The sequence below is a fragment of the Nocardioides dilutus genome, from assembly GCF_054779555.1.
Genome location: NZ_BAAGYA010000001.1, coordinates 1,405,081 through 1,608,437, shown reverse-complemented (window position 1 = coordinate 1,608,437; position 203,357 = coordinate 1,405,081). Strand labels below are relative to the sequence as shown.

General features: G+C 71.5%; 214 protein-coding genes and 1 pseudogene (1 of these 215 running past the window's edge). 73 read left to right on the top strand and 142 right to left on the bottom strand.

What is annotated here, in order from left to right; translation table 11 throughout:
* A partial coding sequence (locus ACYVC6_RS07865) for a fibronectin type III domain-containing protein (RefSeq protein WP_460712663.1) occupies positions 1 to 689 on the top strand: 689 nt, incomplete at its 5' end.
* Between the two features lie 90 nt (positions 690 to 779).
* Here ACYVC6_RS07865 and ACYVC6_RS07860 read toward each other — a convergent pair.
* A complete protein-coding gene (locus tag ACYVC6_RS07860; protein ID WP_460712661.1) occupies positions 780 to 1,526 on the bottom strand; it encodes a hypothetical protein in 747 nt (248 codons plus the stop codon).
* A gap of 239 nt (positions 1,527 to 1,765) precedes the next feature.
* Here ACYVC6_RS07860 and ACYVC6_RS07855 point away from each other — a divergent pair, with 239 nt between their 5' ends.
* Complete coding sequence (locus tag ACYVC6_RS07855; protein WP_460712659.1) at positions 1,766 to 2,932, top strand: AAA family ATPase; 1,167 nt, start codon at positions 1,766 to 1,768, stop codon at positions 2,930 to 2,932.
* Positions 2,933 to 2,986: 54 nt separating this feature from the next.
* Here the strand turns inward: ACYVC6_RS07855 and ACYVC6_RS07850 are convergent, their stop codons facing one another.
* From ACYVC6_RS07850 to ACYVC6_RS07825, 6 genes are all read right to left on the bottom strand, one after another.
* The gene (locus ACYVC6_RS07850; RefSeq protein ID WP_460712657.1) at positions 2,987 to 4,090 is read right to left on the bottom strand and encodes a TIGR03857 family LLM class F420-dependent oxidoreductase; all 1,104 of its coding nucleotides are present in this window, start codon (positions 4,088 to 4,090) and stop codon (positions 2,987 to 2,989) included.
* 49 nt (positions 4,091 to 4,139) lie between these two features.
* Entirely contained in the window at positions 4,140 to 5,597 is a 1,458-nt protein-coding gene (locus ACYVC6_RS07845) for an aldehyde dehydrogenase (protein WP_460712655.1), read from the bottom strand.
* Between the two features lie 133 nt (positions 5,598 to 5,730).
* Complete coding sequence (locus ACYVC6_RS07840) at positions 5,731 to 6,849, bottom strand: hypothetical protein (protein ID WP_460712653.1); 1,119 nt, start codon at positions 6,847 to 6,849, stop codon at positions 5,731 to 5,733.
* Positions 6,849 to 7,997, bottom strand: coding sequence for a phosphotransferase family protein (locus ACYVC6_RS07835; protein WP_460712651.1), 1,149 nt, complete (start codon positions 7,995 to 7,997; stop codon positions 6,849 to 6,851). The genes ACYVC6_RS07840 and ACYVC6_RS07835 overlap by 1 nt, the downstream gene beginning before the upstream one ends.
* Positions 7,998 to 8,077: 80 nt before the next feature.
* Positions 8,078 to 9,016 carry a CE1 family esterase gene (locus tag ACYVC6_RS07830; RefSeq protein WP_460712649.1) on the bottom strand — a complete coding sequence of 313 codons (939 nt, stop codon included), beginning with the start codon at positions 9,014 to 9,016 and terminating at the stop codon, positions 8,078 to 8,080.
* Positions 9,017 to 9,025: 9 nt separating this feature from the next.
* The gene (locus ACYVC6_RS07825) at positions 9,026 to 10,264 is read right to left on the bottom strand and encodes a sulfotransferase family protein (protein WP_460712647.1); all 1,239 of its coding nucleotides are present in this window, start codon (positions 10,262 to 10,264) and stop codon (positions 9,026 to 9,028) included.
* A 44-nt stretch (positions 10,265 to 10,308) separates the two neighbouring features.
* Between ACYVC6_RS07825 and ACYVC6_RS07820 the strand changes: the two genes are divergently transcribed.
* From ACYVC6_RS07820 to ACYVC6_RS07810, 3 genes are all read left to right on the top strand, one after another.
* Positions 10,309 to 10,884 carry a TetR/AcrR family transcriptional regulator gene (locus ACYVC6_RS07820; RefSeq protein ID WP_460712645.1) on the top strand — a complete coding sequence of 192 codons (576 nt, stop codon included), beginning with the start codon at positions 10,309 to 10,311 and terminating at the stop codon, positions 10,882 to 10,884.
* On the top strand, positions 10,881 to 11,996 hold the full coding sequence (locus ACYVC6_RS07815; RefSeq protein ID WP_460712643.1) for a hypothetical protein: 1,116 nt from the start codon (positions 10,881 to 10,883) through the stop codon (positions 11,994 to 11,996). The genes ACYVC6_RS07820 and ACYVC6_RS07815 overlap by 4 nt, the downstream gene beginning before the upstream one ends.
* Positions 11,997 to 12,106: 110 nt before the next feature.
* Positions 12,107 to 12,862, top strand: a complete 756-nt coding sequence (locus ACYVC6_RS07810) for a phosphatase PAP2 family protein (protein WP_460712641.1) — start codon at positions 12,107 to 12,109, stop codon at positions 12,860 to 12,862.
* Here ACYVC6_RS07810 and ACYVC6_RS07805 read toward each other — a convergent pair.
* Positions 12,840 to 14,519 (bottom strand): glycerol-3-phosphate dehydrogenase/oxidase, encoded by a 1,680-nt coding sequence (locus ACYVC6_RS07805; RefSeq protein ID WP_460713328.1) that lies wholly within the window; start codon positions 14,517 to 14,519, stop codon positions 12,840 to 12,842. The genes ACYVC6_RS07810 and ACYVC6_RS07805 overlap by 23 nt on opposite strands.
* 123 nt (positions 14,520 to 14,642) lie before the next feature.
* Here ACYVC6_RS07805 and ACYVC6_RS07800 point away from each other — a divergent pair, with 123 nt between their 5' ends.
* Positions 14,643 to 15,845, top strand: a complete 1,203-nt coding sequence (locus ACYVC6_RS07800) for a CapA family protein (RefSeq protein WP_460712639.1) — start codon at positions 14,643 to 14,645, stop codon at positions 15,843 to 15,845.
* A 93-nt stretch (positions 15,846 to 15,938) separates the two neighbouring features.
* Here the strand turns inward: ACYVC6_RS07800 and ACYVC6_RS07795 are convergent, their stop codons facing one another.
* Positions 15,939 to 16,727 carry a GNAT family N-acetyltransferase gene (locus ACYVC6_RS07795; RefSeq protein ID WP_460712637.1) on the bottom strand — a complete coding sequence of 263 codons (789 nt, stop codon included), beginning with the start codon at positions 16,725 to 16,727 and terminating at the stop codon, positions 15,939 to 15,941.
* A 35-nt stretch (positions 16,728 to 16,762) separates the two neighbouring features.
* Between ACYVC6_RS07795 and ACYVC6_RS07790 the strand changes: the two genes are divergently transcribed.
* Positions 16,763 to 17,167: a pilus assembly protein CpaE gene (locus ACYVC6_RS07790; protein WP_460712635.1), complete on the top strand. Its 405-nt coding sequence runs from the start codon at positions 16,763 to 16,765 to the stop codon at positions 17,165 to 17,167.
* Here the strand turns inward: ACYVC6_RS07790 and ACYVC6_RS07785 are convergent.
* From ACYVC6_RS07785 to ACYVC6_RS07775, 3 genes are read right to left on the bottom strand one after another with little or no spacing between them, the layout of a single operon-like run.
* Positions 17,128 to 18,615, bottom strand: a complete 1,488-nt coding sequence (locus tag ACYVC6_RS07785; protein WP_460712633.1) for an alpha/beta hydrolase domain-containing protein — start codon at positions 18,613 to 18,615, stop codon at positions 17,128 to 17,130. The genes ACYVC6_RS07790 and ACYVC6_RS07785 overlap by 40 nt on opposite strands.
* 47 nt (positions 18,616 to 18,662) lie before the next feature.
* Positions 18,663 to 19,274, bottom strand: coding sequence for a hypothetical protein (locus tag ACYVC6_RS07780; RefSeq protein ID WP_460712631.1), 612 nt, complete (start codon positions 19,272 to 19,274; stop codon positions 18,663 to 18,665).
* Positions 19,275 to 19,295: 21 nt separating this feature from the next.
* Positions 19,296 to 20,405: a GuaB3 family IMP dehydrogenase-related protein gene (locus ACYVC6_RS07775; protein WP_460712629.1), complete on the bottom strand. Its 1,110-nt coding sequence runs from the start codon at positions 20,403 to 20,405 to the stop codon at positions 19,296 to 19,298.
* 111 nt (positions 20,406 to 20,516) lie between these two features.
* Here ACYVC6_RS07775 and ACYVC6_RS07770 point away from each other — a divergent pair, with 111 nt between their 5' ends.
* A complete protein-coding gene (locus tag ACYVC6_RS07770) occupies positions 20,517 to 20,942 on the top strand; it encodes a Uma2 family endonuclease (RefSeq protein WP_460712627.1) in 426 nt (141 codons plus the stop codon).
* Positions 20,939 to 21,061 (top strand): hypothetical protein, encoded by a 123-nt coding sequence (locus ACYVC6_RS07765; protein ID WP_460712626.1) that lies wholly within the window; start codon positions 20,939 to 20,941, stop codon positions 21,059 to 21,061. The genes ACYVC6_RS07770 and ACYVC6_RS07765 overlap by 4 nt, the downstream gene beginning before the upstream one ends.
* Positions 21,062 to 21,074: 13 nt before the next feature.
* Here the strand turns inward: ACYVC6_RS07765 and ACYVC6_RS07760 are convergent, their stop codons facing one another.
* The 4 genes from ACYVC6_RS07760 to ACYVC6_RS07745 all read right to left on the bottom strand — a co-directional run bounded on the left by ACYVC6_RS07760 (position 21,075) and on the right by ACYVC6_RS07745 (position 23,030).
* On the bottom strand, positions 21,075 to 21,374 hold the full coding sequence (locus ACYVC6_RS07760) for a transcriptional regulator (protein WP_460712621.1): 300 nt from the start codon (positions 21,372 to 21,374) through the stop codon (positions 21,075 to 21,077).
* Positions 21,374 to 21,922 carry a hypothetical protein gene (locus ACYVC6_RS07755; protein ID WP_460712618.1) on the bottom strand — a complete coding sequence of 183 codons (549 nt, stop codon included), beginning with the start codon at positions 21,920 to 21,922 and terminating at the stop codon, positions 21,374 to 21,376. Before ACYVC6_RS07755 ends, ACYVC6_RS07760 begins: the two co-directional genes overlap by 1 nt.
* 100 nt (positions 21,923 to 22,022) lie before the next feature.
* Positions 22,023 to 22,628 carry a dihydrofolate reductase family protein gene (locus ACYVC6_RS07750; protein WP_460712616.1) on the bottom strand — a complete coding sequence of 202 codons (606 nt, stop codon included), beginning with the start codon at positions 22,626 to 22,628 and terminating at the stop codon, positions 22,023 to 22,025.
* A 48-nt stretch (positions 22,629 to 22,676) separates the two neighbouring features.
* On the bottom strand, positions 22,677 to 23,030 hold the full coding sequence (locus ACYVC6_RS07745) for an iron chaperone (protein ID WP_460712614.1): 354 nt from the start codon (positions 23,028 to 23,030) through the stop codon (positions 22,677 to 22,679).
* Between the two features lie 73 nt (positions 23,031 to 23,103).
* Here ACYVC6_RS07745 and ACYVC6_RS07740 point away from each other — a divergent pair, with 73 nt between their 5' ends.
* From ACYVC6_RS07740 to ACYVC6_RS07730, 3 genes are read left to right on the top strand one after another with little or no spacing between them, the layout of a single operon-like run.
* Positions 23,104 to 24,048 carry a gluconate 2-dehydrogenase subunit 3 family protein gene (locus ACYVC6_RS07740; RefSeq protein WP_460712613.1) on the top strand — a complete coding sequence of 315 codons (945 nt, stop codon included), beginning with the start codon at positions 23,104 to 23,106 and terminating at the stop codon, positions 24,046 to 24,048.
* Positions 24,045 to 25,769, top strand: a complete 1,725-nt coding sequence (locus tag ACYVC6_RS07735) for an FAD-dependent oxidoreductase (RefSeq protein ID WP_460712611.1) — start codon at positions 24,045 to 24,047, stop codon at positions 25,767 to 25,769. Before ACYVC6_RS07740 ends, ACYVC6_RS07735 begins: the two co-directional genes overlap by 4 nt.
* Before the next feature lie 14 nt (positions 25,770 to 25,783).
* Entirely contained in the window at positions 25,784 to 26,665 is an 882-nt protein-coding gene (locus ACYVC6_RS07730; protein ID WP_460712609.1) for a ThuA domain-containing protein, read from the top strand.
* A gap of 19 nt (positions 26,666 to 26,684) precedes the next feature.
* Here the strand turns inward: ACYVC6_RS07730 and ACYVC6_RS07725 are convergent, their stop codons facing one another.
* The 3 genes from ACYVC6_RS07725 to ACYVC6_RS07715 all read right to left on the bottom strand — a co-directional run bounded on the left by ACYVC6_RS07725 (position 26,685) and on the right by ACYVC6_RS07715 (position 29,553).
* Positions 26,685 to 27,080 carry a hypothetical protein gene (locus ACYVC6_RS07725; RefSeq protein ID WP_460712607.1) on the bottom strand — a complete coding sequence of 132 codons (396 nt, stop codon included), beginning with the start codon at positions 27,078 to 27,080 and terminating at the stop codon, positions 26,685 to 26,687.
* Positions 27,080 to 28,582 carry an IMP dehydrogenase gene (gene guaB / locus ACYVC6_RS07720; protein WP_460712605.1) on the bottom strand — a complete coding sequence of 501 codons (1,503 nt, stop codon included), beginning with the start codon at positions 28,580 to 28,582 and terminating at the stop codon, positions 27,080 to 27,082. The genes ACYVC6_RS07725 and guaB overlap by 1 nt, the downstream gene beginning before the upstream one ends.
* A gap of 77 nt (positions 28,583 to 28,659) precedes the next feature.
* Complete coding sequence (locus tag ACYVC6_RS07715; RefSeq protein WP_460712603.1) at positions 28,660 to 29,553, bottom strand: GNAT family N-acetyltransferase; 894 nt, start codon at positions 29,551 to 29,553, stop codon at positions 28,660 to 28,662.
* A 111-nt stretch (positions 29,554 to 29,664) separates the two neighbouring features.
* On the opposite strand from ACYVC6_RS07715, the gene ACYVC6_RS07710 reads away from it, so the two are divergent.
* Entirely contained in the window at positions 29,665 to 31,191 is a 1,527-nt protein-coding gene (locus ACYVC6_RS07710) for a hypothetical protein (RefSeq protein ID WP_460712601.1), read from the top strand.
* A gap of 9 nt (positions 31,192 to 31,200) precedes the next feature.
* On the opposite strand, the gene ACYVC6_RS07705 is transcribed toward ACYVC6_RS07710, so the two are convergent.
* The 3 genes from ACYVC6_RS07705 to groES all read right to left on the bottom strand — a co-directional run bounded on the left by ACYVC6_RS07705 (position 31,201) and on the right by groES (position 34,812).
* Positions 31,201 to 32,523, bottom strand: a complete 1,323-nt coding sequence (locus tag ACYVC6_RS07705) for an SGNH/GDSL hydrolase family protein (RefSeq protein ID WP_460712600.1) — start codon at positions 32,521 to 32,523, stop codon at positions 31,201 to 31,203.
* Between the two features lie 237 nt (positions 32,524 to 32,760).
* Positions 32,761 to 34,383 carry a chaperonin GroEL gene (gene groL, locus ACYVC6_RS07700; protein WP_460712598.1) on the bottom strand — a complete coding sequence of 541 codons (1,623 nt, stop codon included), beginning with the start codon at positions 34,381 to 34,383 and terminating at the stop codon, positions 32,761 to 32,763.
* Between the two features lie 135 nt (positions 34,384 to 34,518).
* Complete coding sequence (gene groES / locus ACYVC6_RS07695) at positions 34,519 to 34,812, bottom strand: co-chaperone GroES (RefSeq protein ID WP_460713326.1); 294 nt, start codon at positions 34,810 to 34,812, stop codon at positions 34,519 to 34,521.
* Between the two features lie 149 nt (positions 34,813 to 34,961).
* Here groES and ACYVC6_RS07690 point away from each other — a divergent pair, with 149 nt between their 5' ends.
* Together ACYVC6_RS07690 and ACYVC6_RS07685 are read left to right on the top strand one after the other, a co-directional pair.
* Positions 34,962 to 36,140 (top strand): class I SAM-dependent methyltransferase, encoded by a 1,179-nt coding sequence (locus ACYVC6_RS07690; protein ID WP_460712596.1) that lies wholly within the window; start codon positions 34,962 to 34,964, stop codon positions 36,138 to 36,140.
* Positions 36,141 to 36,251: 111 nt separating this feature from the next.
* The gene (locus ACYVC6_RS07685) at positions 36,252 to 37,559 is read left to right on the top strand and encodes an FAD-binding oxidoreductase (RefSeq protein WP_460712594.1); all 1,308 of its coding nucleotides are present in this window, start codon (positions 36,252 to 36,254) and stop codon (positions 37,557 to 37,559) included.
* A gap of 106 nt (positions 37,560 to 37,665) precedes the next feature.
* Here ACYVC6_RS07685 and ACYVC6_RS07680 read toward each other — a convergent pair whose 3' ends face one another.
* On the bottom strand, positions 37,666 to 38,763 hold the full coding sequence (locus tag ACYVC6_RS07680) for an S-(hydroxymethyl)mycothiol dehydrogenase (RefSeq protein ID WP_460713324.1): 1,098 nt from the start codon (positions 38,761 to 38,763) through the stop codon (positions 37,666 to 37,668).
* A gap of 202 nt (positions 38,764 to 38,965) precedes the next feature.
* Between ACYVC6_RS07680 and ACYVC6_RS07675 the strand changes: the two genes are divergently transcribed.
* From ACYVC6_RS07675 to ACYVC6_RS07665, 3 genes are all read left to right on the top strand, one after another.
* Complete coding sequence (locus tag ACYVC6_RS07675) at positions 38,966 to 39,478, top strand: SigE family RNA polymerase sigma factor (RefSeq protein ID WP_460712593.1); 513 nt, start codon at positions 38,966 to 38,968, stop codon at positions 39,476 to 39,478.
* Positions 39,475 to 40,680, top strand: coding sequence for a hypothetical protein (locus tag ACYVC6_RS07670; protein ID WP_460712591.1), 1,206 nt, complete (start codon positions 39,475 to 39,477; stop codon positions 40,678 to 40,680). Before ACYVC6_RS07675 ends, ACYVC6_RS07670 begins: the two co-directional genes overlap by 4 nt.
* 274 nt (positions 40,681 to 40,954) lie before the next feature.
* Entirely contained in the window at positions 40,955 to 41,740 is a 786-nt protein-coding gene (locus ACYVC6_RS07665; protein WP_460712589.1) for a hypothetical protein, read from the top strand.
* Positions 41,741 to 41,751: 11 nt separating this feature from the next.
* Here the strand turns inward: ACYVC6_RS07665 and tsaD are convergent, their stop codons facing one another.
* The 12 genes from tsaD to glmS form a co-directional block, all read right to left on the bottom strand.
* Entirely contained in the window at positions 41,752 to 42,801 is a 1,050-nt protein-coding gene (gene tsaD / locus ACYVC6_RS07660) for a tRNA (adenosine(37)-N6)-threonylcarbamoyltransferase complex transferase subunit TsaD (RefSeq protein ID WP_460712587.1), read from the bottom strand.
* On the bottom strand, positions 42,798 to 43,286 hold the full coding sequence (gene rimI / locus ACYVC6_RS07655) for a ribosomal protein S18-alanine N-acetyltransferase (RefSeq protein WP_460712585.1): 489 nt from the start codon (positions 43,284 to 43,286) through the stop codon (positions 42,798 to 42,800). Before rimI ends, tsaD begins: the two co-directional genes overlap by 4 nt.
* Positions 43,283 to 43,933 (bottom strand): tRNA (adenosine(37)-N6)-threonylcarbamoyltransferase complex dimerization subunit type 1 TsaB, encoded by a 651-nt coding sequence (gene tsaB, locus ACYVC6_RS07650; protein ID WP_460712583.1) that lies wholly within the window; start codon positions 43,931 to 43,933, stop codon positions 43,283 to 43,285. The genes rimI and tsaB overlap by 4 nt, the downstream gene beginning before the upstream one ends.
* A complete protein-coding gene (locus ACYVC6_RS07645) occupies positions 43,933 to 44,679 on the bottom strand; it encodes a metallophosphoesterase (protein WP_460713323.1) in 747 nt (248 codons plus the stop codon). The genes tsaB and ACYVC6_RS07645 overlap by 1 nt, the downstream gene beginning before the upstream one ends.
* A complete protein-coding gene (gene tsaE / locus ACYVC6_RS07640; protein ID WP_460712581.1) occupies positions 44,679 to 45,590 on the bottom strand; it encodes a tRNA (adenosine(37)-N6)-threonylcarbamoyltransferase complex ATPase subunit type 1 TsaE in 912 nt (303 codons plus the stop codon). The genes ACYVC6_RS07645 and tsaE overlap by 1 nt, the downstream gene beginning before the upstream one ends.
* The gene (locus ACYVC6_RS07635) at positions 45,587 to 46,687 is read right to left on the bottom strand and encodes an alpha/beta fold hydrolase (RefSeq protein ID WP_460712579.1); all 1,101 of its coding nucleotides are present in this window, start codon (positions 46,685 to 46,687) and stop codon (positions 45,587 to 45,589) included. Before ACYVC6_RS07635 ends, tsaE begins: the two co-directional genes overlap by 4 nt.
* Positions 46,684 to 47,838 (bottom strand): alanine racemase, encoded by a 1,155-nt coding sequence (gene alr, locus ACYVC6_RS07630; RefSeq protein ID WP_460712577.1) that lies wholly within the window; start codon positions 47,836 to 47,838, stop codon positions 46,684 to 46,686. Before alr ends, ACYVC6_RS07635 begins: the two co-directional genes overlap by 4 nt.
* A gap of 18 nt (positions 47,839 to 47,856) precedes the next feature.
* The gene (locus tag ACYVC6_RS07625) at positions 47,857 to 49,251 is read right to left on the bottom strand and encodes an NAD(P)H-hydrate dehydratase (RefSeq protein ID WP_460712575.1); all 1,395 of its coding nucleotides are present in this window, start codon (positions 49,249 to 49,251) and stop codon (positions 47,857 to 47,859) included.
* A 35-nt stretch (positions 49,252 to 49,286) separates the two neighbouring features.
* The gene (locus tag ACYVC6_RS07620; protein WP_460712573.1) at positions 49,287 to 50,054 is read right to left on the bottom strand and encodes a maleylpyruvate isomerase family mycothiol-dependent enzyme; all 768 of its coding nucleotides are present in this window, start codon (positions 50,052 to 50,054) and stop codon (positions 49,287 to 49,289) included.
* Positions 50,051 to 50,656 (bottom strand): TetR/AcrR family transcriptional regulator, encoded by a 606-nt coding sequence (locus ACYVC6_RS07615; RefSeq protein ID WP_460712571.1) that lies wholly within the window; start codon positions 50,654 to 50,656, stop codon positions 50,051 to 50,053. Before ACYVC6_RS07615 ends, ACYVC6_RS07620 begins: the two co-directional genes overlap by 4 nt.
* A 133-nt stretch (positions 50,657 to 50,789) precedes the next feature.
* Entirely contained in the window at positions 50,790 to 51,140 is a 351-nt protein-coding gene (locus ACYVC6_RS07610) for a holo-ACP synthase (RefSeq protein ID WP_460712569.1), read from the bottom strand.
* Complete coding sequence (gene glmS / locus ACYVC6_RS07605; protein WP_460712568.1) at positions 51,137 to 52,987, bottom strand: glutamine--fructose-6-phosphate transaminase (isomerizing); 1,851 nt, start codon at positions 52,985 to 52,987, stop codon at positions 51,137 to 51,139. The genes ACYVC6_RS07610 and glmS overlap by 4 nt, the downstream gene beginning before the upstream one ends.
* 34 nt (positions 52,988 to 53,021) lie before the next feature.
* Between glmS and coaA the strand changes: the two genes are divergently transcribed.
* The gene (gene coaA, locus ACYVC6_RS07600) at positions 53,022 to 53,990 is read left to right on the top strand and encodes a type I pantothenate kinase (RefSeq protein ID WP_460712566.1); all 969 of its coding nucleotides are present in this window, start codon (positions 53,022 to 53,024) and stop codon (positions 53,988 to 53,990) included.
* 149 nt (positions 53,991 to 54,139) lie between these two features.
* Here the strand turns inward: coaA and ACYVC6_RS07595 are convergent, their stop codons facing one another.
* From ACYVC6_RS07595 to rplM, 6 genes are read right to left on the bottom strand one after another with little or no spacing between them, the layout of a single operon-like run.
* Complete coding sequence (locus ACYVC6_RS07595) at positions 54,140 to 55,138, bottom strand: GNAT family N-acetyltransferase (RefSeq protein ID WP_460712564.1); 999 nt, start codon at positions 55,136 to 55,138, stop codon at positions 54,140 to 54,142.
* 59 nt (positions 55,139 to 55,197) lie between these two features.
* Positions 55,198 to 56,001, bottom strand: a complete 804-nt coding sequence (locus tag ACYVC6_RS07590) for an ABC transporter permease (protein ID WP_460712562.1) — start codon at positions 55,999 to 56,001, stop codon at positions 55,198 to 55,200.
* Positions 55,998 to 56,903, bottom strand: coding sequence for an ABC transporter ATP-binding protein (locus ACYVC6_RS07585; protein ID WP_460712560.1), 906 nt, complete (start codon positions 56,901 to 56,903; stop codon positions 55,998 to 56,000). The genes ACYVC6_RS07590 and ACYVC6_RS07585 overlap by 4 nt, the downstream gene beginning before the upstream one ends.
* A 9-nt stretch (positions 56,904 to 56,912) precedes the next feature.
* Positions 56,913 to 58,259, bottom strand: a complete 1,347-nt coding sequence (gene glmM, locus ACYVC6_RS07580) for a phosphoglucosamine mutase (protein ID WP_460712558.1) — start codon at positions 58,257 to 58,259, stop codon at positions 56,913 to 56,915.
* A gap of 13 nt (positions 58,260 to 58,272) precedes the next feature.
* Positions 58,273 to 58,791 carry a 30S ribosomal protein S9 gene (gene rpsI / locus ACYVC6_RS07575; RefSeq protein WP_460712556.1) on the bottom strand — a complete coding sequence of 173 codons (519 nt, stop codon included), beginning with the start codon at positions 58,789 to 58,791 and terminating at the stop codon, positions 58,273 to 58,275.
* An 11-nt stretch (positions 58,792 to 58,802) separates the two neighbouring features.
* Positions 58,803 to 59,267 (bottom strand): 50S ribosomal protein L13, encoded by a 465-nt coding sequence (gene rplM, locus ACYVC6_RS07570; protein ID WP_460712554.1) that lies wholly within the window; start codon positions 59,265 to 59,267, stop codon positions 58,803 to 58,805.
* Positions 59,268 to 59,519: 252 nt separating this feature from the next.
* Here rplM and ACYVC6_RS07565 point away from each other — a divergent pair, with 252 nt between their 5' ends.
* From ACYVC6_RS07565 to ACYVC6_RS07550, 4 genes are all read left to right on the top strand, one after another.
* Positions 59,520 to 60,809 (top strand): citrate synthase, encoded by a 1,290-nt coding sequence (locus ACYVC6_RS07565; RefSeq protein WP_460712552.1) that lies wholly within the window; start codon positions 59,520 to 59,522, stop codon positions 60,807 to 60,809.
* Positions 60,810 to 60,938: 129 nt separating this feature from the next.
* On the top strand, positions 60,939 to 61,373 hold the full coding sequence (locus ACYVC6_RS07560; RefSeq protein ID WP_460712551.1) for a carboxypeptidase-like regulatory domain-containing protein: 435 nt from the start codon (positions 60,939 to 60,941) through the stop codon (positions 61,371 to 61,373).
* 4 nt (positions 61,374 to 61,377) lie between these two features.
* Positions 61,378 to 62,616, top strand: coding sequence for a low temperature requirement protein A (locus tag ACYVC6_RS07555; protein ID WP_460712549.1), 1,239 nt, complete (start codon positions 61,378 to 61,380; stop codon positions 62,614 to 62,616).
* 3 nt (positions 62,617 to 62,619) lie between these two features.
* Positions 62,620 to 63,459 (top strand): ceramidase domain-containing protein, encoded by an 840-nt coding sequence (locus ACYVC6_RS07550; RefSeq protein ID WP_460712547.1) that lies wholly within the window; start codon positions 62,620 to 62,622, stop codon positions 63,457 to 63,459.
* A gap of 105 nt (positions 63,460 to 63,564) precedes the next feature.
* On the opposite strand, the gene ACYVC6_RS07545 is transcribed toward ACYVC6_RS07550, so the two are convergent.
* Together ACYVC6_RS07545 and ACYVC6_RS07540 are read right to left on the bottom strand one after the other, a co-directional pair.
* On the bottom strand, positions 63,565 to 65,151 hold the full coding sequence (locus ACYVC6_RS07545; RefSeq protein ID WP_460712545.1) for a long-chain-fatty-acid--CoA ligase: 1,587 nt from the start codon (positions 65,149 to 65,151) through the stop codon (positions 63,565 to 63,567).
* A gap of 43 nt (positions 65,152 to 65,194) precedes the next feature.
* The gene (locus ACYVC6_RS07540) at positions 65,195 to 65,338 is read right to left on the bottom strand and encodes a hypothetical protein (protein WP_460712543.1); all 144 of its coding nucleotides are present in this window, start codon (positions 65,336 to 65,338) and stop codon (positions 65,195 to 65,197) included.
* Positions 65,339 to 65,407: 69 nt separating this feature from the next.
* On the opposite strand from ACYVC6_RS07540, the gene ACYVC6_RS07535 reads away from it, so the two are divergent.
* On the top strand, positions 65,408 to 66,625 hold the full coding sequence (locus tag ACYVC6_RS07535; RefSeq protein WP_460712541.1) for a S1C family serine protease: 1,218 nt from the start codon (positions 65,408 to 65,410) through the stop codon (positions 66,623 to 66,625).
* Between the two features lie 94 nt (positions 66,626 to 66,719).
* On the opposite strand, the gene ACYVC6_RS07530 is transcribed toward ACYVC6_RS07535, so the two are convergent.
* From ACYVC6_RS07530 to ACYVC6_RS07510, 5 genes are read right to left on the bottom strand one after another with little or no spacing between them, the layout of a single operon-like run.
* A complete protein-coding gene (locus tag ACYVC6_RS07530; protein ID WP_460712539.1) occupies positions 66,720 to 67,790 on the bottom strand; it encodes a GNAT family N-acetyltransferase in 1,071 nt (356 codons plus the stop codon).
* Positions 67,787 to 69,481 carry an ABC-F family ATP-binding cassette domain-containing protein gene (locus ACYVC6_RS07525; RefSeq protein WP_460712537.1) on the bottom strand — a complete coding sequence of 565 codons (1,695 nt, stop codon included), beginning with the start codon at positions 69,479 to 69,481 and terminating at the stop codon, positions 67,787 to 67,789. The genes ACYVC6_RS07530 and ACYVC6_RS07525 overlap by 4 nt, the downstream gene beginning before the upstream one ends.
* Before the next feature lie 42 nt (positions 69,482 to 69,523).
* On the bottom strand, positions 69,524 to 70,549 hold the full coding sequence (locus ACYVC6_RS07520) for a hypothetical protein (RefSeq protein WP_460712535.1): 1,026 nt from the start codon (positions 70,547 to 70,549) through the stop codon (positions 69,524 to 69,526).
* Positions 70,542 to 71,063 carry a SigE family RNA polymerase sigma factor gene (locus tag ACYVC6_RS07515; protein ID WP_460712533.1) on the bottom strand — a complete coding sequence of 174 codons (522 nt, stop codon included), beginning with the start codon at positions 71,061 to 71,063 and terminating at the stop codon, positions 70,542 to 70,544. Before ACYVC6_RS07515 ends, ACYVC6_RS07520 begins: the two co-directional genes overlap by 8 nt.
* Positions 71,064 to 71,122: 59 nt before the next feature.
* Positions 71,123 to 71,380 carry a DUF167 domain-containing protein gene (locus ACYVC6_RS07510; RefSeq protein ID WP_460712531.1) on the bottom strand — a complete coding sequence of 86 codons (258 nt, stop codon included), beginning with the start codon at positions 71,378 to 71,380 and terminating at the stop codon, positions 71,123 to 71,125.
* Positions 71,381 to 71,482: 102 nt separating this feature from the next.
* Here ACYVC6_RS07510 and ACYVC6_RS07505 point away from each other — a divergent pair, with 102 nt between their 5' ends.
* From ACYVC6_RS07505 to ACYVC6_RS07495, 3 genes are read left to right on the top strand one after another with little or no spacing between them, the layout of a single operon-like run.
* Positions 71,483 to 72,637: an acyl-CoA dehydrogenase family protein gene (locus tag ACYVC6_RS07505; protein ID WP_460712529.1), complete on the top strand. Its 1,155-nt coding sequence runs from the start codon at positions 71,483 to 71,485 to the stop codon at positions 72,635 to 72,637.
* A gap of 28 nt (positions 72,638 to 72,665) precedes the next feature.
* Positions 72,666 to 73,820, top strand: coding sequence for an acyl-CoA dehydrogenase family protein (locus ACYVC6_RS07500; RefSeq protein WP_460712527.1), 1,155 nt, complete (start codon positions 72,666 to 72,668; stop codon positions 73,818 to 73,820).
* A 22-nt stretch (positions 73,821 to 73,842) separates the two neighbouring features.
* Positions 73,843 to 74,859, top strand: coding sequence for a phosphatase PAP2 family protein (locus ACYVC6_RS07495; protein WP_460712525.1), 1,017 nt, complete (start codon positions 73,843 to 73,845; stop codon positions 74,857 to 74,859).
* A gap of 93 nt (positions 74,860 to 74,952) precedes the next feature.
* Here the strand turns inward: ACYVC6_RS07495 and mgrA are convergent, their stop codons facing one another.
* Complete coding sequence (gene mgrA / locus ACYVC6_RS07490) at positions 74,953 to 75,984, bottom strand: L-glyceraldehyde 3-phosphate reductase (protein WP_460712524.1); 1,032 nt, start codon at positions 75,982 to 75,984, stop codon at positions 74,953 to 74,955.
* A gap of 26 nt (positions 75,985 to 76,010) precedes the next feature.
* Here mgrA and ACYVC6_RS07485 point away from each other — a divergent pair, with 26 nt between their 5' ends.
* The 6 genes from ACYVC6_RS07485 to arr are packed head-to-tail and all read left to right on the top strand — an operon-like array spanning position 76,011 to position 81,091.
* Positions 76,011 to 76,835, top strand: coding sequence for an SDR family oxidoreductase (locus ACYVC6_RS07485; protein ID WP_460712522.1), 825 nt, complete (start codon positions 76,011 to 76,013; stop codon positions 76,833 to 76,835).
* On the top strand, positions 76,832 to 77,875 hold the full coding sequence (locus tag ACYVC6_RS07480) for a phosphotransferase family protein (protein WP_460712520.1): 1,044 nt from the start codon (positions 76,832 to 76,834) through the stop codon (positions 77,873 to 77,875). The genes ACYVC6_RS07485 and ACYVC6_RS07480 overlap by 4 nt, the downstream gene beginning before the upstream one ends.
* A 1-nt stretch (position 77,876) precedes the next feature.
* Positions 77,877 to 79,028, top strand: coding sequence for an acyl-CoA dehydrogenase family protein (locus ACYVC6_RS07475; protein WP_460712518.1), 1,152 nt, complete (start codon positions 77,877 to 77,879; stop codon positions 79,026 to 79,028).
* A gap of 27 nt (positions 79,029 to 79,055) precedes the next feature.
* The gene (locus tag ACYVC6_RS07470; protein ID WP_460712516.1) at positions 79,056 to 80,330 is read left to right on the top strand and encodes an MFS transporter; all 1,275 of its coding nucleotides are present in this window, start codon (positions 79,056 to 79,058) and stop codon (positions 80,328 to 80,330) included.
* 28 nt (positions 80,331 to 80,358) lie between these two features.
* Positions 80,359 to 80,631 carry a DUF7218 family protein gene (locus ACYVC6_RS07465; RefSeq protein ID WP_460712514.1) on the top strand — a complete coding sequence of 91 codons (273 nt, stop codon included), beginning with the start codon at positions 80,359 to 80,361 and terminating at the stop codon, positions 80,629 to 80,631.
* A 31-nt stretch (positions 80,632 to 80,662) separates the two neighbouring features.
* Complete coding sequence (gene arr, locus ACYVC6_RS07460; RefSeq protein ID WP_460712512.1) at positions 80,663 to 81,091, top strand: NAD(+)--rifampin ADP-ribosyltransferase; 429 nt, start codon at positions 80,663 to 80,665, stop codon at positions 81,089 to 81,091.
* 9 nt (positions 81,092 to 81,100) lie between these two features.
* On the opposite strand, the gene ACYVC6_RS07455 is transcribed toward arr, so the two are convergent.
* The 3 genes from ACYVC6_RS07455 to ACYVC6_RS07445 are packed head-to-tail and all read right to left on the bottom strand — an operon-like array spanning position 81,101 to position 83,466.
* Positions 81,101 to 81,712 (bottom strand): class I SAM-dependent methyltransferase, encoded by a 612-nt coding sequence (locus ACYVC6_RS07455; RefSeq protein ID WP_460712510.1) that lies wholly within the window; start codon positions 81,710 to 81,712, stop codon positions 81,101 to 81,103.
* On the bottom strand, positions 81,705 to 82,499 hold the full coding sequence (gene truA, locus ACYVC6_RS07450) for a tRNA pseudouridine(38-40) synthase TruA (protein ID WP_460712508.1): 795 nt from the start codon (positions 82,497 to 82,499) through the stop codon (positions 81,705 to 81,707). The genes ACYVC6_RS07455 and truA overlap by 8 nt, the downstream gene beginning before the upstream one ends.
* 46 nt (positions 82,500 to 82,545) lie before the next feature.
* Positions 82,546 to 83,466 (bottom strand): carbohydrate kinase family protein, encoded by a 921-nt coding sequence (locus tag ACYVC6_RS07445; protein WP_460712506.1) that lies wholly within the window; start codon positions 83,464 to 83,466, stop codon positions 82,546 to 82,548.
* A 38-nt stretch (positions 83,467 to 83,504) separates the two neighbouring features.
* Between ACYVC6_RS07445 and ACYVC6_RS07440 the strand changes: the two genes are divergently transcribed.
* Positions 83,505 to 83,741 (top strand): hypothetical protein, encoded by a 237-nt coding sequence (locus ACYVC6_RS07440; RefSeq protein WP_460712504.1) that lies wholly within the window; start codon positions 83,505 to 83,507, stop codon positions 83,739 to 83,741.
* Positions 83,742 to 83,747: 6 nt separating this feature from the next.
* Positions 83,748 to 84,710 (top strand): ketopantoate reductase family protein, encoded by a 963-nt coding sequence (locus tag ACYVC6_RS07435; protein WP_460712502.1) that lies wholly within the window; start codon positions 83,748 to 83,750, stop codon positions 84,708 to 84,710.
* A 64-nt stretch (positions 84,711 to 84,774) separates the two neighbouring features.
* On the opposite strand, the gene rplQ is transcribed toward ACYVC6_RS07435, so the two are convergent.
* From rplQ to rpsJ, 34 genes are all read right to left on the bottom strand, one after another.
* Entirely contained in the window at positions 84,775 to 85,389 is a 615-nt protein-coding gene (gene rplQ / locus ACYVC6_RS07430) for a 50S ribosomal protein L17 (protein ID WP_460712500.1), read from the bottom strand.
* A gap of 68 nt (positions 85,390 to 85,457) precedes the next feature.
* Positions 85,458 to 86,474 carry a DNA-directed RNA polymerase subunit alpha gene (locus ACYVC6_RS07425; protein WP_460712498.1) on the bottom strand — a complete coding sequence of 339 codons (1,017 nt, stop codon included), beginning with the start codon at positions 86,472 to 86,474 and terminating at the stop codon, positions 85,458 to 85,460.
* A 78-nt stretch (positions 86,475 to 86,552) separates the two neighbouring features.
* Positions 86,553 to 87,161 (bottom strand): 30S ribosomal protein S4, encoded by a 609-nt coding sequence (rpsD, locus tag ACYVC6_RS07420; RefSeq protein ID WP_460712496.1) that lies wholly within the window; start codon positions 87,159 to 87,161, stop codon positions 86,553 to 86,555.
* 24 nt (positions 87,162 to 87,185) lie between these two features.
* The gene (gene rpsK / locus ACYVC6_RS07415) at positions 87,186 to 87,587 is read right to left on the bottom strand and encodes a 30S ribosomal protein S11 (RefSeq protein WP_460712494.1); all 402 of its coding nucleotides are present in this window, start codon (positions 87,585 to 87,587) and stop codon (positions 87,186 to 87,188) included.
* Between the two features lie 8 nt (positions 87,588 to 87,595).
* Positions 87,596 to 87,970, bottom strand: a complete 375-nt coding sequence (rpsM, locus tag ACYVC6_RS07410) for a 30S ribosomal protein S13 (RefSeq protein ID WP_460712492.1) — start codon at positions 87,968 to 87,970, stop codon at positions 87,596 to 87,598.
* Positions 87,971 to 88,140: 170 nt separating this feature from the next.
* Positions 88,141 to 88,254, bottom strand: coding sequence for a 50S ribosomal protein L36 (rpmJ, locus tag ACYVC6_RS07405; protein ID WP_004008316.1), 114 nt, complete (start codon positions 88,252 to 88,254; stop codon positions 88,141 to 88,143).
* A gap of 33 nt (positions 88,255 to 88,287) precedes the next feature.
* The gene (gene infA, locus ACYVC6_RS07400) at positions 88,288 to 88,509 is read right to left on the bottom strand and encodes a translation initiation factor IF-1 (RefSeq protein WP_011757309.1); all 222 of its coding nucleotides are present in this window, start codon (positions 88,507 to 88,509) and stop codon (positions 88,288 to 88,290) included.
* Positions 88,510 to 88,761: 252 nt separating this feature from the next.
* Positions 88,762 to 89,805: an LLM class flavin-dependent oxidoreductase gene (locus ACYVC6_RS07395; protein WP_460713321.1), complete on the bottom strand. Its 1,044-nt coding sequence runs from the start codon at positions 89,803 to 89,805 to the stop codon at positions 88,762 to 88,764.
* 66 nt (positions 89,806 to 89,871) lie between these two features.
* Complete coding sequence (locus ACYVC6_RS07390) at positions 89,872 to 91,869, bottom strand: FG-GAP-like repeat-containing protein (RefSeq protein WP_460713319.1); 1,998 nt, start codon at positions 91,867 to 91,869, stop codon at positions 89,872 to 89,874.
* 153 nt (positions 91,870 to 92,022) lie between these two features.
* Complete coding sequence (locus tag ACYVC6_RS07385) at positions 92,023 to 93,021, bottom strand: hypothetical protein (protein ID WP_460712490.1); 999 nt, start codon at positions 93,019 to 93,021, stop codon at positions 92,023 to 92,025.
* A 9-nt stretch (positions 93,022 to 93,030) separates the two neighbouring features.
* On the bottom strand, positions 93,031 to 94,020 hold the full coding sequence (locus ACYVC6_RS07380) for a TerC family protein (RefSeq protein ID WP_460712488.1): 990 nt from the start codon (positions 94,018 to 94,020) through the stop codon (positions 93,031 to 93,033).
* A 173-nt stretch (positions 94,021 to 94,193) separates the two neighbouring features.
* Positions 94,194 to 94,769 carry an adenylate kinase gene (locus ACYVC6_RS07375; RefSeq protein WP_460712486.1) on the bottom strand — a complete coding sequence of 192 codons (576 nt, stop codon included), beginning with the start codon at positions 94,767 to 94,769 and terminating at the stop codon, positions 94,194 to 94,196.
* Positions 94,766 to 96,058 (bottom strand): preprotein translocase subunit SecY, encoded by a 1,293-nt coding sequence (secY, locus tag ACYVC6_RS07370; protein WP_460712484.1) that lies wholly within the window; start codon positions 96,056 to 96,058, stop codon positions 94,766 to 94,768. Before secY ends, ACYVC6_RS07375 begins: the two co-directional genes overlap by 4 nt.
* A gap of 99 nt (positions 96,059 to 96,157) precedes the next feature.
* Positions 96,158 to 96,598 (bottom strand): 50S ribosomal protein L15, encoded by a 441-nt coding sequence (gene rplO / locus ACYVC6_RS07365; protein WP_460712482.1) that lies wholly within the window; start codon positions 96,596 to 96,598, stop codon positions 96,158 to 96,160.
* Between the two features lie 4 nt (positions 96,599 to 96,602).
* Complete coding sequence (gene rpmD, locus ACYVC6_RS07360) at positions 96,603 to 96,785, bottom strand: 50S ribosomal protein L30 (RefSeq protein WP_460712480.1); 183 nt, start codon at positions 96,783 to 96,785, stop codon at positions 96,603 to 96,605.
* A complete protein-coding gene (gene rpsE, locus ACYVC6_RS07355; RefSeq protein ID WP_460712478.1) occupies positions 96,785 to 97,414 on the bottom strand; it encodes a 30S ribosomal protein S5 in 630 nt (209 codons plus the stop codon). Before rpsE ends, rpmD begins: the two co-directional genes overlap by 1 nt.
* A 49-nt stretch (positions 97,415 to 97,463) precedes the next feature.
* Positions 97,464 to 97,847 carry a 50S ribosomal protein L18 gene (gene rplR / locus ACYVC6_RS07350; RefSeq protein ID WP_460712476.1) on the bottom strand — a complete coding sequence of 128 codons (384 nt, stop codon included), beginning with the start codon at positions 97,845 to 97,847 and terminating at the stop codon, positions 97,464 to 97,466.
* Between the two features lies 1 nt (position 97,848).
* On the bottom strand, positions 97,849 to 98,391 hold the full coding sequence (gene rplF / locus ACYVC6_RS07345; protein WP_460712474.1) for a 50S ribosomal protein L6: 543 nt from the start codon (positions 98,389 to 98,391) through the stop codon (positions 97,849 to 97,851).
* A 27-nt stretch (positions 98,392 to 98,418) separates the two neighbouring features.
* The gene (rpsH, locus tag ACYVC6_RS07340) at positions 98,419 to 98,826 is read right to left on the bottom strand and encodes a 30S ribosomal protein S8 (protein WP_460712472.1); all 408 of its coding nucleotides are present in this window, start codon (positions 98,824 to 98,826) and stop codon (positions 98,419 to 98,421) included.
* Positions 98,827 to 98,905: 79 nt separating this feature from the next.
* A complete protein-coding gene (locus ACYVC6_RS07335; protein WP_028636399.1) occupies positions 98,906 to 99,091 on the bottom strand; it encodes a type Z 30S ribosomal protein S14 in 186 nt (61 codons plus the stop codon).
* Between the two features lie 14 nt (positions 99,092 to 99,105).
* Complete coding sequence (gene rplE / locus ACYVC6_RS07330) at positions 99,106 to 99,720, bottom strand: 50S ribosomal protein L5 (protein ID WP_460712470.1); 615 nt, start codon at positions 99,718 to 99,720, stop codon at positions 99,106 to 99,108.
* 8 nt (positions 99,721 to 99,728) lie between these two features.
* Entirely contained in the window at positions 99,729 to 100,115 is a 387-nt protein-coding gene (gene rplX, locus ACYVC6_RS07325; protein WP_460712468.1) for a 50S ribosomal protein L24, read from the bottom strand.
* Positions 100,115 to 100,483: a 50S ribosomal protein L14 gene (gene rplN / locus ACYVC6_RS07320; protein WP_460712466.1), complete on the bottom strand. Its 369-nt coding sequence runs from the start codon at positions 100,481 to 100,483 to the stop codon at positions 100,115 to 100,117. Before rplN ends, rplX begins: the two co-directional genes overlap by 1 nt.
* Positions 100,480 to 100,773 carry a 30S ribosomal protein S17 gene (gene rpsQ, locus ACYVC6_RS07315; RefSeq protein WP_460712464.1) on the bottom strand — a complete coding sequence of 98 codons (294 nt, stop codon included), beginning with the start codon at positions 100,771 to 100,773 and terminating at the stop codon, positions 100,480 to 100,482. Before rpsQ ends, rplN begins: the two co-directional genes overlap by 4 nt.
* Entirely contained in the window at positions 100,770 to 101,021 is a 252-nt protein-coding gene (gene rpmC, locus ACYVC6_RS07310; RefSeq protein WP_460712462.1) for a 50S ribosomal protein L29, read from the bottom strand. The genes rpsQ and rpmC overlap by 4 nt, the downstream gene beginning before the upstream one ends.
* Entirely contained in the window at positions 101,021 to 101,440 is a 420-nt protein-coding gene (rplP, locus tag ACYVC6_RS07305; protein WP_460712460.1) for a 50S ribosomal protein L16, read from the bottom strand. The genes rpmC and rplP overlap by 1 nt, the downstream gene beginning before the upstream one ends.
* A gap of 3 nt (positions 101,441 to 101,443) precedes the next feature.
* On the bottom strand, positions 101,444 to 102,289 hold the full coding sequence (rpsC, locus tag ACYVC6_RS07300; RefSeq protein WP_460712458.1) for a 30S ribosomal protein S3: 846 nt from the start codon (positions 102,287 to 102,289) through the stop codon (positions 101,444 to 101,446).
* Positions 102,290 to 102,292: 3 nt separating this feature from the next.
* Complete coding sequence (gene rplV, locus ACYVC6_RS07295; protein ID WP_460712457.1) at positions 102,293 to 102,736, bottom strand: 50S ribosomal protein L22; 444 nt, start codon at positions 102,734 to 102,736, stop codon at positions 102,293 to 102,295.
* A complete protein-coding gene (gene rpsS, locus ACYVC6_RS07290) occupies positions 102,733 to 103,014 on the bottom strand; it encodes a 30S ribosomal protein S19 (RefSeq protein WP_460712455.1) in 282 nt (93 codons plus the stop codon). The genes rplV and rpsS overlap by 4 nt, the downstream gene beginning before the upstream one ends.
* A 16-nt stretch (positions 103,015 to 103,030) precedes the next feature.
* On the bottom strand, positions 103,031 to 103,867 hold the full coding sequence (gene rplB / locus ACYVC6_RS07285) for a 50S ribosomal protein L2 (RefSeq protein ID WP_460712453.1): 837 nt from the start codon (positions 103,865 to 103,867) through the stop codon (positions 103,031 to 103,033).
* Positions 103,867 to 104,172 (bottom strand): 50S ribosomal protein L23, encoded by a 306-nt coding sequence (rplW, locus tag ACYVC6_RS07280; RefSeq protein ID WP_460712451.1) that lies wholly within the window; start codon positions 104,170 to 104,172, stop codon positions 103,867 to 103,869. Before rplW ends, rplB begins: the two co-directional genes overlap by 1 nt.
* Positions 104,169 to 105,029: a 50S ribosomal protein L4 gene (gene rplD / locus ACYVC6_RS07275; RefSeq protein WP_460712449.1), complete on the bottom strand. Its 861-nt coding sequence runs from the start codon at positions 105,027 to 105,029 to the stop codon at positions 104,169 to 104,171. The genes rplW and rplD overlap by 4 nt, the downstream gene beginning before the upstream one ends.
* Positions 105,030 to 105,031: 2 nt before the next feature.
* The gene (rplC, locus tag ACYVC6_RS07270; RefSeq protein WP_460712448.1) at positions 105,032 to 105,688 is read right to left on the bottom strand and encodes a 50S ribosomal protein L3; all 657 of its coding nucleotides are present in this window, start codon (positions 105,686 to 105,688) and stop codon (positions 105,032 to 105,034) included.
* A 22-nt stretch (positions 105,689 to 105,710) separates the two neighbouring features.
* Positions 105,711 to 106,019: a 30S ribosomal protein S10 gene (gene rpsJ / locus ACYVC6_RS07265; protein WP_008360994.1), complete on the bottom strand. Its 309-nt coding sequence runs from the start codon at positions 106,017 to 106,019 to the stop codon at positions 105,711 to 105,713.
* A 365-nt stretch (positions 106,020 to 106,384) separates the two neighbouring features.
* Here rpsJ and ACYVC6_RS07260 point away from each other — a divergent pair, with 365 nt between their 5' ends.
* The 7 genes from ACYVC6_RS07260 (at position 106,385) to ACYVC6_RS07230 (ending at position 113,307) form a co-directional block, all read left to right on the top strand.
* A complete protein-coding gene (locus ACYVC6_RS07260) occupies positions 106,385 to 107,521 on the top strand; it encodes an NAD(P)H-dependent amine dehydrogenase family protein (protein ID WP_460712446.1) in 1,137 nt (378 codons plus the stop codon).
* The gene (locus ACYVC6_RS07255; protein WP_460712445.1) at positions 107,518 to 108,024 is read left to right on the top strand and encodes a carboxymuconolactone decarboxylase family protein; all 507 of its coding nucleotides are present in this window, start codon (positions 107,518 to 107,520) and stop codon (positions 108,022 to 108,024) included. The genes ACYVC6_RS07260 and ACYVC6_RS07255 overlap by 4 nt, the downstream gene beginning before the upstream one ends.
* 62 nt (positions 108,025 to 108,086) lie before the next feature.
* Entirely contained in the window at positions 108,087 to 109,196 is a 1,110-nt protein-coding gene (locus tag ACYVC6_RS07250) for a hypothetical protein (protein ID WP_460712444.1), read from the top strand.
* Entirely contained in the window at positions 109,193 to 109,828 is a 636-nt protein-coding gene (locus ACYVC6_RS07245) for a DUF4129 domain-containing protein (RefSeq protein ID WP_460712443.1), read from the top strand. The genes ACYVC6_RS07250 and ACYVC6_RS07245 overlap by 4 nt, the downstream gene beginning before the upstream one ends.
* Positions 109,825 to 111,000, top strand: a complete 1,176-nt coding sequence (locus ACYVC6_RS07240) for a DUF4350 domain-containing protein (RefSeq protein WP_460712440.1) — start codon at positions 109,825 to 109,827, stop codon at positions 110,998 to 111,000. Before ACYVC6_RS07245 ends, ACYVC6_RS07240 begins: the two co-directional genes overlap by 4 nt.
* Positions 110,997 to 111,998, top strand: coding sequence for an AAA family ATPase (locus tag ACYVC6_RS07235; protein WP_460712434.1), 1,002 nt, complete (start codon positions 110,997 to 110,999; stop codon positions 111,996 to 111,998). The genes ACYVC6_RS07240 and ACYVC6_RS07235 overlap by 4 nt, the downstream gene beginning before the upstream one ends.
* Positions 111,999 to 112,014: 16 nt before the next feature.
* Positions 112,015 to 113,307, top strand: coding sequence for a DUF58 domain-containing protein (locus ACYVC6_RS07230; RefSeq protein WP_460712432.1), 1,293 nt, complete (start codon positions 112,015 to 112,017; stop codon positions 113,305 to 113,307).
* 10 nt (positions 113,308 to 113,317) lie between these two features.
* Here ACYVC6_RS07230 and ACYVC6_RS07225 read toward each other — a convergent pair whose 3' ends face one another.
* On the bottom strand, positions 113,318 to 113,815 hold the full coding sequence (locus ACYVC6_RS07225; RefSeq protein ID WP_460712430.1) for a MarR family winged helix-turn-helix transcriptional regulator: 498 nt from the start codon (positions 113,813 to 113,815) through the stop codon (positions 113,318 to 113,320).
* Positions 113,816 to 113,854: 39 nt separating this feature from the next.
* Between ACYVC6_RS07225 and ACYVC6_RS07220 the strand changes: the two genes are divergently transcribed.
* Complete coding sequence (locus tag ACYVC6_RS07220) at positions 113,855 to 114,781, top strand: EamA family transporter (protein WP_460712428.1); 927 nt, start codon at positions 113,855 to 113,857, stop codon at positions 114,779 to 114,781.
* Here the strand turns inward: ACYVC6_RS07220 and ACYVC6_RS07215 are convergent, their stop codons facing one another.
* The 3 genes from ACYVC6_RS07215 to ACYVC6_RS07205 all read right to left on the bottom strand — a co-directional run bounded on the left by ACYVC6_RS07215 (position 114,782) and on the right by ACYVC6_RS07205 (position 119,174).
* Positions 114,782 to 117,100 (bottom strand): hypothetical protein, encoded by a 2,319-nt coding sequence (locus ACYVC6_RS07215; RefSeq protein ID WP_460712426.1) that lies wholly within the window; start codon positions 117,098 to 117,100, stop codon positions 114,782 to 114,784.
* 61 nt (positions 117,101 to 117,161) lie between these two features.
* Entirely contained in the window at positions 117,162 to 118,157 is a 996-nt protein-coding gene (locus tag ACYVC6_RS07210; RefSeq protein ID WP_460712424.1) for a stage II sporulation protein M, read from the bottom strand.
* 9 nt (positions 118,158 to 118,166) lie between these two features.
* On the bottom strand, positions 118,167 to 119,174 hold the full coding sequence (locus ACYVC6_RS07205) for an SGNH hydrolase domain-containing protein (RefSeq protein ID WP_460712422.1): 1,008 nt from the start codon (positions 119,172 to 119,174) through the stop codon (positions 118,167 to 118,169).
* A gap of 22 nt (positions 119,175 to 119,196) precedes the next feature.
* Between ACYVC6_RS07205 and ACYVC6_RS07200 the strand changes: the two genes are divergently transcribed.
* The gene (locus tag ACYVC6_RS07200; protein ID WP_460712420.1) at positions 119,197 to 120,018 is read left to right on the top strand and encodes an alpha/beta hydrolase; all 822 of its coding nucleotides are present in this window, start codon (positions 119,197 to 119,199) and stop codon (positions 120,016 to 120,018) included.
* Positions 120,019 to 120,023: 5 nt separating this feature from the next.
* Positions 120,024 to 120,833: an RDD family protein gene (locus ACYVC6_RS07195; protein ID WP_460712418.1), complete on the top strand. Its 810-nt coding sequence runs from the start codon at positions 120,024 to 120,026 to the stop codon at positions 120,831 to 120,833.
* Between the two features lie 66 nt (positions 120,834 to 120,899).
* Here ACYVC6_RS07195 and ACYVC6_RS07190 read toward each other — a convergent pair whose 3' ends face one another.
* Positions 120,900 to 121,451, bottom strand: coding sequence for a hypothetical protein (locus ACYVC6_RS07190; protein WP_460712416.1), 552 nt, complete (start codon positions 121,449 to 121,451; stop codon positions 120,900 to 120,902).
* Positions 121,452 to 121,614: 163 nt separating this feature from the next.
* On the opposite strand from ACYVC6_RS07190, the gene ACYVC6_RS07185 reads away from it, so the two are divergent.
* Entirely contained in the window at positions 121,615 to 122,028 is a 414-nt protein-coding gene (locus tag ACYVC6_RS07185; protein WP_460712414.1) for a hypothetical protein, read from the top strand.
* A gap of 12 nt (positions 122,029 to 122,040) precedes the next feature.
* Here ACYVC6_RS07185 and trmB read toward each other — a convergent pair whose 3' ends face one another.
* A complete protein-coding gene (gene trmB, locus ACYVC6_RS07180; RefSeq protein WP_460712412.1) occupies positions 122,041 to 122,763 on the bottom strand; it encodes a tRNA (guanine(46)-N(7))-methyltransferase TrmB in 723 nt (240 codons plus the stop codon).
* Between the two features lie 2 nt (positions 122,764 to 122,765).
* A complete protein-coding gene (locus ACYVC6_RS07175) occupies positions 122,766 to 123,269 on the bottom strand; it encodes a hypothetical protein (protein ID WP_460712410.1) in 504 nt (167 codons plus the stop codon).
* A gap of 34 nt (positions 123,270 to 123,303) precedes the next feature.
* On the opposite strand from ACYVC6_RS07175, the gene ACYVC6_RS07170 reads away from it, so the two are divergent.
* Positions 123,304 to 124,650, top strand: a complete 1,347-nt coding sequence (locus tag ACYVC6_RS07170; protein WP_460712408.1) for a transaminase — start codon at positions 123,304 to 123,306, stop codon at positions 124,648 to 124,650.
* A gap of 340 nt (positions 124,651 to 124,990) precedes the next feature.
* Here ACYVC6_RS07170 and tuf read toward each other — a convergent pair whose 3' ends face one another.
* The 5 genes from tuf to ACYVC6_RS07145 form a co-directional block, all read right to left on the bottom strand.
* Positions 124,991 to 126,184, bottom strand: a complete 1,194-nt coding sequence (gene tuf, locus ACYVC6_RS07165; protein ID WP_460712406.1) for an elongation factor Tu — start codon at positions 126,182 to 126,184, stop codon at positions 124,991 to 124,993.
* Between the two features lie 69 nt (positions 126,185 to 126,253).
* Positions 126,254 to 128,365 (bottom strand): elongation factor G, encoded by a 2,112-nt coding sequence (fusA, locus tag ACYVC6_RS07160; RefSeq protein ID WP_460712404.1) that lies wholly within the window; start codon positions 128,363 to 128,365, stop codon positions 126,254 to 126,256.
* Between the two features lie 75 nt (positions 128,366 to 128,440).
* Positions 128,441 to 128,911 carry a 30S ribosomal protein S7 gene (gene rpsG / locus ACYVC6_RS07155; protein ID WP_460712402.1) on the bottom strand — a complete coding sequence of 157 codons (471 nt, stop codon included), beginning with the start codon at positions 128,909 to 128,911 and terminating at the stop codon, positions 128,441 to 128,443.
* Complete coding sequence (gene rpsL / locus ACYVC6_RS07150; RefSeq protein ID WP_028636428.1) at positions 128,911 to 129,285, bottom strand: 30S ribosomal protein S12; 375 nt, start codon at positions 129,283 to 129,285, stop codon at positions 128,911 to 128,913. The genes rpsG and rpsL overlap by 1 nt, the downstream gene beginning before the upstream one ends.
* A 236-nt stretch (positions 129,286 to 129,521) precedes the next feature.
* Entirely contained in the window at positions 129,522 to 131,003 is a 1,482-nt protein-coding gene (locus tag ACYVC6_RS07145; protein ID WP_460712400.1) for an NCS2 family permease, read from the bottom strand.
* 61 nt (positions 131,004 to 131,064) lie between these two features.
* Between ACYVC6_RS07145 and ACYVC6_RS07140 the strand changes: the two genes are divergently transcribed.
* Positions 131,065 to 131,373, top strand: coding sequence for a DUF2530 domain-containing protein (locus ACYVC6_RS07140; RefSeq protein WP_460712398.1), 309 nt, complete (start codon positions 131,065 to 131,067; stop codon positions 131,371 to 131,373).
* 122 nt (positions 131,374 to 131,495) lie between these two features.
* On the opposite strand, the gene ACYVC6_RS07135 is transcribed toward ACYVC6_RS07140, so the two are convergent.
* Positions 131,496 to 132,284: a DUF3027 domain-containing protein gene (locus tag ACYVC6_RS07135; RefSeq protein WP_460712396.1), complete on the bottom strand. Its 789-nt coding sequence runs from the start codon at positions 132,282 to 132,284 to the stop codon at positions 131,496 to 131,498.
* Between the two features lie 83 nt (positions 132,285 to 132,367).
* Here ACYVC6_RS07135 and ACYVC6_RS07130 point away from each other — a divergent pair, with 83 nt between their 5' ends.
* Entirely contained in the window at positions 132,368 to 133,855 is a 1,488-nt protein-coding gene (locus ACYVC6_RS07130) for an MFS transporter (protein WP_460712395.1), read from the top strand.
* A gap of 63 nt (positions 133,856 to 133,918) precedes the next feature.
* Positions 133,919 to 134,314, top strand: a complete 396-nt coding sequence (locus ACYVC6_RS07125; RefSeq protein ID WP_460712393.1) for a cold-shock protein — start codon at positions 133,919 to 133,921, stop codon at positions 134,312 to 134,314.
* A 30-nt stretch (positions 134,315 to 134,344) separates the two neighbouring features.
* Here ACYVC6_RS07125 and ACYVC6_RS07120 read toward each other — a convergent pair whose 3' ends face one another.
* From ACYVC6_RS07120 to larE, 3 genes are read right to left on the bottom strand one after another with little or no spacing between them, the layout of a single operon-like run.
* Complete coding sequence (locus ACYVC6_RS07120) at positions 134,345 to 135,046, bottom strand: M50 family metallopeptidase (RefSeq protein ID WP_460712391.1); 702 nt, start codon at positions 135,044 to 135,046, stop codon at positions 134,345 to 134,347.
* Complete coding sequence (locus ACYVC6_RS07115; protein ID WP_460712389.1) at positions 135,046 to 135,831, bottom strand: GNAT family N-acetyltransferase; 786 nt, start codon at positions 135,829 to 135,831, stop codon at positions 135,046 to 135,048. The genes ACYVC6_RS07120 and ACYVC6_RS07115 overlap by 1 nt, the downstream gene beginning before the upstream one ends.
* Positions 135,828 to 137,255 (bottom strand): ATP-dependent sacrificial sulfur transferase LarE, encoded by a 1,428-nt coding sequence (gene larE / locus ACYVC6_RS07110; protein ID WP_460712387.1) that lies wholly within the window; start codon positions 137,253 to 137,255, stop codon positions 135,828 to 135,830. The genes ACYVC6_RS07115 and larE overlap by 4 nt, the downstream gene beginning before the upstream one ends.
* A 97-nt stretch (positions 137,256 to 137,352) precedes the next feature.
* Here larE and lepB point away from each other — a divergent pair, with 97 nt between their 5' ends.
* Complete coding sequence (gene lepB, locus ACYVC6_RS07105) at positions 137,353 to 138,138, top strand: signal peptidase I (RefSeq protein WP_460712385.1); 786 nt, start codon at positions 137,353 to 137,355, stop codon at positions 138,136 to 138,138.
* Here the strand turns inward: lepB and ACYVC6_RS07100 are convergent.
* Positions 138,135 to 139,025 (bottom strand): LysR family transcriptional regulator, encoded by an 891-nt coding sequence (locus ACYVC6_RS07100; protein ID WP_460712383.1) that lies wholly within the window; start codon positions 139,023 to 139,025, stop codon positions 138,135 to 138,137. The genes lepB and ACYVC6_RS07100 overlap by 4 nt on opposite strands.
* 72 nt (positions 139,026 to 139,097) lie before the next feature.
* Between ACYVC6_RS07100 and ACYVC6_RS07095 the strand changes: the two genes are divergently transcribed.
* Positions 139,098 to 139,796 (top strand): aspartate/glutamate racemase family protein, encoded by a 699-nt coding sequence (locus tag ACYVC6_RS07095; protein WP_460712381.1) that lies wholly within the window; start codon positions 139,098 to 139,100, stop codon positions 139,794 to 139,796.
* A gap of 24 nt (positions 139,797 to 139,820) precedes the next feature.
* Here the strand turns inward: ACYVC6_RS07095 and ACYVC6_RS07090 are convergent, their stop codons facing one another.
* Genes ACYVC6_RS07090 through ACYVC6_RS07075 form a run of 4 tightly spaced genes read right to left on the bottom strand, consistent with a single transcriptional unit; the run spans position 139,821 to position 143,240 of the window.
* Positions 139,821 to 140,234 (bottom strand): SRPBCC family protein, encoded by a 414-nt coding sequence (locus ACYVC6_RS07090; protein WP_460712379.1) that lies wholly within the window; start codon positions 140,232 to 140,234, stop codon positions 139,821 to 139,823.
* A 10-nt stretch (positions 140,235 to 140,244) separates the two neighbouring features.
* On the bottom strand, positions 140,245 to 141,327 hold the full coding sequence (locus ACYVC6_RS07085; RefSeq protein WP_460712377.1) for an RDD family protein: 1,083 nt from the start codon (positions 141,325 to 141,327) through the stop codon (positions 140,245 to 140,247).
* A 4-nt stretch (positions 141,328 to 141,331) separates the two neighbouring features.
* Positions 141,332 to 142,504, bottom strand: coding sequence for an FHA domain-containing protein (locus tag ACYVC6_RS07080; RefSeq protein ID WP_460712375.1), 1,173 nt, complete (start codon positions 142,502 to 142,504; stop codon positions 141,332 to 141,334).
* 4 nt (positions 142,505 to 142,508) lie between these two features.
* Positions 142,509 to 143,240, bottom strand: coding sequence for a PP2C family protein-serine/threonine phosphatase (locus ACYVC6_RS07075; protein WP_460712373.1), 732 nt, complete (start codon positions 143,238 to 143,240; stop codon positions 142,509 to 142,511).
* Between the two features lie 27 nt (positions 143,241 to 143,267).
* Here ACYVC6_RS07075 and ACYVC6_RS07070 point away from each other — a divergent pair, with 27 nt between their 5' ends.
* The 6 genes and pseudogenes from ACYVC6_RS07070 to ACYVC6_RS07045 form a co-directional block, all read left to right on the top strand.
* A complete protein-coding gene (locus ACYVC6_RS07070) occupies positions 143,268 to 145,559 on the top strand; it encodes a helicase-associated domain-containing protein (RefSeq protein WP_460712371.1) in 2,292 nt (763 codons plus the stop codon).
* A 90-nt stretch (positions 145,560 to 145,649) separates the two neighbouring features.
* The gene (locus tag ACYVC6_RS07065) at positions 145,650 to 147,287 is read left to right on the top strand and encodes a matrixin family metalloprotease (protein ID WP_460712369.1); all 1,638 of its coding nucleotides are present in this window, start codon (positions 145,650 to 145,652) and stop codon (positions 147,285 to 147,287) included.
* 27 nt (positions 147,288 to 147,314) lie between these two features.
* Entirely contained in the window at positions 147,315 to 147,836 is a 522-nt protein-coding gene (locus ACYVC6_RS07060) for a CGNR zinc finger domain-containing protein (RefSeq protein WP_460712367.1), read from the top strand.
* A 127-nt stretch (positions 147,837 to 147,963) separates the two neighbouring features.
* Positions 147,964 to 149,616, top strand: a complete 1,653-nt coding sequence (locus ACYVC6_RS07055; RefSeq protein WP_460712365.1) for a DNA repair helicase XPB — start codon at positions 147,964 to 147,966, stop codon at positions 149,614 to 149,616.
* A complete protein-coding gene (locus tag ACYVC6_RS07050; protein WP_460712363.1) occupies positions 149,613 to 149,993 on the top strand; it encodes a hypothetical protein in 381 nt (126 codons plus the stop codon). Before ACYVC6_RS07055 ends, ACYVC6_RS07050 begins: the two co-directional genes overlap by 4 nt.
* A 106-nt stretch (positions 149,994 to 150,099) precedes the next feature.
* Positions 150,100 to 150,357, top strand: a pseudogene (locus tag ACYVC6_RS07045) (DNA repair helicase XPB); the annotation flags it as partial.
* A 25-nt stretch (positions 150,358 to 150,382) separates the two neighbouring features.
* Here the strand turns inward: ACYVC6_RS07045 and ACYVC6_RS07040 are convergent.
* From ACYVC6_RS07040 to ACYVC6_RS07025, 4 genes are all read right to left on the bottom strand, one after another.
* Entirely contained in the window at positions 150,383 to 151,057 is a 675-nt protein-coding gene (locus ACYVC6_RS07040) for a hypothetical protein (RefSeq protein ID WP_460712361.1), read from the bottom strand.
* 108 nt (positions 151,058 to 151,165) lie between these two features.
* Positions 151,166 to 152,746: a phytoene desaturase family protein gene (locus ACYVC6_RS07035; protein WP_460712359.1), complete on the bottom strand. Its 1,581-nt coding sequence runs from the start codon at positions 152,744 to 152,746 to the stop codon at positions 151,166 to 151,168.
* Positions 152,747 to 152,756: 10 nt separating this feature from the next.
* Positions 152,757 to 153,968 (bottom strand): aminomethyltransferase family protein, encoded by a 1,212-nt coding sequence (locus ACYVC6_RS07030; RefSeq protein ID WP_460712357.1) that lies wholly within the window; start codon positions 153,966 to 153,968, stop codon positions 152,757 to 152,759.
* A 72-nt stretch (positions 153,969 to 154,040) separates the two neighbouring features.
* Positions 154,041 to 154,646, bottom strand: coding sequence for a TetR/AcrR family transcriptional regulator (locus ACYVC6_RS07025; protein ID WP_460712355.1), 606 nt, complete (start codon positions 154,644 to 154,646; stop codon positions 154,041 to 154,043).
* A gap of 50 nt (positions 154,647 to 154,696) precedes the next feature.
* On the opposite strand from ACYVC6_RS07025, the gene ACYVC6_RS07020 reads away from it, so the two are divergent.
* Positions 154,697 to 155,809, top strand: a complete 1,113-nt coding sequence (locus tag ACYVC6_RS07020; protein ID WP_460712353.1) for an aromatic ring-hydroxylating oxygenase subunit alpha — start codon at positions 154,697 to 154,699, stop codon at positions 155,807 to 155,809.
* Here the strand turns inward: ACYVC6_RS07020 and ACYVC6_RS07015 are convergent.
* A complete protein-coding gene (locus ACYVC6_RS07015) occupies positions 155,806 to 156,135 on the bottom strand; it encodes a YciI family protein (protein WP_460712351.1) in 330 nt (109 codons plus the stop codon). The two genes, ACYVC6_RS07020 and ACYVC6_RS07015, sit on opposite strands and share 4 nt — an antisense overlap.
* A gap of 84 nt (positions 156,136 to 156,219) precedes the next feature.
* Here ACYVC6_RS07015 and ACYVC6_RS07010 point away from each other — a divergent pair, with 84 nt between their 5' ends.
* From ACYVC6_RS07010 to ACYVC6_RS07000, 3 genes are all read left to right on the top strand, one after another.
* On the top strand, positions 156,220 to 156,993 hold the full coding sequence (locus ACYVC6_RS07010) for a metalloregulator ArsR/SmtB family transcription factor (RefSeq protein ID WP_460712349.1): 774 nt from the start codon (positions 156,220 to 156,222) through the stop codon (positions 156,991 to 156,993).
* Between the two features lie 85 nt (positions 156,994 to 157,078).
* Entirely contained in the window at positions 157,079 to 158,278 is a 1,200-nt protein-coding gene (gene serA / locus ACYVC6_RS07005; RefSeq protein WP_460712347.1) for a phosphoglycerate dehydrogenase, read from the top strand.
* Positions 158,279 to 158,288: 10 nt separating this feature from the next.
* Positions 158,289 to 159,143, top strand: coding sequence for an oxygenase MpaB family protein (locus ACYVC6_RS07000; protein ID WP_460712345.1), 855 nt, complete (start codon positions 158,289 to 158,291; stop codon positions 159,141 to 159,143).
* Here ACYVC6_RS07000 and ACYVC6_RS06995 read toward each other — a convergent pair.
* Complete coding sequence (locus ACYVC6_RS06995; protein WP_460712343.1) at positions 159,136 to 159,510, bottom strand: nuclear transport factor 2 family protein; 375 nt, start codon at positions 159,508 to 159,510, stop codon at positions 159,136 to 159,138. The two genes, ACYVC6_RS07000 and ACYVC6_RS06995, sit on opposite strands and share 8 nt — an antisense overlap.
* A 66-nt stretch (positions 159,511 to 159,576) precedes the next feature.
* Here ACYVC6_RS06995 and ACYVC6_RS06990 point away from each other — a divergent pair, with 66 nt between their 5' ends.
* Entirely contained in the window at positions 159,577 to 160,176 is a 600-nt protein-coding gene (locus ACYVC6_RS06990; protein ID WP_460712341.1) for an HD domain-containing protein, read from the top strand.
* Between the two features lie 8 nt (positions 160,177 to 160,184).
* On the opposite strand, the gene ACYVC6_RS06985 is transcribed toward ACYVC6_RS06990, so the two are convergent.
* Positions 160,185 to 160,457, bottom strand: coding sequence for a DUF4031 domain-containing protein (locus ACYVC6_RS06985; protein WP_460712339.1), 273 nt, complete (start codon positions 160,455 to 160,457; stop codon positions 160,185 to 160,187).
* Between the two features lie 19 nt (positions 160,458 to 160,476).
* Positions 160,477 to 161,190, bottom strand: a complete 714-nt coding sequence (locus ACYVC6_RS06980) for a copper homeostasis protein CutC (RefSeq protein ID WP_460712337.1) — start codon at positions 161,188 to 161,190, stop codon at positions 160,477 to 160,479.
* A gap of 23 nt (positions 161,191 to 161,213) precedes the next feature.
* On the opposite strand from ACYVC6_RS06980, the gene ACYVC6_RS06975 reads away from it, so the two are divergent.
* The gene (locus tag ACYVC6_RS06975) at positions 161,214 to 161,552 is read left to right on the top strand and encodes a hypothetical protein (RefSeq protein ID WP_460712335.1); all 339 of its coding nucleotides are present in this window, start codon (positions 161,214 to 161,216) and stop codon (positions 161,550 to 161,552) included.
* Positions 161,553 to 161,561: 9 nt separating this feature from the next.
* Here the strand turns inward: ACYVC6_RS06975 and ACYVC6_RS06970 are convergent, their stop codons facing one another.
* The 3 genes from ACYVC6_RS06970 to ACYVC6_RS06960 all read right to left on the bottom strand — a co-directional run bounded on the left by ACYVC6_RS06970 (position 161,562) and on the right by ACYVC6_RS06960 (position 165,707).
* Positions 161,562 to 162,278 (bottom strand): GntR family transcriptional regulator, encoded by a 717-nt coding sequence (locus ACYVC6_RS06970; protein ID WP_460712333.1) that lies wholly within the window; start codon positions 162,276 to 162,278, stop codon positions 161,562 to 161,564.
* A gap of 121 nt (positions 162,279 to 162,399) precedes the next feature.
* On the bottom strand, positions 162,400 to 164,928 hold the full coding sequence (locus ACYVC6_RS06965) for an ABC transporter permease (protein WP_460712331.1): 2,529 nt from the start codon (positions 164,926 to 164,928) through the stop codon (positions 162,400 to 162,402).
* Positions 164,925 to 165,707 carry an ABC transporter ATP-binding protein gene (locus tag ACYVC6_RS06960; RefSeq protein WP_460712329.1) on the bottom strand — a complete coding sequence of 261 codons (783 nt, stop codon included), beginning with the start codon at positions 165,705 to 165,707 and terminating at the stop codon, positions 164,925 to 164,927. The genes ACYVC6_RS06965 and ACYVC6_RS06960 overlap by 4 nt, the downstream gene beginning before the upstream one ends.
* 99 nt (positions 165,708 to 165,806) lie before the next feature.
* Between ACYVC6_RS06960 and ACYVC6_RS06955 the strand changes: the two genes are divergently transcribed.
* From ACYVC6_RS06955 to ACYVC6_RS06940, 4 genes are all read left to right on the top strand, one after another.
* Positions 165,807 to 166,247, top strand: coding sequence for an SRPBCC family protein (locus ACYVC6_RS06955; protein WP_460712327.1), 441 nt, complete (start codon positions 165,807 to 165,809; stop codon positions 166,245 to 166,247).
* A gap of 100 nt (positions 166,248 to 166,347) precedes the next feature.
* Positions 166,348 to 167,559 carry a hypothetical protein gene (locus ACYVC6_RS06950; protein WP_460712325.1) on the top strand — a complete coding sequence of 404 codons (1,212 nt, stop codon included), beginning with the start codon at positions 166,348 to 166,350 and terminating at the stop codon, positions 167,557 to 167,559.
* Between the two features lie 79 nt (positions 167,560 to 167,638).
* Complete coding sequence (locus tag ACYVC6_RS06945) at positions 167,639 to 168,265, top strand: alpha-ketoglutarate-dependent dioxygenase AlkB (protein ID WP_460712323.1); 627 nt, start codon at positions 167,639 to 167,641, stop codon at positions 168,263 to 168,265.
* Positions 168,266 to 168,344: 79 nt separating this feature from the next.
* A complete protein-coding gene (locus ACYVC6_RS06940) occupies positions 168,345 to 170,096 on the top strand; it encodes an alpha-glucosidase (RefSeq protein ID WP_460712321.1) in 1,752 nt (583 codons plus the stop codon).
* Between the two features lie 84 nt (positions 170,097 to 170,180).
* On the opposite strand, the gene ACYVC6_RS06935 is transcribed toward ACYVC6_RS06940, so the two are convergent.
* A complete protein-coding gene (locus ACYVC6_RS06935; protein ID WP_460712319.1) occupies positions 170,181 to 170,894 on the bottom strand; it encodes a LemA family protein in 714 nt (237 codons plus the stop codon).
* A gap of 58 nt (positions 170,895 to 170,952) precedes the next feature.
* Positions 170,953 to 172,719 carry a DUF2207 domain-containing protein gene (locus ACYVC6_RS06930; RefSeq protein ID WP_460712317.1) on the bottom strand — a complete coding sequence of 589 codons (1,767 nt, stop codon included), beginning with the start codon at positions 172,717 to 172,719 and terminating at the stop codon, positions 170,953 to 170,955.
* Positions 172,720 to 172,939: 220 nt separating this feature from the next.
* Here ACYVC6_RS06930 and ACYVC6_RS06925 point away from each other — a divergent pair, with 220 nt between their 5' ends.
* Positions 172,940 to 174,301 carry an MFS transporter gene (locus ACYVC6_RS06925; RefSeq protein ID WP_460712315.1) on the top strand — a complete coding sequence of 454 codons (1,362 nt, stop codon included), beginning with the start codon at positions 172,940 to 172,942 and terminating at the stop codon, positions 174,299 to 174,301.
* Positions 174,302 to 174,304: 3 nt separating this feature from the next.
* Here the strand turns inward: ACYVC6_RS06925 and ACYVC6_RS06920 are convergent, their stop codons facing one another.
* From ACYVC6_RS06920 to ACYVC6_RS06900, 5 genes are all read right to left on the bottom strand, one after another.
* On the bottom strand, positions 174,305 to 175,015 hold the full coding sequence (locus tag ACYVC6_RS06920; RefSeq protein WP_460712313.1) for an SRPBCC family protein: 711 nt from the start codon (positions 175,013 to 175,015) through the stop codon (positions 174,305 to 174,307).
* Positions 175,015 to 175,872: an FAD binding domain-containing protein gene (locus ACYVC6_RS06915; protein ID WP_460712311.1), complete on the bottom strand. Its 858-nt coding sequence runs from the start codon at positions 175,870 to 175,872 to the stop codon at positions 175,015 to 175,017. The genes ACYVC6_RS06920 and ACYVC6_RS06915 overlap by 1 nt, the downstream gene beginning before the upstream one ends.
* A complete protein-coding gene (locus ACYVC6_RS06910) occupies positions 175,869 to 178,280 on the bottom strand; it encodes a xanthine dehydrogenase family protein molybdopterin-binding subunit (RefSeq protein ID WP_460712309.1) in 2,412 nt (803 codons plus the stop codon). Before ACYVC6_RS06910 ends, ACYVC6_RS06915 begins: the two co-directional genes overlap by 4 nt.
* A complete protein-coding gene (locus ACYVC6_RS06905) occupies positions 178,277 to 178,768 on the bottom strand; it encodes a (2Fe-2S)-binding protein (protein ID WP_460712307.1) in 492 nt (163 codons plus the stop codon). The genes ACYVC6_RS06910 and ACYVC6_RS06905 overlap by 4 nt, the downstream gene beginning before the upstream one ends.
* A gap of 83 nt (positions 178,769 to 178,851) precedes the next feature.
* Positions 178,852 to 180,081: a transcriptional regulator gene (locus ACYVC6_RS06900; RefSeq protein WP_460712305.1), complete on the bottom strand. Its 1,230-nt coding sequence runs from the start codon at positions 180,079 to 180,081 to the stop codon at positions 178,852 to 178,854.
* A 56-nt stretch (positions 180,082 to 180,137) separates the two neighbouring features.
* On the opposite strand from ACYVC6_RS06900, the gene ppk2 reads away from it, so the two are divergent.
* Positions 180,138 to 180,998, top strand: a complete 861-nt coding sequence (gene ppk2, locus ACYVC6_RS06895; RefSeq protein ID WP_460712303.1) for a polyphosphate kinase 2 — start codon at positions 180,138 to 180,140, stop codon at positions 180,996 to 180,998.
* 7 nt (positions 180,999 to 181,005) lie between these two features.
* Here the strand turns inward: ppk2 and ACYVC6_RS06890 are convergent, their stop codons facing one another.
* The 5 genes from ACYVC6_RS06890 to ACYVC6_RS06870 form a co-directional block, all read right to left on the bottom strand.
* Positions 181,006 to 181,674, bottom strand: coding sequence for a hypothetical protein (locus ACYVC6_RS06890; RefSeq protein ID WP_460712301.1), 669 nt, complete (start codon positions 181,672 to 181,674; stop codon positions 181,006 to 181,008).
* Between the two features lie 160 nt (positions 181,675 to 181,834).
* A complete protein-coding gene (locus ACYVC6_RS06885) occupies positions 181,835 to 183,025 on the bottom strand; it encodes an XdhC family protein (protein ID WP_460712299.1) in 1,191 nt (396 codons plus the stop codon).
* Positions 183,018 to 184,133: a vWA domain-containing protein gene (locus ACYVC6_RS06880; RefSeq protein ID WP_460712297.1), complete on the bottom strand. Its 1,116-nt coding sequence runs from the start codon at positions 184,131 to 184,133 to the stop codon at positions 183,018 to 183,020. Before ACYVC6_RS06880 ends, ACYVC6_RS06885 begins: the two co-directional genes overlap by 8 nt.
* Positions 184,130 to 185,005, bottom strand: coding sequence for an AAA family ATPase (locus ACYVC6_RS06875; RefSeq protein WP_460712295.1), 876 nt, complete (start codon positions 185,003 to 185,005; stop codon positions 184,130 to 184,132). The genes ACYVC6_RS06880 and ACYVC6_RS06875 overlap by 4 nt, the downstream gene beginning before the upstream one ends.
* Positions 185,006 to 185,014: 9 nt before the next feature.
* Complete coding sequence (locus tag ACYVC6_RS06870) at positions 185,015 to 186,820, bottom strand: AAA family ATPase (RefSeq protein WP_460712293.1); 1,806 nt, start codon at positions 186,818 to 186,820, stop codon at positions 185,015 to 185,017.
* Positions 186,821 to 186,957: 137 nt separating this feature from the next.
* On the opposite strand from ACYVC6_RS06870, the gene ACYVC6_RS06865 reads away from it, so the two are divergent.
* Together ACYVC6_RS06865 and ACYVC6_RS06860 are read left to right on the top strand one after the other, a co-directional pair.
* A complete protein-coding gene (locus ACYVC6_RS06865) occupies positions 186,958 to 188,589 on the top strand; it encodes a TolB family protein (protein ID WP_460712291.1) in 1,632 nt (543 codons plus the stop codon).
* A complete protein-coding gene (locus ACYVC6_RS06860; RefSeq protein WP_460712289.1) occupies positions 188,586 to 190,514 on the top strand; it encodes a hypothetical protein in 1,929 nt (642 codons plus the stop codon). Before ACYVC6_RS06865 ends, ACYVC6_RS06860 begins: the two co-directional genes overlap by 4 nt.
* Here the strand turns inward: ACYVC6_RS06860 and ACYVC6_RS06855 are convergent.
* The 10 genes from ACYVC6_RS06855 to ACYVC6_RS06810 form a co-directional block, all read right to left on the bottom strand.
* Positions 190,511 to 191,071: a nucleotidyltransferase family protein gene (locus tag ACYVC6_RS06855; protein WP_460712287.1), complete on the bottom strand. Its 561-nt coding sequence runs from the start codon at positions 191,069 to 191,071 to the stop codon at positions 190,511 to 190,513. The genes ACYVC6_RS06860 and ACYVC6_RS06855 overlap by 4 nt on opposite strands.
* 4 nt (positions 191,072 to 191,075) lie before the next feature.
* Positions 191,076 to 191,753, bottom strand: a complete 678-nt coding sequence (locus ACYVC6_RS06850; protein WP_460712285.1) for a hypothetical protein — start codon at positions 191,751 to 191,753, stop codon at positions 191,076 to 191,078.
* A gap of 51 nt (positions 191,754 to 191,804) precedes the next feature.
* On the bottom strand, positions 191,805 to 192,320 hold the full coding sequence (locus ACYVC6_RS06845; RefSeq protein ID WP_460712283.1) for an RNA polymerase sigma factor: 516 nt from the start codon (positions 192,318 to 192,320) through the stop codon (positions 191,805 to 191,807).
* A gap of 29 nt (positions 192,321 to 192,349) precedes the next feature.
* Positions 192,350 to 192,475 carry a hypothetical protein gene (locus ACYVC6_RS06840; protein ID WP_460712281.1) on the bottom strand — a complete coding sequence of 42 codons (126 nt, stop codon included), beginning with the start codon at positions 192,473 to 192,475 and terminating at the stop codon, positions 192,350 to 192,352.
* 93 nt (positions 192,476 to 192,568) lie between these two features.
* On the bottom strand, positions 192,569 to 194,938 hold the full coding sequence (locus ACYVC6_RS06835) for a hypothetical protein (protein ID WP_460712279.1): 2,370 nt from the start codon (positions 194,936 to 194,938) through the stop codon (positions 192,569 to 192,571).
* An 84-nt stretch (positions 194,939 to 195,022) separates the two neighbouring features.
* Positions 195,023 to 196,648, bottom strand: a complete 1,626-nt coding sequence (groL, locus tag ACYVC6_RS06830; protein ID WP_460712277.1) for a chaperonin GroEL — start codon at positions 196,646 to 196,648, stop codon at positions 195,023 to 195,025.
* Between the two features lie 132 nt (positions 196,649 to 196,780).
* A complete protein-coding gene (locus tag ACYVC6_RS06825) occupies positions 196,781 to 197,416 on the bottom strand; it encodes a hypothetical protein (RefSeq protein ID WP_460712275.1) in 636 nt (211 codons plus the stop codon).
* Positions 197,417 to 197,420: 4 nt separating this feature from the next.
* Positions 197,421 to 198,584 (bottom strand): hypothetical protein, encoded by a 1,164-nt coding sequence (locus tag ACYVC6_RS06820; protein ID WP_460712273.1) that lies wholly within the window; start codon positions 198,582 to 198,584, stop codon positions 197,421 to 197,423.
* On the bottom strand, positions 198,581 to 199,093 hold the full coding sequence (locus ACYVC6_RS06815) for a SigE family RNA polymerase sigma factor (protein WP_460712271.1): 513 nt from the start codon (positions 199,091 to 199,093) through the stop codon (positions 198,581 to 198,583). The genes ACYVC6_RS06820 and ACYVC6_RS06815 overlap by 4 nt, the downstream gene beginning before the upstream one ends.
* A gap of 37 nt (positions 199,094 to 199,130) precedes the next feature.
* Positions 199,131 to 199,985: an ATP-grasp domain-containing protein gene (locus tag ACYVC6_RS06810; RefSeq protein WP_460712269.1), complete on the bottom strand. Its 855-nt coding sequence runs from the start codon at positions 199,983 to 199,985 to the stop codon at positions 199,131 to 199,133.
* Between the two features lie 60 nt (positions 199,986 to 200,045).
* Here ACYVC6_RS06810 and ACYVC6_RS06805 point away from each other — a divergent pair, with 60 nt between their 5' ends.
* A complete protein-coding gene (locus ACYVC6_RS06805) occupies positions 200,046 to 200,705 on the top strand; it encodes a 2'-5' RNA ligase family protein (RefSeq protein WP_460712267.1) in 660 nt (219 codons plus the stop codon).
* Between the two features lie 21 nt (positions 200,706 to 200,726).
* Here ACYVC6_RS06805 and ACYVC6_RS06800 read toward each other — a convergent pair whose 3' ends face one another.
* A complete protein-coding gene (locus ACYVC6_RS06800) occupies positions 200,727 to 203,249 on the bottom strand; it encodes a putative bifunctional diguanylate cyclase/phosphodiesterase (RefSeq protein ID WP_460712265.1) in 2,523 nt (840 codons plus the stop codon).
* Between the two features lie 101 nt (positions 203,250 to 203,350).
* On the bottom strand, positions 203,351 to 203,357 hold the final stretch of the coding sequence (locus ACYVC6_RS06795) for a MoaD/ThiS family protein (protein ID WP_460712263.1). Its footprint extends 269 nt past the window's final position; only the last 7 of its 276 coding nucleotides appear in the window; the start codon falls outside the window, past its right edge — the gene reads right to left on this strand; the stop codon is at positions 203,351 to 203,353.

Sequence of the window (203,357 nt, the reverse complement as noted above, 5' to 3'; positions counted from 1 at the left end):
CCGTGAGTCCCGGGGTCACCTCGACCACCCTCACCGGCCTGACCAACGGCACCGCCTACACCTTCACCGTGGTCGCCACCAACGCCATCGGCGACTCTCCGGCCAGCGACCCCTCCAACACGGTCACCCCGGTCGCTCCGGCCACCGTGCCAGGGGCCCCGACTGGGGTGACCGCGACCGCCGGGGACGCCCAGGCGATGGTGTCGTGGACCGCGCCAAGCAGCGATGGGGGCTCGGCCCTGACCGGGTACACCGTGACCAGCTCCCCCGGCGGCCTCACCAAGACCGTGAGTCCCGGGGTCACCTCGACCACCCTCACCGGCCTGACCAACGGCACCGCCTACACCTTCACCGTGGTCGCCACCAACGCCATCGGCGACTCTCCGGCCAGCGACCCCTCCAACACGGTCACACCAGCGGCGCCGGTTGTGACACCACCGCCTGGCCCCACGCCCGCGTGCATGGCCGCCGAAGCGGATCTATCGTCCGCGAAGGACGCTCTACAGCGAGCTCAGGGCAAGCTCGCGGTGGCGAAGAAGAAGCTCAAGGCTGCCAGGTCTGCACCGCTCAGCGTCCGGGCGGAGAAGGTCAAGAAGGCCAAGGCAAAGGTCGCGGCCGCCAAGAAGAAGGTCAGGACTGCCAAGAAGGCTGTCGAGACAGCACAAGCATGGGTCGCCTCGAGTTGCTGAGCGCACCTCGCAAACGTGCGCGTTCAGGTCAGGCGCAAGCAGCCACAGTGAGCTCGGAGCAATTCAGGTGGTGGATCACCGAGCTGTGACCTAGACAATGAGCGACGTCTCCTCGACGTTGATCATCCGTGCGTAGAGCACCTGCTCGTTGACCTCGAGGTTGTTGATCAGGGTCAGCGCGAGCACAATGCCTCGGCCGACCAGCTCGCCGCCGACCTCGCCGTACTGCACCTCGATCAGCACGTTGTCGGCGCGCTCGTCGTTGCTGACGCTGTCCGGGTCCTGCCAGGTGCCGGCGGCGGCGAGCTCGGTCGAGGCGCGCATGAAGTCGAGCGCGCCGGCCTTGAACCGCGGGACGGCGAGGGTCAGCAGTTCCTGTGATCCGCGGTCGAGGTCGCAGCCGAGCGACTCGTCGCCGAACAGCAGGACGAACAGGACGTCCTTGGCCTTGGTCAGCAGCGCGTCGCCGGACTCGGTGCGGTGCGCGCTGGTGATCAGGGCCGTGCCCTTGGCCGGAGCCTCGGGCCGCAGGTGGCCGGCGGCGACCAGCGACTCGCGGGTGGCGCCGGCGTGCTCGGCGAGAAAGGCCTCGAGCGCGCCCAGGCCGAAGCCCATCGCCGCCACCCGGTCGTGGCGCTCCTGCCGGGCCCGGGCCTTGGCCTCGGCGACCTGGCGGCGGTCGGCCTCCTCGAGCGCGTGGGCGTCGAGGGTCAGCCGCACCACCTGGTCGACCAGCCACTCGCGGCTCTGATCGGCGAGGGCTGCGCGCAGCTTCTCCTCGAACGCCGGCACCAGCTCGCGGTTGATGCCCCGGACGATGGTCTCGATGGTCGTCACGACCTCGGAGTCTGGCGCCTGAGCTCGGGTGATTGCCATAGCTGCGGTGGTCTCGACAGGCTCGACCAGCGGGGCTTCAGCGGGTGCCTTCCTTGCGGTGGTCTCGACGACGCTCGCTGGCGCTCGCTGCTCGACCACCTCGAATTGCGTGGCAATCCGTCGGTGCTCGCTGTCACCCTGGTCGCAGGATGAATGTTGAGCCCCGCACCGTCGGAGACACCAAGCAGACTCCGACGAGCGTGCCGGCACGCACCCTCGGGGTCTCCGAGTCGCGCCTGGCCGCGGTGTCCACGCGGCTCAACCGGCCGGCTGTTGCGGCGGTCGGTGCGGCGCTCGCGGCCGTGCTGGGCGAGGACGCCGAGCGCCTGCTGGCGAGCGGTACGGCAAAGGGCGCGCCGGTGTGGGGCATCGCCGAGACGACCGCGGGCGACCGCGCCGTACCCATCTCGGCCATCGTCCTGGTGCCGGCCGGGGTCATCTGCGACCACGAGGTCGTGGCCCGGATCCACCAGGCCGAGTGGGAGGCGGAGCTCGAGGTGTTCACCACCGTCGAGCGGCTGATCGCGCTGCGCTCGGCGTTCCGGGCGTGGGTGGTCGAGACGACCACGACGGCGTCGCCGTTCCGGTTCGGCCAGTTCACCGTCGAGGCGGACAACAAGGGGATCAACCTGACCCGCTGGGACGCGGGCGAGGTGACCCGTGACGACCTGCTGCTCCCGGGGCACGTGTGGGAGACCGTCGACAAGCACGTCCACGGCTCGCTCGCGATGAGCGAGACCCTGGCGGCGGCCGGGCTGGCGTCGTCGGCCGGCGTGCTGTGCGTCGGGCCGCCGGGCACCGGCAAGAGCCAGCTCGCGCGGATCGTGGCGACCGAGGTCAAAGGCCGGGCGACCGTGCTGATGGCGACCTCGTGGGCGGTCCAGCGGTTCCTGACGCCGCTGTTCCGGCTGGCCGGCCAGCTGGCGCCGTCCGTCGTCGTCATCGACGACCTCGACCTGGTGGTCGGGTCGCGTGGGGCGGGCGCCGAGCAGCTGCACGGCTTCCTCGGCTCGATGGACGAGGTGATGGCGTCCCGCGAGGGCGTCGTCGTGCTGGCGTCGACCAACGCGCCGGGCAGCATCGACCCCGCGGCGATCCGGGCGTCGCGGTTCGACGCCGTCATCGAGATGAAGGCGCCGGGCCCGCAGGGCCGCTACCGGATCCTCGAGCGCTACCTGGCGGCGTTCCCCGACCTCGACCTGGGCCGCGTGGTCCGGGCGACCGACGGGGCGACCGGCGCCGACCTGCGCGACCTGGCCCGGCGGGCCTACTTGGGCAGCGAGGGCCGGGTCACCACCGAGGCCGTGCTGCGGGCGGTCGCGGCGGGCCGGTTCTCCGAGGAGCTCACCACCGGCGCCTACCTCTGATGCCTCTGACCCCCCGGCTCGGGACACGGGGGGTCAGAGGGGTCTGGTGGGTGCCTACCTCACGGTGGCGAACAGGCCCGGGTTGGTGGCCACCGGCCGCTTCAGGTCGGGGCGTACGGCGCGGTAGGCCTCCACCATCGGCGCGATCTCGCTCGGCTCGGCGCCGTGCAGGATCACCGAGTGGCAGCCGAGCTCGAGCTCGCGCACGATCGTCCGAGCGGCCTCCTCGGGACGGCCGTGGGCCGAGGCGGCCAGCCACTCGTCGGGGACCATCTCGCCGAGGCGCTGCAGCGTCTCGGTCGAGGCGGTCGCGTCGATCGCACCGCCGGCGTTCGAGGCGTCGACGAAGAGGTCAGAGGTCTTGAGCTTCTCCCAGGCGCCGGGGTCCCAGCCGTTCACCGAGACCAGGGTGTCGCCGTAGGCCTGGAAGTAGGTCACCAGCCGGCCCACACCGCGGCGCACGCGGTCGTCCTCGGACAGGTCGTCGGGTACGGCGGCCAGGCACGACCAGATGCGCACGGCGTCCGGGTCGCGGCCGGCCCGCTCCGCGCCGCGGCGTACGGCCTCGATGGACGAGGTCGTGGCCTGCTCGGAGAAGAACGTGTGCATGACGACGAAGTCGCAGAGCTCGCCGGCGAGCTCCATGGTCCGCGGGCCGACGGCCACGAGGCCGAGCGGCGGGCCGCCGCCCTCGAGGCCGTGCAGGTTGTGCAGCACGGGGAACGTCCCGGCCGGGCCGTCGTGGTCGAGCACGAAGCCGTCGGTCCACAGCTGGCGCAGCATGGTCAGGAAGTCGCGGAGGACCGCCTCGGTGACGACCGGCAGTCCGAGAGTCCTCCAGTGCTGGGAGGAGCCGCGGCCGAAGGACATCGCATAGCGGCCCTCGGTGATCGCCTTGAGCGTCGACCCCATGGCGGCGGTGACGACCGGGTGCCGGGTGTGGTGGTTGATCGCGGCGCTGGCGATGCCCAGGGACGGCGCCCGTCCGGCCACCGCCCCGGCGAGCGCGCCCGCCTCCTTGACGGTGAACCGCTCGCTGATCATGCAGGAGCCGAGACCCAGCCCCTCCGCGTCCGTGGCCTCGGTGAAGACCTTCCGGGCGTCGGCGGGGTGGTGGGTGACGGCGTAGTAGGCGAGCTCGTTGAGCTGGTCGGTCACGTAGGTGCCTTCCCTGCGGAGGTTTCGAGACGGTCGCTGCGCGACCTCCTCAACCAGCGGGAGGCAGTTCGGTGTAGATCGACTTCAGCTCGGTGTACTGCGCCAGGCCCTCGGGCCCGAACTCCCGGCCGAGACCCGAGGCCTTGTAGCCGCCGAACGGCGCCGCGAAGTCCATCGTGTAGGTGTTGACGCCGTAGGTGCCGGTGCGCACCCGGCGGGCCACGTCGAGGCCGGCCTCCTTGTCGGCGGTCCACACCGTGCCGGCCAGGCCGTAGTCGGAGTCGTTGGCGATGGCCACCGCCTCGTCGACCCCGTCGTAGGGGATGACCGAGACGACCGGGCCGAAGATCTCCTCCTGGGCGATCCGCATCCGGTTGTCCACGTCGGCGAAGACGGTGGGGCGGACGTACCAGCCCCGGTCGAGGCCGTCGGGCATGCCGTTGCCGCCGACGACGACGCGGGCGCCCTCCTCCTGGCCGAGCGCGATGTACTTCTCGACGCGCTCCTGCTGCCGCTGGGCGACCATCGGGCCGATCTCGGTCTCGGGGTCCATCGGGTCGCCGACCTTCATCGACCCGATCGTCTCGCCGAACGCCTCGACGAACTCTTCGTACCTGCTGCGCGGGGCGAGGACCCGGGTCTGGGCGACACAGGCCTGGCCGGAGTTCATCACCGACGTGAACTTGAGCCCCTCCAGCGCCTGGGTGAGGTCGGCGTCCTCCAGCACGATCGCGGCCGACTTGCCGCCGAGCTCGAGCGAGACCCTCTTGAGCTGCTCGCCGCACACCGCGGCGATCTTGCGGCCGGCCGCGGTCGACCCAGTGAACGCGACCTTGTCGACGCCGGGGTGGGCGACGAGGTGGGCGCCGGTCTCGCGGCCGCCCTGCACGAAGTTGACCACGCCCTGGGGTACGCCGGCCTCCTGCAGCAGCTCGGCCATCAGGTAGGCGTCGAGCGGCGACTCGGGCGCCGGCTTCACCACGATCGTGCAGCCGGTCAGCAGCGCGGGGACGACCTTGGACATGATCGTGAACTGCGGGACGTTCCACGGCGGGATCGCCGCGACGACGCCGACCGGCTCGCGGCGTACGACGACGGGCGCGCCGAGCGCGCCCGGGCGCTCGGCCTCGAAGTCGAACTCGCGGGCAATCGCCAGGAACGCCTCGATCTGCATCCACGGCGCCGGCGACTGCGCCAGGTTGGAGAACGACGTCGGCGACCCCATCTCGAGGGTGATCAGGTCGGCCATCGCCGTGAGGCTGCCGGCGTAGAGGTTGGAGAACTCCTGGACGACGTCGATCCGCTCCTGCGGCGACATCTGCGGCCAGGGCCCGGAGTCGAACGCCGTACGCGCGGCGCTCACCGCGGCGTCGATGTCGGCCGGCGAGCCGTCGGGGACCCGGGCGGCCACCTCCTCGGTGGCCGGGTTGATCACCTCGATGACGTCGGAGGTGGCCGGGGCGGCCCAGCCGCCGTCGATGAAGAAGGCGTCGCGGTCGTGGGTCATGGGGTGCTCCTGGTCGTGGTGCGGGCGGGCGGGCGCTTGTAACTCAGTGTCCGGGTCACTGCCACGGTGTCCGGCCACCGTGCTAGTGACCCGGACACCGGGTTACAGCGACGGGCGGCCGGCAGGGCTGCGGTCATGGCGCGTGGATGAACCAGTCGGTGAAGCCGGAGGGCTCATGGAGGCCAAGGACGCCGTGCTCGTAGAGGCCCCAGCCCTCCTGCGGGTCCTTGCCCTCCTCGGTCCAGACGGCCCGGCCGACGCTGTCGGTGAGGCCGAACGGCACGCGGCCGACGACGCCCGGGTCGGTCATGTCGTAGGTCAGCCGCTCGGTGAAGCCGGCGCCCTTCCACTGACCGTGGCCCCAGTCCGAGTCGCCTCCATAGCCGCCGCCGACGTGGATCGGGACGGGCAGCAGCGACTCCAGCTCGATCGTGACCGGCGTGCCGTCGGGCAGCGTGCACTCGACGACGCCGCTCTTGGGCGTCCGGGTGCCCGAGACGTACGTCGTGCGGATCCGCGGCCAGCCGAGCTGCTCGATCCGGCCGTCCTTGAAGATCCGGGTGCAGTCGTTGAGGAGCCGGTAGCCGTCGGCCTCCTCCTGGATGATCAGGCAGACCCCGAAGTCGTCGAAGGCGACCGGGACGTAGAGCCACCACATGCCGTTCCACGCCGGCTCGGCAGGGCGGCCGGGCGGCTCGGCCTCGCCGGAGGGGCGGATCCCCCACGACCGGTCGCGGGAGCCGATCCAGCGGTCGGGCGTGACGGCGAGGTCGGCCCCGTCGATCGAGATGACCCCCTCCCACGAGCCGCACTGGGCGAACCGCTGGGCGTCCAGCACCTTCTTCAGGGTGCCGGTGCGCATCACGTGCGGCGCCTCCTGGATGGCGGGGAAGAGGCCGCGCCAGTGGAGGTCCATCGCGATGCCCTCGGTCTCCTCCAGGACGACCCTGACCTCCTCCAGCGGCTTGGGGACCTCGATCCGGAAGTTGCCGATGCGCGGGTTGAGCCGGTCGTGGTCCATCGCGTCGCCGAGGTGGACCGCGGTCTGCTCGTCGCCGCGGCGGATGAGGACGAACGCGTCCTTGGTGCCCAGGTTGGGGTAGTAGCCGGCGCCGAAGATGGCGAAGACGTCACCGGTGCGGTCGTGGGCGTTGAAGTACCAGCGGTCGTAGAAGTTGCGGTCGCTGCTGCCGACGTCGACGACCGGCTGGGGCAGCTGGTGGATCGGGTACTCGTCGAGCCCGGTGATCATCAGGCGCCTGCCTTCGCGAGGAGCCGCTCCATCAGCGGCTTGTGGTGGAAGAGGGACTCGATGTCCTCGGGCCGCTCGACCTCACCGAAGTGGATCGACCGGGCGCCGGTGCGCATGAAGACCACGCACCACTGGACGGCGTTGTAGAGGTGGTACCAGGTGAGGTCGCCCAGCTCCTTGCCGGTCGCGGCGGCGTACGTCGACCTGACGTCCTCCTCGCGCATGAAGTCCGGCATGCCCGGGAACCCGAACACCTCGGTGATCGACTCGAAGACCATGTGGGCGAAGACGATCCACGACAGGTCCATCTCGCGCGGGCCGATCGCGGCCATCTCCCAGTCGAGGACGCCGACCGGCGCGAAGTCCCGGAACATCACGTTGCCGATCCGGGAGTCGCCCCAGCAGAGCACCGTGTCGGTCTCGGACTCCGGCTCGTGGGCGTCGAGCCAGTCCAGCGCCCGCTCGGTGATCGGCGACGGGCCGAGGTCGGGGACCGCCCACTCGTACCAGGCGCGTACCCACGCGAGGTTGCGGCGCAGCGGGGTGTCGCCGGGGTAGGACGACCGGTCGAGGAACGCGAACGTCTCGGCCGCCTCCGGGATCGAGTGCAGCTCGGCGATCGCCTTGATGGTGTTGTCCTGGAGCCGGCGCTGGTCCTCGGGCGAGGCGTCGGAGAGCCAGTTGCCGTCGATGTCGGGCGCGGTGCCCCAGTTGTAGGGCGGTACGTCGGGCGGCACGACCCCGTCGATCCGCTTCATCAGGAAGAACGGCGTGCCGAGGACCTCGCCGGTCGGCTCGAACAGCCCGACCTCCGGCACCGGTACGCCGGTGCGCTCGCCGACGATCCGCATCGCGTCGTACTGGTCCTGGAGGGCGTAGTCCATGAAGACCGGGTATTCGTCAGGGCTCGGCGCGACCCGGGCGACGAACTCGCGCGTCGAGCGCTCGCCGTCCTCGGTCCAGGTGGCGTCGAAGACCAGCGTCTCCGAGCTCATCCCGTTGGCGTCGATGCCGCTGAGGATGGTGACCTCGGGCTCGGCGCCGGCCGGCAGCGCCCCCCTGAGCCAGTCCTCGAGCAGCGGCGGGACGGTCGCCGGATCGCGTGCGGTGCGCTGCAGCTTGAGGTCTGACGTGGGGCCGATGGTCACCGGCAACTCCTGTGACGTGGGTCTCTAGTTGACACGCGTCAGTTTTGTAGAACGTGTTCTAGTTGTCAACGGACCTGGTCTCAACGGACGCGAGGCAGCCGGTACCGCTGGAGGAACGACCACTGCACCGTCGCTGCGTCGACGGGCGCCCCCGCCTCGGTCGTCGGATACTCGTGCGGCCACCTGCTGATGCTGATGAGGCGCACCCTCGCGTGCCGGTCGCAGTGGCCCCACGTCTTGGTGACCACGGGGACCGTCCCGGCGCGACGCGGTCCCGGACGGCAGCCGTTGTGCGCGGCCCAGCGCCGGGCCATCTCGTGGGCCGACGGCAGCTCGACGTCGCCCGGGGGCTGCCCGGGCAGCTGTGGGTGGCCACCGTGGTAGGGGACGACGGTGTCCGCCTTGCCGTGCACCGAGACGACCGGGACCGGCCGGCTCGGCGGCTCGGCGCAGTCCGCGAGCGGAGCACCGGCCACGGGCCCGATCGCCGCCACCAGGTCGGCGCGGTCGCACGCGAAGCGGTAGCTCATGAACGCACCGCTGGAGTTGCCGACGACGTAGACGCGGCGGGGGTCGGTGCCCTGCCGACGGGTGACCCCCTTGATGAGCTTGGCCAGGAACATCACGTCCTGGGCCTCGGTCGGCCGACTGCGCCATCCGGCGGTGTAGGAGTCGGGATAGACCAGCACCGCGCCCTCCTCTACGGCGACGCGGTCCCAGCCGCTGGTCAGCTGGAACCGCTCACCCGAGCCGTACAACCCGTGCAGCGCCACCACCAGAGGCGCACCCCCCGCGCCCGTCGTCGGGACGACCAGCCGATAGGTGCGTCGCTCGCCGGGCATCCGGATCGTGTGTGTCGACGTCGTCGCGCCGGCCGCAACAGCACCACGACCTGCGAGGTTCGACGGCGAGTCTGAAGGTGACGCCACCTGCGCACCCGCGGAGCCGGCCACCATCAGCGTGAGGACACAGGTGGCGACCACGGTCACGGTCCTGGGTCGGCGCATGAGTCGGCGCATGGGGAGAACCTACGACGAGAGGAACCTGTCGACGTACGCCGCGAAGCGGGCCCGCAGCGCCTCGGCGTCCTGCCCGAACATCTCCGGGCTGGTCGCGATCGTGCCGAGCCGGCCCCGCTGGTGCCCGTCGAGGTAGTCCGCCATCGCCTGACGCGCCTCGTCGGTGAGCTCCTCCCCCGCCAGCTCGTAGACCTGGGAGGCGACCGCCAGGTCGTCGGCCATGAAGTCGTCGAACCGCACGTCCAGCGAGCGCTCGCCGGGCACCACGTGCCGGTCGCGCAGCAGCGACTGGAGCATCCGGTCGAGCCGGTCGACCCAGTAGTCACTGATCTCCGCGACGTCGACCGGCGATCGGTGCATGCGCGCGGAGTAGCAGAGCATCGCCAGCATCGAGAGCGTGACCGGGACGGGGTCGCGGTGAGTGATCACGACCGTCAGGCCGGGGAAGACCTTCTCCAGCACCGGCAGCTGCTCGAGGTGCTGCGGCGACTTCAGCAGCCAGCGGCGGCCGCCGCGCAGGAACTGCAGGGCCTGGAGCTGAAGGCGCAGGTGCTCGTAGTGCGGCGTCTGGTCGTGGGCGAGGTAGTGGTCGCGCCAGGACGGCACGTGGCCGAGCGTCTCCATCAGCATCGAGGAGACGTCGTTGAAGAGGAGCTGGATCTCCTCGTGCACGTGCTCGGTCGTCATCTCGTGCATGAGCGGGAACAGCGGCATCGCCTGGTTCATGAAGTCCACGGCCATGTCGGTGCGCGCGAGCCGCGGGTCCGGCTCGACGCCCGCCTCGGCCGGCAGCGGGAACGGCTCGACCGACTCCCAGTAGCGGAGCACCCGGAACGTCGGGCCGGCGGCCAGCAGGTTGTGCAGGTGGGTGGTGCCGGTCCTCGGCAGCCCGGCGATGACGACCGGCGGGACCAGTTCGAGGTCGCGGATCTCCGGGTGGCGCTTGACGAGGTCGGTGAGCAGCAGCCGGTTCTTGAGCACCTGGAGCAGCTGCATGTGGAAGTTGAGGACGCCCGGCCCGTGCAGCCCGTCGATCTCGCGGACGGCGCCGAGGAACACGTCCAGCCGCTCGCGGTAGTCGTCCGGCCCGAAGTCGTCGAGGCCGGTCTCGGCCCGGGCCTTGTCGTGCAGGACACCCGCGTCGAGCGGGCAGTCCGCCGCCATCACGGTCATGAAGTCGCGGATCTCCTCGACCTCCGGGGTGAAGCGCGGGACCTCGAAGTCGTCGATCCGAACGGGTTCAGCCATGACCCTGCCTTTGCGGTCCGTCTTTACGTTACGGTGGTCACGTAATGAAAGCGCAAAGCGGGCGTCCGCGGAACCCCCGGATCGACGAGGCGGTGCTGCGCGCCGCGGCCGAGCTGGTCGTGGAGGTGGGGTACGCCGACCTGACGATCGCCGCGATCGCGCAGCGGGCCGGCACCAGCAAGCCCGCCATCTATCGCCGCTGGCCGAGCAAGGCCCACCTGCTGCACGAGGCGGCGTTCCCCGAGGGCGAGCAGCTGTCGCTGCCCGACACCGGCGTGCTCCGTGACGACCTGGCCGAGATGCTGCGGCGTACGGCGGCGGCGTTCGCGCACCCGGTGGCCCGCGCGCTCACGCCCGGGCTGATGGCCGAGATCGCCGCCGACCCGGCGCTGCACCCGGCGCTGCTGGAGCGGTTCGGCGGCACCTGGAGGGCCTTCCACGACCGGATCGCGACCGCTGTCGATCGCGGCGAGGTGCGCGCCGGAGTCGACACCGACGTCCTCATCGAGACGCTCTCCGGCGCGGCACTGATGAGGCTGATGCTCGCGACCACCGAGGGGCTCGACGAGCACTGGGTCGGCCAGACCACCGACCTGCTGATGAGAGGGATCGCCGCATGACCGACTCCAGCCACGAGTCCACCGCCGCCTGGGGAGAGCTGCTCGACACGCTCCGCGACCTCGACAAGTCGTTCCTCGACGGCGACCGCGCGGTGGCCGACGACCGGCACGTCGCCGACGGCTACCGGGCGCTGGCGACGACCTTGGGGGTCGCCTTCGACACCTACCTGTTCGCCGAGCCGAGCCGGCCGATCTTCATGGAGCTCAACACGCCGTTCCGCCGGGACCGGCGCTGGGGCGGTGACAACACCGACGCGTTCTACCGGTTCGCCATGGTCGACCCGGCTCGTCGCTACCGGATCTCGGGCAACAAGGGGGACGCGATCTACTTCGCGCTGACGGGCTACAACGAGCCGGCGCCCGGCACCTGGTCGGACAAGATCGTGCTGCACCTGAACGACACCGACATGGGGGTCGACGCCAACGGCGACTTCTCCTTCGAGATCGGCCCGGTCCCCGACATCGCGGCGCTCGTCACCCGCGACTACCAGGTCGATCCCCTGACCGGCCGCCCCGTGACCTGGCAGATCGAGGCGCTCGAGCCGCCGGATCCGATCCGGCACGGCGACGCGGAGACCGCGGCGGCGCTGCGCGCGTCGGCCGCGTGGTTGCGCACGATGTTCATGATCATCCCGCTCACGATCGGCGTGCGCAGCGAGGAGCAGTCGACACAGGGGCACGAGGTCGCCAACGCCGCCAACACCATGGGCCCGCCCTACCAGGTGCCGGACGCCAACTTCGGCTGGTCGGCCCGGGACGCGTGCTACTCCTTCGGCAGCTACGACCTGGCCGAGGACGAGGCGCTGGTGATCACCCACCGCCCGCCGGAGGTCCGCTTCTGGAGCTTCTGCGTCTGGAACCAGTTCATGGCCAACCACTCCGCCGGCGACGGCCGTACGTCGGTCAACATCGGCAGCGCGGTGCCCAACGCCGACGGCACCGTCACGATCGTCCTCGCGCACGGCCAGGCCACCCACCCCAACGCGGTCACCACCATGGACTACCCGCGCGGCAACCTCGCGTTCCGCTGGTTCCTGCCCGACGCCGTCCCGGCGCCTCCGGAGGTCAGCCTGGTCAAGCTGGCCGACGCGCCGATGAGCTGCACGACCTAGCCGGGTCAGACCCTCGACGACGCCAGCACCCAGCGAGCTAATGCGGTCGCGGAATGCACGGTCACCGACCGACAGTCGTCATAGCGAGACAGCCGTGAGGGAGGGATGCGATGACACTCGTGGACCCGGGGCGTGCCCCGGCGCCGGTCCGTCGAGCCCTGGTGAGGGCCGGGCCGGCGGTGCGGCGCGGCATCGCCGAGCTGGCGCTAATCGCCGGGTTGTACGGGCTCTACCGACTCGGCCGCGTCCTCGCCCGCGGTCAGGAGGCGGTGGCACACGGCAACGCCGTCGACGTGCACCACCTCGAGCGGGCGCTGCTCCTCCCGTCCGAGGCGTCGGTCCAGGGGCTGGTCCCGTCGGACACGCTGCTGCACCTCGCGAACCTCTACTACGTCTCGGCGCACTTCCCGTCGATCATCGCGTTCCTCGTCTGGGGCTATCTGGTCCGGCCGCGGGCGGAGTACCAGTGGGCCCGCAACCTGCTGATCGGCCTCACCGGCGCTGCGTTGGCGCTCCACGTCGTCTATCCGCTGGCTCCGCCGCGGATGTTTCCGCAGTGGGGCTTCACAGACACGATGGCCGTCCTCGGCCCCAACGCCTACGCCGGCGCGAGCGGCGACCTGGCCAACCAGTTCGCCGCGATGCCCAGCCTCCACGTGGGCTGGGCGGCCGTGATCGCCTACGTGGTGGCCCGCACCGGGCCGCGGTGGCTCGCCTCGCTGGCCGCCGCGCACGTCCTGGTCACGTTCCTCGTCGTGGTGGTCACCGCCAACCACTACTGGCTCGACGGGGCGGTCGCGCTGCTGCTCCTGGGGGTCGCCGCGCTCGTGCTGCCGCCGCCCGCTAAACGATCTCCGGCGCCTTGACCCGGGCCTCGTCGGCCTCCTGGTCGGTCAGCGCGAGCTGCGACTGACGCTCCGCCTCGACCCGGCGCAGGTAGTGGTCGACCTCCTCGGCGACCCGCGCCTGGTCCCAGGCCAGCTCGGCGCCCATCAGCCGGGCCACGGGGGTCGCGGCGGAGACGCCGCGGTCGAAGGTCTCGATCGAGATGCGGGTACGCCGGGTGAGGACGTCGTCGAGGTGACGCGCCCCCTCGTGGGTGACGGCGTAGACGATCTCGGCCGCGAGGTGGTCGTCGGCGCCCTCGAGCGGGGCGGCCAGGTCTTGACGGGCGTCGATGAGCGCGAGCAGGTCGTCGACGCGGGCGCCGTAGCGGCCGAGCAGGTGGTCCACCCGCGCGACGTCGAGTCCGGCCCGTCGGGCCAAGTGGACGCGCTGGTTGGACCTGGCCTCGTAGCCGTCGGCGCCGACGAGCGGGATGCGGTCGGTGATCGAGTCGCGGACCATCACCTCGGCGGTGCGGAGCCAGTCGCCGGCGGCGTCGACGGCGTCCTTGGCCATCACCCGGTAGGTCGTGAGCTTGCCGCCCGCGATCATCACCAGACCGGGCACCGGCGTCACGACGGTGTGCTCGCGGGAGATGCGCGAGGTCGGCTCGGACTCCCCCGACAGCAGCGGCCGCAGGCCGGCGTACACGCCCTCCACGTCCTCGTGGTCGAGCGGCTCGCGGAGGATCGCGTTGACGTGGGTGAGGATGTAGTCGATGTCGGTGCGGCTGGCCGCGGGGTGCGCCTTGTCGAGGTTCCAGGGTGTGTCGGTGGTGCCGATGATCCAGTGCCGCCCCCACGGGATGACGAACAGCACGGACGTCGCGGTGCGCACGATGAACCCAGCCTCCGAGCGGATCCGGTCGCGCGGGACCACGAGGTGGATGCCCTTGCTCGCCTGCACGTGGAGCGAGCCCTTGCCGCCGACCATCTCCTGGATCTCGTCGGTCCAGACGCCGGCGGCGTTGACCACCACCCGGGCGCGGATCTCCAGGTCGGTGCCGGTCTCGAGGTCGCGGGCGCGTACGCCGACGACGCGCTCGCCGTCGCGGAGGAACCCGGTGACCTTGACCCGGGTGGCCACGTGGGCGCCGTGCGCCGCGGCCGTGCGGGCGATGGTCACGACCAGGCGCGCGTCGTCGACCTGGCAGTCGTAGTAGCGGATCGCCCCGGCGATCGACTCCGGCGCGAAGTCCGGCGCGATCCGGGCGACCGTCTTGCGGGTCATGTGGCGGTGGCGCGGCACCCCCATGTCGTACTTCCCGAGCATCGCCATGCCGTCGTAGAGCGCCAGGCCGGCGCCGACGTAGGGCCGCTCCCAGCCGCGGTGGGTCAGCGGGTAGAGGAACGGGACCGGCCGGACCAGGTGGGGCGCCAGCCGGGTGAGCAGCAGCCCGCGCTCCTGCAGCGCCTCCTTGACCAGGGCGAAGTCGAGCATCTCGAGGTAGCGCAGGCCGCCGTGGATGAGCTTGCTGCTGCGGCTGCTGGTGCCGCTGGCCAGGTCGCGCTGCTCGACCAGCCCGGTGCTCAGGCCGCGGGTCACCGCGTCGAGCGCGACGCCGGTGCCGACCACGCCGCCGCCGACGACGAGCACGTCGAGCTCGTGGTCCCCAGGATCGCTCGGACCACTCGCCATGGCCTCGATCGCGCGGATGCGGGAGTCCGGGCTGAGCGCACTAGGGTCGGCCACCTCGCAAGTCTCTCAGCCAGCCCGTGTCACTCTCTCCACCAGTCCGTCAGGCAACCCAGGGATCTCCTCATGCGTCTTCCCAACGTGCGCGCACACGTGGGGATCGCCGCCTGCGCGGCGCTGGCCGCCGCGGTGCTGGGGACGCCGTTCCCGGACTCACCCGAGCCCGCTCAGTCTCGGCTCGGGATCGTGCTCAGCAGGGGCGGCGACCCCGCCCCGTCCACCCCACCGGCTCCCCCGCCGCCTGCTCCGGCGGCTCCGGCGGCTCCGGCGCCCGAGCCGCGCCGGTTCTCGCTCGTGATGGGCGGCGACCTGCTCTGGCACGACACGGTCTGGCAGAGCGCTGCGGCCGACGCCCGCCACGGCGAGCCGTATGACTTCGACCCGATGTTCGCCGACGTCCGGCCGCTGATCGCCGGTGCGGACCTCGCGCTGTGCCACAACGAGGTGCCGTTCGCGGCGCCGGGCGCTCCCCTGCAGAGCTATCCGGTCTTCGCCGCCCCGCCCGAGATCGCACCCTGGATCGCCTCGATGGGCTGGGACGCGTGCACGACCGCCTCCAACCACGCGCTCGACCAGGGCTTCGACGGCCTGGTCCGCACCGCGTCGCTGCTCGAGGCCGCCGGCGTGGCCCACGTGGGCACGTTCCGGACCGCGCGCGAACGCCGGCAGCCGGTCGTGCTGACCACGGCCGACGGCGTCCGGGTGGGGTTGGTCGCCGGCACCTACGGCCTCAACGGCTTCCCGCTGCCCGAGGGCCGCGAGTGGTCGGTGTCGATGCTCGACGTGCCCGACCTCCTCCGCCAGGCCCGCGCCGCGCGCCGATCGGGCGCTGACGTGGTCGTCGTGCATCTGCACGCCGGCTACGAGTACGACGAGCATCCCAGTCCCGAACAGGTCGCGGCCGTCGAGCGGCTGACCCGGTCACCCGACGTCGACCTCGTGCTCGGCGAGCACGCCCACACCGTCCAGCCGATCACCCGGGTCAACGGGAAATGGGTCGTCTACGGGATGGGCAACCTGGTGGCCCAGCAGGAGATCACCCGGCCGGAGACCTACCGCGGGATCCTGGTCCGCTTCGTCTTCGTCGAGCAGCCGGACGGATCGTTCGCCGTCCGCCGCGCGGCGTACGTCCCCGTCGGCTGGAACCACATCGGCTCCGGGCCCATCCGGGTCCGCGCGCTCGACGACCCCGGCGACGAGGCCGCCCGGGCCGCGGTCGTGGCCGCGGTCAACGGGCTGGGTCGGACGCCCGGGCTGAAGGCTGAATAGCCGCGCCCGCCCCGGATAGTCCCAGACGTTCGGCACCGCGAGACGCCGTAGGGCTGTGCCGAACGTCAGGGACTATCCAGAGCCGAGCCGGCCCTACCCCACGATGCAGGCCGTCCCGACCCGGCGGAAGCCGACACCTTCGTAGATCCGGGCGACGTCGTCGCTGCCGGCCGACATGAAGACGGTGCGGACGCCGGACGACGCCGCGTCCGACGCCAGCGCCCAGGTGAGGTGGCCGGCGATGCCGCGGCGACGGTGGGCAGGGAGCACACCGACGCCCACGATCTCGGTGACCTCGCCGCGCGGGTTGTGCGAACCCCCACCGACCGCGCCGGCCTCCGGGTCGAACGCGCCGTAGAGCACCGACCCACCCGACTCGAGCAGCTCGCGCAGAGTGTCGAGGTCACCACCTTCGGCAGCGACCACGGCGTCGCGCTCCGCGACCGACGCCGGGCCGGTGCGCGTGTCGTCCTGGTCGAAGCCGACGTGGACGGCGGCCCGCACGGCGGCGAGGTCCGGGTCGTCGGGTCCCAGGCGGCGTACGAAGGCCGGACTGACCCGCTCGACCGGGTCGCCGTCGAGGACGAGCAGCGGGTAGTCCTCGACCTCGATCCCCGCCGCGACCACGGCGGCCCGCAGCGACGGCGTCGTCTGGTCGACCCACTCGATCGACTGCGGGACGCCGAGCTCCTCGAGGCGGGCCAGCACCGCGGTCACGTCGGCGGCCGCCACCGGCGCGGTGAGACCGAGCCGCGGACGGGCGTAGTAGGGCCAGCCACCGCGGGACACGAAGATCGTGAACGGCCCGTGCTCCTCGGTGTCGGCGTTGGCGCGCGGCGCCTCGTCGTAGTAGCCCTCGAGCCGGGCCAGCAGGTCGCTCATCGGGCCATCGTGGCCCAGCGCGGCAGACTGGTCGCGTGATTTCCGTCGAGCTGGCCCAGGCGCTGCGCGAGGCCGGGGTGGCCTGGCAGCCCCGGCGGGGCGACGCGTTCGTGGTCCCGGACCATGACCTCGACGACCAGGTGTTCGTGCTCAGCGACATGGTGATCGAGCAGCAGGACGTGCCGGGCGGCCCGCCGATCCTCGCGTTCAACGGCACGACCGAGTGGGCCCTCGACAGCCTCGAGGCGCACGACGCCGTGTGGCTGCCCCGCGAGGACCAGCTCCGAGACCTGCTCGGCGACACGTTCGTCTCGCTCGCGCAGGCGGGCGGTCCGGTCGGCGGGTACGTCGTCACGCTGGCCGACGACAGCCGGCACGTCGACGTGGACGCGGCATGTGCCTACGGTCGGGCGTTGCTCGCGAACCTCGGCGGGTCGTAGGTCGCCGCCGTGCAGGTGCCGCGGAGCTCGGCCGGGTAGCGCGGCTGCACCGCGCAGACCCGGCGCATCATGTCCCTGGCGTCCGGCGGGAGCAGCCAGCCGCGGCGTACGGCCCGGTCGGTCGCCCGCCCCATCAGCAGCTGGTAGCGGTCGAAGGTCGGGTAGAGCTCCTGGAGCTGGGCGTCGCTGAACGGCACGGTGATGCCACCGAGGTTGCAGGTCGTGCTCTCGTAGCGCGCGACGGGCACCTCGACCGGTGGCAGCCGGATGCCGCCGAGGGTGTTGCCGTGCTCGTCCTTGGCCAGCTCGGTCCCGTCGAACTGGTAGCGCGGGGTGCGCGCGGGACGCTTGCCGGTGCGGACCCAGCGGTTGAGCTGGTGCAGCGCCGTGCTCGTGGCGTAGTGCATCGGCATGGTGGCGCCGGCCAGCGTGCAAGTGGCGTGCAGGGGGTCGGGCACCTGGCCGTAGTTGCCGGCGTGGTCCATGATCTCGGCGTAGCGCTCCCGGTCGGCCGCCGGCTGGTCGGCCACCCGCGGGCCGTTGCCGTCGACGGACTGGACCCCGATGAAGAAGTCCGAGTGCGCGGTCGCCGCCACCTCCCAGAGGCGGTAGTTGCGGTCCTTGGTGGGCTTCTCGGGCTCCGCCTCGCGGTCGGAGAGCAGGTTGAGCACGGGTACGTCGAGCGGCGCGGGGAACGTCTTCTTGACCGTGCCGTTGCCATGGATCAGGAAGCCGTCGATCACCTCGGCCTGCGCCTGCCACTGGGTGATGTAGTCGTAGAGCTTGTCCGCCGACTGCGACTGCCCGGCCGCGATCACCTGCTTCACGGCCAGGCCCTTCATCGGGTCCAGGCCCCGGTGCGCGCGCATCGCCCGCGCGACCTGGCTGAAGATGTCTGCGGAGTACTGGTCGCCGGGGTGGTTGAGCGAGGCATACCGCACCGGGTCGTAGGCCTGTGGGGTCAGCGGGGAGCAGCACAGCCCCGCCTTCTGGGCGCTGACGTGGACGAAGGTCCAGCCCTCGCGGAGCAGCATCTCCCGTGCCTCGAGGGTGTCCACGGCGTTCTCGAACTGGGCGGTGACGTTGACCCAGTCGAGCATCACCGTGCCGTTGGAGCGGCTCTCCTTGCGCGGCCGGAACACGATGATGCGCGTCGTGTAGGGCGCGGTGCTGCCGTCGAGGGCCCGGGCCGTGCCGGACACGAGGTATTCGCGCTGGCGGTAGCCGAAGCTCCTCAGCTCGTGCCAGGAGTCCCACAGCGGGTGGCCGTGCACGCCGTCCGGAGGCTTGCTCAGCGTCGGGAGCGGTACGCCGGAGGGCGCCGGCGCCGGCGCGACGGCAGGCGCCGGGAGCGAGGAGGCGTCGCCGGGCGGAGCCGTCAGCATGCCGACGGCCAGCGCCAGGCCGAGGCCGGCCCCGAGGAGCCCGAGAGCGCGTGGACTCGTCACGCCGGGAGTAACGGCGGTCACGTGGGCGCGGTTACGGCGCCGGTGGGTCAGCCGTGCGGGACGTCCCACTCCTTGTCGGTGACGAGGCCGTCGGTGAACACGACGAGGCTCCAGCGCCAGAACGCCATCCGGTCGTAGGTGCGTGCCCGGTGGTTGCCCCAGTGGCCGGCACCCTCGCCGCCGTAGCCGACGATCGCCTTGACCTCGCCACGGGTCAGCCCGTCCTCGATCGCCTTGAACTCCGCGCGGGAGATGGTGGTCTCCGGGGTCTTCTGGACGACCTCGAGCTTCTGACGCCGCGTCGCCGTGACGTCGCGGCAGTGGGCCACGGTGTAGGAGATGTAGCGACCGACCGGGACGCGCGGGAGCGCCACGCTGGGGAAGGAGCCGGTCCAGCGGAAGGTCCTCTTCTTCCCCGTCTCCTTGCTGGTCAGGACCCAGCGCACCCGCGGCTCGACCGGCCCCGCAGCAGCGCAGTAGACGAACGGGCTGATGACCCCGCCGCGCTCGTCGGTCGGCGCCCCGAGGGCCGTCGCCGGGCCGATCACCGGCGAGGGCGGCGCTGCCGGCGCCTTCGAGGTTCGGGCGACGCTCGTCGCGCCGGAGCCGGCGACGACGCACGCCGCGACCAGAAGTGCGACTGCTGATTTCCGGATCACGACTGACTCCAATCTGTCGGTCTAGGCCTGGAGCACGATCTCCACCCGCTGGAACTCCTTGAGCTCGGTGTAGCCGGTGGTCGCCATCGAGCGCTTGAGCGCGCCGACCAGGTTCATGGTCCCGTCGGCAACCCGGGAGGGGCCGAACAGGATCTCCTCGAAGGTGCCGACCGTCTCGAACTGGACCCGCTCGCCCCGCGGCAGGTTGGTGTGATGGGCCTCGGCACCCCAGTGGAAGCCGCGGCCGGGAGCATCGCTGGCGCGGGCGAACGGCGACCCGACCATCACCGCGTCGGCGCCGCAGGCGATCGCCTTGGAGATGTCGCCGGACTTGCCGATCGAGCCGTCGGCGATGACGTGGACATAGCGGCCGCCCGACTCGTCGAGGTAGTCGCGGCGGGCGGCGGCGACGTCGGCGACCGCGGAGGCCATCGGCACGGCGACGCCGAGGACGGTGCGGGTCGTGTGCGCCGCGCCCCCGCCGAAGCCGACGAGCACGCCCGCGGCGCCGGTGCGCATCAGGTGCAGCGCCGCCTGGTGGGTGGCGCAGCCGCCGACGATGACCGGGACGTCGAGCTCGTAGATGAACTCCTTGAGGTTGAGCGGCTCGGCCTGTGACGACACGTGCTCCGCCGACACGGTCGTGCCGCGGATGACGAACATGTCCACGCCGGCGTCGACCACGGTCTTGGCGAACTCCCGGGTCCGCTGCGGCGAGAGCGAGCCGGCGACGGTCACGCCGGCCTCGCGCACCTCGCGGAGCCGCTCGGTGATGAGCTCGACCTTGATCGGCTCACTGTAGATCTCCTGCATCCGGGCCGTGGCGTCGGTTCCCTGCAGCCCGCTGACCTCCTCGAGCAGCGGCTCCGGGTCGTCGTAGCGGGTCCAGAGCCCCTCGAGGTTGAGCACGCCCAGCCCGCCGTACCTGCCCAGCGCGATCGCGGTGGCCGGGGACATCACCGAGTCCATCGGCGCGGCGAGGATGGGCAGCTCGAAGCGGTAGGCGTCGATCTGCCAGTCGATGCTGACCTCTTCGGGGTCACGGGTACGCCGGGAGGGCACGATCGCCACGTCGTCAAAGGCGTAGGCGCGGCGTGCCCGCTTGGCCCGCCCGATCTCGATCTCGGTCACGGCCTGAGCCTATGCCGACCGCCTCCTGTGGATGAGCGACGCCATGCAGTGGCCTTCTCGGCGAGGCTCGATGCATGAGGGCGACAGCCAGGAGGAGGCACCATGGAAGCCATGACGGTCCTGCCGTACTCCCGCCCGCTCACCCGCGACGACCTCGACTCGATGCCCGATGACGGGCATCGCTACGAGCTGCTCGACGGGATGCTCATCGTGAGCCCGGCGCCTCGCCATCTGCATCAGCGAGCGGTGGGCCGGGTGTTCCGGCTGGTCGACGACGCCGCACCGGACGGACTCGAGGCGCTGATGGCGCCCTTCGAGGTCGTGCTGGCGATCGACACCGTGTTCCAACCCGACCTCCTCCTCGCCCGCCGGGAGGACTTCACCGACCGTGACCTCCCCGCCGTTCCCGTGCTCGCGGTGGAGGTCTTGTCGCCCAGCAGCCGCCTGTTCGACCTCAACACCAAGAAGGCGCGCTACGAGCAGGCGGTGTGGCGTCCTACTGGGTCGTCGACCCCGATCCGGACACGCCGAGGGTGACGGTCTGGGAGCTGCGTGACGGCGTGTACGTCGGGGCGGGCAGCGCCACGGCAGCCGAGACCCTGATCGTCGAGCAGCCCTTCCCGCTCGGGGTCGTCCCCGCCGACCTGGTGCGTTAGACCAGCCCAGCAGCTACGCGCGCGGTCGCTCCACGGCCTCGATCAGGGCCCGGAGCGCCGCCGTGTGGGCACGGAGCGCCCGGTCACCCGCCTTGGTCAGCGAGACCCAGGTCGTACGCCGGCCGTCGAGGACCCCCTTGCGACTGGCGACGTAGCCGCTGCCCGAGAGGGCCGAGACATGCTTGGACAGCACGGAGTCGCTCACGCCGAGCGCCTCCCTGAGCGTCACGAACTCGACCTCCGACACCGCGGTCAGCATCGTCATCAGCTGGAGCCGGGCGGGCGGGTGGATGAGCGGGTCGATCCCGGCCATCAGCGCGCGAGGACCAGGGCGGCCGCCCCTGCCAGGGCGGCGCACCCGACCAGGGCGAGGGTGGTCCACGACTCGCCCTGGGCCTGCGTCGCGGGGTCGCGGAGGTAGTCCCGCCACCAGAGCCGCGCGCTGACCGCGTACCCGAGGCCACCGGCGGCCGCGGCGACGCCGGCTAACCACCACTGCCCCTCGAAGGCTGCCCACAGCGCGCCGGCGAACCCGGCGCAGTAGGCCAGCGACGAACGCGCGGACGTGCCCATCAGTGCACGGCTGAACAGCCCGTCGACGCGGACTCGGTTGAGCCTGCGGAACCGCAACGCCAGGCACCCCGCGACGGCGAGGAAGAAGAGGACGCCCGCGGCGGCCACCCAGAGGCCCGGTCCTCCGCCCTGAGACAGCCCGACCCCCGCCGTTCCGATCTGGACCGCGACCGCGACCCCGAGGGAGATGTGGAACCAGGTCGGCAGCCGGAGCGACGAGGTCAGCCGACGGCGTGCGGCCTCGGCGGCAGCCAGGTCGCTGGCTGGGTCGGACGGTAGTGCAGACATACTTTCCATATCGGAAAGTATGTCCCGAACTTTCCAAATTGGCAAGTATGGGTCAGCCCGACAGGGAGCGGACCCGGAACGCGAGATCCGGCGGATCAGGTCATGAGTCGAGTCCCGCATGTGCTCCGGGCACGACGAGGTAGCGGAGCCACACCAGCCCGCTGCCGCGGGACTCGTGGTGGGTCAGCTCGAACCCGACCCCACCCACACCGTCGGTCCAGGGCGGCCCCGAACCGAGAGCGGGGTGCACCAGGAGGCTGACCTCGTCGACGAGCCCCTCACCAAGCAGCGCGCCGACCAGCCTGCCGCCACTGTCGACCCGCACCACCCCCGCGCCCTCCTCTGCCAGGGCCTCCAGGGCTGCACGCAGGTCGACGTGCCCGCCGTCGTGCCCGCGCAACGGTCGCACCTCGCGCCAGTAGCCGGCGTCACGGAGGGCTTCCCAGGCGGTCACGCGCTCCCGGGAGTCGACCACCGCGAGCAGTGCGCCGTCCGGGTTCGGCCCTGGGCCGGGCGGGCCGGAGGTCAGGGCGTCCTCCTGCGCGAGGATGGTGTCCGCGCCGGCCAGGGTGACGTCCTCGTGGAAGGTGCCGACGAGCCCGTAGTACTCGCCGATGTCGGCGTCGAACCCACGCACGGTGGCGTCCAGGCCGACGGCCAGGTGGACGACCACGTGGGGACGCCTGCGGGTCGTCACCTCGGTCACACCAGGAGCCTGGCACTGTCCGGGTTCGACGTCGACGGGGTCGACGGGTCAGCCCGACAAGGAGCGCACCCGGAACGCGACGATCCGATGGATGAGGTCCTCGGGCAGGGGCTCGGTCAACGGCAGCTGCACCGAGCCCTTGCCCTGCTTGTAGCGCGACAGCTCCTCGGCGAACTCCTCGTGCCCCTCGGGCGTGGCGTAGAGACCGACGTGCTTGGCGAACCCGCCGGTGTAGATCAACGGCTTCTTGTTCAGCTTCCAGCCGATCAGCCCGTAGGCCAGGCCTTCGACCGCATCCGGCGCCTCCTCGGCGACGATGGCGCGGACCTGCTCGAGGCGGGCGAGCACTTCTCCGTCGAAGCCGTCGAGGTAGGCCTGGACCGCCGGGTCGGTCTCGGTCATGGTCAGGAGCCTAGGCGCCGGGGCGGGCCGCGGCCGCCTCATAACGCGGGTTCGCCCGAATCGTTGGGGCGGCATGACGTCCCCGCCCTCGAGCCCGGTGGACCTGCCGCACCCGAGGTTCCCGTCGCGCCGTTCCGTGGTGGTGGGTGGCGTGGCCGGGGCAGCCGTCGCAGTGCTGGGCGCCCCCGGTGCCCCGGCGGTCGCGCTGCCGGTCGGACCCGACCGCGCCCGCTACCTCAGCCCCGCGCGGCTGGACACGCTGCGTGCGGTCGTCGACCGGATCGTGCCCGCAGACGACGGCACGCCCGGGGCCGTCGCAGCCCGCTGCCACGAGGCCGTCGACGCCCTGCTCGGCGCGTTCCGGACCAAGCCCCCGCGCATCTACGCCGGCGGGCCGTTCTCCGACCGCGGCGGCTCGCCGGTCAACCACTTCGCCGAGTTCCTGCCGCTCGACAAGTACGAACGACGCGCCTGGCGGCTGCGGATCCAGGGGTCCCGGGGCCGCGGCCGGCTCCAGCACCTCGGACCCGTCCTGGGCTATCAGCAGGTCTACGACCGCGGCCTCGACGCGCTGGCCGCCTCCACCCCGGGCTTCGCCTCCCTCCCGGCGCCGGCCCGCGACCTCGCCCTGCGCGCCGCGAGCGACCCGGCGGTCACGGCGATGCTCAGCCTGGCGACCGCCCACACCTTCGAGTCCTGCTTCGGCGCGCCGGAGTACGGCGGCAACCATCAGGGCGTCGGCTGGGAGGTCATCGGCTTCGACGGCGACCGCCAGCCGCGCGGCTACACGCCTGACGAGGTCCGGTCCCCGGAGACCGAACCGCTGCCACTCCTCGAGATCGAGCAGGTGGTGGCGCGGTTCGGGCCGGCGCTGGCGCTCGCCACCTCGGAGGCGATGCTCGGGCCGCTGACCGCGACCACGGCCGGCCACCAGGCCGTGGCCGAACACGTGCGCGGGCTGCTGGCGACCTACGACGACGCGGTGGCCGCGCTGCGCCGGGCGGGTGACGCTCGATGACCGCCGCGGGCAGGGGTGACCGGGAGGCCGTGGTCGTCGGCTCGGGGGCCGCCGGTGCGGCGGTCGCGTGGGAGCTGGCCCGCCAGGGCTGGGACGTCACGGTGCTGGAGCGGGGGCGCAACCTGCGGCCCGGCCTGGGCAAGCGACCCAGCGGCAGGCTGCGGACGACGTACGGCTCCGACGAGGTCAAGGGCCTGCGCAGCTTCGGCTTCCCCGACCCGCTGCTCGAGCCCTACACGACCCGCACCCAGGCCGAGGCCGGCCGCGGCGTCGCCCGCTCGGCCCAGGGCGCGCTGGGCCAGCTCGGTGCCGCGGTCGGCGGCACGACCCTGCACTACAACGCCAAGACTCCGCGGTTCTGGAAGCAGGACTTCCGCCAGCTCTCGGACCTCGGCCCGGTCGACGGGGCACAGGTCGCGGACTGGCCGATCTCGTATGCGGACCTCGAGCCGTTCTACGACCTCGTCGAGCGCCGCCTCGGGGTCCAGGGCGACCGGTCGAGGATGCCCGCCCGGACGCTGCAACAGTCGCCGCGGCGCCATGACTTCGTGATGCCGCCCAACCCGACGGGGTACGCCGCCGCCCGGCTGGCCGAGGGTGCCCGGGCCGTCGGCTGGGACCCCTACCCCTACCCGGCCGCCGTCAACTCCCGCCGCCGCGGCGGGCGGCCGGCGTGCAACTCGTGCGGCCTCTGCTCGGGGCACGGCTGCCCGATCAACGCGCGCGGCGACGCACTGGTCTCGTTCCTCAACCCGGCCATGCTGACCGGGCGGGTGCGGGTCGTCGACCGCGCCTGGGTGCACCGCATCGAGACCACCCGCGACGGCCGCCGGGCCAGGGCCGTGCACTGGCGCGACGTCGACGGGCGCCGGCACCGGCTGGCGGCCTCGACCGTGGTGCTGGCCGGCAGCCCGATCAACACCGCACGGCTGCTCCTGCTCTCGGCCAGCAGCGCCCACCCGCACGGGCTGGGCAACCGGTCCGACCAGGTCGGGCGCAACATGATGTTCCACAACTTCACCCTGGTAGGCGCGGCGTTCGCCGAGAACGTCCACCCCCTGCGCGCGCAGTCCACCACGCTGCAGATCGACGACCTGGTGGGGCCGTTCACCGGTCCGGAGGTCACCGCGCTCGGCGTGCCCTACATCGTCGGGGGGCTGATCCAGCTCGGCTCGGGCGCACCGCCCGTGCAAGGGGCCAGCACGCTGGCGGCGTACGCCGGCTACGGCAGCGGGCTGAAGCAGGCGATGAAGGTCGGGCTGCACGCGGGTATCGCCGGCTCCCAGCTCGTGCACCAGGACCTTCCGCAGGCCGCCAACCGGGTCGACCTCGACCCCGCGGTGCGCGACTTCCACGGCACCCCCGCGGCCCGGATCACCTACTCCCCACACCGGCACGAGCAGGCCGCCGCGACGCTGCTGGGCGCCAGGATGCAGGCCGCGCATCAGGCCGCCCCGGGAGTGGTCGCCACGGTGCCGATCCCGTATCCGCTGCTCAACGAGGGCATCACCTACACCGCACACCTGGCCGGCACCGCCCGGATGGGTCGTGACCCGCAGACGTCGGTGTGCGCACCCTCGGGGCGTCTGCACCAGCTCGACAACGTCTATGTCGCCGATGCCTCCACGTTCCCGACCTTCCCCGGCTTCAACCCGACCCTGACGATCATGGCCAACGCGCTGCGCATCGCGCGCGGGCTGGCCGATCGGACCGCAGACTGAGAACCGGAGACCTGATGACCGATACCTGCTGCGCCGACTCGACTGGTACGACGCTGAACCGGCGCGCCCTCCTCGGCGCGTCCCTGGCCGTGCCTGCCGCCGGACTGCTGGCGGACGGGCCGGCCCTGGCGGGTCCGGCCGCCGGCAAGCGGCGCGCGCACCGCATCCTCGTCTTCAGCCGCACCACCGGGTTCCGGCACGCCTCCATCGAGACCGCAGTCAGCGCGATCAAGGAGCTCGGCGCGACCCGGGAGATCGCGGTCGACGCGACCGAGGACCCAGCCGCGTTCACCCACGACTCGCTGCGCGCCTACACCGCCATCGCCTTCGTCAACACCACCGGCAACGTGCTCGACGAGACGCAACGCGAGGCGCTCCGCCGGTTCGTGAAGCGTGGCGGCGGCTGGGTCGGGGTGCACTCGGCCGCCGACACGGAATACACCTCGCGCTTCTACACCCGCCTGCTCGCAGGCGCGCGGTTCCTCTGCCACCCGCTGCAGCAGCCGGGGACGATCCTGCGCGAGTCCGCGAGACACCGCTCGACCCAGCACCTCCCCGAGCAGTGGCAGGTGCCGTTCGAGGAGTTCTACTCGTTCACCTCGAGCCCGCGCGGGCAGGCCAGCATCCTCCTGAGCATCGACGAGTCGTCGTACGCCCAGGACCCCAACACCAGCAACCTGCCCACCGGCCCCGAGAACCCGTTCCCGAGCCAGGGCGTGTCCGGTGTGATGGGCGACCACCCGATGAGCTGGCAGCACCGGGTCGGCCGCGGCCTGTCCTGGTACACGGCGCTCGGCCACGAGATCGCGATGTACTACGACCCCGCGTTCCGCAACCACCTGCTCGGTGGCCTGGTCACCGCGAGCCGGCACGGCCGGCGGCGCCTGGACCGCTGACGGCGGACCCTTCTGACGGCTAGGGCGGCGTCGTACCCAGGCCGTGCCAGCTGCTGCGGGCGAGCGCGTCGAGATCGGTCCGTCCCGGATCCTGCTCGACCATGCTGATCACGACCCTCGGATCGAGCCCCAGGAGGTACTCCAGGTGCGGGCTGTCGGCCGGGTCGAGCGGCAGCGCCGGATCACCGATGACGACGACCTCGGCGAGCGACTGAGACAGCACCGCGGCGACCTGCCCGCGCAAGCGCAGGGTCCAGGTGGCGCCGCCGACCACGCTCGCCCCGGCCCGCTCGCGCTCGAGCCACGCGACCAGGTCGCGCAGGGTCGCCGGGTCGGGCAGGTCGACGCGCCGCTCGTTGGGCGCCGTCGCGTCGTCGCCGGCCGCGACGCTGTCGCGGGTGAGCGTCAGCAGCATCAGGCCCCGGTGTAGTTGGGCGCCTCGACGGTCATCTGGACGTCGTGCGGGTGGCTCTCCTTGAGCGAGGCCGAGGTGATGCGGATGAACCGGCCCTTGTCCTGCAGCTCGGGGATGGTGCGCGCGCCGACGTAGAACATCGACTGGTTGAGGCCACCGATGAGCTGGTGGGCGACGGCGGCGAGCGGACCGCGGTAGGCGACCTGGCCCTCGATGCCCTCGGGCACGATCTTGTCGTCGCTGGAGACCTCGGCCTGGAAGTAGCGGTCCTTGGAGTAGGACTTCTTGCCGCGGCTCGACATCGCCCCCAGCGAGCCCATGCCGCGGTAGGACTTGAACTGCTTGCCGTTGACGAAGATGAGCTCGCCCGGCGACTCCTCGCAGCCGGCCAGCAGCGACCCGACCATCACGCTGTCGGCGCCGGCCACGATGGCCTTGGCGATGTCTCCGGACTGCTGGAGACCGCCGTCGGCGATGACGGGTACGCCGGCGGGCCGGCAGGCCAGGGCCGCCTCGTAGACCGCGGTGACCTGGGGTACGCCGCACCCGGTGACGACCCGGGTGGTGCAGATCGAGCCGGGCCCGAAGCCGACCTTGACCGCGTCGGCACCCGCGTCGACGAACGCCTGGGCACCCTCGCGGGTCGCGACATTGCCGCCGATGACCTGGACGTGCTGGGTGGCCGGGTCGCCCTTGAGGCGGCGCACCATGTCGAGCAGCAGGGTGACGTGGCCGTGTGCGGTGTCGGCGACGAGCACGTCGACGCCGGCGTCGATGAGGGTGGTGGCGCGCTGCCAGGCGTCGCCGAAGTAGCCGATCGCGGCCCCGACCATCAGCCGGCCGTCGGCGTCCTTGGAGGCGAGCGGGAACTGCTCGGACTTCACGAAGTCCTTGACGGTGATGAGCCCGCCGAGCCGACCCTGCTCGTCGATGAGGGGCAGCCGCTCACGCTTGTGCTTGCGCAGGAGCGCGGTGGCCTCCTCGCGGGAGATGCCGACCGCGCCGGTGACCAGCGGCATCGGCGTCATGACCTCGTCGACCTTGGTGGTCGCCCACTCCGCCACGGGGGTGAAGCGCAGGTCGCGGTTGGTGCAGATGCCGAGCAGTCTCAGGTCGGTGTCGACGACCGGCAGGCCCGACACCCGGTATTCACCGCAGATCCGGTCGAGGTCCTCGAGCGTCGCGTCGGGCCCGATGGTGACGGGGTTGGAGATGATGCCGGTCTGGGTGCGCTTGACCAGGTCGACCTGGTAGGCCTGGTCCTCGATCGAGAGGTTGCGGTGCAGCACGCCGAGGCCACCCTGGCGGGCCATCGCGATGGCCATCCGCGACTCGGTGACGGTGTCCATCGCGGCACTGATGAGCGGCACGCGCAGCGAGAGCCCCCGGGTCAGCCGCGTGGTCGTGTCTATGTCAGCCGGCGCCAGGTCGGAGTGACCCGGCAGCAGCAGCACGTCGTCGTAGGTGAGCCCGAGCGCGGCGAACTTGTCGGGAAGTTCCATTGCCCGATCCTATCGGCGCGGATGGCGTCTGTGGTTTCGAGGCTCGCTGCGCTCGCACCTCAACCACCGATTCGGCGTCAGGTGCGCAGCGCCTTGAGGTCCCGTACGGCGATCCGGACCGTCAGCCGGTCCCCGGCCATCCGGATCCGGCCGCGGAGCCCGGCGGCCAGCACCATCGGCAGCGCCGCCTGGTTGTCCGAGCGGGTGGTCAGCAGGATCTCGTCGGCGCCCTTGGCCAACGCCAGCCGGGCCACCTCCACCAGCAGCCGCGAGCCGATGCCTCGCCGCTGCCAGGCCGGGTCGACCCCGAGCCCGATCGCGAGCACACCGGGCTCGTCGGTCTTCTCCAGGGTGGCGCGGCCGACGACCACGTCGTCGATCCGCGCGGCCACCGAGTCACCCTCGACGGCGTACGCCGGGGGGGCGCCGCTGCCCACGCGCCGGCCGGAGTCGCCGGTGATCCCGGGCGCGGCCGACCGTGCCAGGACGTCGGTGACCAGCGCCGCCATCGCCGCCCCGCGGGCGTGCTCGGTGGCGGTGAAGGCCGTGGACCGGCGCACCTGGACCTCGACGTCGCCGACGGTCATCTCCATGACGTCGTCGTCGGCCGGACTGCCGTCCACCGCCTGCAGCCGGGCGTCGAAGAGCCGGCCCACCACCTCGGGGAACGTCATCGGCCGCTCCAGCACGGCGCGCGCCGCCTGGACGTAGAGCGTGGCCTGGTCGGCCAGGGCGTCCTCGGTGCACGGGATCGCGACGACCTCTCGGCCGCCGGCGGTCTCGACCAGCCGGCCGATCTGGGTGGGCCCCCAGTCGTCGGGCGTCCGGAGCACCAGCTCGTCGGTCACCGCCTCGACGCCCGGGAAGATCTGCAGCCCCAGGATGTTGACGTCCGCCAGCCCGCACTGCTCGGCGAGCAGCGCCAGTGCGCCGGGACGGTCGGGAAGCGTCGTACGGACCCTCCACAGCATGGTTGAAGAGTGAACCGGACAGGTTGCCGGTCGGGGTCCGTTGTGTTTCGGCAGTGCAACGTCGAGGAGGCGGCTCGGTATCCCTGACAGGGCTCTGGGAACCTGACGTGCGTGTGGACCCGCCTGGCGCAGCGCATCGACGGCTTGGTCGACTCGCGCTGGACCATCGCCGTAGCGGCCGCCGCGGCGTTCCTGCTCAGGCTGCCGGGGCTGACCAGGCCGATCCGCGCCGACGAGGCGGGCTACCTCCTCGTCGCCCGCGCCTGGGACCCGGGGCCGGCCAGTGTCTACGGGCCCTACTTCGCCGACCGCCCGCCGCTGATCATCGCGACCTACGGCTGGGCCGACGACGTGGGCGGCCCGCTGTTCATCCGGGTCGTGGGGGCGCTGGCCTGCGCCCTGCTGGTCGTCGCGGCGGCCAACGTGGCGAGGCTGGTCGCGACCGAGACCGCGGCCCGCTGGACGGCGGTCGCGGTCGCCGCGATCACCAGCAACATCGCCATCAACGCGGTCGCGGTGAAGGGCGAGCTGCTGGCGCTGCCGATCCTGATGGGCAGCCTGGGGCTCGCGCTGCTGGCGGTCCGGGACCGGTCGTGGGTGTTCGCCCTGGGCGGAGGTCTGCTCGCGGGCCTGGCGCTGGGCTTCAAGCAGAACCTGGTGGGTGGCCTGGTCTTCACCGCAGTCCTCTACGTCGCCAGCGCGCTCGCCGGCCGGCTGAGCCTCGCCGGGCTCGCCCGCCTCGCGTCGACGGCCGCCGCCGGAGCAGTGATCCCGCTGCTGGGCACCCTCCTCTGGGCCCGCGCGGCCGGGGTGGACCTGGACGCGCTCTGGTATGCCGTCTACGGCTTCCGTTTCGACGCCGCGGCGGTGCTCGCATCCGGGAGCGCCGAGACCGAGACAGTGCGGGCAGCACTGCTGGTGGTCAGCGCGCTCGGTGCCGGGATGCTGCTGGTCATCGGGGGCTTCGTCGTGCACATCCGTGGCGAGTGGGAGGACGACGCCCCGCTGACGGCCGCGGTCGCCGCGATGCTGGTCGTCGACGTCGCCGGGCTGGTGCTCGGCGGCAGCTTCTGGCGCGACTACCTGTTCCCGCTGCTCCCGGCCACGGCGCTGTGCGCCGCCCTCCTGGCCCGACGCCGGAGCAAGCGCGGCATGGCGATGAGGTCGGTCATCGCCGCGGCCGCCGCGTCGACCCTGGTACTGCTGCTGGGGTGGGCTGGCTACCAGGCCCTCGGCTTCCAGGAGTTCGACGAGGTCGACACGGGCGAGGCGCTGCACGACGTCGCCGAGCCGGGCGACACGCTCGTCGTGTTCGGCGGTCGCGCCGACCTCCAGCTCACCAGCGGGCTCTCGTCACCCTACGAGCACCTGTGGTCGCTGCCGATGCGCACCATCGACCCTGAGCTGTCCGACCTCAGGTCGCTGGTCGCCGGCCCGGACGCCCCGACCTGGCTGGTCGAGTGGGTGCCGTTCGACACCTGGGCCGAGGACCCTGGCCGGTCACTCCGGACGCTGGTGGACGAGCGGTACGTCGCCCACGGCACGGGCTGCAGGAACCCCGACAAGCCGCCCCGCATCGTGTGGCTGCTGCGTGGCGTCGACCGCCCCGTCCTCGAGCCCGACTGCCACGGGCGCTGAGGCCTGGGCTCAAGACAGGGACATCACCGGCTCGCCGTTGACCAGACCGTTGCCCGACCGGGTGCAGGTGCCGCCCCGGGGCGCGCCGCCGTTGTAGGCCTGGCGGACACAGCTGCGGAAGGCCAGCTGGGCCCAGTAGTTGGGGTGCAGCCCCTCCTGGATGTAGTAGGGGCTGCCCGAACAGCACGTCGACACCGTGCGGATCTGGTTGACCCACTCGGTCCGGTTGACGGCGGTCGGCTGCGTCCACGAGGTCAGGCCGACCTCCTCGTAGAGGCCCACGGTGTTCTCGCAGAGCCGGCGGCCGTTGAGGGCCGAGGACAGGTTGAGCACCTTGGCGTTGGTGATGCCGGCCTGGGTGATCGCGCCGGTCACGGTGTTGTTGATGGTCGGCAGGGCACTGGAGTTGGCCCAGTTGGCGTCGCTGTTCCAGAAGCCGCAGCCGCCGGTGCTCTGCCGGGTGTAGCCGCTCTCGGAGTAGCGGAAGCCGCTCCCGTTGGGGATGGGCGACGGGTAGGTCTGCACGAGCATGCTCCACGAGCTGTCGCCGTAGCCGGCGTTGCGCATCGCGGTGCGCACGTTCTGCAGTGCCGTGGCGATCCGCGACTTCACCGTCGCGATGTTGGCCGAGGTGAAGTTGGCCGTGACCGACGAGTCGTCCTTGCAGTAGTCCTTCCACCAGGTCGGTGAGGTGAGGAAGTCCTGCACGCACTGCTGGACGATGCTTGCGAAGTTGAAGTCGTTGCCGCCGATCGAGACCACGACCATCTTCACGTTGTGGGTGGCAGCGAAGGTCTGCAGCATCCGGGCCTGCCCCTGCTGGCTGCCGTTGCTGTAGAAGTCCAGGCCGGGCTTGAAGTAGCCGTTGCCGTCGGTGTAGGTCGCCGTCTTCGCGCCCGAGCAGGCCAGGTTGAGGCCGCTCACGCCGCCGCCGAGGTAGATCTCCGCCGACTTGCTGCGGTGACAGCGGTTGATGGTCTCGGCGGTGCCGCCGGCGTTGTCGTAGTAGGCCGTGGAGCCGAGCGCGTCGGCGTAGGACGACGAGCTGTTGGACGACCCGGCCCAACGGCCGGCCTCGCCGGAGATGTAGGAGTCACCGAGGCTGACCACCCACGGCGAGCCCACGCCGGGGCCGTCGGCGTGCGCGGCGGGCGCGGTCACCAGCCCGAGGGTCAGGAACGAGGCGACCAGGGCCAGCACGCCGAGGACGGCGGGGATCCGGGGCTGTGCCGAGCGGTGGGCAGGGCGAGGCGTGAAGGGGTGCACGGTGATGCCTTCCGAGAGTGCGATGTGACGTGGGTCTCCCTCCCCGCCGTGGGAGACCCTAGCCACGCGCGCTACCCGTGGGTAGGCCTAGCGCCGCGCGAGTCGCGCGAAGCGGGACTCGCGAGCGCGGCGCTGGTCGAGGAGGTCGCGCAGCGACCGTCACGAGACCACGCAAGAAGAGGCTGGGACGCAACCCTCGTGGGTTGCGTCCCAGCCTCACGTCACCTGGTCTCGAGACGGGCCTAGCGGCCCTCCTCGACCAGCGCCGGCCTCGCGCGTCTCGCTGCGCTCGCCGCGCGGGGCCTAGTGACCGTGCCCGTGGCCGTGACCGGCCGCAGCCTCGGGCTCGTCGTCCTCGGGCTTCTCCACGACCAGCGTCTCGGTCGTCAGCAGCATGCCGGCGATGGAGCTGGCGTTGATCAGCGCGGAGCGGGTGACCTTGACCGGGTCGAGGACGCCCTGGGCGACCAGGTCGCCGTACTCCTCGGTGGCCGCGTTGTAGCCGTTGCCGACGCCGAGCTCGCGGACCTTGGTGGTGACGACGTAGCCGTTGACGCCGCCGTTCTCGGCGATCCAGCGCAGCGGCTCGTCGAGCGACTTGCGGACCACGCGGACGCCGACCGCCTCGTCGCCGGTGAAGCCGAGGCTGTCCTCGAGCACCGCGGCGGCGTGGATGAGGGCGGAGCCGCCGCCGGCGACGATGCCCTCCTCGATCGCGGCACGGGTCGCCGATACGGCGTCCTCGATGCGGTGCTTCTTCTCCTTGAGCTCCACCTCGGTGACGGCGCCGACCTTGATCACGCAGACACCGCCCGCCAGCTTGGCGAGGCGCTCCTGGAGCTTCTCGCGGTCCCAGTCGGAGTCGGTGTTCTCGATCTCGGCCTTGATCTGGTTGACCCGCCCCTCGACCTCGGCGTGGTCGCCGCCGCCGTCGATGATGGTCGTGTCGTCCTTGGTGACCACGACGCGGCGGGCGGTGCCCAGCACGTCGAGCCCGACCTGGTCGAGCTTGAGGCCGACCTCGGGAGCCACGACCTGACCGCCGGTCAGGGTCGCGATGTCCTGCATCATCGCCTTGCGGCGGTCGCCGAACGCGGGCGACTTGACCGCCACGGCGTTGAACGTGCCGCGGATCTTGTTGACGACCAGGGTCGACAGCGCCTCACCCTCGACGTCCTCGGCCAGGATGAACAGCGGCTTGCCGGCGGCGATGACCTTCTCCAGCAGCGGCAGCAGGTCGGCCACCGCGGAGATCTTCCCCTGGTGGAGGAGGATGTAGGGGTCCTCGAGGACGGCCTCCATCCGCTCCGGGTCGCTGACGAAGTAGGCCGAGATGTAGCCCTTGTCGAACTGCATGCCCTCGGTGAAGTCGAGCTCGGTGCCCATGGTGTTGGACTCCTCGACGGTGATCACGCCGTCCTTGCCCACCTTGTCGAAGGCCTCGGCGAGCAGCTCGCCGATGTGGCTGTCGCGGCTCGAGATCGTGGCGACCGAGGCCATGTCCTCACGCGACTCGACCTCGCGGGCGATCTTGAGCAGCTCGTCGCTGACCGCGCTGGCTGCCGCGTCCATGCCGCGCTTCATCGCCATCGGGTTGGCACCCGCGGCCACCGCGCGCAGGCCCTCGTGGACCATCGCCTGGGCCAGGACCGTCGCGGTGGTGGTGCCGTCACCCGCGATGTCGTTGGTCTTGGTGGCGACCTCCTTGCACAGCTGGGCGCCGAGGTTCTCGAACGGGTCGTCCAGCTCGATCTCACGCGCGACGGTCACGCCGTCGTTGGTGATGGTCGGCGCGCCCCACTTCTTGTCCAGCACGACGTAGCGGCCCTTGGGGCCGAGCGTCACCTTCACGGCGTTCGCCAGGGCGTCGACGCCCCGCTCGAGCGCGCGACGGGCGTGCTCGTCGAACTCCAGGATCTTCGGCATTGCTCTCCTTCAGTGGTTCACGGATCTCGGTGCTGGGGACAGCTCCGGTAGTACGTCACGCGGGGCCGTACGCCGGTCGGCGCACGACCCCACGTGGTCGATCGGGTGGCGGTTATGCCGGCTGGTCCGGCAGGGTCAGCCGATCTTGGCGAGGACGTCGCGCGCGGAGAGGATGAGGTATTCCTCGCCGCCGTGCTTGACCTCGGTGCCGCCGTACTTGCTGTAGATGACCTTGTCGCCGACGCTCACGTCGAGCGGGACACGGTTGCCGTTGTCGTCAATGCGACCCGGGCCGATCGCCACGACCTCGCCCTCCTGGGGCTTCTCCTTGGCGGTGTCCGGGATGACCAGGCCGGAGGCCGTGGTCTGCTCGGCGTCGAGCGGCTTGACGACGATGCGGTCCTCGAGGGGCTGGATGCTGACCGACACGATGTCGACCTCCACTTTCGGGTTCTGGGTGCTTATCGGTGTTTCACGTCAGTTGGCACACCCACTCGGAGAGTGCCAACGTCGAAACTAGCACTCGACCTCACGGAGTGCCAACGGCCCCTCTGACTTGTCTCTGCGAGGATCGCCCGGTGGACCTCGACGCCTTCGCCTGGCTGCTGACCGACGAGGGCCAGCAGGTGCTGGCGTCGGCCGTCGCGCTGGGCCCCGCCGTCGACGACGACCCCCTCGCGGCCCACGAGTCGCTGCGGCGCACCGCGCCCGGGGTGCCGTCGGTGCGGCTCGCCGTCGCCCTCTCCCAGGCCACCTTGAGGCGGGCGGCGGTCGCGAAGTTCGGCGACCTGGCCCCTCGGATGTACTTCACCTCCGAGGGGCTCGAGCAGGCCACGCGGCTGTCGGTCGCGACCCACCGAGCAGCACGGGTCCGCGCCTTCGACGCCAGGTCCGTCATCGACCTCGGCTGCGGCATCGGCGGCGACCTGGTCGCCCTCGCGGCCGCCGGCCTGACCACCGCCGGCGTCGACCTCGACCCGGAGCGGGTCGCGGTCGCCTCGGCCAACCTCGACGCCCTGGGGCTCGGCGGCGCGGTCCAGGTGGCCGACGCGACCAGGCTCGACCTCGCGGGCTTCGACGTGGCGTTCGCCGACCCGGCGCGGCGTACGGCGCGGGGCCGGACCTTCTCGACCGACCACTGGTCGCCGCCCTGGTCCTTCATCGAGTCGCTGCTCACCCGGGACTCCTGCGTCAAGGCCGCGCCCGGCATCCCGCACGCACTGGTGCCCGACGACGTCGAGGCGGAGTGGGTCAGCGACCGTGGCGAGGTCAAGGAAGCCGCGCTGTGGTCCGGCCGGCTGGCGACCTGCGCCCGCCGGGCGACCGTCATCGGCGACGGCGGCCTGGCCACGCTGACCGACGAGGACGACCCGGGCGCCCCGGTCGTGGAGGTCGGCCGGTTCCTCTACGAGCCCGACGGCGCGGTGATCCGGGCCGGCCTGGTCACCGCGGTCGCCGCGGGGGTCGACGGTGGTCTCGTGGACGAGCACCTGGCCTACGTGACCTCGGACGCGTCGTTCCGCACGCCGTTCGCCCGCGGTTACGAGGTGCTCGAGGAGCTGCCCTACCGCGAGAAGGCCCTGCGCGCCGCCCTCCGCGAGCGCAACGTGGGGCGGCTGACCATCAAGAAGCGCGGGGTCTCCGTGGTCCCCGACGACCTGCGCAAGCGGCTGGCCCTCGCCGGTGACGAGGAGGCCACGATCGTGCTCACCCGGGTGGCCGGCGAGGGCACCTGCCTGCTGGTGCGGCCGTTCTGAGCCCGCAGGTGGTCGTCCAGAAAACCGCTTGAAGTCAACCGCACTTGAAGTCCTACGGTCGGTAGCGACATCACGGATCGACATCACGGACTGACGCGGAGGACCGTCTGCATGAGCATCGACAGCACCCAGAGCACCGAGACCGTTGAGAACTTCTCCATCCTCCCCGGCGACGAGGACTACGACGCGGCCAGGACCACGATCATGGGCACGGCCCGACCCTCCGTCGTCCTGCGCCCGAGCACGGCCGCGGACGTGGCCGCGTCGCTGCGCCACGCCCGCGATGAGGGGCTCCCGGTCGCCGTCCGCAGCGGGGGCCACAGCGCCTTGAGCTTCGGCAACATCGACGACGGCGCCGTGATCGACGTGTCCCGGCTCGACGGGGTCGAGGTGCTGGGTGACGGCCGCGTGCGCATCGGCGCCGGGGCGACCTGGGGCCGTGCCGCGCAGGCGCTGGCCGAGCACGGACTGGCGATCACTTCCGGCGACACGACCTCGGTCGGCGTGGGCGGGCTGACCCAGGCCGGCGGCATCGGCTGGATGGTCCGCAAGCACGGCCTGACCATCGACAGCCTGCTCGGCGCCGAGGTCGTCACCGCTTCTGGCGACCTCGTGACAGCCTCCGCCACGGAGAACGCCGACCTGTTCTGGGCCATTCGCGGAGGCGCCGGCAACTTCGGCGTGGTCACGGCGTTCGAGTTCCAGGCACAGCCGGTGTCGACGGTGCAGTTCGGCACGATCGCGTTCGCGCTGGACGACGTGGCCCAACTGGTGAAGGGCTGGGCGGCCGCCATGCGCGGTGCCCCGGACGAGCTGAGCACGACCCTCGTCCTGATGCCCGGGTTCGGCGACTTCCCCGCCGGCGCCATCGTCTACGTGTGCCTGGTCGGCGACGACACGGCGGCCCTCGAACCGCTGCGAACGATCGGCACCGTGGTCGCCGAGGACATCAGCGAGCGTCCGTACGCCGAGATCCTCGAGGAGGCGCACCCGCCGGAGGGGGTGCTACCGGTGATCGGCAACACGCTCGTGACGTCCGTCGAGGAACCGCTCATCGACTCGATCGCCGCGGCCTACGCCGCCGGCGGACGCGTGGTCTTCGTGCGCAGTCTCGGCGGCGCCTTCGGCCGGGTCGACCCGGGAGAGACCGCCTTCGCCCACCGCGACGCCGAGGCGCTGGTCGTGTCCGCGGCGTTCCTCCCGGTGGACGCGACGGAGCAGCAGATCGCCGAGGCCCGCGCGGTGTGGCGCACGATCGGTGAGCAGGGCATCGGGTCCTACGCCGGTTTCCTCGGCTCCGACACCGCCGACGACATCGCCGCGCTCTGGCCGGCCGACACCCTCGAGCGGCTGCGTCAGGTCAAGCGGACCTGGGACCCGGATAACGTGTTCCGCCGGAACTTCAACGTCGTGCCCTGAGCCCCGCTGGCGCCCTGTCGGCGTCGAGACACACATTTTGGCTCTCTCCGGAGCCTCCGGACAGCCATTCCGTGTGTCTCGACGGGCGCCGGCGGCCCAGCAGCCCTCAGAACACGACGACCGAGCGCAGCACGTTGCCTCCGTGCATCCGGTCGAAGGCCGCCTCGACGTCGTCCAGCGCGATCTCCTCGGTGACGAACGCGTCGAGGTCGAGGCGGCCCTGCAGGTAGAGGTCGACGAGCATCGGGAAGTCGCGCGAGGGCAGGCAGTCGCCGTACCAGCTGGACTTCAGGGAGCCACCGCGGCCGAACACGTCGATGAGCGGGATGTCCGGCAGCTTCATGTCGGGGGTCGGTACGCCGACCAGGACGACCGTGCCGGCCAGGTCGCGGGCGTAGAACGCCTGCTTCCACGTCTCGGGTCGGCCGACGGCCTCGATGACCAGGTCGGCACCGAACCCGCCGGTGAGCTCCTGGATGGCGGCTACCGGGTCGGTGGCCGAGGAGTCGACGGTGTGCGTCGCCCCCATCCTGGTGGCGGCCGCGAGCTTCTTGGCGTCGATGTCGACCGCGATGATCGGGCTCGCTCCCGCGAGCCTGGCGCCCGCGACCGCGGCCACGCCGACGCCGCCGCAGCCGATGACCGCGACGGACTTCCCGCGGGTCGCCTGGCCGGTGTTGATGGCGGCACCGAGACCGGCCATCACGCCACAGCCGAGCAGCCCGACCGCGGCGGGCCGGGCGGACGGGTCGACCTTGGTGCACTGGCCGGCGGCGACCAGGGTCTTCTCGGCGAACGCGCCGATGCCGAGCGCGGGCGACAGCTCGGTACCCGCGTGCTCGCCCTCGGCCAGCGTCATCCGCTGGGTGGCGTTGTGGGTGGCGAAGCAGTACCACGGCTCGCCGCGGTCACAGGCCCGGCAGCTGCCGCAGACCGCCCGCCAGTTCAGGACGACGAAGTCGCCCGGCGCGACCGTCGTGACGTCGGGCCCCACGGCCTCGACCACGCCCGCGGCCTCGTGGCCGAGCAGGAACGGGAAGTCGTCGTTGATGCCGCCCTCGCGGTAGTGCAGGTCGGTGTGGCAGACGCCGCAGGCCTGCACCTGCACCAGCGCCTCTCCTGGACCGGGGTCGGGCACGTTGATCGTGGTCACCTCGACCGGCTGGCCCTTGGCCAGCGCCACGACCGCCCTCACCTGCTGCATCTGGTCCTCCTGCTCGCCGTCCCGCTCGTGGCTCATCGAATCACGGGCCGGGCCGCCCGACGCGGCAGCGGTGGGTTGTGGCCCCTTCGTCTGCCACGGAACGGGCACTAACCCACCGCCGACGTGCGGCCGGGAAATGCAACCTTCGACCCCGGAGTCGCGTCAACCGCAGGTGCGGACCATCCACGAGACTGAAGCGGCCATGACGGACCGCGACGCCGACTTCACGGCGTACCTCGGGGCGCGACAACCGCGTCTGCTGGGCATCGCCTACCTGCTGACGGGCGACCGGCACCAGGCCGAGGACCTCCTGCAGACGTCGCTGGCCAAGCTCTACCTGTCCTGGGACAACATCCGCGACCGCGGCAACGTGGACGCGTACGTGCGGCGGATCATGGTCAACGAGCAAACCTCGCTCTGGCGGCGCTCTTGGCGCCGCCGCGAGGTGCCGACCGACGAGGTCCCCGATCTCACGCCCGTGCACGACCGACCCGATGAGGGTGTCGGCGCCAGGGTGTGGGAGGTCGTCCAGACCCTGCCGCGCAAGGCCAGGGCCGTGGTGGTCCTGCGCTACTACGAGCAGCTGTCCGAGGCCGAGACCGCCGAGATCCTCGGCATCTCCGTCGGCACCGTGAAGTCGCAGTGCCACCGGGCGCTCGCCACCTTGCGCGAGCGGACACCGGCCGACCTGAACCCCCGGGAGGAGGAGCGATGACCGAGGAGACCTTCACCCGCGAGCTGGAGCGCCGCGCCGAGCACGTCCACGGCGCCCCGCTGACCATCGACGACGTGCGCGGCAGAGCCCGCTCGATCCGACGTCGGCGCCAGGCGCTGCTGACCGGTGCCGCCGCTGCGGTGATCGCGGCGGTCATCGCCGTCCCGATGGCCCTCGGCGGCTCGGACTCGACCAGGCCGGACCCGGCGCCGTCCCCGACCCCGACCCCGAGCCCGGCCCCGACGCCGACCCCGGCACCGACCCCGGTCGGTCCGCGGACGCCCGGCAGCTCGGTGCTGCACGACGGCGTCCTCACCCACCCGGACGGCAGGACGACGCCGCTCGACGTGGACACCACCGACCTCCAGCAGTACGGCGTGCTCACCGACGGCCGCGTCGTCGTCCCCGTCCCGGGTATCCGGCTCGTCCGCGTCTACGGACCCGACGGCCAGCTGGACGCCGAGTACGACGTCGACCTCAACGTGATCACCATGAGTGCCGACGACACGTTGGTCGCGTGGATCGACCCTGACTTCCGGGTCGTCGTCCTCGAGAGCGGCAAGGCCGAGCCCACGACGTTCGAGTGGGGGATCCCGATGCCCGGCGAGTCCTACGGCAGCATCGACGCCGTCCACGGGTCCGACTGCACGAACGGCGGCTGCACGGTGCTGGTCGGCGACTTCGTGACCACGACCCACGTGCTCAGCCAGGTCTCCGAGCCGGCCGTGGAGCTCGAGACCGGCGAGCCGCTGCGGGTCGCCGCGGTCAGGGCGGACGGAAAGCAGTGGGCCGTCGCGTTCCCGCCCGGCGCCACCGAGCAGTTCGGCTGCTCGGGTGTCTACGACCCGGTCGCCGGGAACGTCGTCGCGCAGAACTGCGACACCACGCTGTGGTCCTACTCCCCCGACGGCGCGCACCTGACCGGCGCCCGCGGCGACAACGCGATGTGGGGATCGGTCGAGGTCCTCGACCAGGACCTCGACGTGGTCCTGTCCTACGAGCCCGAAGACGGCCAGGTGATCCGGAACTGGGGCTGGGCGGACGCCGAGCACCTGCTGGTCGTCGTCGTCGGACTGGACGGGGAGAGCCCGGACTGGTCCGTGCTCAGGGTGCCGATCGACGGCGGTGAGCCCGAGGTGGTGGAGGGACCGCTGCCGGGGCCGAACGCCGAGAGCGGCCCCCTGTTCCTCGTCTCGGACTGAAATCGCGCGACGCCGTCAACCGGACGCGGCCTCGGAACGTCTGACCTGCATGAGGACGCTCGCCGCGCTGCTGCTGCTCGCGTCGCTCGTCGGGTGCGCAAGGGACGTGCCGACAGAGACCCCCTCGCCGGCTCCTCGCCCGGCCACCCGAGCCACAACCTTCGACGATCTACCGACGGGTCCGCCGCCCCGGATCGGGTATGTCCTCGACCACCGTTTCGTCGCACCTGGCGGTCTCAGGCACCCGCTGCCTCGCGCGACCGGGGTGCTGAGCGTGACGCGGCTGGGCGACGGCTTCCTGGTGCAGGACGACCGCAACTTCGAGAGCTACACCGGCATCGCCGTCGTGCGGCACGGCAAGAAGCTCGAGGAGTGGAGCACGAGCGGCACTCCCGCCGTCGGGCTCGGCGGCGCCGTGGCCTGGGGCGAGTCGACCACGTCGGAGGCGTCCGTGCAGCCGCCCCCGAAGATCCGGCTCGAGGTCGACGGCGTCCGCCGGACCCAGGTGATCCGCCGGCACCCGTTGGTCGCCGGCATCGTCGACGGCCAGGTGATCTACACGGCCCGCTACCTGGAGCACCCCAACATGGCGGGACGGATCACGGACCTGGTGTCCGAGCCGCGCGTGCTGGCCGTCAGCCACGTGACCGACGTGGACGAGGTCAACGGCCGCCTGCTCGCCAGCATCGGTGGTGGCCGTCCGATGGTCATGACGCTCGACGGGCTGACACCGATGTGGGACGCGCGCGGACGAGGGTTCGAGCTGCAGCGGTTCAGTCCGTCGGGCGGGCTGGTCCTCGCCCGCGGCCGGCACGACCTGGTGGTGCTCGACAGCGACACCGGCGAGGAACGCGGCCGGATCACACTGCCAGAGGGCGTGTCCGTGGTGCAGACCATGTGGGAGTCGGAACGGACGGTCCTGATGGTCGTCGAGCGAGGCCGGGAGATGGCCGTGATCAGGGCGACGCACAGTGGTCACCTGCTCGAGTTCGCCGTGCCTCCGATGCGCCTGGTCCGTAGCTGGATCGGGCCCGGCATCGTGCTGGTCCAACGGCGGTGACTGATACCTCCTCAGACCAGGACGCTGGTCACCGGCTGGCTGGAGTCGGCGGGCAGGTCGAGCGCGGACGGCGTACGCCCGCGGGCGACCATCTCGGCCCCGAGCGCGGCGACCATGGCGCCGTTGTCGGTGCAGAGCCCGGGTCTGGGCACGCGCACCCGGATGCCGAGTGGCTCGGCCCGGGACTCGGCCATCGCCCGGAGCCGGGAGTTGGCCGCGACCCCGCCCCCGATGAGCAGGTCCTCGATGCCCTGGTCGACCGCGGCGTCGAGCGCCTTGCGCACCAGCACGTCGCAGACCGCCTCCTGGAACGACGCGGCGACGTCGGCCACGGGGACGGGCTCGCCGGAGCGCTCGCGGGCTTCGACCCACCGGGCGACCGCGGTCTTGAGGCCGGAGAACGAGAAGTCGAAGCGGTGCCGCTCCAGGTCGCGCCGCGAGGTGAGTCCGCGCGGGAAGTCGATGGCGACGCTGCTGCCCGAGCGGGCCTCCCGGTCGATGTGCGGGCCGCCTGGGAAGGGCAGCCCGAGCAGCCGGGCGACCTTGTCGAACGCCTCACCGGCGGCGTCGTCGATGGTCGCGCCGAGCGGCGTCACGCCGGTGGTGACGTCCTCGACCCGCAGCAGGCTCGAGTGGCCGCCGCTCACCAGCATCGCCAGCACCGGCTCCGGCAGCGCGCCGTGCTCGAGCTGGTCGACGGCGACGTGTGAGGCCAGGTGGTTGACGCCGTAGATCGGCTTGCCGAGCCCGATCGCCAGCGCCTTGGCCGCGGCGACTCCCACGAGCAGGGCACCCGCCAGGCCCGGTCCGCTGGTCACGGCGATGGCGTCGACGTCGTAGAGCTCGATGCCGGCGGTCTCGCAGGCCCGCTCGATGGTCGGGACCATCGCCTCGAGGTGCGCCCGGCTGGCGACCTCGGGCACCACGCCGCCGAAGCGGGCGTGCTCGTCGACGCTGCTGGCGACCGCGTCGGCCAGCAGCGTGTGACCGCGGACGATGCCGACGCCGGTCTCGTCGCAGGAGGTCTCGATGCCGAGCACCAGGGGCTCGTCGCGGGTCACGACGTCGATCCTCCCCCGCAGCCGCGGCCGAGCGAGCGGCGCATCACGACGGCGGTCGCGCCGTCACGGTAGTAGCGCGGCCGCCGGTCGACCTCCACGAACCCCCGGGCGGCGTAGAACGCCAGTGCGCCGGCGTTGTCGGCGCGCACCTCGAGCAGCATCCGGTCGGCTTCGCCACCCGACGCGGCGAGCGCGACGGCCGCCTCGAGGAGGTCGGAGCCGACGCCGGTGCGCCGCGCAGCGGGCGTCACCGCGATCCGCTGGAGCTCGGCGATGTCGCCGGCGAGGCTGGTGACCGCGTGGCCGACGACCGCACCGTCGGCCTCGGCCACCAGGTAGTGGACGGTCGGCAGGCTGCCGGCCAGCCCCTCGGAGAGCAGGCCCACCGACCAGGCATCGGCGCCGAGGTTCTCGTCCTCGAGGACCGCGACCGCCACCAGGTCGTCGGACGTCGCCGGGCGCACGGTGACGCTGGGCCGGGTCACGAGACCGGCTTCGGAGCGTGCGGGGCCGCGGCGTCGGGGCGGCGGAGGTAGAGCGGCTCCGGGTCGAGCAGCTCGGCGCGCTCCTCGGCGATCGTGTGGGCCAGCCAGCCGGCGCTGGGCCGGCTGGGCGCGAGGGCCTCGGGGAAGGCCTCGGGATAGAGGCGGGAGCCCTCCCCCACCACCGGCAGTCCCGCCGCCAGGCCCGCGGCCAGCACCGCCGGCTTGTCGACCACCGGGCCGTCGAGACGGGCGCCGCCGCCGTCGTACGTCGCCAGGTAGACCTCCTTGCGCCGGGCGTCCGTCGCGACCGCGAAGTCGCCGTCGACCGCGCCCGTCTCGACCGCCTCGACGGCGAGGACGTCGAGCGTGCAGACGCCGTAGACGGGGATCTCGAGCACGAAGCCGAGGGTCCGGGCAGTGACCAGCCCGACCCGCAGCCCGGTGAACGGCCCCGGGCCGACCCCTACGCCGATCGCGGTGAGGTCCTGGCGGACGATGCCGGCGCGCTCGAGCACGCCCGCGATGAGCGGGGCCAGCTGCTCGCCGTGCTTCATCGGGGCATCGGAGCTGAGCTCGGCGACCACGTCGGCGCCGTCGTGCAGCGCGACGGTGACCAGCGGCGTGGCGGTGTCGAAGGCGAGGAGCATCAGATCGCCCGCCAGTGGGTCATGAGCCGTCCGTCGTCGTGGATGAGGTGGAAGGCGATCGTGGGTGCCCCGGCCTCCCACACCGCTGGCATCGGCTCGGCGTCCAGCGTCACGGTGGAGGCGACGCCTCCGCCGATCAGCAGCGGCCGCCCCGCGAACGTGGTCGCGCCCTGGGTGTGCGCGTGGCCGACGAGCGTCGCCGCGTGGTGGGGGTGGCGCCCGAGCACCTCCGCGAGCCGGACCGGCTCGCGCAGCCGGATCGGGTCCATCAGGCTCACGCCGATGTCGACGGGCGGGTGGTGGAGGCACACGTACGCCGGCCGGTCGTCCTCGGCGAGGCGCTCGTCCAGCCAGTGGAGCGTGGCGTCGGTCAGCTCGCCGTGGTCGATCCGCTCCCCCGGAGGCGCGGTGACGAGCGAGTCGAGCATCAGAAATCGTGCCCCCGGCAGGTCGAGCACCTGGTCGAGCGGGCCGTCCGCCTCGCGGCCGAGCAGCCCGCGCGCGAACTCGTCGCGCACGTCGTGGTTGCCGGTGCCGACCAGCAGCAGGCCGGGCCACCGGGACAGGACGGCGCGTGCCTCGGCGTACTCCTCGGGCGTGCCGTGGTCGGCGACGTCCCCGGTCACCAGCAGCAGGTCGGGGGCGGGGTCGAGCGACAGCAGGTGGTCGAGCGCCCGGTCCGCGCGGGCCCGGGCAGCGACGGGTCCCCCGAAGTGCAGGTCGGTCAGGTGGGCTACGAGATGCATCACCGGACCGGTTCCCATCGCGGGCCGACACCGGTCACCGTGACCGTCCGGGACTCGTCGTCGCCAGCGTCGTCGACATCGTCGCCGCGCGAGATCCGGACCTCGAGCCGCGACTCGGCCAGGCCCTCGGCGATGCCCTCGCCCCACTCGACCACGGTGACTGCCTCGTCCAGCGACGCGTCGAGGTCGAGGTCGTCGAGCTCCTCGAGGCCGCCGAGCCGGTAGGCGTCGACGTGCACCAGCGCCGGCCCGCCGACCTCGGAGGGGTGCACCCGGGCGATGACGAAGGTCGGCGAGGTGACCGGCCCCCGGACGCCCAGGCCCTCGCCCAGGCCCTGGGTGAACGTCGTCTTGCCCGCCCCGAGCTCGCCGACGAGCAGCACCAGGTCGCCGGCACGCAGTCGGCCGGCCAGCTCGGCGCCGAGGGCCCGCATGGCCTCGGCGTCGGGCGCTACACCCGCCAGCGACCGCCGCAGCTCGACGTACGGCGAGTGCCGGACCACCGGCGCGAAGCCCTGCCGCTCCCAGAACCGGATCGTCTCGGGCAGCTCCTCGCGGGCGACGACCGCGGCGTCGGCGGCACCGCGCTCCCGCGCGACCTGCAGGGCGGTGTCGACCAGCACACGGGCGACGCCGCGGCCCTGGGCGGTGGGCACGACGCCGAACCGGCGCAGGAACATCGTGTCGCCGACCGGGTCGAAGACCAGCGCGCCGACCGGCCGCCCGTCGAGCGAGGCGAGCAGCCCGCCGTGGTGTGCCAGCCGCACCCGCACCGACTCGACGGTCTCGGCCGATGCGTCCGCCGGCGGGTCGAGGACGGGGCGGGCGCCGAACGCCTCCCGGACCACGGCGAGCACGTCCTCGGCGCCCTCGGCACCCACCGGGACGACCGTCGCGGCGAGCACCGTCACCGGGCGCCGACCCGCTCGGCGGCGGCCGAGATCAGCTGGTCGAGCGCGGCGTTGACCTGGTCGTGGCGCTCGAGGATCGCCATGTGCCCGGCGCCCTCGCACTCCAGGAGGATCGAGCCCGCGATCCGGTCGTGGAGCTTGCGGCTGTGGCCGATCGAGGTGACCCGGTCGGCGGTCCCGCAGATCACGGTCGTCGGCACCCGCGACAACACCTCGACGGCGTGGAACTTGTCGAGCGACCGGAAGTGCGGGAAGAAGTCGGCCACCACCTCGAACGGCGTGGCCGACAGCATCTCGTCCACGAAGTCGACGTACGCCGAGGGCACCTCGTCGCCGAAGGCGAACATGTCGGTCACGACCTGCGCCACGGCCCGGCCGGCGCGCCGGAGCCCGTCGACGGTGCGGTGCCGGCGGGCCAGGGTGCGGACCGCGCGGGTGGTCACCCCGCCGGTGAGCTTGGCGGGCACCATCGGCAGCAGGATCCGGCTGGGGTCCAGCCCGCCCGCGGTCGTCGAGATCAGGCCGACGCCGACCACGCGGTCGCCGAACAGCTCCGGGTGCTGCTCGGCGAGGGCGACGATCGTCATGCCGCCCATGGAGTGCCCGATGAGCACCATGGGCCCCTCGGGGACGACGGCGTCGAGGACCGCCTTGAGGTCCGTGCCGAGCTGGTCGATGGTCGAGTTGTGCCCACTGGAGCGTCCGGACCGGCCGTGCGAGCGCTGGTCGTAGAGCACGGTGCGCACCAGGCCGCGGTAGGCCGCGCGCTGGAAGTGCCAGCAGTCCAGGTTGAGGGCGAAGCCGTGCACGAACACCACGGTGAGCGGCGGCGTCTCCGGCGCCCGGCGCCGACCGCGCCGACCCGGGGTCGCCGACGGGTCCGGAGTGTCGAGCTCGTCGACCTCGACGTGCAGCGGGACCCCGTCGGAGGCGATGACGTTGGTGGGGGTCGACCGCAGGCTCCCGAACGGGGTGTCGTCGACACCCCGCCGCCCGATCTCGCGGCGGCGGCGGACGATGTCGGCCGCGGCCCCCGCCGCGGCGACACCGGCGGCGCCCGCGGCGATCCCGGCGACGGTTCGTCCGGCCCGGCTCATCGGTCGTTCCCCTCTGCTGCTTGTGGTGTTGAGTCGACGTGGCGGCGGGTCATCCGGCCGCCGATCCTGGTGACGATCTCGTAGCTGATCGTGCCGCAGGCCTCCGCCCAGTCCTGCGCGGTGGGCTCGCCGTGGACGCCCGGCCCGAACAGCACTGCATCGTCCCCCGCCGCAGCCGCGGCGCCGTCCAGGTCGACGACCAGCTGGTCCATGCAGATCCGGCCCCGCACGGGGCGCCGCGCGCCCGCCACCCAGACCTCGGCCCGGTTGCCCGCGACGCGCGGGACGCCGTCGGCGTACCCCACGGGCACCAGGCCCAGCGTCGTCGCCTCCTCGGCGGTCCACGTCCGGCCGTAGGAGACCGCGGCCCCCGCCTCGACGTGCTTGACCATCGCCAGGGACGCACGGGCGGTCATCGCGGGCACCAGGCCCAGGTCGGGGGTGTGGCCGGGAGCGGGGTCGAGGCCGTAGGCCGCGATGCCGACCCGCACCAGGTCGAGCCGCGAGCTCGGCCGCAGGATCGCGGCCGCGGAGTTGGCGAGGTGGCGGACCTCGGGGCGCAGCCCGGCCCGCTCGGCCTCGCGGAGTGCGTCAGCGAAGGCGGCCTCCTGCGCGGCGTTCGCCGGGTCGTCGGGCTCGTCGGAGCTCGAGAAGTGCGACCAGACGCCGGTCACCCTGACCCGGCCGTCGCGCTCCAGTCCCCCGGCGGCGGCGAACAGCGCCGGCCACGCGCCGCCCGGCGCGCCGCCCCGGCTGAGGCCGGTGTCGACCTTGACCTGGACCCGCGCGGTGCGGCCGCCCGTGGCGGCGACCACCTCCGCGAGCTCGGCCTCGGAATAGACGGTGACGTCGATGTCCTGGGCGACCGCGGCGGCGTAGTCCTCGCCCGGCACGGTCAGCCAGCACAGGACCCGGCCGGTGTCGCCCGCGGCCCGCAGCGCCAGCGCCTCGTCGACCGTGGCGACGCCCAGCCACTCGGCGCCGGCATCGCGGGCCGCGCGCGCCGACTCGGCCATGCCGTGGCCGTAGCCGTCCGCCTTGACCACGACCATCATCGCGACGCCCGGCCCCACGAGCTCTCGGAGCGTGCGCACGTTGTGCCGGATCGCCGCCACGTCGACGACGAGCTCTGCGCGCGCGTGGGTGGTCATCGCGTCGCAGTCTTCCACTCAGCGCGCGGCGAGGGCGGCGCGGACCGCCACGGGAATGGCCTTCGCCACGTCGCCCGCGACCAGCGGGCCCTCGCTCGCCGCGATGCTCGCCGCGGCGCCGTGCAGCCACGCACCGACCGAGGCGGCGTCGTACGGCGCCAGGCCGGCCGCCAGCAGGGCGCCGACCAGTCCGCCCAGGACGTCGCCCGCCCCGGCCGTGGCCAGCCAGGGGGTGCCGGTGGGGTTGGCGCGGACCCGCCCGTCCGGCGCCGCCACCAGGGTCCGGCGGCCCTTGAGCAGCACCACCGCGGCGTACCGTTCCGCGGCCTGCCGCACGAACGCGAGCGGCTGCGCCTCGACCTGCTCGCGCTGGGTGCCGAGCATCGCGGCGAGCTCGCCCGCGTGCGGGGTGAGGACCGCGTGGATCCCGTGCAGCGAGGGCAGGTGGCCGAGGGCGTCCGCGTCGACGACGAGTGGAACCCGGTCGTCGAGCGCCTCGTCGAGGGTGGCCTTCGCGCCCTCACCGCTGCCCGACCCCACGACCCACGCCTGCACCCGGCCCGCGCCGACCACCTCTGGGTGCGCCTCCCGGACCATCGCGGCCACGGCGTCGTCGCCGACGTAGCGCACCATCCCGACGAGCCCGCTGGCCGCACCGGCGACGGAGAGCAGGCCGGCGCCGGGATACTGCTCCGAGCCGGCCCGGACACCGACGACGCCGCGGGTGTACTTGTGCGCGTCCCCAGCCGGCCTCGGCAGCAGGGCCGCGACGTCCTGCGCCTGGAGCGACTCCACAGCTGCGTCCGGCAGCTCGAGGCCGATGTCGACGAGGTGCACGGCACCACAGGCTGCGGCCGCCGGGTCTACGAGGTGGCAGACCTTGTGGGTCCCGAAGGTGACGGTCAGGTCCGCGACGACGTGGTCGCCGCCCCGCGACTGTGGAGTCCCTCCGGTGTCGACGTCCACGCCGCTCGGGGTGTCGACCGCGACGACCGGTACGCCGTGCAGCAGCCGCAGCATCCTGGTCGCCGCGGGCTGCAGACCTGGCCGGCCGCCGATGCCGACGATCCCGTCGACCACGACTTCGGGTCGCTTGGTCGGCAGGTCCACGACCCGCCCGCCGGCCGCCCGCAGCGCGAGCAGCCCTTGCTCGTGGGCTCGCTCGGACAGCAGGACGGCCTCGACCCCGCAGCCGCGCCGGGCCAGCAGCGCGCCGGCGTACAACGCGTCGCCGCCGTTGTCGCCGCCGCCGACGAGCAGCAGCACCCGCCGCCCGTACGCCGACCCGAGCAGGTCGATGACGGCGTAGGCGAGCCCCGCGGCTGCACGCTGCATCAGCGTGCCCTCAGGCAGGCGGCTCATCAGCTCGGCCTCCGCGGCCCGAACCTGCTCCACAGTGTGCGCGTGCCTCACGGTGGTCACGCTAGCCGTGCGGAACGCTGGGCCGACTAGAAAGGCACCTCGGTCGTCAACAGTCCCCTCCCAGCTCCGCGGCCGGACACGAGCCGGCAGAACTCGACCGCATCCAGCTCGAGGACCTCGGCTCCTGCCGCGGGGCCGTTCGCGAACGACCCTCCCGCCGGCCCGGTGAGCGAAAGTCGGAACGGCCGGCCGTGCCGCCGGGCCCACTCGGCCACGACATCCGCCACGATTCGCCCGTCGTGCGCAGCGGTGAGCGTCAGATCGCTCCCGACGGCGCGGCTCAGGTCGATCCGGTGCATCCACGCGTCGCGGGTCAGGATCACATCGACGAGGTAGCCGAGCCGCCAGGTTTCGGTGGCCGAACCGACTTCCACCGGGAAGGTCACGAACCGGCGCATCGGGGCCGGAATGCGGCGCCGTCCCGCGGCCGCCCGTGCTGCGATGTCCGTGCACTCGGCCACCAGTTCGGCGGTACTCGCCCCCGCGAGCATCTCTATCTGCAGGGCGGTCATCACGTCGGTCTCGTTGCCGCCGGTCGCCTTGACCCGCTTCTTGATCTCGGCCTGCTGGCGCAACAGCTCCCGCAGTGAGGCCGCAGCGCGCATCGCGCCGACCATGTGTCCGACCAGGTGGCGCACGGTCCAGCCCTCGCAGTCGGTGGGGCGCGCCCAGTCCCCGGGGCCGAGCCGAGCGACGTCGGCGGCGAACTGGCGATACGCGTCGAGCGCGAGGCCGTGGGCCTCGCGGTGGCTGATCGGTGGTACGGAGGCCGTCGAAGTAGCGGTCATGGTCATCGTTTCCTCCCGGGTGTGGCGGTGTCGGCAGGGATGCCGACGTGGTCGCAGAACAGGTCGACGGCTTCGTCCACGAGGCGAGCCCAACGGTCACCGCCGGGCTCGTTGGCCAGCTGCTGGGCGGTGAGGCCGGCGATGATGCCCGTCCACAGGTCCACGTGGCGCTGCTCGGTCACCCCGGCGGCTTCCAGTTGCTGGGTGACCTCGTCGATCCGTTGGACGGCGAGCGCGTAGGACTCTGGCGAGGGGACAAAACCCGGGATCGTGCGTTGGAACATCAGCTGGTAGCGGACCGGGTCCTCGACGCAGAAGTCGAAGAACGCCCGAACCCCCGTCCGGAAGTCGGCGCGGGTGATGTTCTCGGTGGGTAGGAACGCGAGCGCCTCTGCCATCTGCCGTTGGCCATCGGCGAACATCGCGTCGTAGATCGCGTCCTTGGCGGGGAAGTAGGAGTAGAGGCTGGGCGCCCGCATGCCGACCCGGCGGGCCAGCTCGCGCAGTGAAAGCTGGGTGAGGCCCTGCTCGCGGCAGAGCGTCCAGGCCGCGTCGAGGATCGCGCGTCGGGTGTCCGCCCGACGCTGCTCGTTCGGCCGACCCGCCACCGGCACCCCCTTCGGGCATTGCTCTAACAGTGTTCGAAGTTTCGAACACTGTTAGAGCAATGTCAAGAGCTCCGGCGCCTCACGCGAGACGCTGACCTGGCGGGGCCATTTGGGGCCGGGTCAGCGTCGAGGGTCAGCCCTCTAGGACCACCATGGCGGAGGCGATGCCGGCGTCGTGGGACAGCGAGAGGTGGCACGAGGTGACCCCGAGCTCCGAGGCCCGGGCCTGGACCGTGCCCCGGATGGTCATCAGTGGGCGGCCGGAGGCCTCGGACACGACCTCCGCGTCGTGCCAGTGCATGTCGCCAGGGGCGCCGAGCGCCTTGGCCATCGCCTCCTTGGCCGCGAACCGGGCCGCCAGCGAGGCCATGCCGAGGTCGATCTCGCCGGGGGTGAACAGCCGCTCGCGGAGCTCGGGCGTCCGCTCGAGCGCCTCGGCGAAGCGGGAGATGTCGACGACGTCGATCCCTACTCCGACGATCACTCGACGGTCACCGACTTGGCCAGGTTGCGCGGCTGGTCGACGTCGTGACCCATGAGCGTGGCCAGCTCGCAAGCGAAGAGCTGGAGCGGGACGACGGCCACCAGCGGCTGCAGCAGTACGGGCACGGCGGGCAGGCGGATGAGCACGTCGGCGTAGGGCGTGATCCGGTCGTCGCCCTCCTCGGCTAGGCAGATGGTGCGCGCCCCCCGGGCCCGGACCTCCTGGATGCCGCTGAGCATCTTGTCGTGGAGCTGGTCCCGGCCGCGGGGAGGTACGACGCACAGGACCGGCAGACCGTCCTCGACCAGCGCGATCGGACCGTGCTTGAGCTCGCCGGCCGCGAAGCCCTCGGCGTGCAGGTAGGCGAGCTCTTTGAGCTTGAGCGCGCCCTCGAGGGCGACCGGGTAGCCGGCGTGGCGCCCGAGGAACAGCACCGAGGTCGCCCCGACCAGCGACCGGGCGAGCGCGAGGATCCCCTCGTCCGCCTCGAGGACCTTCTCGATCTGCGCCGGGATCGCCTCCAGGTCGCGCAGCACGGAGGTGATCTCGTCGCCGTAGCGGGTGCCCTTGACCTGGGCGAGGTAGAGCGCGAGCAGGTAGCACGCGACCAGCTGGGTCAGGAAGCCCTTGGTGGACGCGACCCCGATCTCCGGCCCGGCGTGGGTGTAGATGACCGCGTCGGACTCCCGCGGGATCGTCGAGCCGTTGGTGTTGCAGATCGCGAGCACCTTCGACCGCTGGGTCCGGGCGTGCCGGATCGCCTGGAGGGTGTCGGCGGTCTCGCCGGACTGCGAGATCGCCACGACCAGCGTCGAGTAGTCGAGGATCGGGTCGCGGTAGCGGAACTCCGAGGCCAGCTCGACCTCGACCGGGATCCGGCACCAGTGCTCGATCGCGTACTTCGCCACCATCCCCGCGTAGAACGAGGTCCCGCAGGCGATGATGATGATCTTGTCGATGTCGCGGAGCTCCTGGTCCGAGAGGCGCATCTCGTCGAGGTGCAGCAGGCCCGCGGCGGTACGCCGTCCCAGCAGCGAGTCCGCCACGGCCCGCGGCTGCTCGTAGATCTCCTTGCGCATGAACCAGTCGTGGCCCTCCTTCTCGGCCGCCGACAGGTCCCAGTCGACGTGGTAGCGCCGGCCCTCCTGCGGGTTGCCGTGGAAGTCGGTGACCTCGACCGAGTCGGCGGTGATCGTGACCACCTGGTCCTGGCCGAGCTCGAGGGCCTCGCGGGTGTGCTCGATGAACGCCGCCACGTCGGAGCCGAGGAAGTTCTCGCCATCACCGATCCCGACGACCAGCGGCGAGTTGCGCCGGGCGGCCACGACCCGGGTCGGGTCGAGGGCGTCCACGGCGACCAGGGTGAACGCACCGTCGAGCTGGGTGCAGACCCGCTGCATCGCCTCGGTCAGGTCCACGTCCGAGGCGAGCTGCAGCTCCAGCAGCTGAGCGGCGACCTCGGTGTCGGTCTCCGAGATCAGCCCGAGCTCCTCGGAGTCGGCCTCGATCCGGGCGCGCAGCTCGGCGAAGTTCTCGATGATCCCGTTGTGCACCAGCGCCACCCGGCGCCCGAAGCCCAGGTGCGGGTGCGCGTTGACGTCGTTGGGCGCGCCGTGCGTGGCCCAGCGGGTGTGGCCGATGCCGGTCGTGGCGGCGGGCAGCGGGGCGTCGGCGATCGCCTTCTCGAGGTTGGCGAGCTTGCCCGCCTTCTTGGCCCACACGATCGCGTCGTCGACGACCAGGGCGATCCCGGCGGAGTCGTAACCGCGGTATTCCAGCCGCCTCAGACCGTCGATCACGACGTCCTGCGCCTGCCGCCCTCCGACGTACCCGACGATCCCGCACACGAGAGGCCACTCTACGACTGGTTGAATCACCGGCATGCCCAACGGCGAGGCACCCCTCGACGCACGCGAGTCCTCGCCCTACATCGAGCTCGACCGCGAGGCCTGGGCCCAGCTCGGGCAGCAGGCCTACAGCCCCCTCAGCGCCGACGAGATCGCCAACCTGCGGGGTCTCGGCGACGCCCTGGACCTGCGCGAGGTCGAGGAGGTCTACCTCCCGATCAGCCGGCTGCTGAGCCTCTACGTCGAGGCCGCGGGCCGGCTCCACCGCGAGCAGGAGGCGTTCCTGCACCAGCCCACACCGCCGCGCACGCCGTTCGTCATCGGCCTCGCGGGGTCGGTCGCGGTGGGCAAGTCGACCACCGCCCGCGTGCTGCAGCAGATGCTCGCGCACTGGCCCGAGCACCCCAACGTCGCGCTGGTGACGACCGACGGGTTCCTCTACCCCAACGCGGAGCTCGAGCGCCGCGGCCTGCTGCAGCGCAAGGGGTTCCCGGAGTCCTACGACCGCCGGGCGCTGCTGCGGTTCGTGGTGGACATCAAGTCCGGCAAGGACGAGGTCGAGGCGCCGACGTACTCCCACCTGGTCTATGACGTCGTCCCCGACGAGACCGTCGTCATCAAGCGGCCCGACATCGTGATCATCGAGGGCCTCAACGTGCTCCAGCCCGCCCGGGTGCGCGACGACGGCCGCGCGGGGCTGACGCTGAGCGACTTCTTCGACTTCTCCGTCTACGTCGACGCGGGGCGCGACAAGATCCGGGCGTGGTACGTCGAGCGCTTCCTGCGGCTGCGGGAGACGGCGTTCCGCGACCCGCACTCCTACTTCTCCCAGTACGCCGCACTGTCCCACGACGAGGCGGTCGCCGAGGCCGGCCGGATCTGGGACACGATCAACGGCCCCAACTTGGTCGAGAACATCCTGCCGACCCGCAGCCGCGCGACGCTGGTGCTGCGCAAGGACCGCGACCACTCGGTCCGCTACGTCCGGCTGCGCAAGATCTAGCCCCCGCGCGGCAAGCGGAGCGAGCGCAGCGAGCGAGCCGCGCGAGGGCGGCGGTGGTCGAGGAGGCGCGCCAGCGCCGTCCCGAGACCTGGTGAGCCGAGGCTGGAGCTGAACCCAGGCAGATCAGTCCCAGCCTCTTCTAGCGAGGACTACAGCGCCTTCTCCACCTCGAGGCACCGCTCCACGAACCGGAACCCGAGCCGGTCGTTGATCGCGTTCATGTGCGCGTTGACGTCCGCGTTGCCGGTGATGATCCACTGCAGCTCCGGGAAGCGCTCGGCCAGCGCCCGCTGGTTGGCGACCTTGACGGCCAGGCCGAGACGGTGGCCGCGGTGGGCCGGGACCACGAGCGTGCCGCCCTGGAAGCCGCGGTGCGGCACGGTCTCGTTGACGAACGCCTCGGTCATCGCGGCCACCGCGCCGTCACCGGTCAGCGCGAAGGTCGTGAAGTCGCGGCGGCCCGCCTTGGCCGCCCGCTGCTCCAGGGCGCGCAGCCGCTCGGGGGTCCAGTTCTCGTCCTCCATGTCCGAGTCCCCCGACGGCGCCTCGGAGATGAACATGTTGTTGATCATGTTGTGCCCGGCTACGAGCTCGTCGGGGATGGGCGCCGAGACCGTGCGGAGCTCGTAGTCCTGGTGGTGGGGCGCCGCCTCCGCGGCCAGGCCGTCCCAGCGGTCCCGGGTGGCGGGGATGTCGACGACCTTCATGCCGTTCTCGATGACCACCCCGAACCCGTGCCTGGTCGCGAACTCCAGGCCCGGGCTGGTGCCGTCGACGGGGGCAAACACCTCGGCGCCCAGGGTGCGCCGGCCGCGCTCGGCCGCCCACGCCTCGAAGGTCTCCAGGAGCCGGGTTCCGATGCCGCGACGCCGGTGTGCCGGGTGGACCGCGATCCCGACGTAGCCCCGATGGGTGTTGTCGTGGAGCGAGCCGCTGCCCCCGAGCGTCCCGACGAGGACGTCGCCGTGCCAGGCGGCGACGTAGAGGCGCTCCCAGTCGGGCATGTCCATCGGGATGTAGGTCCGGGCTGCCTGCCAGGCCAGGAACGTGTTGTAGGGGCGGTCCGCGATCGCGTCGCGTTCGAGCTCCCAGAACGTCCGAACCTGGGCCTCGTCGTGTCTGTCGAGCTCGCGGATCTCGATGCTCACGGCGGTGAACCTAACCCGAGCGACCCTCGATCCGCCCCCCCTATTGCAGGTCGGCCTGCTCAGCCGATGTCGCGGCGCAGTGTCGTGTAGCGCCCGACCAGGGCGAGTACGCCGGCGTAGGCCAACAGCACCAGCAGGGCGGCCCAGCGCGGCAGGAGCTCGGTGTCGCCGCCGCCGAACGCGGCGAAGAAGCTGGCCCCCATCAGGCCGTCGGCGGCGGCGCCGGGCAGGAACCGCGCGATGCCCTCGGTTGCGTCGAAGGCACCGAGGGCGAGCCGGGCGATCGGCTCCACGAACTGGGTGAAGGCCAGGATCACCACGATCGCTGCCACCTGGTTGGTGAGCACGCTGCCGAACGCCACGCCGATCACCGCCCACATCGCGCTCACCACGACGCCGAGCACGACCACCCGGACCACGTCGCCATCGGTGAGGAAGGCGCCGTCGCCGGCCACCGCCAGCAGCGGGGCGGCCACCCCGACGACGGCGACGGTGCCGACCAGCCCATAGAGGAGGCCGAGCGGGACCGTCGCGAGCAGCTTGGCGCCGAGGAAGACGCCACGCCGCGGCTCGACCAGCAACGACTGGGTGATGGTCTGGTGGCGGAACTCCGTGGTGATCGCGAGGCTGCCGATCACCAGGGGGAAGACGTAGCCGACCGCATTGACCAGGCTGTAGACCGCGGCCGCGAGCTCGGCGCCGGCGAGCAGCGGCGCGCCGCCCTCGGGCTGGGGAGCGACGGCGAGCGAGAAGCCCATGACACCGCCGATGAAGCCGAGGTAGGCCGCGAGCGCGAGCAAGAGCACCCACCACATCCGGGTGCTCATCAGCTTGCGGTACTCCGCGACCAGCGCCGCCTTCACGGTGCGTCTCCTGGTGCCCCGCCGGTGAGCCGCAGGAAGACGTCCTCGAGCCCCACGCCCCGGCTGGCGAGCTGGTGCAGCTCGAGGTCGCTTGCGTACGCCGCGGCCCCGACCTCCGCCGCCGCGACCGCGGTGACGACCAGGCCGTCGCCGTCGGGGCGCGTGGTCCAGCCCCGGTCGGCCGCGAGCCGGGTCAGCGCGCCGAGGTCGGGTGACTCCACGTAGGTCTCCGGTTCGGCGAGGTCGGCCAGCCCGGACAACGACGAGGCGTGCACGAGCCGGCCGCCGGCGATGATGACGACGTCGTCGACGGTGTGCTGCACCTCGGCGAGCACGTGGCTGGAGATGAGCACGGTGCGGCCCTCGCCGGCGAAGGCGCGCAGGAGGTGTCGCAGCCAGACGATGCCCTCGGGGTCGAGGCCGTTGGCGGGTTCGTCGAGCACGATCGCCGGCGGGTCGCCGAGCAGTGCGGTCGCGAGGGCGAGCCGCTGGCGCATGCCCATCGAGTAGCCGCCCACCCGCCGGTCCGCCGCCGCGGTGAGGCCGACGAGCTCGACGAGGTCGCGGCAACGTTGCCGGGAGACACCGATCTGGGCGGCGTAGGCCTCGAGGTGGCCGAGCCCGGACCTGCCCGGGTGGAAGGACGAGGCCTCCAGGGCCGCGCCGACGACGCGCGCGGGCGTGGGGTGCTCGGCGTACGCGCGGTCACCGACCAGGGCGCGCCCGGACGTCGGGCGGGTCAGGCCGAGCAGCATCCGCAGCGTGGTCGTCTTGCCGGCCCCGTTGGGGCCGAGGAAGCCGGTCACCGCGCCCGGGCGGACCGTGAACGTCAGCCCGTCCACGGCCCGCACCGCCCCGAAGGACTTGGCGATGCCTTCGAACGCGAGGGGCGGGCCGACCACCATCAGAGGCTAGAGGCTGAGCCGCTCCCGGACGACGCCCGCGAGGCGCTCGGCGACGTCGCCGGCCAGCTCGGGGGTCGACGCCTCGACCATCACGCGCACCAGGTCCTCGGTGCCGGAGGGACGCAGCAGCACCCGACCCGTGTCGCCGAGCGCGGCCTGCTCATGCGCCACTGCAGCGGTCAGCACCGGGTCGTCGCCGGCACGCGACTTGTCGACGTCGGCCACGTTGACCAGCACCTGCGGGAACCGGGTGACCACGGAGGCGAGCTCGGCCAGCGACCGACCGGAGACGGCCATCCGCTCCAGGACGTGCAGGGCGGTGAGGATGCCGTCACCGGTGGTGGCGTGCTCGCTCATGATCACGTGTCCGGACTGCTCGCCGCCCAGGGTGTAGCCGCCGGCCCGCATCTCCTCGAGGACGTAGCGGTCGCCGACCTTGGTCTGCTGGACCTCCAGTCCCGCCTCGCGCATCGCCCGCGCGAACCCGATGTTGCTCATCACGGTCGTCACGACCGTGTCCTCGGCGAGCCGGCCGGCCTCGGCCATCCCGATCGCCAGGATGGCGAGGATCTGGTCACCGTCGACGTCGTTGCCCTCGCGGTCCACGGCCAGGCAGCGGTCGGCGTCGCCGTCGAGCGCGAAGCCGACGTCGGCGCCGTAGGAGAGCACGGCAGCCTGGAGCGGGGCCAGGTGGGTCGAGCCGCAGCCCTCGTTGATGTTGAGTCCGTCGGGTTCGGCGCCGATGACGGCGACCTCCGCGCCGGCCTGCCTCAGGGCGAGAGGCCCGGCCTCGTAGGCCGCGCCGTTGGCGCAGTCGAGGACCACCTTGAGCCCGGTGAGCGGGCGCGCGATCGTGCCGACCAGGTGGTCGACGTACTCGTCGACCGGCGTGGCGTAGGGCGTGACCCGGCCGACGTCGCCCCCCGTCGGGCGGCCCCAGTCCTCGTGCAGGTGCTGCTCGATCTCCCTCTCGACGGCGTCGTCGAGCTTGAGGCCGCCGCGGGCGAGGAACTTGATCCCGTTGTCGGGCATCGGGTTGTGCGAGGCGCTGATGACGACACCCAGGTCAGCACCGAGCGACTGGGTCAGGTAGGCGACGCCGGGGGTCGGCAGGACTCGCAGGCGCAGCACGTCGACGCCCGCCGAGGCGAGGCCGGCCACCACGGCGTGCTCGAGGAACTGTCCGGAGATCCGGGTGTCCCTGCCCACGACGGCCAGCGGTCGGTGCCCCTCGAACTCGCCACGGTCGGCGAGCACCCGGGCCGCGGCGACCGACAGGTCGAGCGCGAGCTCCGCCGTGAGCCGGCCGTTGGCCAGCCCACGGACCCCGTCGGTGCCGAAGACCTTGGGCACGCCTAGGAGGCGATCAGCGCTTGCTGAACTGGGGCGCCTTGCGTGCCTTCTTGAGACCGGCCTTCTTGCGCTCGATGACGCGGGCGTCGCGGGTGAGCAGGCCCGCCTTCTTGAGCGCGGGGCGGTTGGCCTCGACGTCGATCTCGTTGAGGCACCGGGCCACACCGAGCCGCAGGGCGCCGGCCTGGCCGGTGATGCCGCCGCCGTGGATGCGGGCGATCACGTCGAAGCGGCCCTCGACCTGGCAGGCGGCGAAGGGCTCGTTGACGACCTGCTGGTGGAGCTTGTTGGGGAAGTAGGAGTCGAGGGCGCGGCCGTTGACGGTCCACACGCCGGTGCCGGGCACGATCCGCACTCGGGCGACGGCCTCCTTGCGGCGGCCGGTGGCCGCGGCGGGGGCGATGGTGGCCGGGCGGGCCGCGATGGCCTCGGCGCTCGGCTCGCTCTCGGAGCTGTAGGCGACGCCGCTCTCGTCGGCGGTGAAGGTCTCCTCGACCTCGGTGGCCTGGTCCTCAGAAGTCTGGGAAGTCACGTGATGGTCCTCTACTTGCTCTGGGTCGACGACGACTGGGAGATCTGGACGATCTCGAAGGGGACGGCCTTCTGGGCCTGGTGCGGGTGGTTAGGGCCCGAGTAGACCTTCAGCTTCTTGATGATCTGCCGACCCAGCTTGTTCTTGGGGAGCATGCCCCAGACCGCCTTCTCGACGACCTTGCGGGCGTCCTTCTCGAGCAGGTCGCCGATGGGGGTGGCGGTGAGGCCGCCCGGGTAGCCCGAGTGGCGGTAGGCCAGCTTCGAGGTCTTCTTGTCACCCGAGAGCGCGACCTTCTCGGCGTTGACGACGATCACGAAGTCGCCCATGTCCATGTGGGGGGCGAACGTCGGCTTGTGCTTGCCGCGCAGCAGGTTGGCGGCCTGGACCGCGAGACGACCCAGGACGATGTCCTCGGCGTCGATGACGTGCCACTCCCGGGTGATGTCACCGGGCTTGGGGCTGTAGGTGCGCACGAGTGTTCTCTCTCGTTCGTCGGGACCGTCCGGAGGTGTCCGGGCGGCTGGTGGTGCCACGCCTTCTGACGAACACGGCCCGGCTCGAGTTGGTGCTGCGAGTGTTGCTGTCCGGGACTGCGAACGGATGTCGTGCGGACCCCCGTTCGCGGCAGGAGGCGCGACCGACAAATCTACGGGGTCCAGGCGTGGGGGTCCAATCGGCAGGACACCGACTGCCCGCCGTCACGGTGCGCGGACTAGGTTGGCGGCGTGACTGACTCCCTCACCGTCCGGGACAACCGCACCGGCCAGGAGTACGACGTACCGATCACCGACGGCGCCATCAAGGCCGCGGACATCGGCGCGATCAAGGCCGCCGACGACCAGCCCGGCCTCTCCGTCTACGACCCCGGCTTCGTCAACACCGCGTCCTGTCGCAGCGCCGTCACGTTCATCGACGGCGAGCAGGGCATCCTCGAATACCGCGGCTATCCCATCGAGCAGCTCGCCGAGAAGTCGACGTTCCTCGAGGTGGCCTACCTGCTCGTGCACGGCACTCTGCCGAGCAAGGCGGAGTACGAGGCGTGGGTGCACGAGATCACCTACCACACCTTCGTGCACGAGAACGTCAAGGAGTTCATGCAGGGCTTCCGCTACGACGCCCACCCGATGGGGATGCTGATGGCCTCCGTCGGCGCTCTCTCGACGTTCTACCCAGACGCGCGCAACATCCACGACGGCGACAACCGGCACATGCAGATCGTCCGGATGATCGCGAAGATGCCGACGCTCGGCGCCTGGTCGTTCCGGCACGCGCAGGGCAAGCCGTTCATCTACCCCGACAACGACCTGAGCTACACCGCCAACTTCCTCTCGATGCTCTTCAAGATGAGCGAGGCGAGGTTCGAGGCCGACGAGCGGTTGGTCAAGGCGCTCGACGTGCTGTTCATCCTGCACGCCGACCACGAGCAGAACTGCTCGACCAACGCGGTCCGCTCGGTCGGCTCCTCGCAGGTCGACCCCTACTCGGCGGTCGCCGCCGGCGTGGCCGCGCTCTACGGCCCGCTGCACGGCGGCGCCAACGAGGCGGTGCTGCGGATGCTGCGCCGGATCGGCAGCAAGGACAACATCCCGTCGTTCATCGCCGGCGTGAAGGACGGCAACGAGAAGCTCATGGGCTTCGGCCACCGCGTCTACAAGAACTACGACCCGCGGGCCAAGATCATCAAGAAGGCCTGCGACGACGTCTTCGAGGTCACCGGCGTCAACCCGCTCCTCGAGATCGCCCAGGAGCTGGAGAAGATCGCGCTCGAGGACGAGTACTTCGTCAAGCGCAAGCTCTACCCCAACGTCGACTTCTACTCCGGCCTGATCTACGAGGCCTTCCAGTTCCCGCCGGAGATGTTCACGGTCCTGTTCGCGATCGGCCGGACGCCGGGCTGGCTGGCCCAGTGGCTCGAACTGGTGCAGGACAAGGAGCAGAAGATCGCCCGGCCCAAGCAGATCTACACCGGCGACCGGACGCTCGACTTCGTGCCGGCGTCCGAGCGCTGGGCCTGACCGCGGCGGCGTGAGTTTCATCGGCCGGCCGATGAAACTCACGCCGGGACGACGAAGCTTTGTCGTCCGGGCAGGAGTTCTGTCGGCCGGCCGATGAAACTCGCCGGCGTCGGACCGCGTCCCACCTGGGTGAACTCCCCACCCGTTCTCGCCCCACTCACACTGCTGGTCGCACTGCTGCTCGCGCTGGCCGGCTGCGGCGAGGGGCCCTCCGGGACCGAGGAGCCGCCGGCCGGCGTCACGGGCACCGTCACCCTGGGGCCCCAGTGCCCGGTCGAGCAGGCTGACCAGCCGTGTCCGGACGCCCCCGCGGCCGATGTGGTGGTCGTCGTCGCCAAGCGTCTGCCGGGCGAGGCGTACGCCGCCGGCGAGACGGTGGCGAGCGACACGACCGACGCGGACGGAGCCTTCCGGATCGCCGTACCGCCAGGCGAGTACGTCGTGACGGCGCAGGCGGGTATGAGCTGCGAGCTCATGGACGCCGTCGTCGTCGCGCACGAGTACGTCGAGGTCGATGTCCCGTGCGACACCGGTATCCGCGCCCCGGTCCTGACGACAGAATGAGCGGGTGACCGAGACCCGCCCCTCCGCACGTCCGCACGAGCGCCAAGATCTCGAGGAAGCCGAGGTCTCCCCGCTCGAGCTGTTCTTCGATCTGGTCTTCGTCTTCGCACTGACCCAGGTCACCGCCTACATGGCGCACGAGGTCAACAACGGCCACGGGCTCGAGGGGCTCCTGCGCGGCGTACTCGTGCTGATGCTGCTGTGGTGGGCCTGGGTCGGCTGGTCGTGGCTGGGCAACGTCACCGACGTCGAGGCGCCCGCGATGAAGATGACCCTGCTGGCCGGGATGTCGGCGCTGTTCGTGCTCGCTCTGTGCATTCCTGAGGCGTTCGAGGACGGCCCCGGCGGGTTGGACGGGCCGCTGGTGCTGGCCCTGGCCTACCTGACGGTGCGGGCGCTGCACTTCCTGCTGTTCTGGCTGGTCGCGCGGGAGGACCCGACGCTGCGCGGGCAGCTGACCCGGTTCGCGCCCTCCGTGGCCGGGAGCAGCGTGGTCCTGGTCGTCGCCTCGCAGACCGAGGGCCACACCCAGACCTCACTGTGGGCATTCGCCATCGTCGTGGACTACCTCGGCACCTGGCTCGGCGGCGCGTCCGGCTGGCGGCTGCCCGCCCCGGCCCACTTCTCCGAGCGGCACGGGCTGATCGTCATCATCGCGCTGGGCGAGTCGATCGTGGCGATCGGCGTCGGCGTCGCGCAGCTGCCGATCACCTGGCCGATCATCGTGGCCTCGGCCCTCGGTCTCGTCCTCGCCTCGGCGATGTGGTGGGCCTACTTCGACGTGAGCGCACTGGTGGGCGAACGTGCGCTGACCGACGAGCCGGCCGAGACCCGGGCGCGGCTGGCCCGCAACGCCTACTCGTTCGCCCACATGCCGATGATCGTGGCGATCGTGGTCGGTGCCCTCGGGCTCAAGAAGGTGCTCGAGTACGTCGCCGACACCGGGCACCACGACCTGGCCGACCCGCTCAAGGGAGTAGCGCTGGGCGCGCTCATCGGTGGCGTCGCCGTCTACCTGCTCGCTCACGTCGCCTTCAAGTGGGTGGTCGTCCGCGAGGTCAACCCACTGCGGCTCGGCGCGGCGGCCGTGCTGCTCGCCGCCTGGGCGCCGCTCACCCAGGTTCCCGCGCTCGGTCAGCTCGCAGTCCTCACCGGCGTCGTCGTCGCCGCCCTGGCGGTCGAGGCGATGGTGTACGCCGAGCGACGCCGGGAGATCCGCGACGCCCACCTGAACCGCCACTGAAGCGTGACCAGCCGCCGGCCACTCGCGCTCGCCGCGCTGACCGCTGCGCTGTCACTGTCGGCGCTGGTGCTCGCGGTCCGCTTCGGCTGGCTGGGGGCGGACGTCGACCGCGGGGCGGAGTTCTGCGAGGCCGCGGCCGGCCGGGTCCGGCAGCCGGTCAACACGCTGAGCAACCTCGGCTTCGTCGCCGCCGGTCTCGCGATCGCCCGCGAGGCCTGGCGGCTGCCGGCCGTCGGCACGGCGTACGCCTGCCTCGTCGTGCTGCTCGGCCCGGCCAGCATGGCGATGCACGCGACCGAGTCGTCGCTCGGCGGTCACCTCGACCTGCTGAGCATGTATCTCGTCGCGAGCTTCGCGGTGGCGTACGCCGCCATGCGGGTGTGGCGGCGCGGGCGCGGGTTCATGGCCGTCGTCTTCGCCGCGGCCCTGGTCGGCTGCGAGTTGGTGCAGGCGGCCGGTGGCGAGGTGCCGGTGGTCATGCACGCGGGCAACCTCGCCTTCGGTGCCCTGCTGGTGACCGCCCTCGTGCTCGAGCGGCAGATCATCCGGCGCGGCGAGACCACGCTGGACCGGCGCTGGATCCTCGCGGCCGCCGGCAGCCTGCTGGTGGCCTTCGCCGTCTGGAACACCGCCAAGGACGGGTCAGCGCTCTGCTGGCCGGGCTCGGTCTACCAGGGCCATGGCGTCTGGCACCTGCTCGGCGCCGTCTCGGCGTACTGCCTGTTCCGGTTCTACGCGAGCGAGCGCCCGGCGACCGGGGTCGGCGGTGAGCAGGACACGGTTCCGACCGCCGAGACCATGCCTGGCTCACCGCTGCCGCGACGGCACCCGGACCAGCGGTGAGCGGGACACGGTTCCGACGACCAGGACCGTGTCTGGCTCACCTCCGCACCGTCGCCCCGACTGGCCGGTGCCGGCGGTGGCGCCGACAGTCAGCGGGCTCGCCCGCTAGTTGACCGCCCGGTCGCGGCCCTCCCAGTAGGGCTTGCGCAGGTCCTTCTTGAGGATCTTGCCCGTCGGGTTGCGCGGCAGCGCATCGAGGATGTCGACGGACTTGGGGCACTTGAAGTGCGCGAGGTGCTCGCGGCAGTAGTCGATGATCTCGTCCTCGGTCGCCGAGGTGTCCGGCTTGAGGGCCACGACCGCCTTGACCGTCTCGCCCCAGGTGTCGTCGGGGACACCGATGATCGCGCACTCCATGACTGCCGGGTGCTCGGAGAGGACCCGCTCGACCTCGGGCGAGTAGATGTTCTCGCCGCCGCTGATGATCATGTCCTTCAGCCGGTCCTGGACGAACACGAAGCCCTCGCTGTCGACCTTGCCCATGTCGCCGGTGCGGAACCAGCCGTCCTCGGTGATCACGGCCGCCGTCTCCTCAGGCTTGCCGAGGAACCCCTTCATCAGTTGCTTGGTCTTGAGCCAGATCTCGCCGTGCTCGCCGACCGCGAGGTCCTGCAACGAGTCCGGGTCGACGATCCGCACCTCGACGCCGGGGATCGGGCGGCCGGCCGAGACGAGCCGCTCGGGGTGACCTTCGGCGACCGCGTTGCGGTGCTCCTCGGGCATCAGGTGCGTGGCGACGCCGGCCACCTCGGTCAGCCCGTAGACCTGGATGAAGTCGGTGTCCGGCCAGGCCTCCATCGCGGCCCGCAGCAGCGGCGGCGGCATCGGCGCGGCGCCGTAGGTGTAGGTCTTGAGCGCCGCGAACAGCTTGACCGCGTCCGGGCCCGCCTGGAGCACCTGGGCGAGGACCGCCGGCACCAGGAAGGTCCGGTTGGCGCCGGCCAGGATGGCGCCGGCCAACGAGGCGCCGTCGGGGTCCCGGGTCATGACCGAGGGGACACCGTCGTGGATCCCGAACAGGACGTACGACGATCCCCCGACGTGGAAGAGCGGCATCGCGACCATCGACTTGTCGCCGGGCTGGAACTCCCAGCCGTCGTGGGCGTTGATCGTGTGCGTGACCATGTTGGTGTGGGTGAGCATCACGCCCTTGGGGCGGCCGGTGGTGCCCGAGGAATACATGACGAGGCAGACGTCGTCGGGTGACACGTCGTCGGGCCGCTGGGTGGGCGTGGACGATGCCAGCCAGGCCTCGTAGGCGTCGCCCTCGCCGCCGTCGGGCGTGACCTCGATGACGGTCTCGACCTTGGTGAGCTGGTCGCGGATCTTGTCGACCGTCGACATCAGCTCGCTGCCGACGAACAGCACCTTGGCGCCGCAGTCGTTGACCGCGTAGTCGACCTCGTCGCCGGAGGACCGCCAGTTGACGATCGCGTTGGCGGCGCCGAGCGAGCCGGCCGCCATCGAGATCTCGACACACGCCGGGTGGTTCTTGTCGAGGAACGACACGATGTCGCCGCGGCCGATGCCGAGGGCCTGCAGCCCGCCGGCCGCGCGGCGTACCCGCTCGTCCCACTGCGCCCATGTGAACGTCCGTGGCCCGTAGGTGATCGCCTCGCCGTCCGGGTTGTCGGCGGCCCAGTGGGCCAGGCGGTCGTCCATGAACGTCGGAGTCGGCGCGGGTGCGGTCATGGCGGCCATCGTGACGGAGGCCACACCGCCGGACAAGGGCGGGTCAGCCCGCCGACTCGACCTCGACCTGCTCGCAGTCGTAGGTCGAGGCGCCGGTCTCCTGGTTGAACACGACCACGTCGTTGCCGGTGCCGCAGAAGATCTCGGTCGCGTCGGTCGGGGCTGGCGAGCATGGTGCCACGGGCATCGGCGAATCTTCGGGACCCCCCAGCCGGATCTCAGCAAGGTCACAGGCTGGCTCAGCAGCATCGGAGCCGTGACCGAGACGCAGACGATGCCGACGCCGCCTCCCCCGCCCAACCCCTACGGCCAGCCCTACGGCGCGCCGCTCGGCCCGCCGCCCGCGGCGCCGCCGCCGGCGCGACGACAGCCCGGTCGCGGTCGCTTCGTCGCCGGCGTCCTGGCCGCTGCCCTCGTGGTCGGTGGGGGTGCGGGGCTCGGCGGCGCCGCGGCGTACGACGCGCTCAACGACGGCGACCCGTCGCCCGCGACGGCGGACGCCGGCACCTCGCTCAAGACCGGGAGCACCGCCGACGCGCCCGCCGACCCCGCCCTCGACGGCAGCGTCGAGGCGGTCGCCGAGAAGGTGCTGCCGTCGGTCGTCCAGATCAACGTCACCGGGGCTCGGGGCACGGGTTCGGGGTCCGGCATCATCCTCAGCGAGGACGGACAGATCCTCACCAACAACCACGTGGTCGAGGTCGCCGCCGAGGGCGGCACTCTGACGGTGCTGTTCAACGACGGCACCACGGCTGAGGCCGAGGTGCTCGGCACGGACGCGCTCACCGACACCGCGGTCATCCAGGCCCGGGACGTCTCGGGGCTGACCCCGGCGACGATCGGCTCCTCCGACGAGCTCAAGGTCGGCCAGGGCGTCGTCGCGATCGGCTCGCCGTTCGGGCTCGAGTCGACGGTCACCAGCGGCATCGTCAGCGCCCTCAACCGGCCGGTCAACGTCGGTGACGACGGTCAGGGCAACTCGACGACCTACCCGGCAATCCAGACCGACGCGGCGATCAACCCCGGCAACAGCGGCGGCCCGCTCGTCGACCTGTCCGGCAACGTGGTGGGCATCAACTCCTCGATCCGCACCGCGTCGACGGGCAGCGACGGCTCGATCGGGCTCGGGTTCTCCATCCCGATCGACGAGGTGCTGCCGATCGTCGAGCAGATGGCGCGCGGCGAGGACCCCACCCACGCCAAGCTGGGGGTCAGCGTCAGCGACGTGCGGACCGCGTCGGGCGAGATCGCCCAGCAGGGTGCCCAGATCGGCGAGATCACGCCGGGCTCGACGGCCAACCAGGCCGGCCTGGAGGCCGGCGACATCGTGACCAAGGTCGACGACATCCGGATCACGGGCGCCGACTCGCTGGTCGCGACGATCCGCTCCTACCGACCGGGTGACACCGTGACCCTCACCTGGCTGCGGGACGGTGAGGAGCAGACAGCCGAGCTGGTGCTGGATTCGGACTGACGGCGGCCGGAGCTGGCGGCGGGCGCAGCTGTAACCCGGTGTCCGGGTCACTACCACGGCGCCCGGCCACCGTGGCAGTGGTGCGGACACCGGGTTACAAGCCTGCCGCCGCCGCTGAGGGGACCCGCACCTCAGCCAGCTTCTTCTGCACCTGGCCCGACCGCTCGACCGGGACGAACCCCATGGCCTCGTTGACGCCGACCATGTGGGTGTTGACCTCGGCGTTCCAGGTGACGACCTGGCCGAGGTCGGGTCGGGCCGCCTGGAGCTGACGCAGGTTGGCGACCTTGACCGCCATCCCCAGCCGGTGGCCGCGGTGCTCGGGTCGGACGAGGGTTCCCCACTGGTAGGCCCTCGGCGACCCCTCGGTGTTGACGCCGAAGTTGGTGTAGGCGACGACGGTCCCCTCGGCGTCGAGCGCGGCGGTGGCGTAGAGCTCGCGTCCCTGGCTGAACGCCAAGGCCTCCGCCTCGCGCACGACGGCGGGATCGGGGGTCCCGGGCTCACGGTCGATCTCACCCGTCGGCGCCTCCGATTCCAGCACGGAGGTCACCTCGGCCCAGCCCTGCAGCAGCTCTTCGGGCACCGGACCGGCCCACGACCGCAGCGTGTAGCCGACGTGGTGCTCGGCCGCGTCCGCCGCCAGGCGGTCGAGGGTCTCGTCGCTCACCGGGAGGTCCAGCCGACGCTGGATCTCGACCAGCGCCATCTCGTAGCCGTGCTTCTTGGCGAACTCGATGCTCGGTACGCCGTCCCCGCGCGGGTCCGCGTGGTAGGGCCAGTCGACCATGGCGAGCAGGGTGGAGCGGCCCCGCTCCCGGGCGACCGCCTCGCAGCGCTCGAGCATCGCAGACCCGTAGCCCTTGCCGCGCTCCTGCGGCAGCGTGTTGACCTGGAGCTCGGCGAGCTCGAGGTTGTCCAGCAGCGAGCCCTCGACGTAGCCGGTCACGACGATCCGCCCGTCGACCCGGCCGCAGATCCCGTGCCGGAACCGGCGCCGGGCTCGCTCCTGCAGGGCCGCGCGCAGCTCGTCGCGCTCCCAGTTGGTGGCGGTGGCCTCGCGCCCGAAGCTCTGCGCCGCGTCGTAGACCGCGTGGAACTCAGCGGTCGCCGCGTCGTCGAACGGGTCGAGGCCGCTGATCGTCAACGCCAGTGTCGTCGTCATCGCGTGCGTGCCACCCGCCCCTCGTCCCAGACCGGCCCGTCCGACTCGTAGACCTCGCCGTCGGCACCGTAGACGAGGAACCGGTCGAAGCCGCGGGCGAACCACCGGTCGTGGGTCACGGCGATCACCGTGCCCTCGAACGCCTCGAGCCCGTCCTCGAGCGCCTCGGCCGACTGCACGTCGAGGTTGTCGGTCGGCTCGTCGAGCAGCAGCAGGGTCGCGCCCGACAGCTCGAGCAGCAGGATCTGGAAACGGGCCTGCTGGCCACCGCTCAGCGACTCGAACTTCTGCTCCGAGGCGTGCGCGAGCTCGTAGCGGTCCAGCACCCGTGCGGCCTGCTCGCGGCCCATCCCGGCGCGCCCGTCCGGACGGCCGTCGCCGCGGTGCAGGATCTCCAGCAGCGTGCGCCCCATGAGCTCGGGGTGCTCGTGGGTCTGCACGAACCAGCCCGGCCGGACCCGGGCGCCGAGCTTGGCCTTGCCGGAGTGCCGGACCGGCTCGATGGGTACGTCGTCGACCGGGCGGTGCTCGACGTCGGGGTCGCTGCCGCCGGCGGCCAGCAGCCGCAGGAAGTGGCTCTTGCCGGATCCGTTGGACCCGAGCACCGCCACTCGCTCGCCGTACCAGACCTCGAGGTCGAACGGCTTCATCAGCCCGCTCAGCTCGAGGTGCTCGCAGACGACGGCGCGCTTGCCGGTGCGGCCGCCCTTGAGCCGCATCTTGACCTGCTGCTCGCGCGGCTGCTCGGTGGGCGGGCCCTTCTCCTCGAACATGCGGAGCCGGGTCTGTGCGGCCTTGTACTGGCTGGCCATGCCGTCGTTGTATTCCGCCTTGATCTTCATCCGGAGGACGAGCGCCTTGATCTTCGCGTGCTCCTCGTCCCAGCGGCGGCGCATCTCCTCGAAGCGGAGGAACCGGTCCTTGCGGGCCTCGTGGTACGACGCGAACCCGCCCGGGTGCGTCCACACCAGGTTGCCGGCGGCGCCGAGCTCCACGGTCACGACCCGGGTCGCGGTGTTGGCCAGCAGCTCGCGGTCGTGGCTGATGAACAGGATCGTCTTGTCCGACTCGCGGATCCGGCCCTCCAGCCAGACCTTGCCCGGGACGTCGAGGAAGTTGTCCGGCTCGTCGAGCAGCAGCACCTCGTCGGGTCCGCGCAGCAGGAACTCGAGCACCAGCCGCTTCTGCTCGCCGCCGCTGAGCGTGCGCAGCTCGCGGTACTTCGCGCGGTCGTAGGGGACGCCGAGCCCGGCGACGGTGCACACGTCCCAGGTCACCTCGACGTCGTAGCCGCCGGCGTCGGCATACTCCGCCAGCGCCTCGGCGTACTGCATCTGGGTCTTCTCGTCGTCGGTCTCCATCAGCGCGCGCTCGCAGCGGTCGACCTCGGCGGCGGCCGCTCGGATCCGCGGTGGCGAGACGCTGAGCAGCAGGTCGGCCACCGTGGGCGCCTCGCCGAGGCCGGCGTTGACCATCTGGCGCATCACGCCCAGCCCGCCGGAGCGGGTCACCACGCCTGCGTGCGGGACGAGGTCACCGGTGATGATCCGCAGCAGCGTGGTCTTGCCGGCGCCGTTGGCCCCGACCAGCGCGACCTTGGCGCCGTCGCCCACGCGGAACGAGACGTCGTCCAGCAGGACCCGCCCGTCCGGCAGCTCGTAGCGCACTCCTGCGACGTCGACGTGTCCCACGAGGAACGAGTGTGCGGGACGAGGCGCCCCGTGCGCACGTGACTATTGCCGCAGCGGGTCCGGGAGCGGCACGCCTGCGTCCACGGCACCGGTCCAGCCCGGCGACAGCGCCCAGTAGAGGACGTCCGCGGTCATCTCGTGCCGGATGCCCTCGACGAACACGCCCCGGTCGACGCAGACGCTGTTGCCGGCGTACTGCACCTCGACCCGATCGCCCTCGACACCCATGACGACGTATTCGGTCGGGCCGTTCTGGCAGGTGCGGCCATCGTCGTCCTGTGGCGATGCGCGTACCGCTGCCACTGCCGCCTCCGCGTCCCCACCGGTGAGCTTCTCGGTCTGGAGCAGGCGGCCCTGCTCGTCGTAGCGGCAGACCGGGACCTCACCCTTGCCGGCCGTGCCGGGGCCGCCGTCGTCGGTGACCGAGCAGCCGTTGGGATCGACGGGGTCGAAGTACCCCACCGTCGACAGCACCGCGACCACCTCGTCGCGGTCGGGGCCCGCGACGGTGACGAGCACGCCGTCCTCACCGTGGGCGCCGACGAAGGTGCCGGGCGGCCAGGCGTCGCCGGTCTGGGCGACGACGGGCCAGTCGAAGGGCTCGTCGGTGTCCGCCATGTCGATCTCCTGGAAGGTGAGGCCATAGCTCGAGCCGGGCGTGCACGCGATGGCCGGTACGACGCCACCCGGCCGGCTCACGCGGAACTCCGTCTCCGACCCGCCGTCCGCGCACCAGGTCGCGAGGTCGCCGTAGCCCCAGTCCCCGGGCACCCGGACGGTGATGCCGCGCCAGGTCTCCCACCGTCCGTCGGGGAACGGCTTCGGCGAGGTCGCCGTCGGGTCGTCCGTCACCGGGACCGGCGGCTCTGGGTCGTCGGAGAAGTCGACCGCATCGGCGCTGACGGCGGCGACGACCAGCACCGAGGCAAGGACGCCCACGGCGCCGAGTCGGGTGCGCCGCCGCGCCCGGGCCCGGCCGCGGGCGGCGTCGGCCAGGCCGATGGCGTCCGGCGCCGCGGCGGACTCGGAGCGCAGCACCTCGGCGACGCGGCTCTCGAAGTCACTCATCGCCCTCTCCCATCATCTCTCGCAGCGCGGCGATGCCGCGCGAGACCCGCGCCCGCACGGAGCCCTCGCGCACTCCGGTGAGGTCCGCGATCTCGGCGTACTCCAACTGCTCGTAGTAGCGCAGGACGACCGCCGTGCGCTGCACCTCCGGCAGGGCCTGGCAGGCCAGCCACAGCCGTTTGCGGTCGTCGAAGCCCTCCCCCGGCCCGTCGACCGTCGAGTCGTGCAGCTCCGCGACCGGCGACTCCCGTCGCTTCCACCGGCGCCACCACGACGTGTGGGCGTTGATGACCATCCGGCGCACGTAGGCGTCCACGTCGTCGGCTCGGGCGATCCGCTCCCATCGCGGCAGGGCCCGGGCCAGGGCGTCCTGCACCACGTCCTCGGCGTCGGCCCGGTTGCCGGTCAGCGTGTAGGCGAGGCGCAGCAGTCCCGGACCGCGCGCGGCGACCCAGGCGTCGAAGTCCGGCGTGCCCTGCGCCACCCGGGCTCCTTCCTGCGTGAGGACCTGCATGCCCTACAGACGCGGGCCGGCCCGATCCTGTTGCGAGTCCTGGTGCGAGGGCTCGGCCCTCACCCGTCCAGTAGTCGTCGGTAGACCGCCGCGGAGTCGTCCGGGATCTCGACGACCTTGGTCCGGCTGGTGTGGCCGGTCACGAGCTCCACCTCGGCCGCCCGGACGCCGAGGGCGTCGGCCACGGCCCGCAGCGCGGCGTCCGTCGCCCGGCCGTCCACGGCACGCTCCCGGACGCGGACCACGAGCGCGTCGGCGTAGCGGCCGCCGACCTGGGTCCGGCCTGCGCCGGGGCGCACCCGGATGCTCACCCGCACGAGTCGAGCATGGCACCAGCCTGGGGCGCGGTCATCTGGACACATCGGCCATGATGGTCCCAGTTACTACCGACCAGTAGATGCCAGGAGTAGGAGTGCCGGATGCAGCTCGCACTGTCCGACGAGGAGCGCGCCTTCCGCGACGAGATGCGCGAGTTCTTCACGACCAAGGTCGATGAGGGGATCCGGCAGACCGTCGCCGAGGGCCGGGAGCTCACCAAGGACCAGATGGTCGACAGCATGCGGACGCTCAACGCCGCCGGGCTCGCGGTCCCCCGCTGGCCCGTCGAGTGGGGCGGCCAGGACTGGACCGAGATCCAGTTCCACATCTGGCACGAGGAGATGGAGCGGGCCTTCGTGCCGACCCCCCTCGCCTTCAACGCCGGGATGATCGGGCCGGTCATCGCCCAGTTCGGCACCGAGGAGCAGAAGAAGGAGTTCCTCCCCAAGACCGCCAACATCGACATCTTCTGGAGCCAGGGCTTCTCCGAGCCGGACGCCGGATCCGACCTCGCCGGCCTGCGCACCACCGCGGTCAGGGACGGCGACGACTGGGTGGTCAACGGCCAGAAGACGTGGACCACGCTCGGCCAGTACGGCGACTGGATCTTCACCCTGGTCCGCACCGACCCGGAGGCCAAGAAGCAGGCCGGCATCTCGATGCTCCTGATCGACATGACCAGCCCCGGGCTGGAGGTCCGCCCCATCCAGCTGATCGACGGCGGCCACGAGGTCAACGAGGTCTGGTTCGACGACGTCCGGGTGCCGGGGGAGAATCTGGTCGGCGAGCTCAACGGCGGCTGGTCGATCGCGAAGTTCCTGCTCGGCAACGAGCGGGTCGGCGTGGCGCCGTCCGGCATCACCAAGCGCGTCATTGCGCGGATCAAGGGGCTGGCCGAGGACCGGTTCGCCGACGACCCCCTCCTCCGGGCCCGGATCGCTCAGCTGGAGAACGAGCTGCTCGCCCTCGAGCTCACCACGATGCGGGTCGCCGCCAACTCCACCGAGGGCAAGCCACACCCGGCCTCGTCGGTCCTCAAGCTCAAGGGCAGCGAGCTCCAGCAGGCCGTCAGCGAGCTGGTGCTCGACCTGGCCGGTCCGGCCGGCCTCGCCAGCGGCGCCAGCGACGACAGCGGGCTCACCGAGTGGGAACGGGTCGCCGGTCCCCTCTATCTCAACCTCCGCAAGGCCTCCATCTACGGCGGCTCCAACGAGGTACAGCGCCAGATCATCTCCCGCAACATCCTGGGTCTCTGACCCCGACAACGAGGACGAGGACGACGACATGGACTTCCTCTACGACGACGAGCAGGACGCCCTGCGCGAGGCCACCCGCGGGCTGGTCGGCAAGGCCTACGGCGACTACGAGAACCGCCGCCGGGCAACGAAGGAAGACCCGGGCTTCGACGAGAAGCTGTGGGCCGGCATGGCCGAGATGGGCCTGCTCGGCCTGCCGTTCTCCGAGGAGGACGGCGGGGTCGGGGCCGGGCCGGTCGAGATCGGGATCGTCTGCCAGGAGCTCGGCCGGGTGATCGCGCCCGAGCCCTACCTCACCTCCGTCGTGCTGGCCGGCGGCCTGGTGTCCGCCGTCGGCACCGCGGAGCAGCGCCAGGAGGTCCTCGGTGCGCTGTCGGCCGGCGAGACCGTGCTGGCGTTCGCCCACGACGAGCCCGGACGGGGCTGGACCCCCGATGCCGAGAAGGTCACCGCGGCGCAGGACGGCGACGCGTGGACGCTCACCGGCGTCAAGGAGCCGGTGCCGCACGGCGCCCGCGCCGACGTCCTGGTCGTGAGCGCGGCGCTTCCCGGCGGTGGCACCGGAGTGTTCCTGGTCGAGGGCGGCGACACAGACCGCAGTGGCTACTCGACGTACGACGGGACCCGAGCCGCGAAGGTGACCTTCGCCGGCACCGCGGCGACGCCGCTGGGCGAGCCCGGTCTCGACGTGACCGCGAGCATCTCGACGGTGCAGGACATCACCCGGGTGATGGCGGCCAACCAGGCGCTGGGCGCGATGCAGTTCCTGCTGCCCACCACGACCGAATACCTCCGCAGCCGCAAGCAGTTCGGCGTACCGCTGTCGACGTTCCAGGCGCTGACCTTCCGGGCGGCCGACATGTATGTCTCGCTCGAGCTGACCCACTCGATGGTCGACTGGGCCACGATGGTCGTCGCGCGGAGTCTGACTTCTGGGGCAGACCCGGCCGAGGTCGCCGACGCGGCCCGGCGTGTGTCGCTCCAGGTGAGCACGGCCGGCCGGCACGTCGGCCAGGAGGCGATCCAGCTCCACGGCGGCATCGCGATGACGATGGAGTACTCCGTCGGCATGTACACCGCGCACCTGACCGCGCTCGACCACCTGCTCGGCGACGGCGGCCACCACCTCCGCGAGCTGGCCGCCGCGGCCACGACGTACGCCGCGTTGGACCCGCTCGACTGACGGCCCCACATAGAGTTCGCGCATGGTCCAGGGGCTCGAGGCGGACGCGACGTCCGCTCCGGAGCGCACGACCGAGCCGAGCCAGATGACCCGGCCCTGGGTGCGGGTCGCCTCACTGTCGGTCTACGCCCTGCTGCTGGGGCTGTGGAGCACCTTCCTCGGCATCCCCAACGACACCGTCCAGGTGTTCCTGTGGCTGTGGTTCGGCACGATCATGTGGCACATCGAGGCGCCCAAGGGCTACCACCTGCGCTTCCTGCGGGACTGGTGGTTGCCGGTCGTCGGCCTCGTCGTCTACTTCTACAGCCGCGGGCTGACCGACGAGCTCGGCCTCCCGGTCCACTACACGATGCCGATCCGCTTCGACGAGTGGATGTTCGGTGGGGTGCTGCCGACCGAGTGGCTGCAGGAGCGGCTCTGCGGCGAACCGTGCGTGCGGTCCAGCCACCCGCGCTGGTACGACGTCCTGCTCACGACCGTCTACGCCTCGCACTTCTTGACCGGCCTGACCATCGCCGCGGTGCTGTGGGTCCGCGAGCGCCAGGCGTGGCTGCGCTGGATGCGCCGCTACGTGACCATCAACTTCGGTGCGCTCGTCGTCTACATCGCCTACCCGATGGCCCCGCCGTGGATGGCCTCCGAGCTCGGGCTCATCGACGCCGCACTGCCCCGCATCACCGGCCGCGGCTGGTCCGACCTGGGTCTGGGGCGCTTCGACCTGGTGCTCCAGGGCGTCGGCAACCCGGTCGCCGCGATGCCGTCCCTGCACGCGGGCATCGCGTTCCTCGTGGCGATGCACGGCATCTGGCGGCTGCGCTCGACGCTGCGGTTCCTGCTCGTGCTCTACCCGCTCGCGATGTCGTTCGCGCTCGTCTACTACGCCGAGCACTACGTCGTCGACATCCTGGCCGGCGCCGTCCTGGCCGCGCTGGTCATGGTCGGCTGCGGGGCGTGGGAGCGGCGCCGCGTCCCCTCGCTGAGCGGTGAGCAGGACACGGTTACGCCGCCCCAAACCCTGTCTGGCTCACCGCCGGCCTGAGTCGTCCCGGACGCGGCGGTGAGCAGGACACAGTTCCGCCGCACAGAAACCTGCCTGGCTCACCGCCCGGTGTGAGTCACCGGCGGCCGCGCCTCAGTGCGCCGAGCTCTTCGCCCAGATGTTGATGCCGGCGTCGACCGCGTCGGCGTCGATGGCCGCGAGCTCGTCGTCGGTGAGCGGCGGACCGGAGAGCGCGTCGAGGTTGGTGTCGAGCTGCTCGACAGAGGACGCACCGATGACCGCGGAGGTGACCCGGGGGTCGCGCACCGCCCACTGCAGCGCCAGCTGGGCGAGCTTCTGGCCGCGGCCCTGCGCGATCTCGTTGAGCCGGCGCACGTGGGCCAGGGTGGTCTCGTCGAACGACTCCCCCGGCACCGATGAGCCCTCGCGGGCGGCCCGGGAGTCCGGCGGGATGCCGTCGAGGTAGCGGTCGGTCAGCAGTCCCTGGGCCAGCGGGCCGAACACGATGCAGCCCATGCCCTGCGCGTCCAGCTCGTCGAGCAGCGACTCCTCGATCCAGCGGTTGAGCATCGAGTAGGACGGCTGGTGGATCAGCAGCGGCGTCCCGAGCTCCCGCGCGATGAGAGCCGCCTCGCGGGTCTTCTCCGCGGAGTACGACGAGATGCCGACGTACAGCGCCTTGCCGACCCGCACCGCGTGGTCGAGCGCGCCGATCGTCTCCTCCAGCGGGGTGTCGGGGTCGAACCGGTGGCTGTAGAAGATGTCGACGTAGTCCAGCCCCATCCGCGACAGCGACTGGTCGAGGGACGCCAGCACGTACTTCCGCGACCCGCCGCCCTGACCGTAGGGGCCCGGCCACATGTCGTAGCCCGCCTTGGTCGAGATCACCAGCTCGTCGCGCAGCCCGGCGAAGTCGTCGCGCAGGTAGACGCCCATGTTCTCCTCGGCGCGACCGTAGGGCGGCCCGTAGTTGTTGGCCAGGTCGAAGTGGGTCACGCCGCGGTCGAAAGCCCCCCGCAGGATCGCCCGCTGGGTCTCCTCGGGCCGGTCGGTGCCGAAGTTCTGCCACAGGCCGAGCGAGATGACAGGCAGCTGGAGCCCGCTCCGCCCGGTGTGCCGGTAGGTCATCGATTCGTAGCGGTCCGCAGCCGGGTCGTAGGTCACTCCCCCACCCTGCCATTCTTGGCCGGGTGAGCCATCTCCAGGGGAAGGGCGCCGTGGTGACCGGCGCCGGTCACGGGATCGGCCGGGCGCTCGCGTCCCGGCTGGCCGCCGAGGGTGCGCGGGTGGTGGTCAACGACCTCGATGCCGGGGCCTGCGCCGCGGTGGCCGACGAGATCGGCGCCACCGCGGCTCCGGGCGACTGCTCGTCGGCCGAGGGTGTGGCCGCGCTGATCGACGCGGCGACAGACACCCTCGGGCGGATCGACGTCTACCTCGCGAACGCCGGCATCGACCGCTCGGTGAGCCCGGACCAGCCCGACAGCCTGCAGGCTCCCGACGAGGTCTGGGCGGCGATGCTCGAGACCAACGTGATGGCCCACGTCCGGGCCGCCCGGCTGCTGGTCCCGCGCTGGCTGGCGGACGGCCAGGAAGGGGACGGCGAGCGCGGCCGGTTCGTGGTCACCGCGAGTGCCGCCGGCCTGCTCACGATGATCGGGGCGGCGCCGTACTCCGTGACCAAGCACGCCGCGGTCGGCTTCGCGGAGTGGCTGTCGGTGACCTACGGCGGCCGCGGGATCGCCGTCCAGGCGATCTGCCCGCAGGGCGTGCAGACCCGGATGCTCGAGCAGGCCGGTCCGCTCAAGGACCTGCTCTCGCACGACGAGGCGCTCACGCCGGAGCAGGTCGCCGACGCCTGGGTGCGGTCGCTCGAGGACGACCGGTTCCTGGTGCTGCCGCACCCCGAGGTCGGCGGCTACTACGCCGCCCGCGCCGCGGACACCGACCGCTGGCTCGCCGGGATGCGCAGGCTGCAGGGAAAGCTCGACGACTACACGGGGGCGCTGGGATGAGCGAGCTGAGCGCCACGGACATCCCCGGCCTCGACCTGGCGGCCTTCCGGCGCTGGTACGACGCACGGCGACCCGGCGAGATCGCCGGCGAGCTCTCGGGGCGGCTGATCGCCGGTGGCAAGTCCAACCTGACCTACGAGGTCACCGACGGCATGTCGTGGTGGATCGTCCGGCGACCCCCGCTCGGCCACGTCCAGGCCACCGCCCACGACATGGGCCGCGAGTTCACGGCGATGTCGGCCCTGGCCGACACCGACGTCCCGGTGCCGCGGACCTTCGCCCACTGCGCCGACCCCGACGTGCTGGGCGCTCCGTTCTACGTCATGTCGCGGGTCGACGGCGTGGCGCTGCGACGTGCGTCGGAGCTCGAGGCCCGCGGCCGCGAGCGCACCGTCGCCATCACCGGTGAGCTCGTGGACGTGCTGGCTCGGCTTCACGCGGTGGACCCGGAGGCGGTCGGGCTGGCCGACTTCGGCAGGCCGATCGGCTTCCTCGAGCGTCAGGTGCGCCGCTGGGGCCAGCAGCTGGAGGGCTCCAAGACCCAGGACCGCCCGGCGGCCGACGAGCTGCACCGTCGGCTGACGGAGCAGGCGCCCGCGGTGGCCGGAGAGTCGTCCGTGTTGGGCATCGTGCACGGCGACTACCGCCTCGACAACTGCCTGGTCGGCGACGACGACCGGATCCACGCCGTCGTCGACTGGGAGATGGCGACCCTGGGCGACACCCGCACCGACCTGGCCCTGATGCTCGTCTACGAGACGTTGGGGCGGTCCGACGCCGGCGAGCTGGTGTCCGACGTCGCCACGGCTGACGGCTACCCCGACAACGCCGGCCAGCTGGCGGCGTACACGGCGGCGAGCGGCCGGGAGCCCGGGGACATGGGGTTCCACATGGCGCTGGCCTACTTCAAGCTCGCCGTGATCCTCGAGGGCATCCACTACCGCTACCTCCAGGGCCAGACGGTCGGCGGCGGGTTCGACCGGATCGGCGAGGGCTTCGACCTGATCGTCGCGGCCGGCCTGGCCGAGCTGGAGTCCTGACATGGACCTGTCGCTGACCGACGAGCAGCTGGCCTTTCGGGCCCTGGCCCGCGAGTTCCTGGACCGCGAGGCCGTGCCGCACCGCGCCCAGTGGGACCGCGACGAGTCGGTCGACCTGGCGATCCTGCCCAAGATGGCCGAGCTAGGGTTCTTCGGCCTGACCATCCCGGAGGAGTACGGCGGCGTCGGCGGCGACTACGTGACCTACGCGCTGGCCATGGAGGAGCTCGGCCGCGCCGACTCCTCGCTCCGCGGCATCGTCTCGGTCTCCAACGGACTGGTCGGCAAGTCGATCCTCGGTTTCGGCACCGAGGAGCAGAAGCAGGAGTGGCTGCCGCGGATCGCGTCCGCCGAGGCGCTCGGCTGCTTCGGGCTCACCGAGCCGGACGTGGGGTCCGACGCGGGCAACCTGGCCGCTCGGGCCCAGCGGTCCGGCGACGACTGGGTGATCAACGGGCAGAAGCTGTTCATCACCAACGGCACCTGGGCCGAGCTCGCGCTCATCTTCGCGCGCACCGGTGGCCCCGGACCCAAGGGCATCTCGGCGTTCCTCGTGCCCACCGCAACCCCCGGGTTCGAGGCCCGCGAGATCAAGGGCAAGCTCGGCCTGCGCGGCCAGGCGACCGCGGAGCTCTTCCTCACCGACGTACGCGTGCCCGGCTCCGCTCTTCTCGGCGAGGAGGGCCAGGGCTTCACGATCGCGATGACCTCGCTCGACAAGGGCCGCCTCGGCATCGGCGCCAGCTGTGTCGGCATCGTGCAGGGCTGTCTGGAGACCTCGGTCGAGTATGCGTTGGCGCGCACCCAGTTCGGCCGGCCGATCGCCGGCTTCCAGCTCGTGCAGGACATGATCGCCGACATGTCCGTGGACGCCGACGCCGCGCGGCTGCTCGTCTGGCGCTGCGCCGACCTGGTCGACCGTGGGCTGCCGTTCCGCACCGAGGCGTCCAAGGCCAAGCTCTTCGCCTCCGAGGCCGCGGTCCGCGCCGCCAACCTGGCGATCCAGGTGCACGGCGGCGCCGGGTACGTCGACGAGTACCCCGCCCAGAAGTACCTTCGCGACGCCCGGGTGATGACCCTCTACGAGGGCACGTCGCAGATCCAGAAGCTGTTGATCGGCCGCGCCGAGACGGGGATATCCGCTTTCACCTGATCGCCCTCCTGGCCTAGGGTTTTCTTGATGTCGAGATACCTTCCGCAGCGGGTCGTCCGGCTGGCGGGGCCCACCCCCCTGGTCCGGCGCCTCTCCAGCCAGTCGGTGCTGTCGGCGTTCGGCGACGGCGTCTTCCTCACCGGCAGTGCGGTCTTCTTCACCCAGATCGTGGGCCTGTCGGCGGCGCAGGTGGGGCTCGGTCTGACGATCGCGGGGGTCGTCACGTTCGGACTCGCCGTCCCGCTCGGCAAGCTGAGCGACCGCTTCGGCGCCAAGCGGGTCTGGGCGGCCGCCTCCGCGCTCGAGGCCGCGCTCTACCTGGTCTGGCTGGCCGTCGGCGGGATGGCCACGTTCGTCGCGATGATGATCGCCCTCGAGCTGGTGAGCACGACCAGCCGGTCGGCGCGCAACGCCTACCGCTTCGACATCTTCCCGCGCGAGGAGCGGGTCTCGTCCAACGCCTACTTCCGGGCCGCCCGCAACGTCGGCTACACGCTTGGCGCGCTGCTCGCGGGCGTCGCCCTGGCGACGAACGACGACGGCGTGATCCGGCTGGTGCCGGTCATCACGGCCGGGCTCCTGCTGCTCAACGCCGTGCTGGTCTCGCGACTGCCGCGCACGACCGTGCACGCGGAGCACGAGACGGCCCTCGAGGCGCTCGTCGACCACGAGGGCCGCGAGAGCGCGCTCAAGAACCGCGGCTACCTGCTGATGTCCGTCTGCGGCGGCGTGCTCGCCACCCACCAGGTGCTGCTCAACGTCGTCATCCCGCTGTGGCTGGTCGAGGAGACCGACGCCCCGCGGGTGCTGCTGGCCTGGCTCTTCGGCACCAACACCGTGATGGCGGTCGCCCTCCAGGTCGCCGCGGCCCGCGGCGTGGTCAGCGTTGCCGACTCGCTGCGCGCCCAGCGCCGCGGCGCCTTCTTCTTCGTGCTCTCCTGCGGCATCGTGCTGGTCACCCACGACACCGTCGGCTGGGTCACCATCGCCCTGGTCTGGCTCGGTCACGTCACCGTGACCGGCGCCGAGCTGTTCTCCTCCGCCGGCGAGTGGGGTCTCCAGGCCGAGCTCTCCGACCCGGCGCGGCGCGGTGAGTACCAGGGCGTGTCCCAGCTCGGCTTCACCCTGGGCTCGGTGTGGGCGCCCGCGGCGTACACGTTCCTGGCGATGGAGTGGGGCGCCCAGGGCTGGCTGGTCATCGCGGCGATCGTGGTGCTCGCCGCGATCGGGATCCACCCGTCCTCCCGGGGGGCCGAGCGCTACCTCGCCCGGACCACGGTGCCGGCGGGGCAGCCGGTTTGATCTGTGGCCACCCGGCTACCGAACAGGCATGCCAGCCAAGAAGACACCCGGACCCAGCGTCAAGGACCCGGATCTCTACGAGGAGCTCCGCGACCAGGGCAACAGCAAGGAGAAGTCTGCGCGGATCGCCAACGCGGCCGCCAACACGTCCCGCTCCAAGGTCGGCAAGAAGGGCGGCGAGTCCGGCTCCTACGACGACTGGACGGTCGACGAGCTCCGCAAGCGCGCCGGCGAGCTCGACATCGAGGGCCGGTCGAGCATGAGCAAGAAGCAGCTGATCAGCGCGCTGCGCAACCACTGACGTCCCGCTGACGCCCATCTAGGGTCGAGTCATGACCCTCGACCCGTCCCGCCTGGGCGCCGACGACCCCGGGCCCTTCTTCCACGGCACCAAGGCCGACCTCTCGGTCGGCGACCTGATCGAGGCCGGCCGCGACTCCAACTTCGGCACGCAGCAGACGGCGAACTTCGTCTACCTCACCGGCACGCTGGACGCCGCCGTGTGGGGCGCCGAGCTGGCGCTGGGTGACGCGCCCGGACGGATCTTCCTGGTCCAGCCGACCGGCGCTTTCGAGGACGACCCCAACCTCACCGACCAGAAGTTCCCCGGCAACATCACCCGCTCCTACCGCACGCGTGACCCGCTGCGCGTCGTCGCCGAGGTCGTGCACTGGGAAGGGCACCCTCCGGAGGTCCTCCAGCACATGCGCGACCGTCTCGCCGAGCTCGACCGGCAGGGCGTCGAGGCGATCAACGACTGACCGGACCGGTCACCGGGCCCGCCGCGTCTCCAGCACCCGGAAGCCCTTCGCACTGGCCAGCCGCTCGGTAGGCCAGCCCTGATCCCCGAGCCAGCGCTGGAGCGAGTCCGCGCCGAGGTTCTTGCCGACGACCATGACCGCCCGGCCGCCCGGGGCCAGGCGCGGCAGCCAGGTGAGCAGCAGGTCGTGGAGGGCCGCCTTGCCGACCCGGATCGGCGGGTTCGACCAGATCTCGTCGTACGTCGCGGCGGGGTCGACCGCCTCGGGCGTGGAGGCCGTGAACCGGCCGGCCAGGCCCAGCGCCGCGGCGTTCTCGTTGGCGAGGAGCACCGCCCGCTCGTTGACGTCCACGGCAGTCACCACCGCGGAGGGGACGGCGGCCGCCATGGCGAGCCCGATCACCCCGTAGCCGCACCCGAGGTCCAGGATCCGCCCACCCGCAGGCGGTGAGGTCTCCCGGAACAGGACCGCCGTGCCGGGGTCGAGCCGCCCTCGCGAGAACACGCCCGACCCGCTGACGAGCGCGAGGTCGTGACCCCACACCGAGACCTCGAAAGGCTCACGCTCGAAGGGCACCGACGGATCCGCGGTGAAGTAGTGATCTGGCACTGGGTCAGTCACGACGGGCCCTCGTCACCTCGGCGCGCGCGGCGAGCTCGGCGTCCGGCGGATAGCCGACCTCCTCGAGGGTCAGCCCGTGCGGCGGCGCCACGGTCACCGCGGAGTCCCGCCGCCCCGCCGCCAGGACCTCGGCCGGCCAGCCGACGGGGCGTCGCCCCTCGCCGACGGCGAGCAGACAGCCCACCAGCGCGCGCACCATGCTGTGGCAGAACGCGTCGGCCCGCACCCCGGCCTCGACCACCCCGTCGGGGTCCCGGGTCCACGCCAGGTCCAGCAACGTCCGGGTCGTCGTGGCTCCCTCGCGCTGCTTGCAGAACGCCGCGAAGTCATGGAGACCGACGAGCGCGCTCGAGGCGGCCCCCATCGCGTCGACGTCCAGCGGTCGCGGCCAGGACAGCACGTGCCCACGCGTGAGCGGGTCGACCGCGGCCGCGTCGTCAGCCACCCGGTAGGCGTAGCGCCGCCAGACCGCGGAGAACCGGGCGTCGAACCCGGGTGGCGCCTCGGCCGCGCGGCGCACCCGCAGGTCCCCGGCCAGGACGCCGTTGAGCCGGCGTACGAGCGCGGCGGCGCCCTCGGGCAGCCCGTCGAGGTCGACGTGCACCACCTGACCGCGCGCATGGACGCCGGCATCGGTGCGGCCGGCGCAGACCAGCGCGACCGCTGGCACCCGCAGCACCGTCGTGAGCGCCACGGACAGCTCGCCCTCGACCGTTCGTAGCCCCGGCTGCGCCGCCCACCCGCGGAACTCCGCACCGTCGTAGGCGACATCCAGGCGTAACCGCACGGACGAAGGGTATTCGGGGTGTGTCGGTGCCCGACGGGTGCCGGTGTCAGGCGCCTTGGACCAGCTCGTGCTTCCAGGGCGGGTCGGCCCCCGGGCGCGAGACCGTGACCGCGGCGGCGCGGGCAGCGTGCTCGAGCACCTCGACGACCTCCGCACGGTCGAGGGACCGCAGCTCCTCGCGATGCTCCGCGCCGAGCCGGCCGCGCTCCCACAGGGCGTCGACCAGCCCCGCGCCGAAGGTGTCACCGGCCCCGATGGTGTCCGCCACCGTCACCCGGCGGGACGCGACCTCCACGGGGCCCTCGCGGTCGAGCCACAGGGCACCGTCGGCCCCGCGGGTCACGACGACCACCGCCGGTCCGCGCGCCAGCAGCGCGGCCGCGGCGTCGGTCGTGGAGAGCTCCGGATAGAGCGCCTCGAGGTCCTCGTCGCTGGCCTTGACCAGGTCGGCCACGTCGACCATCCGCTCGACGCGGGCCACGACGTCCGGGCCCGTGCCGGTCACCGCCGGACGGGCGTTGACGTCGTAGGTGACGGTGGCTCGGTCCCTGAGCCTGCCCAGCAGGGCGACGACGTCCTCCGCGCCGGGAGACAGCACGGCGCCGAGGGAGCAGGTGTGGGCGACGAGCGGCGCGGGGTCCTCGGGGACGGGGTTGATGCGCCAGTCGATGTCGAAGGTGTAGCGCGCGGCGCCCGCGGTGCCGATGGTCGCCATCGCGGTCGAGGTCCGCTCGACCGCGCCCGGGTCGCAGGCGAGCTCCACGCCCGCCGCCGCGAGGTGGTCGGCGACCATCCGGCCGTGCTCGTCGGCCGCGAAGCTGGTCGCCAGCCGCACCGGCCGTCCCAGGCGGGACAGGGCCACCGCCACGTTGGCGGCGCTGCCGCCGGCGTACTCGTGCGGGGCACCGCTCAACGTCGCCACGATGTCGACGAGGGACTCCCCCACCACCAGAACGTCGCGATCCATGACGGCAGTCTGGCAGGAGTCAGTGACATGATCGGAGCATGTCCGATCCGGCCATGCCGCCTCCCTCCCCCTCGAGCTCGATGAGCCCCCAGCAGCTCACCACGCTGTTCAAGTGGATGGCGGCCGGTGACTTCGTCGCCGGTGCCGCCCTCGTCGCCATCGGCCTCTACTTCGAGGAGACGGTGGTCAGCGCGATCGGTCTCGTGCTGCTGCTGTCGGGCACCGCCGTGATGGCCTGGATGATCGTCCGGGCTAACCGACCCACCCGGATGTAGCGACTGGTGCGCTACGTCGTCTATGGCGTCGGCGCGGTCGGCGGGGTCATCGCAGGTCATCTGCACCGCACCGGCCACGACGTCACCCTCCTGGCGCGCGGGGACCACCTCGCCGCGATCCAGGCGCGCGGCCTCACCCTCGACACCTATGCGGCGACGTACGTCGTGGACGCACCGGCCACGGACACTGCCGCCGACGTCGCATGGACCGATGACACCGTGGTCGTGGTGGCCGTGAAGTCGCAGCACACACCCGTCGTCCTCGCCGACCTGGTCCGCCACGCCCCGCCGGACACGCCCGTGCTCACCGCCCAGAACGGCGTGGCCAACGAGGCCGAGGCATTGCGGCGCTTCGCCAGGACCTACGGCGTGCTGGTGATGCTGCCGTCGACCCACCTCGAACCGGGGGTCGTCGTCCAGAAGTGCCACCCGGTGCCGGGGATGCTGGACCTCGGCCGGGTCCCGGGAGGCACGGACGACCTCTGTGCGGCGGTGGCCGCCGACCTGGGGACGGCGGGGTTCGGCTCCGAGGTGCGGCCCGACATCATGGCGTGGAAGCACCGCAAGCTGCTGATGAACCTGGGCAACGCGGTCGACGCGTCCTGTGCGCCCGGGACTGCCGCCGACGAGCTCGCGGAGCGGGCCCAGGCAGAGGGCGAGGAGACCCTGCGCACCGCCGGCATCCCGGTGGTCAGCGCCGAGGTCGACGAGCAACGCCGCGGTGACGCGCTCCAACCGCGGCCGAGCGGCCAGCCGCCCCGGGGCGGCTCGACCTGGCAGAGCCTGGCCCGCGGCGCCGACGGCTCCGAGGTCGACTACCTCACCGGCGAGATCGTCCTGCAGGGCCGGCTGCACGGGATCCCGACGCCGGTCAACGCGCTGCTGCTCGAGACGGTCCACGACCTGGCCCGACGCGGCGCCGAGCCGCGCAGCGTGGACGCCGCCGAGCTGCTCGCCCACCTCAAGTAGCCACCTCAAATAGCCACTGACCCGCCCGATGAGCTCGGGGCGGGTCCAGTGGGGTGCTGCTTGGTCAGGCCTTGTCGGCGTCCTCGTCGGACTCCTCGGCAGCGTCCTCAGCGGGCGCCTCGTCCTCGACCGGCTGCTCCTCGGCGACGACGCTCTCCTCGGGCGACGCCTCCTCGGTGAGCTCGGTCGGGCCGTCCACCTCAGCCTCGGCTCCCTCGTCGACGACCTCGGCCTCCTCGACCGGAGCAGCCTGCTTGGGCTCCTCGGTCTTCTTGGCCTTGGTGCGCGCGGGCTTGGGGTCGTACTTCTCGGTCACCAGCTCGATGACCGCCATCGGGGCGTTGTCGCCCTTGCGCGGACCGATCTTGGTGATCCGGGTGTAGCCACCCGGGCGGTCGGCGAAGCTCGGGCCGATCTCGGTGAAGAGGGTGTGCACGACCGACTTGTCGCGGATGGTCTTCAGGACCTCGCGCCGGTGGTGCAGGCTCTCGACAGTGCCGAGCTCGGCCTTCTTGGCCTTGGTGATCAGCTTCTCCGCCACCGGGCGCAGCGTGCGGGCCCGGGTCTCGGTGGTGGTGATCCGGCCGTGCTCGAACAGCGCCGTGGCGAGGTTGGACAGGATCAGCCGCTGGTGGGACGGGCTGCCGCCGAGGCGGGCACCCTTCTTGGGAGTGGGCATTGCTTCTCTCGTTTCTCCCCGGCCGTGTCAGGTACCGGGGTAGATGCTGCTGTTACGGGAAACCCGGATCAGTACTGCTCGTCCTCCACGAAGGCGTCGTCATCGTCATCGCCGTACGCCGCCAGGGCCGCGTGCGGGTCGAAGCCGGGCGCGCTGTCCTTGAGGGACAGGCCCATCTCGACCAGCTTGGCCTTGACCTCGTCGATCGACTTCGCACCGAAGTTGCGGATGTCGAGCAGGTCCTGCTCCGAGCGGCTGATGAGCTCACCCACAGTGTGGATGCCCTCGCGCTTGAGGCAGTTGTAGGAGCGGACGGTGAGCTGCAGGTCCTCGACCGGCAGCGCCAGGTCGGCGGCCAGCTGCTCGTCGACCGGCGACGGGCCGATGTCGATGCCCTCGGCCTCGACGTTGAGCTCACGCGCCAGGCCGAAGAGCTCGACGAGCGTCTTGCCGGCCGAGGCGATCGCGTCGCGGGGACGGATCGACGGCTTGGTCTCGACGTCGATGACGAGCTTGTCGAAGTCGGTCCGCTGCTCCACACGAGTGGCCTCGACCTTGTAGGTCACCTTGAGGACCGGGCTGTAGATCGAGTCGACCGGCATCCGGCCGATCTCGTTGTCCATGCCCTTGTTCTGCACCGCCGAGACGTAGCCGCGGCCACGCTCGACGACGAGCTCCATGTCGAGGGAGCCCTTGTCGGACAGGGTCGCGATCTTGAGGTCGGGGTTGTGCACCTCGACTCCGGCCGGCGGCTGGATGTCGCTGGCGGTGACCTCACCGGCGCCGGACTTGCGCAGGTACATGGTCACCGGCTCGTCGTGCTCGGAGGAGACGACGAGGCCCTTGAGGTTGAGGATCACCTCGGTGACGTCCTCCTTGACGCCCTCGATGGTCGAGAACTCGTGGAGGACGCTGTCGATCCGGATGCTCGTGACCGAGGCACCGGGGATCGACGAGAGGAGGGTACGGCGCAGCGAGTTGCCGAGCGTGTAGCCGAAGCCGGGCTCCAGCGGCTCGATGACGAACCGCGAACGGAACTCGTCGACGGACTCCTCCGACAGGGTGGGGCGCTGTGCGATGAGCACTGGTTTTCCTTCCCGGACCTACCCGATATATGACAGGCCCAGATGTTGCGGTGGCGGCGAACGGAAGACGTGCGGTGACTACTTCTTCGAGTAGAACTCGACGATGAGCTGCTCCTGGACCGGAAGGTCGATCTGCGCGCGCACCGGGAGCTGGTGGATGAGGATGCGCATCCGGTTGGGGAGCGCCTCCATCCACGCCGGCACGTGCCGCTCGCCGTGGGTCTCGCGCGCCACGATGAACGGGGTCATCTCCAGCGACTTCTCCCGAACGTCGATCACGTCGTGGGCGGTCACCTGGTAGGACGGGATGTTGACCTTCTTGCCGTTGACCAGGAAGTGACCGTGGGTCACCAGCTGGCGGGCATGGCGGCGGGTCCGGGCGAAGCCGGCGCGGTAGACCACGTTGTCGAGACGGCACTCCAGCAGCTGGAGCAGGTTGTCGCCGGTCTTGCCCTGGCGACGCGACGCCTCCACGTAGTAGTTGTGGAACTGGCGCTCGAGGATGCCGTAGGTGTAGCGGGCCTTCTGCTTCTCCTGGAGCTGCGAGCGGTACTCGCTCTCCTTGATCCGCGCGCGGCCGTGCTGGCCGGGCGGGTAGGGACGCTTCTCGTACGCAGCGTCGCCACCGACGAGGTCGACACCGAGACGGCGCGACTTCTTGGTCATGGGTCCGGTGTAACGGGCCATGTCAGTCTCTCCTTTGTCTCGAGGTCAGACGCGCCGGCGCTTGGGCGGGCGGCAGCCGTTGTGGGGGGTGGGGGTGACGTCCTGGATGGTGCCGACCTCGAGGCCGATCGCACCCAGGGACCGGATCGCGGTCTCGCGGCCCGAACCCGGGCCCTTGACGAAGACGTCGATCTTCTTCATGCCGTGGTCCATGGCCCGGCGACCGGCTGCCTCGGCGGCCATCTGCGCGGCGAACGGGGTGGACTTGCGGGAGCCCTTGAAGCCGACGGTGCCGGCCGACGCCCAGGCGATGACCGCACCCGTGGGGTCGGTGATCGTCACGATCGTGTTGTTGAACGTGCTCTTGATGTGGGCCTCGCCCTGAGCGATGTTCTTCTTCTCCTTGCGACGCACCTTCTTGGCGGTCGCGCGTGTCTTGGGAGGCATCTTCTAGATCACTTCGCCTTCTTCTTGCCGGCAACGGTGCGCTTCGGGCCCTTGCGGGTGCGAGCGTTGGTCTTGGTGCGCTGACCGCGGACCGGCAGGCCCTGGCGGTGACGGCGGCCCTGGTAGGAGCCGATCTCGATCTTGCGACGGATGTCGGCCTGGACCTCTCGACGGAGGTCACCCTCGATCTTGAAGTTGGACTCGATCTCGTCGCGGAGCTTGACCAGCTCGGCGTCGCCCAGCTCGTGGACGCGGGCGTTCGGGTCGACCCCGGTCGCGGCGAGCACTTGCTGGGCGCGGGTACGGCCGATGCCGTAGATGTAGGTGAGTGCGATCTCGATGCGCTTGTCGCGCGGGAGATCCACACCAACGAGGCGTGCCATGTGGCGGGTTTCCTTACGTGGTTCGCAGCGGTGTCGGTCGTGACGCGTCCCGTGCCTGCCTCGGTCGGGCTCCGGCCGTCTGCTCCGGAGGTGGCTTCACCAGGGACTCCCCTGGCTAGCGATCACGATGTGGGTTGTTCAGTTGTGGTGGTGCTGCAGCGCTGTGCTGTTCAGCCTTGGCGCTGCTTGTGACGCGGGTTCTCGCAGATCACCATGACGCGGCCGTGGCGACGGATCACCTTGCACTTGTCACAGATGGGCTTGACGCTCGGGTTGACCTTCATGTCGAAGGACTCGCTTTCGGCTGGCAGGTGCGCTTACTTGTACCGGTAGACGATGCGACCCCGGGTGAGGTCGTACGGCGAGAGCTCCACCACCACGCGGTCCTCGGGGAGGATCCGGATGTAGTGCTGGCGCATCTTGCCGCTGATGTGGGCGAGAACCTTGTGCCCGTTGCTCAGCTCCACGCGGAACATTGCGTTGGGGAGGGCCTCCACGACGGTGCCCTCGATCTCGATCACGCCTTCTTTCTTCGGCATGTCCTCCACAATCCGTTGCGTTGCCTGGTTGTCTACCGTTTGGCCCGGGAACCGCCGCCCTCTGCTCCGAGGAGCGCGGGGCGTGGACCTCACGGAGCCCGCTCGCGCACCTCGCCGGGCGCTCGCGTCAAGACCCTGGAGAAGTCGAGACGTCCGCGTCCGGGCAGCCGTGAGGCAGCGCTAGACAGACCCATGTTGGGCCGACGGACCAGTCTAGTCAGTCCCGGCCGGAATCCCCAATTCGACCGACGGTCACGACGCCAGGAGCGTCAGCGTCTCCTCGCGAGCCGGACCCCGGTCCGGTTCGGTGCCGACATGGGCCCCGGCGACCGGGTGCACCATCACCTCGTCGACGCCGTACGCCGCCGCCAGGTCGGCCACCTGGGCGCGCGCCACCTCCGGCGACCCGATGACCCAGCGCTCCCGCATCCGCGCGACCAGGGCGCGGTGCGGCTCGGGCAGGTCGACCTGCACCTCCTTCTGGGCCTCCTCGACCAGCAGCTGCGGTCCGAGCGGCTGGCCGGTCCGCAGGGCCACCATCATCAGCAGGTTGGGCAGCGCCCGGCGCTCCGCCTCCTCCGCGCTCTCGGCCACGACGGCGTTGACCGTCAGGAACGTGCGCGGCTCGGCCAGGACATCGGAGGGCCGGAAGGTCGAGCGATAGAGCTCCAGCGCCTCCGCGGTGCCGCTGCCGGAGAAGTGGTGGGCGAAGACGTAGGGCAGGCCCTTCTCCGCCGCCACCCGTGCCGAGTAGTCCGAGGAACCAAGGAGCCAGATGCTCGGCACCGACGTCGCGACCGGCGTGGCGCGGAGGGTGTGCCGGCGCCCGGCCACGCTGAGCACTGCACCGGCCGGCTCCATCATCGTCAGGATGTTGTCGACGTACTCCGGGAACCGACTGACCGCCTCGTCGGTGACCCCACCCGCGCCGTGCCTCAGTGCGTACGACGTGACCGGGTCCGTGCCTGGCGCCCGGCCGAGGCCGAGGTCGATCCGGCCCGGGTAGGCCGCCTCGAGCAGCGCGAACTGCTCCGCCACGACCAACGGTGCGTGGTTGGGCAGCATCACCCCGCCCGACCCGACCCGCATCCGCGAGGTCGCACCCGCGACCAGCCCGATGAGGACGGGCGGGTTGGTCGCCGCCACGGCCGGCATGTTGTGGTGCTCGGCCAGCCAGTAGCGCCGGTAGCCGAGCCCGTCGGCCACCCGGGCCAGCGACAGGGTCGCGGCCACGGCGTCCGCGCTCGTCTGGTCGGTGCGCACGGGCACCAGGTCGAGGACGGACAGCGCGGGCATCGAGGTCACCCGGTCACAACCACTCGCAACGGACAGGCATTCCTCGCGCCTGGACGTGAGAACGGCTCACCCAGCTCCCGACGGCCAGGCGTACGTCGTTTGCGACCACGACGGACCGGTGCGGAAGTACCACGTGCCGGTCGAGACCCGGCGCAATCCGATATCGGCCTTCCTGTCCCCATTCCAGTCACCGGTCACCGGCTGCAGCCCAGTCCCCTTTCCAGACCCCCAGGCGACGGTTGACTGCGACCACGTGGGGCCAGTCCTGAGATACCACATCCCCGACGACACCCGACGCAGACCGATGTCAGTCTTCCCGTCTCCGTCCCAGTCACCCGTCACCGGCTGAAGATCAGTCCCTCCGGCCCACGGATACGTCGACTGCGTCCACGACGAGCCCGTACGGAAGTACCAGGTGCCAGTCGACACCCGCCGCAATCCGATATCGGTCCTCCCGTCCCCGTCCCAGTCACCCGTCACCGGCTCCAGGCCCGAACCAGCGCCTGATGGCCACTCCACGACCGACTGCGACCACGTCGGCCCCGTTCTCAGATACCACATCCCGGTCGAGACGCGACGTAGCCCGATGTCGGTCTTCCCATCGCCGTTCCAGTCACCGGTCACCGGCTGTAGATCTGATCCCGCCCCTGACGACCACGGGTAGGTCGTCTGGGACCACGAGGGACCCGTCTTGAAGTACCACATCCCCGTCGACACCCGACGCAGACCGATATCCGATGTGAGGTGCTTGTCCCATGGCGTTGCCGTCTGAGACCACGACGGACCCGTCTTGAAGTACCACATCCCCGTCGACACCCGACGCAGACCGATATCAGTCTTTCCGTCACCATCCCAATCACCCGTCACCGGCTGCAGATCCGCCCCCGGACCTGAGTCCCAGGCATACACCGTCTGAGCCCACGACGGACCCGTCTTGAAGTACCACATCCCCGTCGACACCCGACGCAGACCGATATCAGTCTTTCCGTCACCATCCCAATCACCCGTCACCGGCTGCAGATCCGCCCCCGGACCTGAGTCCCAGGCATACACCGTCTGAGCCCACGACGGACCGGTCTTGAAGTACCACATCCCCGTCGACACCCGACGCAGACCGATATCGGTCTTTCCGTCACCATCCCAATCACCCGTCACCGGTTCCAGATCAGTGCCCGACCCCGATGGCCAGGCCACCGTTGACTGGCTCCAGTCAGGACCGGCCCTCAGGTACCACGTCCCGGTCGAGACCCGACGCAGCCCGATGTCCGTCTTTCCATCGCCATCCCAATCACCGGTCACCGGCTGCAGATCCGTCCCCGCACCCGACGACCAGGCCACCGTCGACTCCGACCACGACGGGCCGGTCTTCAGATACCACATTCCGGTTGAGACCCGGCGAAGACCGATATCGGACTTCCCATCCCCATCCCAGTCACCCGTCACTGGCTGCAGGTCCGACCCCTCACCGGAGGGTGCATACCCGTCCCAATTACCGGTGATCGGCGCAAGGACTGACGCCGTCGCCGCAGGCCCAACATCCTTGAAGTGGATGAAGTGGTTCGGCCAAGCAGTCGATCCCCTTGGGATGCGCCAACGACGGGTCCGCAGCCCGTACTGTTTTCCCCCAACGAACACGGAGCAGTTGTCTTCAGTCACTTCGATGTAGTCGGCGGTCACCACCTCCACGTAAGCAACGTGTTGGGAGTTCCACTGGGCCACCGAGCCCACAGCTGGCGTCTTGTCAACGGTGAAACCGTCGGCCTTGGCGTTAACTGCCCATTGGTTCGCGTTTCCCAAAGCACTCGAAGGTTTGCGCGACCCGTTCTTATGGACCTTGAAGTATGCGTAGGTTGTGCAGTTGTGGTTGCGACTCTTGGAGTCGTAGCAGGTGCCGGCATATCCCCACGGCTCGGATCCCGCGTATCCTCCGGTCGTACATGCGTAGCCCGTCGACTCGCAGAGGAGTACCTTTCCTGCCGCCCGCGCAGTTGCTTCTGTCGCCGGGTGAGTATCGGGCGGCCGATAGCCCTCGGAGGCATAGGCGACTTCCGCGCCCGGGAGCATGACCAGTCCGACAGCCAAGGCGAGAACTCCGGACATTACCCAGCGAAGACTGCACAAGCGCAACGGCACGCCACCCTCCCCGTCACAGCAAACGACTTGAACCATAGATGGGCGGCTCTGCGGTTCACCATGGCCTGTTCAGGCCAGTCGCGACTAGTACTTGTCGACCGTCGTCCCGTTGATGAAGGACGCCTTGGCGCCGAGGAAGAAGATCCCGGGGTAGGTCTCGAAGCCGAGGCTGGGGTTGTCCCTCAGCGTGGAGTCCGACAGCGTCATCGTGCCGGTGCGGTCGTTGGAGACGAAGAAGATGGCGCCGCCGCCCTCGCGGGCCTTGTTGCCCTCCATCAGCGCCCGGTCGAGCCGCAGCGTGAAGCTGTTGCCGTCGAGGTAGATGGCGCCGCCGCTGCCGCCGCCCGGGGTGCCGGGTTGCGCCGGGTTGGCTCCGTGGCCGATGGCCCGGTTGCCTCGGAAGACGCTGTCCCTGATCCGCCAGGACACCCCGATGCTGCTCAGCGCGGACCCGTTGGAGCAGCGGCCCCGGGTGAAGGTGCTGCGCACCACCCGCACCGGCTTGGCCGACCAGTGGCTGAGCACTCGCACCGCGGCACCACCGAGGTCGGGCCCGGTGCGGTCACAGCGGTTGCGGTCGAACTCGCTGTCCACGATCTTGAGCCGGCCGCCCCTCACGAACAGCGCACCGCCCCCACCGCCCTCGGCCGTCTCCCCGGTCGAGTCTCCACGGACGAGCCGGAGCCCGCGCAGCACCAGCAGCGGGTCCTTCTGGTCCTGGCAGTGGTCGGTGGTCCACACCTGCTTGGGATCGCAGGTGTTCTGGTAGAGGATCCGGCGCTCGCCGTCGCCGCTCAGGGTCACCAGCCCGCCGCCGTCGATGACCGTCACCGGGTTGGTGTTGACCACCTTGGCGGTCCGCCTCATCACGATCGTCACCGGGTCCGGGCCGCAGTCGAACGAGATCGAGCCGCCTGCCTTCACCGCGCGCACGACCGCCCGGGACGTGCAGGAGCCGGGGCTGCCGTCGCCGACCACCCGCTCGGCCACGGCCTTGGCGCCGGGCTCCGGGGCGGCGGCGCCGGGTGGTGCGGCCACGAGCGCGGTCAGGCCGAGCAGCAGCGCTCCGAGCCCGACCCTCACAGGTCCAGGCTAGGCCCTGTCCGCCGCGGTCCGGTCCCTGCGGTCCTTGGCGAGGCTGAGGACGGTGGTGACGCCCAGGATGCCGACGATCGCGATCAGCGAGAACCAGATCGGGATCTCCGGGGCCCACTCGATGTGGTGACCGCCGTTGATGAACCCCAGCTCGTTCTCGTGCATCGCGTGCAGGATCAGCTTGACGCCGATGAACGCCAGCAGCACGGCCAGCCCGTAGGAGAGGTAGACGAGCCGTTGCAGCAGGTCGCCGATGAGGAAGTAGAGCTGGCGCAGGCCCATCAGCGCGAAGATGTTGGCGGTGAAGACGAGGAACGGCTCGCGGGTGAGACCGAAGATCGCGGGGATCGAGTCGAGGGCGAACAGCAGGTCGGTCATGCCCAGCGACAGCACGACGATGAACATCGGGGTCCAGAGCCGCTTGCCGTTCTCCTTGACCGAGAGCTTGACGCCGTTCCACTTGTCGGTCACCGGCAGGTGGGTCTGGGCGTAGGTCACGATCCGCGGCTGGTCGTAGTGCTCGCCGTCCTGGTCGTCGTCCTTGGCCAGCTTGTAGGCGGTCCACACCAGGAACAGCCCGAACAGGTAGAACACCCAGCTGAACTGGTTGATCGCAGCCGCGCCGACGCCGATGAAGATGCCGCGCATGACCAGGGCGATGACGATGCCGATCAGCAGGGCGGTCTGCTGGTACTGCCGGGGCACCTTCAGCTTGGTCATGATGATGATGAAGACGAAGAGGTTGTCGATCGACAGCGAGTACTCGGTCAGCCAGCCGGCGAAGAACTCGCCGCCGTAGCGGCCGCCGTAGAACACCCAGATGCCGATGCCGAACGCGATGGCCAGACCGATGAAGAACGCCAGGTGCCGGGCGACCTCACGCGTGTTGGGCTCGTGCGGGCGGCGGCCGACGACGAACACGTCGATGAGCAGCAGGGCGGTCGTCACCGAGATGGTGACGGTCCAGACGAGGGGTGAGACATCCACGGGCGGGAACTCCTGGCGGGGTGAGGGGACGGGGGACCGTCAGAGGTCTCTTCCGCCATCGGTGCCCACTTCGGCGCCCATGACCCGCGGGCCCGGAGCTTGCGCTCGTGCTGACGATCCCGCGGCGGAGGAATACTCCCCTCTTCGGGAGCAGTCTGACACGGGCAGTGCGCTCAGCTCTCAACGATGTCGTCGAGGGCGGAGAAGATCCGCTCCGTCACCTGGTCGACCTCGCCCATGCCGTCGACCTCGATGAGGATGCCGCGGCCGCGGTAGACGGCGAGCAGCGGCTCGGTCTGCTCGGCGTAGACCTGCATCCGGCGGCGGATGACGTCCTCGGTGTCGTCGGCCCGGCCGTCGGTCTCCGCGCGGCGCAGTAGCCGCTCGACGACCGCGTCCTCGTCGACGGTCAGCGCGACGACGGCGTCCAGGCGGTGGCCGGTGAACTCGACCATCCGGTCGAGCTCCTCGACCTGCGCGACGGTGCGCGGGTAGCCGTCGAGCAGGAAGCCGGCGATGGCGTCGGGCTCGTCGATCCGGTTGCGCACCATCAGGTTGGTGAGCTCGTCAGGGACATACTCGCCCGCGTCCATGAAGCGCTTGGCCTCGACCCCCAAGGGCGTGCCCTGCGAGACGTTGGCGCGGAAGATGTCCCCGGTGGAGATCGCCGGGATCTTGAAGTGGTCGGCGACGTACTTCGCCTGGGTCCCCTTCCCGGCACCGGGCGGACCCATGATCAGAAGCCTCAACGAAGGAACCCTTCGTAGTTGCGCTGCTGGAGCTGGCTCTCGATCTGCTTCACGGTGTCGAGGGCAACGCCGACCATGATGAGGATGGAGGTGCCGCCGAAGGGGAAGTTCTGGTTCGCGTTGATCAGCACGAGCGCGATCAACGGGATCAGGGCAACGAGACCGAGGTAGACAGCTCCTGGCGCAGTGATGCGGGACAGGACGTAGGACAGGTAGTCCTCGGTCGGCTTGCCCGCCCGGATCCCGGGGATGAAGCCGCCGTACTTCTTCATGTTGTCGGCCACCTCTTGAGGGTTGAAGGTGATCGAGACGTAGAAGTAGGTGAAGAACACGATGAGCCCGAAGTAGAGGGCCATGTAGAACGGGTGGTCGCCGGTGACGAAGTACCTGCTGACCCACTCGATCCACTTCGAGTCGCTGTTCTGGTTGAACTGCACCGCCATCGCGGGCAGGTAGAGCAGCGAGGACGCGAAGATGACCGGGATGATGCCGGCCTGGTTGACCTTGAGCGGGATGTAGGTCGAGGAGCCCCCGAACATCTTGCGGCCGACCATCCGGCGGGCGTACTGGACGGGGATCCGGCGCTGGGCCTGCTCGATGAAGATGACCGCGGCGACGATGACGAGCCCGATGACGAGCACGACGCCGAAGGTCCACGGGCCCTGCTGCTGGGCGACCTGCCACATCGCGCTCGGGAAGGTGGCGATGACCTGGCAGAAGATGAGGATCGACATGCCGTTGCCGACGCCACGCTCGGTGATGAGCTCGCCGAGCCACATAATCACCGCGGTGCCGGCGGTCATGGTGACGACCATGACCAGGAAGGTCTGGGTGTCGTTGCTGTGCAGGAGATCCTTGGGGCAGTTCTGCAGGAGGTTGCCCGAGCGGGCCAGGGCCACGATGCCGGTGGCCTGGAGCAGCGCGAGGCCGAGCGTGAGGTAGCGCGTGTACTGCGTGATCTTGGTCTGGCCGGACTGGCCCTCCTTCTTGAGGGCCTCCAGCCGCGGGATCACCACCACCAGCAGCTGCAGGATGATGCTCGCGGTGATGTAGGGCATGATCCCCAGCGCGAAGATCGTCAGCTGGAGCAGCGCGCCGCCGCTGAACAGGTTGATCAGGTTGTAGATCCCGCTGTCCTGGTCGTTGAGGCAGGACTGCACGTTGGCGACGTTGACGCCCGGCGCGGGGATCTGAGAGCCGGCCCGGAAGACCACGACGATCAACAGGACGAACAGCAGCTTGCGCCGCAGGTCCGGGGTCCGGAACGCGTTCACGAACGCCTTCAGCACGAGATTCCTACCCCTTCAACCGTTTGATCCGCGGCGATTCGGCGCCGGCCGCCGGCCCCCGAGGACCGAGGGTCAGCCTAACAACGTCTCAGGAACGTCTCAGACGACGGTGGTGGTTCCCCCGGCGGCCGCGATCTTCTCCTGGGCCGAAGCCGAGAAGGCGTTGGCCGAGACGTTGACCTTCACCGAGACCTCGCCCTGGCCGAGCACCTTGACCGGCTCGTTCTTGCGGACGGCGCCCTTGGCGACCAGGTCGGCGACGGTCACGTCGCCACCCTCGGGGAACAGCTCGCTGATCCGGTCGAGGTTGACGACCTGGAACTCGACCTTGAACGGGTTCTTGAAGCCCTTGAGCTTCGGCAGCCGCATGTGGATGGGCATCTGTCCACCCTCGAACGACGCCGGGACCTGGTAGCGGGCCTTGGTGCCCTTGGTGCCACGGCCCGCGGTCTTGCCCTTGGAGGCCTCACCGCGACCCACGCGGGTCTTCGCGGTCTTGGCCCCCGGGGCGGGGCGCAGGTGGTGCAACTTGAGAGTCATGTGACTAGTTCACTTCCTCGACCGTCACGAGGTGACGGACGGTGTGGACCATGCCCCGGATCTCCGGGCGGTCCTCCTTGACGACCACGTCGCCGATCCGCTTGAGACCGAGCGTGCGCAGGGTCTCGCGCTGGTTGGCCTTGCAGCCGATGGTGGACTTCTTCTGCTGGACCTTGAGCTGCGCCATCAGACGGTCACCTCCGCGGGTGCGGCAGCGGCAGCCGCCTTGCCCTCGTCACGGGCCCGGAGCAGGGCCGCCGGGGCGACCTGCTCGATCGTGAGGCCGCGACGAGCGGCGACGTCCTCGGGCTGCTCCAGCATCCGCAGCGCCTCGACGGTGGCGTGCACGATGTTGATCTGGTTGGACGAGCCGAGCGACTTGCTCAGGATGTCGTGGATGCCGGCGCACTCCAGCACGGCGCGCACCGGACCACCGGCGATCACACCGGTACCGGGAGCGGCCGGGCGCAGCATGACGACGCCCGCGGCCTTCTCGCCCTGGACGGGGTGCGGGATGGTGCCCTGGATGCGAGGCACCCGGAAGAACGCCTTCTTGGCCTCCTCCACGCCCTTGGCGATGGCGGCCGGCACCTCCTTGGCCTTGCCGTAGCCGACACCGACCATGCCGTCGCCGTCGCCGACGACGACCAGGGCGGTGAAGCTGAAGCGCCGACCACCCTTGACGACCTTGGCGACGCGGTTGATCGCGACGACGCGCTCGAGGTACTGGCTCTTCTCCTGGCCACCGCGACGGTCGTCGCGACCGCCGCGGCGGTCACCACCGCCGGTACGGGCTCCGCGCTGCGGTCCGCTCATGCCTGGGTCTCCATCTCGTACGTCGTGGTGTTGCTGTCGAAGTGAGTCATCAGAACTTGAGCCCACCTTCGCGAGCGGCGTCCGCCAGTGCGGCGATCCGGCCGTGGTACTTGTGTCCGGCACGGTCGAAGACGACGCCCTCGATGCCGGCAGCCTTGGCCCGCTGGGCGACGAGCTCGCCGACGGCCTTCGCCTTGGCGGTCTTGTCGCCCGAGCCGGCGCGCAGGTCGGCCTCCATGGTGGAGGCGTAGGCCAGCGTGCGGCCCTGGAGGTCGTCGACCACCTGGACGGTGATGTGCTTGGACGACCGGGTGACGACCAGACGCGGCCGCTCCTCGGTGCCTGCGACCTTCTTGCGGCCTCGCACCTGTCGCCGCAGCCGGGACCTGGTCCGGGCGTGCGTGTGCTTGCGGTTCTTCAGCGAGATCGCCATGTCACTTGCCTGCCTTTCCGACCTTGCGTCGGACGTGTTCGCCGGCGTAGCGCACGCCCTTGCCCTTGTAGGGCTCGGGCTTGCGGAGCTTGCGGATGTTCGCGGCGACTTCGCCGACGAGCTGCTTGTCGATGCCCTGGACACCGAGCTTGGTCTGGCTCTCGACGGCGAACGTGATGCCGTCCGGGGCGTCGAAGATGATCGGGTGGCTGTAGCCGAGCTGGAACTCGAGCTGCGTCGGGCCCTTGGAGAGCACGCGGTAACCCACGCCGACGATCTCGAGCTTCTTCTCGTAGCCCTCGGTGACCCCGACGACCATGTTGTTGACCAGCGTCCGGGTCAGGCCGTGCAGCGACCTGCTGGTCCGCTCGTCGTCAGGGCGCTTGACGTCGAGGACGCCGCCGTCACCCTTCTCGACGACGATCGGAGCGGCCACGGTGTGACTCAGGGTGCCCTTGGGACCCTTCACCGTCACCAGCGGTCCGTCGATGGCCACGTCAACCCCCGAGGGGACCGGGACGGGGAGCTTGCCGATTCGCGACATTGCTGTTCTTCCTCCTGGTCTCTCTCGTCACCAGACGTAGGCGAGGACTTCCCCACCCACGCCCAACTTGTTGGCCTTGCGGTCGGTCAGCAGACCCTGGCTGGTCGAGATGATCGCGACACCGAGACCACCGAGGACCTTGGGCAGCCCGGTGTGCTTGGCGTAGACGCGCAGGCCGGGCTTGCTGACCCGGCGGACGCCGGCGATCGAGCGCTCGCGGTTGCGGCCGTACTTGAGGGTGATCGTCAGCGTCTTGCTGACCTCGCCCTCGCCGGGCTCGGCAACCTCGAAGGAGGTGATGTAACCCTCCTGCTGGAGGATCTCGGCCACGCCCTCCTTGATCTTGCTGTGCGGCATCGACACGGAGTCGTGGAAGGCCTGGTTGGCGTTGCGCAGACGGGTGAGCATGTCCGCGATCGGGTCGGTCATCGTCATGGTGTTGGTGTTCCTTCTCGCCTGGTTTCCGCGCGGGACCTGTGACGTGTGATGGCTGTGCCTTGGTGGTTTGGGGTGGTTACCAGCTCGACTTGGTGACGCCGGGGAGCTCGCCGCGGTGGGCCATCTCCCGCAGGCAGATCCGGCACAGGCCGAACTTGCGGTAGACGGCCTTGGGGCGACCGCAGCGCTGGCAGCGCGTGTAGCCACGCACCGCGAACTTGGGCTTGCGGGCCGCCTTGACCCTCAGTGCTGTCTTAGCCATTACTCGCTCCTACCTCAGCGCTCTGCGAAGGGGAAGCCGAGCTGCTTGAGCAGCGCCCGCCCCTGGTCGTCGTTCTTCGCGGTGGTCACGATGGTGATGTCCATGCCCCGCGAGCGGTCGATCTTGTCCTGGTCGATCTCGTGGAACATGACCTGCTCGGTCAGACCGAAGGTGTAGTTGCCGTTGCCGTCGAACTGGCGCGGCGAGAGGCCACGGAAGTCTCGGATGCGCGGCAGTGCGAGCGAGAGCAGGCGGTCGAGGAACTCCCACATCCGGTCGCCGCGCAGCGTGGTGTGCGCGCCGATCGGCATGCCCTCGCGCAGCTTGAACTGGGCGATGGACTTGCGGGCCTTGGTCACCAGCGGCTTCTGGCCGGTGATCACAGTGAGGTCGCGGATGGCGCCCTCGATCAGCTTGGAGTCGCGGGCGGCCTCGCCCACGCCCATGTTGACCACGATCTTGACCAGGCCGGGGACGTCCATGACGTTGGCGATCTCGAACTCGCTGCGCAGCGCGGGGACGATCTCCTCGCGGTAGCGCGTCTTGAGCCGAGGGGTCACGGCCGCGGAGCGGCTGCGCGCCGACGGTGCGTCGGTGGTCTCGGTCGCCTCGGTGGCGGTGTCAGTCATGGGGTACCTCAGATGTCCTTGCCGGTCTTGCGGGAGATGCGCACGCTGCGCTCGGCGGCGTACGTCGAGCCGTCGGGACGGCGCTTGGTGACCACGTCGCGGCGGTAGCCCAGCCGGGTCACCCCGTCGCCCTCGACGAGGATGACGTTGGAGACGTGGATCGGCGCCTCGGCGGTGATGATGCCGCCGGTGTTGCCGGCCCGGCCGCCCTGGTTGACGACCTTGGTGTGCTTCTTGACGCGGTTGACGCCCTCGACGATCAGCCGCTGCTCCTCGCGGAGCACGCTGATGACCTTGCCCTCGGCGCCCTTGTCGCGGCCGGCGATCACCTTGACGGTGTCACCCTTCTTGATGCCAAGGGACTTGGGCCCACCGCTGGGGGTCTTGTCGGTCATCACAGCACCTCCGGCGCCAGCGAGATGATCTTCATGAAGCGCTTCTCGCGCAGCTCGCGACCCACCGGGCCGAAGATGCGCGTGCCGCGCGGCTCGCCGTCGGCCTTGAGGATCACCGCGGCGTTCTCGTCGAACTTGATGTAGGAACCGTCGGCACGGCGACGCTCCTTGACGGTGCGCACGATGACGGCCTTGACGACGTCGCCCTTCTTGACGTTGCCGCCGGGGATCGCGTCCTTGACCGTGGCCACGATGGTGTCACCGATGCCGGCGTAGCGACGACCGGAGCCACCCAGCACACGGATGCACAGGATCTCCTTGGCGCCGGTGTTGTCGGCGACCTTCATCCGGGACTCTTGCTGGATCACTTGGCCTTCTCCAGGATCTTGACCAGGCGCCAGCGCTTGGTCGCCGACAGGGGCCGGGTCTCCATGATCTGGACACGGTCGCCGATGCCGCACTCGTTGTTCTCGTCGTGCGCCTTGAGCCGCGCCGTCTGACGGAGGACCTTGCCGTAGAGCTTGTGCTTCACACGGTCCTCGACGGACACGACCACGGTCTTGTCCATCTTGTCGCTGACGACCAGGCCCTCACGGACCTTGCGGGCGTTGCGCTCGTCGGTCTGCTCGACCGTCTGCTCGCTCGACTGCTCACTCACTGAGCACCGTCCTCGTTGTCGTTGTTGTCACCCGGGGTGGCGCGGATGCCGAGCTCGCGCTCGCGCACCACGGTGTAGATCCGGGCGATGTCCTTCTTGACCGTGCGGAGCCGGCCGTGGCTCTCCAGCTGGCCGGTGGCCGCCTGGAAGCGGAGGTTGAAGAGCTCCTCCTTCGCCTCGCGCAGCTTGCTCTCGAGGTCGACGTCGGTCATCTCGTCGAGCTCGTGCGCCATCACCTTGTTGGCCATCAGAACTCACCAGCCTCACGGGAGATGAAGCGGCACTTCATCGGCAGCTTGTGCATCGCGCGACGCATCGCCTCGCGGGCAACGGTCTCGTCGACACCGGACAGCTCGAACATCACGCGTCCGGGCTTGACGTTGGCGATCCACCACTCGGGGGAGCCCTTGCCGGAACCCATCCGGGTCTCGGCGGGCTTCTTGGTCAGCGGGCGGTCGGGGTAGATGTTGATCCACACCTTGCCGCCACGCTTGATGTGGCGCGTCATGGCGATACGAGCGGACTCGATCTGACGGTTGGTCACGTAGTGACCCTCGACCGCCTGGATGCCGAAGTCACCGAAGGCGAGACGGGTCCCGCCCTTGGCGGCACCACGCCGGTTGGGGTGGTGCTGCTTGCGGTGCTTGACACGACGGGGCATCAGCATGGGTCACCCCTCCTGGGTCGTGGTGTCGGTGGTGGCCGCGGGGGCCTCCGCCGCGGTCTCGGTCGTGGTGGTGCCGGGCTGTCCGCTGTCCTGGGCGCCCTCACGGTCGCCGCGGGTCGGACGGGTGCCCCGGCTGGGACGCTCGCCGCCACGGGCGGGACGGGCGCCGCCACGGCCCGGGACTCCGGCGCGGGCGGCCGCCTGGGCCTGGCGCTCGGCACGGGTGCCGGCGACCTCGCCCTTGTAGATCCAGACCTTGACGCCGATGCGGCCGAAGGTGGTCTTGGCCTCGTAGAAGCCGTAGTCGATGTCGGCGCGGAGCGTGTGCAGAGGGACACGACCCTCGCGGTAGAACTCCGTGCGCGACATCTCGGCGCCGTTGAGCCGGCCCGAGCACTGGATCCGGATGCCCTTGGCACCCGACCGCATCGTCGTCTGCATCGCCTTGCGCATCGCCCGGCGGAACTGCACCCGGCCGGACAGCTGCTCGGCGACACCCTGGGCGACGAGCTGGGCGTCGACCTCGGGGTTCTTGACCTCGAGGATGTTGAGCTGGACCTGCTTGCCGGTGAGCTTCTCGAGCTCGCCGCGAATCCGGTCGGCCTCGGCGCCGCGGCGACCGATCACGATTCCGGGGCGCGCGGTGTGGATGTCGACGCGGACCCGGTCACGGGTGCGCTCGATCTCGACCTTGGAGATGCCGGCCCGCTCCATGCCCTTGGACAGGAGCCTGCGGATCGCGACGTCCTCGCCGACGTAGGCCTTGTAGAGCTTGTCGGCGTACCAGCGCGACTTGTGGTCGGTGGAGATGCCCAGGCGGAAGCCGTTGGGGTTGATCTTCTGGCCCATGACTCAGGCACCCTTCCCGTTCTTCTTGGCAACGCTCTGCTTGGTCGGCAGCGCGTCGGCCGGCTGGACCGCCAGCGTGATGTGGCTGGTGCGCTTGTTGATCCGGGTGGCCCGGCCCTGCGCACGCGGCCGCCAGCGCTTCATCGTCGGGCCCTCGTCGACCCGCGCGACCGAGACGACCAGGCCGCTGCGGTCGAGGCCCTCGGTGGTCTCGGCGTTGGCGATGGCGCTCTCGAGCACCTTGTAGATGGTCTCGGAGGCCGCCTGCGGCGCGAACTGGAGCAGCGAGAGTGCCTCGTCGACCGGCATCCCCCGGACCATGTCCACCACGCGGCGGGCCTTGAGCGGGGTGATCCGGACGAAGCGCGCGCTGGCGAACGCCCCCGGGGCGTCGCCGAGGATCGAGTCGCGGCGGGCGCTGATGCGCTGACGCTCAGTGGTGCTCATCGGCGACGGCCCTTCCTGTCATCCTTGACGTGCCCGCGGTAGGTGCGGGTCGGGGCGAACTCGCCCAGCTTGTGGCCGACCATCGCGTCGGACACGAAGACCGGGACGTGCTTGCGACCGTCGTGCACCGCGATGGTGTGGCCGATCATGGCGGGCACGATCATCGAGCGGCGCGACCAGGTCTTGATGACGTTGTGGCTGCCCTTCTCGTTCTCGGCGTCCACCTTCTTCATCAGGTGGCCGTCGACGAAGGGGCCCTTCTTGAGGCTGCGTGGCATGGCTCAATAACTCCTGCTACTTCCGACCCTTGCCGGACTTGCGACGACGGATGATCTGGGAGTCGCTGGCCTTGCGCTTGCGCGTGCGGCCCTCGGGCTTGCCCCACGGCGAGACCGGGTGGCGGCCACCGGAGGTCTTGCCCTCGCCACCACCGTGCGGGTGGTCGACGGGGTTCATGACGACACCGCGGACGGTCGGGCGCTTGCCCTTCCAGCGCATCCGGCCGGCCTTGCCCCAGTTGATGTTGGACTGCTCTGCGTTGCCGACCTCACCGACGGTGGCGCGGCAGCGGACGTCGACGAAGCGCATCTCACCCGAGGGCATGCGCAGCGTGGCGCGCGAACCCTCACGGGCCACGAGCTGGGCGCTCATGCCGGCCGAGCGGGCGATCTTGGCACCGCCACCGGGCCGGAGCTCGATGCAGTGGATCGTGGTGCCGACCGGGATGTGGCGCAGGGGCAGGTTGTTGCCGACCTTGATGTCGGCACCCGCGCCCGACTCGAGCGTGGCGAACTGCTTGAGGTCCTTCGGCGCGATGATGTAGCGCTTCTCGCCGTCGGCGTAGTGGAGCAGCGCGATGCGCGCGGTGCGGTTGGGGTCGTACTCGATGTGTGCGACCTTGGCCGGGACGCCGTCCTTGTCGTAGCGACGGAAGTCGATGATGCGGTAGGCGCGCTTGTGACCGCCGCCCTGGTGCCGGGTGGTGATCCGGCCCTGGTTGTTGCGGCCGCCCTTCTTGGGCAGCGGACGCGTCAGCGACTTCTCCGGAGTGGTCCGGGTGATCTCGACGAAGTCGGCCACCGAGGAGCCACGACGGCCCGGCGTGGTCGGCTTGTACTTGCGGATAGCCATCAGGAAACCGGTCCTCCGAAGATGTCGATGCGGTGACCCTCGGCGAGGCTCACGATCGCGCGCTTGGTGTCCTTGCGCTTGCCCAGCCCGTTGCGCGTGCGGCGCGTCTTGCCCGGCCGGTTGAGCGTGTTGACGCTGGTGACCTTGACGTTGAACACCTTCTCGACCGCGATCTTGATCTCGGTCTTGTTGGCATCCGGGCGCACCAGGAACGTGTACTTGTTGGCGTCGAGGAGCGTGTAGCTCTTCTCGGAGACGACCGGGGCGATCAGCACGTCGCGGTGGTCCTTGTGCAGGGTGCTCACTCGGACTCCTCCTCGGCAGCGGCCTTCTTGGTCGCGGTCTTCTTGGCAGCGGTCTTCTTGGCGGCCGCCTTCTTGGCCGGCTTGTCCTCGGCCTCGGCCCCGGCCTCGGCCTCGGCGTCGGCAGCCGGAGCCTCGACCACGGCCGCGGGCCGCTCGGTCGCCGAGACGGTGCCACCCACGAACGCGTCGTAGGCGCCGCGGGTGAAGATCACGTCGTCGCTGGCGAGCACGTCGTAGGTGTTGAGCTGGTCGACGGCGACGATGTGGACCTCGGGCGCGTTGCGCAGCGAGAGCCAGGTGGTCGCGTCGGTGCGCTCGAGCACCACGAGGAACCGGGTGCGGTCGGTGATCGACGCCAGCTGGGCCAGCGCGGTCCGGGTCGACGGGGTGTCGCCCAGGCCGAACGAGTCGACGACGTGGATGCGGTCGTTGCGGGCCCGGTCGGAGAGGGCACCGCGCAGCGCGGCGGCCTTCATCTTCTTGGGGGTGCGCTGGTCGTAGTCACGCGGCTTGGGGCCGTGGACGATGCCGCCGCCCGCGAACTGCGGGGCGCGGGTCGAGCCCTGACGGGCGCGGCCGGTGCCCTTCTGCTTGTAGGGCTTGCGACCGCCACCGCGGACCTCGCCGCGACGCTTGGTCGAGTGGGTGCCCTGGCGCGCGGCAGCCTGCTGGGCGACGACGACCTGGTGGATCAGCGGGATGTTGACCTGCACGTCGAAGATGTCGGCCGGCAGGTCGACCTTGGCGACGCCGCCGCCCTTGGGGGCAGCGGTCTTCGCGGTCGCCTTCTTGGCCGGCGCCTTCTTGGCGGTCGACTTCTTGGCGGTCGACTTCTTGGCGGTCTGCGTCTCAGCCATGGTCACGCCTCCGTCTTCTTGGCGGCCGTCCGCAGCACCACGAGGCCACCCTTGGGGCCGGGCACGGCGCCCTTGACCAGGATCAGGCCGCGGTCGGTGTCGACGGCGTGGACGGTGAGGTTCTGGGTGGTCACGGTGTCGCTGCCCATCCGGCCGGCCATCCGGACGCCCTTGAAGACGCGACCCGGGGTCGCGCAGGCGCCGATCGAGCCGGGCTTGCGGTGGTTCTTGTGGGCACCGTGCGAGGACGACACACCGGCGAAGCCGTGGCGCTTCATCACACCGGCGAAGCCCTTGCCCTTGCTGGTGCCGGTCACGTCGATCTCCTCGCCGGCGGCGAAGGTGTCGACGGCCAGCTCCTGGCCCACCGAGTAGTCGGCGGCCGTGGTGGTGCGGATCTCGACGAGGTGGCGGCGCGGGGTGGTGCCGGCCTGGCCGAAGTGGCCCGCCATCGGCTTGTTGACCTTGCGGCCGTCGATCTCGCCGAAGCCCACCTGGATCGCGTTGTAGCCGTCGCGCTCGGGCGTGCGCACCTGGGTGACGACGTTGGTGCCCGCGGCGATGACGGTGACGGGGACGACCCGGTTGTTCTCGTCCCACAGCTGGGTCATGCCGAGCTTGGTGCCCAGCAGGCCCTTCACGTTGCGTTCGAAAGTCATGTCTCTGTGTCCCCTCGAGTCCTCAGAGCTTGATCTCGATGTCGACACCCGCGGGCAGGTCGAGCCGCATGAGGGAGTCGACTGTCTTTGGGGTCGGGTCGATGATGTCGATGAGGCGCTTGTGGGTGCGCATCTCGAAGTGCTCGCGGGAGTCCTTGTACTTGTGCGGCGAGCGGATGACGCAGTACACGTTCTTCTCGGTCGGCAACGGCACCGGGCCGGCGACCTTGGCACCCGTGCGGGTGACCGTGTCCACGATCTTGCGCGCCGAAGTGTCGATCACCTCGTGGTCGTAGGCCTTGAGCCTGATGCGGATCTTCTGTCCCGCCATAGGTCTCTCTCGTCCTTCTCGCTCTTGTCCTGCACCTGTGGTCCTCAGCGCGCTCCTGTCCACGCCTCAGCGGCCGACCCCCGAGGTCGGGCGTGTCGCGCTGACTTGCGGACACAAGACCGGGGATCTTGCTGTGTTGTGGGGGCCGCCCGACGCCATTCCCCTGTGTCCATTTCTGGGAGGACTTCGTCGAGCTGATCGGGTCTCACGGTTCGGTGCGGACGCACGCCGACACCTCAAACACGCATGAGACGCGATTCAGGAGTCAAGATGTGCCGCACCCCGGCAACCCGCCGGAGCAACCGGAACATCTTGTCAGAGATCCGTAGGTGTGCAAAATCCGTTCGAGGTCTAGTCTCCTGACCGTGGCGAACGAGAACACGTTCTACTTCTCGGACGTCAGCGAACCGGTCCCGGTCGTCGTGTGGGGCACGGGCAACATGGGCCGGGCCGCGATCCGGGCCGTGGCCGCCAACCCGTCGCTGACCCTGGCCGCGGTGCTGGTCAACGACCCCCGGAAGGCCGGCCGGAACGCCGGCGACCTCGCCGACCTCGACCGTGACCTCGGGGTCACCGCCACCACGGACGTCGAGGCGGCGCTCGCCACGGTCGCGGCCTGTGGGGCGGTGGCCTACATGGCCTCGGGCGACCTCCGGCCGGACGACGCGGCGAACGACGTACGCCGGGCGCTCGCCAGGGGCGCGGTCGTCGTCACCCCGGCGCTCTACGCGCTCTACGACCAGCGCAACGCGCCCCCGGAGGTGCGCGAGCCGCTCCTCGCCGCCGCGAGGCAGGGTGGCGCGTCGCTGTTCGTGAGCGGGGTCGACCCGGGCTGGGGCAACGACGTGCTGCCCGTCCTGGTGAGCGCGATGGCCGGTGAGGTCGACCAGGTCCGCTGCCAGGAGATCTTCGACTACTCGACCTACGACGCCCCGGACGCGGTCCGCTACGCCGTGGGCATGGGCGAGCCGATGGACTACGAGCCACTCATGGTGGCGCCCGGCGTCCCGACCACGGTCTGGGGCGGGCAGGTGCGCCTGCTCGCCCGCGCCCTCGGCGTGGAGGTCGAGGAGATCCGCGAGACCCTCGAGCGCCGTGCGCTGGACGAGGACGTCACCAACTCGATGGGGCTGTTCGCCCGAGGCACCCAGGGGGCGCTGCGGTTCGAGGTCCAGGGCCTCGTCGGCGGCGAGCCGGTCATCGTCGTCGAGCACGTGACCCGGATCGCGCCGGGGGTGGCCCCCGACTGGCCGGTCCCGCCCGACGGAGGGGACGGCACCCACAAGGTGGTCATCGAGGGCCGTCCGCGCATCGAGGTCAGCCTCGAGGCCACCGCCGAGGGTGGCAACCGGGCGGCCGGCGGCAACGCCACCGCAGCCAACCGTCTCGTCAACGCGATCCCCTGGCTCCGCACCGCAGAGCCAGGGCTCTACGACGGGCTCGACGTTCCGCTCTCCCCCGCCACCGGCCGGCTCGGCCGACACAGGAAGGCAACCGCATGATCATCGAGGTTCCGCAGGGCCAGGACCCGCTCATCCACGTCTGGGGCGTCATGGTGCCCGGCATCGGACCGGCCGCGGCCGCGTTCGCGCAGGCGGTCTACGACCACAGCACCCTCGGGCTCCGCGAGTTCGAGGCGGCCCGGCTGCGGATCGCCCAGATCAACGGCTGCCTGTTCTGCCAGGACTGGCGCACCGAGCGCGACGGCGCCAAGGTCGAGGACGACTTCGCCGAGGCCGTGGACGCCTGGCGGACGACCGAGGCCTTCGACGACCGCACCCGCCTGGCGGCCGAGTACGCCGAGCGCTACGCCCTGGACCACCACGGGATCGACGACGACTTCTGGGGCCGGATGAAGGCGGCGTACTCCGACGCGGAGATCGTCGAGCTGTCCATGTGTCTGGGCTCGTGGCTCTCCTTCGGCCGGCTCAACCGGGTCCTCGGGCTCGACGAGGTCTGCGTGCTGCCGTCGCACTACCAGCAGCAGGGTGCGACCCGGGGATAAGCGCCGCCCCCCACTTCGCGGGTTCGCTCGCGCTCACTTCGCTCGCTTGACAGGATCACCGCATGACGGATCCGGGGTGGGGCGCTTCACCGCCGCCGCCCGGGTGGCAGCCACCCCCGCCTCCGCCTCCGTCCTACCTCCCCGGCCAGGTCGGGCCCGCGCCGTCCTACCCGGGCGGACCGGCTCCCCTGGCGCCGCCGTCGGCGGCGTGGGCACCGCAGCCGGGCATGCTCGGCGCGGCCCACAAGCCGGGCGCGATGCCCTTGCGCCCCCTCGGGCTGGGTGACATGTACGACGCGGCGTTCCGGGTGATCCGCTTCAACCCCAAGGCGACGGTCGGCTCGTCGGTGCTGGTCGCGGCGGTCACCATGACGATCCCGGTCGTGGTCACCGCCGTGCTGACCGCCACGGTCAACGTCACCCTCGACGAGACCGGGTCCCCCGACACGGCCTCGACGCTGGGCTTCGCCGGGTCGTTCGGGTCGCTGGCGGTCGGGCTGGTGCTCTTCGTCTTCGGCAGCCTGCTGGTGACGGGGATGGTCGCCCATGTGGTCGCCGCCGCGGCGGTCGGGCGCCGGCTCAGCCTGGGTGAGGCGTGGGCCGCCACCCGGGGCCGGCGCTGGCGGCTGGTCGGGCTCGCCGTCCTGCTGTGGCTGGGCTTCCTGCTGGCGCTCGCCCTCTACGTCGCGGCCTGGGTGGTGGTCGCGATGAACGCCCCGCCGGAACTCGTCGTGGCCTGGGGGCTGGTCACGGTGCCGGCGTACGTCGCCTTCATGGCGTTCTTCTGGATCCGCGTCTACTACCTGCCCGTCCCGGTGCTGATGCTCGAGGACGTCACCATCCTCGGCGCCATTGCCCGCGGCTTCGCGCTCACCCGTCGGCAGTTCTGGCGCACGCTGGGCATCGCGCTGCTCACCGGCATCGTGGTGGGGATCGCCAGCAACGTGCTGTCCTTCCCGATCTCCCTCGTCGGCCAGGTCGGGTCGATCGCGGTCGGCGGCCGCTACGCGCTGCTCATCCTGATCGTCAGCCAAGCACTCGCCCAGGTCGTCTCGGCGGCGTTCGCGACGCCGTTCACCTCGGCGGTGACGTCGCTGCAGTACCTCGACCAGCGGATGCGCAAGGAGGCTTACGACGTCGAGCTGATGCGCCAGGCAGGGCTGACCGCGTGAGCCTCGTGCCCGTGGCGCTGCCGGCGTTCCTGCCGCGCGACCCCCCGCTGACCCCGTCCCCTGACGAGGCGCGGTCCAAGCTGCGACGCGAGCTGCTGCGCCCGGAGTACAACGAGCAGAACCTCGTGCAGAGGTTCCTCAGCTGGGTCGAGCGCCAGCTGGGCAAGGGCCTGGACGCGGCCGCGGACGCGCCTCCGCTCTCGACGCTGGCCGCGATGGTGATCCTGGTCGGGCTGGTCGCCCTGCTGGGCTGGCTGCTCTCCCGGGCCCGGCGTACCGCCCGGACCCGCGAGGAGGACCGGGCCGTCCTCACCGACGAGATCATCAGTGCCGACGAGCTCCGCGCCCGCGCCGAGGCCGCGCTCGCCGCCGCCCGCCACGAGGACGCCCTCGTCGACGGGTTCCGCGCGGTGGCGACCCGGCAGGTCGAGCGCGGCCGGCTGGCCGACGCCCCCGGCGCCACGGCGCACGAGGTGGCGCTCGCGTTGGGGCGGGAGTTCCCGCACCTGCGCGGCCGGGTCGACGACGCCGGAGCCCTCTTCGACGCCGTCCTCTACGGCGATCGGGCGGCGACCGCGGCCCAGGCCGCGAGCGTGATCGCGCTCGACGACGAGCTCCTGGTGCGCCGATGACCGCCGCGACCGTCGAGCAGGCGGCCCCGACCGGCCCCACGGACCCGGCCGGCCGGCGGCCGGGCTTCCTCTCCCGCAACCGCGCCTCGCTGCTCATCGGGCTGGGCCTGGTCGCCGCCGTGGCGATCGCCGCGCTCACCAGCGGCGGCGACAACACCACCCCCATGGACCCTGACAACGCCGGACCCGAGGGCGCCCGAGCCGTGGCCAGAGTGCTGGACGCCGAAGGTGTCGACGTCGACGTGGCACGCGGCGCCGACGCGCTCGAGGACCTGGCGGTCGGGTCCGACACGAGCGTGGTCGTCGTCCTCCCCGGCAACCTCGGCGAGGCGACCATCGACCGTCTGCTGGCGCACACGGGCGGGGCCGCGCACGTCATCGTGCTGGGCGCGGACATCGGTGCCGCCGAGGCGCTCGGCGCCCCCGTGACGCCCAGCAACGTCGACCTGGGCGACGGGCGGGGGGCGGGCTGCGTCGACCCGTTGTTCGACGGCCTGACCGTGGAGGTCGACAGCGCGCCGGTTTACGAGGGCGGCGACTGCTTCCCGGGCGATCTCGGGGCCGTGGTGCTCCGGCCCCGAGACGGGCTCCTGTTGTTCGGCGCCGACCAGGCGTTCACCAACGACCAGGTGCTGCGCGCCGACAACGCCGCCATCGCGCTGCGGCTGCTCGGCCAGGACCGGCGGCTGGTCTGGTACGTGCCGTCGCCCGCGGACCTCTCGGCCGGTGAGGGCGTCTCCCTGGCCAGTCTCCTGCCCCGCTGGGTCTTCCCCGGCCTGTGGGTGGCCGCGCTGTCCGTCGTCGCCGTCATGGTCTGGCGGGGCCGACGCCTTGGACCGCTCGCCGCCGAACCGCTGCCCGTCGTCGTCCGCGCCGTCGAGACGACCCGCAGCCTCGGTCGGCTGTACCGTCGCGCGGGCGATCGTGCTCACGCGGCCGCGGCCCTGCGTCGGTCGGCTCGGTCGAGGTGTGCCGAGCGGCTGCGGCTCGGTTCCCGCTTCGACCCTGCCGGACTGGTGCGCGAGGTGGCGCGGCGCACCGGCCGGCCCGAGACCGAGGTCGCCCAACTGCTCGATCCGCCCCCCGGGGACCCAGGCCCCTCCACCGACCGAGACCTGATCAACCTGGCGCAGACGTTGGCCGAGCTCGACAGAGAGGTGCAAGGACCGTGACGCAGAGCGATGCTCCGATCAACGAGGGTGGGGTAGGCGCCTCACCCAACGCTGCGGCGCGCGAGCGGCTGGTCGCGGTGCGGGCCGAGGTCGGCAAGGCGGTCGTCGGGCAGGACGCCGCGGTCTCCGGCCTGCTCGTCGCCCTGCTCTGTGGCGGTCATGTGCTCATGGAGGGTGTGCCGGGCACGGCGAAGACCCTGCTGGTGCGGACCCTCGCCGGCGCGCTCGAGGTCGGCACCCGCCGGGTGCAGTTCACCCCGGACCTGATGCCCGGTGACATCACCGGCTCGATGGTGATCGACTCCAAGGCCGGGGAGCTGAGCTTCCGGGAGGGGCCGGTCTTCACCAACCTGCTGCTCGCCGACGAGATCAACCGGACCCCGCCCAAGACCCAGTCGGCGCTGCTCGAGGCGATGGAGGAGGGCCAGGTGTCCGTCGACGGCGTGACCAGGCCGCTCCCGGCGCCGTTCCTCGTGGCGGCCACCCAGAACCCGATCGAGTACGAGGGCACCTACCCCCTCCCGGAGGCGCAGCTCGACCGGTTCCTCCTCAAGGTGGTGCTGCCGATCCCGGACCGGACCCACGAGCTCGAGATCGTGCACCGGCACGCGGCCGGGTTCGACCCGCGCGACGTCCGTGCCGCCGGCGTGACGGCGGTCGCCGGCCCGGAGGACATCGCCGCCGGCCAGGCCGCGGTCAAGACGGTGCAGGTCTCGCCCGAGGTGATCGGCTACATCGTCGACATCGCGCGCGCCACCCGTGAGTCCCCGTCGCTGAGCCTGGGCGTGAGCCCCCGGGGGGCGACCGCCCTGATGCGTTCGGCCCGGGCCTGGGCCTGGCTGACCGGGCGCGACTTCGTGACCCCGGACGACGTCAAGGCGCTGGCCCACGCGACCCTGGTCCACCGCCTCGGCCTGCGCCCGGAGGCCGAGCTCGAGGGCGTCGACGTGGCCGAGGTGCTGGCCTCGGCCCTCAGCTCGGTCCCCGTCCCGCGCTGAGGCCCACCCACCCACCATGGTCATCACCGGTCGCGTCCCGCTGCTGCTCCTGCTGGGGCTGCTGCCGGTCCTCGCCCGGCCGAGTGGCGGGACCGTCTGGCTGTGGCTGCTCGTGGTGTCCGTCCTCGTCGCGGTCGACGTGCTCGCCGCACCGAGGCCGGCCTCCCTGACCTTCGCCCGTGACCCCATCAGCGCCGTCCGGCTCGGCCACCCGGCGGCCTCCGTGCTCCGGGTGGGCAACCCCGGCACCCGTCGGTTCCGGGCGCTGCTTCGCGACGCGTGGCAGCCGTCGGCCGGGGCGACCGACAACCGGCACCGCATCGACCTCGCCGGCGGCGAGCACACCGTCCTGACCACCCCGCTGCGACCGCGGCGCCGGGGCGACCTGCCCGCCCTGGGCGTGACGGTCCGGGCGCGCGGACCGCTGGGGCTCGCCGCCCGTCAGCGCACGATCGAGGTCCCCGGAGTGGTGCGCTCGCTGCCTCCCTTCGAGTCGCGCAAGCACCTGCCGAGCCGGTTGGCCAGGCTCCGCGAGCTCGACGGGCGCGCGGCGATCCGGGTGCGCGGCCAGGGCACCGAGTTCGACTCACTGCGTGAGTACGTCCGGGGCGACGACGTCCGCTCGATCGACTGGCGGGCCAGCGCCCGCACCAGCAAGGTGGTGGTCCGCACCTGGCAGCCCGAGCGCGACCGGCGCGTGGTGCTGGTGCTCGACACCTCCCGCACCTCGGCGGGCCGGGTCGAGGACGTCCCGCGCCTGGACTCGGCGATGGACGCCGCGCTGCTTCTCGCGGCGCTGGCTTCCCGGGCCGGCGACCGGATCGACTTCGTCGCCGGCGACCGGCGGATCCGGGCGCGGGTGCGGTCGGCACGCGCCCGCGACGTAGCCGCGCACCTGCAGGACACCATGGCCGACCTGGAGCCGGTCATCGCCGAGGCGGACTGGTCGTCCCTCGCCGGCGCGGTGACCGAGTTCGGCCGCCAGCGGGCCCTCGTCGTTCTCCTGACACCGCTCGAGCCGTCCGCCGTCGAGGAGGGGTTGCTGCCGGTGCTGCCGGCGCTGACCCGGCACCACCGGGTGGTGCTCGCCTCGGTCCGCGACCCCGAGCTGGAGGTGCTCGCCGGGACCCGCCGCACGATCGACGAGGTCTACGACGCCGCCGCCGCCGAGCAGGCGATGGTCCGCCGCCGCCAGACCGCCGACCTGCTCACCGCGGTCGGGGTCGACGTCGTGGACGCGGACGCCGAGCGGCTCCCCCCGGCCCTGGCCGATCACTACCTGTCGCTGAAGGCCAACGGGCTGCTCTGAGGCCGGACCGTCAGTCGAGCGTCCGCCCCCACTTCTCGAGGAGGCGGGCGAGGTCGGCCTGTTCGTCGGCGGACAGGCCGGCGAGCAGGCGGCGTTCGTTCTGGACATGGCGCGGGAACAGCTCGTCGATCAGCTCCCGGCCCTTGTCCGTGAGCGCGATGGTGCGGGAGCGGCCGTCCTCGGTGGAGACCGTCCGGGTCACGTAGCCCTGCGCCTCCAGCCGGTCGACCCGCTTGGTGACCGCTCCCGAGGTGACCATGGTGGTGGCGGCGAGCTCGCCGGGGGTCAGCGCGAACGGCTCCCCCGCGCGGCGCAGCGAGGCGATCACGTCGAAGTCGCCGTCGGAGAGGTCGGCCTCGGCGAACAGCGCCCGCAGCTCGACGTCGAGGGCGTGGGCGAGGCGGTGCAGCCGGCCGATGACCCCGAGCGGACTGACGTCGAGATCGGGACGCTCCCGGCGCCACTGCTGGAGGATCCGCCCGACATGGTCCGGTTCGGCTGTGCTCACGGGTTGACTATATCTTCCTCGGAAACTAAACTGTCTTCCATGGAAAGTATCCGGTTCAGGGTGGTGCTCCTCACCGCCGTCGCCCCCGCCGCCTGGGGCACGACGTACGTCGTCACCGAGCAGCTGCTGCCGCCGGACCGGCCGCTGTTCGCGGCTACCGTCCGCGCCCTGCCCGTCGGCCTGGTGCTGCTCGCCCTGCTCCGCCGTCGGCCGCACGGCGTGTGGTGGTGGCGCGCCCTGGTGCTCGGCGCCTGCAACATCGGGCTCTTCTTCCCCCTCATCTTCCTGGCCGCCTACCACCTGCCCGGTGGCCTGGCCGCGACCGTGCAGGCGGCCTCGCCGCTCGCCGTCATGGCGATGGCGCTGCCCGCACTCGGTGAGCGTCCCGGGGGGATCCGGATCTCAGCCGCCCTGGTCGGACTGGTGGGCGTGGCCCTGCTCGTGCTGCGGTCACCTGGTGAGGTGAGCGCGCTCGGCCTGGCCGCCGCCCTCGGCTCGGTGCTGGTCTCGGCCTTCGGCTTCGTCCTCGTCAAGCGCTGGCCGGCGCCGGTCGACATGCTGACGCTCGTCTCCTGGCAGCTCGTCGCGGGCGGCCTATTGCTGCTGCCGATCGGTCTGCTCGTCGAGGGCGCTCCCCCGACGGTCGACGGCTCGGCGCTGCTCGGTTTCGCCTGGCTCGCGGTCGTCGGGACGGGCGTGGCCTACTACTGCTGGTTCCGCGGGCTCGCCTCGATGCCCGCCGGTGCCGTCTCGCTCGTGGGCCTGCTCAACCCGGTCGTCGGCACGGCGCTGGGCGTCGTGGTGGCGGGCGAGCTGTTCGGGTGGGCGCAGGCGCTGGGGATGCTGCTCGTGCTGGGCGGGGTGGTCGCCGGCCAGCCCGCCGCGGCGGCCGTCATCCGGGCCCGGCTGGCCCGTCGTACGCCGGTCGCCCGCAGCACCAGGGACTGCGTCCCGGTGTCCATTTAGCTAGGGGCCGTCGCGTTGGGGCGTCATCTCCGGCGGCCAGTCCGGCAGGTCCCCGATGTCGTCGAGGTCGATGATCTCGTCGGGCCAGTCCGGGAAGTCGGGGAGGTCACCGAGGTCGAGGGTGATCGCCTCCATGGCCGACCCGTTGATCGCGGGCTGCTCCCAGAGGCCGGCCGGCTCCGGTGTCGACAAGGGCACAGACCGGGCGTAGCGCCTGGTCACCACCAGCGGCGCCGGACGCTCAGGATGACCGCGCAGCTTCCAGACGACCTCCATGACCGCGTCGGGGAGCACGGCGAGCACCAGCGCGAGCAACCCGCCCGCGGCGACGTAGGGCGCTGTGAGGTCGGGCCAGGACGAGGGCTTGACCAGCTGGAGGACGAGGGCGCCGACCAGGCCGATCCCGCCCAGGGCCATCCCGACCCGGCCGATGCCGTTGCGCACCGCGAGCAGCTCGCGCGGTGAGTGCAGCCAGCTGGTGGCCAACCGGTCGCCGAGCAGAGCGGCCACCTGCTCCTCCTGGGCACGGCCGTCACCGAACCCCCGGAGCGTCAGCTTCTCGTCCCGACCCTGGAGGACCAGGCGCCAGCGTCCCCCACCCGTGAGGACGCTGAACTTCGCTTTATGGATGTCCGCACCCAACAGGTAGGCCGTCTGGTCGGTCTCGTCACCCTGCCAGACCCGCAGCATCCGGGTGCGGAGCTCGTGGGCCCCCCGCATCCGCAAGGCGTAGTGGTTGCGCAAGCCGGCCGACCAGGGTCGGCCGAAGACGTGCACCGCCCGGTCGGTGACGATCACCTGCCGCGAGCTCACGCCCTGGAACGCGACGAACGAACCCGTCGGGCGCTCCACCGGTCGGGCGTCCCCCTGCTCACGGGTCAGCCAGAGCGGCCCGGTCACGTCGATGCCGAGCTCGGCGAGCGCCGTGCCCAGCTCGAGGATGGCCGGCGCAGCGCGCCGCTCGTGGGGACGGAGCACCTCGTTGGCGACGGCGTGCAGCGGCAGGACCCAGCCGTCGTCGTTGACCAGGGAGGTCCCGTCCGGCCAGCTCCAGCGGGGGCGGTACCAGCCGGAGTCGATGGCGGCCATGCCGACCACCGCGGTGAGGAGCAGCGCCGGGTAGCCGCCGACCCATCGGGACATGCTCACCCAGTCGGTCTTGTCCGGGTCGAGCCCATGGTGGGGCGCGACCTGCCGGGCCACCGCGATCAGGTCCCCGGACTCGATCAACCCGAGCACCCCTTCCACCGTGGCCGGCGTGGCCAGGCCGGTGAGCTGCCGGCTGACGTCGAGGGCCTCGCCCGCGAGCGCCCGCCACAGTGGCACCGTCACCATCGTGGGGTGCTCCGACCAGGTGATGGTCCGCAGCTCGTCCGCGCGCCGGTCGCCCAGGAGCACATCGGCGACCTCGGCCTCGTGCGTGGCGACGAGGTCGACCACCGGCCCACGGGCGGGCCTGGGAGGCAGGACCCCGTCCAGGGCACCGACGGCCTGGACCCCGGCAAGGAACTCGCGCAGGCTGGAGAACGGCTCGGGGTGCCAGCAGCCTCGCTCGAGCGAGGGGTCCAGCCACTCCTTGCGCATGAGCTGCCACCCCTCCACGACCAGGTCCTGGTGGTGCAGCGCGAGCGAGTCGCGCCTCGACGACGCCTCGGCGTTGTTGCGGAACGCCGCCAGCCACCGCTGGTGCTCCTCGACGAAGCCGGCTAGGGCCAGGTGGATCTGCCCGGTGAGCCCGCGGGGGGAACGGGAGCTGCGCCGCCACACGGGCACGCCGCGACCCAGGTCGCCGTCGACCAGGCTCAGCGCGCGGCGGACGACGTGGTCCTCCTCGGCGCTGGCCGACGAACGCACCGCGACCGCGACCAGGCGCTTCAGGTCGTCCGGGGCGAGGCAGGCGAGCAGGGGCATGCCCAGGGTCAGACGCTGTCCGGTCACGCTCACGACCGGGTCCGGCACCAGGGTGACGTACTGGGGCCAGTCGGGGGCGTGCGGGTCGAGACTGTGCCGGAGCCGGCGTACCTCCTCGCTGTTGAGGCTCACCCCCTGCCGCTCCGGTGGATGCGGCCAGAACCGGGCGATGTTGTAGATCGCGGCGGAGAGGAACACCGTCCACATCACCACGAATCCGGGGCTGACGAAGAGCGAGACCGCGAACAGCGTCGCGGCGGCCAGCGCCGTGACGACTGACAACCCGAACGCCGTCAGCCACGCCCGGTCGGCCGCCCGCGCGGCTCGGAGCAGGCGTGCGCGCGCCTCGTGCAGCACCGCTGCCGAGACGAGCGGATCCAGCGGGTCCTCCGCTGTCGGCGACGTCACGGCTCCATCGTCCGTCGGACCCGGAGCCCTCGGGGGCGTTTTGGCGGAACCGGTAGGGGTTCTACTCCTGGGTCGCCACCCGGTCCTCGAGGTAACGGCTGTCGACGTCGCCCGTGACTCCGCGCCCGGCCGCCTGGCGCCCGAGCACGAACACGTAGGCGAGGAAGGCCAGCTCGGCGACGATGCCGATGCCGACCCTGGCCTCGGTGGGAAGCCCGGACGGCGTCACGAAACCCTCGATGACGCCGCTGACGAACAGCACCACGACCAGGCCCAGCGCGACCGTCCCGGCGGTCCGGCCCTCGCGGGCGATGGACTGGGTCCGGGTCAGGGATCCGGGCTCGACCCAGGACCAGAACAGCTTCATCCCCACTCCCCCGGCCACGAACACCGCGGTCAGCTCGAGCAGGCCGTGCGGCAGGAGGAGGCCCCAGAAGTGCTGGCCATGGTCGGCCCGGTGCATGACGGAACCGATGATCGCCAGGTTGAGGATGTTCTGGAAGAGCAGGTAGACGACCGGCACACCCAGGATGCCCAGCGCCAGGCACAGTGCGGAGACCCAGGCGTTGTTGACCCACACCTGGAAGGCGAAGTGGCTGGCGGCGTACTCGCTGTAGTAGCCCTCGAAATCCTCGTTGACGAGCTGGTCGACCTCGGCCGGCGACAGCAGGCTCTGCTCCACGTTGGGGTTGTCGAGCAGCCAGATCATCATCACCGCGGTCACGACCACGTTGGCGGCCAGGCAGCCCAGCCACCACCAGCGCAGTCGGTAGAGCGCGGCCGGGAACCGCTCGGTGAAGAACGACAGGAAGCCACTCCAGCTGCTCACCCGGGTGCCCACCGCCCGGTTGCGGGCGCGTGCGAGCACCGAGGAGAGGTGGGCGACCAGCGTCGCGTCGGGGGCCGAGGTGCGCACGACGGAGAGGTGGGTGGCGACCTGCTGGTAGCGCTCGACCAGCTCGTCGCTCTCGGCGCCGGTGAGCCTGCGGCGGTGGGCGAGCTCCTCGAGGCGCTGCCACTCGTGCGCGTGCGCGAGCACGTACGCGTCGAGATCCACGCGTGAAGCCTAGGTTCCCAGGGCGAGCTCCGCGCCCAGAACCTCGGTCAGGTAGCGCGCGTAGGTGTCGCTGACGTGGTTCTGGTCCCGGTAGGACAGCAGCTCCCCGAGGACGGTCGGGCAGTAGTTGTCGAGGCAGAACCACTCGGCCGTGGAGACGTACTTCGCGGCCGCGTCCTGGGCGGCCCCTCGCACCGCGTCGTTGGCCTGCAGCGACAGGGCCGACCCGGGTGCGGCGCACCGGTCGAGGGTCTTGGCCCGGAGCAGGCACTTGACCGGGCTCAGCTGCACCGCGGGCGGGTCGCCGATGACCACGAAGCGGCCGACGTCGGGCTCGAGCATGGCGGCGAGCCGAGCCATGCCGTCGCGCAGCAGCAGCAGGCGCTCGGACTCGTCGAGCACCTGCGCGCCGTCCACGACATAGCCGTTGGGGTTGAAGGAGGTGGCCAGCACGACGACGTCCGGTTGCAGGGCACGCACCTGCTCGACGGTCCACGCGTGGAAGCGCTCGCACACCACGTTGGGCCCGTCGCGCTTGTTGAGCCACGGGGTGAGGTCAGCTGCGGGGCAGCCGAGACGCACCAAGTGATAGGCGGTGTATCCCTCCCGCTCGGCCAGGATGTCGAGCGGGCTCCCCCACTGGCGAGCGTGCGAGTCGCCGATCACGACCAGGGTGCGCTCGCCATCGGGGTCGCCCCGCGCACACAGCCGCCAGTCGCCGTCGCTCCGGTAGAACGCCGGGCAGGCCCCACCGCGCGCGTAGTCCTGCTTCAGCTCCTGCACGCTGGGTGCCGTGGCCTCCGGGATGGGATCGCCGGCCCGGGCCGCCTCGACCGCGCGGCGCACCCGCTCCAACACCTGGCTCTCGGAGGAGGCCGGCGGTGGGGGGTCGGCCGAAGCGGTGCCGCCGCCGTGGGTCTCCTCGGCGCGCGGTTGCTTCGGGCCCGGCGGCGGTCCCGGGTCGCCCGAGCAGCCCGACGCCAGCAGCGCCAGGAGCAGGAGGACCACGAGGCGCACCCCGAAAGCGTAGGTTGAGCAGGTGCCCGAGACCGTGCTGCCGGACGGGCGATCCGCCCAGTTCTGGCTCGGGGGCAGCAAGTCCGGCCCGGTCGTGCTGTTCTTCCACGGCTGCCCCGACACGCGTTGGGCAGCCCGCAGCGGTGACACCGCGGCGCGCGCGGCGGGCGCCCGGCTGCTCTGCGTCAACCGGCAGGGCTACGGCCGCTCGGCGGTCGCCGAGTCCACTCACCTCAGCGCCGCGGCCGACGCCATGTCCGTCGCCGACCTCCTCGGGATCGGCGAGGTCGCCGCGCTCGGGATGTCGGTGGGCGGCGGCTATGCCGCTGCGTGTGCGGCGGCGTACCCCGATCGGGTGAGCCGACTCGGGATCGTCGCGACGCTGCCGCCGCCGGACGAGGAGCCCAACGAGTCCGTCGCCGCGATGATGGCGCGGTTCGCCCCCGAGTTCGCGGCCTACGTCGCCGGGCTCGACCCCGACGACCCCGACGACGACGCCCTGGGCGAGCGCTTCACAGCGGGTCTGCCGAGCCAGGACGCCGAGCTCCTGCGGGCGGTGACGACCACCGCCGACCTCGCGAGTTCGGTCCGCGAGGCCCTGGCCCGCCACGAGGGCTACCTCCGCGACGCAGCGCTCACGTTCCGCCCCTGGGCCTTCGACGTGACCGCGGTCCGCTGTCCGACGTCGCTCTGGTACGGCGAGCAGGACCAGCGGGCCCGGCCCGGGGGCGAGTGGTTCGCGGCCCGGATCCCCGATGCCCGGCTGCACGTCGTACCGGGCGCCACCCACCTGGCCACGCTGCTCAGATCCTGGGAGGAGATCCTCGCGGCGCTCCTACACTGACCGCGATGACGGCCCCGGAGTTCGCGACCCTCACCACCGATGACCTCGTCACCGGCGAAGCCGTCGCGCTCGACCTGCCGCCGGCCGGACTCGGGATGCGGATCGCATCGGGGCTCATCGACGTCGTCGTCACGCTGATCACGTTCTTCCTGGCGTTCTTCGTGCTCCTGACCGCGGCGCTGCAGACCGACGGAGCGCTGATCTGGGCCTCGTTCATCGGCACCAACATCATCGTGTTCCTGGCCTTCCCGGCGACCCTCGAGACGCTCACCGGCGGCAAGTCGATCGGCAAGCTCGCGTGCGGGCTGCGCACGGTCCGTGACGATGCCGGGCCGATCACGTTCCAGCACGCCCTGGTGAGAGCCCTGGTCGGCATCGTCGAGATCTACGTGTTCACCGGGGTCCCGGCGTTCTTCTCGGCGCTGCTGAGCTCGCGCGGCAAGCGGCTCGGCGACTATGCAGCGGGGACCTACGTCGTGCGCGACCGGGTGCGGCTCCGCCTGCCCCCTCCCGCGCTGATGCCGCCACCACTGGAGGGATGGGCCCGCACCGCCGACATCGCCGCGCTGCCCACGGGTCTTGCGCTCGCCGTGCGGCAGTACCTCGCCCGGCTGCCCGCGATCGACGCGCAGGCCCGGGAGACCATCGGGCGGCAGCTGGCCGACCAGGTGTCGGCGTACGTCGCCCCGCCGCCGCCCGCCGGGACCCCGCCCGAGGCCTACCTGGCCGCCGTGATCGCCTCACGCCGCGAGCGCGACCAGGCGCGCCTGGCCCGCGAGGCGGAGCTGCGCCGGCGGCTGACGTCACGGCGCTGACCCGCCGGGCCGGCGGGACGGCAACGAGCCCCCCTCCGGGCGGGAGGGGGGCTCGTCGAGCGAGGCTCAGCCGATCGAGAACGACACGCCCTCGAAGGAGACGAACCGGTCGTCACCGCTGCCGTAGATCCTGACATCGCCGTCGGTCTGGATCTCGAGCGCGCCGAACTCCGACTCGCCACCAAGGCCGTTGAACGTCGCGACGTTCACGGTGATGGGCGTGGCAGGACGGTAGCCCGCCGGCAGGGAGAAGATGGTCTTGTCCGACCCGTTGTCCGAGCCGAAGCTCGCAGCACCGCGCAGGTGGACGACGCCATTGACCTCATCGGCCCGGAAGGCGGGGGCGTTGCGAGCCGGGAACGTGGCCCAGCTGCCCTGGAGGGACGCGACGTGCCAGGCCTCGAGCTGCTTGACCTTGGTGACGGTCTTGGGGTTGAGGTCCTTGAGCTTGACGGTGCCGTTCTTGATGTCGCCGCTGTTGACGACCTGCGACTTGATCTGCGCCGAGCTGGTGATCTGGGCGCCGGCGGCGTAGGCACCGCCGGTGCACGCGACACCAAGGGCGACGGCGCCCACGACGAGGCCGAGACGGGGACGGCGGGTGGTCTTGCTGTTCATGGTGATGCCTTTCTGGAAAGTGGTGTGGGTGACGGTGTTGTCGGAAGTAGGAGGGCCCGGGCCCCGGGACCTAACAACTTCTTCCGACGACCTCCGACCGGTCCAGACCACCTGCCCGCTCGCACTGCTCGACGGTGCCTGAGGCCCGACCTACCCTCGACTCATGGGGACGCCCGGAGTCGTCGCGACCGTGGTGATCGTTGCTGCGTTCGCCGGCTCCCCCTGGCTCATCTCGCTGGCCGTGGGGACACGCGGCCGGCGCTGGCGCGCCTGGGTGCGCGGGCGGCTGCGGCGCGGCGACGGGCTGGTGCAGCCGGTCAACCGGCCGATCGAGGCGATCGCCGTCGACGTACGCCGGCGCGGCGAGCGGTTCCACGCCCTGTCGCCGCACGCGTCCTACGTCAAGGTGTCGGCGCTCCGCTCGGCCTATGACCTGGTGCTCGGTGAGTGCTGCGAGTCCCTGGGCCAGGCCCACCTGCTGTTCGTGCTCCAGCCCGGCCCCGAGCTCGACCGCGAGCGCCGCCGGGTGGAGCTGCTGCTGCACTCCTTCGGCCTGCCGGTCGACCACGCGGCCTGAACTCGCGACGCCCTATCTGCGGACGTAGGCGAGGTCGGCGATGGGCCGACCGGCCTCGATCCCCTTGCGCTCGAACCGGGTGACCGGACGGTCCACCCAACGTGGCACCGGGCCACCGGCCAGGAGCGACTCCGCGTCGAGGACGTCGCGCATCTGTTCGGCGTAGTGCGACCAGTCGGTGGCCAGCCGCCAGGTGGCCCCCGGGGCCAGGCGACTCGCCGCCAGCGCCGCGAAGCGTGCGTCCACCAGCCGCCGCTTGTGGTGCCGGGTCTTGGGCCACGGGTCGGGGAAGAACGTCCACAGCTCGGCCAGCCCCCCGGGGGCGACGAGGTGCTCGAGGACCCAGACCGCGTCGACGCTGCACAGCCGCACGTTGTCCGCGCCGGCCTCCGCCAGCCGCCACAGGGTGTCCGCGACGCCGGGTCGCCAGACCTCCAGGGCCAGCACGTCGTGGTCGGGCCGGGCGGCGGCCAGCAGCGCGGTCGCCTCACCGATCCCCGAGCCGATCTCCACGACCAGCGGCGCCTCCCGGCCGAACCACTGCGTCAGCCGGAAGCCGGGGTCGTCCACGGCCTCGTCGGGGATGACCCAGCGGTTGCGGTGGGCCGCCCATGCCTGCGCCTGGGTGGGGGTGAAGCGGCTCCCGCGGCGCGAGTAGGACAGCACCTCGCGCATCCGGCGCCCGTCCTCGGTGAAGCGCTGGTGCGGACGAGCGGGGGGTGTGGCTCGCTCCACGGTCAGGCGGTCGCGGTGCCGATGATCGCGACGATGACCACGCCGACGGCGACCAGCAACCCGAGTCCGATCAATGCCGTGCCGACGATGCCGCAGATCCGGCCCGCGTTGGCGTTGCTGCGACCGCCGATCGTGCCGCCGCTGGCGTCGATCTCCCGGATCACCCGGTTGCCCATCACCCAGGCGAACGGCGAGATCACCTGGCAAAGGACCAGGCCCAGGATGCCCAGGATCAGCACGGTGGTCGCCTGTGGGTGGTCGGGGGCGATCGGCCCGTACCCCGGCATCGGCGCGCCGTAGGGCACCTGCGGGTTGGGCGGCTGACCATAGGGCGGCTGGCCGGCGGGCGGGCCACCCGTGGCCGGCTGCCAGCTCTCCTGCCACCCGGGCTGCCAGCCCTGCGGGGTGGGCTGCTGGGGGTATGGAGTGGTGGAGGGCGGCGTGGTCGGGGGCGGCGGCTGGTCGGGGTCACCGCCGGACGGCGGGGGCGGTGGGGTCTCGCTCATGTGGTCATCCTGCCAGCACCACTACCGTGGCCCGATGACCGACCGGAGCCGGCTGGAGCGACTGCGCAGGGACGAGGAGGAGCGGTTCGTCGCTCTGCACCCACGCTCGGCGGCGCTCGCCGAACAGGCGAGAGGCTCGCTGCTCGCCGGGGTGCCGATGCCGTGGATGACCCGGTGGCCCGGGGCCTTCCCGGTGTTCGTGGACCGGGCCGAGGGCGCGCGGCTCACCGACGTGGACGGGCTGGACTACGTCGACCTGTGCCTGGGCGACACGGGTGCCATGACCGGGCACGCGCTTCCCCAGGTGACCGAGGCTGTCGCGGCGCGGATGGCGCGGGGCGCGACCGTGATGCTGCCTTCGGACGACGCCGTCTGGGTGGGACAGGAGCTCACCCGCCGGTTCGGCCTGCCGTCCTGGCAGCTCGCGATGTCCGCGACCGACGCCAACCGGTTCGTGCTGCGCTTCGCCCGGCACCTCACCGGGCGGCCGCGGGTCGCGGTCATGGACTGGTGCTACCACGGGACCGTGGACGAGACCCTCGCCGTCCTCGACGCCTCGGGCTCGGTGGTGCGCCGCCCGGGCGCGCTCGGCCCGCAGGTCGACGTGGCGCTCACTACCGCCGTGGTGCCGTTCAACGACGTCGACGCCCTGGACCGCCGGCTCGCCGCGGGCGACGTCGCGTGCCTGCTCCTCGAACCGGCGCTCACCAACATCGGCATCGTGCTGCCCGACGACGGCTACCTCGCCGCGGTCCGCGAGGTGACCCGGCGGCACGGCGTGCTGCTCGTCGTCGACGAGACGCACACGATGTGCGCCGGGCCGGGCGGCTGCACGGCCGAGTGGGGCCTGGAGCCGGACCTGCTCGTGGTCGGCAAGGCGATCGGGGGCGGCATCCCGTGCGCGGCGTACGGCATGACCGCGGAGGTCGCGGCTCGGCTGAGCGGCCCGATGCTGGGCCACGAGATCGACGTGGCCGGGGTCGGTGGCACCCTCACCGGCAGCGCGCTCGCGACCGCCGCGATCCGGGCCACGCTGTCGACGTGCCTGCGCGCCGAGGACTTCGCGGTCGCCATCCCGCTGGCCGAGCGCTTCGCGGCCGGCGTCGCCGACGCGATCGCCGCGCACGGCCTGCCCTGGCACGTCCAGCGGCTGGGCTGCCGCGCGGAGTACTGGTTCTGCCCACCCCCGCGCGACGGCGCCTCCGCGGCGGCCGCGGTCGACGAGGACCTCGAGGGCTTCCTGCACCTGTGGTGCCTCAACCGCGGTGTGCTGCTGACGCCGTTCCACAACATGGCGCTGTTCAGCCCCGCGCACACCGAGGCTGACGTCGACCGGCACACGGTGGTGTTCCGTGAGGCGCTTGACGCCCTCCTCACCTGACTCCCTGACCCGCGAGTCGGCGCTACTGCACGTCAGTAACGACGACTCGACACCAACTCGACCCCCCGCTCCCCGCGAGTCGGCGCTACTGCAGGTCAGTAACGCCGACTCGACACCAACTCGACCCCCCGCTCCCCCGCGAGTCGGCGCTACTGCACGTCAGTAACGCCGACTCGCCGGGTTTGCGCTTCGGGATCGCCGACGCGGCGCTACCGCAGCAGGGGGCGCTTCGCGCCGGCGCTGCAGTACCGCCGACTCGGCTCAGTCCGGAACGAGTGCTCACGCACGAAGACCCCCTCGCCAGCCCTGACGGGCTGGCTCGGGGGTCTTCGTGTGTGAGCTACTTCGTGATCTTGGTGACCCGCCCGGCGCCGACGGTGCGGCCGCCCTCGCGGATCGCGAAACGCAGGCCCTCGTCCATCGCGATGGGCTGGATGAGCTCCACCGACATCTCGGTGTTGTCACCCGGCATGACCATCTCGGTGCCCTCGGGCAGCGTCACGACGCCCGTCACGTCCGTGGTGCGGAAGTAGAACTGCGGGCGGTAGTTGTTGAAGAACGGCGTGTGGCGGCCGCCCTCCTCCTTCGAGAGGATGTAGACCGAGGCCTCGAAGTTGGTGTGCGGGGTGGTCGTGCCCGGCTTGATCACGACCATGCCGCGCTCGACGTCCTCGCGCTTGGTGCCGCGCAGGAGCAGCCCGACGTTCTCGCCGGCCTGGCCCTCGTCGAGCAGCTTGCGGAACATCTCGACGCCGGTGACGACGGTCTTCTGCGAGGTCTCGCGAATGCCGACGATCTCGACCTCCTCGTTGACCTTCACGATGCCGCGCTCGATGCGGCCGGTGATGACCGTGCCGCGACCGGTGATGGTGAAGACGTCCTCGACGGGCATGAGGAACGGCTTGTCGGTCTCGCGCTCCGGGGTGGGGATCGCGGTGTCGACGGCGTTCATGAGCTCCATGATCGAGTCGCCCCACTTGGCGTCGCCCTGCAGGGCCGGGAACGCCGCGACGCGGACGACGGGGATCTCGTCACCGTCGAACTCGTACTCGGAGAGGAGCTCGCGCACCTCCATCTCGACGAGCTCGATGAGCTCCTCGTCGTCGACCATGTCGCACTTGTTGAGCGCCACGACCAGGGCGGGCACGCCGACCTGGCGGGCGAGCAGCACGTGCTCGCGCGTCTGCGGCATCGGGCCGTCGGTGGCGGCGACCACGAGGATCGCGCCGTCCATCTGGGCCGCGCCGGTGATCATGTTCTTGATGTAGTCGGCGTGCCCGGGGCAGTCGACGTGGGCGTAGTGACGCGCCTCGGTCTGGTACTCGACGTGCGCGATCGAGATCGTGATGCCGCGCTGACGCTCTTCGGGTGCCTTGTCGATCTCGTCGAACGCCGAGGCGTCGTTGAGGTCGGGGTACTTGTCGTGCAGGACCTTGGTGATCGCTGCGGTCAGCGTCGTCTTGCCATGGTCGATGTGACCGATGGTGCCGATGTTGACGTGCGGCTTGGTCCGCTCGAACTTCGCCTTAGCCACTGGGGCTCCTCCTGGTTGTTGTCTTGCTGACTCGTACTTACGTGGGGTGGTGCCGAGGGTCGTGCGCCGTTATTCGCCGCGGACCTTCTTGATGATCTCGTCGGCGATGCCCTGCGGGACCTCGGCGTACGAGTCGAACTCCATCGAGTACGAGGCCTGGCCGGAGGTCTTGGACCTCAGGTCGCCAACGTACCCGAACATCTCGGACAGCGGCACGAGGGCGTTGATGACCATGTCACCGTGACGCTCCTCCTGTGCCTGGATCTGGCCGCGCCGGCTGTTGATGTCGCCGATCACGGTGCCGAGGAACGACTCGGGGGTCGTGACCTCGACCGCGAACATCGGCTCCAGCAGGACCGGCTTGGCCATCCGGGCGGCCTCCTTGAAGGCCTGGTTGCCGGCGATCTTGAACGCGAGCTCGGACGAGTCGACGTCGTGGTAGGCGCCGTCCTCGAGGGTGAACTTCACGTCGACCATCGGGTAGCCGGCGAGGACGCCGAACTCCATGGCCTCCTGGCCGCCCTGGTCGACCGAAGGGATGTATTCCTTCGGGATTCGACCACCGGTGACGTTGTTGACGAACTCGTAACCCGCGCCCGCGCCGGTCTCCGGGTCGACGTTGGGGCCGAGGGAGATCAGCACCTTGGCGAACTGGCCGGACCCACCGGTCTGCTTCTTGTGGGTGTAGCCGTGCTTGAGGACCTCCTTGCGGACGGTCTCGCGGTAGGCCACCTGCGGCTTGCCGACGGTGGCCTCGACCCGGAACTCGCGCTTCATCCGGTCGACGAGGATCTCCAGATGGAGCTCGCCCATGCCGGCGATGATCGTCTGGCCAGTCTCCTCGTCGGCCTTGACCGTGAAGGTCGGGTCCTCGTCGGAGAGGCGCTGGATCGCGGTGCCGAGCTTCTCCTGGTCACCCTTGGTCTTGGGCTCGATCGCGACCTCGATCACCGGGGTCGGGAACGTCATCGACTCGAGGATGACCTGGTGCTGGGGGTCGCACAGCGTGTGACCGGTCTTGGTGTCCTTGAGGCCCATGACGGCGACGATCTGGCCGGCGCCGACCGACGCGATCTCCTCACGCTTGTTGGCGTGCATCTGGTAGACCTTGCCGATCCGCTCCTTGCGGCCGTTGACCGAGTTGACCACGGTCGCGCCCGCCTCGAGCTTGCCGGAGTAGACCCGGACGTAGATCAGCTTGCCGAGGTGGGGGTCGGTGGCGATCTTGTAGGCCAGGCCGGAGAACGGCTCGTCGTCGGACGGGCGGCGCTTGATCTCCTCCGCCTCGTCCTTCGGGGAGTGACCGATGATCGCGTCGATGTCGAGCGGCGAGGGGAGGTACTTGACGACCGCGTCGAGCAGGGGCTGCACGCCCTTGTTCTTGAACGCCGTGCCGCACAGCACCGGGTTGAGCTTGTCGGCGAGCGTGGCTCGACGGATCGCGGCCTCGAGCTCCTCGACGGTGAAGGTCTCGCCCTCGAGGTACTTCTCCATGATCGGGTCGTCGGCCTCGGCCAGCGTCTCGATCAGCAGCTCGCGGTATTCCGCGGCCTGCTCGGCCAGCTCGGCCGGGATCTCCTCGATGTCGTAGTCCTCGCCGATCTTGGTCTCGCCGCGCCAGGTCAGGGCACGCATGCCGACCAGGTCGACGACGCCCAGGAAGTCCGCCTCGGCGCCGATCGGCAGCTGGAGGACGAGCGGGGTCGAGTTGAGGCGGTCCCTCATCATCTGCACGCACATGAAGAAGTCGGCGCCGGTGCGGTCGAGCTTGTTGACGAAGCACATGCGGGGCACGGAGTACTTGTTGGCCTGGCGCCACACCGTCATCGTCTGCGGCTCGACGCCGGCGACACCGTCGAAGACCGCCACGGCACCGTCGAGGACGCGCAGCGAGCGCTCCACCTCGGCGGTGAAGTCCACGTGGCCGGGGGTGTCGATGATGTTGATCTGGTGGTTCTTCCACCAGCAGGTCGTCGCGGCGGAGGTGATGGTGATGCCGCGCTCCTGCTCCTGCTCCATCCAGTCCATCGTGGCCGCGCCCTCGTGGACCTCACCGATCTTGTAGTTGATACCGGTGTAGAAGAGGATGCGCTCGGTGGTGGTGGTCTTGCCGGCGTCGATGTGCGCCATGATGCCGATGTTGCGGACCTTGTTGAGGTCCGTGGTGATGTCGACTGCCACTTGAGTCAGCGTTCCTTAAGTCGTTTGTGTGCAGGTGGGCGCAGGCCGCCACCGATGGGTGGCGGCCGGCCGCCGTCACCAGCGGTAGTGGGCGAATGCCTTGTTGGACTCGGCCATCTTGTGGGTGTCCTCGCGCTTCTTCACCGCGGCACCGAGGCCGTTGGACGCGTCGAGGATCTCGTTCATCAGCCGCTCGGACATGGTCTTCTCACGGCGGTCCTGGGCGTAGCCCACGAGCCAGCGCAGCGCCAGGGTGGTGCCACGGGTGCCCTTGACCTCGATCGGGACCTGGTAGGTCGCGCCACCGACCCGGCGGGACTTGACCTCGATGGCCGGCTTGACGTTGTCCATCGCGCGCTTGAGCGTGACGACGGGGTCGGTGCCGGTCTTCTCGCGGCAGCCCTCGAGGGCGGTGTAGACGATGCGCTGGGCGACCTGCTTCTTGCCGTCCTGCAGCACCTTGGAGACGAGCTGGGTGACCAGCTGGGACCCGTAGACCGGGTCGACGTCGAGCGGCCGCTTCGGGGCGGGACCCTTGCGGGGCATTAGCTCTTCTCCTTCTTGGCGCCGTAGCGGCTGCGAGCCTGCTTGCGGTTCTTGACGCCCTGGGTGTCGAGCGTGCCGCGGATGATCTTGTAGCGGACACCGGGGAGGTCCTTCACCCGGCCACCGCGGACGAGCACGATCGAGTGCTCCTGGAGGTTGTGGCCGACGCCCGGGATGTAGGCCGTGACCTCGACGCCGCTGCTCAGGCGCACGCGGGCGACCTTGCGGAGGGCGGAGTTCGGCTTCTTCGGGGTGGTCGTGTAGACGCGCGTGCAGACGCCGCGTCGCTGGGGCGAACCCTTCAGGGCAGGCGTCTTGTTCTTGGACACCTTGTCCTGGCGGCCCTTGCGGACCAGCTGGTTGATGGTGGGCACCTTGGTTGGTTCCCTTTCGTGTTCTCTCGTCACGGCCCAGCGCCTTGCCGGGCACGGTGGTGTTGCGTCCGTGCTTGTGCCTCGATGTGGGCCCCCGGCTCCGCCGGCCGGTGAACTGCTCAGTGGGCCGGTGGTCGGCGGGCACGCCGAAGGGTCTGGTCGTCAGACCCGAGGATCGAGACTACTCGCGGCGGGCGGTGAAGACCAATCGGGATTCCCTGTCGACGTCCCCGATGCTAGGTCAGCCAGTCGGTGATCGGGCTGATCGCGAAGTAGACGAGGAACAGGCCCGCGACGACCCACATCAGCGGGTGGACCTGGCTCGTCTTGCCGCGCACCACCTTGATCAGCACGTAGGCCACGAAGCCGGCGCCGATACCCACCGTGATCGAGTAGGTGAACGGCATCAGAACGATGGTGAGGAACGCAGGGAGGGCGATCTCGACGTCGTTCCAGTCGATCTCGGTGACCTGCTGCATCATCAGGAAGCCCACGAGCACCAGCGCCGGGACCGCAGCCTCGGACGGGATCAGCGAGACCAGCGGGGCCAGCAGGATGGCCACTAGGAACATCAGGCCGGTGACGACCGAGGCGAGACCGGTCCGGGCGCCCTCGCCGACGCCCGAGGCCGACTCGATGTAGCTGGTGTTGGACGAGACTCCGGCCAGGCCACCGGCCGCGGCGGCGACCGAGTCGACGACCAGGATCCGCTGGGTGTTGGGCGGCGTACCGTCCTCGTCGAGGAGGCCGGCCTCGGCACCGATCGCCGTCATCGTGCCCATCGTGTCGAAGAAGTCGGCGAGCATCAGGGTGAACACGAGCAGCACCGCGGCGATGATGCCCACCCGGTCGAAGGAGCCGATCAGGCTGAACTCGCCCAGGGTGTCGAAGTCCGGCGTGCTGACGAGGTCGTCGGGCAGCTTGGGCACCGTGAGCGCCCAGCCCTTGAGGTTGTCGGCGCTGTATTGCCCGAGGTCCGCGATGGACTCGATGACGATCGCGACGACGCTCATGACGACGATGGAGATGAGGATCGCGCCCTTGACCTTGCGCACCCACAGCGCGACGAGCAGCGTCAGGCCGATCCCGAACACCAGCACCGGCCAGCCCTGGAGCTCGCCGACCCGTCCGAGCTGCAGCGGCACCGCGGTGGCGTTGCCCGCGAAGCCGGCGTCCACGAAGCCGATCAGGGCGATGAACAGGCCGATGCCCACCGAGATGGCGACCTTCAACTGGGCGGGGATGGCGTGGAACACCGCCACCCGGAAGCCGGTCAGGACCAGCACCAGGATGATCACGCCCTCGATGACCACCAGCCCCATCGCGTCCGCCCAGGTCATCTCGCTGGCGATCGCGAACGCGACGAACGCGTTGAGGCCGAGTCCGGTGGCCAGAGCCAGCGGGTAGTTGGCGACCACCCCCATCAGGATGGTGAGCACCCCGGCGACCAGCGCCGTGCCCGCCGCGATGGCGGCCAGGTTGCTGCCGTCACCGGTGCCTCCCCCGAGGAAGTTTCCCTCCACGTCTGGTGCGAACCCGAGGATGAGCGGGTTGAGCACGATGATGTAGCCCATCGTGAAGAACGTGACGATCCCGCCGCGGACCTCGCGTCCGACGCTGGAGCCGCGTTCGTGGATCTTGAAGAACCTGTCGAGGCCGGAGGGCGCGTCGCTGGTCTGAGTGGTGCTCCGAGTGCTCACGGGTGGTGATCCTGGCATCTCGACGGAGTCAGGGAAATGGCCGCGTGTAACGGTCGTGTGACCGGGCTACGCTGCGTCCGTGGAGCTCCGTGACAACCAGCCGACGAAGCACGAGATCGGCAACCGGACCTACATCGTCGCCGACGTCGAGCCGCTCGACCTCGACGGCGTGCGCACCGTGGAGGTCGGCACGATCGCCTTCCTGATCGGTTTCATCGCGCTGCTGCCGTTCTACGGCTCGCTCGCCGACGACGGCCGCACCTGGTGGCTGTGGACGTGCCTGGCCGGGTTCGGGCTGGGGTTGTTCGGCATCGAGTACTGCCGGCGTCGGCGGGTGGCGCGGCGGAAGCGCGACGATGAGGAGATCGGCACCGACCCGTTGGGTTGAGTTCCAGCCCCGGCTCACCTGGTTTCGAGACGCCGGTTGCGACCTCGTTCCTCGGTCGCACGGCTCCTCAACCTTGAATCGAGGGTGGAGCTGACCGGCGCTCGTTCCTCGCGCCGCTCAGCTCAGAACGATTCAACCTCATCCACCGTCAGCGTGTCGAAGACGTGGTCCGGGATCGGCACCGGCTCGTGCTTCTTGGCCAGCCGCACCTCGGAGTGGGCGCCGCAGCCGTGGTCGAAGGTGACCACCCGGCCGTCGTCGTTCGCGTCGCCGTTGGCACAGACGCCGAAGTACTCGGCGAGTGGGCCGGCGAGCCGCATCAGGAAGCCGCACGAGTAGCACCGGTCGGGCGCCGCCTGGGCGATCGGTGAGTCCGGCCCCCCGTCGCCCTCGGCCCAGCGTTCTGCGGCGAGGTCGCGGCCTTCGGGGGATAGCGTGCGCACCCGACCCAGTCCGAGGTCCTTGGCGACCTGCCGGATCTGGGCCTTGTCGTCGGTGTCGAGCGGGTCGTCGCCGAACGAGTAGGTCGGCACGAGCCTCGGGTCGTCGTCCTCGACAGGGAGCAGGTCACCGGGCGACATGTCGCCGGGCTGCAGCCGCTCGCGGTAGGGCACCCACTCGGGGGCCACGATCGCCGCGTCGCCGGGGACCAGCACGACCTCGTCGACGGTGACGTGGCGCTGCCTCGACGCACGGGCCACGGTCACCGACCAGTGCCAACCCACGTAGCCCTTGCGGGTGCAGGCGAACCGGTGGGTGACCACCCGCTCGCCCTCGGCCACCGCCCCGAGGTGCTCGCCCACGTCGGCCTGGCCGACGTCGTCCACGAGCGCGCTCCGGGCGGTCTCGACCGCCGCCGCGGCGACGCTGTCGACCTTGCCGCGCGTGGTCACAGCCGGGATCGCGTTCACGGACGAAGCATGACTGATGGACCATGGCGGTGTCAGGTCGGCCGGTCCTTCGGGGCGTCCGCGATGCAGGGCAGGATGAGCGCATGTCCGACGAGCAGCGCTGGCGGGACCCCCGTCCCGACGCCGGCCCCGCGGACGCCGGACCGCCGAAGTCGACGATGTCACTCGCCCGCCGGGTCGGGCGCGGTCTGGCCACGAGCACCCGGGCGACCGGCCGGGGACTGGCCGGTCTGGCCCGCGGGACCACCCGCGCGAGCCGCTACACCGTGGCCCAGGCGCGCCGCGCCTCGGAGGCGCACGGCGCTGCCGAGTCCGGGCTGTCGCGGCTGATCCAGCTGCACGTCTTCAACACCGCGGGCGACGCGGCCGTCGCGATCTCGCTGGCCGGCAGCCTCTTCTTCGCCGTGCCCTCGGGCGAGGCCCGCGGGCAGGTCGCGCTGTTCCTCGGCCTCACGATGCTGCCGTTCGCGATCGTCGCGCCGCTGATCGGGCCCTTCCTCGACCGGTTCGCCCACGGTCGTCGGTGGGCGATCGGCAGCACGATGGCGATCCGCGCGTTCCTGTGCTGGGTCCTGGCCTCCTCGGTCGACGACGGCTCGCCGCTGGTGTTCGCCGCGGCGCTCGGCGTACTCGTCTCGTCCAAGGCCTACGGCGTCACCCGCGCCGCCGCCGTCCCCCGGCTCCTCCCCCGCGCCTTCACCCTCGTCAGGGCCAACGGGCGGGTCTCGCTCTCGGGGATCATCGGGGCGTCGGTCTCGGCGCCCATCGCCGGACTGGCGTCGCTGGCCGGGTCGGAGTGGTCGCTGCGCTATGCCTTCGTGCTGTTTGTGGTCGCGACGATCTGCGCGATCCGGCTGCCGGCCGCCGTCGACTCCAGCGAGGGCGAGGGCGAGCTGGCCTGGCGCGGCAAGGAGGGCAGCAGGTCGCGGCGCGGGCGCCTGCGCACCCGGATCCCCGGACCGGTGGCGTTCGCGCTGCGGGCCAACCTCGGGCCCTGGTTCCTGAGCGGCTTCCTGCTGATGTTCGTCGCGTTCCTGCTCCGCGACCCCGACGTGCGGCCCGACAGCGGCTTCGGCGCGGGGGTGATGATCGGCATCGTCGTCGGCGCCGCCGGCCTCGGCCGGACCCTCGGGACGGTGACGGCCTCCTCGCTGAGCCGGATCACCCCAGCGGTCGCCGTGGTGGCCGCCCTGCTCGCCGGCGCTGCCGCTACGTTGGTCGCCGCCCTGTTCTACGGCGTGTGGTCGCTCGCCCTGCTCGGCCTGGTCGCGGGGCTGTCGCAGGCCATCGCGAAGTTCTCCCTCGACGCGACCATCCAGCGCCACGTCCCGACACTCGTGCAGGCCAGCGCCTTCGGGCGCAGTGACACGACCTGCCAGCTCGCGTGGGTCATCGGCGGCTTCGTCGGCATCGCCCTGCCCCTGGACCCACCACGGCTCGGGCTGCTGGTGGCGTTCGCCGTGCTGGTGGCCTGGTCGCTCTCCGTCATCGCCACCCGGCCGCGGCACCGGCCCGGGGGCGGCGTACACCCGGAACGAAACCGGGTACAGGGCGTCACGGAGGCCGGATAGGCTCGGCTGCTGTCGCCCGAGCGCCCGACGATCCCCCATGAACACGCGAAAGAGGTCTGAGCCGTGCCCACTGGCAAGGTGAAGTGGTACGACGCCGAGAAGGGCTTCGGCTTCCTGTCTCAGGAGGACGGGCCCGACGTCTACGTGCGGTCCGAGGCCCTTCCCGACGGCGTCACGACCCTGAAGTCCGGCACCCGCGTCGAGTTCGGGATCGCCCAAGGCCGTCGCGGCGAGCAGGCGCTGCAGGTGCGCGTCCTCGACGCGCCAGCGTCGGTCAGCCGCAACATCTCCGCTGGCAAGCGCAAGAAGCCCGACGAGATGGTCCCGATCGTCGAGGACCTCATCCGCCTGCTCGACGGCATCGGCGAGGCCTACCGGCACGGCCGCCACCCCGACCGTGCCCACGCGCGCCCGGTCGCCAAGGTGCTGCGGGAGATCGCGGACGAGCTGGAGCTGTAGCGCTGGCGGTTTCCCGCCCGTCAGCCCGGCTCACACCAGCTCCGGCGCCAGCATCCCGACCCCGAGCACGAGCCCGGCACAGTTGGCAGCCAGCAGGAGCACGGTCCACACCACCGCCGGGACGTGGGTGAGGGTGGCGAGCTGGTCGGGGTCGGACGTACGTCCACGGGTACGGCGCGAACCCAGCAGCTCGAGCAGCGGGCGGGGCGCGGCGAGCAGGAGCAGCCAGGCGACGAGGTACGACGCCACCGCCTGGACCTGTGCGGAGCCCCACCACGTCAGCGCGAAGAGGGCTGCGCCGCCGAGGAGCACGACGAGCAGGCCGTAGCCGTTGCGCACCCAGACCAGCAGCCCCGCGAGCAGCACGACCAGCAGCCAGAGCAGCGCGACGCCGCGGCCGTCGGCCAGGAGGAACGCCGCGAGGAGGCCCAGCAGCGCTGGGGCGAGGTAGCCGGCGGCGAGCATCGCCACCATGCCCGGGCCCCGCGGCTTCCCGCGCGACACCGTCAGCCCCGAGGTGTCCGAGTGCAACCGGATGCCGCTCAGCCGGCGGCCGGCAAGGACGGCGACCAGGGCGTGGCCGGCCTCGTGCACCACGGTGATGCCCAGGCGCACCTGCGGCCAGGCGACCAGCACGAGGAGGAGTGCGAGCACGCCGGTCGCGAGCACGAACGACGCGTCCGGCACCGGCTGGCGGGCCACGACTCGGTCCCAGATCTCCGCAAGATCCATCAGCCGATGGACAGGCGGTAGGCCCGCTCCTCGCCGTACGCCGCGAAGCCGGCCCGGCGCAACACCGGCGCGGAGGTCTCGACCCGGCCCTTGACCAGCGCCAGCCGGCAGCCGCGGTCCCGGCCGACGCGCAGTCGATGGTCGAGCACCGCGCGGTAGACACCCGTGCCCCTGGCCTCCGCGACGACCGCGCCTCCCCACAGCCGGAGCACGTCGCCGGCCACGCTGAAGCCTCCGGTCCCGAGTGCCGCGTCCCCGCGGTAGGCGACCAGCATCGGGTCACGGCCGCCGTCGGCGATGGAGGCGAGAGAGGACTGGAGCTCCTCCTCGGTGCGCAGCGTGCCGCCGAAGACGTCCACGCCGATCCGGTCGTAGTCGCCCAGCGTCTCGAGGTCGTCTACCTCACGGACCGCGACGTCGGCGGGGACGTCGAGGTCGACCGGCGCCGCGGTCAGGTCGAGGGCCAGGACCACGAGGGTCTCGCAGAGGGTCGCTCCCCGGTCGACCAGGTACGCCTCGAGCCCTACCGGACGGGTCAGGTCTCCCAGCCCCATGATCGCGACCTGCTCCCGGCCGAGCTCGGCCATAGCCCACAGGATGTCGTCGACGATCCCCTGCGGGTCGCGGATCGACTCGAAGGACGCCGGCATCGCCACGGTCGGCTCGGCGAAGTGGTCCGGGAACGCGACCACCCGGTATTCCGGCGTCCGCACCTCGCGGGCGAACGGCGGCACCCACACCCACTCGGCGGCCCGGGCGAGCACGTCGGCGGCGTCCAACGTCACTGCGCGAGAGCCTCGTTCATCGACCCCGACCGGAACCCGCGCGGGTCGACCTCGGCGAGCTCGAAGCCGGCCTCGCGCACGCCGTCCAGGACCCGCGTCGCGACAGTGGCGTCCAGCGGCAGGAGATCGGCGTCGATCTCCACGGACGCCCGGTCGCCGCCCAGGTCGCGCACCCGCAGGTTGCGGGCGGCGGGGAGGGCTCGGCGTACGACGGCCTCGGCCCGTTCCACCCGGGCCAGCGCGTGCGGCGTGACCTCGACGCCGTAGGCCACCCGCGACGACAGGCAGGCGGCGGCGGGCTTGTCCCAGGTGGGCAGGCCCCACCGGTGCGACGCCTCACGGACCTGTGCCTTGGTCAGGCCGGCATCTCGCAGCGGGGCCACGGCACCGCGCTCGTCAGCGGCGCGGATGCCGGGCCGGAAGCCGGCGACCGCGTCGTCGGCGTTGGTGCCGGTGGCGACTACGGCCAGCCCGCGCTCGGCAGCGATCGAGGAGAGCACCTCGACCAGCTCGGCCTTGCAGAAGAAGCAACGGTCCGAGCCGTTGGCTCGATAGCCCTCGCGGTCCATCTCGTGGGTCTCCGGTGTCAGCACCTCGACGCCGAGGGACTCGGCGAACGCCCGCGCCGGGTCGCGCTCGGCCTCGGGCAGAGAGTGGGAGTAGCCGGTCGCTGCGACGACCCGGTCGGCTCCGAGCGCCCCGACCGCGGCGGCGAGCAGGAAGGCGCTGTCGGCGCCGCCGCTGTAGGCCACCAGCACCGAGCCGCGGTCACGGAGGTCGGCCTCGAGCGCCGCCAGCCGGGTCGTCAGCAGGTGCTCGTCCAGCCAGGCCGGGAACTCCTCCAGCGACTCGAGCACCGCGTGGGTGCCCGCGTCGAGCAGCTCCTCGCGGGTGCAGCCGCCGGTCAGCACCGACACGCTCACCGCGTCCGCGGCCAGCGCCCCCTCGATGTCGTGCACGTGGTCGCCGACGTAGATGCTCGCGCCCTCGCGGCGCAGCACCTCCGCCTTGCCGACGCCCCACACCCAGCCCTCGAGCACATCGACGTCGAGCCCGAGATGGTCGCGGTGCAGCCGAGCGTTGGCAGGGTATTTGCCGGTGACCACGACGGTGCGGCCGCGATGACGGCGTACGGCGGCCAGTGCCTGGTGCGCGCCGGGCAGCACGGGCACCGACTCGATGGCGTACGACGGATAGAGCTCGCGGAACCGCTCGCCGGCCGGACCGATCGCCTCCGGGTCGAGGTAGGGCTCGAGCATCGTCTCCAGCGGAGGACCGAGCTTGGAGGTCAGCTGGGCAAGGGGGAACTCGACGCCGAGCTCGGCTCCCAGCGCCTCCAGGGTCCGCGCGAACCCGGGCACGGTGTCGATGAGCGTCATGTCCAGGTCGAAACCCACGGCAAGGGGTGGGTGCGACGTCGACATGGCGCCAGCGTAGGCAATGTGTGTTCGAGGGATCGGCCCCGACCGGTCGTGGCGCGGTGACCGCCGACCACGTGCACGTGGTCGGTAGGGTCACCGCGTGACCTCCCCGGACGCCGGCCCTGAGACCGGCCCGCCCTCTGACAAGGAGGACGCGAAGACGAAGAAGGACAGTCCGGGGCGCGCGCTCAGGGAGACGCTGCTGCTGCTGAGCTTCGCGATCCTGCTGGCGCTGGTCGTCAAGACCTTCTTCGTCCAGTCGTTCTACATCCCCTCGGAGTCGATGGAGCCGGGGCTGGTCGTCAACGACCGGATCCTGGTGCAGAAGCCGTCCTACTGGAACGGCGAGCCCCAGCGCGGCGACGTGATCGTCTTCGACGACCCGGGCGACTGGCTCTCCGGGCTGCAGAACCCGCAACCGCGGAACCTCCTCGCGCGGGCGCTGTCGAAGATCGGCCTCTACCCGACCGGCGGCCACCTGGTGAAGCGCGTGATCGGCGTCGAGGGTGACGTGATCGTCTGCTGCGACGAGGAGGGCCGGCTCAGCGTCAACGGCGAGCCCATCGACGAGGACGGATACCTCGCGGAGCTGCGCGGGAAGCGCGCCTGCGCGGGCCCGATGCCCGGCGGGCAGCGCAAGTGCGACTGGACCGCGGGACCGGTGCCCGAGGACAGCCTGTTCGTGATGGGCGACAACCGGGCCAACTCCGCGGATTCCTCGGTGCACGTGTGCTTCAAGGACGAGGGCTGCGACCCCCAGGAGGGCTACGTCTCGATCGACCTGGTGGTCGGCAAGGTCTTCGCCCTCGCCTGGCCGCCGGGCCGGGCCGAGTTCGTCGGCCGGGCCGACTCGTTCGAGGACGTCCCGGACCCCGAGACGGGCTAGTCGGTGGAGCCCTGGCCGACCAGCTGCCGGACCAGGGCCGCGGTCGCCGGCACCCGCTCGGCTCCGGGACGGTGGACGATCCCGTAGGTCCGGGTGCCGAACGACGCCTGCTCGCGCGTGACCACACCCGGGTGCCGGTAGGCGTCCAGCGCCGAGTGCGGCAGCAGCGTGACGCCGAGCCCGACTGCGACCAGGTTCTGCACCACGACGTAGTCGTCGCTGACGTGCCGGACCGCCGGGGCGAAGCCGGCCGCGGCGCAGAGCGCGACGGCGTGCGCCCGGCACCGTTCGCAACCCACGATCCACGGCTCGTCGACCAGCTGCGCCAGCGACAGCCGCCGGCGCCCGGCGAGCGGGTGGTCCGCGGCGAGGACCAGCGCGACCGCCTCCGCGGCGAGTGGCCGCCATACGAGCCCCCGGCCCGCCGCCGGGTCGCCGTCGTAGCCGAAGACCAGGGCGAGGTCGACGTCGCCGGACTCCAGCAGCGCGAGGGCCTCGGGCGGCTCGGCCTCGGTCAGCTCGACATCGATGTCCGGGTGCCGGGAGCGCAGACCGGCGACCGCGCGTGGCACGAGCGTGGCCGCCGCGCTGGGGTAGGCGGCCAGCCGGGCCCGGCCCCGTCGCAGCGCGGTGAGGTCGGCGAGCTCCTCCTCGGCCAGGTGCAGCTGGAGCGCCACCTGGTCGGCCCGGTCGAGGAGCCTGGTCCCGGGCTCCGTCAGCTGCACCCCGCTCGGGCCACGCAGCAGCAGCGGCACCCCGACCGCGCGCTCCAGCGCCGCGAGGTGCTGGCTCACGGCCGGCTGAGTCCAGCCCAGGGTTCGGGCGGCAGCGCTGATCGAGCCCGCCCGGGCGACCTCGCGGAAGATGAGCAGCCGTCGTGCATCCATAAGGACTGATTATGGCTCACTCTAGGAAGTCAGAGGTTCCTTTGATCACCGATCGGCCGCACGATGGGTCGCATGCGCAAGATCGGCCTTGTCGGCGGCATGAGCTGGCACTCGACCCTGGAGTACTACCGCGTCCTCAACGAACAGGTCGCCGCGACCCGCGGCGGGCACGCGTCGGCCCGAGTGGCTCTCGAGTCGCTCGACTTCGCCGAGATCCGCGACTGTCAGCAGACCGACGACTGGGCGCGTGCCGGCCGGCTGCTCACCGAGGCGGCAGTGCGCTGCCAGGGATCGGGTGCCGAGGCAGTGGCCATCTGCACCAACCTGATGCACCGCGTCGCCGACGAGGTCGAGGCGGCCCTCGACGTCCCGCTGCTGCACATCGCCGACGCGATCGCGGATGCCGCGCACGCCCGCGGCTGGTCCCAGGTCGGCGTGCTCGGCACCTCGTGGGTCGCGGCGGAGGACTTCTACGTCGGCCGGCTGGCCCGTAACGGCCTGAGGGTCCACGTCCCGCGCCCCGCCGAGCAGACCGAGATCGACCGGGTGATCTTCGAGGAGCTCACGCTGGGACGGATCGAGGCGACCTCCCGGGCGACGTACGCCGGGGTCGTCGCGCGACTGCGGGACGCCGGCGCCGAGGCGGTCGTGCTCGCCTGCACCGAGGTCGGCCTCCTGCTGCGGCCCGAGGACTGCGTACTGCCCTTGCTGGACTCGGTCGGTGTCCACGCCGAGGCGGCGGCCGACTGGGCCCTGGACGGCGGAGCGTGAGTTTCACCGGCTAGCCGGTGAATCTCACCCCGCGCGGCCCTCCGCCATCGCCGTCAGCGTCTCGAGCGCCTTGGGGGCGTCGGCCGTGACCATCGCCCCGAGGTCGTCAGCACCGGGGCCGGCGATGACCGTGCTGACGGTGATCTCGGCACCGTCCTCGTGCGTGCGGACGACGTGGTCGATCTCGATCACCAGGTCGCCCATGGTGAGCCGGTCGAGGTAGCGCGCGCCCGGCTCGACGATCTCGAGCGTCACCGGCACCTCGATGCCGCCGGTGAGCACCATCTTGCCGGCCGCACCCTCCGCGAAGTGGCCCTCGAAGGCGACTGACTCGACCGCCGGGTCCCAGGAGTGCCAGCTCGCGGGATGGCTCCACAGCGCCCAGACCGCGGCCGGGGAGGCGGACGTCGTCACCGTGTGGGAGTACTCGAACGTCATGGCGGCGACCTTACTGATGGTCGAGCCTCGCGACCGTCATCTCCCGGTCTCCGAACCGGACCCGGTCGCCGTGCTTGAGCGTCGCTGGCCGCCCGCCGTCGAGCCTCTTGTAGAGCCCGCCACGGACCAGGACCGAGCCGTTGGTGGATCCCCGGTCCATGACGACCAGGGCGCCGTCGGGCACGACCTGGAACTGCGCATGCGTCTTCGACAGCGACATGTCCGCCGACGCGAGCGCGAGCAGGGTGCCGACCGGCTCCCCGGGCCGTGGCTCCGGGCGGCGCCCGACGAGGACGAGCCCGCCGACGTCGAGCTCCTCGCCGGTGTCGAACCTGACCCGCCAGCGGGACACCTGACGGACCCGACGCCCAGGAGCCGACGGCACCGGCTCCGCGGCGGGCGGCGGGCCCGACCCGTCCGGCGTGCCGCCGACCAGCGGCCAGCCCAGGCCCTGCCGCGGCGAGACCGCGGCCGAAGCGTCCGGGTCGTGCGGCACCGGCAGCGACGGCGGGCGAGCGGGCGGCGTCGGAGACTGAGGCACCAGACGCATCGCGGTGAGGTTGACCACCGGACGTGGCTGCTCGACCTCGACGACCGTGGGCTCCTGCGGCGGCCGGACGTCCACCACCCAGCAGCGAGCGCGCAGGTCGTGCCAACCGCGGCGGCGGCCGGCGGGATCGGCGACGGCGGTCCAGGCCAGGGCGGCGGCCCCGAAGCCGAACGTCGGGAGCGTGGCCACCCCCAGCAACAGCGTGCGCAGCAGGGCGCGTGGGACGCCGATCGGCCGGCCATCCTCGACGTCGACGACCCGCAGGCCCAGCGTGGCCTTGCCGGCGGACACGCCCCACAGGCCCAGCCCGGCCGCGGAGGCCAGCACCAGGAGCAGGACCGCACCCGCGACGACGGCGAGGCCGGGCAGCCAGCGCTCGTCACGGAGGAACCACGCGTAGGCCCCCGCCGCGGCCGCGGCGTACAGGCTCCAGAGCAGCAGCCGGTCGAGCACGAAGGCGTAGAAGCGGCGGTCGAGCCCGGCCGGGACCAGGTCGAGCCCGGCGCCGGCGGCCGGCGGGGCGGTCGGGGCGGCGGTGGTCATCGCGTCACTGCTCGGGACGGGTGACCTGGATCGTGATGCCGTCGCCGATGTCGATCAACGCACCGGGCAGCAGCTGGACCGGCTCGCCCGGGGCTAGGTCCGTCGGGCCGAGCCCGGGCTGGACGACGACGGTCCCGTTGGTCGAGCCGAGGTCGGTGATCACCGCCGTGCCGTGGTCGGCACCGGTGCCGGGGCGCACCTCGATGTGCGTCGAGGAGATCTCGTAGTGCGCACTCGGCACCGTGACCAGCCGCGGCGCGTCGTCCCCGGCGTAGTGCTTCGACTCCGGCGCCCGGCCGATCACCGTGGCCCGGTCGATGTCGACGGTCTGGCCGCTGCTGATCACCAACCGGGCAACCACCTTGGTGACGTCGGGGGCCGGCTGCTGGCCGGAGATGCCCGGCGGGGGTGGCGGCGGGGGCAGCGGCGGGCCCGTGAGGGTGAGCCCGTCATGGTCGTCGGGTGGCGCCGGGGTCCAGGCCGGGGGCTCCGGAGACCGGACCGGCACCTCCGCGGACTCCTCGACGGGCGCCCAGATCGGCGACTCGTCCTCGGGCTCCTCGTCCCCGGCCTCCTCCTCGACAGAGGCCTCCTCGGAGTCAGCCTCTTCGAGGTCGGGTTCCTCGGGCGTCGGCACCTCGGGCACCGGGGCGAGCGCGAAGACGTCGCCCGACGCGGGCGGCGCTGGTGACTCGACGACGTGGAGCGCGCGCACCGGCCGACCTGACTCGAGGTCCTGCCGGGACTCCTCGAGGTGGGAGACCCGGAACAGCCCGGCGTCCACGAAGTAGGACGGGGCCGACTCGTCGTCGCCGGACTCGAGCTCGATGCGGATCCGCTCGACGTGCTGCAGCACCCGCTCCACCCACGTGGTGGCGCTCGACCCCTCGACCACCACCTCCTCGCCGCGCACGGTGAACGTCGCCACGGCCGGCCCGCGGATCACCACGTCGGTCTGGTCGTCCTCGGTGCTGACCAGGACGAAGCCCGGCAGGTCACGCAGGCCGGCGGAGATCAGTGCGTCGAGGGTGACGTCGAATCCGGCACCCTCGTCGACAAGCTCCCACAGCGCCGGCACCCGCGCCTTCTCGCTCGGCGGCAGGGCCACGAGAGCGCGCGGGCCGACCAGGCCGAACCAGGTGCCAGGCCGGTATGACCGGAGCGGGGTGCCAGACACGGAGTCATCCCACCACATCGACGACGATGGCGGTGGCGTTGTCCTCACCACCCGCCGCGGCGGCTGCGTCGACCAGTGCGGTGGCGGCCTCGCCGGGGTCGGGCTCAGTCGCCAGCACCTGGGCGATGTGGGCGTCGTCCACGAACCCGTTGACGCCGTCAGAACAAAGCAGCAGCCGGTCGGCATCGGCGACGTCGAGCCAGAAAAGATCTGGCTCGGCGGGACCGGGACCGCCGAGGGCGCGGGTGATGACATGCCGCTCCGGGTGGTCGGCGACCTGCTCCTCGGTGATGTCGCCCGCGTCGAGGAGCTCCTGCACCAGGCTGTGGTCGCGGGTCACCTGCTCCAGCCGACCCGACGCCATCCGATACGCGCGCGAGTCGCCGAGGTTGACAACCAACCAGGCCGGCCGGTCCGACTCGACGAGCACGGCCGCCACGACCGTGGTCCCGGGCGCGGCCCGGCCCACCTTCCCGGCGGCGTGCTCCTGGATCCGGCGCTGGCTCCGGTCCAGCGCGTCCAGGACGGCGTCCTCGGCGGCGGTCCGGTCGAAGGCCGACCCGGCCAGCCGGGCGAGCTCCTCGACCGCGATCGCGCTGGCCACGTCACCTCCGGCGTGCCCGCCCATCCCGTCGGCGACCACGAAGACCGGGGGCGCGGCGGCATACGCGTCCTCGTTGACCTCGCGCACGAGGCCGACGTCGGTCCGCCCGGCGTAGCGGAGCTCCGTGGCCATCAGTGGCCGACCAGTAGCGTTGGTCTGATGAGCACATCGGGATTTCGCTCGCTCGCCGGCCAGCTGCGCAGCTGGCCGGACGAGCGGCTCTCCCGCCTGCTCTCCGAACGTCCCGACCTGGCCACCCCGGCTCCTCACGACTCGGCCCAGCTGGCCTCGCGGGCGGCCACCAGGTCCTCGATCCTGCGCGCGCTCGACCAGCTCACCCGCGCCGAGCTCGCCGTGCTCGATGCCTTGGTGCTGACCGGGCGGTCAAGCGTGACCCGGTTGCAGGCGCTGGTCAACGCCGACGCCTCCGTCGTGGCGGCGGCGGTCGACCGGCTGCTCGAGCTGGCCCTCGCGTGGGAGTCCACCGGCGGGCTGCGTGCGCTGACCGGCGTGGCCGACGGCCTGGTCGGCGGCCCCGAGCAGGGCGTGAGCGGGCTGCGACCGTTCACGGACCCGCCCCCGCCCGCGACCGCCGTGGCGGAGTCGCTCGGCGCGCTGTCCGCACCGGCCCGCGCCCTGCTCGACCACGTCGTCGCCGCCGGCGGTGAGGCGACCACCGGCTCGGCCCGGGTCACCGTGCTTCCGGAGGATGCCGCCACCCCGGCGGAGGAGCTCTTGTCGCGGCGTCTGCTCGTCGCCCGCACCCCGGGCACGGCAGTGGTGCCGGGGGAGGTCGGAGTCGCCGTCCGCGGAGGCCGGACGACGGCCGAGCCGGTCGACGACACACCTCTGCTCGCGACCGGCACCCGGGACGCCGCGCAGGTCGACCGGGCCGCGGCGGGGGCCGCCTTCGAGGCTGTACGCCGCGTCGAGCTGCTCCTGGACAGGTGGGGCGCCTCCCCGCCGTCGGCGCTGCGCAGCGGTGGGCTCGGGGTGCGCGACCTCAAGGCCACCGCGACGGCACTGCACCTGGACGAGCCGACCGTCGCCCTGCTCGTCGAGACCGCCGCGGGCGCCGGCCTGGTGACGACGGTGGCGGACGGGTCCGGCAACCCGGTCTGGCTGCCGACCGACCTGTTCGACGCCTGGGTCCTGCGGCCGACCGCCGAGCGCTGGACGTCGCTGGCCCGGGTCTGGCTCGAGAGCCCGCGGATGCCCGGACTGGTGGGCTCGCGCGACCCGGCGGGCAAGGCGTGGAACGCGCTCGCCCCGGAGCTCGCGGCGGTGCACATGCCGGAGACGCGGCGGATGACCCTGGCCGCGCTGGAGGGGCTCCCGCCGGGTGAGGTCCTGGCTCCCGGCACCGGGATCCCGTCCGTGGTGGCGCTGCTGTCCTGGCAGCGGCCCCGGCGCCCGCGGCTGCGCGCCGACCAGGTGCTCTGGACGCTCACCGAGGCGGCGCTGCTGGGCGTCACCGGCCTCGACGGCCTGGCGTCCTACGCCCGGCTGCTGCTCACCGACGACGACGCGGCCGCGCGCAAGACGCTCTCCGCCCTCCTGCCGCAGCCGGTCGAGCACGTGCTCCTGCAGGCCGACCTCACCGCGGTGGCACCCGGACCACTGGAGTCCGCCCTCGCCCGCAAGCTCCAGCTCGTCGCCGAGGTGGAGTCGCGGGGCGGAGGCGCCGTCTACCGGTTCACCCCGTCCTCGGTCCGGCGAGCCCTCGACATCGGCTGGACGGCGACCGAGCTGCACGAGTTCCTGGCCTCCGTCTCGCGCACGCCGGTGCCGCAGCCCCTGGAATACCTCGTCGACGACACCGCCCGCACCTTCGGCACCATCCGGGTCGGGCACGCCGAGGCCTACCTGCGCGCCGACGACGAGACCGCGCTCACCGAGCTCCTGCACCACCCGCAGTCCGCCGGCCTGGGCCTGCGCCGCCTCGCGCCCACCGTGCTGACCAGCACGACCCCGATCGACGTTCTGCTCCCCCGGCTACGTGACCTCGGGGCAGCACCGGTGGTCGAGGCCGGCGACGGCACCGTCCACGTCGCCCGACCCGACCTGCGCCGGGCTCGGACGCCGCGTGAGCACCGCCAGGGCCAGGGGCCGCTGGGCGTCGACGCGGCCCGCGCGGCGCGGCGTACGGCCGCTGTCGCCTCGGTGGTGACCGCCATCCGGGCGGGCGACCGCGCCGCGGCCTCCCGGCCCACCGGGCGCGAGACCGCCTCGACGCCGTCTGGGTCCCTGGCCGCTCTCCGGGACGCGGCCGAGGTCGGGGCGGTCGTGGTGATCTCCTACGTCGACAACCAGGGCACCCGCACCGAGCGCGTGGTCGAACCGGTGTCGGTCGAGGGCGGCGTACTGACCGCCCACGACCACCGCACCGACGACACCCGCACCTTCGCGGTCCACCGGATCACCACGGTCCGTCCGGCCGAGCCCTTGTGAGCGTGGGACCCGGTCCCGGCCTCACCGGGGTTGGGTAAGTCCGGCGTGCCCGGACGTGCGACGACGAACGGGCGTTCAAGGATCGCCGGTATGCGGGGAATGCGCACGATCACTGCCCTGGCCGTCGCGCTCGGGCTGTCCGGCGTCTCCCTCGTGCCTGCGGACGGCGCGCCGGCGCCGGCTCCGCCGCAGGTCTCCGAGCGGGCCGGTGGGAAGTCAGCCCCCGACGTCGGCACGGAGGACGGCGCCCCGCGTGTCCTCCTCGACGACGTGATCCGCCCGGCTCGGTCCTCAGTCGCCGCCCGGGTTCGGAAGTGGCCCGGGCGGACCATCCCCTACTTCGAGAAGATCCCCGCGAAGTGGGACTGGAGCCTCGACCGGGCGATCGCGCACTGGAACGAGAGCGGCAGCAAGATCAAGTTCGTCGAGGTCCCGAGGCGCAAAGCCAAGCTCCTCATCAGCTACGGCGACACCGGTGGCGCAGACGGCGTCGGCACGCTCGGCTACCAGCACCGCAACTACGTCTACCTCTCGCCGGCCTACAAGAAGGCCGACCAGTTCAACCCCACGACCCGCGTGTGGGTGGGTCGGCTCTTCGCCCACGAGCTCGGCCACGTGCTGGGCTTCGACCACACGCCGGGGCAGTGCGCGCTGATGTACCCGGTCTACAACTTCGGCGTCTGCGACACCTTGGCACCCGGCAAGCCGGGCTACTACAACTGCCGGTGGATCGACAAGAAGCTGCTGCGCCGGTTCACGCAGATGTATGGCGGCAAGCCGAAGCGCCCGCCGAAGACATGCCTGATCGAGGAGCTGCCGGGCGAGCTCAAGAACGTGACGTTCTCCGGCGGCAACGCCGAGGCTAAGCCGGTGCGCATCACGTGGGCTTCACCCGCGACAGTCCGGGACGGCACGAAGGTCTACGTCACGGTCTGGAAGGGCACGTCCTGCTCCGCCGCCCCGGACAGCTGGGAGAGACGCGTCAGTGTGGACCCGAAGGCCGGGTCCTGGACGGATCCCGCCTATGGACTGGGCACCTGGTGCTACCTGGTCCACATCGAGAACCGGTACGGCGCCGCCAGGCCGGCGACGGGCCGCGCGATCTCGCGTTACGCGCCGGTGCCGGCCGCCCCCACCCTGGGCGCGCCGACCTGGGACCCGGCCTCCTTCGGCTTCCACCTGAGCTGGACCCCACCGGACGAACACACCTCGCTGAACGTGATGCGCGACGACGACCCGGCCACCTGCCCCACGGTGTACGACCCAAGCTCGGCCGACGGGCTCTACAGCGAGTCGCCAGGATCCTGGTTCCTCTCGACCTACCACGCGACCCAGTGCGTGAGCCTGTTCGCCGTCACCGACTGGGGCACGGTCAGCGCCGGCACCCAGGTCGTCCTGCAGGTCCCGCCGCCGCCGGTCACACCGACGGTGAGCGCCGTGGGCACCTACACGGAGGACCCCTCGGCCGCGAGCGCGACGGCGAGCCTCCCGCCCGGCGGCTCCTACAACCTCGGCATCGAGGTGCTCCCCGGAACGTGCCCGGCGGTGGTGCCGGGCGACCTCGAGTGGTGGGACGGCTATCAGGACTGGAACACCCCCGACCTCTGGTACTTCTACCCCGAGCCGTGGGGCAGCACGGAGCAGCATTGCGCGCTGTTCGCCGCCATCGACGACTTCGGGCAGCACGGACCAGTGGTGAAGCGGCAGTTCACACTGGCGGCACCCTGACCTTTGCTCGCTCCCTAGACTCGGTTGGTGGACTTCGTCAGGTACGCCGAGCGGTCGGCGGTGCTGCTCAACACCGACCTGCCGGACGTCGCCGCGCTCCAGGAGCACCTGGCCGGCCGGGACTGGCTCGTCGAGCAGAGCATCGACCGTGACTGCATGCTGCTACGCAAGTTCCAGCGCGAGCTGCGCCCGGTCTTCGAGGCCTCCGCCGAGAACGACGGTGAGACGGTCGTCGACCTGCTCAACGAGCTGATGGTCCGCTACCCCGTCACCCCCCGCATCTCCGACCACGCCGGCGACCTGCACATCCACGCGGCGTCCAAGTCCCAGTCGGTGGCCGAGCTCCTCGTCGGCGAGGCGCTGATCGGCCTCGCCTTCCTGGTCTGCGACCTCGGCCCGACCCGGCTCGGGATCTGCGACGCCTCGCCGTGCACCAACGTCTACGTCGACACCTCCCCCAACGCCTCGCGTCGCTACTGCTCGGACCGCTGCTCGTCGCGGGCCAACGTGGCGGCCTACCGAGCGCGGCAGAAGGCGGGCGTGGCGTGACGGCGGCGGCCGGCGCGGAGTTTCACCGGCTAGCCGGTGAAACTGGACCTTCGCTGCTGAAGTTTGAGCGGCTAAGCGTGAGTTTCACCGGCTACCCGGTGAAACTCACCGCCCCCCAGGCCCGCCGATGACGCACGACGGCCCGCTCATCGTCCAGTCGGACAAGACCCTGCTGCTCGAGGTCGACCACGAGCGCGCCGGGGAGTGCCGCCGCGCGATCGCGCCGTTCGCCGAGCTGGAGCGCTCACCCGAGCACATCCACACCTACCGGCTGACCCCGCTCGGGCTCTGGAACGCCCGCGCCGCCGGGCACGACGCCGAGCAGGTGGTCGACACCCTGCTGGAGTTCAGCCGGTACGCCGTGCCGCACGCGCTGCTCGTCGACGTCGCCGAGACGATGGCGCGCTACGGCCGGCTGCGGCTGGAGAAGCACCCGACGCATGGCCTGGTCCTCGTCAGCACCGACCGGCCCGTGCTGGAGGAGGTGCTCCGCGCCAAGAAGATCGCCGGGATGATCGGCGAGCGGATCGACGACGACACCGTCGTCGTGCACGGGTCCGAGCGCGGCAACCTCAAGCAGGCGCTGCTCAAGATCGGCTGGCCGGCCGAGGACTACGCCGGCTACGTCGACGGCGAGGCACATGCGATCGCGCTCGACGAGACCGAGTGGCACCTGCGGGACTACCAGCGCGACGCCGCCGAGTCGTTCTGGCACGGCGGCTCGGGCGTGGTCGTGCTCCCCTGCGGCGCCGGCAAGACGCTGGTGGGCGCGGCGGCGATGGCGCACGCCCAGGCGACCACGCTGATCCTGGTCACCAACACGGTGAGCGCCCGGCAGTGGAAGGACGAGCTGGTCCGGCGTACGTCGCTGACCGCCGACGAGATCGGCGAGTACTCCGGCTCGGTCAAGGAGGTCCGGCCAGTCACCATCGCGACCTACCAGGTGATGACCACCAAGCGCTCGGGCGTCTACCGGCATCTCGAGCTGCTCGACGCTCGCGACTGGGGCCTGATCATCTATGACGAGGTGCACCTGCTGCCCGCGCCGATCTTCCGGATGACCGCCGACCTCCAGGCCCGCCGCCGGATCGGGCTCACCGCGACGCTGGTGCGCGAGGACGGCCGCGAGGGCGACGTGTTCTCGCTGATCGGCCCGAAGCGCTACGACGCCCCGTGGAAGGACATCGAGTCGCAGGGCTGGATCGCGCCCGCCGACTGCGTCGAGGTGCGGGTGACGCTGCCGACCGACGAGCGCCTGGTCTATGCGACCGCGGAGCCCGAGGAGCGCTACCGCCTCGCCTCCTGCACGCACCAGAAGATCGACGTCGTCAAGGACCTGGTCGCCCGGCACGCGAGCCAGCCCACGCTGGTGATCGGCCAGTACCTCGACCAGCTCGACGAGCTCGCCCTCGCCCTGGACGCCCCGGTCATCAAGGGCGACACCCCGGTCAAGGAGCGGCAGCGGCTGTTCGAGGCCTTCCGGGCCGGCGAGGTCGGGCTGCTGGTGGTCTCCAAGGTCGCGAACTTCTCCATCGACCTGCCCTCGGCCGAGGTCGCGATCCAGGTCTCCGGGTCCTTCGGGTCACGCCAGGAGGAGGCCCAGCGCCTCGGCCGGATCCTGCGCCCGAAGTCCGAGGGCAAGACCGCGCACTTCTACACCATCGTCTCGCGCGACACCGTCGACGCCGAGTTCGCCCAGCACCGCCAGCGGTTCCTCGCCGAGCAGGGCTACGCCTACCGGATCGTCGACGCCGACGGGCTGGACGAGCTGCTGACGTGACCGACGAGCCTCCGGCCGGCACTGGTCATCTGCGGCTGACCGTCCAGCCCACGCTGCTCGGGAGGCCGGGGCTCGGGGTCACGGCCCGGGTGGACGGGGAGCCGGTGCGGGTGCAGCACGGGGAGAACGTCATCCCGCTGGCTGCCGGACGGCACCGGGTCGAGGCGTCCACGTTCCTCACCGGCGGATCGGGCGACGTGACCATCGAGGTCGACGTCCCGGCAGGCGGCCAGGTCGCGCTCTGGTACGCACCGTCCTTCGTCCGGGCAGTCTCGGGGCGGATCGGCGACCGGCCTCAGCGGCCGGCCGGCACGTGGTTCGTGGTGCTTGTCGCGCTGATCCTCGTGGTCGGGATGGCCTACACCTTTGCTCGCTGAGGTCAGTCCAGGACAGTGGCCACCAGGTAGAGCTGACAGAGCTTCTGCGTGGCCCGGCAGTGGAAGGACGAGCTGGTCCGGCGTACGTCGCTGACCGCCGACGAGATCCATCGAACTGCCCTCGGCCGAGGTGGCGATCCAGGTGTCCGGGTCCTTCGGGTCACGCCAGGAGGAGGCCCAGCGCCTCGGCCGGATCCTGCGCCCGAAGTCCGAGGGCAAGACCGCGCACTTCTACACGATCGTCTCCCGCGACACCGTCGACGCCGAGTTCGCCCAGCACCGCCAGCGGTTCCTGGCCGAACAGGGGTACGCGTACCGCATCGTCGATGCCGACGACCTGCCCGGCCTCGACCGGCTCGCATGAACCAGGCGCCGGTCGGCGCCACCGCTCACTGCGGCGTGATCAGCCCTCGGACGAGGCACTCCGTCGCGCCGTTGGTGAGGGCACCGACCAGAGAGATGCGCAGCACCGGCTGACCGTCCGCCTGCACGGTGCCCTCGAACGACCACCGCGCCATCGACCCCGCACTCCCCTCGCCGTTGAGGAACACCGTCGTCGATCCGGGTGGCAACGTCGTGTAGACGATGCTCTCGGTGACGCCGCCGACCCACTCGACCTGCGTGCCCGAGACCACGATCTTGGCGCCGGGAGCGACCGCCCCGAGGAAGGTCTGGATCCGCTGGTCCCCACCGCCGACGTCGCTGCAGCCGTGGTCGAACGAGACACCCCCGACGGCCAGCTGCGCCGGGTCGGGGCCGTCGAGGTCCACCAGGTGGTCGTACGAGACGCTCTTCGTGGGGAGCACCCCGGCAGCGAGGTCTGCGGCGCCCAGTGACCCGTCCATCACCTCGGCCGAGGTCACGCTGCCGTCGGCGATCTCCTGGCCCGTGACCGCTCCTGCCTTGATCTTGGCCGCGGTCACGGCGTTGTTCTTGATCTTCGCGGTCTTGACCGCGTTCTTCTTCAGCTGCTTGCTGCCGACGCTGTTGGCGGCCAGGCCGGCCGCGGCGGCCGTGCCCGTCAGGGCGACCACCAGAGCGAGCAGGGAGACGATGAGCGACAAGCGAGAGACAGCAGGCTGACGGCTTGGCATGGTCGGACCTCTCGGAGGGAGCGTGAGCCGCCAGTGTGGGGTCTGACCAGGCCCCCCGTGAAGAGCCCGGGCTTCGCCCTACCGACCCGCGTCCCGCAGCACCCGCTGGGCGGCGAGCCGGCCGGGTGAGCCGATAACGCAGCCGCCGGGGTGGGTGCCGGAGCCACACTGGTAGTAGCCGTCGATGGGGGTGGCGTACTGGCTCCAGCCCGGCGCCGGGCGGAAGAAGTACATCTGCGGCGCCAGGAACTCGCCGGCGAAGATGTTGCCCTCCGTGAGGCCGGTGCGGGTCTCGATGTCGAGGGGGGTGACGACCTCGCGACGCAGCACCAGGTCGCCGAAGCCCGGGAAGTGTGACTCGAGCACCGCCTGGGCCTTGTCTCCGAACCGGTCGCGCTCGGCGTCCCAGGTCGAGCCGCGCAGCTCGTAGGGCGCGTACTGCACGAAGCACGACATGACGTGCTTGCCGGGCGGCGCCATGGCGGGGTCGACGACCGACTGGATCGCGGCGTCGATGTAGGGCTCGTCGGAGTACCAGCCGTACTTCGAGGCGTCGAAGGCCCTCTCGACGTACTCCATCGTCGGACCGATGTTGAGGAAGCCGCCGAAGTGGTCGACGGAGTCCTTCAGGGCCGGGAACACCGGCAGCCCGTCGAGGGCGAAGTTGACCTTGGCGGAGACGCCGCGGAACTTCATCCGGCGCACGTTGTCGACCAGGTCGAGCGGGAGCTCGCGCGGCTCGACCAGCTCGAGGAAGGTACGCCGGGGGTCGAGCGCCGAGACGACGACGGGCGCCCGGAGCTCGGCGCCGTCCTCCAGCACCACCCCGACGGCGCGACCGTTGTCGGTCAGCACGGAGTCGACGGCGGCGCCGAGCCGGATCTCCGCGCCGAAGGCCTGGGCGGCCCGGGCGAGGACCTGCGTGAAGCCGCCGTTGCCGCCCTTGTGGAACGCCCACGAGCCGAGGTGCCCGTCGTGCTCACCGAGCTTGTGGAACAGCAGCACCAGACCCGAGCCGGGCGACATCGGCCCGACCTTGGAGCCGATGACCGAGGACGACGCGTGGTAGCCCTTGATGGCCTCGTGCTCGAAGTAGTCGTCGAGCCAGTCCGCGGCGCTGCCCGTGAGCAGGCGGACCACGTCGTGCATCGTCTTGCGGTCGACGCCGCCGAGGTGGTCGAGCAACCACTTCACGTCGACCGCGTCGTCAGGGTCACTGCCGAAGACGTCGGGCGGCGGGTTGTCGAACAGCGGCCGGACGACCTGGCAGACCCGGTCGAGGTCGCGGTGGTAGCGCTCGTAGGCGTCCGCGTCCCGCGGTGAGTGCCGCCGGATCTCCTGCAGGTTCTGCTGGTGGTCGTCGCCGAAGAGCAGGTAGTCGCCGTCGCCGGTCGGGTGGAACGACGACGGCATCATCAGCGGCAGGAACCCGTGCTCGACCAGGTCGAGCTCGTGGATGATCTCCGGCCGCAGCAGGCTCAGCGCGTAGGAGAACGTCGTGAACTGGAAGCCCGGCATCAGCTCCTCGGTGATGGCCGCGCCCCCGACCAGGTCGTTCTTCTCCAGCACCAGCGTGCGCAGGCCGGCCTTGCCGAGATACGCCGCGTGGGTGAGGCCGTTGTGGCCGCCGCCGATGACGATCGCGTCGAAATCGTTCATGCCTTCTTCACTAGTCCTTTTTCCGGGCAGGGTCGAAGAACGGCATCGCGGTCGTGGAGACCCGGACCGTCGTGTTGTGGTGGGCGATCGCGAGCTCGAGCCGAAGGTCAGTCCCGACCGCCGCGAGGTCCGGTCGGACCCGCGCGATGCCGATGTGCCGCTGGAGGACGGGCGAGTAGACGAACGACGTGCAGAACCCGACCTCGCTCCCCGCGTCGTCGAGCACCATCGACTCGTAGGGCAGCGGGTGCTCGGACTTGGGTGGCAGCAGGCCGGCGTCGCGGAACAGCCGGTCCCAGTCTGCGGGGTCGACGACGATCCCCGTCGTCGCCCAGCGCGAGCTGCCGTCCGCCAGCTCACGGCGGATGGCCTCGGAGCCGACGAAGCGGCGCGAGCCGTCGCGCACCCCGCGGAGCATCCAGCCCAGGCCGAGCTCCTTGGGTGTCACGCAGTCGGCGTCGCTCAGCGCCAGCCGGGCGTCCTTCCACTCGACGTCGATCAGGGGGAGACCGGCTTCGATCCGCAGCGTCATCAGCGCCTCCTCGCCGAACGGCCGGATGCCGTGGTCGCGCCCGGCCTCCAGCACCACGTCGAGGACGGCGACCGCGTCGTCGGCGGGAACCGTCAGCTCGAAGCCGAGGTCGCCGGTGTAGCCGGTCCGCGAGAGCGTGACCGCGGCACCGCCGATCTTGGCGGGGATGTGCGCGAAGTAGGCCAGCGACTCGGTCTCCGGGACCAGCGCCGTCAGTACGGTGCGCGAGCGCGGACCCTGCACCGCGAGTATCCCGTAGGCGTCGGTGACGTCCTCGAGCTCGACGCGCTGCCCCGACCCCAGCTCCTCGAACCACGACAGCGACGGACGGGCAGCGGTGAGCAGGAACTCGTCGGCGCCCAAGCCTTCCGGGGAGTGCCGGAACACCACGCCGTCGTGCATCACGAACCCACGGTCATCGCACCACGCGGTGTACTGCGCCTGACCGGGCCGGCAGGCCTTGACGTCGCGCACCAGCGCCCCGGACAGCAGGCGCTCAGCGTCGGGCCCGGTGACGGCGTACTTGTAGAGCGGCGAGGTGTCGAAGACGCCGACCGAGTTGCGCACCGCGAAGTACTCGTGCTTCGGCGCGTGGCTGTAGCGCAGCGGCGACAGGGTGCCCTGCCAGTGCGTGTAGAGCCCCTGGTCGTTGAGCTCGCTCAGCCGCGGATGGAACGGGGTGGTGCGCACGACGGAAACGCTACTCTTTACTGATCTGCGAGTCAGCAAGGAGAGACTGGGGTGCTTCTGGTCGGCACGGCGTCAGTCCAGGGTCCGCACATCGACGCCGAGCTCCACCTCGAGCTGGGCGGCCACCCACCTGCGCAGTTCCTCGCGGGTGATGCTCCGGTGCACGACCGCAGCCACCGACAGCCCGTCGACCAGGGCGGACACCCTCGCCACGGCGGCAGTGGGGTCCGCGCAGGTGAACTCCCCCGCCGCGACGCCGTCGTCGACCACGCCGCGCAGGATGTCCTGCCAGCGCCGGTCGAGCGCGCGCAGCGTCCGGCGGACGCGAGGGTCGCGCTGTGCGACCGCCCAGGCGTCGATCCAGATACGCCAGCCGGTGGCGCGGCCGGTCGGCCCGTACAGCCGCAGCACCCGGCGCAGGCGCTCGACCGGCTCGCCAGCGGCCGCTGCCTTCTCCAGCCGCCGCAGGTCGCGCTCGACGGCGTGGGCGAAGGCCTCGACGACCAGGTCGTCCTTGGTCCCGAAGTGGTAGAAGACGAGCGCCGGGCTCACGTCGAGCTCGCCCGCCACGTCGGCCACCCGGACCGCGGCAAGGCCGAGCCGGTCGATGAGCCGGACGGTGACGGTGAGGATCTCCTCCCGGCGCACCTCGGCCGCACGACGTGCCCTGCGGGTCAAGCCCGACCTCCCATGTCGTGGAGCCTAGTGCGGGAAGGCGGCTGGACCCGATGACGCCCACCCCGCTGCCGGCCCGCATGCTGCCCGCCGCGGCGTACACCTCGCCGGACGTGCTCACGTGGGAGCGCCGTCACCTGTTCGCTGGCAGCTGGACCTGCCTCGGGCGGACGCAGGACCTGTTCGCCGACGAGCGCGCCACCCAGCGAGCGGTGCGGGTCGGGGACGTCGGCTGCCTGCTGGTGCAGGGGAACGCCGGGCTCCGGATGTTCGCCAACACCTGCCGGCACCGCGGCCACGAGCTGCTTCCCGAGGGCGAGACCGCCAGCCGGCGGGCTATCTCCTGCCCTTACCACGCGTGGACCTACGACCTCGACGGAGAGCTCATGGGAGCTCCGGGCTTCCGCGACGACGCGGGCTTCGACTCCGCCGACCACGGGCTGGTCGAGCTGCCGGTCAAGGTCTGGCAGGGCTGGGTGTTCGGGCATGCGCTCCACCCCCTTGGCAGCGTCGAGGTCCCGGCGTTCGAGACGCACCTCGGCGCGATCGCGGAGCTGTTGGCGCCGTACGACGCAGGGTCGCTGGTCGTCGCGGACCGGCACACCTACGAGGTGGCGGCCAACTGGAAGGTGATCGCCGAGAACTACCACGAGTGCTACCACTGCCCGCTGATCCACCCGGAGCTGTGTCAGGTCACGCTGCCCGACTCCGGCGACAACTACGACCTGCCGGGCAGCTGGATCGGCGGGTCGATGGACCTGCGCGAGGGCATGGCGACGATGTCGATGACCGGCGAGCTCGCGGCGACGCCGCTGCCGGGCGTCGACCCGGCCAGGGTGGAGTATCTGCACCTGCTGCCCAACCTGCTGGTGTCGGCACACCCCGACTACGTGATGACCCACCGGGTCGTCCCGCTCGAGCCGGGCCGCACCTGGGTCGAGTGCACGTGGCTGACGCTGCCCGAGTCGGCCCCGGGTGGCGCCACTGTCGCGGTCGAGTTCTGGGACCGGACCAACCGCCAGGACTGGGCCGCGTGCGAGTCGGTGCAGCGCGGACTGCAGAGCCCGCACTTCCGCCCGGGGCCGTTCGCGCCCAACGAGGATGCCGTCGCCCAGCTGGTCGCGACGATCGGCACGGCCTACCGCGAGGGCGGGCTCGAGATCTAGGCCCCCGGCATGGGCAGCAGCTCGCAGACCTCGATGGAGCTGCCCCCCATCATCAGGTGCGGGTGCCCGTCCAACAGCGCGGTGAGCGCCTCGGTGGACTCGGCCTCCATGAGCGAGTAGCCACCGACGAAGCCGGCCGAAGCCGGGCCGTCGCCCACGGTCGCCACCGTCTGGGTGGGCGAGCCCATGTCGAGGATCGCCGGTCCGGCCTTGCCCGCCCAGGCCATCCAGGCGTCCATGCCGGCCTGCGCCTCCTCGGGCGTGGCCCCGCTCATCTGGTCCTGGGCGGAGACGGTGGAGCGGTAGAGCAGCAGGTACTTCGTCATCGAGCGAGCCTCCTGAGCGAGTGGAACCTATTTTGACTAGTATCAAAATACTCACGGATCGAGGAGCGCTGCAAGGATGAGCCGATGAGCAGCCGCCGAGCGGTCGACGGGGGCGGCCTCCAGGCCACGATCGACGCTCTGGCCTCTCCCGTCCGCCGCGAGATCCTGTGGATGCTCTGGGACGCCGAACTGCCCGCCGGCGAGATCGCGGCCGGGTGTCACGTCACCGCCGGCACCGTGTCCACGCACCTGGCGGCGCTGCGCAGGGCCGGGCTCGTCACGATGCGCGCCGAGGGCAACTTCCGCTACTACTCCCTGGACCGGTCGGCGATCGAGGCGGTGCTGCCGCTCCTCGCGAGCTCGGACAGCAAGTGGCTGCCCGCCGACGACGTCCCCGAGCGCGACCTGGCCTCCAGCTCGCTCGCGCAGTGGGTGACGGTGACCACCGACGTACGCCTGGACCCCGCCGATGCGTTCGAGTCGTTCGCCGACGGCGACCGCTACTCCGCCTGGCTCGGGGTGCCGGTGTCCATCGACCAGGGCCGCTTCCGCGCGGAGCTGGAGTGGGGTACCCGGGTCCGCGGCCGCTACGAGGTCCTCGCCCCACCGCACCTCATCGCGATGAGATGGGACTTCGACGACGACCAGACGCCGGTGCCGGGCCGGCAGCTCGTCGGCTACCTGCGCTTCCTCCAGGTGGACGAGGGCTGCCGCGTCGAGGTGCACCAAGAGGCGCCGGACGCCCAGCAGGCGGACTACCTCACCGCCGCCTGGTCCATGGTGCTCGGCCGACTGAAGGAGCACGCCGACCTCGATCGGAGGACCACGCGCCGCCGGCGTCCCAAGAAGCTCGGCTGACCGTCGGCGCGGCACGGCCACTCCGGGCGTCCCACGTCAGCACGCCGTTTTACGGGACACCCGCGACCGCTCCTACCCTGGCCGGGTGAAGGTCCTGCTGCTGGAGAACATCCACCCGGTCGCGGTCGAGACGCTCAAGCGCCACGGCTGGGACGTCGAGCTGCGCGCCGGCTCGCTGTCCGAGGACGAGCTGGTCGCGGCCCTCGACGGCGTGCACCTGCTCGGCATCCGCTCCAACACCACGATCACCTCCCGGGTGCTGGACGCCGCCCCCGACCTCATGGCGGTCGGCTGCTTCTGCATCGGCACCAACCAGGTCGACCTGAATGCGGCGGCCGAGCGTGGTGTGGCGGTGTTCAACGCGCCCTACTCCAACACCCGCAGCGTGGTGGAGCTGGTGATCGGCGAGATCATCGCGCTGGCCCGGCGGCTGCCCGAGAAGACCGCGATGATGCACGCCGGCATCTGGGACAAGTCGGCCGCCGGGAGCCACGAGATCCGCGGCCGCACGCTCGGCATCGTCGGCTACGGCAACATCGGCACCCAGCTGTCCAACCTCGCCGAGGCGCTCGGCCTGCGGGTGATCTTCTTTGACACCGCCGACCGGCTTGCGCACGGCAACGCGCGCCGGATGCCGTCGCTGGACGCGCTGCTCGCGGAGGCCGACGTGGTCTCGCTGCACGTCGACGGGCGGCCCGGCAACGCCGGGTTCTTCGGCGACGCGGAGTTCACCAAGATGAAGCCCCGCGCGCTGTTCATCAATGCCTCCCGCGGGATGGTGGTCGACGACCTCGCGCTGCGCCGCCACATCGAGTCCGGTCACATCGCCGGCGCCGCGCTCGACGTCTTCCCGGTCGAGCCCAAGAAGCAGGGCGACGAGTTCCAGTCGGTGCTCCGCGGCCTCGACAACGTGATCCTCACCCCCCACGTCGGCGGCTCGACGCAGGAGGCGCAGGCCGAGATCGGCTGGTTCGTGGCCGGCAAGCTGGCGGCGTTCGTCGAGCACGGCAGCACCGCGCTGTCGGTCAACCTGCCCGCGGTCCAGCCGCCGCTGCTCACCGAGGGAGTGCGGATCGGCTACCTGCACGTCAACGTCCCCGGCGTGCTCGCCGAGATCAACGCGCACCTCGCCGAGCAGGGCGCCAACGTGCTCGGGGAATACCTCGCCACCCGTGGCCACCAGGGCTACGTCGTCATCGACGCCACCGAGATGATCTCCGAGCCCGGTCTCGACAAGGTGCGTTCCTCGCCGCACACGATCTGGCTCCGCACCTACGCCTCGTAGTCTCGAGCGCGTGGTGGACCTGCGCGGGCGGCTCGGGCACGAGCTGTTCCTGCGCGTCGCCGGTCCGGACGGGCCGAGGCAGCGCGACCGCATCCACGGCCGACCCGGCCCGCGGTGGTTCGAGCCGGGCAGCCCGATCACCCGCGTCCACGGTGACGCGTCGATGTTCGTCGGCGGGATCCGGGCCCTGCTCCTGCAGTCGCTGCACCCCGCGGCCATGCGCGCGGTCTCGGAGCACTCCGGCTACCGCGGCGACATGTGGGGCCGGCTCCACCGCACCAGCACATTCCTGGCCGTCACCACGTTCGGCGCCACTGACGACGCGCAACGGGCGGTCGACGCTGTACGCCGGATCCACGAGCGGGTCACCGGCGAGCAGCCCGACGGGACGCCGTACGCCGCATCGGACCCGCACCTGCTGCGCTGGGTGCACGTGGCCGAGGTCGACAGCTTCCTGCGGACGCACACGGTCTACGGCAAGCGGCCGCTGGACCAGGCCGGTCGCGACGAGTACGTCGCGCAGGCCGCGACCATCGCCAGCCGGCTCGGCGCGACCGACCTGCCGACGACCGAGTCCGAGCTGGACGCCGCGCTCGCGGCATACCGACCGGAGCTCCGCGGCACCCCCGAGGCACGCGAGGCGGTGCGCTACGTGCTGCTCAAGCCGCCCCTGCCCTTGGCCGCCCGGCCGCCCTACGGCGTGCTGGCCGCGGCGGCGGTCGCCCTGATGCCTGCCTGGAGCCGGCTGCCGCTGCGGCTGCCCTACCTGCCGGTCTCGGAGCGCACTGCGGTCCGCGTCCTCGGCAGCGCGGCGACCGGGACGATCAGATGGGCGATGACCCCACCTCGGGAGTCCGTCAGTTGACAACCATGTCGTCGTTGCCCCAGAAGGCGCGCATCGAGGTGATCAGCCCGTCGTCGTCGAAGGTCATCACATCGATCGGCGACAGGGTGTAGGTCTGGTCGCCCGCCTTGGTCGCCAGCTCGAACTGGAACGCCGCCTGACCACCGGCGATGCGCGCGGTCAGCAGCCGCCCCTCCTGCTCGAGGCCCTCCAGGCCGGCGTAGAACTCCCGGATCGACTCGGGCGTGCTGCGCACGTCGGTGCCGACGGGGTCCTCGACCGTGGCGCCGTCGGCGTAGAGCGCCAGCACCTCCTCGGTGGTCCCGTTCGCCACCCGGTCGACGTAGGCCTCGATGACCTCGCGGATGCGCTCGTTGCTGGCGGCCATGGGTTCCTCCATAGAACACGTTCTCGTTCTTGTATCGCGCACACCGTAGCGGTTGGATGGGGCCCGATGGACCTCAGTGACAGATGGCCCCTGCCCGACAGTCCACAACTGCGCGCCGAGCTCGCGGCGAGCTACGCCGACCCGAGCCGCGGCTACCACGACACCCGGCACCTCACCGAGGTGCTCGACCGGCTCGACGAGCTGGCCCGCGCCGGCACCGACTACGAGCCGACGGCCGTGCTGCTGGCCGCCTGGTTCCACGACGCCGTCTACGACGGGGAACGCGACGCCGAGGAACGGTCGGCGGTCTGGGCGGAGGAGGCGCTCGCGCCGTTGGTGCCGGCGCCGGTCGTCGACGAGGTGGCCCGGCTGGTCCGCCTCACCGAGACCCACCGGCCCGACGACGACGACCTCAACGGCTGCGCGCTCTCCGACGCCGACCTGGCCATCCTGGCGGCTCCGGCCGGGCGCTACGACGACTACGTCGCCGCCGTACGCCGCGAGTACGCCCACCTACCCGACGACGTCTTCGCCGAGGGCCGGGCGGCCGTGCTGGCCGCGCTGGCCGACAAGCCGCACCTGTTCCACACCGCCTATGCGCGCGAGCACTGGGAGGCGCCGGCCCGGGCCAACCTGGAGCGTGAGGTGGCGGGGCTCGGCGGCTGAGTTGAGATTCACCGGCTAGCCGGTGAACTCCCGCCCGGCTTCCGCCGCCGCAACCCAGCCGCCACCAGACGGGCGACCAGCTCGCGGGAGCTGACCGGCTCGACCCCCAGACCCACGACCGTGTCGTAGTACTCCGACGGCACGTCGTAGTGGTCGCGGTCGAAACCTCGCTCGGGGATCCCCAGCTCCCGGGCGAACGCGTGCAGCTCGTCGTAGGACGTGTCACTGGCCAGGTGCGACCACAGGCGGCCGCGCGAGGGGACCGCCGGCGGGTCGATCATCAGCCCCATCGTCGGCCCATCAGAGCCGCGCCGCGGCATCGTCGACCAGCAGCCGCCAGGAGCGCACCAGGTCGGCGCCGACGTAGGCCTTCGGGCTGCCACCTGGCCGGACCTGGGGGCCGAGGTGGAAGGACCGCACCCCCGCGCGGACCAGCCACGGGACGTGCTCGGCCAACAGGCCACCACCGGGCATGACCAGCGCGGCAACCGCCGCGTCGGACTCCACGAGCGCCAACAGGTCGTCATAGCCCTCACCCATCCCCCGGGCGGACCCGGCGGAGCGGACGTTGACGAGGCCGGGCAGGCCGAGGACGCGCCGCCAGGCCCGCTGGGCGTCCAGGGCGTCGTCGATGGCGCGGTGGAAGGTCCATGGGACGTTGGGCAGCGACACGGCGAGATGGGTGCACGTCTCGACGTCCACCTCGAGGTCGGCGTCGAGGAACCCGAACGACACCCCGGCGGCGCCGCAGCCCAGGAAGTCCTCGGCGAGACCGACGAGCCGGGTCATCTCGCCGCCGGTCGTCGTCCAGCTCTCGTTGAGCCGCAGCAGCGCGAAGACGGGCAGGTCGCTCTCCCGGCAGAGCGCCGACACCGTCGCCGGCTCGGGTGAGAGCGCTCCTGCCGCGGAGCCGCGGCCGACCGCGTGCAGCCGCGAGGCGCCACCCTCGTGCGCCCCCGGGACGTCGCGCTCCGACGCCACGGTCACCTCGAGCAGGATCTGCGGGGCGCTCATGGGCGCCAGCCTAGGGTGGCAGTGTGGATCCCCAGGCGCTGTACGAGGCCAGGGCGCGCGTGCTTGCCGATCTCGAGGCCCGCCGCGCAGCCACCGCGGCCGCGGTCTCGTTTCTCGAGGATGCGATCTCCTCCCGCACGTGGTGGGCCGAGCAGTGGCCCGAGGGCGTGCACTACGTCGCCGGGCTGGTGGCCCAGGACGTGCAGGACGCCCTGTTCGAGGCCACCGAGCGCTGGCCGCTGTGCCTGACCTGCGGGGGGCCGGTGCACTCGCTCTACATCCAGCCGGACCTCGGCGGGCCGGACCCGGTGTGGGTGTGCGAGGAGTCGGGCGACGTCGTCGCACCGCTCGGGGGCCTGTAGGAGCTGGGGTCAGTCCTGGCGGAGCTGCACCCAGAGCGTGTAGCGGTCCGCGCGGTAGACGCTCCGCGACACCTCGACGGCCTTTTCCCCGACCAGTGCTCGGCGGGAGTGACGCAGCACGACCGAGTCGGGCTCGACCTCGAGGTACTCGGCCTCGTCGGCGTTCGCCGAGTCGGCGGTGATCGAGTCCTCGGCCCAGGTCGGCCGGAGGCCGCGCTGCTCGAGCGACTCGTAGAGGCTGGTGGGCATCCCGCTCTGCAGGAAGCCCGGGAGGAGCACCTCGTTGAGGTAGGCGTCCTCCAGGCACATGGGGACGCCGTCGGCGCGGCGCAGGCGCTTCCAGTGGATCACCGCGTCGCCCTCGGAGATGCCGAGCGCCCGCGCGACACCGGGGCCGGCCTGCTCGCGGCGGGCCAGGATGGTCTGTGACTCGGGGAGGAGACCGCGTCGGGTCATCTCCTCGGTGTAGGACGTGATGCCGCTCGAGGCACGCGGCGGGCGGGCGACGAAGGTGCCCTTGCCGGGGATACGGTCGAGAAGGCCCTCGGACACCAGCGCGTCCATGGCCTGGCGGACGGTCATCCTGGCAACCCCGAAACGATGGACGAGAACCCGCTCGGAGGGCGCCGGTGAGCCGGGCTCCATGCCGCTCACGAGGGTGCGGACATACTCACGCACGACCACGTGCTTGAGCGCCCTTCCCTCGTTCACGAGCACCTCACTCATGCAGCCAGACTAGACCGGGTGCGGGGAGTACGTCCCCGCTTTGCCTCCGCTCGACTGAGTGCGGCTCGAGGCGTGCCCGAAAAGACTAGTTCACCCCTTCGGGGGAACCCCAGGACGGCCATCACTCGGTCGCGATGGCCTTGAGTACGTCGAGGCGCGCGGCCCGACGCGCGGGCAGCACGGCGGCGAGCACCCCGATGACGAGCGCGAGCAGGAAGAACACCGCCAGCTGGACCGCGGGGACCCGGATCACCTCCAGACCCTCGTCACGGAGCGCGTAGGTGATCAGGACGCCGAACGCGACCCCCATGGCCACCCCGAGGACGGCGCCGAGCAGGGAGATGACGACCGACTCCAGCCGGATCATCCGGCGCAGCTGGGTGCGGCTCAGCCCGATCGCGCGGAGCAGGCCCACCTCGCGGGTGCGCTCGATGACCGACAGGGCGAGCGTGTTGACGATGCCGAGGACCGCGATGATCAGCGCCAGCCCGAGCAGCGCGAAGATGATGAGCAGGAACCGGTCGATCTCGGCACGCCGCTGATCGGCGAACTCCTGCTGGTCGAGCACGGTGACGACGGGCAGCGCCTCCACGACCTCGTCGAGACGCTCCTGCACCCCGGTGGCCCCTGGCTCCTCGAAGACGATCAGCGCGTTGTCGGCCGGCTCGTAGCCGGCAGCGTCGAAGGTGTCCACCGAGGTGACCAGGCCCGTGAGGAGCGCGGTGTCCTCGATGATGCCGGCGACCCGCCAGGTCTGCTTCCCGGCCGGCACCTGCGCCTCGACCGAGTCGCCGACGGCGAGCCCCTCGTCGTCGGCGTAGGACTCCTGGAGCAGCACGGTGCGCTCGCCCATCTCCAGCGACCCGCGCACCGCAGCCAGCTCCAACGGCTCGACCGCCGACTGGTCGATCGCCGCGACGAAGGTGTCGTCGCCGTCGGCGATCATGAATTGGAAGCGGAGCCGAACGACGTCGGCCACCCCGTCCACGCTCGCCATCTCGTCGCCGATGGCGTTGTTGAACTCCCCGTTGAAGACGTTGGAGACCACGTAGTCACCGACGAACGCGTCCTCGATGGCCGCGTCCGTCGACGCCTTGGCCGAGTCGGCCAGGACGACCATCGTCCCGGCCAGCGCCAGCCCGATCATCAGGGCCGAGGCCGTGGCCGCGGTCCGGCGCGGGTTGCGCAGCGAGTTCTCCCCGGCGAGCACCCCGACCGTCCCGAACACCCGCCGGTAGACCAGGGCGGCCAGCCGCAGCAGCGGCCGGCTGATGACCGGGCTGGCGGCGGCTACGCCCAGGAGCACCGCGAGCACGCCGGCGCCCACGAAGGCCAGCGGCTTGGGCACATCGAGGACCAGGCCGAACACCAGGGAGACGAGTCCGCCGGCGACCATCAGGACGCCGGCCAGCAGCCGGCGGCGGATGGAGGTCTCGGGCAGCGCGATGTCGTCGCTGAGGGCCTGGACGGGCGCGATCCTGCTGGTCCGCCGGGCCGGGAAGTAGGCCGCGGCCATCGTGACGAGCACGCCGACGGCGTACGACGCGACGACGGTGCGCGGACCGAAGACGAGCGGTTGACCCGACAGGTCGAGACCGAACTGCCCGAACAGCCCCCGCAGCGCCATCGCCAGCAGCACGCCCAGCCCGAGGCCGATGGTCGCGCCGAGGAGCCCGACCACGAAGGCCTCGAGCTGGACCGACCAGGTCACCTGGCGTCGGGAGGCGCCGAGGGCCCGCAGCAGGGCCAGCTCACGGCTGCGCTGGGCGACCAGGATCGAGAACGTGTTGACGATGATGAATGCCCCCACCACGACTGCGATCCCGGCGAACACCAGCAGGAACGTGGTGATGAACCCGATCGCCTCGAGGAGCTCGTCGGCCGCGTCGTCGGCGGCCTGGTCACCGGTGACGGCCTCGACATCGCTCGGCAGCACCGAGTCGACCGCGTCGCGTAGCTCCTCCTGCGAGACACCGTCCTCCGCTGTGACCCAGACGTCGTTGAAGACGTCCTCGCCCTCCTGGAAGAGCTCCTGGGCGCTGGCGGTGTCCCACAGCGTCAGCGTCGCGCCGTTGAGCGACCCGCCCTCGGGGAACCCGACCAGGCCGACGAGCTCAGCCTCGAACTCGGCGGTGCCGCGCGGGAGCAGCAGCTTGACGGTGTCGCCGACCTGGTAGGCCGCCCGCTCCGCGGTGCGCTCGTCGAGCAGCACCTCACCGACGCCCTGCGGCTCCTCGCCCTCGATGATCTCCAGGCCGGCCCCGCCCGGCGAGGGAGCGTCGGTCCAGTTGCTGCCGATGGACGGCGGCCCGAGCCCGCCGACGAGCTTGCCGTCGGCTCCGACGACATAGACGCCGACGGCGTTGACGTTGCCGTCCACGCGAGCCACGCCGTCCACCTGCTCGAGCTCCTCGAGCAGCGACCCCGGCAGCGTCCGGGAGGACGGCGCGCCCTGCTCGGTCTGGGCGCCGAGCGGCTGGACGACGACGTCGCCGACCGTGCTCGCGAAGAGCGCGGTGAAGCTCCGGTTGAGCGTGTCGGAGAAGACCAGCGTGCCGGCGACGAACGCGACGCCCAGGACGATCGCGAAGGTGCTGAGGAGCAGCCGAACCTTCCGACCGAGGAGGCTCTTGAGTGAGGCGCGGATCATCGGGGCGTGGGCGTCGCCGGGGTCTCGGCCAGGCGGGCCATGACCTCCAGGACGGCGTCCCTGGTCGGGTCCCTCAGCTCCTCGACGATGCGGCCGTCGGCCAGGAACAGCACCCGGTCGCAGTACGCCGCCGCGACCGGGTCGTGGGTGACGATGACGACGGTCTGGCCGTGGTCGTCGACGCTGCTGCGCAGGAGCTCGAGGATCTCGGCGCCGGACCGGGAGTCCAGGTTGCCGGTGGGCTCGTCGGCGAACACGATCCGCGGTCGGCTCACCAGCGCCCGGGCGATGGCGACCCGCTGCTGCTGGCCGCCGGAGAGCTCCTTGGGCTTGTGGTCGAGACGGTCCGCGAGGGCGACGGTCGCGATCACCGCGTCGTACCACTCCGGGTCCGGAGACCGGCCGGCGATCGCCAGCGGCAGGAGGATGTTCTCCTGCGCGGTGAGGGTCGGGAGCAGGTTGAACGACTGGAACACGAACCCGATCTGGTCGCGCCGCAGCTCGGTCAGCCGCTTGTCGCCCAGGCCGGTCAGGTTGACGTCGCCGATGAGGACGGTGCCCGTGTCGGCCTCGTCGAGACCGGCGCAACAGTGCATGAGCGTCGACTTGCCGGAGCCGCTCGGGCCCATGACCGCGGTGAACCGGCCCGCCTCCAGATCGACGCTCACGTCGTCGAGGGCGACCACCGAGGCCAGCCCGGAGCCGTAGGTCTTGGACAGGTGGCGCACCGAGGCGGCGACGGAGGCGCTCGGCGCGGTGGGGGCGGGGGCCTCGCTCATGAGCACCACTCTCCCGTCCCGGCCCGACCCGGCGCCATCAGGTATCACCCTGAGGCGCGGACCGTTTCGCCCAGACACCCTCTGGCTACCGTCTCCGGCATGCATGTCGAGCGCACGTTCACCGTGACCACGCCCATCGAGACGGTGTTCGACTACCTCGCGGACTTCACCCGCACCAACGAGTGGGACCCCGGGACGATCGAGACCCGACACGTCTCCGGAGACGGCGGGGTGGGCACGACGTACCACAACCGCTCGGAGTTCGCGGGGCGCAGGACCGAGCTGACCTACGAGTGCCTCGCGCACGAGCGGCCGACGCGGCTGCAGTTCCGCGGCACGAACAAGACCGCGACGGCCACGGACACCCTCACGTTCGCCCCTGTCGGTGACGGCGGCTCCACCCAGGTCCACTACCGCGCCGACTTCGAGTTCGCCTTCCCCGTCAGCCTGGTCGCACCGCTGGTCGTCAAGCCCAAGCTCGCCGGCCTCGCCGACGAGACCGTGGCGCAGCTGACCAGGACGCTGGAAGCCCTGCACTGAGCAAGGGCTCCGCCGCCCGCGCACCCGCGAGCGCGCGCCCGGCGCGTCGGCGCGCCGCGTTCGTTAGAGTTGGCGAAGGTCGACGCTAGGGGGCATAGCGATGCGGCTACGCGGACTGGTAGCGCTCATGGCCACCATGGCGGTGTTCACGGGGGCATGTGGGGGAAGCGGCGACGGGTCGAGCCAGACGAGCTCCGAGTCGGACGACGCGGGCGCGGTCAGTGCAGCCGACCGCACCCAGGCCGAGGGCCTGGTCGACGCCGAGTCGCAGATCACCGAGGAGTGGGGCGACGTCGACGGCTTCGCGGTCACCCTCCTGGCCATCGACCGGGGCTACCTCCTCGACCAGATCGTCGCCAACCCCACCATCGCTGCCGACGGCACCATCGAGGGCGTCGACCCGGCAGGAAGCGCCAGCGGCATGTTCGGGGAGCTGACGGCCGCCGCAGCCGAAGGGGCCTCGGCCCACACCGTTCCTGCCGTGCACCGGCTTGCCCCGCCCGGGCACAACGACGACGCTCGGCCCAGCGACGCTTTCCTCGCGTTCATCGACTCCTCAGCCGGCGCGATGTTCGACGCAGCCCAGCGTCACCTCGCCGAGTTGGCACGGCAGGAGAGACTGGCCGCTGAGTTCGAGCAGTCCCTCACGTTGACCACACTCGCCCTGCTCACGCGGGGCTACACCGCCGAGCAGCTCACCGAGGCGCTCTTCTTCGGCACGATCACGGGCCCGTTGTTCCCCTGCATCGGCATCGTCGACGATCCCCCGGTCGTCCCGCCGGGTGAGGACGGGTTCCCCTCCTGCCCCCCGCTCGGCGCGGACCCGTCGTCCACCTCCGACCCCGACTCAACGGGGTCCGCGCCATCCACCGGGGACGACTCTGACCCGGCAGGCGAGTCGTCCGAGGGCGTCCTCTTCGTCGGCACCTTCTCCGGACCCGGAGATGAGAGCGGCGACGAGGTTCTGATCGACCGCATCGAGATGGTCGCGGGCGACGATCTGACGGGCACGATCGAGGTGCTCGTGCAGGGTGGCCTCTTCGAGGACTCGACCCAGCTCGACTGCTTCTACCTCTTGATCGAGCTGGCGCCCGGCGATGTCCCCGCCACCGGCGAGGGCACGTACGCCGGGACCGCCACCGGTCGGAGCGCCTTCCCCGACGGTGCCTGCCCGGGAGGCGGCCCGCCGCCCCTCGATTCCCCCGCCGAGACCATCGAGGTCGTGGCCAGCATCGAGGGCGACACCCTGAGCGGGACGATCGGCGGTGACAGCGACGCTGCCAACTCCTTCACCGCCACCCGCGCCAGGTGAGCGGCGAACGAGTCCACGCCTCGGGGCAGCGCCGAGCACCTGATCGAACATCTGTTCGATCAGGTGCTATCGTGCGCGGGTGGACTTCCAGTCGACCCTCTTCGCCCCAGACCGACCCGGGCGGGCCGCCGCCGACGACTTCACCGGTCTCGAACGACGGCCGCTGACCCGCGGCGCCTGGGTCGACGTCTGCCGCGGCTGGCTGCCCCAGGCCGATGACGTCTTCGAGACGCTGGTGCGCGACGTGCCGTGGCGGGCCGAACGCCGGCAGATGTATGACCGGCTCGTCGACGTGCCCCGGTTGGTGCACACCTACATGATCGGCGAGGCTCTCCCCCACCCCGCGCTCGAGGAGGCCCGGGACGCCCTGAGCCGGCACTACGAGCCCGAGCTCGGCGAGCCCTTCCGCACCGCCGGCTGCTGCTACTACCGCGACGGCCGTGACAGCGTCGCCTGGCACGGCGACACGATCGGCCGGGGCAAGACCAGCGACACCATGGTCGCGATCGTGTCGGTCGGCGACCCCCGCAAGCTGCACCTGCGGCCCCGCGCCGGCGGCGCCGACAGCCTTCAGATCGAGATGGGCCACGGAGACCTGGTGGTCATGGGCGGCTCCTGCCAGCGCACCTGGGAGCACGCCGTGCCCAAGGTCGCCCACGCCGGCCCCCGCCTCTCCGTGCAGTTCCGGCCGCTGAATGTCTTCTGAGCCGTCCGGTGCGAGGAACGAGCACCGGGCGAGCTCAGAAGAGGTCGAGCAGCGCGCGCGGGTCACCTACGCTTCCACCGTGCAGCGGGACTGGTGGAAGTCGGCCGTCGTCTACCAGATCTACCCGCGGAGCTTCGCCGACTCCGACGGTGACGGCATCGGTGACCTCGGCGGGATCCTGCAGCGGTTCGACCACTTGGTCCGCCTCGGCGTCGACGTCCTGTGGCTCAGCCCGGTCTACCGCTCGCCCATGGACGACAACGGCTACGACATCAGCGACTACCAGGACGTCGACCCTCTCTTCGGGACCCTCGAGCAGCTCGACGAGCTGATCGCCACCGCGCACGACGCCGGCATCAAGGTGGTCATGGACCTCGTCGTCAACCACACCAGCGACGAGCACCCCTGGTTCGTCGAGTCCCGCTCCAGCACGGACAACCCGAAGCGGGACTGGTACTGGTGGAGACCTCCCCGCCCCGGTTTCGAGCCCGGCACGGCCGGCGCCGAGCCGACCAACTGGGGCTCCGCGTTCAGCGGTCCCGCGTGGACGTACGACGAGACGACGGGCGACTACTACCTGCACCTGTTCAGCCCCAAGCAGCCGGACCTCAACTGGGAGAACGCCGAGGTCCGGGCCGCGGTCCACCGGATGATGAGCTGGTGGCTCGACCGAGGTGTCGACGGCTTCCGGATGGACGTCATCAACCTCATCTCCAAGGTCACTGTCGACGGCGTACCCGGCCTCCCCGAGGGCAGCATCGGCGGACGCGACCCGCGCGGCGCCGGCGTGATCGACACCGGGGAGTGGGGTGACACCCACCCCCACGTGGTCAACGGGCCCCGGCTGCACGACTACCTGCAGGAGATGCACCGCGAGGTCTTCGCCCAGCGCCCGCCCGGCCTCCTCACCGTGGGTGAGACCCCGGGCGCCTCGGTCGAGGACGCCCGGCTGTTCACCGACGCCGCCAGGGGCGAGCTCGACATGGTCTTCACCTTCGAGCACGTCGACCTCGACTCCGGGCCCGGCGGCAAGTGGGACGTCGTCCCGCTGTCGCTCGTCGCCCTGAAGGACACGCTGGGTCGCTGGCAGACCGGGCTCGCCGACGTCGGCTGGAACAGCCTCTACTGGGGCAACCACGACCAGCCCCGAGCGGTCAGCCGCTTCGGCAGCGACGCGCCCGAGCATCGTGTGGCGTCGGCCAAGGCGCTGGCCACCGTCCTGCACCTGCACCGCGGGACGCCGTACGTCTACCAGGGCGACGAGCTCGGGATGACCAACGCGCCCTTCGAGACCATCGACGACTTCCGCGACCTCGAGTCCCTCAACCGGTTCGCCGCGGCGACCGCCCGCGGGGAGGACCCGGACTCGGTGCTGGCGGCGCTCCGCTACAAGAGCCGGGACAACGCGCGTACGCCGATGCAGTGGGACGGAGGCGAGCACGCCGGGTTCACGACCGGTGAGCCGTGGATCGCGGTCAATCCCAACCACACGGAGATCAACGCCACCGCCCAGGTCGACGACCCGGACTCGGTCTTCACCCACCATCGGAGGCTGATCGCCCTGCGGCACGAGGACCCGGTTGTCGCGCACGGCGCCTTCCGGATGCTGCTCCCGGAGGATGGCCGGCTCTACGCGTTCACCCGGACGCTGGACGACTCGAGCCTGCTGGTCGTCGCCAACCTGTCGAACGAACCCGCTGACGCCGGCGGGCTGCCCGAAGCCGCGGCCTGGCTGGCGGCCGAGCGGGTGCTGGACAGCGGTCCGGGCGACCCGGCGTCCTGGGTGCTGCCGCCGTGGGCGGCGCGGGTCCGCCGGCGGCCTGCCCCGTAGAAACTCACGCTCCGCCGCTCAGGTTTCAGCGGCGGAGCGTGAGTTTCACCGGCTAGCCGGTGAAACTCACCGGCCCGGCCTCGGCTATGGGGTGGGCGGGGTGCTGGTGTCCGCGGGCGGACTTGCCGGTGCGGCCGGGGGTGTGGCAGGAGCAGCGGGAGCAGCCGGCGGGGCGGCCGGGGGCGGCGTCGGAGCAGCGGGCGCAGCCGGGGCAGCCGGAGCCGCCGGGCCACCGGTGTCGAAGGACACCTGCGGGGCGGTCTGCTGGCCCTCGGGGGCGTCGTAGAACTCGCGCTTGTGCACGTTGGCGATGCCGGTGAAGAACATCCACGGGATGGTGAGGACCAGCTTGTTGAGGGTCGCGACGGCGTCGTTGTAGTACTGACGGGCGAAGGCGATCTGGTTCTCGGTCTCCGCGAGCTGGCTCTGCAGCTCGAGGAAGTTGACGTTGGCCTTGAGCTCCGGGTAGGCCTCGGCGACCGCGTTGAGGCGGATCAGTGCCTGCTGCATCGCCGCGTCCGCGGCGGCCTTCGCCTGCACGTCGTCACCCGCGGCGGCGGCGATGATGCCGGCCCGGGCCCGGGTGACCTCCTCGAAGACCCCCTTCTCGTGCGCGGCGTAGCCCTTGACCACCTCAACCAGGTTGGGGATCAGCTCGGCACGCCGGGTCAGCTGGACGTCGATGCCGCCCAGTGCCTCTTGGGCGCTCACGTCTGTGGTGCGCAGCTTGTTGAAGCCGACGATCACGAAGCCCACGAGGGCCACGAGCACGGCGATCACGATGATGGCGATGAGCATCGCGGAACTGCCCTTCTGTCAGGTGTGGGTGAAACCTACTGCGTCAGCGCCCCAAAGGTCACCAGGAACCGCCGCCACCGCCACCACCGCCGCCGCCGCCGGAGAAGCCGCCGCCGCCTCCACCCGAGGAGGACGACGACTGCGTGGCGTTGTAGGACGAGATCGCGGAGTCGACGGTTGCGCTGAAGTCGCTGGTCATCGAGTCGACGAACGCCGCCGGGCTCGACCCGGCGTAGGCGCCGGCGAAGTAGTGCGGGACCGGTGGCTCGGTGCCCATCTCGGTGCGATACTTCGCCGCCCACTCCTTGGCGCAGCCGAGGGCGACCGCCCACGGGATGTAGGCGGTGTAGAGCTCCTCGCGCCCGGAGAAGTCGAACCGCTCCTTGCTCGACGGGGTCGACAGCATCCGGCGGAACCCGCCGACCCTGGACCACAGGTCGCGGCCGCTGCGCGTGCGCTTGGTGCCCGAGCCGGTCGCCATCAGCGAGGTCCCGCACACCGCGAACGCGCCGGGGATGAGACCGACCATGGTCATGGAGAAGGGGTTCCAGATCGCGATCGCGATGACACCGGCGAAGCCCGCGAGGACCAGGAAGCCACCCATCCCGCCGAGGCCCGAGGTGACCAGGTTGCCCGAGCTCTTGGCCCAGCTCTCCACGCTGTTGTCGAACAGCGAGATCTCGTCGCGCAGCCGCTTGCCGGCCGTGACGTCCTTCTTGTTGGCGGTGAACGTAGACCCGGGCCCGCCCAGGATGTGGGCCGTGCCCAGTGTCACCGGGTCCAGGCCGGCCCAGCCCGCCGGGCCGTTGCGGTCCTTGATCGTCCACGTGTCGCCCTCGCGGTTGAGGTCGATGGCCTCCTTCTCAGCGGCGTACATCAGCGTGGCGACGTAGGTCTCGCGGTCGATGCTCTCGCTGTAGATGTACTTCGCCTGCGCCGGACCGATGCCGTCCGGCGGCGCGTAGAGCACCGGGAAGCCCGGCGGCTTCTCGCGCGAGCGGGCGCCGACGATGCCGCCGAGGATGCCGGCGCCGAGACCGAGCAGCAGCACGATCGCGAGCACCGGGACGCTGCGGCCCAGCACCCGGTCGAACCGGGGGGTCCAGGGCAGGGCGTTGCCCGCCTCGGGCGTCGCCATGTCGAGCCCGGTGGCGACTGACAGCGGGGTCCGGGGGCCGATCGGTCCGGTGGTGACCGTCAGGTCCTTGGTGCCCGCGCCCTGAGCCTCGCACCCCGTCGCCGACTCCCAACCGATCGCGCACTGGACCTCGGACTCGGACTCGACCGGGAGGTGGACGGTGAGCGTGGCGGAGTCGATGCTCTGCTGCCAGCCGCCAGGGATGAGCTGCCAGTAGAACTGGCTGCGCTCGGAGGTGATCTCGTCGGCGCCCTCGGTGATGACCCCGTCGATGTGGTACTTGATCACGTAGACGTGCTCGCCGGTCTCGAGCGTGACGTCGGCCGAACCGATCTTGGCCACCCGGAAGCGCCCGTGGTCCTCGTTGCTGAGCTCGAACGGCTCGTCTCTCCCGTCCCTGGTCACCGAGATGTCCTCGGGGTCACGCCGGGCGTTGTCGTCGTTGGGGTCGACGCGGTCCCAGAACCGGAAGATCCCGTGCTTTCCGTAGACCGGGAAGTCGACGGTGATCGTCTCGGTCACCTCGAGGTCGCCGTTGTCGCGCACCGTGAAGTCCGCGACGTAGGACGAGATCGACGTGTCCTCGTAGTTGGCGGTCGGCTCGCCGTCTCCGAAGAACAACGCGGGGATCGACAGCAGGGCGGCGATGACCGCTACACCGATGGTGTAGCCCACGAGCCGTATCACGATTGGAGACCCTAAGGGGTGCGCAGGCTGGACGTCTGTAGCCCGGCCGGGTCAGGGGTCGGCGGATGCGTCCGGTGACCGGCGCAGATCCATTGAACGAGGCCGCCGTGGTGTCCTCGACGAACCTGGTCAGCAGGCGGTCGCCGGACGTCTCGACCTGAGCCAGTACGTGCGGACAAAGTCGCGTGCCGGTGTCGGCGGTCGCTGGAAGACTCAGACGATGACCTCTGCGACCGGTGACCAGTCCGCGGCGGCGACCGGCCTGCGGGCCTTCTGGCGCGACCTGCCCCGCGAGGGGCGGATGCTGCTGTCGATCGTGGTCATCGAGTTCGTCGGCACCGGCCTCGTGCTGCCGTTCCAGGTCGTCTACCTCCACGAGGTCCGCGGCTTCGCCCTGAGCGACGTCGGGCTGCTCCTGGGGCTGTCGCCGCTCCTCGGGCTGCTGGTCGTGGGACCCGGCGGGCTGGCCATCGACCGGATCGGACCACGGCGGATCGTGCTGGGGATCCTGGTCCTGATGATCGGCGGCAACGTCGTGCTCGCCTACTCCGAGACCCGGTGGCAGGCCGCGATCGCGCTGGTCCTGCAGGGCATCGCCTTCGGTCTGTCCTGGCCGGCGTTCCAGAGCATGATCGCCTCCGTCGTCCCGAGCCGGCTCCGGCAGCGCTACTTCGGCGTCAACTTCACCCTGCTCAACCTCGGCATCGGCATCGGCGGGGTCGTCGGCGGCCTCTTCGTCGACGTCGAGCGGGTCGCCACCTTCCAGGCGATCTACCTCGCGGACGCCGCCAGCTACCTGCCCGCGCTGACGCTGCTGCTCGGGCCGCTGCGGCACGTAGGCGGCCACGTCGTCATCGAGGACCATGCCGACACCGGCGAGACGGTCTCCTACCTCGCCGTCCTGCGGCGACCGGCCATGGGTTCACTGACCCTGTTGGGGTTCGTGGCGTCGTTCGTCGGCTACTCCCAGCTCAACGCCGGGATGCCGGCGTTCTCCCGGGCTGTCAGCGAGGTGTCCACCCGCACGCTCGGGTTCGCGTTCGCGGCCAACACCCTGGTCATCGTCCTGCTCCAGCTGGTCGTGCTCGGCCGGATCGAGGGCCGCCGCCGCACCAGGGTGATCGCGGCGATGGGCGTGGTCTGGGCCCTCGCCTGGCTGTGCCTCGGGCTGTCCGGGCTCGTGCCCGGCACCCTCGGCGCCGCGGTCCTCGTCGCGGCGTGTGCGGGCGTCTTCGCGTTGGGCGAGACCCTGCTCCAGCCCACCATCCCGGCGCTGGTCAACGACCTGGCTCCCGACCATCTGCGCGGCCGCTACAACGCCCTGAGCTCGGGCGCCTTCCAGCTCGCCGCCGTCATCGCGCCCGCCATCTCCGGCGTGCTCATCGGACAGGCGCTGGGCGAGGTCTACATCGGCATGCTGATCGTGGGCTCGCTCCTGTGCGGGGCGCTGGCGATCCTCAAGGTGGAGGGCCAGCTCGACCCGAGCGTCAACGGAGTGGCGATGCCGCCCGACGCCCCTCCCCCGGCCACGCCCGAGCCGCAGGTGCACGAGGCGGCGGCCGTCGAGGGACGCGACGGCTGACGCTCACCACACCAGCAGCCAGACCACCACCGCGATGACGACCAGCACGATCAGCGCCTGCTTCCAGTAGGTCCGCGCCAGGACCGGCAGCACCGTCGCACCGAGGTCGATCGCGTCCTCCCGCGGCGGTGCCGGGGCCATCGGGGGCGGCGTCGCTGCCTGACGCCGGGACTCGGGATCGACCGGTTCAGGCGCGGCGGCGGCCGTTGGGGGGATGGAACCGGCCGCCGCCGCTGTCTGAGACCCCTCGTCGCCTTCGGACCCGACGTCCGCGCCGAGTCGGTGCTCGAGGCACCCGACGAACTGTCCGAGGAGCTTGTCCGAGACATCCTGCATCACGCCCCGGCCGAACTGCGCAGGCTTGCCCGTGATCGACAGATCCGTGTGCACGGACACGTCGGTCCCCCCGGCGGCTCCGGGCGCCATGCCGAGGGTGACGGTCGCTCCGGCCGTGCCGTTGCCCCGCTTGTCCTTGCCCTTGGCCTCCACGACGAAGCGGTGCGCGGCCTCGTCCTTCTCGGTGAAGGTCCCGGAGCCGTTGTAGACCAGGGCGATCGGCCCGAGCTTGACCTTCACCGTCCCGTGGAACGTCGAGCCCTCGACCGAGGTCACCGCCGCTCCCGGGAAGCAGGCCGCGACCTCGGCGATGTCCTCGAAGTGCGCCCACGTCTCCTCGACCCCCGCCGGGACCGAGAACTGGTGGTCGAGCTCCATCAGAGCGCAGTGGCCGCCGCGACGACCGCACGCCGGGTGAGGACCCGGGCGAGGTGGCGTCGGTAGTCGGCGTCCCCGTTGAGGTCCGAGGGTGGATGGGTGCCCTCGGCGGCCTGCTCCGCCGCCGCCCGTACGCCGTCGGCGGTGGGGGCCATGCCGACCAGTGCGGCCTCCACGGCACGGGCACGGACCGGCGTCGAGCCCATGTTGGTGAGCCCGACCCGCGCCTCGGCGATGGTGCCGCCCTCCATCCGGACCGCCGCGGCGACGGCCACGATCGGCCACTGGTGGACGACCCGCACGAACTTCTCGTAGTGGGCGCCCCAGGCCGTGTGCTTGGGGATCCGCACCTCGGTGAGGATCTCGTCGTCGCCGATGGCGGTCTCGAAGAGGTCCACGAAGAACTCGTCGGCGCCGACGGTCCGGGTGCCGCCGGACCCCGCGATGACGAACTGGGCATCGAGCGCCAACGCCGGCGCCCCGAGGTCACCCGCGGGGTCGGCGTGCGCGAGCGCCCCGCCGAAGGTGCCCCGGTGGCGCACCTGGGCGTCGGCGAGGTGCTCGATCGCCTTGGCGAGGAGCCCGGCGTGCTCGGCGACGAGCGGGTCCGCGGCGACCTCGAAGTGCGGGGTCATCGCGCCGATGACGATGGCGTCGCCGTCGTCGCGGACGCCGCGCAGCGCGTCGATCCGGCCGAGGTCGATCACCATCTCGGGTGCGTTGAGCCGCATCCGGAGCACCGGCAGCAGGCTCTGACCGCCGGCCAGGATCTTCGCGTCGTCGCCGTGCTGGGCGAGCGCGCTCAGCGCCTCCTCGACGGTGGCCGGGGCGACGTAGTCGAACGCGGTGGGGATCATGCGCCTGCTCCTTCCGTGGCCGCCGCGCCGTCGTTGGCATGGATCGCCTTCCACACCCGCTCGGGTGTGCACGGCATCCGCACGTCGTTGACCCCGAAGTGCCGGATGGCGTCGACGACCGCGTTGACCACCGCCGGGGTGGAGGCGATCGTGCCCGCCTCGCCGACGCCCTTGGTGCCGAGCGTGTTGGTCAGCGACGGCGACGTGGTGTGGTCGATGTCGAAGCTGATCGTGTCGGCCGCGGTGGGCAGCAGGTAGTCGACGAACGAGCCGGAGACCAACGTCCCGCTCTCGTCGAAGACCGCCTCCTCCCACAGCGCCTGCGCGATGCCCTGGACGAGCCCGCCGTGGACCTGCCCGGACACGATGAGCGGGTTGACGATGTTGCCGATGTCGTCGCAGCAGGCGTACTTGCGCATCTTCACGCCGCCCGTCTCCGTGTCGACCTCGACCGCGCACAGGTGGGTGCCGTGGGGGAAGTTGAAGTTGACCGGGTCGTAAGTCGCCTCGGAGTCGATGGACGCCTCCACGCCGTCCGGCAGGTCGTGCGCCGCGAACGCCGCCATCGCCACCTCGGCCATCGCGACGCCCTGGTCGGTGCCGCGGACCGAGAACCGGCCGGCGGAGAACTCGATGTCGTCGGCCGCCGCCTCCAGCATGTGCGCCGCGATCGGTTTCGCCTTCTCGATCACCTTGTCGGCGGCCCTGACCAGCGCCTCGCCGCCGACCACGAGCGACCGCGAGCCGTAGGTGTCGAGGCCCTTGTGGGCGACCTGGGTGTCGCCGTGCAGCACCTCGACGTCCTCGAAGGCCACCCCGAGGCGGTCGGCGACGATCTGGCTGAACGCCGTCTCGTGGCCCTGCCCGTGCGCCGAGGCGCCGGTGACGATCTCGACCTTGCCGGTGGCCAGCATCCGCACGCTTGCGTGCTCCCAGCCACCAGCCCCGTAGTCGAGCGACCCGAGGACCCGGGACGGTGCGAGGCCGCACATCTCGGTGAACGTCGAGACGCCGATGCCGAGCTGGACCGGGTCGTTCGACTCCCGGCGTCGCTGCTGCTCGGCGCGCAGCTCGTCGTAGCCGAACATCTCCTTGGCCCGCGCCGTGGCGGCCGCGTAGTTGCCGGAGTCGTACTCCATGCCGGACACGGTGGTGAACGGGAACTCGTCGGCGTTGATCCAGTTCTTCTCCCGGATCGCGATCGGGTCGACGCCGACCTCCACGGCCAGCTCGTCCATCAGCCGCTCGATGGCGTAGGTCGCCTCGGGCCGGCCGGCGCCTCGGTAGGCGTCGGTCCAGGTCGAGTTGGTGAGCACCGTCTGCACGCCGAACTGGTAGGCCGGGAACTTGTAGATCGAGTTGAACATGAATGCGCCGAGCACCGGCACGCCACCGCCGACGATCGCCACGTAGGCGCCGAGGTCGGCCAACAGCTCGACCTTGAGGCCGGTGACGGTGCCGTCCTTCTCCGCCGACAGCGTGAGCTTCTGCCACTGGTCCCGGCCGTGGTGGCCGCTGACCAGGCTCTCGCTGCGGGTCTCGGTGTACTTCACGGGCTTGCCCAACCGCCGGGCGACCGCCCAGGCGATCCACTCCTCCGGCGTGGTCTGGAGCTTGCCACCGAAGCCGCCGCCGACGTCGGGCGCGACCACTCGGATCTTCGACTCGGGCACGCCGGTGGTGGCGGCCAGTGCGAACCGGAGGATGTGCGGGATCTGGGTCGCCGACCACATGGTGATCTGCTCGCCGGTCGGGTCGACGACGACCGAACGCGGCTCCATGAAGGCCGGGATGAGCCGCTGCTGGCGATACTCCCGCTCGATCACGATGCCGTCGCCGCGGGCTTTGGCGATCGCCTCGTCGACGTTGCCGCCGGTGCCCGCGTCGGCGCTGTCGAACTTCCAGTACGCCGACTTGTTGGTGCCGAGGTCGGGGTGGGCCAAGACCTCGTCGGCCGCGGCCCGCTTGAGGTCGAGGATCGCCGGCAGCTCGTCGTACTCCACGTCGACGAGCTCGGCGGCGTCGCGCGCCTCGGCGGCCGACCGGGCCACCACGCACGCGACGATCTCGCCGGCACAGGCGACCCGCTCGCTCGGCATCGGCAGGTGGGCCGGCGTGACCTGGTCAGGCGTGATCGGCCAGGCGTTGATGCAGACACCCTGGCCCTCGCCGAGGTCGGCGCCGGTGATCACGTCGACGACGTTGGTCGCGGTCTTGGCCGCCGCCGTGTCGATCGAGACGATCTTCGCGTGCGCGTAGGGGCTGCGCACCATGGCGAGGTGCAGCATCCCGGGCAGCGTGATGTTGTCGGTCCACCGAGTGCGCCCGGTGATCAGCCGCTGGTCCTCCTTGCGGCGGCGGTCGCGGCCGATCTCCTTGGCGGCGGGTGCGTCCTGGACGGCGGTCATGCGCCTGCCCCCTGACCAGCGGTGCTCGAGCCTTGGGCAGCGGCGTGCTGCACGGCCCGGACGATGTTGTGGTAGCCGGTGCAGCGGCACAGGTTGCCCTCGAGCCCGAGCCGGATCTCCTCCTCGGAGGGGTTCGGGTTGTCGTTGAGCAGGTCGATGCTCTGCATGATCATCCCCGGCGTGCAGAAGCCGCACTGGAGGCCGTGGCACTCGCGGAACGACTCCTGCACCTGGTGCAGCGTGCCGTTCTGGGCGAGGCCCTCGATGGTGGTCACCTCGGCCCCGTCGGCCTGGACGGCCAGCACGTTGCAGGACTTCACGCTGCGACCGTTCAGATGCACGGTGCAGGCACCGCAGTTGCTGGTGTCGCAGCCGATGACGGTGCCGGTCTTGCCGAGCTTCTCGCGGAGGTACTGCACCAGCAGCATCCGCGGTTCGACGTCGTCGGCGACCGAGGCGCCGTCGACGGTCAGGTGGATCCGGGTCATGAGCTCTCCCTTGGGCGCACGGCTGTGATGCCGGTCACGTTAGGGACCAACAGGTTGGGGTCAGGTTGGTCGCCCGCCCGCGGTCAGCGCAGGGCGACGGCGAGCCGGCCCTTGAGCAGCGGCACCGCCGGGTGCCGCGGGTCGGTCGCGGCGAGGCAGACCTCGAGGACCTCCGCGTCGTAGGGCGCCAGCTCGCTGTAGCGGACGACGGCGTCCGGCTCGGGGTCGACGAGCAGGGCCTCGCGCACCGCGACCGCGACGTACTCGGCCATCTCGGTCAGGGCCGGGGAGTTGGTGCCGGGCAGCAGGTCGCCGCCGTAGGCCTCGACCGCGGCGCCGACCTCGCCGCGGCGCAGCAGCGCGAGCACGTGGTCGACGTCGGTGGCCACCGGCATCAGCAGTCGGTAGGGACGGGACCCCAGCTGACCGCCGACCGCGTGCCGCAGGTGCGACACCTCGGCCTTGAGCGTGGAGAAGGTGACCGCCTGGTCGCCGTAGACCGCCGCGTGGAGCTGGTCCAGCGAGAGGCCTTCGGGGTGCAGGGCGAGCAGGGCGAGCACCTCGGTCTGGCGCCGGTTGAGCAGCAGCCGCTGCCCGTCCAGCCAGGTCTCGGCGGTGCCGAGCAGGGTCATGACCAGGCCCGGCTGCCTGGTCTCCTCGAGCGCGCTGGGGTGGTGGTGGGAGCTGGGCATCGCCGACTCGATCAGCCGGGCCATGACCCGGGCAGTCGCGAGCCCGATGGGGTGGGTGCGGTCCCAGGTGGTGGAGAGGTCGATGACGCCGAGCTTGGCGCCGGTCGTCGGGTCGAAGACCGGGGCCGCCCAGCACACCCAGTTGTGCACGATCGAGGCGTAGTGCTCGGCGCTGAAGACCATGGCCGGCTGCTGGAGCCGGTTGGCGAGGTCGAGGGCGTTGGTGCCGACGGAGCGGTCGTCCCAGCGGCCGCCGGCCACGAAGTTGACCGTCTCGGCCTTGCGGCGCATCACCCGGCCGCCGTAGGTCCAGAGGATCCGGGTGTCGGCGTCGGTGACCGCGACGACCAGGTCGCCGTCCTCGGCGGTGCGGCGCAGGTCCTCCTCGACCCGCTCGACGGCCGCCTGCAGCGGGGAGCCCCGCCAGATCGAGGCCGTCTCCGACTCGTCGGCCAGCGGAGCCTCGGGGACGTCAGGGGACACCGCGGACTCCGAGCGGGTCCAGCTGCTCAGGATCTCGGGCCGCACCAGGTCGGCCGCCTCGTCGGCGTGCTCGACGAACGAGGTCCACGCGCGCACCGCGGCGTAGCGCCGTTCCTCGAGTGCTCTCTCGACCGCCATGTCCACCATCCGGGTCGCACTTGCCGTCAGCGTGTGACCCGGGTCACGGTAGCCGAGTGACCAAGAAGCCCACCACCCTTCCCGAAGGAGCCGATGACGTCGGTCTGACCGCCGAGCGCCGGGGTGACCGCTACACCAAGAAGGGACTCCTCAAGTCGTCGGTCTACGACGAGGAGATGGAGCGTCTGCAGGAGCAGCTCGTGCTCCTCCAGTACTGGATCCAGTCCCAGGGCCTCAAGGTCCTGGTGATCTTCGAGGGCCGCGGGTCCGCCGGCAAGGGCGGGGTGATCCAGCGGATCACCGAGCGCACGTCACCGCGCACGGTCCGGGTGGTCGCCCTGCCCAAGCCCACCGAGCGGCAGCGGACGCAGTGGTACTTCCAGCGCTACGTGCAGCACCTGCCGGCCGCCGGTGAGATGGTGCTGTTCGACCGCTCCTGGTACAACCGCTCGAACGTCGAGTGGGTCATGGGCTTCTGCACGGAGGACGAGCACCAGGAGTTCCTGCGCAGCTGCCCGGAGTTCGAGCGCAACCTGGTCCGCTCCGGGATCAAGGTCATCAAGTACTGGTTCTCGGTCTCCTTCGAGGAGCAGCGCCGGCGCTTCGAGGCCCGCAACGCCGAGCCGGTCAAACGCTGGAAGCTCTCCGAGATGGACCTCGCCGAGCACGAGCTCTACGTCCGCTACTCGATGGCCAAGGACACGACCTTCCAGTACACCGACATCAAGCAGGCGCCCTGGTACGTCGTACCCAGCGATGACAAGAAGGCGGCCCGGCTCAACTGCATCAGCCACCTGCTATCGCAGTTCGACTACGAGAACGTCGCCCCGGACGTCGTCACGCTGCCGGAGATGCGACCCGAGCACTACGTGCGTCCCCCGATGCACGAGCAGACGTTCGTGCCTCAGCTGTGGTGAGGCACGATCACTCGTAGGTCACCTTCGCGCCGAGGATCGCGTAGCTCCCGCCGGCCGGCAGGTGCACCTGCAGCTCCAGCATCGAGCCGGCCAGGACCGCGGGCGTGACGGTGAGCGCCTGCGCCGCCATCGCCTGGCCGGTGCTGGTGGCCTCGGTGCTCGGCAGGAAGCCCAGACCGGCGACATCGACGGAGTTCGAGCGGACGGCCACCGACCCCGGTCCGTTGTCGAGCACGTAGAAGGTGACCGACGTCGCCAACACATCGGCCGCGATCGGGACGCTGGCGACCAGGTAGCCGTCCGTGACCCGGGACCGGCTGGCGAGACCCGCCTGGCTGTAGCCCTCCGAGCTCTGCAGCGGCGTGAACGCCGTGCCCACCAGCGTGATGGTGCCCGGCTTGCTCGGCATCGTCAGCGAGCTCTCGTCGATCTGGGCGCCGGTCACGGAGTTGGCACTCAGGTCGGCACCGACCAGGCTGCCGTCCTTGACCTTGGCGCCGGTGACAGCGTCGTTCTTGAGGTCGACGCCCTTGATGGCGCCGTTCTTGACCTGGGCGCTGCCGACGCTGTTCTTGGGTAGTGAGCCGGCCGCGTAGCCGACCCCACCTCCGACGGCGAGCGCGAGCAGCGACGCCGCCGTGACGGCGACGGCGAGGGTCCGGCTGGTCGGGCGCATGGAACCTCCGGTGGACGACGGGAAGGGCAGAGTGCCATACGCCTGCCCTGGTCCGCGCGTTGGCCCGCCGGGGGCCGTCGAGGCACACGGATTGGTCGTGATCGGTGGCTCCCGGCAGCCATTTGGTGAGTCTCGACGCCGGGCGGGCGCCCGAGGCCGGTCACCCCAGCGGCGTGGTCTCCCCGTGGATCCGGCCCTCGGTGTGCACGAGCCGCTCGCCGCTGCCGCCCCAGCGGCCGGCGATGATCTCGGCGGCGATGCTGATCGCGGTCTCCTCGGGCGTCCGCGCGCCGAGGTCGAGACCGATGGGGCTGGAGAGCCGGGCGAGCTCGTCCTCGGTCAGGCCGGCCTCGCGCAGCCGCGCCAGCCGGTCCTCGTGGGTGCGCCGGGAGCCCATCGCGCCGACGTAGGCGAGCTCGGGCAGCCGCAGCGCCACCTCGAGCAGGGGTACGTCGAACTTGGGGTCGTGGGTCAGCACGGTGAGCACGGTCCGCGGGTCGAGCCGGCCGGCCTCGTGCTCGGCGGTCAGGTAGCGGTGCGGCCAGTCGACGACCACCTCGTCGGCGTCGGGGAACCGGCTGGTGGTCGCGAAGACGGGCCGGGCGTCGCAGACCGTGACGTGGTAGCCCAGGAACGCCCCCACCCGCGCGACCGCCGCGGCGAAGTCGATGGCCCCGAACACCAGGAGCCGCGGCTTGGGCGCGAACGCCCATACGAAGACCCGCATCCCCTCGCCCCGGCGTTCGCCGTCGGGCCCGTAGGTCAGCGTCGCGTTGTGGCCGGCCGCGAGCAGCCCGATGGCGTCGTCGCGGACGGCGTCGTCGGCGCGAGGTGACCCGAGCGAGCCGGTAGTCCGTGACGTTTCGGCCCCTGCCGACCCCGGTTGAGGGTCAGTTCGGTCACGGACTATCCCGCCGGGCCGGACCACCAGCCGCCGGCCCAGCCAGGCGGGGTCGGGGTGCTCGATGACGGTGGCCAGCGCGACCGGGCGGCCGGCCTCGATGTCGGCGGCGATGTCGCCGAGCTCGGGGAAGGTCTCGCGGCTGACCTTCTCGACCCAGACGTCGAGGATGCCGCCGCAGGTCAGGCCGACCGCGAACGCGTCGTCGTCGGAGACGCCGTAGCGCTGGAGCACCGGCTCGCCCGAGGCGACCACGGTCTCGGCGAGGTCATAGACGGCGCCCTCGACGCAGCCGCCAGACACCGACCCGACCGCCGTGCCCTCCGGGCCGACCAGCATCGACGCGCCCGGGGGCCTTGGCGCGGACTGGAACGTCGCGACGACGGTGCCGACCCCGACGGTCTCGCCGGCGTCCCACCAGGCCATCAGCTCGCTGAGCACGTCACGCACGGCCGACCACCTCCAGCAGCTCGGCGTAGGTCGCCAGCGAGTGGCCGGCCAGGAAGTCGTGGCAGTAGGGCAGCGCGGCGACCACGCCCTGCTGGACCGGTTCGTATCCGGACTTGCCGCGGTGCGGGTTGACCCACACGACCCGGTGCGCCACCCGGCGCAGCGCCGCCATCTGCTGGGCGAGCAGGGCGGTGTCCCCGCGCTCCCAGCCGTCGCTGAACACCACGACGACGGCGCCGCGGGCCATGCCCCGCCGGCCCCACCGCTCCAGGAAGATCCGCAGGGTCTCCCCCAGCCGGGTGCCGCCCGACCAGTCCGGCACGGTCTCGCCCGCGGCCACCAGGGCGCGTTCGGGGTCGCGGCCGCGCAGCGCCCGGGTCACGTGGGTCAGCCGGGTGCCGATGGTGAACGTCTCGACCGGACCGGCCTGGGTCATCCGGTGCGCGAGCCGCAGCAGCGCGTCGGCGTAGGAGCTCATCGAGCCCGAGACGTCGATCAGCAGCACCACCCGGCGCGGCTTGCGGCCCCGGCGCCGCCACTGGATCTCGGCGGGCTCGCCCATCCGGCGCAGGCTGGCCCGCAGCGTCCGTGAGGCGTCGACCGACCCGCGGTGCCACGACTCGTGGCGCGGCGTACGCCGGACCGGGTGCCGCGGCCGCAGCGACGCGAACATCGCGTTGAGCCGGTGCTTCTCCGCGGCGGTCAGCTCGCCGATGTCGCGGTGCCGCAGCACCTCGATGTCGCTGGCCATCGCCCGGGCGACCTCGGTATCGGCGTCGTCCGCGCCGACCTCGAGGCCGTCCTCGCTCAGCGGCAGTCCGGAGTACGACGGCACGCCGGCCTGCGCCTGCCGGGCCCGCGGCAGCCCGTCGCGGCCGTTGAAGTAGGCCTGGTGCACCTGCCCGTAGCGGACGAGGTCGTCAGGCGAGGCGCACAGGGTCGCGCGACCGGCGTCGTAGGTCGCCCGGGCGTCGCCGAGGCCGACCAGCGCGACCGCCGCGAGGTAGCCGTGCGTACGGTCCTGGGTGACCGGCACCCCGGCCGCCCGCAGCGCACGGGTGAAGCCGATCAGGATCTCGTCGGCGTCGCGCACGGGCAGGGCGGTCATGCCCGCAGCATCTGGTCGAGGGCGTGCTGGACCTTGGTGGCGTCGTCGCGGTACTTCACCAGCGCCCCGAGCGTGCGGGCCGAGGACTCGAGGTCGAGCTCGACCGTGCCGAGGTGATGGAGGGCGCGCGCCCAGTCGAGCGTCTCGGCGACGCCGGGCGGCTTGAGCAGGTCGGCTCCCCGCAGCTGCTGGACGACGCCGACGACCTGGCGGGCCAGGTCCTCGGAGACCTCGGGCGCCCGGGACCTGACGATGGCGACCTCGCGCTCGAGTCCCGGATGGTCGATCCAGTGGTAGAGACAGCGCCGCTTGAGCGCGTCGTGCAGCTCGCGGGTGCGGTTGGAGGTCAGCACCACCACGGGCGGCGTCGCGGCCGCGACCGTGCCGAGCTCGGGGATCGTGACCTGGTAGGTCGAGAGCACCTCGAGCAGGAACGCCTCGAACTCGTCGTCGGCTCGGTCGACCTCGTCGACGAGCAGGACCGCCGGGCTCTGCTGGAGCGCGGCCAGCACCGGCCGGGCGAGCAGGAACCGCTCGTCATAGAGCGATTTCTCGGCCTCCTCGACGTCGGTCGCCCCGGCGCCGGCGGCCTCGAGCGCGCGCAGATGGAGGATCTGGCGCGGGAAGTCCCAGTCGTAGAGCGCCTGGGTCGCGTCGATGCCCTCGTAGCACTGCAGCCGCACCAGCGGCAGGTCGAGCGCCTCGGCGATGGCCTCGGCGAGCGCGGTCTTGCCGGTGCCGGGCTCACCCTCGAGGAGCAGGGGGCGCTCCATCCGCAGCGCGAGGAACGTGACGGTCGCCAGCGCGTCGTCGGTCAGGTAGCCCGTGCCGCGCAGCGCCGCGGCGATCTCCGCGGCGGACCCGGTCTGCATCTGTCCAGGCTACGTGCGCGATGTTGGGTTCGGGTTGGCCGACAGCCACTCGGCCATCAGGGCGACCGCCTCGCGCAGCCGCCGGAAGTAGGTCGTCCGGCTGAGGTGGAGCTCGCGCATGGCGAGCGCGTGCCCGGCCTCCGGGTCGAGGTAGCCCAGCTCCACCACCGAGCGCAGCAGCCGCGCGTCGGGCCCCTGGCCGAACGCGTGCTCGACGATCTCCGGGAGCCGGCCGACATGCGGCGAACGCCGCGTCCCTGCCGGCTCGGCCGCCTCACGCAGCGCCTCGCGCACGTCGTCCGGGGTGACCACCGGGCCGACGGACCAGGCGGCCCGGGCCTCGTCCCGCATGGCGGCCACCAAACCGTCGGGGCCGTAGTCGATGGCGAAGCCCTCGAGGCGAAGCGACCCGAGCACGACGTCCAGGTCGGTGTCCGCGACGCCGCCGCAGTGAGCGGGGTCCGGGACCGGGGGCCGGCGCGGGACCAGCCAGAACCGGACGTTGGCGACCGGGCAGCGCTGCACGAGCGTCGCGAGGAGCAGCGCGGCCACCTCCGACTCCTCCGCAGGGTCGGCCCAGACCTCGGTGACCGGGGTCAGCAGGGCGGGCGCCCGGGAGTCTCGCGCGGCCACCCAGCCTGTCCACCGGCGCATCACCGGGTCGCCCCGTAACGCCCACGGCAGCGTCTCGGGCGTGGTGCCCACGGCGAGGGCCACCGGCGGGCCGCCCGGGTCGCTGCCCCGGCGTACGAGGACCACCGCGGCCGGCGCCTCGACCATCCAGCGGGCCACCCAGGCCGAGTACGCCGGGTCGTACGGCGCCAGGAGCCGCTCGACCGCGTCGAGGTCACGCGGGTGGACGTCGTCGACGAGCCACGGGCCAGCCAGGGCCCGGGACGGGGCGATCCCCTGGTCCTGTGGCGGGTCCAGCACCTCGCGGATGTCGAGGACGGCGCGGGCCCGCCCTGACATGGTGGCCTCGCTGAGGTGGTCGATGATCCGAAGGCGCAGCGAGCGCTCGAGGTCGGGCTCGGACCGGCGCAGCTCCCACGCGAGGAGCCGGCGGACCCGCGGGGCCAGGGTCACCCTGGCGCCGAGCCGGACCGCGAAGGGCAGGCCACGGAGCCAGCGTTCGGCTGCCGACGCGTCGGTGTCGGGAAGGACGGCGGCCAGCAGCGCCGCGTCGACGGCCGGCGCCAGCGCCGCCACGGCGAGGCGCAGCCGGTCGTCGGCGAGCAGGTCGGGCTCCGCCAGCAGCCCGTCGGTGAGGTGGTCGAGGAGCTCCTGCTCGAGGGCCGCGAGGTCGGGCGGCCCGAGGGGCCGCTGGCGCGCGTGCCGAGCGGACGCCGCCAGAGCCAGGGAGAGCGGGTGCCCGTCGGCCCAGGCGACCAGTGCGGCGACCTCGCCCGGGTCCTCGACACCGCGCGCCGCGAGGAGCTCCATCTGGGTGGCGATCGGCAGCGGGTCGAGCCTGAGGGTCAGCAGCACGGCCGACCACGCGGAGGACCACCACGCGCGCGACGGCGGCCGGCGCGAGGCCACGACGGCGCGGGCAGACGCGGGCAGCGACGCGAGGCGGTCGAGCACGTCGTCGGGGTCACCTGGCCCCAGGTCCACCAGGACCAGGTCGGCGTCGTCGGACGACCTCGCGAGAGCCCGGAGCAGAGCGCTCTTGCCGCTCCCAGCTGGTCCGGTCACGAAGGCCACCCGGTGCGGACCGTCCTCGTCGTGGAGCAGCCGCAGGGCGCGCAGCTCGCGCTCGCGGCCCACGAAGACGGCCGCCTCGCGAGCAGCGACCTGCTCCTCGAGCCTCATGGCACGAGACTAGGGCGTCGAGCGCGCGTGCGGCGTGGCACCAGAACGGGACCAGTGCGGCACCGCGACGGGGTAGTGGCCCACCAGATCCGCCCTGACCATTGAGCGTCCGATGCTGCCCCTCGGGAGGTACTCCCTTGCGCCGTCACCCGCTCGTTCTGCTTGCCGCCCTGGCCGTCCTGTTCGCGAGCCTCGCGGTCGGGCCCGGCTCCGAGGCCGCCCCCACACCGAGGAAGAAGCCCACCCTCACCGTGTCACCGGCGGCTCCCCTCCAGGGCACCGCAGCGACGTTCCGCACCCGGCTACCGACCAAGGTCAAGCGGCCCGCGCTGCTCCAGCGCAAGGACGGCCAGGGCTGGGTCAAGGTCGCCAAGGGCTCCTCGAAGCCCAACGGCAAGGTGGTGTTCAAGAACGTCGTCGTGCCCGGTGACGCGCAGTGGCGGGTCAGGGCCAAGGCGGTGTGGAGGGGCGGCGACAAGCTGCGCGCGGTCACGACCAAGGTCAGGCAGGTCGGGGTCACCCTGCGGGCGGAGCTCGTGAGCGCCACCCCGTCGGGGGGCTCGACCGGCACGGCGAGCAGCGGGGCGAGCATCTCCGACGACGGCCGCTACGTCGCCTTCGCCTCGTCGTCTTCGTTACTCGTCCCGGGGACGACGGGGTACGTCGCCGGCCAGACCCAGATCTTCCTGCGTGACCGGACGACCGGGACCACCCGGCTCGTCAGCCACCAGCCCGGGGCGCCGACGCTGGCCGGCGGGGGCCCGAGCTGGTGGCCCCGGCTCTCGGCGGACGGCCGCTTCGTCGTCTTCGTCTCCTCGGCCGAGGATCTCGTGGCCGGTGACACCGGCGGGCACCAGGACATCTTCAGATGGGACCAGGTGACCGGGACGACCATCCGCGTGTCCGAGGACGTGGTCGGCAGCAACCCCGACGGGGACAGCTACGACCCGTCGGTCTCCGCGGACGGCGGCGTCGTGGCCTACACCGCCTCGGCCACCGACATCGACCTCGACGACGACAACGGCGTCAACGACGTCTATGTGTGGCGCGCCTCCAGCGGCGAGTCGGAGTGGGTCAGCACGGATGTCCTCGGAGGCGAGTCGAACGAGGCGAGCGGCTCCGCCATCGTCTCGGCGCCCGGCACGTTCGTCAGCTTCTCCTCCGCGGCCAGCGACCTGGTCTTCAACGACGACAACGGCAAACGCGACGTGTTCCGCCGCAACCTCGCGGCGGGCACGACCGCGCTCGTCTCACGCGGCGTCTCCGCCGGCGGTGACGACAACGCGTCCAGCGGACGCAGCGCGATCTCGCCCGACGGGCGGTACGTCGCCTTCGCCTCGCTGGCGGACAACCTGGTGACCGATGGCCCGGCCGACAACGGCAAGCTCAACGTCTTCGTTCGCGACATGACCGCCGGCGCCACCGTGCTGGTGAGCCGAGGCCCCGGCGGTGCCCCCACCAGCGGCCACTCATTGCCACCGGAATGGGTGAGCAGCGACGGGAGCCGGGTGCTCTACACGAGCATCGCCCCCGACCTCGTCCTCGGCGACACCAACGGGGTCCTGGCCGACGCCCTGATCTGGGAGCGCTCGAGCGGCACCTCGGCCCTGGTCGTCCGCAACAGGTTCGGGGGACAACCGAACGGGTCGGTCTTCGAGCCCTCGATCACCCCCGACGGGCGCTGGCTCGCTTTCCACTCGACGGCGACCGACCTGGTGCCGCAGGACCTCGGCCCCGACAGCGACTCCTACGTCTGGCGGATGCCGTGACGCCGCGGCGCTGGCGCGCCCTCACGGCGGGCACGGTCGCGGTCGTCGCGGCCTTTGCCCCGGTGCGGAGCACCACCAGCAACGCCGGGCCCTCGGCCACGAAGGTCACCCTGAAGGCCCAGCCCACCACCGTGACCACAGGGTCGGACGTCACCTTCAGGGTGCGCACGAAGAACGCCGTGAAGGGGCAGAAGGCGACGCTGCAGCGGAGGTCCGGCGGCACCTGGGTCAAGGTCACTGCCAAGAAGCTGCCGGCCACCACCAAGCTGAACCTGAAGGTCGCGCCACCGCCCGGCACGACGACGTACCGGGTCAAGCTCGCCAGGAAGGGCGACACCGCGGGGGCGACCTCCAAGGCGGTCGCGGTCACCGCCGTGGAGCCGGCACAGACCGGCACGTTCCAGTTGCCGTCCAGCGCCGTGGCGGGGACGACGGTCACCGCGACTGCGGGGTTCTCGCCACCGCGTCCGGGTCGAGGCGTCCACCTCCAACGCCTCGACTCCGGGACCTGGACCACGATCGACACCGACACGCAAGACGCTGGAGGTGGGGCGTCGTTCGCGATCACGGCCGACGTCGCCGGGTCCTTCCAGTACCGCGCGGTCGCCCTCGCCCACGGCGGTATCACCGAGCACGCCACGGACGTGCGCACCCTGGTGGTCACCGAGCCCGAGCCCTGGACGGACGAGACGACGCTCGTCAGCCACGACGTCAACGGCGGACCCGGCAACGGCTACACCGGCAACCCCAGCATCTCCGACGACGGCCGGTTCGTCGCCTACGACTCCACCTCCAGCGACCTGGTTGCCGACGACCCCGACAATGACCAGAAGGACGTGTTCCTCTGGGACCGCAGCACCGACACGACCGTCTGGGTCAGCCGCAGCAGCACCGGCGGCAGCCTCGACCGGCCCGCGGAGTCGCCGGTGATCTCCGGCAACGGCCGCTACGTCTTCTTCAACTCCCCGGCGACCAACATCAACGGGAACGTCAACCCCTTCAACGTCAACGGCGTCTTCCGCTGGGACCGGCTCACCGGGGAGACCGTGCAGCTCAAAGGCGACTTCGGCTCCGGCGCCGCCGACGGCATGGTGATCGAGGACGCCGGCTCGTCGGGCGAGTCCGCGATCGTCAGATCGTCTCGGCAGGACCTCACCGATGACGACTACTCCGGCGTCCCCGTCAACAACCACCTGTTCAAGTGGACGGCGCCCGTCGGCAACACCACGGGCTCGTTCCTGCTGGTCGACAAGACGCCTGAGGGGAAGCCCGGCAACCACCTGGTGTTCGACGGCGTCATGTCCGACGACGGCATGTCGATCGCGTTCACGTCGTGGGCCAGCGACCTCGACAGCGACGTGCCGGTCTCGGCCGACGACCGGCACGCATACCTGTGGCGCGCCAGTGCCACACCGCGGATCACCGCCGTCTCCGTCGACGACGACACCGCGGCCGGCGGGAATGCCTACGTGACGGGCATCTCCGGAGACGGCGCTGTGGTGGGGTTCCTCTACGGCAATGACGACGTGGGCATCTCGACCGGCGGCGTCCAGCAGGCGATCGCCTGGAGGCGGAGCGACGTGAACACGCCCTACCGGCTCGCGTCGCACAACGTCGGGCTGACCACCCCTGGATCCGCGATCAGCGTCGACTTCGTCCTCGCCGCAGCGGGCCTGACCGGGACCTTCCGGTCCTTCGCGCCCCTGGACAGCGCGGACACCAACGGCTTCTACGACATCTACGCCTGGAACGACGGAGTGGTGAGCCGGATCGCCCAGGCGCACGACGGGACGCAGCCCAACCAGAACCACGGGCGCAGCGACCTGGCGGCCGACGGCGGAACCGTGGTGTTCGAGTCCTACGCGACCAACCTCACCCCGGTCACGACGGCCGGCCTGCAGATCTTCGTGGCGGGCGTGCCCTAACCGGCGTCGAACCGGTCCACGTCCTCGCCGGTCGCCAGGTCGCCGCACTCGACCGTCTGGTGCTCGTGAGCCTCGAGGTAGTCACGCGCCCCGCGGTCACCGGTGGCGGTGTCCAGGACGCCGGCCCAGTGGTCGCGGCCGAGCAGCACCGGGTGGCCCGGCCGACCGCCGTACGTCGCCCGCGCGAGCGATGCGCTGCCCTCGCCGGACTCGAGCACCCGCCGGACCACGTCGGCCGTGACGTCGGGCAGGTCGACCAGGAGCACGAGCGCCGAGTCCGCGTCGGGCGGCAGGCCCCGAAGCCCGGCACACAGCGAGGCCGACATCCCGGTCTCCCAGTCGTGGGCGATCACGAGGTCGACGCCGAGCCCGTCGAGGAAGGCCACCGCCTCGGCCGACCTGGCCCCCAGGACGACCGTGACGCCGTCACAGCCACCGTCGTCGAGCACGCGCACCCCGCGCTCGAGCCACGGCCCGTCCGGGTCGGACACCAGGGCCTTGGGCATGCCCATCCGGGTGCCGGCCCCGGCCGCGAGCAGCAGGCCCTGGGTGGTCACCCGACTACCGGAAAGCGAGGTCGTAGAGGTTTTGGAGCTCGGGGGTCGCCTCACCGCTGAACCCGCACGCCGACACCTGGCCGTCGGTCGCTGACACCAGGTAGGTGCCACCGACCACGAAGTTCGGCTGGCCGCCGAGCGCGCGGATGTCGGGGTGCATGCCGACGACCTCGATCTCGTCGGCGGTCTGGCCGGCGTACGTCTCGGTCGGCTCGAGCGTCACGACGTCGCCGTCGATGGCCGTGACCGTGCCGGCGAACGCGGTCTCGGCGCCGGCCAGGAGCTCGGGTGTCGGGACGAGGCACTTGGCCTGGGGGGCGGTCGGCGCCTGCAGGGTGATGACGACGGGGTCGTCGACCGGCGCCGAGCTCGGGCCGGCCTGCTGGACGGTCGCGCCGTTGTCCTGCATGGACGAGACGGCGGCGTAGCCGCCACCGGCGATCGTGGCGACCGCCGCGGCGGCGACGAGCCAGGCGAGGGGACCTCGGCGGCGCAGCTCGGTCGTCTGCTCGGGGAGGTCGGTGCGGGTGTCGAGGTCGTTGCTCACGGTGTCCTCCTGGATGTCGAGCAGCAGCCGGGCCAACCCGTGCGGGTCGGCCGCGGTGAGGGAGCGCGCGGGATCGGACTGCGCCAGGAGGGCCCGCAGCTGCGGGTCCTCGTCGAAACGCTGCTCGTCCGTCATCACGCCACTCCTCTCGTCTGCCTGTTCATGTCCAGCACCGGGCCGCGTCTTTCAGTCTGCCCACTCACCTTGCTCGAAGACCTCCTTGAACTTCCCCCGCGCCCGGTGCAGCCGGATGCTCACCGCAGTCGGCGAGAGCCCCAGGACGGTGGCGATCTCGGCCGGGCCCAGCTGCTCCCAGGCCCACAGCCGGAGCAGCTCCGCCTCGTCGGGGCGCATCCGCGCGAGTGCCGCGGCCACCCGGTCGTCGGGCTCCGGGGCCTCCGGGGCGGCCTCTCCCGGCGGGTCGGTGACCGTGATCCGGTGCGCGAGCCGGCGTTGCCGGCGAGCGCCCCGCTCGGCGTTGGCCAGGGCGTTGCGGGCGACGGCGTAGGTCCAGGGCAGTGCCTCGCCGCCGGCCGGTACGTCGTCGAGCCGTCGCCACAGGACGAGCAGGGTGTCGGCGAGCACATCGTCGGCGGTGTCCGGGTCGGTCCGGCGGGCGAGGAACCGCCGCACCGGCTCGGTCACCAGCGCCGCGAGCTCCTCGAACCGCCGACGCCGGTCCGGCTCCCCAACGAGGCCCACCCGTCCAGCCTCACACAGCTGCTCGACGGTCACGGCACGGGCGCGCTGAACCCCTCGATCCTCGCGACGAAGAAGTCCTGCGCGGACGTCATCTGGGACGCCTTGAGGTTCAGGTGCGTGGCCCGGACCATGCCGTCGGGCGCGAACTCCAACATCTTCTCGCCCCCGACCTCTGACGTGCGCCGTGCCCATCCCGAGGGCGTCCGGCGAACGTCCGAGCGACCACAGGGAGGGCGGTGTCAGACGGGTCAGCGCGGAGCCAGCCGGCCGAGCTCGGGCGACGGCGGTACGCCGAGCTCCCGGCAGGCCAGCAGCGCGTCCCGCAGCACGTCGCCCGCCTCGGTGTCGCGACCCAGGGCGCGCAGCACCTGGACGAGCCGGACGGCTCTCGGCTCGTCGTACCGGTCGAGGCGGCGCGCGGTCGACAGCCAGCGGGCGGCCTCGCCGAGCTCGCCGGTCGTCGTGGCGGCGTCCGAGACCCGATCCGCGAGCACCCCCACGGCGAGCGACAGCTCGGCGCGCAGGTCGTCGAGGACCGGGTCGTCGCCCGGGTTGTTGAGCTCGCCCGCGACGAGGGAGAGCGCGCGCCGGGCCGCTTCGACACCGAGCTCGGGGATCGTGTGGCCGACCCGGGCCGCCTGCACGACCAGCTGCACGTCCACAGTGACGTCGGGACGGAGGGCGAGGCGATCGCCACGCCGGATCACCACCTCGCCGACCGAGCCGCGCAGCCGGTTGAGGGTGTTGCGGAGCCGGCGCCGGGTGACCGTGTCGTCCTCAGCCGGCCAGAGCAGCTCGAGCACGTCATCGACGCGGGCGTCGCGGCGCGCCGCCACGGCCGCGAGCAGCGTGGTCTCGTCCCCACGCCGCGGCTCGAGGACTCCATGCGGGGTCTCCACCGCGGGGCCGCCGAGCAGTCGGAGCCGGGTGGTGCCGATGCGGCGCGTCGCAGCGCTGCGCCCGCTCGTCGCGGCGCGGGCCCACAGCCCCAGCTCCGGCTCGACGGCCTCGACGATCTCGGGGTGCCCGATCGCGTCGGCCTCGGCCAGCGCCTCTGCGACCTTGCGGCGCGAGAGGTCGGGGTCTCCCGCGCGTTCGGCCGCCCACGCCTCGAGCAGCAGCACCCGCCAGCCGGTGAGCGGCGTCGGGGCGCAGCGGGCCGCCAGGGCCGGGACCTCCGCGGGGTCGCCGGCCCTGGCCGCGAGCACCAGCTCGGCCATGTCGAAGGCGTTGGCGAAGTCCGCGGCGGCGGGCAGGCGCCGTCCGACTTCCAACTGGGCCCGGGCGTCGTCGTACTGCCCCAGCGTCGCCAGCATCTCGGCCGCCTCGGCGTGGAACGCCACACCGGCCGGCAGCGCATGCCACTCCCCCCGGTGCGACTCGACGACCGCGAGCTGCTCACGCGTCGCGGCGAGGTCGCCACGACGGCACGCGACCAGGGCGGCAGACCAGGCGACGTAGGCCGTCAGGGCGACGTCCTCGCGGGCCGCGGCCAGCTCGGCGGCCTCCCGGAGGGCGGCCTCCGCGTCGTCGGGACGGCCCGCGTGGCTGAGCACCTCGGCGAGGAAGGTGAGCACCCGGCCCCGCATCTGGGTGCCCGGTGAGCAGAGCGCGATGGCGCGCTCGATGTGCTCGACCGCCAGACCGATCCGGCCCGCCCGGAGCTCGGCGCCGAAGCCGAGGCTCAGCCACGCGTCGGCCTCCCAGTCGCGCTCCCCGTTGACCCGCAGCAGTGCGGTCGCTTCCTGCAGCATCTCCCGCGCCGGCTGCTCGGCCTCCGGCTGCTGGTGCAGCAGGTCGACGATCGACTCCGCCATCAGCAGTCGCGCCCGGGATATCTCGTCCGCGCGCGGGAGTGCGGCCGCGGCGCGCGCGTGCACCTGGTCGGCCTTGCCCTGTCGGGAGAGCTCACGGACCTGCTCGGCCTCGACTGCGATCCACGCTGGGGATCCCTCGTCGACCAGCCGTTCCAGCCGCGTCAACCAGTCCGCGCGGAGCTGGGAGTGCATGCCGAACTCCACGGCGCGCACCAGCGCCAGCAACGCCTCCGGTCGCCGCGCGACCAGGGCGTCCGGCCACCGTCGGACGACAGCGTCCAGCTCACCCGGCTCGAGCTCGGCGACCTCGGCCCAGCGCCGAGCCCGGTCGGGCGCGCGGAGCGTGGCCGCGAGCACGTCTGCCAGGGCCTCGTCGTCGCCGGAGGCGTGCAGCCAGCGAACCGCCACCGCGACCTGCCCGTGGTCGGCATACCAGTGCGCCGCGATCGCGCGCTGCTCCGGCGAGGCCCGACCCGGGCCCGACCCGGCCGGGACGGACCAGCCGTCGCTCCGCGCGTGGAGGGTCGCCCCGGACGCGGTCAAGCCGCGCCACGCGCCCGGGCCGAGGACGGCGTCGACCAGGCCGGGCGAGAGCAACGGCAACCCCGCCAGCGCGCCTGCCTCGATCGGGACGGGAGTGTCACCGGCGCCGGCCAGCCGACGTACCTCGAGGACGACCGCCTCGGCACGACCGTCCGTGCGGTCGAGCACGCCGTCGACCGCTGCCTCGTCGCAAGCCAGCCCGCGCGCGCTCAGCAGCGCCTGCACCTCCAGGCGCTCCAGCAGCGGCTCGCCGGGCACCGCACCAGACTCACACGCACCGCTCGGAGATGCGACAGGGCCCCGCCGGAGCGGGGCCCTGTCGTCGTTCGGGAGTGGCTGGACTCAGAAGTCCATGCCGCCCATGCCGCCGTCGCCACCGGGCATCGCGGGAGCCTTCTCGGGCTTGTCCGCGACAACGGCCTCGGTGGTGAGGAACAGCGCCGCGATCGAGGCGGCGTTCTGCAGCGCACTGCGGGTCACCTTGGCGGGGTCGATGATGCCCTCGGCGATCATGTCGACGTATTCGCCGGTCGCCGCGTTGAGACCGTGACCGGCGGGCAGGTTGCGCACCTTCTCCGCCACGACGCCGCCCTCGAGGCCGGCGTTGATCGCGATCTGCTTGAGCGGCGCCTCGGTCGCGAAGCGCACGATCTGCGCACCCGTGGCCTCGTCGCCGGTCAGGTCGAGCTTCTCGAAGGCCACGTCTGCGGCCTGGACGAGCGCCACGCCGCCACCGGCGACGATGCCCTCCTCGACGGCCGCCTTCGCGTTGCGGACGGCGTCCTCGATGCGGTGCTTGCGCTCCTTGAGCTCGACCTCGGTGGCCGCGCCGACCTTGATCACCGCGACACCACCGGCCAGCTTGGCCAGGCGCTCCTGCAGCTTCTCGCGGTCGTAGTCGGAGTCCGACTTCTCGATCTCGGCGCGGATCTGGTTGACCCGGCCGGCGATCTGGTCGGTGTCGCCGGCACCCTCGACGATGGTGGTCTCGTCCTTGGTGATGACGACCTTGCGGGCCTGGCCGAGCAGCTCGATCCCGGTGTTCTCCAGCTTGAGGCCGACCTCCTCGGAGATGACCTGGCCGCCGGTCAGGATCGCGATGTCCTGGAGCATGGCCTTGCGGCGGTCGCCGAAGCCCGGGGCCTTGACGGCGACGGACTTGAAGGTTCCGCGGATCTTGTTGACGACCAGGGTCGACAGCGCCTCGCCGTCGGTGTCCTCGGCCAGGATCAGCAGCGGCTTGCCGGACTGCATGACCTTCTCGAGCAGCGGCAGCAGGTCCTTGACGCTGGAGATCTTCTGGTTGGCGATGAGGATGTAGGGGTCCTCCAGCACCGTCTCCATGCGCTCGGGGTCGGTCACGAAGTAGGCCGAGATGTAGCCCTTGTCGAACCGCATGCCCTCGGTCAGCTCGAGGTCCAGCCCGAAGGTGTTGGACTCCTCGACGGTGATGACGCCTTCCTTGCCGACCTTGTCCATCGCCTCGGCGATGATCTCGCCGACGGTCGGGTCCGCGGCCGAGATCGACGCGGTCGAGGCGATCTGCTCCTTGGTCTCGACGTCCTTGGCCATGCCGAGCAGCTGCTCTGACACGGCCTCGACGGCGGCCTCGATGCCGCGCTTGAGACCCATGGGGTTGGCGCCGGCGGCCACGTTGCGCAGGCCCTCGCGGACCATCGCCTGGGCCAGGACGGTCGCGGTCGTCGTGCCGTCACCGGCGACGTCGTCGGTCTTCTTCGCGACCTCCTTGACCAGCTCGGCGCCGATCTTCTCGTAGGGGTCCTCGAGCTCGATCTCCTTGGCGATGCTGACACCGTCGTTGGTGATCGTGGGCGCGCCCCACTTCTTCTCGAGGACGACATTGCGGCCCTTGGGACCGAGCGTGACCTTGACGGCGTCGGCGAGGGTGTTCATCCCTCGCTCGAGACCGCGTCGGGCCTCCTCGTTGAAAGCAATCAGCTTCGGCATAGCTCCTGGGGTTCCTCACAGTGAGTGGTGGCTAAGAGATGACTGTGTTGTCACTCTCCTGTCGAGAGTGCCAGCATCAAGTATTAGCACTCGCCCTAGGCGAGTGCAAGGCGGGTCCCAGTCTCACCAAGCTCAGTCGAAGTCCCAGCCGAAGGCCCACGCGCCCGCCAGCAGGGGCACCGCCGCGAGTCCGACGGCCAGCCACAGCGCCCCGAGAGCGCGCCGCTGCCGCCACCCCCAGCCCAGGCCGGCGAGGGAGGCGACCAGCCCGGCCACGGTGAAGTGGCCGCCGACCGCGTTGGTGGCCCAGGTCGCGCCGGTCGCCAGGGCGAGAGCCCAGGCCAGCGGGTGGGTCGTCTGCGGCCGGCCCGCCATGGTCCGAGCGAGCGCGACCGCGACGAGGACGACGCCGGCGTACCAGAGCCAGTGGCCGACGTACTCGTCCCAGAGCTCGGCGGCGGGTGACGGATCGGCGTTCCAGATCGAGTTGGCAGCCAGGTGGATGCCGTGCCCCGAGACGTACAGCCACGACCCGATCCCGAGCAGGACGTACGTCGCCCGGTCGGCCTGCGCCGCGAGTGCCACCAGCAGCGCAGGGGTGAGGACCAGGAGCGGGACGAGGAGGTCGACCCAGTCGGTGACCCGGGTCCCGCGACCGGCCTCGCCCAGACCGCCGGGGAGCGACCCGAGGTGGTGGCACAGGTTGTAGGCGACCGCCGTCAGCGCGAGTGCGACACCGTGGCGGGCACTCGGCACGGGGTCAGGCACGGGGTCATGATGCCCCGCCGCCCGCGCCGAGCCTGGCAAAGCTCGCCAGGAGGTACTGCCCCTCGATCCTCGACACCAGGCCGAAGTCGTCGGTGCCCACCGTCCACGCGACCAGCGCGGGGGCGGTCTGCCTCGACTCGTAGACCAGGGTCCGGTCGTCCAGCCAGCCAGCGACCGGGCAGCACTGGAGGAACCGGCCCTCGTGCCCGCCGTCGCGGATGTCCCACATCATCGCCAGGACGGACGTCGTACCGCCGGCCGAGGCGACGATGAACTCCGGCTCCGACAGATAGCTCCCCGCGTCCGCGACCGGGATCGGCACCCCCATCCCGTAGGCCTGCGCCTGGGACCCGTCGTGACGGCGGGTCGGCCCGAAGGCCTGTGCCGACCCGACGTCGAACGGCGGTTCGAACGACTGCGAGCGCTGGTCGCTGAGCTGAGCTCCCGTGACGTCGTAGACCGGCCCGGCGCCACCGGCCTGCCTGGGAGGCAGGACGAAGGCGTCGTCGGCGACCCAGGTGACGAAGCGGGTGACCCGGTCGCCGGTGGCGATCGAGCGCCACTCCCGGGTGGCGACGGTATAGACGGCCACCCCGTCGTTCTGCGGGAAGACGAGGTAGTCGCCCCTGGGCGACAGCATCGACTGGTGGACCGGCCGGTAGCCGTAGCCGTTGGGCTTGACCAGGTCGTCGAGCCCCTCGAGTGAGACGTCGAGCCGGCCCCCGTCGGCGTCGACGAGCCGGACCCGGTCTCCCACAGAGAACGCGGCCACCGCGTGGTCCATCCCGTCGACGTTGGGCTCCGACTCGAGGTCGATCACGGCGGGGAGGGGTGCGTCCTCGACGGGCGGGAGGTTGACCTCCTGCTCCTGGCCGAGGCTCCACCAGACCGGCACGCCCTCGTACGCCGCGTCTGGCTCCGCCGACGGTGTGGGGATCTGCGTCGGCACACCGGGGGCCGGCGTGGGTTGCGTCGTCCGGCCGTCGTCGACGAGGACGGCGACGCCGACGGTGACCGCCGCCATGGCGACGGCCGCGGCACCCACCGTCGCGAGCCGGCCCCGGCGTCGGGCCCGCCGCCCCGCGCGCCAGGCGGTCCCCGACAGGTCCGGCATGGTCACCTCGGCCACCCGCTCCTCGAGCAGGTCGCGCAGCTGTTGGTCGGTCATCTGAGCTCCTCCACGGGGCCGAGCAGCTCGGCCAGCTCGGGCGACGACTCGCGCATCCGGCGTAGTGCGTCGTGGGTCGTGCTCTTCACGGTCCCGACGCTGACCCCGAGCACGTCGGCCGTCTGTCGCTCGGAGAGGTCGTCGTAGTAGCGCAGCACCACGGTCGAGCGCTGCCTGGGGGTCAGCCGGGCCAGGGCGTGGTCGAGCAGGAGACGGCGGTCCACGGACGGCTCGCCGCCGGCGGCCGGCCGGTCACCGGGATCCGCCACCACCTCGTGCCGCTGCTTGCGCCACCACGAGATGTTGGTGCGCACGATGACCTGACGGGCGTAGGCCTCGGGTGCCTGGTCACGGAGCCTCCCCCACCGCGCGGCCACCTTGGCCAGCGCGTCCTGGACCAGGTCCTCCGCGCGGTGGTGGTCGCCGGTGAGCAGGACGGCGGTGCGCAGCAACGCGAGCTGGCGGTCGCCGGCCCAGCGCGTGAACGACGCCTCCGCTTCCGACTCCACGACCTGGGAACGCCTCTCCCGGCCCAAAGGTTGGGTCTTAGAGCAAGGATCGCACCAGGTCGGCGAACCTGCCCGCGTTCGCCGGGTCGACGTCGAGGTAGAGGCCGGGCTCGATCAGCTCGAGCTCGCTCACCGCCCAGGCGCCGTCCCAGACCATCATGTCCACCCGCGCGTACGACAGGTCGGCGGCCCAGCGCTGCGAGGCGGCGTGCACGGCCGCCTCGGCCAGGGCGGACTGCTCGTCTCCCAGCTCGACCGGCGTGCTCCGCCCGCCGTAGAGCTCGTGCACCCGGATCTCGCCCGGCCCGGCTCCCGCCACCGCCTTGTCCACCTGCGACACCGCGCGGCCGCGCAGCACGTGGACCGAGGTCTCGCCGGTCGTCCGCACCGACGCGACCACGGGCTGGACCACCCAGGGAGCGGCGGTCAGGCCCTCGAGCCGCTCGTCGCCGACGCTCGAGGCGACGACGACGCCCACCCCACCGGCACCGGTCCGCGGTTTGACCACCACCTCGCCCCACCTCTCCAGCGCCTCCCGGAGACCCCGCACCAGGGTGGCGTCGTCCAGCAACGTGGTCGGCACGCACGGCACGTCCTGGGCGAGGTCGACCAGGTAGGCCTTGTCGGCGTTCCACGCGAACACGTCAGCACCGTTGAGCAGCCTCGTCTCGGACTCCACCTTGCGGGCCCAGGCGAGGAACTCCGCCGTCCGGCGGTGGTAGTCCCAGGTGGATCGCACGGCCACCAGCTCCGCCGCGGCCCAGTCGACGGACCCGTCGTCCCACCCCACCCATCGGCTCTCGATCCCGCGCTCGGCCAGGGCGGAGACGAGCAGCTCGCCCCCGGGCTCGCCGTTCGGCAGCAAGGAGAAGGTCACCAGCAGCACGGTCACCGCCGCACGATATGCGGCGCGGTGTGCGGCTAGGGCCGTGCGATGCGTGAGAATGCACGCGTGTACTTGTTCGCCGCACTCGTACCACCACGGGAGATCCTCGACGACCTCTGGGCGGTCGCGGGTTTCACGCCCGACCCGCCCCCGAGAGAGCCGCACCCGCCGGGCTGGCACCGGGCCCGGCGTCGGCGTCGCCGGGAGGAGGCCACGGTGGAGGTGGCCGCGCCTTCTCCGGTGCTGGAGCTGTCACCCGTCGCCCACGTCCACCTGCCCTTCGCGAAGTTCGGCAACCTCGCGCTCCACGACGCCAACCGGCTCGTGGATGCCCTGACCCGGGCAGCCGCCGACTGGCCCTCGCCTCGGCTGCGGTTCGCCGGCTACAGCCCGGTCGAGTCCGAGCAGGACCCATCGGTCTGGGTCGACCTCGAGGGCGACCTGGACGCTGTCGGCACCGTCGTCCGCGGCGTCCACGAGGTGGCAAAGCTGACGAGGCTGTTCGTGGACCGGCGGGTCTTCCAGCCACGGGTGCGACTCGGCGGTGTCCGCGCCAGCGCGACGGAGTCCGAGCTCGAGCAGCTGCTGGCCACGCTGGCCGCCTTCGAGACCAACGCCTGGTGGCAGACGACCTTCGGGTTGTTCACCCCGGCCGAACAGGGACGGGACCGGCCGTCCTACCGGATCTACGAGGAGATCGCCCTGGGTCCGCACGTCGTGCACTGACCCTTTCTTGGCACGAACCGCTCACGCGATGGGGGCGAGCACCTCTCCCGGGTCGGTCGTGGACGAGGGCGGAGACGGTGGTGTCGAGTCCTCGGCCGGAGTCGGCGTCGATTCCTCAGCCGGCGTCGATTCCTCGGCCGGCGTCGATTCCTCGGCCGGCGTCGATTCCTCGGCCGGCGTCGGTGTCGCGTCCTCGGCCGGCCTCGGCGTCGCGTCCTCGGCCGGCGTCGGCGTCTGACCCTGCCGGTTGGCACCGACGACGTTCAGCAGCGCGTCGACCGGCATCGGTCGGTGCAGCAGGTAGCCCTGGACCAACGGGGCGCCCACCTCGTCGCGGACCTTGTCGAGCTGGCTCTGTCGCTCGATCCCCTCGATCACCACGTCGAGGGACAGCGCCTCCGCCATGCTGACGATGCCGGCCAGGACCGAGCACGCGCGCTGGTCGGTGTCGATGTCGCTCGACAGGGACGCGTCGATCTTCACGACGTGTGCGGGGACGCGGTGCAGGTAGCCGATCGACGAGAAGCCGACTCCGAAGTCGTCGACGGCGAACTGGACGCCGAGAGCGGAGATCTTGCGCATCGCCTCCAGCACGGTCGCGTCGTCCGCGACGCCCTCCCGCTCGGTGATCTCCAGCACGAGGCTCGTGCCTCCCATCAGCCGCACGGTGCCGGCGACGAGGCTGAGGAACTCGGGGTCGCGCAGCTGCCGCGGAGACACGTTGACGCTGATGGAGATCCGGCCGGCGGCGGCCGCCCGCAGCGCGGGGGCGTCGCGCGCCACCGTCTCCAGCACCCGTTCACCAAGGCCGACGATCAGTCCGGTGGACTCGGCGATCCGGATGAAGTCCTCGGTGGGCATCTCGACCCCGTCCTGGCGCCACCGGACCAGGGCCTCGACGCCGACGATCCGGCCGGTCCGGGACGCGACGACCGGCTGGTAGACGACGTCGAGGCCGTCGGTCTCGATCGCCCTGCGCAGGCCCTCGACCAGCTGCAGGCCCTCCATCCGCTCCTGACCCATCGCCGGCTCGTAGGCCACCGCCTGGGCCTTGCCGCGACCCTTGGCCTCGTACATCGCCAGGTCCGCGTTGCGCAGCAGGGTCTCTCCGGAGTCGATGCCGTCACCGAACGCGATGCCGATCGAGCCGCCGAGCGCGACCTTGTCGGCGCCCGCCTGGATGTCCTGCCCGAGGCTCGCGAGGATCCGGTCGGCGATCTCGAACGCCTCCTCGCGGGTGGTGATGCCCTCGAGGAGGACCGCGAACTCGTCACCGCCCAGCCGGGCCACCGTGTCGCTGGCCCGGGTGCACTCCAGCAGCCGGCGTGCGACCTCGACCAGGACCGCGTCCCCGGCGGCGTGACCGTACTGGTCGTTGACGGGCTTGAACGCGTCGAGGTCGAGGAAGAGCAACGCGATGCGGACCTGGCTGCGCCGAGCCCGGAGCAGGGCGTGAGCCACGCGGTCGAGGAGGATCCCGCGGTTGGGCAGGTCGGTGAGCGGGTCGTGGCGGGCGTAGTGGACCATGTCGGCGGTCAGCTGGATCCGGGCGAAGGCGTCCGAGCCGAGCACCGCCAGTGCGCCGAGCGCCTGCTCGTCGGCGGCGATCGTCGACCGGGCCCGGTCTCGGGCCGGCGCCACCACCCACAGCGGGTCCTTGCCGCGCTTCACCTGGGCGCCGACCTCGTCGTGGCCCGGCGCCGAGTCCCTCAGCTCGACGTCCGAGAGCCTGATCAGCCGGCGGGCGTCGTAGAGCAGCGCGTCCCCGATCTGGTCGGGCACGTGGACCGACTGGACCCGCACCGCTGCCTCGAGCAGAACAGTCAGCCGGCGCTGGTCCTCGCGACCGCGGGTCACGGCGCGCGTGGACAGCAACAGGGTCAGTAGCGGGACGACGAGGAGGACGAGCGTCCACCAGGGGTTGTTGCGCAGCATCACGGCGGCGAGGTAGCCCAGCAGGTCGAAGGGGACGAAGGCCGCCACGGCGAGGAGGGTGCCGCGTTGGATCAGCTGCTTGCGCAGCTGGGCCTCGGTGTCGATGGCAACCGAGACCGCGGAGAGCACGTAGTCGACGAGGAAGTAGGCGCAGGCCGCAGCCACCATGGCCACCAGCTCACGCGCCGTTCCGATCCCGTCCGCGCGGATCAGGTGGAACAGCGCCGCCGCGGTGCTGGCGGCCAGGATCCCGACACCGACGTTGAAGATCTTGGCGATCATCCGCTTGTCCGCCAGGACCTGGGTCAGGATCACCGCGGCCCCCCAGATCGCGATCGCGGACGGGGCGTCGAAGGTGCACAGCAGGAACATCAGGATGCTGGAGTCGAAGCCGATCTCGATTCCGCCGTCCTCGCCGTCGAGGACCATGGGGTACCTGGCCACCACCCCCACGAGCGGGATCGCCACCGCGGCCGCGACGCCGAGCTCCCAGTCGGCACGCATCCCGCTGACGAGGCCCCAGCCCCACAGACCCATGCCCAGGACGAACAGGCTGAGGTCGAACGGGAAGCTGCGCGAGTCGCGCAGCCTCGTTCGATGGCTCGACATGGGGTCTCCTCCGCCTCCGCTCCTGCCCTCCAAGTATCGAGTGGAGAACGTCCCGCCCGCGGCGGAATGCGGAGATCCGACCCAGAGAGCCGACCCGGCCGTTATCCG

Coding starts and splice junctions, on each gene's coding strand:
- ACYVC6_RS07845 (WP_460712655.1), bottom strand. CDS start 5,597: ATGACCCACGACCGCGACGCCTTCTTCATCGACGGCGGCTGGGCCGCC.
- ACYVC6_RS07840 (WP_460712653.1), bottom strand. CDS start 6,849: ATGATCACCGGGCTCGACGAGTACCCGATCCACCAGCTGCCCCAGCCG.
- ACYVC6_RS07830 (WP_460712649.1), bottom strand. CDS start 9,016: ATGCGCCGACTCATGCGCCGACCCAGGACCGTGACCGTGGTCGCCACC.
- ACYVC6_RS07825 (WP_460712647.1), bottom strand. CDS start 10,264: ATGGCTGAACCCGTTCGGATCGACGACTTCGAGGTCCCGCGCTTCACC.
- ACYVC6_RS07820 (WP_460712645.1), top strand. CDS start 10,309: ATGAAAGCGCAAAGCGGGCGTCCGCGGAACCCCCGGATCGACGAGGCG.
- ACYVC6_RS07815 (WP_460712643.1), top strand. CDS start 10,881: ATGACCGACTCCAGCCACGAGTCCACCGCCGCCTGGGGAGAGCTGCTC.
- ACYVC6_RS07810 (WP_460712641.1), top strand. CDS start 12,107: ATGACACTCGTGGACCCGGGGCGTGCCCCGGCGCCGGTCCGTCGAGCC.
- ACYVC6_RS07805 (WP_460713328.1), bottom strand. CDS start 14,519: ATGGCGAGTGGTCCGAGCGATCCTGGGGACCACGAGCTCGACGTGCTC.
- ACYVC6_RS07800 (WP_460712639.1), top strand. CDS start 14,643: ATGCGTCTTCCCAACGTGCGCGCACACGTGGGGATCGCCGCCTGCGCG.
- ACYVC6_RS07795 (WP_460712637.1), bottom strand. CDS start 16,727: ATGAGCGACCTGCTGGCCCGGCTCGAGGGCTACTACGACGAGGCGCCG.
- ACYVC6_RS07770 (WP_460712627.1), top strand. CDS start 20,517: ATGACGGTCCTGCCGTACTCCCGCCCGCTCACCCGCGACGACCTCGAC.
- ACYVC6_RS07760 (WP_460712621.1), bottom strand. CDS start 21,374: ATGGCCGGGATCGACCCGCTCATCCACCCGCCCGCCCGGCTCCAGCTG.
- ACYVC6_RS07755 (WP_460712618.1), bottom strand. CDS start 21,922: ATGTCTGCACTACCGTCCGACCCAGCCAGCGACCTGGCTGCCGCCGAG.
- ACYVC6_RS07745 (WP_460712614.1), bottom strand. CDS start 23,030: ATGACCGAGACCGACCCGGCGGTCCAGGCCTACCTCGACGGCTTCGAC.
- ACYVC6_RS07740 (WP_460712613.1), top strand. CDS start 23,104: ATGACGTCCCCGCCCTCGAGCCCGGTGGACCTGCCGCACCCGAGGTTC.
- ACYVC6_RS07735 (WP_460712611.1), top strand. CDS start 24,045: ATGACCGCCGCGGGCAGGGGTGACCGGGAGGCCGTGGTCGTCGGCTCG.
- ACYVC6_RS07730 (WP_460712609.1), top strand. CDS start 25,784: ATGACCGATACCTGCTGCGCCGACTCGACTGGTACGACGCTGAACCGG.
- ACYVC6_RS07725 (WP_460712607.1), bottom strand. CDS start 27,080: ATGCTGCTGACGCTCACCCGCGACAGCGTCGCGGCCGGCGACGACGCG.
- guaB (WP_460712605.1), bottom strand. CDS start 28,582: ATGGAACTTCCCGACAAGTTCGCCGCGCTCGGGCTCACCTACGACGAC.
- ACYVC6_RS07715 (WP_460712603.1), bottom strand. CDS start 29,553: ATGCTGTGGAGGGTCCGTACGACGCTTCCCGACCGTCCCGGCGCACTG.
- groL (WP_460712598.1), bottom strand. CDS start 34,383: ATGCCGAAGATCCTGGAGTTCGACGAGCACGCCCGTCGCGCGCTCGAG.
- ACYVC6_RS07685 (WP_460712594.1), top strand. CDS start 36,252: ATGAGCATCGACAGCACCCAGAGCACCGAGACCGTTGAGAACTTCTCC.
- ACYVC6_RS07680 (WP_460713324.1), bottom strand. CDS start 38,763: ATGCAGCAGGTGAGGGCGGTCGTGGCGCTGGCCAAGGGCCAGCCGGTC.
- ACYVC6_RS07675 (WP_460712593.1), top strand. CDS start 38,966: ATGACGGACCGCGACGCCGACTTCACGGCGTACCTCGGGGCGCGACAA.
- ACYVC6_RS07670 (WP_460712591.1), top strand. CDS start 39,475: ATGACCGAGGAGACCTTCACCCGCGAGCTGGAGCGCCGCGCCGAGCAC.
- tsaB (WP_460712583.1), bottom strand. CDS start 43,933: ATGCTCCTCGCCTTCGACACCGCCACGCCGCTGGTCACCGTCGCGCTG.
- ACYVC6_RS07645 (WP_460713323.1), bottom strand. CDS start 44,679: ATGCATCTCGTAGCCCACCTGACCGACCTGCACTTCGGGGGACCCGTC.
- ACYVC6_RS07635 (WP_460712579.1), bottom strand. CDS start 46,687: ATGAGCCGGGCCGGACGAACCGTCGCCGGGATCGCCGCGGGCGCCGCC.
- alr (WP_460712577.1), bottom strand. CDS start 47,838: ATGACCACCCACGCGCGCGCAGAGCTCGTCGTCGACGTGGCGGCGATC.
- ACYVC6_RS07620 (WP_460712573.1), bottom strand. CDS start 50,054: ATGACCATGACCGCTACTTCGACGGCCTCCGTACCACCGATCAGCCAC.
- coaA (WP_460712566.1), top strand. CDS start 53,022: ATGCCCAACGGCGAGGCACCCCTCGACGCACGCGAGTCCTCGCCCTAC.
- ACYVC6_RS07545 (WP_460712545.1), bottom strand. CDS start 65,151: ATGACCGCACCCGCGCCGACTCCGACGTTCATGGACGACCGCCTGGCC.
- ACYVC6_RS07540 (WP_460712543.1), bottom strand. CDS start 65,338: ATGCCCGTGGCACCATGCTCGCCAGCCCCGACCGACGCGACCGAGATC.
- ACYVC6_RS07530 (WP_460712539.1), bottom strand. CDS start 67,790: ATGACGACGACACTGGCGTTGACGATCAGCGGCCTCGACCCGTTCGAC.
- ACYVC6_RS07520 (WP_460712535.1), bottom strand. CDS start 70,549: ATGAGTGACTTCGAGAGCCGCGTCGCCGAGGTGCTGCGCTCCGAGTCC.
- ACYVC6_RS07515 (WP_460712533.1), bottom strand. CDS start 71,063: ATGCAGGTCCTCACGCAGGAAGGAGCCCGGGTGGCGCAGGGCACGCCG.
- ACYVC6_RS07505 (WP_460712529.1), top strand. CDS start 71,483: ATGCAGCTCGCACTGTCCGACGAGGAGCGCGCCTTCCGCGACGAGATG.
- ACYVC6_RS07500 (WP_460712527.1), top strand. CDS start 72,666: ATGGACTTCCTCTACGACGACGAGCAGGACGCCCTGCGCGAGGCCACC.
- ACYVC6_RS07495 (WP_460712525.1), top strand. CDS start 73,843: ATGGTCCAGGGGCTCGAGGCGGACGCGACGTCCGCTCCGGAGCGCACG.
- ACYVC6_RS07480 (WP_460712520.1), top strand. CDS start 76,832: ATGAGCGAGCTGAGCGCCACGGACATCCCCGGCCTCGACCTGGCGGCC.
- ACYVC6_RS07475 (WP_460712518.1), top strand. CDS start 77,877: ATGGACCTGTCGCTGACCGACGAGCAGCTGGCCTTTCGGGCCCTGGCC.
- ACYVC6_RS07470 (WP_460712516.1), top strand. CDS start 79,056: ATGTCGAGATACCTTCCGCAGCGGGTCGTCCGGCTGGCGGGGCCCACC.
- ACYVC6_RS07465 (WP_460712514.1), top strand. CDS start 80,359: ATGCCAGCCAAGAAGACACCCGGACCCAGCGTCAAGGACCCGGATCTC.
- arr (WP_460712512.1), top strand. CDS start 80,663: ATGACCCTCGACCCGTCCCGCCTGGGCGCCGACGACCCCGGGCCCTTC.
- ACYVC6_RS07445 (WP_460712506.1), bottom strand. CDS start 83,466: ATGGATCGCGACGTTCTGGTGGTGGGGGAGTCCCTCGTCGACATCGTG.
- ACYVC6_RS07440 (WP_460712504.1), top strand. CDS start 83,505: ATGTCCGATCCGGCCATGCCGCCTCCCTCCCCCTCGAGCTCGATGAGC.
- rplQ (WP_460712500.1), bottom strand. CDS start 85,389: ATGCCCACTCCCAAGAAGGGTGCCCGCCTCGGCGGCAGCCCGTCCCAC.
- rpsD (WP_460712496.1), bottom strand. CDS start 87,161: ATGGCCCGTTACACCGGACCCATGACCAAGAAGTCGCGCCGTCTCGGT.
- rpsK (WP_460712494.1), bottom strand. CDS start 87,587: ATGCCTCCCAAGACACGCGCGACCGCCAAGAAGGTGCGTCGCAAGGAG.
- rpsM (WP_460712492.1), bottom strand. CDS start 87,970: ATGGCACGCCTCGTTGGTGTGGATCTCCCGCGCGACAAGCGCATCGAG.
- rpmJ (WP_004008316.1), bottom strand. CDS start 88,254: ATGAAGGTCAACCCGAGCGTCAAGCCCATCTGTGACAAGTGCAAGGTG.
- infA (WP_011757309.1), bottom strand. CDS start 88,509: ATGCCGAAGAAAGAAGGCGTGATCGAGATCGAGGGCACCGTCGTGGAG.
- ACYVC6_RS07395 (WP_460713321.1), bottom strand. CDS start 89,805: ATGCCCGCGCTGTCCGTCCTCGACCTGGTGCCCGTGCGCACCGACCAG.
- ACYVC6_RS07390 (WP_460713319.1), bottom strand. CDS start 91,869: ATGCTCCCGGGCGCGGAAGTCGCCTATGCCTCCGAGGGCTATCGGCCG.
- rplO (WP_460712482.1), bottom strand. CDS start 96,598: ATGACTCTCAAGTTGCACCACCTGCGCCCCGCCCCGGGGGCCAAGACC.
- rpmD (WP_460712480.1), bottom strand. CDS start 96,785: ATGGCGCAGCTCAAGGTCCAGCAGAAGAAGTCCACCATCGGCTGCAAG.
- rpsE (WP_460712478.1), bottom strand. CDS start 97,414: ATGAGCGGACCGCAGCGCGGAGCCCGTACCGGCGGTGGTGACCGCCGC.
- rplR (WP_460712476.1), bottom strand. CDS start 97,847: ATGGCGATCTCGCTGAAGAACCGCAAGCACACGCACGCCCGGACCAGG.
- rplF (WP_460712474.1), bottom strand. CDS start 98,391: ATGTCGCGAATCGGCAAGCTCCCCGTCCCGGTCCCCTCGGGGGTTGAC.
- rpsH (WP_460712472.1), bottom strand. CDS start 98,826: ATGACGATGACCGACCCGATCGCGGACATGCTCACCCGTCTGCGCAAC.
- ACYVC6_RS07335 (WP_028636399.1), bottom strand. CDS start 99,091: ATGGCTAAGACAGCACTGAGGGTCAAGGCGGCCCGCAAGCCCAAGTTC.
- rplE (WP_460712470.1), bottom strand. CDS start 99,720: ATGACTGACACCGCCACCGAGGCGACCGAGACCACCGACGCACCGTCG.
- rplX (WP_460712468.1), bottom strand. CDS start 100,115: ATGACCGACAAGACCCCCAGCGGTGGGCCCAAGTCCCTTGGCATCAAG.
- rpmC (WP_460712462.1), bottom strand. CDS start 101,021: ATGGCCAACAAGGTGATGGCGCACGAGCTCGACGAGATGACCGACGTC.
- rplP (WP_460712460.1), bottom strand. CDS start 101,440: ATGCTGATGCCCCGTCGTGTCAAGCACCGCAAGCAGCACCACCCCAAC.
- rpsC (WP_460712458.1), bottom strand. CDS start 102,289: ATGGGCCAGAAGATCAACCCCAACGGCTTCCGCCTGGGCATCTCCACC.
- rplV (WP_460712457.1), bottom strand. CDS start 102,736: ATGAGCACCACTGAGCGTCAGCGCATCAGCGCCCGCCGCGACTCGATC.
- rpsS (WP_460712455.1), bottom strand. CDS start 103,014: ATGCCACGCAGCCTCAAGAAGGGCCCCTTCGTCGACGGCCACCTGATG.
- rplB (WP_460712453.1), bottom strand. CDS start 103,867: ATGGCTATCCGCAAGTACAAGCCGACCACGCCGGGCCGTCGTGGCTCC.
- rplD (WP_460712449.1), bottom strand. CDS start 105,029: ATGGCTGAGACGCAGACCGCCAAGAAGTCGACCGCCAAGAAGTCGACC.
- rplC (WP_460712448.1), bottom strand. CDS start 105,688: ATGACTTTCGAACGCAACGTGAAGGGCCTGCTGGGCACCAAGCTCGGC.
- rpsJ (WP_008360994.1), bottom strand. CDS start 106,019: ATGGCGGGACAGAAGATCCGCATCAGGCTCAAGGCCTACGACCACGAG.
- ACYVC6_RS07255 (WP_460712445.1), top strand. CDS start 107,518: ATGATCATCGAGGTTCCGCAGGGCCAGGACCCGCTCATCCACGTCTGG.
- ACYVC6_RS07250 (WP_460712444.1), top strand. CDS start 108,087: ATGACGGATCCGGGGTGGGGCGCTTCACCGCCGCCGCCCGGGTGGCAG.
- ACYVC6_RS07240 (WP_460712440.1), top strand. CDS start 109,825: ATGACCGCCGCGACCGTCGAGCAGGCGGCCCCGACCGGCCCCACGGAC.
- ACYVC6_RS07230 (WP_460712432.1), top strand. CDS start 112,015: ATGGTCATCACCGGTCGCGTCCCGCTGCTGCTCCTGCTGGGGCTGCTG.
- ACYVC6_RS07220 (WP_460712428.1), top strand. CDS start 113,855: ATGGAAAGTATCCGGTTCAGGGTGGTGCTCCTCACCGCCGTCGCCCCC.
- ACYVC6_RS07195 (WP_460712418.1), top strand. CDS start 120,024: ATGACGGCCCCGGAGTTCGCGACCCTCACCACCGATGACCTCGTCACC.
- ACYVC6_RS07190 (WP_460712416.1), bottom strand. CDS start 121,451: ATGAACAGCAAGACCACCCGCCGTCCCCGTCTCGGCCTCGTCGTGGGC.
- ACYVC6_RS07185 (WP_460712414.1), top strand. CDS start 121,615: ATGGGGACGCCCGGAGTCGTCGCGACCGTGGTGATCGTTGCTGCGTTC.
- ACYVC6_RS07175 (WP_460712410.1), bottom strand. CDS start 123,269: ATGAGCGAGACCCCACCGCCCCCGCCGTCCGGCGGTGACCCCGACCAG.
- ACYVC6_RS07170 (WP_460712408.1), top strand. CDS start 123,304: ATGACCGACCGGAGCCGGCTGGAGCGACTGCGCAGGGACGAGGAGGAG.
- rpsG (WP_460712402.1), bottom strand. CDS start 128,911: ATGCCCCGCAAGGGTCCCGCCCCGAAGCGGCCGCTCGACGTCGACCCG.
- ACYVC6_RS07145 (WP_460712400.1), bottom strand. CDS start 131,003: ATGCCAGGATCACCACCCGTGAGCACTCGGAGCACCACTCAGACCAGC.
- ACYVC6_RS07130 (WP_460712395.1), top strand. CDS start 132,368: ATGTCCGACGAGCAGCGCTGGCGGGACCCCCGTCCCGACGCCGGCCCC.
- ACYVC6_RS07120 (WP_460712391.1), bottom strand. CDS start 135,046: ATGGATCTTGCGGAGATCTGGGACCGAGTCGTGGCCCGCCAGCCGGTG.
- larE (WP_460712387.1), bottom strand. CDS start 137,255: ATGTCGACGTCGCACCCACCCCTTGCCGTGGGTTTCGACCTGGACATG.
- ACYVC6_RS07100 (WP_460712383.1), bottom strand. CDS start 139,025: ATGGATGCACGACGGCTGCTCATCTTCCGCGAGGTCGCCCGGGCGGGC.
- ACYVC6_RS07095 (WP_460712381.1), top strand. CDS start 139,098: ATGCGCAAGATCGGCCTTGTCGGCGGCATGAGCTGGCACTCGACCCTG.
- ACYVC6_RS07090 (WP_460712379.1), bottom strand. CDS start 140,234: ATGACGTTCGAGTACTCCCACACGGTGACGACGTCCGCCTCCCCGGCC.
- ACYVC6_RS07085 (WP_460712377.1), bottom strand. CDS start 141,327: ATGACCACCGCCGCCCCGACCGCCCCGCCGGCCGCCGGCGCCGGGCTC.
- ACYVC6_RS07075 (WP_460712373.1), bottom strand. CDS start 143,240: ATGGCCACGGAGCTCCGCTACGCCGGGCGGACCGACGTCGGCCTCGTG.
- ACYVC6_RS07070 (WP_460712371.1), top strand. CDS start 143,268: ATGAGCACATCGGGATTTCGCTCGCTCGCCGGCCAGCTGCGCAGCTGG.
- ACYVC6_RS07065 (WP_460712369.1), top strand. CDS start 145,650: ATGCGGGGAATGCGCACGATCACTGCCCTGGCCGTCGCGCTCGGGCTG.
- ACYVC6_RS07055 (WP_460712365.1), top strand. CDS start 147,964: ATGACGCACGACGGCCCGCTCATCGTCCAGTCGGACAAGACCCTGCTG.
- ACYVC6_RS07035 (WP_460712359.1), bottom strand. CDS start 152,746: ATGAACGATTTCGACGCGATCGTCATCGGCGGCGGCCACAACGGCCTC.
- ACYVC6_RS07020 (WP_460712353.1), top strand. CDS start 154,697: ATGACGCCCACCCCGCTGCCGGCCCGCATGCTGCCCGCCGCGGCGTAC.
- ACYVC6_RS07015 (WP_460712351.1), bottom strand. CDS start 156,135: ATGACGAAGTACCTGCTGCTCTACCGCTCCACCGTCTCCGCCCAGGAC.
- ACYVC6_RS07010 (WP_460712349.1), top strand. CDS start 156,220: ATGAGCAGCCGCCGAGCGGTCGACGGGGGCGGCCTCCAGGCCACGATC.
- ACYVC6_RS06995 (WP_460712343.1), bottom strand. CDS start 159,510: ATGGCCGCCAGCAACGAGCGCATCCGCGAGGTCATCGAGGCCTACGTC.
- ACYVC6_RS06990 (WP_460712341.1), top strand. CDS start 159,577: ATGGACCTCAGTGACAGATGGCCCCTGCCCGACAGTCCACAACTGCGC.
- ACYVC6_RS06985 (WP_460712339.1), bottom strand. CDS start 160,457: ATGATCGACCCGCCGGCGGTCCCCTCGCGCGGCCGCCTGTGGTCGCAC.
- ACYVC6_RS06980 (WP_460712337.1), bottom strand. CDS start 161,190: ATGAGCGCCCCGCAGATCCTGCTCGAGGTGACCGTGGCGTCGGAGCGC.
- ACYVC6_RS06970 (WP_460712333.1), bottom strand. CDS start 162,278: ATGAGTGAGGTGCTCGTGAACGAGGGAAGGGCGCTCAAGCACGTGGTC.
- ACYVC6_RS06965 (WP_460712331.1), bottom strand. CDS start 164,928: ATGATCCGCGCCTCACTCAAGAGCCTCCTCGGTCGGAAGGTTCGGCTG.
- ACYVC6_RS06960 (WP_460712329.1), bottom strand. CDS start 165,707: ATGAGCGAGGCCCCCGCCCCCACCGCGCCGAGCGCCTCCGTCGCCGCC.
- ACYVC6_RS06955 (WP_460712327.1), top strand. CDS start 165,807: ATGCATGTCGAGCGCACGTTCACCGTGACCACGCCCATCGAGACGGTG.
- ACYVC6_RS06950 (WP_460712325.1), top strand. CDS start 166,348: ATGCGGCTACGCGGACTGGTAGCGCTCATGGCCACCATGGCGGTGTTC.
- ACYVC6_RS06935 (WP_460712319.1), bottom strand. CDS start 170,894: ATGCTCATCGCCATCATCGTGATCGCCGTGCTCGTGGCCCTCGTGGGC.
- ACYVC6_RS06925 (WP_460712315.1), top strand. CDS start 172,940: ATGACCTCTGCGACCGGTGACCAGTCCGCGGCGGCGACCGGCCTGCGG.
- ACYVC6_RS06920 (WP_460712313.1), bottom strand. CDS start 175,015: ATGGAGCTCGACCACCAGTTCTCGGTCCCGGCGGGGGTCGAGGAGACG.
- ACYVC6_RS06915 (WP_460712311.1), bottom strand. CDS start 175,872: ATGATCCCCACCGCGTTCGACTACGTCGCCCCGGCCACCGTCGAGGAG.
- ACYVC6_RS06910 (WP_460712309.1), bottom strand. CDS start 178,280: ATGACCGCCGTCCAGGACGCACCCGCCGCCAAGGAGATCGGCCGCGAC.
- ACYVC6_RS06905 (WP_460712307.1), bottom strand. CDS start 178,768: ATGACCCGGATCCACCTGACCGTCGACGGCGCCTCGGTCGCCGACGAC.
- ACYVC6_RS06900 (WP_460712305.1), bottom strand. CDS start 180,081: ATGGCGGTCGAGAGAGCACTCGAGGAACGGCGCTACGCCGCGGTGCGC.
- ACYVC6_RS06890 (WP_460712301.1), bottom strand. CDS start 181,674: ATGCGCCCGACCAGCCGGACCCTCGCCGTCGCCGTCACGGCGGCGTCG.
- ACYVC6_RS06880 (WP_460712297.1), bottom strand. CDS start 184,133: ATGACCGCCCTGCCCGTGCGCGACGCCGACGAGATCCTGATCGGCTTC.
- ACYVC6_RS06875 (WP_460712295.1), bottom strand. CDS start 185,005: ATGCAGACCGGGTCCGCCGCGGAGATCGCCGCGGCGCTGCGCGGCACG.
- ACYVC6_RS06870 (WP_460712293.1), bottom strand. CDS start 186,820: ATGAGGCTCGAGGAGCAGGTCGCTGCTCGCGAGGCGGCCGTCTTCGTG.
- ACYVC6_RS06850 (WP_460712285.1), bottom strand. CDS start 191,753: ATGACGGACGAGCAGCGTTTCGACGAGGACCCGCAGCTGCGGGCCCTC.
- ACYVC6_RS06840 (WP_460712281.1), bottom strand. CDS start 192,475: ATGTTGGAGTTCGCGCCCGACGGCATGGTCCGGGCCACGCACCTGAAC.
- groL (WP_460712277.1), bottom strand. CDS start 196,648: ATGCCGAAGCTGATTGCTTTCAACGAGGAGGCCCGACGCGGTCTCGAG.
- ACYVC6_RS06820 (WP_460712273.1), bottom strand. CDS start 198,584: ATGACCGACCAACAGCTGCGCGACCTGCTCGAGGAGCGGGTGGCCGAG.
- ACYVC6_RS06800 (WP_460712265.1), bottom strand. CDS start 203,249: ATGTCGAGCCATCGAACGAGGCTGCGCGACTCGCGCAGCTTCCCGTTC.